Origin of the sequence: Marixanthomonas spongiae (assembly GCF_003095375.1) — a bacterium.
In the GTDB taxonomy this organism is placed as follows: domain Bacteria; phylum Bacteroidota; class Bacteroidia; order Flavobacteriales; family Flavobacteriaceae; genus Marixanthomonas; species Marixanthomonas spongiae.
Map to the genome: position 1 here is coordinate 57315 of NZ_QEHR01000004.1, position 230686 is coordinate 288000.

General features: G+C 40.6%; 214 protein-coding genes and 3 tRNA genes (2 of these 217 only partly in view). 85 read left to right on the forward strand and 132 right to left on the reverse strand.

What is annotated here, in order from left to right; all coding sequences use genetic code 11:
- From DDV96_RS06665 to DDV96_RS06685, 5 genes are all read left to right on the forward strand, one after another.
- Positions 1-171, forward strand: the final stretch of a protein-coding gene (locus DDV96_RS06665) for an AraC family transcriptional regulator (RefSeq protein WP_116693985.1). The gene continues 741 nt to the left of window position 1, outside the view; the window shows 171 of its 912 coding nt (coding positions 742-912); its start codon lies beyond the left edge, outside the window; the stop codon is at positions 169-171.
- A gap of 89 nt (positions 172-260) precedes the next feature.
- The gene (gene hemH, locus DDV96_RS06670; protein WP_116693986.1) at positions 261-1301 is read left to right on the forward strand and encodes a ferrochelatase; all 1041 of its coding nucleotides are present in this window, start codon (positions 261-263) and stop codon (positions 1299-1301) included.
- Between the two features lie 18 nt (positions 1302-1319).
- Complete coding sequence (locus DDV96_RS06675) at positions 1320-2666, forward strand: MATE family efflux transporter (RefSeq protein ID WP_116693987.1); 1347 nt, start codon at positions 1320-1322, stop codon at positions 2664-2666.
- A gap of 34 nt (positions 2667-2700) precedes the next feature.
- Positions 2701-3810 carry a T9SS type A sorting domain-containing protein gene (locus DDV96_RS06680; protein WP_116693988.1) on the forward strand — a complete coding sequence of 370 codons (1110 nt, stop codon included), beginning with the start codon at positions 2701-2703 and terminating at the stop codon, positions 3808-3810.
- Between the two features lie 54 nt (positions 3811-3864).
- Entirely contained in the window at positions 3865-4407 is a 543-nt protein-coding gene (locus DDV96_RS06685; protein WP_116693989.1) for a CopD family protein, read from the forward strand.
- Here DDV96_RS06685 and DDV96_RS06690 read toward each other — a convergent pair.
- From DDV96_RS06690 to porW, 21 genes are all read right to left on the reverse strand, one after another.
- A complete protein-coding gene (locus tag DDV96_RS06690; RefSeq protein ID WP_116693990.1) occupies positions 4404-5117 on the reverse strand; it encodes a 3'-5' exonuclease in 714 nt (237 codons plus the stop codon). The two genes, DDV96_RS06685 and DDV96_RS06690, sit on opposite strands and share 4 nt — an antisense overlap.
- Before the next feature lie 46 nt (positions 5118-5163).
- The gene (locus tag DDV96_RS06695; protein WP_116693991.1) at positions 5164-6303 is read right to left on the reverse strand and encodes a serine hydrolase domain-containing protein; all 1140 of its coding nucleotides are present in this window, start codon (positions 6301-6303) and stop codon (positions 5164-5166) included.
- Between the two features lie 74 nt (positions 6304-6377).
- A complete protein-coding gene (locus DDV96_RS06700; RefSeq protein ID WP_116693992.1) occupies positions 6378-6863 on the reverse strand; it encodes a methylated-DNA--[protein]-cysteine S-methyltransferase in 486 nt (161 codons plus the stop codon).
- Entirely contained in the window at positions 6860-8002 is a 1143-nt protein-coding gene (locus DDV96_RS06705; protein ID WP_116693993.1) for a CNNM domain-containing protein, read from the reverse strand. Before DDV96_RS06705 ends, DDV96_RS06700 begins: the two co-directional genes overlap by 4 nt.
- 131 nt (positions 8003-8133) lie before the next feature.
- Positions 8134-8592, reverse strand: coding sequence for a hypothetical protein (locus DDV96_RS06710; RefSeq protein WP_116693994.1), 459 nt, complete (start codon positions 8590-8592; stop codon positions 8134-8136).
- Positions 8593-8717: 125 nt separating this feature from the next.
- Positions 8718-9077 (reverse strand): hypothetical protein, encoded by a 360-nt coding sequence (locus DDV96_RS06715; protein ID WP_133240821.1) that lies wholly within the window; start codon positions 9075-9077, stop codon positions 8718-8720.
- A gap of 105 nt (positions 9078-9182) precedes the next feature.
- Positions 9183-10172, reverse strand: a complete 990-nt coding sequence (hemB, locus tag DDV96_RS06720) for a porphobilinogen synthase (RefSeq protein ID WP_116693996.1) — start codon at positions 10170-10172, stop codon at positions 9183-9185.
- 109 nt (positions 10173-10281) lie between these two features.
- On the reverse strand, positions 10282-11742 hold the full coding sequence (locus tag DDV96_RS06725) for a lipopolysaccharide biosynthesis protein (protein ID WP_116693997.1): 1461 nt from the start codon (positions 11740-11742) through the stop codon (positions 10282-10284).
- A 252-nt stretch (positions 11743-11994) separates the two neighbouring features.
- The gene (locus tag DDV96_RS06730; protein WP_133240822.1) at positions 11995-12513 is read right to left on the reverse strand and encodes a hypothetical protein; all 519 of its coding nucleotides are present in this window, start codon (positions 12511-12513) and stop codon (positions 11995-11997) included.
- 105 nt (positions 12514-12618) lie between these two features.
- Positions 12619-13158, reverse strand: coding sequence for an outer membrane beta-barrel protein (locus DDV96_RS06735; protein WP_116693999.1), 540 nt, complete (start codon positions 13156-13158; stop codon positions 12619-12621).
- Between the two features lie 124 nt (positions 13159-13282).
- On the reverse strand, positions 13283-14155 hold the full coding sequence (gene atpG / locus DDV96_RS06740; protein ID WP_116694000.1) for an ATP synthase F1 subunit gamma: 873 nt from the start codon (positions 14153-14155) through the stop codon (positions 13283-13285).
- 47 nt (positions 14156-14202) lie between these two features.
- Positions 14203-14547, reverse strand: coding sequence for a four helix bundle protein (locus tag DDV96_RS06745; protein WP_116694001.1), 345 nt, complete (start codon positions 14545-14547; stop codon positions 14203-14205).
- Positions 14548-14570: 23 nt separating this feature from the next.
- A complete protein-coding gene (gene atpA, locus DDV96_RS06750) occupies positions 14571-16151 on the reverse strand; it encodes a F0F1 ATP synthase subunit alpha (protein WP_116694002.1) in 1581 nt (526 codons plus the stop codon).
- A 103-nt stretch (positions 16152-16254) separates the two neighbouring features.
- Positions 16255-16788: an ATP synthase F1 subunit delta gene (gene atpH, locus DDV96_RS06755; RefSeq protein ID WP_116694003.1), complete on the reverse strand. Its 534-nt coding sequence runs from the start codon at positions 16786-16788 to the stop codon at positions 16255-16257.
- A gap of 42 nt (positions 16789-16830) precedes the next feature.
- A complete protein-coding gene (locus DDV96_RS06760) occupies positions 16831-17331 on the reverse strand; it encodes a F0F1 ATP synthase subunit B (RefSeq protein ID WP_116694004.1) in 501 nt (166 codons plus the stop codon).
- Between the two features lie 79 nt (positions 17332-17410).
- Positions 17411-17602 carry an ATP synthase F0 subunit C gene (atpE, locus tag DDV96_RS06765; protein ID WP_165805979.1) on the reverse strand — a complete coding sequence of 64 codons (192 nt, stop codon included), beginning with the start codon at positions 17600-17602 and terminating at the stop codon, positions 17411-17413.
- 33 nt (positions 17603-17635) lie between these two features.
- Positions 17636-18727 carry a F0F1 ATP synthase subunit A gene (gene atpB, locus DDV96_RS06770; protein WP_116694006.1) on the reverse strand — a complete coding sequence of 364 codons (1092 nt, stop codon included), beginning with the start codon at positions 18725-18727 and terminating at the stop codon, positions 17636-17638.
- Between the two features lie 98 nt (positions 18728-18825).
- Positions 18826-19212: a DUF6168 family protein gene (locus DDV96_RS06775; protein WP_116694007.1), complete on the reverse strand. Its 387-nt coding sequence runs from the start codon at positions 19210-19212 to the stop codon at positions 18826-18828.
- A complete protein-coding gene (locus DDV96_RS06780; RefSeq protein WP_116694008.1) occupies positions 19212-19430 on the reverse strand; it encodes an AtpZ/AtpI family protein in 219 nt (72 codons plus the stop codon). The genes DDV96_RS06775 and DDV96_RS06780 overlap by 1 nt, the downstream gene beginning before the upstream one ends.
- 1 nt (position 19431) lies before the next feature.
- Positions 19432-19902 (reverse strand): bactofilin family protein, encoded by a 471-nt coding sequence (locus DDV96_RS06785; RefSeq protein ID WP_116694009.1) that lies wholly within the window; start codon positions 19900-19902, stop codon positions 19432-19434.
- Positions 19903-19932: 30 nt separating this feature from the next.
- Positions 19933-22488 (reverse strand): type IX secretion system periplasmic lipoprotein PorW/SprE, encoded by a 2556-nt coding sequence (porW, locus tag DDV96_RS06790; RefSeq protein ID WP_116694010.1) that lies wholly within the window; start codon positions 22486-22488, stop codon positions 19933-19935.
- 190 nt (positions 22489-22678) lie between these two features.
- Between porW and DDV96_RS06795 the strand changes: the two genes are divergently transcribed.
- Entirely contained in the window at positions 22679-23740 is a 1062-nt protein-coding gene (locus tag DDV96_RS06795; protein ID WP_116694011.1) for a ferredoxin--NADP reductase, read from the forward strand.
- A 155-nt stretch (positions 23741-23895) separates the two neighbouring features.
- On the opposite strand, the gene DDV96_RS06800 is transcribed toward DDV96_RS06795, so the two are convergent.
- The 5 genes from DDV96_RS06800 to DDV96_RS06820 form a co-directional block, all read right to left on the reverse strand.
- Complete coding sequence (locus tag DDV96_RS06800; RefSeq protein WP_116694012.1) at positions 23896-24927, reverse strand: glycosyltransferase family 9 protein; 1032 nt, start codon at positions 24925-24927, stop codon at positions 23896-23898.
- A 195-nt stretch (positions 24928-25122) separates the two neighbouring features.
- Positions 25123-25731, reverse strand: coding sequence for a DUF4254 domain-containing protein (locus tag DDV96_RS06805; protein WP_116694013.1), 609 nt, complete (start codon positions 25729-25731; stop codon positions 25123-25125).
- Positions 25732-25940: 209 nt separating this feature from the next.
- Positions 25941-26942 carry a DNA adenine methylase gene (locus DDV96_RS06810; RefSeq protein ID WP_116694014.1) on the reverse strand — a complete coding sequence of 334 codons (1002 nt, stop codon included), beginning with the start codon at positions 26940-26942 and terminating at the stop codon, positions 25941-25943.
- Positions 26939-27583 (reverse strand): hypothetical protein, encoded by a 645-nt coding sequence (locus DDV96_RS06815; protein WP_116694015.1) that lies wholly within the window; start codon positions 27581-27583, stop codon positions 26939-26941. Before DDV96_RS06815 ends, DDV96_RS06810 begins: the two co-directional genes overlap by 4 nt.
- Positions 27580-28503, reverse strand: coding sequence for a DUF6427 family protein (locus tag DDV96_RS06820; protein ID WP_133240823.1), 924 nt, complete (start codon positions 28501-28503; stop codon positions 27580-27582). Before DDV96_RS06820 ends, DDV96_RS06815 begins: the two co-directional genes overlap by 4 nt.
- Before the next feature lie 39 nt (positions 28504-28542).
- Here DDV96_RS06820 and DDV96_RS06825 point away from each other — a divergent pair, with 39 nt between their 5' ends.
- Positions 28543-28776: a DUF6341 family protein gene (locus tag DDV96_RS06825; protein WP_116694261.1), complete on the forward strand. Its 234-nt coding sequence runs from the start codon at positions 28543-28545 to the stop codon at positions 28774-28776.
- Here the strand turns inward: DDV96_RS06825 and purD are convergent.
- Positions 28768-30039: a phosphoribosylamine--glycine ligase gene (purD, locus tag DDV96_RS06830; protein WP_116694017.1), complete on the reverse strand. Its 1272-nt coding sequence runs from the start codon at positions 30037-30039 to the stop codon at positions 28768-28770. The genes DDV96_RS06825 and purD overlap by 9 nt on opposite strands.
- Before the next feature lie 63 nt (positions 30040-30102).
- On the opposite strand from purD, the gene DDV96_RS06835 reads away from it, so the two are divergent.
- From DDV96_RS06835 to DDV96_RS06845, 3 genes are all read left to right on the forward strand, one after another.
- Positions 30103-31428 (forward strand): phenylacetate--CoA ligase family protein, encoded by a 1326-nt coding sequence (locus DDV96_RS06835; protein ID WP_116694018.1) that lies wholly within the window; start codon positions 30103-30105, stop codon positions 31426-31428.
- Positions 31429-31534: 106 nt separating this feature from the next.
- Entirely contained in the window at positions 31535-32617 is a 1083-nt protein-coding gene (wecB, locus tag DDV96_RS06840) for a non-hydrolyzing UDP-N-acetylglucosamine 2-epimerase (RefSeq protein WP_116694262.1), read from the forward strand.
- Positions 32601-33770, forward strand: coding sequence for a glycosyltransferase family 4 protein (locus DDV96_RS06845; RefSeq protein WP_240607684.1), 1170 nt, complete (start codon positions 32601-32603; stop codon positions 33768-33770). Before wecB ends, DDV96_RS06845 begins: the two co-directional genes overlap by 17 nt.
- Before the next feature lie 75 nt (positions 33771-33845).
- On the opposite strand, the gene DDV96_RS06850 is transcribed toward DDV96_RS06845, so the two are convergent.
- The 25 genes from DDV96_RS06850 to DDV96_RS06970 all read right to left on the reverse strand — a co-directional run bounded on the left by DDV96_RS06850 (position 33846) and on the right by DDV96_RS06970 (position 63379).
- A complete protein-coding gene (locus DDV96_RS06850) occupies positions 33846-35201 on the reverse strand; it encodes an exopolysaccharide biosynthesis polyprenyl glycosylphosphotransferase (RefSeq protein WP_116694020.1) in 1356 nt (451 codons plus the stop codon).
- Positions 35202-36191: a UDP-glucuronic acid decarboxylase family protein gene (locus DDV96_RS06855; RefSeq protein WP_116694021.1), complete on the reverse strand. Its 990-nt coding sequence runs from the start codon at positions 36189-36191 to the stop codon at positions 35202-35204.
- A 3-nt stretch (positions 36192-36194) separates the two neighbouring features.
- Positions 36195-37496 (reverse strand): UDP-glucose dehydrogenase family protein, encoded by a 1302-nt coding sequence (locus DDV96_RS06860; RefSeq protein WP_116694022.1) that lies wholly within the window; start codon positions 37494-37496, stop codon positions 36195-36197.
- A 135-nt stretch (positions 37497-37631) separates the two neighbouring features.
- Positions 37632-38837: an O-antigen ligase family protein gene (locus DDV96_RS06865; RefSeq protein WP_116694023.1), complete on the reverse strand. Its 1206-nt coding sequence runs from the start codon at positions 38835-38837 to the stop codon at positions 37632-37634.
- 239 nt (positions 38838-39076) lie between these two features.
- The gene (locus DDV96_RS06870) at positions 39077-39844 is read right to left on the reverse strand and encodes a WecB/TagA/CpsF family glycosyltransferase (RefSeq protein ID WP_116694024.1); all 768 of its coding nucleotides are present in this window, start codon (positions 39842-39844) and stop codon (positions 39077-39079) included.
- A 60-nt stretch (positions 39845-39904) separates the two neighbouring features.
- Positions 39905-40633: a methyltransferase domain-containing protein gene (locus DDV96_RS06875; protein WP_116694025.1), complete on the reverse strand. Its 729-nt coding sequence runs from the start codon at positions 40631-40633 to the stop codon at positions 39905-39907.
- A gap of 93 nt (positions 40634-40726) precedes the next feature.
- A complete protein-coding gene (locus DDV96_RS06880; RefSeq protein WP_116694026.1) occupies positions 40727-41959 on the reverse strand; it encodes a hypothetical protein in 1233 nt (410 codons plus the stop codon).
- A 116-nt stretch (positions 41960-42075) separates the two neighbouring features.
- Positions 42076-43947 carry a leucine-rich repeat protein gene (locus tag DDV96_RS06885; protein ID WP_116694027.1) on the reverse strand — a complete coding sequence of 624 codons (1872 nt, stop codon included), beginning with the start codon at positions 43945-43947 and terminating at the stop codon, positions 42076-42078.
- 20 nt (positions 43948-43967) lie between these two features.
- The gene (locus tag DDV96_RS06890; protein WP_133240824.1) at positions 43968-46445 is read right to left on the reverse strand and encodes a T9SS type A sorting domain-containing protein; all 2478 of its coding nucleotides are present in this window, start codon (positions 46443-46445) and stop codon (positions 43968-43970) included.
- Between the two features lie 155 nt (positions 46446-46600).
- On the reverse strand, positions 46601-47704 hold the full coding sequence (locus tag DDV96_RS06895; RefSeq protein ID WP_116694029.1) for a glycosyltransferase family 4 protein: 1104 nt from the start codon (positions 47702-47704) through the stop codon (positions 46601-46603).
- Positions 47691-48695 carry an O-antigen ligase family protein gene (locus DDV96_RS06900; RefSeq protein WP_165805981.1) on the reverse strand — a complete coding sequence of 335 codons (1005 nt, stop codon included), beginning with the start codon at positions 48693-48695 and terminating at the stop codon, positions 47691-47693. The genes DDV96_RS06895 and DDV96_RS06900 overlap by 14 nt, the downstream gene beginning before the upstream one ends.
- 199 nt (positions 48696-48894) lie before the next feature.
- Complete coding sequence (locus DDV96_RS15915; RefSeq protein ID WP_116694031.1) at positions 48895-50163, reverse strand: hypothetical protein; 1269 nt, start codon at positions 50161-50163, stop codon at positions 48895-48897.
- Between the two features lie 21 nt (positions 50164-50184).
- Positions 50185-51480, reverse strand: coding sequence for a polysaccharide pyruvyl transferase family protein (locus DDV96_RS06910; protein ID WP_116694032.1), 1296 nt, complete (start codon positions 51478-51480; stop codon positions 50185-50187).
- Positions 51480-52790, reverse strand: coding sequence for a hypothetical protein (locus DDV96_RS06915; RefSeq protein ID WP_116694033.1), 1311 nt, complete (start codon positions 52788-52790; stop codon positions 51480-51482). Before DDV96_RS06915 ends, DDV96_RS06910 begins: the two co-directional genes overlap by 1 nt.
- A 167-nt stretch (positions 52791-52957) precedes the next feature.
- Positions 52958-53806 carry a dTDP-4-dehydrorhamnose reductase gene (gene rfbD / locus DDV96_RS06920; RefSeq protein WP_116694034.1) on the reverse strand — a complete coding sequence of 283 codons (849 nt, stop codon included), beginning with the start codon at positions 53804-53806 and terminating at the stop codon, positions 52958-52960.
- Positions 53803-54348, reverse strand: coding sequence for a dTDP-4-dehydrorhamnose 3,5-epimerase (gene rfbC / locus DDV96_RS06925; RefSeq protein ID WP_116694035.1), 546 nt, complete (start codon positions 54346-54348; stop codon positions 53803-53805). Before rfbC ends, rfbD begins: the two co-directional genes overlap by 4 nt.
- A 1-nt stretch (position 54349) precedes the next feature.
- Positions 54350-55207, reverse strand: a complete 858-nt coding sequence (rfbA, locus tag DDV96_RS06930; protein WP_116694036.1) for a glucose-1-phosphate thymidylyltransferase RfbA — start codon at positions 55205-55207, stop codon at positions 54350-54352.
- Positions 55208-55268: 61 nt separating this feature from the next.
- Positions 55269-55550 (reverse strand): type II toxin-antitoxin system RelE/ParE family toxin, encoded by a 282-nt coding sequence (locus DDV96_RS06935; RefSeq protein ID WP_116694037.1) that lies wholly within the window; start codon positions 55548-55550, stop codon positions 55269-55271.
- Complete coding sequence (locus DDV96_RS06940; protein WP_240607685.1) at positions 55550-55789, reverse strand: hypothetical protein; 240 nt, start codon at positions 55787-55789, stop codon at positions 55550-55552. The genes DDV96_RS06935 and DDV96_RS06940 overlap by 1 nt, the downstream gene beginning before the upstream one ends.
- 86 nt (positions 55790-55875) lie before the next feature.
- Entirely contained in the window at positions 55876-56892 is a 1017-nt protein-coding gene (rfbB, locus tag DDV96_RS06945; protein ID WP_116694039.1) for a dTDP-glucose 4,6-dehydratase, read from the reverse strand.
- Positions 56893-56947: 55 nt separating this feature from the next.
- Positions 56948-57943, reverse strand: coding sequence for a hypothetical protein (locus DDV96_RS06950; protein WP_116694040.1), 996 nt, complete (start codon positions 57941-57943; stop codon positions 56948-56950).
- A 13-nt stretch (positions 57944-57956) separates the two neighbouring features.
- Positions 57957-59642 carry a DUF6909 family protein gene (locus DDV96_RS06955; RefSeq protein WP_116694041.1) on the reverse strand — a complete coding sequence of 562 codons (1686 nt, stop codon included), beginning with the start codon at positions 59640-59642 and terminating at the stop codon, positions 57957-57959.
- Between the two features lie 262 nt (positions 59643-59904).
- On the reverse strand, positions 59905-61398 hold the full coding sequence (locus DDV96_RS06960; protein ID WP_116694042.1) for a GH3 auxin-responsive promoter family protein: 1494 nt from the start codon (positions 61396-61398) through the stop codon (positions 59905-59907).
- A 266-nt stretch (positions 61399-61664) separates the two neighbouring features.
- Positions 61665-62486, reverse strand: coding sequence for an alpha/beta hydrolase (locus DDV96_RS06965; protein ID WP_116694043.1), 822 nt, complete (start codon positions 62484-62486; stop codon positions 61665-61667).
- 26 nt (positions 62487-62512) lie between these two features.
- Positions 62513-63379 (reverse strand): M23 family metallopeptidase, encoded by an 867-nt coding sequence (locus DDV96_RS06970; RefSeq protein WP_116694044.1) that lies wholly within the window; start codon positions 63377-63379, stop codon positions 62513-62515.
- 117 nt (positions 63380-63496) lie between these two features.
- On the opposite strand from DDV96_RS06970, the gene tatA reads away from it, so the two are divergent.
- Positions 63497-63688, forward strand: coding sequence for a twin-arginine translocase TatA/TatE family subunit (tatA, locus tag DDV96_RS06975; RefSeq protein ID WP_116694045.1), 192 nt, complete (start codon positions 63497-63499; stop codon positions 63686-63688).
- Between the two features lie 80 nt (positions 63689-63768).
- Here the strand turns inward: tatA and DDV96_RS06980 are convergent, their stop codons facing one another.
- From DDV96_RS06980 to DDV96_RS06990, 3 genes are all read right to left on the reverse strand, one after another.
- Positions 63769-64746: a DUF4837 family protein gene (locus tag DDV96_RS06980; RefSeq protein WP_116694046.1), complete on the reverse strand. Its 978-nt coding sequence runs from the start codon at positions 64744-64746 to the stop codon at positions 63769-63771.
- Positions 64747-64765: 19 nt separating this feature from the next.
- Positions 64766-66316, reverse strand: coding sequence for a lytic transglycosylase domain-containing protein (locus DDV96_RS06985; protein ID WP_116694047.1), 1551 nt, complete (start codon positions 66314-66316; stop codon positions 64766-64768).
- A 114-nt stretch (positions 66317-66430) separates the two neighbouring features.
- The gene (locus tag DDV96_RS06990; protein WP_116694048.1) at positions 66431-67618 is read right to left on the reverse strand and encodes a phosphoglycerate kinase; all 1188 of its coding nucleotides are present in this window, start codon (positions 67616-67618) and stop codon (positions 66431-66433) included.
- 143 nt (positions 67619-67761) lie between these two features.
- On the opposite strand from DDV96_RS06990, the gene DDV96_RS06995 reads away from it, so the two are divergent.
- Positions 67762-68916 carry a DNA polymerase III subunit gene (locus tag DDV96_RS06995; RefSeq protein WP_116694049.1) on the forward strand — a complete coding sequence of 385 codons (1155 nt, stop codon included), beginning with the start codon at positions 67762-67764 and terminating at the stop codon, positions 68914-68916.
- Between the two features lie 137 nt (positions 68917-69053).
- Here the strand turns inward: DDV96_RS06995 and DDV96_RS07000 are convergent, their stop codons facing one another.
- From DDV96_RS07000 to DDV96_RS07015, 4 genes are all read right to left on the reverse strand, one after another.
- Positions 69054-69911, reverse strand: coding sequence for a class I SAM-dependent methyltransferase (locus DDV96_RS07000; RefSeq protein WP_240607686.1), 858 nt, complete (start codon positions 69909-69911; stop codon positions 69054-69056).
- 267 nt (positions 69912-70178) lie between these two features.
- Positions 70179-72050 carry a tRNA uridine-5-carboxymethylaminomethyl(34) synthesis enzyme MnmG gene (gene mnmG, locus DDV96_RS07005; protein ID WP_116694050.1) on the reverse strand — a complete coding sequence of 624 codons (1872 nt, stop codon included), beginning with the start codon at positions 72048-72050 and terminating at the stop codon, positions 70179-70181.
- Between the two features lie 248 nt (positions 72051-72298).
- Entirely contained in the window at positions 72299-72715 is a 417-nt protein-coding gene (gene ybeY, locus DDV96_RS07010) for an rRNA maturation RNase YbeY (RefSeq protein WP_116694051.1), read from the reverse strand.
- Positions 72708-76112 carry a DUF4175 family protein gene (locus tag DDV96_RS07015; RefSeq protein WP_116694052.1) on the reverse strand — a complete coding sequence of 1135 codons (3405 nt, stop codon included), beginning with the start codon at positions 76110-76112 and terminating at the stop codon, positions 72708-72710. The genes ybeY and DDV96_RS07015 overlap by 8 nt, the downstream gene beginning before the upstream one ends.
- Positions 76113-76440: 328 nt before the next feature.
- Between DDV96_RS07015 and DDV96_RS07025 the strand changes: the two genes are divergently transcribed.
- From DDV96_RS07025 to gltX, 3 genes are all read left to right on the forward strand, one after another.
- Positions 76441-76884 (forward strand): hypothetical protein, encoded by a 444-nt coding sequence (locus tag DDV96_RS07025; RefSeq protein WP_116694054.1) that lies wholly within the window; start codon positions 76441-76443, stop codon positions 76882-76884.
- Positions 76884-77081, forward strand: a complete 198-nt coding sequence (locus tag DDV96_RS07030) for a helix-turn-helix transcriptional regulator (protein ID WP_116694055.1) — start codon at positions 76884-76886, stop codon at positions 77079-77081. The genes DDV96_RS07025 and DDV96_RS07030 overlap by 1 nt, the downstream gene beginning before the upstream one ends.
- Before the next feature lie 100 nt (positions 77082-77181).
- Positions 77182-78729 (forward strand): glutamate--tRNA ligase, encoded by a 1548-nt coding sequence (gene gltX, locus DDV96_RS07035; RefSeq protein ID WP_240607687.1) that lies wholly within the window; start codon positions 77182-77184, stop codon positions 78727-78729.
- On the opposite strand, the gene DDV96_RS07040 is transcribed toward gltX, so the two are convergent.
- Positions 78726-79382 carry an outer membrane beta-barrel protein gene (locus tag DDV96_RS07040; RefSeq protein ID WP_116694057.1) on the reverse strand — a complete coding sequence of 219 codons (657 nt, stop codon included), beginning with the start codon at positions 79380-79382 and terminating at the stop codon, positions 78726-78728. The two genes, gltX and DDV96_RS07040, sit on opposite strands and share 4 nt — an antisense overlap.
- Before the next feature lie 78 nt (positions 79383-79460).
- Between DDV96_RS07040 and DDV96_RS07045 the strand changes: the two genes are divergently transcribed.
- Positions 79461-80462 (forward strand): SPFH domain-containing protein, encoded by a 1002-nt coding sequence (locus DDV96_RS07045; RefSeq protein ID WP_116694058.1) that lies wholly within the window; start codon positions 79461-79463, stop codon positions 80460-80462.
- 162 nt (positions 80463-80624) lie between these two features.
- Here the strand turns inward: DDV96_RS07045 and DDV96_RS07050 are convergent, their stop codons facing one another.
- From DDV96_RS07050 to DDV96_RS07065, 4 genes are all read right to left on the reverse strand, one after another.
- Positions 80625-80876, reverse strand: a complete 252-nt coding sequence (locus tag DDV96_RS07050; RefSeq protein ID WP_116694059.1) for a DUF6327 family protein — start codon at positions 80874-80876, stop codon at positions 80625-80627.
- On the reverse strand, positions 80873-81307 hold the full coding sequence (locus tag DDV96_RS07055) for a phage holin family protein (protein WP_116694060.1): 435 nt from the start codon (positions 81305-81307) through the stop codon (positions 80873-80875). Before DDV96_RS07055 ends, DDV96_RS07050 begins: the two co-directional genes overlap by 4 nt.
- A 2-nt stretch (positions 81308-81309) precedes the next feature.
- The gene (locus DDV96_RS07060) at positions 81310-81687 is read right to left on the reverse strand and encodes a YtxH domain-containing protein (RefSeq protein ID WP_116694061.1); all 378 of its coding nucleotides are present in this window, start codon (positions 81685-81687) and stop codon (positions 81310-81312) included.
- A 176-nt stretch (positions 81688-81863) separates the two neighbouring features.
- On the reverse strand, positions 81864-83543 hold the full coding sequence (locus tag DDV96_RS07065) for a glutamine--tRNA ligase/YqeY domain fusion protein (protein WP_116694062.1): 1680 nt from the start codon (positions 83541-83543) through the stop codon (positions 81864-81866).
- Between the two features lie 176 nt (positions 83544-83719).
- Here DDV96_RS07065 and DDV96_RS07070 point away from each other — a divergent pair, with 176 nt between their 5' ends.
- The 4 genes from DDV96_RS07070 to DDV96_RS07085 all read left to right on the forward strand — a co-directional run bounded on the left by DDV96_RS07070 (position 83720) and on the right by DDV96_RS07085 (position 86261).
- Positions 83720-84994, forward strand: coding sequence for an APC family permease (locus DDV96_RS07070; protein WP_116694063.1), 1275 nt, complete (start codon positions 83720-83722; stop codon positions 84992-84994).
- 1 nt (position 84995) lies between these two features.
- On the forward strand, positions 84996-85745 hold the full coding sequence (locus tag DDV96_RS07075; protein ID WP_116694064.1) for a DUF4397 domain-containing protein: 750 nt from the start codon (positions 84996-84998) through the stop codon (positions 85743-85745).
- 32 nt (positions 85746-85777) lie between these two features.
- Positions 85778-86134: a dihydroneopterin aldolase gene (gene folB, locus DDV96_RS07080; protein WP_116694065.1), complete on the forward strand. Its 357-nt coding sequence runs from the start codon at positions 85778-85780 to the stop codon at positions 86132-86134.
- 56 nt (positions 86135-86190) lie between these two features.
- A tRNA-Cys gene (locus DDV96_RS07085) sits at positions 86191-86261 on the forward strand.
- 99 nt (positions 86262-86360) lie between these two features.
- Here the strand turns inward: DDV96_RS07085 and DDV96_RS07090 are convergent.
- Positions 86361-87095: a LysE family translocator gene (locus DDV96_RS07090; protein WP_317045951.1), complete on the reverse strand. Its 735-nt coding sequence runs from the start codon at positions 87093-87095 to the stop codon at positions 86361-86363.
- Positions 87096-87162: 67 nt separating this feature from the next.
- Positions 87163-89370: a ribonuclease R gene (gene rnr / locus DDV96_RS07095; RefSeq protein ID WP_116694067.1), complete on the reverse strand. Its 2208-nt coding sequence runs from the start codon at positions 89368-89370 to the stop codon at positions 87163-87165.
- A 108-nt stretch (positions 89371-89478) separates the two neighbouring features.
- Here rnr and DDV96_RS07100 point away from each other — a divergent pair, with 108 nt between their 5' ends.
- The 4 genes from DDV96_RS07100 (at position 89479) to DDV96_RS07115 (ending at position 92114) form a co-directional block, all read left to right on the forward strand.
- Complete coding sequence (locus DDV96_RS07100; RefSeq protein ID WP_116694068.1) at positions 89479-89718, forward strand: putative signal transducing protein; 240 nt, start codon at positions 89479-89481, stop codon at positions 89716-89718.
- A 523-nt stretch (positions 89719-90241) separates the two neighbouring features.
- Positions 90242-90673 carry a ribose 5-phosphate isomerase B gene (gene rpiB / locus DDV96_RS07105; protein WP_116694069.1) on the forward strand — a complete coding sequence of 144 codons (432 nt, stop codon included), beginning with the start codon at positions 90242-90244 and terminating at the stop codon, positions 90671-90673.
- A 15-nt stretch (positions 90674-90688) separates the two neighbouring features.
- On the forward strand, positions 90689-91600 hold the full coding sequence (locus DDV96_RS07110) for a cation diffusion facilitator family transporter (RefSeq protein ID WP_116694070.1): 912 nt from the start codon (positions 90689-90691) through the stop codon (positions 91598-91600).
- Between the two features lie 73 nt (positions 91601-91673).
- Positions 91674-92114, forward strand: a complete 441-nt coding sequence (locus DDV96_RS07115) for a GNAT family N-acetyltransferase (RefSeq protein ID WP_116694071.1) — start codon at positions 91674-91676, stop codon at positions 92112-92114.
- Here DDV96_RS07115 and DDV96_RS07120 read toward each other — a convergent pair.
- Entirely contained in the window at positions 92104-92475 is a 372-nt protein-coding gene (locus tag DDV96_RS07120) for a hypothetical protein (RefSeq protein WP_116694072.1), read from the reverse strand. The two genes, DDV96_RS07115 and DDV96_RS07120, sit on opposite strands and share 11 nt — an antisense overlap.
- A 168-nt stretch (positions 92476-92643) precedes the next feature.
- Positions 92644-93480, reverse strand: coding sequence for a sterol desaturase family protein (locus DDV96_RS07125; protein ID WP_116694073.1), 837 nt, complete (start codon positions 93478-93480; stop codon positions 92644-92646).
- 177 nt (positions 93481-93657) lie between these two features.
- On the opposite strand from DDV96_RS07125, the gene DDV96_RS07130 reads away from it, so the two are divergent.
- The gene (locus tag DDV96_RS07130) at positions 93658-94113 is read left to right on the forward strand and encodes a helix-turn-helix domain-containing protein (RefSeq protein WP_116694074.1); all 456 of its coding nucleotides are present in this window, start codon (positions 93658-93660) and stop codon (positions 94111-94113) included.
- Positions 94103-94666, forward strand: a complete 564-nt coding sequence (locus tag DDV96_RS07135; protein ID WP_116694075.1) for a PIN domain-containing protein — start codon at positions 94103-94105, stop codon at positions 94664-94666. Before DDV96_RS07130 ends, DDV96_RS07135 begins: the two co-directional genes overlap by 11 nt.
- An 81-nt stretch (positions 94667-94747) precedes the next feature.
- Here DDV96_RS07135 and DDV96_RS07140 read toward each other — a convergent pair whose 3' ends face one another.
- The 7 genes from DDV96_RS07140 to DDV96_RS07170 form a co-directional block, all read right to left on the reverse strand.
- Positions 94748-96370: a S41 family peptidase gene (locus DDV96_RS07140; RefSeq protein ID WP_116694076.1), complete on the reverse strand. Its 1623-nt coding sequence runs from the start codon at positions 96368-96370 to the stop codon at positions 94748-94750.
- Between the two features lie 239 nt (positions 96371-96609).
- Positions 96610-97737 (reverse strand): hypothetical protein, encoded by a 1128-nt coding sequence (locus DDV96_RS07145; RefSeq protein WP_116694077.1) that lies wholly within the window; start codon positions 97735-97737, stop codon positions 96610-96612.
- 46 nt (positions 97738-97783) lie between these two features.
- Positions 97784-98626, reverse strand: a complete 843-nt coding sequence (locus tag DDV96_RS07150) for a DUF4349 domain-containing protein (protein ID WP_116694078.1) — start codon at positions 98624-98626, stop codon at positions 97784-97786.
- Positions 98613-98978: a ribonuclease P protein component gene (locus DDV96_RS07155; RefSeq protein ID WP_116694079.1), complete on the reverse strand. Its 366-nt coding sequence runs from the start codon at positions 98976-98978 to the stop codon at positions 98613-98615. Before DDV96_RS07155 ends, DDV96_RS07150 begins: the two co-directional genes overlap by 14 nt.
- A 76-nt stretch (positions 98979-99054) precedes the next feature.
- Positions 99055-100890 (reverse strand): M1 family metallopeptidase, encoded by a 1836-nt coding sequence (locus DDV96_RS07160; RefSeq protein ID WP_116694080.1) that lies wholly within the window; start codon positions 100888-100890, stop codon positions 99055-99057.
- 113 nt (positions 100891-101003) lie between these two features.
- Positions 101004-102683, reverse strand: a complete 1680-nt coding sequence (locus tag DDV96_RS07165; RefSeq protein ID WP_116694081.1) for a S8 family peptidase — start codon at positions 102681-102683, stop codon at positions 101004-101006.
- A 12-nt stretch (positions 102684-102695) separates the two neighbouring features.
- Positions 102696-103556 (reverse strand): MBL fold metallo-hydrolase, encoded by an 861-nt coding sequence (locus DDV96_RS07170; RefSeq protein ID WP_116694082.1) that lies wholly within the window; start codon positions 103554-103556, stop codon positions 102696-102698.
- A 138-nt stretch (positions 103557-103694) separates the two neighbouring features.
- Here DDV96_RS07170 and DDV96_RS07175 point away from each other — a divergent pair, with 138 nt between their 5' ends.
- Together DDV96_RS07175 and DDV96_RS07180 are read left to right on the forward strand one after the other, a co-directional pair.
- A complete protein-coding gene (locus DDV96_RS07175) occupies positions 103695-105569 on the forward strand; it encodes a cation:proton antiporter (RefSeq protein WP_116694083.1) in 1875 nt (624 codons plus the stop codon).
- Positions 105570-105612: 43 nt separating this feature from the next.
- Positions 105613-105849 carry a hypothetical protein gene (locus DDV96_RS07180; RefSeq protein ID WP_116694084.1) on the forward strand — a complete coding sequence of 79 codons (237 nt, stop codon included), beginning with the start codon at positions 105613-105615 and terminating at the stop codon, positions 105847-105849.
- Here the strand turns inward: DDV96_RS07180 and lepA are convergent.
- The gene (gene lepA / locus DDV96_RS07185) at positions 105846-107642 is read right to left on the reverse strand and encodes a translation elongation factor 4 (protein WP_116694085.1); all 1797 of its coding nucleotides are present in this window, start codon (positions 107640-107642) and stop codon (positions 105846-105848) included. The two genes, DDV96_RS07180 and lepA, sit on opposite strands and share 4 nt — an antisense overlap.
- Before the next feature lie 212 nt (positions 107643-107854).
- Between lepA and DDV96_RS07190 the strand changes: the two genes are divergently transcribed.
- The gene (locus DDV96_RS07190) at positions 107855-110269 is read left to right on the forward strand and encodes an outer membrane beta-barrel family protein (protein ID WP_116694086.1); all 2415 of its coding nucleotides are present in this window, start codon (positions 107855-107857) and stop codon (positions 110267-110269) included.
- Between the two features lie 204 nt (positions 110270-110473).
- Positions 110474-111466 carry a tRNA dihydrouridine synthase DusB gene (gene dusB / locus DDV96_RS07195; RefSeq protein WP_116694264.1) on the forward strand — a complete coding sequence of 331 codons (993 nt, stop codon included), beginning with the start codon at positions 110474-110476 and terminating at the stop codon, positions 111464-111466.
- Positions 111467-111579: 113 nt separating this feature from the next.
- Here the strand turns inward: dusB and DDV96_RS07200 are convergent, their stop codons facing one another.
- Positions 111580-112785 carry an ABC transporter permease gene (locus DDV96_RS07200; RefSeq protein WP_116694087.1) on the reverse strand — a complete coding sequence of 402 codons (1206 nt, stop codon included), beginning with the start codon at positions 112783-112785 and terminating at the stop codon, positions 111580-111582.
- Between the two features lie 2 nt (positions 112786-112787).
- The gene (gene rbfA, locus DDV96_RS07205) at positions 112788-113189 is read right to left on the reverse strand and encodes a 30S ribosome-binding factor RbfA (RefSeq protein WP_116694088.1); all 402 of its coding nucleotides are present in this window, start codon (positions 113187-113189) and stop codon (positions 112788-112790) included.
- 150 nt (positions 113190-113339) lie between these two features.
- Here rbfA and mce point away from each other — a divergent pair, with 150 nt between their 5' ends.
- Entirely contained in the window at positions 113340-113741 is a 402-nt protein-coding gene (gene mce, locus DDV96_RS07210) for a methylmalonyl-CoA epimerase (protein WP_116694089.1), read from the forward strand.
- A 73-nt stretch (positions 113742-113814) separates the two neighbouring features.
- Positions 113815-113888 (forward strand) — tRNA-Ile (locus DDV96_RS07215).
- A 630-nt stretch (positions 113889-114518) separates the two neighbouring features.
- Here the strand turns inward: DDV96_RS07215 and DDV96_RS07225 are convergent.
- Positions 114519-115109: a riboflavin synthase gene (locus tag DDV96_RS07225; RefSeq protein ID WP_116694091.1), complete on the reverse strand. Its 591-nt coding sequence runs from the start codon at positions 115107-115109 to the stop codon at positions 114519-114521.
- Positions 115110-115167: 58 nt separating this feature from the next.
- Between DDV96_RS07225 and pdxA the strand changes: the two genes are divergently transcribed.
- From pdxA to DDV96_RS07270, 9 genes are all read left to right on the forward strand, one after another.
- Positions 115168-116232 carry a 4-hydroxythreonine-4-phosphate dehydrogenase PdxA gene (gene pdxA, locus DDV96_RS07230; protein WP_116694092.1) on the forward strand — a complete coding sequence of 355 codons (1065 nt, stop codon included), beginning with the start codon at positions 115168-115170 and terminating at the stop codon, positions 116230-116232.
- Between the two features lie 78 nt (positions 116233-116310).
- Positions 116311-116850, forward strand: a complete 540-nt coding sequence (locus tag DDV96_RS07235; RefSeq protein ID WP_116694093.1) for a YceD family protein — start codon at positions 116311-116313, stop codon at positions 116848-116850.
- A gap of 9 nt (positions 116851-116859) precedes the next feature.
- Entirely contained in the window at positions 116860-117057 is a 198-nt protein-coding gene (gene rpmF / locus DDV96_RS07240) for a 50S ribosomal protein L32 (protein WP_116694094.1), read from the forward strand.
- 170 nt (positions 117058-117227) lie between these two features.
- The gene (locus DDV96_RS07245) at positions 117228-118226 is read left to right on the forward strand and encodes a beta-ketoacyl-ACP synthase III (RefSeq protein ID WP_116694095.1); all 999 of its coding nucleotides are present in this window, start codon (positions 117228-117230) and stop codon (positions 118224-118226) included.
- Positions 118227-118253: 27 nt separating this feature from the next.
- Positions 118254-118760 (forward strand): acetyl-CoA carboxylase biotin carboxyl carrier protein, encoded by a 507-nt coding sequence (gene accB / locus DDV96_RS07250; protein WP_116694096.1) that lies wholly within the window; start codon positions 118254-118256, stop codon positions 118758-118760.
- A gap of 79 nt (positions 118761-118839) precedes the next feature.
- Positions 118840-120195: an acetyl-CoA carboxylase biotin carboxylase subunit gene (accC, locus tag DDV96_RS07255; protein WP_116694265.1), complete on the forward strand. Its 1356-nt coding sequence runs from the start codon at positions 118840-118842 to the stop codon at positions 120193-120195.
- Between the two features lie 171 nt (positions 120196-120366).
- Positions 120367-121488, forward strand: a complete 1122-nt coding sequence (locus DDV96_RS07260; RefSeq protein ID WP_116694097.1) for an NAD(P)/FAD-dependent oxidoreductase — start codon at positions 120367-120369, stop codon at positions 121486-121488.
- Positions 121485-122186, forward strand: a complete 702-nt coding sequence (gene mtgA / locus DDV96_RS07265) for a monofunctional biosynthetic peptidoglycan transglycosylase (protein ID WP_116694098.1) — start codon at positions 121485-121487, stop codon at positions 122184-122186. Before DDV96_RS07260 ends, mtgA begins: the two co-directional genes overlap by 4 nt.
- Positions 122171-122626: a 3-oxoacyl-ACP synthase gene (locus DDV96_RS07270; protein WP_116694099.1), complete on the forward strand. Its 456-nt coding sequence runs from the start codon at positions 122171-122173 to the stop codon at positions 122624-122626. The genes mtgA and DDV96_RS07270 overlap by 16 nt, the downstream gene beginning before the upstream one ends.
- A gap of 15 nt (positions 122627-122641) precedes the next feature.
- Here the strand turns inward: DDV96_RS07270 and DDV96_RS07275 are convergent, their stop codons facing one another.
- Positions 122642-124879, reverse strand: a complete 2238-nt coding sequence (locus DDV96_RS07275) for an FUSC family protein (RefSeq protein WP_240607688.1) — start codon at positions 124877-124879, stop codon at positions 122642-122644.
- 153 nt (positions 124880-125032) lie between these two features.
- Between DDV96_RS07275 and DDV96_RS07280 the strand changes: the two genes are divergently transcribed.
- Entirely contained in the window at positions 125033-126028 is a 996-nt protein-coding gene (locus tag DDV96_RS07280) for an NADP-dependent oxidoreductase (RefSeq protein WP_116694267.1), read from the forward strand.
- 100 nt (positions 126029-126128) lie between these two features.
- Positions 126129-126767 carry an SDR family oxidoreductase gene (locus DDV96_RS07285; RefSeq protein ID WP_116694268.1) on the forward strand — a complete coding sequence of 213 codons (639 nt, stop codon included), beginning with the start codon at positions 126129-126131 and terminating at the stop codon, positions 126765-126767.
- A 123-nt stretch (positions 126768-126890) separates the two neighbouring features.
- On the opposite strand, the gene DDV96_RS07290 is transcribed toward DDV96_RS07285, so the two are convergent.
- The 7 genes from DDV96_RS07290 to DDV96_RS07320 all read right to left on the reverse strand — a co-directional run bounded on the left by DDV96_RS07290 (position 126891) and on the right by DDV96_RS07320 (position 134058).
- Positions 126891-127826, reverse strand: coding sequence for an ABC transporter ATP-binding protein (locus DDV96_RS07290; protein WP_116694100.1), 936 nt, complete (start codon positions 127824-127826; stop codon positions 126891-126893).
- Positions 127827-127904: 78 nt separating this feature from the next.
- Positions 127905-130064: a prolyl oligopeptidase family serine peptidase gene (locus tag DDV96_RS07295; RefSeq protein ID WP_116694101.1), complete on the reverse strand. Its 2160-nt coding sequence runs from the start codon at positions 130062-130064 to the stop codon at positions 127905-127907.
- Between the two features lie 131 nt (positions 130065-130195).
- Positions 130196-130573 (reverse strand): DoxX protein, encoded by a 378-nt coding sequence (locus DDV96_RS07300; RefSeq protein WP_116694102.1) that lies wholly within the window; start codon positions 130571-130573, stop codon positions 130196-130198.
- Between the two features lie 101 nt (positions 130574-130674).
- Positions 130675-131664 (reverse strand): aspartate-semialdehyde dehydrogenase, encoded by a 990-nt coding sequence (locus tag DDV96_RS07305; RefSeq protein WP_116694103.1) that lies wholly within the window; start codon positions 131662-131664, stop codon positions 130675-130677.
- Between the two features lie 156 nt (positions 131665-131820).
- Positions 131821-132237: a large conductance mechanosensitive channel protein MscL gene (mscL, locus tag DDV96_RS07310; RefSeq protein WP_116694104.1), complete on the reverse strand. Its 417-nt coding sequence runs from the start codon at positions 132235-132237 to the stop codon at positions 131821-131823.
- Between the two features lie 69 nt (positions 132238-132306).
- On the reverse strand, positions 132307-133416 hold the full coding sequence (gene alr / locus DDV96_RS07315; RefSeq protein WP_116694105.1) for an alanine racemase: 1110 nt from the start codon (positions 133414-133416) through the stop codon (positions 132307-132309).
- A 3-nt stretch (positions 133417-133419) separates the two neighbouring features.
- Positions 133420-134058, reverse strand: coding sequence for a thymidine kinase (locus DDV96_RS07320; RefSeq protein WP_116694106.1), 639 nt, complete (start codon positions 134056-134058; stop codon positions 133420-133422).
- Between the two features lie 101 nt (positions 134059-134159).
- Here DDV96_RS07320 and DDV96_RS07325 point away from each other — a divergent pair, with 101 nt between their 5' ends.
- The 3 genes from DDV96_RS07325 to DDV96_RS07335 all read left to right on the forward strand — a co-directional run bounded on the left by DDV96_RS07325 (position 134160) and on the right by DDV96_RS07335 (position 136927).
- Positions 134160-134939: a hypothetical protein gene (locus DDV96_RS07325; protein ID WP_116694107.1), complete on the forward strand. Its 780-nt coding sequence runs from the start codon at positions 134160-134162 to the stop codon at positions 134937-134939.
- Positions 134940-134957: 18 nt separating this feature from the next.
- The gene (gene rsmI, locus DDV96_RS07330) at positions 134958-135629 is read left to right on the forward strand and encodes a 16S rRNA (cytidine(1402)-2'-O)-methyltransferase (protein ID WP_116694108.1); all 672 of its coding nucleotides are present in this window, start codon (positions 134958-134960) and stop codon (positions 135627-135629) included.
- Between the two features lie 101 nt (positions 135630-135730).
- Entirely contained in the window at positions 135731-136927 is a 1197-nt protein-coding gene (locus DDV96_RS07335; protein WP_116694109.1) for an ATP-binding protein, read from the forward strand.
- A gap of 126 nt (positions 136928-137053) precedes the next feature.
- On the opposite strand, the gene DDV96_RS07340 is transcribed toward DDV96_RS07335, so the two are convergent.
- The 4 genes from DDV96_RS07340 to DDV96_RS07355 form a co-directional block, all read right to left on the reverse strand.
- Positions 137054-137644 (reverse strand): carboxymuconolactone decarboxylase family protein, encoded by a 591-nt coding sequence (locus DDV96_RS07340; protein ID WP_116694110.1) that lies wholly within the window; start codon positions 137642-137644, stop codon positions 137054-137056.
- A 138-nt stretch (positions 137645-137782) separates the two neighbouring features.
- A complete protein-coding gene (locus tag DDV96_RS07345) occupies positions 137783-139681 on the reverse strand; it encodes a hypothetical protein (protein ID WP_116694111.1) in 1899 nt (632 codons plus the stop codon).
- A 228-nt stretch (positions 139682-139909) separates the two neighbouring features.
- On the reverse strand, positions 139910-141331 hold the full coding sequence (locus DDV96_RS07350; RefSeq protein WP_116694112.1) for a T9SS type A sorting domain-containing protein: 1422 nt from the start codon (positions 141329-141331) through the stop codon (positions 139910-139912).
- A gap of 70 nt (positions 141332-141401) precedes the next feature.
- Entirely contained in the window at positions 141402-142433 is a 1032-nt protein-coding gene (locus tag DDV96_RS07355; protein ID WP_116694113.1) for a serine hydrolase domain-containing protein, read from the reverse strand.
- A 129-nt stretch (positions 142434-142562) separates the two neighbouring features.
- Between DDV96_RS07355 and recJ the strand changes: the two genes are divergently transcribed.
- Both recJ and DDV96_RS07365 read left to right on the forward strand, forming a co-directional pair.
- Entirely contained in the window at positions 142563-144254 is a 1692-nt protein-coding gene (recJ, locus tag DDV96_RS07360) for a single-stranded-DNA-specific exonuclease RecJ (protein WP_116694114.1), read from the forward strand.
- 164 nt (positions 144255-144418) lie between these two features.
- Positions 144419-145168: a carboxypeptidase-like regulatory domain-containing protein gene (locus DDV96_RS07365; protein ID WP_165805983.1), complete on the forward strand. Its 750-nt coding sequence runs from the start codon at positions 144419-144421 to the stop codon at positions 145166-145168.
- 141 nt (positions 145169-145309) lie between these two features.
- Here the strand turns inward: DDV96_RS07365 and DDV96_RS07370 are convergent, their stop codons facing one another.
- Both DDV96_RS07370 and DDV96_RS07375 read right to left on the reverse strand, forming a co-directional pair.
- Positions 145310-146086, reverse strand: a complete 777-nt coding sequence (locus DDV96_RS07370; protein WP_116694116.1) for a UDP-2,3-diacylglucosamine diphosphatase — start codon at positions 146084-146086, stop codon at positions 145310-145312.
- Between the two features lie 49 nt (positions 146087-146135).
- The gene (locus DDV96_RS07375; RefSeq protein ID WP_116694117.1) at positions 146136-146585 is read right to left on the reverse strand and encodes a 6-pyruvoyl trahydropterin synthase family protein; all 450 of its coding nucleotides are present in this window, start codon (positions 146583-146585) and stop codon (positions 146136-146138) included.
- 109 nt (positions 146586-146694) lie between these two features.
- Between DDV96_RS07375 and DDV96_RS07380 the strand changes: the two genes are divergently transcribed.
- A complete protein-coding gene (locus tag DDV96_RS07380; protein WP_116694118.1) occupies positions 146695-147330 on the forward strand; it encodes a 2OG-Fe(II) oxygenase in 636 nt (211 codons plus the stop codon).
- A 111-nt stretch (positions 147331-147441) separates the two neighbouring features.
- Here the strand turns inward: DDV96_RS07380 and DDV96_RS07385 are convergent, their stop codons facing one another.
- The 9 genes from DDV96_RS07385 to DDV96_RS07425 form a co-directional block, all read right to left on the reverse strand.
- Positions 147442-147954, reverse strand: a complete 513-nt coding sequence (locus tag DDV96_RS07385; protein WP_116694119.1) for a hypothetical protein — start codon at positions 147952-147954, stop codon at positions 147442-147444.
- Between the two features lie 16 nt (positions 147955-147970).
- On the reverse strand, positions 147971-149299 hold the full coding sequence (locus DDV96_RS07390; protein ID WP_116694120.1) for an MATE family efflux transporter: 1329 nt from the start codon (positions 149297-149299) through the stop codon (positions 147971-147973).
- A gap of 39 nt (positions 149300-149338) precedes the next feature.
- Positions 149339-149839, reverse strand: coding sequence for a GNAT family N-acetyltransferase (locus DDV96_RS07395; protein WP_116694121.1), 501 nt, complete (start codon positions 149837-149839; stop codon positions 149339-149341).
- Positions 149840-149960: 121 nt separating this feature from the next.
- Positions 149961-150034 (reverse strand) — tRNA-Ala (locus DDV96_RS07400).
- 43 nt (positions 150035-150077) lie between these two features.
- Positions 150078-150920, reverse strand: a complete 843-nt coding sequence (locus tag DDV96_RS07405) for an alpha/beta hydrolase family protein (RefSeq protein WP_116694122.1) — start codon at positions 150918-150920, stop codon at positions 150078-150080.
- A complete protein-coding gene (locus DDV96_RS07410; RefSeq protein WP_116694123.1) occupies positions 150917-153688 on the reverse strand; it encodes a PD-(D/E)XK nuclease family protein in 2772 nt (923 codons plus the stop codon). Before DDV96_RS07410 ends, DDV96_RS07405 begins: the two co-directional genes overlap by 4 nt.
- 68 nt (positions 153689-153756) lie before the next feature.
- Complete coding sequence (locus tag DDV96_RS07415) at positions 153757-155157, reverse strand: OmpA family protein (protein WP_116694124.1); 1401 nt, start codon at positions 155155-155157, stop codon at positions 153757-153759.
- 119 nt (positions 155158-155276) lie between these two features.
- Positions 155277-156479, reverse strand: a complete 1203-nt coding sequence (gene kbl, locus DDV96_RS07420; protein WP_116694125.1) for a glycine C-acetyltransferase — start codon at positions 156477-156479, stop codon at positions 155277-155279.
- A gap of 30 nt (positions 156480-156509) precedes the next feature.
- Positions 156510-159680, reverse strand: a complete 3171-nt coding sequence (locus DDV96_RS07425; protein ID WP_165805984.1) for a UvrD-helicase domain-containing protein — start codon at positions 159678-159680, stop codon at positions 156510-156512.
- Between the two features lie 164 nt (positions 159681-159844).
- On the opposite strand from DDV96_RS07425, the gene DDV96_RS07430 reads away from it, so the two are divergent.
- Positions 159845-160453: a superoxide dismutase gene (locus DDV96_RS07430; RefSeq protein ID WP_116694127.1), complete on the forward strand. Its 609-nt coding sequence runs from the start codon at positions 159845-159847 to the stop codon at positions 160451-160453.
- Between the two features lie 954 nt (positions 160454-161407).
- On the forward strand, positions 161408-161689 hold the full coding sequence (locus DDV96_RS07435; RefSeq protein ID WP_116694128.1) for a hypothetical protein: 282 nt from the start codon (positions 161408-161410) through the stop codon (positions 161687-161689).
- 703 nt (positions 161690-162392) lie between these two features.
- Here the strand turns inward: DDV96_RS07435 and DDV96_RS07440 are convergent.
- The 4 genes from DDV96_RS07440 to purN all read right to left on the reverse strand — a co-directional run bounded on the left by DDV96_RS07440 (position 162393) and on the right by purN (position 166632).
- A complete protein-coding gene (locus DDV96_RS07440) occupies positions 162393-164291 on the reverse strand; it encodes an amidophosphoribosyltransferase (protein WP_116694129.1) in 1899 nt (632 codons plus the stop codon).
- Between the two features lie 55 nt (positions 164292-164346).
- Positions 164347-165270: a PfkB family carbohydrate kinase gene (locus DDV96_RS07445; protein WP_116694130.1), complete on the reverse strand. Its 924-nt coding sequence runs from the start codon at positions 165268-165270 to the stop codon at positions 164347-164349.
- A gap of 94 nt (positions 165271-165364) precedes the next feature.
- On the reverse strand, positions 165365-166006 hold the full coding sequence (locus DDV96_RS07450) for a ribonuclease H1 domain-containing protein (protein WP_116694131.1): 642 nt from the start codon (positions 166004-166006) through the stop codon (positions 165365-165367).
- Positions 166007-166056: 50 nt separating this feature from the next.
- Entirely contained in the window at positions 166057-166632 is a 576-nt protein-coding gene (gene purN, locus DDV96_RS07455; RefSeq protein WP_116694132.1) for a phosphoribosylglycinamide formyltransferase, read from the reverse strand.
- Positions 166633-166805: 173 nt separating this feature from the next.
- Between purN and DDV96_RS07460 the strand changes: the two genes are divergently transcribed.
- The 6 genes from DDV96_RS07460 to DDV96_RS07485 all read left to right on the forward strand — a co-directional run bounded on the left by DDV96_RS07460 (position 166806) and on the right by DDV96_RS07485 (position 173039).
- Positions 166806-167039: an acyl carrier protein gene (locus DDV96_RS07460; RefSeq protein ID WP_034259990.1), complete on the forward strand. Its 234-nt coding sequence runs from the start codon at positions 166806-166808 to the stop codon at positions 167037-167039.
- A 12-nt stretch (positions 167040-167051) separates the two neighbouring features.
- Entirely contained in the window at positions 167052-168305 is a 1254-nt protein-coding gene (gene fabF, locus DDV96_RS07465; protein WP_116694133.1) for a beta-ketoacyl-ACP synthase II, read from the forward strand.
- A gap of 7 nt (positions 168306-168312) precedes the next feature.
- Positions 168313-169056: a ribonuclease III gene (gene rnc, locus DDV96_RS07470; RefSeq protein WP_116694134.1), complete on the forward strand. Its 744-nt coding sequence runs from the start codon at positions 168313-168315 to the stop codon at positions 169054-169056.
- Positions 169057-169107: 51 nt separating this feature from the next.
- Positions 169108-169599 (forward strand): IPExxxVDY family protein, encoded by a 492-nt coding sequence (locus DDV96_RS07475; protein ID WP_116694135.1) that lies wholly within the window; start codon positions 169108-169110, stop codon positions 169597-169599.
- Entirely contained in the window at positions 169599-171029 is a 1431-nt protein-coding gene (pyk, locus tag DDV96_RS07480) for a pyruvate kinase (RefSeq protein ID WP_116694136.1), read from the forward strand. Before DDV96_RS07475 ends, pyk begins: the two co-directional genes overlap by 1 nt.
- Positions 171030-171134: 105 nt before the next feature.
- Positions 171135-173039, forward strand: coding sequence for a T9SS type A sorting domain-containing protein (locus DDV96_RS07485; protein WP_116694137.1), 1905 nt, complete (start codon positions 171135-171137; stop codon positions 173037-173039).
- A 48-nt stretch (positions 173040-173087) separates the two neighbouring features.
- On the opposite strand, the gene DDV96_RS07490 is transcribed toward DDV96_RS07485, so the two are convergent.
- Positions 173088-173867, reverse strand: coding sequence for an SH3 domain-containing protein (locus DDV96_RS07490; protein ID WP_116694138.1), 780 nt, complete (start codon positions 173865-173867; stop codon positions 173088-173090).
- Between the two features lie 53 nt (positions 173868-173920).
- Positions 173921-175024 (reverse strand): DNA polymerase IV, encoded by a 1104-nt coding sequence (gene dinB / locus DDV96_RS07495; RefSeq protein ID WP_116694139.1) that lies wholly within the window; start codon positions 175022-175024, stop codon positions 173921-173923.
- 125 nt (positions 175025-175149) lie between these two features.
- Between dinB and DDV96_RS07500 the strand changes: the two genes are divergently transcribed.
- The 3 genes from DDV96_RS07500 to DDV96_RS07510 are packed head-to-tail and all read left to right on the forward strand — an operon-like array spanning position 175150 to position 176826.
- Positions 175150-175809, forward strand: a complete 660-nt coding sequence (locus DDV96_RS07500) for an NAD(P)H-binding protein (protein WP_116694269.1) — start codon at positions 175150-175152, stop codon at positions 175807-175809.
- 35 nt (positions 175810-175844) lie between these two features.
- The gene (locus DDV96_RS07505; protein WP_116694140.1) at positions 175845-176324 is read left to right on the forward strand and encodes a CYTH domain-containing protein; all 480 of its coding nucleotides are present in this window, start codon (positions 175845-175847) and stop codon (positions 176322-176324) included.
- Entirely contained in the window at positions 176314-176826 is a 513-nt protein-coding gene (locus tag DDV96_RS07510) for a YciI family protein (RefSeq protein WP_116694141.1), read from the forward strand. Before DDV96_RS07505 ends, DDV96_RS07510 begins: the two co-directional genes overlap by 11 nt.
- Here the strand turns inward: DDV96_RS07510 and DDV96_RS07515 are convergent, their stop codons facing one another.
- The 5 genes from DDV96_RS07515 to DDV96_RS07535 all read right to left on the reverse strand — a co-directional run bounded on the left by DDV96_RS07515 (position 176827) and on the right by DDV96_RS07535 (position 183690).
- On the reverse strand, positions 176827-177408 hold the full coding sequence (locus DDV96_RS07515; protein ID WP_116694142.1) for a TetR/AcrR family transcriptional regulator: 582 nt from the start codon (positions 177406-177408) through the stop codon (positions 176827-176829).
- Between the two features lie 81 nt (positions 177409-177489).
- Positions 177490-178890 carry an efflux transporter outer membrane subunit gene (locus DDV96_RS07520; RefSeq protein WP_116694143.1) on the reverse strand — a complete coding sequence of 467 codons (1401 nt, stop codon included), beginning with the start codon at positions 178888-178890 and terminating at the stop codon, positions 177490-177492.
- 18 nt (positions 178891-178908) lie between these two features.
- A complete protein-coding gene (locus DDV96_RS07525; protein WP_116694144.1) occupies positions 178909-182046 on the reverse strand; it encodes an efflux RND transporter permease subunit in 3138 nt (1045 codons plus the stop codon).
- Positions 182047-182052: 6 nt separating this feature from the next.
- Positions 182053-183183 carry an efflux RND transporter periplasmic adaptor subunit gene (locus tag DDV96_RS07530; RefSeq protein ID WP_116694145.1) on the reverse strand — a complete coding sequence of 377 codons (1131 nt, stop codon included), beginning with the start codon at positions 183181-183183 and terminating at the stop codon, positions 182053-182055.
- 12 nt (positions 183184-183195) lie between these two features.
- On the reverse strand, positions 183196-183690 hold the full coding sequence (locus tag DDV96_RS07535) for a GbsR/MarR family transcriptional regulator (protein ID WP_116694146.1): 495 nt from the start codon (positions 183688-183690) through the stop codon (positions 183196-183198).
- Positions 183691-184021: 331 nt separating this feature from the next.
- Between DDV96_RS07535 and DDV96_RS07540 the strand changes: the two genes are divergently transcribed.
- Entirely contained in the window at positions 184022-185533 is a 1512-nt protein-coding gene (locus DDV96_RS07540; protein ID WP_116694147.1) for a T9SS type A sorting domain-containing protein, read from the forward strand.
- A 518-nt stretch (positions 185534-186051) separates the two neighbouring features.
- Here DDV96_RS07540 and pbpC read toward each other — a convergent pair.
- From pbpC to DDV96_RS07560, 4 genes are all read right to left on the reverse strand, one after another.
- Complete coding sequence (pbpC, locus tag DDV96_RS07545; protein WP_116694148.1) at positions 186052-188418, reverse strand: penicillin-binding protein 1C; 2367 nt, start codon at positions 188416-188418, stop codon at positions 186052-186054.
- 138 nt (positions 188419-188556) lie between these two features.
- A complete protein-coding gene (locus DDV96_RS07550) occupies positions 188557-194148 on the reverse strand; it encodes an alpha-2-macroglobulin family protein (RefSeq protein WP_116694149.1) in 5592 nt (1863 codons plus the stop codon).
- Positions 194149-194410: 262 nt separating this feature from the next.
- Positions 194411-194722, reverse strand: a complete 312-nt coding sequence (locus tag DDV96_RS07555; RefSeq protein ID WP_116694150.1) for an antibiotic biosynthesis monooxygenase family protein — start codon at positions 194720-194722, stop codon at positions 194411-194413.
- Positions 194715-195785 carry an isoaspartyl peptidase/L-asparaginase family protein gene (locus DDV96_RS07560; protein WP_116694151.1) on the reverse strand — a complete coding sequence of 357 codons (1071 nt, stop codon included), beginning with the start codon at positions 195783-195785 and terminating at the stop codon, positions 194715-194717. The genes DDV96_RS07555 and DDV96_RS07560 overlap by 8 nt, the downstream gene beginning before the upstream one ends.
- Positions 195786-195991: 206 nt before the next feature.
- Here DDV96_RS07560 and DDV96_RS07565 point away from each other — a divergent pair, with 206 nt between their 5' ends.
- From DDV96_RS07565 to amaB, 5 genes are all read left to right on the forward strand, one after another.
- Positions 195992-196498 carry a CAP domain-containing protein gene (locus tag DDV96_RS07565; RefSeq protein WP_116694152.1) on the forward strand — a complete coding sequence of 169 codons (507 nt, stop codon included), beginning with the start codon at positions 195992-195994 and terminating at the stop codon, positions 196496-196498.
- Between the two features lie 60 nt (positions 196499-196558).
- Complete coding sequence (locus DDV96_RS07570; RefSeq protein WP_116694270.1) at positions 196559-197098, forward strand: 3-hydroxyanthranilate 3,4-dioxygenase; 540 nt, start codon at positions 196559-196561, stop codon at positions 197096-197098.
- A gap of 267 nt (positions 197099-197365) precedes the next feature.
- Entirely contained in the window at positions 197366-197605 is a 240-nt protein-coding gene (locus tag DDV96_RS07575; RefSeq protein WP_116694153.1) for a hypothetical protein, read from the forward strand.
- Between the two features lie 203 nt (positions 197606-197808).
- Complete coding sequence (locus tag DDV96_RS07580) at positions 197809-198429, forward strand: uracil-DNA glycosylase (RefSeq protein ID WP_116694154.1); 621 nt, start codon at positions 197809-197811, stop codon at positions 198427-198429.
- Between the two features lie 127 nt (positions 198430-198556).
- Positions 198557-200110: an L-piperidine-6-carboxylate dehydrogenase gene (amaB, locus tag DDV96_RS07585; protein ID WP_116694155.1), complete on the forward strand. Its 1554-nt coding sequence runs from the start codon at positions 198557-198559 to the stop codon at positions 200108-200110.
- Between the two features lie 111 nt (positions 200111-200221).
- On the opposite strand, the gene DDV96_RS07590 is transcribed toward amaB, so the two are convergent.
- The 6 genes from DDV96_RS07590 to DDV96_RS07615 form a co-directional block, all read right to left on the reverse strand.
- Positions 200222-201211, reverse strand: a complete 990-nt coding sequence (locus tag DDV96_RS07590) for an acyl-ACP desaturase (protein ID WP_116694156.1) — start codon at positions 201209-201211, stop codon at positions 200222-200224.
- A gap of 108 nt (positions 201212-201319) precedes the next feature.
- A complete protein-coding gene (locus DDV96_RS07595) occupies positions 201320-202045 on the reverse strand; it encodes a metallophosphoesterase family protein (protein ID WP_116694157.1) in 726 nt (241 codons plus the stop codon).
- Complete coding sequence (locus DDV96_RS07600) at positions 202042-203133, reverse strand: DNA helicase PriA (RefSeq protein ID WP_116694271.1); 1092 nt, start codon at positions 203131-203133, stop codon at positions 202042-202044. The genes DDV96_RS07595 and DDV96_RS07600 overlap by 4 nt, the downstream gene beginning before the upstream one ends.
- A gap of 180 nt (positions 203134-203313) precedes the next feature.
- Positions 203314-204450 carry an SPFH domain-containing protein gene (locus DDV96_RS07605; protein ID WP_116694158.1) on the reverse strand — a complete coding sequence of 379 codons (1137 nt, stop codon included), beginning with the start codon at positions 204448-204450 and terminating at the stop codon, positions 203314-203316.
- Between the two features lie 57 nt (positions 204451-204507).
- Positions 204508-205644, reverse strand: coding sequence for an ATP-binding protein (locus tag DDV96_RS07610; RefSeq protein WP_116694159.1), 1137 nt, complete (start codon positions 205642-205644; stop codon positions 204508-204510).
- A 162-nt stretch (positions 205645-205806) separates the two neighbouring features.
- Positions 205807-206568, reverse strand: coding sequence for an SDR family NAD(P)-dependent oxidoreductase (locus tag DDV96_RS07615; protein ID WP_116694160.1), 762 nt, complete (start codon positions 206566-206568; stop codon positions 205807-205809).
- A 142-nt stretch (positions 206569-206710) separates the two neighbouring features.
- On the opposite strand from DDV96_RS07615, the gene DDV96_RS07620 reads away from it, so the two are divergent.
- The 10 genes from DDV96_RS07620 to DDV96_RS07665 all read left to right on the forward strand — a co-directional run bounded on the left by DDV96_RS07620 (position 206711) and on the right by DDV96_RS07665 (position 217397).
- Positions 206711-207130, forward strand: a complete 420-nt coding sequence (locus DDV96_RS07620; protein WP_116694161.1) for a carboxypeptidase-like regulatory domain-containing protein — start codon at positions 206711-206713, stop codon at positions 207128-207130.
- 176 nt (positions 207131-207306) lie between these two features.
- On the forward strand, positions 207307-208311 hold the full coding sequence (locus tag DDV96_RS07625) for an AAA family ATPase (RefSeq protein ID WP_116694162.1): 1005 nt from the start codon (positions 207307-207309) through the stop codon (positions 208309-208311).
- Positions 208312-208434: 123 nt separating this feature from the next.
- Positions 208435-209301: a DUF58 domain-containing protein gene (locus DDV96_RS07630; RefSeq protein WP_116694163.1), complete on the forward strand. Its 867-nt coding sequence runs from the start codon at positions 208435-208437 to the stop codon at positions 209299-209301.
- Positions 209302-209349: 48 nt separating this feature from the next.
- Positions 209350-210990 (forward strand): BatD family protein, encoded by a 1641-nt coding sequence (locus DDV96_RS07635; RefSeq protein ID WP_116694164.1) that lies wholly within the window; start codon positions 209350-209352, stop codon positions 210988-210990.
- Positions 210990-211994, forward strand: a complete 1005-nt coding sequence (locus DDV96_RS07640) for a vWA domain-containing protein (RefSeq protein ID WP_116694165.1) — start codon at positions 210990-210992, stop codon at positions 211992-211994. The genes DDV96_RS07635 and DDV96_RS07640 overlap by 1 nt, the downstream gene beginning before the upstream one ends.
- Before the next feature lie 61 nt (positions 211995-212055).
- On the forward strand, positions 212056-213096 hold the full coding sequence (locus DDV96_RS07645; RefSeq protein WP_116694166.1) for a vWA domain-containing protein: 1041 nt from the start codon (positions 212056-212058) through the stop codon (positions 213094-213096).
- A 1-nt stretch (position 213097) separates the two neighbouring features.
- Positions 213098-214009, forward strand: coding sequence for a tetratricopeptide repeat protein (locus DDV96_RS07650; protein WP_116694167.1), 912 nt, complete (start codon positions 213098-213100; stop codon positions 214007-214009).
- Between the two features lie 3 nt (positions 214010-214012).
- On the forward strand, positions 214013-215791 hold the full coding sequence (locus DDV96_RS07655; protein WP_116694168.1) for a BatD family protein: 1779 nt from the start codon (positions 214013-214015) through the stop codon (positions 215789-215791).
- Complete coding sequence (locus tag DDV96_RS07660) at positions 215788-216537, forward strand: tetratricopeptide repeat protein (protein WP_116694169.1); 750 nt, start codon at positions 215788-215790, stop codon at positions 216535-216537. Before DDV96_RS07655 ends, DDV96_RS07660 begins: the two co-directional genes overlap by 4 nt.
- Before the next feature lie 233 nt (positions 216538-216770).
- Positions 216771-217397: a carbonic anhydrase family protein gene (locus DDV96_RS07665; protein ID WP_116694170.1), complete on the forward strand. Its 627-nt coding sequence runs from the start codon at positions 216771-216773 to the stop codon at positions 217395-217397.
- A gap of 41 nt (positions 217398-217438) precedes the next feature.
- On the opposite strand, the gene DDV96_RS07670 is transcribed toward DDV96_RS07665, so the two are convergent.
- Positions 217439-218020, reverse strand: coding sequence for a CvpA family protein (locus tag DDV96_RS07670; RefSeq protein ID WP_116694171.1), 582 nt, complete (start codon positions 218018-218020; stop codon positions 217439-217441).
- A 117-nt stretch (positions 218021-218137) separates the two neighbouring features.
- Between DDV96_RS07670 and DDV96_RS07675 the strand changes: the two genes are divergently transcribed.
- From DDV96_RS07675 to DDV96_RS07695, 6 genes are all read left to right on the forward strand, one after another.
- A complete protein-coding gene (locus DDV96_RS07675) occupies positions 218138-218494 on the forward strand; it encodes a hypothetical protein (RefSeq protein WP_116694172.1) in 357 nt (118 codons plus the stop codon).
- A 41-nt stretch (positions 218495-218535) separates the two neighbouring features.
- A complete protein-coding gene (pheS, locus tag DDV96_RS07680; protein WP_116694272.1) occupies positions 218536-219555 on the forward strand; it encodes a phenylalanine--tRNA ligase subunit alpha in 1020 nt (339 codons plus the stop codon).
- Between the two features lie 67 nt (positions 219556-219622).
- Positions 219623-219790 carry a hypothetical protein gene (locus DDV96_RS15840; protein WP_165805985.1) on the forward strand — a complete coding sequence of 56 codons (168 nt, stop codon included), beginning with the start codon at positions 219623-219625 and terminating at the stop codon, positions 219788-219790.
- A 6-nt stretch (positions 219791-219796) separates the two neighbouring features.
- Positions 219797-220192 (forward strand): hypothetical protein, encoded by a 396-nt coding sequence (locus DDV96_RS07685; RefSeq protein ID WP_116694173.1) that lies wholly within the window; start codon positions 219797-219799, stop codon positions 220190-220192.
- 45 nt (positions 220193-220237) lie between these two features.
- Positions 220238-220435, forward strand: coding sequence for a hypothetical protein (locus DDV96_RS07690; protein ID WP_116694174.1), 198 nt, complete (start codon positions 220238-220240; stop codon positions 220433-220435).
- Positions 220425-220907, forward strand: a complete 483-nt coding sequence (locus DDV96_RS07695) for a nucleotidyltransferase (RefSeq protein WP_116694175.1) — start codon at positions 220425-220427, stop codon at positions 220905-220907. The genes DDV96_RS07690 and DDV96_RS07695 overlap by 11 nt, the downstream gene beginning before the upstream one ends.
- A gap of 4 nt (positions 220908-220911) precedes the next feature.
- Here DDV96_RS07695 and DDV96_RS07700 read toward each other — a convergent pair whose 3' ends face one another.
- The 6 genes from DDV96_RS07700 to DDV96_RS07720 form a co-directional block, all read right to left on the reverse strand.
- The gene (locus DDV96_RS07700; RefSeq protein WP_116694176.1) at positions 220912-221916 is read right to left on the reverse strand and encodes an NAD(P)H-dependent glycerol-3-phosphate dehydrogenase; all 1005 of its coding nucleotides are present in this window, start codon (positions 221914-221916) and stop codon (positions 220912-220914) included.
- 359 nt (positions 221917-222275) lie between these two features.
- On the reverse strand, positions 222276-222917 hold the full coding sequence (nadD, locus tag DDV96_RS07705) for a nicotinate (nicotinamide) nucleotide adenylyltransferase (protein WP_116694177.1): 642 nt from the start codon (positions 222915-222917) through the stop codon (positions 222276-222278).
- Entirely contained in the window at positions 222918-223514 is a 597-nt protein-coding gene (gene gmk / locus DDV96_RS07710) for a guanylate kinase (RefSeq protein WP_116694178.1), read from the reverse strand. It lies immediately after the preceding gene.
- Positions 223514-224371 (reverse strand): YicC/YloC family endoribonuclease, encoded by an 858-nt coding sequence (locus tag DDV96_RS07715; protein ID WP_116694179.1) that lies wholly within the window; start codon positions 224369-224371, stop codon positions 223514-223516. The genes gmk and DDV96_RS07715 overlap by 1 nt, the downstream gene beginning before the upstream one ends.
- Positions 224372-224455: 84 nt before the next feature.
- Positions 224456-224785, reverse strand: a complete 330-nt coding sequence (locus DDV96_RS16140; protein WP_317045955.1) for an alpha/beta fold hydrolase family protein — start codon at positions 224783-224785, stop codon at positions 224456-224458.
- A complete protein-coding gene (locus DDV96_RS07720) occupies positions 224782-225414 on the reverse strand; it encodes a YheT family hydrolase (RefSeq protein ID WP_317045956.1) in 633 nt (210 codons plus the stop codon). The genes DDV96_RS16140 and DDV96_RS07720 overlap by 4 nt, the downstream gene beginning before the upstream one ends.
- Positions 225415-225513: 99 nt before the next feature.
- Here DDV96_RS07720 and DDV96_RS07725 point away from each other — a divergent pair, with 99 nt between their 5' ends.
- From DDV96_RS07725 to DDV96_RS07735, 3 genes are read left to right on the forward strand one after another with little or no spacing between them, the layout of a single operon-like run.
- Positions 225514-226104, forward strand: a complete 591-nt coding sequence (locus DDV96_RS07725) for a TetR/AcrR family transcriptional regulator (protein ID WP_116694180.1) — start codon at positions 225514-225516, stop codon at positions 226102-226104.
- Positions 226105-226139: 35 nt separating this feature from the next.
- On the forward strand, positions 226140-227003 hold the full coding sequence (locus tag DDV96_RS07730; protein WP_116694181.1) for an alpha/beta hydrolase: 864 nt from the start codon (positions 226140-226142) through the stop codon (positions 227001-227003).
- Positions 226994-227470, forward strand: coding sequence for an acyl-CoA thioesterase (locus DDV96_RS07735; protein WP_116694182.1), 477 nt, complete (start codon positions 226994-226996; stop codon positions 227468-227470). The genes DDV96_RS07730 and DDV96_RS07735 overlap by 10 nt, the downstream gene beginning before the upstream one ends.
- Before the next feature lie 106 nt (positions 227471-227576).
- Here DDV96_RS07735 and DDV96_RS07740 read toward each other — a convergent pair whose 3' ends face one another.
- Positions 227577-228383, reverse strand: a complete 807-nt coding sequence (locus DDV96_RS07740) for an SDR family oxidoreductase (RefSeq protein WP_116694183.1) — start codon at positions 228381-228383, stop codon at positions 227577-227579.
- Positions 228380-230686, reverse strand: the 3' portion of a protein-coding gene (locus tag DDV96_RS07745; protein ID WP_116694184.1) for a M20/M25/M40 family metallo-hydrolase. Its footprint extends 60 nt past the window's final position; 2307 of the gene's 2367 nt are visible here — the last part of the coding sequence; its start codon lies beyond the right edge, outside the window — the gene reads right to left on this strand; it ends in the stop codon at positions 228380-228382. Before DDV96_RS07745 ends, DDV96_RS07740 begins: the two co-directional genes overlap by 4 nt.

Genomic DNA, 230686 nt, shown 5'->3' on the forward strand with positions numbered 1-230686 from the left:
TTGTTTGATTATAAAATGGAAGTAGCGCGGCAGCTATTGGCCACTGGATCGCACAATGTTAACGAAGTAGGCTTAAAAGTGGGATATAGCGCGGCCAGCCATTTTATTGCAGCTTTCAAGAAAAAGTACGGTACGACGCCTAAAAAATATTTGATGAGCCTCTCAGCATAAGAAACGTAAATGACTTTATAGTTTTTATATGTATCAGGTGTTTGACAATTCATTTTAATACAAGTAATTTTGCAACAGAAAAATTTGATATGAAAAAAGGAGTCCTCCTTGTAAACCTCGGCTCGCCCGATAGTACCAACCCAAAAGACGTTAAAAGGTATTTAGACGAGTTTTTAATGGATCCCCGCGTGATCGATGTACCTCGATGGGCAAGAATATTAATTGTGCGAGGTATTATTTTAAATACCAGACCTAAAAAAAGCGCCGAAGCCTACCAAAAAATCTGGTGGGAAGAAGGTTCGCCTTTGATTGTGCTTTCTGAACGGCTTCAGGAAAAAGTGCAGGAAAAAACCACCTTGCCTATTGGCCTGGCCATGCGCTATGGAAGCAGGTCCCTAAAAAAAGGGCTGCAGCAATTGGTTGACCAAGATGTGGACGAGGTTTTGGTAATCCCTTTGTACCCACAGTTTGCCATGGCGACAACCGAGACTATAAATGTTAAGGTAGAAGAACTTCGCAATGCGTTTTTTCCGCAGTTGAAAATTTCATCATTTCCAGCTTTTTACAACAAACCAGAATACATTGATGTACTTTCCAAAAGTATTGAAGAACACATCAAAAACTTGGATTATGAGCATTTACTGTTCAGTTACCACGGGGTTCCGGAGCGGCACATTCGAAAAAGCGACATTACCAACAGCCATTGCAAAATAGATGGTTCTTGTTGTATTACGCCTTCAAAAGCGCATGAATACTGTTATCGCCATCAATGTTTTGAAACCACCAGATTAGTGGCCGAAAAACTGGGCTTAAAAGAAAACAGCTACTCTGTTTCGTTCCAGTCAAGATTGGGCTTCGACCCGTGGCTGAAACCCTATACCGACCGCACCATAGAACGTATGGGCAAAGCGGGCATTAAAAAATTGGCGGTCGTCACCCCGGCCTTTGTAAGCGATTGTTTAGAAACCTTGGAAGAAATCGCCATGGAAGGTGAGGAGATTTTCCACGAAACAGGCGGAGAAGAATTCACGACCATCCCTTGTTTAAACGACCGCGACGATTTTGCCCAATTATTGGCTGGCTGGATCGATAAATGGCGCATTGTCGATGTGGACAAAGCAATAGCTTAAAACTTAATTCACAATGTAATGGCATTACAAAACCGCTCGGCCAGTTTAGGGACAGAGCCGATTAGTAACCTATTGGTAAAGCAGTCTGTTCCTGCTTCCATTGGTATTTTGGTCATGTCACTCAACATTCTTGTCGACACTATTTTCGTCGGAAACTGGATTGGCTCTATTGCCATTGCAGCGATTAACGTGGTGTTACCGGTTTCGTTTTTTATTGCCGCACTGGGAATGGCAATCGGCATTGGCGGTTCCTCCATCATTTCGAGGGCATTGGGAGCCAATAACAAAGAAAAAGCCCTGAAAACCTTCGGAAACCAAATTACCCTTACGCTTTTGATCACCATTTTAATGACAGTGGTCGGCCTTTATTTTGTAAACGATCTTATCCCGGCATTTGGTGGAAAGGGGGATATTTTTGAACCCGCTAAAATCTATTATAAAATCGTACTGTACGGCGTTCCCATTTTAGCACTTTCCATGATGGGGAACAACGTGCTCCGGGCTGAAGGCAAACCAAAAATTGCCATGATTGCCATGATCATCCCATCGGTGGGCAATTTGTTTTTGGATTATATTTTAATTTACGTGTTCGATATGGGAATGGCCGGTGCCGCTTGGGCTTCCACAGCTTCCTATGTGCTAAGTTTCTTGTTTATTTTTTGGTTCTTTTTAAGTGATCGGTCGGAGCTTCGAATTAGTTTTTCACATTTCGGACTTAATATGGCAATTTTAAAAGAAATGACGGCCTTAGGGTTTGTAACCTTGGCGCGGCAAGCGGTTGTAAGTGTTACCTATTTATTGATGAACAACATTCTCTTTAGTTTAGGAGGGGAGGCATCGGTGACGATGTATGGAATTATTGGCCGTATGCTCATGTTTGCATTGTTTCCTGTTCTGGGCGTTACACAAGGGTTTTTGCCCATTGCGGGGTATAATTATGGCGCGTATAAATTTCCCAGGGTTCGGGAAAGTATCAATAAAGCCATAAAGTATGCCGGGTTGCTTGCTTTGGTGATTTTTGCGTTGATTATGATATTTCCCGAAGCCATTGTTTCGGTTTTTACCACAGATGCTGTTATCTTAAAAGAAACCCCTTGGGCCATGCGGTGGGTGTTTGCCGCGATACCAATTATCGCCATTCAACTGATAGGTTCGGCTTATTTTCAAGCCATTGGGAAGGCCACGCCGGCATTATTGCTCACCCTTACCAGGCAAGGATTTTTCTTTATCCCGCTTATTTTGATTTTACCCAACTTTTTTGGCGAATTGGGTGTTTGGATCTCCTTTCCCATTGCCGATGTGCTGTCAACTATTGTAACGGGATTTTTTCTGAACAGGGAAATTAAAAAGACATTGATCACATAATTTTCACTATATTTAAAGTATCAACGTGTTAATTATGAATAAAATAGTACTTATTCTCGTATTTTTTATTGGGTATTCTACGCAAGCACAGATTTCTGAAATTACAGCTGAAACCTGGTATTTGAGATTTTTAAAACTTGACGGTGAACATAATTACACGCCTTTAGGAGTGGAAAGCAACATCATCTTTGAAGAAAATGGCACGGACTACACAGTATATGCAGACGGAGTGGTAAACAACCTATTTGGTGCCGTTTCATTTTCTGGAAACACATTTACCTTTACCGAGGTTGGCATAACACTTCTTTCATGTGATACCGGCAATTGTTATTTTGAGGATCTTTATTTCGAAGGGCTTTTAAGCTCCGAAATGCTTGATTTAAAGACCTTTACGTATGATTATTTTGCTTCTTCGTTATATGATTATAAAAGCCTGCGCTTAACAGACAATGAAGGCAATGTAGCTTTTTATGTAAACACACCTATCGGCTTGCCCGATGCAGCTTTATTGAGAACTTGGTATCTACATTCAATGGATGCCGACCTTGGTGAAGACAGTGATTATATTGCCAACTACAACCCTCCTATTAACCCAAGCCTAACAATAAATCAAGATTTATCATTTACAGGAACAGGTTCCTGTAATGATTTCAGTGGGCAATTTTTTTACACCAATGATAATTTTTCTGGAGCAAGATTGATAGCAAACGATTTTCAGGAAACCGGAGAAACGTGCGATTACCATAATGGTTTTGAAAACTATTACTTTTCTCAGTTTATGGATGAAAACGGTGAATTATATTTTTGGGTTAATGAAAATTCATCCTCTGGAGAAGCTAATTTTTCTTTTGAATTAGCTCCTGGCTTTACATTTAATTTTGAAAATACCCCCGTATTGGGTACTAATGAGGTAATTGAACCTAAAATTTCCATATACCCAAATCCTGTGGATGAAAAATTATTCATAAAAATTCCCAATGACACTATAAAAACAGTACAAATTTTTGACTCCCTTGGTAAACTGGCTTTTATAAGTGACGATTTTAAAAATGGACTTACTGTTTCAAGTTTGGAAACAGGTATTTACATTATTAAAATTGAATCATTAAATGGACACACTGTCAAAAAGTTCATAAAAAAATAATTGCACTAATTACAAAAAGACATTAAAAGTCAATATTTGGCTATCTTTGCCCCGATGGAATACAACTACATAAAAGCTCTGCATTTAATTTTCGTAATCACTTGGTTTGCTGGTCTGTTTTATATCGTTAGGCTTTTTGTATATCAAATTGAAGCTTCAGAAAAACCATCGCCCGAAAAAGAGATTTTAGAAAAGCAATTGAAACTCATGGCCAAACGCCTATGGACCATCATCACGTGGCCCTCGGCTATACTTGCCGTTGGCTTTGCGATTTGGCTTATTTTAATGCGCACTTTCTATTTAACCGATGCGTGGATGCAAGTAAAGCTCGGGTTTGTGTTCCTTTTAATTTTATACCATTTAAAATGCCACCAAATCTATAAGCAACTGCAAAAAGGCGTCGTAAAACACTCCTCCAATTTTATGCGATTGTTTAATGAAGGCGCAACCATTATCCTTTTTGCCATTATATTTTTAGTGATGCTTCGCAATGCTGTAAATTGGATATATGGTGTTTTGGGTCTTATCGCTTTTTCGGTGTTGTTAATGTTAGGCTATCGCTTTTATAAACGGTTGCGGGAAAACGGTAATTCTTAAACCGACAACACCTCATCCTCCGCCAACAAAGGCTCGTTCCGCAGTTTTAAGAATATCTGTGCCACGGTAATGGTGTCTTTTTCGCAATAGATGATAATGCGGTCCATATCGTTTTCTTCGTAATACACATCGCGCACATCGCTACCGTCTATATCATCTTTTGGTGAGGGAATGCCCAAGACATGCGCCATTAATTTTAAGGACGTGAATGTTTTATAATCACCAAATTTCCAAAGCTCTAAAGTATCCAAGTGCGGGACTTCCCATGGTTTTTTTCCGAAGAGGTTCAGTTTAAACGGCAGGCTTATTCCGTGAATGATCATCCGTCGGGCGATGTATGGAAAATCAAATTCCTTTCCGTTGTGTGCACAGAGTACATGTTGCGGTTTATTAAAATGGGTTTGCAAAAGGGTTTTAAACTCCTTAAGCAATGTTGCTTCTTCTCCGTGAAAACTGGTTACCCGAAAGTTTCGGATATCACCTTTCATTTTAAAATACCCTACCGAAATGCACACTATCTTCCCAAACTCGGCCCAAATACCGGCACGGTCGTAAAATTCCTCAGGAGTGAAATCCTCTTTGCGCTGGTAGCGGGTTTTTTGTTCATATAACTGTTTGGCAGTTTCGTCCAAATCATTGTAATCTGGATATTGCGGCACGGTTTCTATGTCCAGAAACAGGACGTGCTCTGGGTTAATTCGTGTAAGCATATTTCTGAAATTTTACAATCGGGGAGTGTTTAAAGCTACGAAAAAATTACGAATCCTTGTTCAACATACGGTATGCTTCTTCCATATAGGTGTAAAAATCCTTTGTAAACGGATCGTCTTCTTTCTTGGCTCGGTGATGGCCCAAACGCACAATAATGACATCGTCTTCGGGAACAACAATCACGTATTGTCCCAACATGCCTCGCATGGCAAATACATCCTTGCCCTCATGTTTATTGAGCCAAAAGCCATACCCATACTCCGGGCTTTCCTCAAATCGTGGTTTAATAGATTTGGCCACAAAAGCCGAATCCAACAGTTGGTTGCCGTTCCACTTCCCAAAGTCTTTGTACAACTTGCCAAAACGGGCAAAATCGCGGGCATTGCTACCTATGCAACAATAGGCTTTTACCAAGCGGTGCTCATCGTCATCTACTTGCCATAATGCCGGATTTTCGACGCCCAAAGGTTGCCAGAAACTTTCCGAAAGATAGTTGGACAGTGGTTTTCCTACTGCTTTTTGAATGACCATCGCTAAGAGTTCGGTATCGCCACTCGAATATTTGAATGAAGTGCCGGGCGTATCGACCACTTTTAAATTGAGGATGGTTTCGGCCAGGTTATCATCGTAATAGGCACGGGCCGTAACTCCAAAAGGATTTTTGTAGGACTCGACCCAGTTTAATCCCGAAGCCATGGATGAGAGATCGCCCACCGTGAGCCCTGTGTTTTTATATTCAGGGTAAAAGTCGCTTACCGGTTGATTTAAGTTTTTAATATAACCCTCGTCAATCGCTTTTCCCAATAGTGCCGAAACCACGCTTTTGGCCATGGAAAACGAATTGGTCTGTGAGCTGTCGCTATACCCTTCGGCATAGTTTTCATACCAAATACTGTCGTTTTTAATAATGAGGAACGCTACGGTGCCCAGCTCCTTATTGGTTTCTTTCAATTTTTCGGTTGCTTTTGCCGTATTGTAGTCGTTTGCTTTTGGCCACGGCTGCGGATTGGTACTGGCCGGAATGGTGTCGCTTTCAAAATAATCGAAATCGTCAATAAAAGCCGTGGTATGGCCAGTGAAATAGACTACACGGAGGCCTTTTAAAATGTAGTTGTAATCGGTTATGTACAAAAGCAATACGATTGTTGCAACAATGCCGAGTAGCCAAGCAAAGAATTTTTTCATTGAAATTAAATTTGGTTATTCCCAAATATAAATGAAAAAATGGTACTATTTAGACTGTTTTCAACTTACTTAATTTAAAACAACTCCCCTTGCTTAACGGGGCTTTCGTGTTGCAACAGCCACTTTTTACGATGCAGGCCACCTGCATATCCCGTTAATGAGCCATCACTGCCAATAACACGATGACAGGGAATAATAATGGATATCGGGTTTTTGCCATTGGCCGAAGCCGCAGCACGAATCACTTTTGGGTCGCCCAAGGCATTGGCCATTTTTTGGTAACTCGTGGTTTTGCCAAAAGGAATGGACTGTAACTGTTGCCACACTTTTTTCTGAAATTTCGTTCCGTTGGGGTTTAATGGGATATTAAACGTTTGCCTGGAGCCTTCAAAATATTCGGTGAGTTGCTCCATAGTTTTTTGAAGGGAATCGGGAAGCGTTTCTGAAATAGCTGTTTTTGAAACCTTCTCGTCATCAATAAACATCGCAGAAGCCAAACCCGAAGCATCGCCTATCAGTTCCATCCAGCCTATTGGGGTGTTTACATAAGCGGTTTTCACGAGGGGTCTTGGTCTTTGGTCTTGCCTTGGTCTTGCTTGTAGTTTTTATCAGGAATGTCGTTCAGCTCAATGCCCATGCGTTTGGCGCGGCGTTCCCAGTTTTTTCGGGCTTGCACTTGCATATCCTCGATAGCATCGCTTTCGTCCATGATTTCAAGGCCTAGAAGGGTTTCGATGATGTCTTCCATGGTGACCACGCCAATGGTATTCCCAAATTCATCTACTACCGAAGCGATATGCACGCGTTGTTTAATGAACGTTTCAAACAAATCGGGTATGGGTTTATCGGCATCGACCACAAAAATATCGCGTTTGAGTTCCTGCAATTGCATTTCCCCGTGTTCTTCCACGATTTGCTCCAAAATATCGTCCCGCAACACAAAACCGGTTATGTTATGTGTTTTTTCACGATAGACCGGAATTCTGGAAAAGCGCAGGTTTTTATGATTGGAGTGAAATTCTTTCAGCGACATGTTCTCGTTTTCCAAGGTCACCACGGGAAAAGGCGTCATCACGTCTTTCGCCTTGACCGATTTAAATACCAATAGGTTTTTGATCACGGTGGTTTCGTTTTCTTCAAAAACACCTTCTTCTTCCGCAGCATCGGTTATGGCAATGAATTCTTCGCGGCTCATCGTACTCACGTGTGCTGATTTCCCGATTAAGCGCGTGGTAAGCATCAATAGCCATAAAATGCCGGTGTATTTAAGCGGAAATATGATAATCTTTAAAAACTTGGCGGTAAAGTTCCCGAGGGATTTCCAGTAGGTGGCACCAATGGTTTTGGGTACTATTTCAGAAACCAATAAAATTAAAATCGTCATAATGGCCGATATCAAACCTACAAAGTTGATTCCTAAAAAAGACATGCTGTATCCGCCTTCTACGGCGATAATTCCTGCTTGATTACCCACCAAAATCGCACCAACCGTGTGGGCAATGGTATTGAGGGTTAAAATGGCAATGAGCGGTTTATCGATGTCTTTCTTAAAATTGGCCAAAGTCAAGGCGTAGGCTTTCCCTTCGTTTTTTTTCATTTTTATGTACGTAGGGGTAAAGCTCAACAATGCCGCCTCTAAAATGGAACATAAAAACGAGAAGAAAATAGAAAGTACCGCATACAGGATTAGTAATGTCATTCCTTAAAGATAAATTTTGACTAAAATAAAAATTAAATGTCGATTTTTTTACAAGGTAATGTTAATAAGCAAAAAAAGGAGGCATTTACGCCCCCTTTTCCAAAACAACTAATCAATCACTACTAACTTAACTACAATTGCTGTTTAATAATTTTTTCCCAATAATTGGCGCGGTTTAAACAAACTTCGGCATCGGTGACGATCGAATCATCTTGTTCTTGGTAGAAAACAATCTCGTCTGTGGCCGAAGGGCTTTTCAGCTCCAAAGCTACGCGCGACAACGGTTGTTTGCGCTCTTTAAAGGTGGCGACGCGACACTCCTTAACAGTGTTTAAATCGACCGTTTTAAAGGTGTCTGCCAGTTTGTTTTTGTACGAAAACACCAATTTATGAACATTCTCGTCCAGACCGATGAGGGTGTTGCCAATCACTTCGGAAGTGTTTATTGATACCCCGTTTTGGGTAGACAGGCGTTGTAAGCTTTTTTTTAATCTTTTTTCAGTTGTACTGCTTTTTATGATTACGAATAAAATAGGCCCCATGAACAATAGCAATATGAAGAGCCCAATGAGGGTGGAACTTGTTTCCATTTTTTTTAAATTTTTGAATTGATTTTCAGTGAAATAAGACGTGTGTGAAAAGAACTAAACACGCATTGCCTGAACTAATTACAATTAATTAGCCTGGCTTAGTATCGTTTCAGAAAAAGAAACGTTCACCAAAAAAAATGGAAAGGGAACAACTGCTGTTCCAGTTGTTTTTTTACATCCCTAAAGTGCAATGACGTTGCCGCTGTTACAGACGGAATGTAATACGCTACCGCATCATTTGCAGCAGCTTTAGTATAAAAAAGAGGGAGCGGATAAACAGGTTCATCCGTTTGTTCATAGGAAACCGTTATTTCTGCAACCTCTTCAAAAAACTGTTGTTTGGAAGAATTTTCAACGCTATAACTTGTGCTATTTGTACTGTTTGTTGCAACCTGTGTGTTAGGAGCAGCAAACGTTTGGCCCGAAACCAAAAAGAGGCTGAGCACCAAAAAGAAGTTAGCGATATGCGTTTTAAATGGTTTCACAAAGCAAAGGTATGCACAAATTGAATTCGTTGTTCTAAAATTGTATTAAAATTTAGATGGTCTTGGTTTTATACCTGCAAGGTTTTGAAAACCTTGCAGGATATGTTAACTGATTAATTTTACCACATCCTTAGCAAAATAGCTTGCTATCAAGCTTGCACCGGCTCTTTTTATGGCGGTAATTTGTTCCAACACAACGGCATCATGGTCTAGCCAACCTTTTTCTGCGGCGGCTTTGATCATGGCATATTCACCGCTTACCTGATACACGGCAACCGGTACATTGACCGCATTGCGGATGTCGCGAACAATATCCAAATAGCACAATCCCGGTTTTACCATGACAATGTCGGCGCCTTCTTCAATGTCCATTAGTGTTTCTTTAATGGCCTCTTCGCGGTTGGCGTAATCCATTTGATAGGAGCTTTTATTTTTAGGCACGTCTTTTTCGTCCACTGGAGCAGAATCCAACGCATCGCGGAACGGCCCATAAAACGCAGAAGCGTATTTGGCACTGTAACTCATAATTCCTGTATCGTGAAAACCTTCATCCTCTAATAGTGTCCGCATTTCAAAAATACGGCCGTCCATCATATCGCTGGGCGCCACAAAATCTGCTCCTGCTTTGGCGTGCGATAAGGCCATTTCGGCGAGCACGGCGGAAGAATCATCATTCAATATTTTCCCTTCGGAAACAATCCCATCATGACCAAAAATGGAATAGGGGTCCAAGGCTACATCGGTCATTACGAGCATTTCTGGCACCGCATCTTTTACGGTTTTAATGGCGCGTTGCATTAACCCTTCGGCATTCAAAGCTTCGGTCCCGCTATTGTCTTTTAGGTTTTCGGGTACTTTTACAAAAAGCAAAACCGATTTCAGCCCTAAGCTCCATAGTTCTTTTACTTCTTTTGCCAATAAATCCAGGCTGTATCGGTAATAATTGGGCATCGAAGCGATTTCTTCTTTTACGCCTTTTCCTTCCACTACAAAGAGTGGCACCAAAAAATCATTTGGAGAAAGGGTGGTTTCCCGTACTAAACTTCTAATGGCTTCGGTGGTTCGTAATCGACGGTTTCTTCGTAATGGATACATATTCAAGTTATGAGTTTTGAGTTTTGAGTTATGAGTTTTGAGTTCACGAGTTTTTCAGTTGGACTCAAGTTATTAAACTATATTATTTCAGTATGTTTGGCAGCTATAGTTACCGTTTAAGAATGTTGCTAATTTCCCTTCTTTCAGAAAAGAAAATCAAGAGCAAAAATACCAATAATAAGGCAGTACCAATGAGCAAATCGCCTTTAAATACATAGAAGGAAAGCACCGAAAAACCAGTTGCAAGCAATACGTAGCCTCCTATTCGTTTTACATCGTAGGGAACAGCATATTTGCGTTGCCCAAAATAATACGAAAGCACCATCATACTTCCGTAGGCCGCCAAGGTCGCAATGGCCGAACCTTGATAACTAATTATCGGGATTAACGCAAAGTTTACCCCTAAAGTAATCAAGGCCCCAAAAACCGAAATATACGCGCCAAACTTGGTGCGGTCGGTCACTTTGTACCAAACGGACAGGTTATGGTAAATACCCAAAAACAGGTTTGCCAATAAAATAAGTGGGACGACGGAAAGCGCTTCCCAATATTCAGACTTCGGGATTAAAATGCGTTTAAAAACATCGATATAGACAATAACAAATAGCAGAATGATGCTTCCAAAAATGGAGAAATATTTGGTAATGGTCGCATAGGTCTGTTTCGCATTTTTACTTTGCGCATGATTGAAAAAAAACGGCTCAATCCCCAAACGGAAGGCAGTGGCGAAAAGCGTCATAAAAACGCCTAATTTATAACAAGCGGCATAGACGCCAACTTCGGCTTCGGCGATGTTTTCTGGTAATAGGTATTTCAGCAAAATTTTATCGAAGGCTTCGTTTATGGAGAAAGCAATGCCCGCAACGAGAACCGGGAAAGCGTATTTAAACATACCTTTCCAAATGGTTTTACTAAAACCAAAGCCTATTTTAATGTACAACGGAAGCAGCACCGCCAAGGTAATGGCACTGGCGATTAAATTGGCGATAAATACATAAGCCACTTTATTTTCCTCGGAATACATTGCGCTCCAGAACGAATCGGGACTGTTTTCGGCCCAACCGGGAAGCACCAGAAAGAAAAAAAGGTTAAACCCTAAATTGACGCAAACGTTAAAGATTTTAATGACGGCATATTTCATCGGTTTTTCGTTGGCACGGTACCAAACAAAAGGCAAAACCGCTAAGGCATCCAATGCCAGAATCAGTAGGCCGTAGGTAACATATTCGGCTTTAAACTCTAAAAATGTTGCCAACGCATCATCAAAAAGCAAGGTAACGGTCAAAAACAAAACCGTGGAAACGGTAAGCGAGGTCAAAGCGGTGGATTGGACTTGGTTTTTTTGGTCTGCATGCTTATTGACAAACCGAAAAAAAGCGGTTTCCATTCCGTAGGAAAGCAAGACGTTCCCCAAAATTAAAAACGCCATTAGCGATGCGTAAATCCCGTATTGTTCCGTTCCTAACACCGAAACATATAAAGGGACCAAAACGATTGCCAAGGCCCTTGGAAGGACGGTGGCCAGTCCGTAAACAAAAGTTTGCTTAAATAGTTTTTTAAAAACGCTCAATCTATTCTGTTTTGAAGCGTAAAAGTATTGAAATTATAGCAACACACTGGTTTTGAAAAGATAAATTAGCTGACCTGTTATGGTTAAATATACTATCCACTATTTAAGTTTTTATACTAGAACCTTAACTAAAAACTTTATAAGTTAAGTTTTTTGGTTAATTCCTTAACTTAAAATAACAGGAATAAAGTAAAAATAAACCTCACAGGTCCTGAAGACCTGTGAGGTTTTAACACAGCAGATTTATTAAATTTAATTATCTGACGTTGTGTTGCTCTGTGGATACGCAAGCATTTCTTTTTTACGGATATCGGTTATCTTAAAATATTCCGTGCTTCCGTTTTGCTCATAACTCACAACGGCTTCGTTGTCTGCTAAATTGAAAGGAAATGGTTCTGGCGGGGTGTTCTGCGCTTCTTTTCTTGGATCGCTGTCCATCACAATATCACGGTTTGTTTTATTTTTAAAATAACCAATGTAATGCTTTTTCGCTTGAGGGGAATTTTTTGCTTTTTCGGATTTGTTTCTGAAGAAAATACTGTCGATCACCACATCTTCCTCCATATTTTTAAAAGTGATGTGCACGTTCGTTCCAGAACCACCTTCTTTAACACCGGCAACCCAATCTTGGTAAAAGACATCATCAATACTAAACGGAGCGTTCTGGGTAAGTTTATAGGAATTCGTTTGGCTGCTGCCACAGTTTGAAAAACTAAAGAAGATAAACGAAGTGGTTGCGAGAAGCAGTATGTTTTTTATTGGTTTCATCATGTTGTGTGCCTTGTTTTTCGGTAGGTAATTTACTGTTTTCTTTTGGTATTGGCAATTGGTCTTTTGTTTTTGCCTACCAGATTCTGAAAACCTTTCTGGATATATTTATAACTTATAGCCAAAACCAATAAATACCGTTGCCCCATCTGCCGCTGTTGCATCCACTGTTACATTATGTGCTTTAAAATATGGAATGGTGAGTTTTACCATCCAATGTTCAGAAAAATTATAATTGCTGCCAATCCCTACGTTAAAGACCGTCAACGCACTGTTTTCAACATATCCGCGGGTCAGGTCCTCAAATCCATAGCCGTAACCTATTTGGGCGAACGCATTGAACTTGTTTTTATTGAACACATAATATTGCATCGATGGGACTACGCCATACGAATGGATGGTCGTTCCGCTATCGTTTTTTAAAACCGTATTGTTGGTGGTAAAAAAACTGATACCTGCGGAAAGTTTAGGAAGAATGAAAAACTCAGCTGTTACCAATCCCATCAATCCTAAATCGTCCGGGCCGTCTTGTGTAATAAACGGAGCGCCTTGGATGGAAAGGGAAATATCGCCTTTTTCATATTGTGAATACGCTGAAGTAAAAGCAATGAAAAACAGGAAAGAAGTGAGTAGTTTTTGAGATTTCATAAGAGTTGGATTAGTTGTTTTCTCAAAACTATCAAATAATATTCCACTATTAGAAAATGGCATAAACAAAAAAAGCCTTCCGAAAGAAACGGAAGACTTTTTTGCACTAAGTAGGTATTATATTTTATCCCGCCAAGGCTTCGGCACCACCAACAATTTCTAAAATTTCGTTGGTAATGGATGCTTGCCGTGCTTTGTTGTATTGCAACGTAAGGTCATCGCGAAGGTCTTTTGCGTTATCTGTGGCTTTGTGCATGGCTGTCATTCGGGCACCGTGTTCACTAGCTACACTATCGCGAATCGCTTTAAATAATTGTGTTTTCAAGCTTTTCGGAATCAGTTCTTCAACAATATCTTCTTTATTGGGCTCGAAAATATAGTTTGGTGTTGCTTTTTGTGCTTCAGCCTCATCAACTTCAGGTGGAAGAATAGGTAGGAACTGCTCATTCATCACAATTTGAGTCGCTGCATTTTTAAATTTGTTATAGACCAATACAATTTTATCGTATTCTCCATCGGCAAATTTTTGCATTAACATTTCAGCAATTTCAGAAACATTATCAAAGGTTAGATCATCAAAAACTTCATTGTTATTGGTAATAACAGTTTCAGTCTTCTTTAAAATATCGTTTCCTTTTTTTCCAATGGTAAGGTAATCTACCTGTTTGCCAGCATATTGATCTGAAGCGATACGTTTTGAACCTTTGATGATATTACTGTTAAATGCACCTGCCAAACCACGGTTAGACGTGATCGCTACCACCAACACCTTGTTGACTTCGCGCTGTTCTGAAAATTTACTTCCAGTATCGTCATCCAGGGTTGCACTTAAATTTTGAAGCAACTCGGTTAGTTTATCGGCATACGGCCGCATCGCCGTGATGGCATCCTGTGCTTTTTTCAACTTTGCAGCCGATACCATTTTCATGGCACTGGTGATCTGCATGGTTGACCCAACAGAGGTGATTCTACTTCGTATTTCTTTTAAATTAGCCATTTTTACAATTATGAATTATGAATTCAGAATTATGACAAATTACTGAATTATGAATTTTTAATTATCGTTACCAAAAGTTTCATCAATTCTTCACAATCTTCACGAAATCCTTTTGGCACTTCAGATAATTGTGTTTCTTCAATAATATCAAGCCAGTACGACGTTTCATCTGCTTCTTTTAAAGCTATTCCCAGCTTGTTTTTGAAATCTTTCGTACTGACAGCACGCTGTGATTCCCTCACATTGGCTCCAATACTGGTTCCAGCTTTTAACAACTGACTTCCTATTTCAAAATAACGCTTTGCTTTCAGTTTCTCAGAATACAGAACTATTTTACAGGCAAAATAGAAAGATTTGTCAACTACGGCATTGTTTCTTTCTATGTACCCCATAATTCTGAATTCTGAATTCTGAATTACTTTTTATATTTCGCTGAAAGGTCTTTTGCCACGGCCGTTAAGGTATCGGTCACCTCATCGGTTAGCTTACCAGATTTCAACGTATCTAATGCATCTCTGTGTTTTGCGTTAAGCAACTCAAGATAGTCTCTTTCAAACTCTTTTACTTTTTCTACAGGAACATCGCGCAACAGGTTTTTAGAGCCTGCATAAATAATCGCGATTTGATCTTCAACTGTATAAGGCGTATTTTCCGGTTGTTTCAATATTTCTACGTTACGCTTTCCTTTCTCGATAACGTTTTTGGTAGCTGCATCAAGGTCTGAACCGAACTTGGCAAACGCTTCCAATTCACGGAAAGCCGCTTGATCCAGTTTTAGGGTACCGGCAACTTTTTTCATCGATTTAATCTGTGCATTACCACCCACACGCGATACCGAAATACCTACGTTAATTGCAGGACGGACACCTGAGTTAAATAAATCACCATCCAAGAAAATCTGTCCATCGGTAATCGAAATTACGTTGGTTGGGATATATGCTGAAACGTCACCCGCTTGTGTTTCAATAATAGGCAATGCAGTTAACGACCCACCACCTTTAACCATTGGTTTTAACACCTCGGGAAGGTCGTTCATTTCGCTGGCAATTTTATCGTCATCGATTACTTTTGCCGAACGCTCCAATAATCTTGAGTGCAAGAAGAAAACATCCCCAGGGTATGCTTCACGCCCCGGTGGACGACGAAGTAATAACGATACCTCACGGTATGCAACGGCTTGTTTTGACAAATCATCATAAATAATCAAGGCAGGACGGCCCGTATCACGGAAATACTCGCCAATCGCCGCACCTGCGAAAGGTGCATAAACCTGCATAGGTGCAGGGTCTGATGCATTGGCGGCAACGATTGTTGTATAAGCCATCGCACCGGCATCTTCCAGTACTTGTGCTATATTGGCAACGGTAGAAGCTTTTTGTCCAACGGCAACATAAATACAATAAACCGACTCACCCGCATCGTAAAATTCTTTTTGGTTCAAAATGGTATCGATCGTAACGGTAGACTTCCCTGTTTGACGGTCACCAATCACCAATTCACGTTGTCCACGGCCTACCGGGATCATCGCATCAATAGATTTAATACCCGTTTGCAAGGGTTCGGTTACCGGCTCACGGTAAATAACACCAGGCGCCTTACGTTCCAACGGCATTTCGTAGGTTTCCCCTTCAATAGGGCCTTTTCCGTCGATGGGCTGACCAAGGGTGTTGACCACACGGCCTACAATGCCTTCGCCAACGTTAATAGAAGCAATACGTTGCGTTCGCTTAACAGTAGAACCTTCGCTGATTTCTTTTGAAGGGCCCAACAATACCACCCCTACGTTATCTTCTTCAAGGTTCAAAACGATGCCTTCCAGACCGTCTTCAAATTCTACCAATTCTCCGTACTGCGCATTTGAAAGCCCGTAAATACGAGCAATACCATCACCTACGGTTAAAACAGTTCCTACTTCGTCCAGTGAAGCCGATGCTTCAAAACCTGAAAGTTGTTCCTTTAAAATTGCTGAAACTTCAGCTGGTTTTACTTCTGCCATTTTGATTTTAGATTTTAGATTTCAGAAATTAGATTTAAAACATCTATAAAACTGAACTCTTTTATACTTGACCCACAAAATTTACGGGTTTACTATACTTGTTTTAGTTGAGCGTAAAGGCTCTTTTTAATCTGTTTAATTTGTTTGCGATACTCGCGTTGTATTGAAGGTCGCCCACACGAAGAATAAATCCTCCAATGATCGACTCATCAATCGTATTTTTAACGGTAACTTTATCGCTACCGGTCATTTCTTTTACTTTTTCCAGTACCTTTTTTTCCAATTCTGGAGATAAGGGTACTGCGGTGGTCACTTTTGCAACCTGCAATCCTTGTTCTTTGTTGTACAGCTCAATATAGCTTTTTGCGACATTGCCCAACAACGCTGTGCGCTGGTTTGCAACCAAGAGAGCTATCAGGTTTTTGGTAACATCGTCTTGCCCACTGAAAACTTTCAACAGCACTTGTTTTTTGTCTTCGGCTTTAATGATGGGGCTGCTCAACATATTACGCAGTTCTTTGCTCTCTTCAAGGGTTTCCTGAATAGACTGCATATCACCAAACAACACGTTTTCGGTGCTGTTCTCGCCTGCTAATTGCAAGGCCGCTTTGGCGTATCGTATGGCTGCTCTGCTCATAGTATTGCCCGCAGTTGCGGGTATCTTTAGGTTATACTTTAATTAGTTCAATTTTGCGTCTGCCAACATATCATCGACCAATTCCAATTGCTCGTTTTTGGTGGACAGTTCTTTGCGCACTACTTTTTCGGCTATTTCGACTGAAAGTTCGGCTACGTGGCTTTTCAGTTCGGCCATTGCAGCTTTCTTCTCGCTTTCAATTGCCGTTTGGGCTTGCTTTATCATCTTGTCGGCTTCGGCCTGCGCTTCTTCTTTGGCATCGGCGATCATTTTGGTTTTGATCTCCCGTGCTTCTTTCATCATCGCATCACGCTCGTTTCTGGCTTCTTGAAGCAGCTTCTCATTGTCTGCCTGCAAGTTGGCCATTTCCAATTTGGCTTTTTCGGCCGAATCCAAAGCCTGTTTTATGCCTTCTTCCCGGTCGTTAACGGCCTTTAATATAGGTTTCCAAGCAAATTTTTTGAGGACAATTATCAATATCACAAAAATGAGCAGTTGCCAAAAAAAGAGGCCAAACGAAAATTGTTCTATCAGTTTTTCCATTATCTAAAATTTCAGAAAAAATTTAATTTTTAATAACACAGTAGCTACAACCAACCGTTGCAGCCACTGTGCGTTTAGTTTAAGCTGCAAACAGTGCAGCAAATCCAATACCTTCAATAAGCGCCGCTGCAATAAGCATCGCTGTTTGAATTTTACCAGAAGCTTCTGGCTGTCGTGCAATCGCTTCCATAGCTTGACCACCGATTCTACCGATACCAAGCGCAGCTCCGATTACAATTAAACCTGCTCCTACAATTTCTGGGATTTCCATAATATATATAATTAAAAATTAAACGTTTAAAAATTAGTGCGATTCCTCATTTGCCATACCAAAGTACAGCGCCGACAACATGGTAAATATATATGCCTGCAAGGCTGCGACCAATAGCTCCAATATAGCCAGTGCAAAGGCCAAACCAAAAGAAAGCGAACTTCCTATCCAGTTTTTGAAGATAAACATCAATGCAATGATGCTCATCAACACGACGTGGCCCGCGGTCATGTTTGCATACAGACGGATCATTAACGAGAACGGCTTGATAAATACCCCGAGCAATTCAATTGGGGCCAAGACTATTCGCATTAACTTAGGTACGCCGGGCATCCAAAATATGTGGGCCCAGTAATTTTTATTGGCTGTAAAATGCGTAATTAAAAAGGTAATCAAGGCAAGGCCAAAGGTAACGGCAATGTTACCAGTGACATTTACGCCCAATGGGGTCATCCCCAATAAATTTAAAAACCAAACAAAGAAAAACACGGTCAACAGGTAACTCATGTATTTTCTGTAATTTTTTTCTCCTATGTTGGGAATGGCGATCTCGTCTCTTACAAATAATACGAGCGGTTCAAGAAAGCGCCCTATGCCGGTTGGTATCCCATTGTTTTTCTTATAGGAAGTAGCCAACGCGCGGAACATGAAAAACATTAAAATAGAGACCAGCACCATGGTCACCACGTTTTTGGTGATGGAAAAATCCAAGGGTTTTTCGTTGGTGGCGTGGCCTTCATCGTCGTAGTTTATATCGCCTGCAGCATTGGTTTTATATATTTTTGAATGGTACAATTTATAATGTTCGCCATCTACTTCGGCCACGGTATTGCCGTGATTGAATTTTGATGAGGAGAACACCTTTATACCATCATCGAACAGGATCACCGGCAACGGAAACCCATAATACTCCCCTTCTTCTTTATCTGAAAAGAAGGTAAAATAATACGAATCCAACAGGTGATGGTCTATAAACTCTTTTATTTTGGAAGTTTGCTCTGTATCTTCATACTCAGTCAACGCCTTTGATTCTGGGCTTTCTTGAGGTTCTTGAGCTTGGGCAACAGTTAGACTCAATAAAACAACTGCTGAAAATAAAATCTTAACTATAAATGGCTTTTGCATAATACACAAATAGTGATGTCCTTAAAATCGGTGCAAAAATACAGTTATATATTTTATTTGAAAACAATTTCAAGTCTTTTTTTCAAGACCCGAAACCCTCAATACTCTTGATTATTAAGCTGTTTGGAAAGATAGGCAACCTCAAGGCCAAGGCATACGGCGTAGGGGACGAAAAAAGCAACAAATTCGATGGTTTGCATGGCGCCGTCTGCATTATAGGCAGGATAGAAAACTAGAAAGAAAATAAGGAACTTCAACCCACTGCCGGCCATAAAAATAAAGCCGGATTGGCTCGATTTTTTTTTCAACGTTCGTTGCACCACGAGCAAGATGATACCGGCCAAGATAAAATTAACCACATAAGATAGTATTATTTTATGTTCAAAAAGTGGTTTTTCCAGTGTGTTCAACACTAAAAGATGAACGGCAAAGGTGACCAAAAGCACCGCAAAGAGAAAGATTAAAAACCGGAAACTTTTACGCATTACTTATTCAACCTTTTGGTTTGCTGGACCACCAAATACAAGGATAGGCCAACACCCAAAAGCGTCCCGATAATGAGAAAGAGTTTGCCACCGTTGTTGTATTTACTGTCGAGCCATAGCCCGCCTTTGATAAAAAGATAGATGACCACGCCCATCTCTATGGCAATTCCGCTAAGGGCAGCCCAGCGCCTTAATCCATTGTTATTGTTGTTGCCCACGTTATTTAAGGGGTTCGGTCGATTTTTTAGCACGTTGTTGCCGGTCGTACGGGCTCGGTTTTGGCGCTTCGCCTTCTTTTAAGGTCGTTTCAGTCTTGGATTGTTTTTCCTTATGCGAACCTTTCATCACGCAGGAAGCATTAAAAGTAGCTCCTGGCTCTACCGCGAGTTTTCCGGCAACTACTTCGCCTTCAATATGCGCGGTCGATTTTAAGGATAAGGTTCCTGAAACATCCAAACTCCCTTCAAACTTTCCTTCAATATCGGCATTTTCACAGGTGAGGGTTCCTTTTATCAATCCGCTTTTGCCCAACACCACCTTAGAGGGGGTTTTAATGGTGCCATTTATGGTGCCATCTATCCTAAAAAAGCCTTCTGAAACCACATCACCTTCCAGAGTGGTGCCTTTATTGATTCGGTTTTGCCCGCTGTTGGGCTCTTGTGCGCTCCGTTCTTTTTTATCTGAAAACATAAATATGGGTTTTATTAGGTTTGTTATTCGTTATTCCACAGGTTCATTTTCACCGTTTAAGTAAGTGTTTAGGTTTTTGTGAATTTGAACGATCTTGTAGTTAGGGGTCGAAATTTCAAAAGAAGGTTTCGTTATCTTGAATTCTTTGTTTTCTTTAAGCGCCTGTGCAAAATTGCGCCCGCCGGTCTTGGTGTTCAGCCCGTGGATCACAACCAGTCTGGTTTCTGGGGTATAATAATCCAGCGAGACGCTCATATTAGTGTAGCGATAGGCATCAATGGCTTCGTCCAATTTATCTTTTAATGCTTGGGCGGCCTCGGTTTCGGTGCTGTCAAATGTATAGACCACTTTCCAACTTTTGGCTTCGGCATCAGGGACAAAATCGCTGGACTCGATACTGCGCAATGTTTTTCCGTAGATAAATTCGGCTTGTTTTCCTTCTTCGGAATTAGGATAATTCAACGCTATGAAATTCAATGCTTTTTTATACGCATCGAACCCTTGCTGGCGGCCTATGGCGGTTGCTTTCAACAATTCGAACTTCGGTACGATATCGGTTCCTGTATATTGCGAAATGTAGGCGTCGCTTTGTTCTATAACATAGTCATACTTGGAGTTTTCAAAATCCTTGTACAATTGGTTGTACTTGTATTCTGGGCTGGACTCATCGGTTGCCAATGCTGTATTGGGGTTACGCAAAATTTCAGCATATCGCGAATCGGGATGATTGGTTATGATGTCGTTTTTGTATTTAGTGGCCAACGGCTCGTTGCCCTGCTCATCATAAATTTTATACAAATTGTATTTAGACGGAAGGATCAAGCGTTTTTCGGGCTTGTAGGTCAATAATTTTTCCAGCCGCTGAGTCGCAAGATCGTATTCCTTAAATTTTTCTTTATAGATAAGCCCCAATTGATAATAGGCAAAGTTACGGTCATCGGCCAAGCTATCGATCACTTTTTCATCGGTCGGTATTTTGGCGATGTAAGTTTGCGGGTCAAACCGTTTGTTGCCCGTGATTACTTCAACGGGTTCTATTTCTTCTTCGGCAATTAATGACGATTGTTTTTCAGAACGCCTCCAGTTGTCTTCCAGTTCCCGGTCACCCCAAACTTTTTTGAATTGTTGTTTCCCGTAAGCGACTGTGGTAGGATTGTAAAAGTAAAACGTGCCTTGGTTTTTAGGTCCTCCAGGCCCCGAATTTTTTGTGTAGAACTCGTTATTGGCAATGCTCTGTTGTTCTTTTACCCTTGCCAAGGAGTCGGCTATGGCTTTTTCTTTCAGTTTTGTGGTGTAATCGGTAAAATAGGCCAGTTGTTCGGCTTCGCTCATTCTGGCAAAACGCAGGATGCTGTCGTTTTCAATGGCAATATCTTCGTATTTTATAACGTCGTCCAGGTTATCGCGTTTCTTTTTAATACGGCGGTGTTTACGGGTGTTCTGTTCTAAGTTGGTCAAGGTACTGTCATAATATGCTCCAGCGGTCTTGTAATTTGCCGCATCGAAATTGATGATGGCCAATGTTTCATAGTTTTTGGACTGCAAGATTTGGTCTGGGGAGTTTTCCTTAATGGACTTGTTGTAATATTTAACCGCTGTTTCTATACTGTCGAGGTTGTAGTAATATTCGCCTATCTGGTTGTATATTTTATCAAGAAAAGGTCGGTTTTCACGATTTTCGGCCAATTCGTTCAGTAACGTTAAAAAGGCGGTCTTATCTTCGTTGTCGTAATCGAAATTACGGGCCTTGGCAATATAGGCGTTTATCATGTACACCCGGGGCGATTTGCGGTTCAGTTCAATTACTTGGTCAAAGGCCATATTGGCGCTGTCGCGCAGGCCCAAACGGTTGTAAAGCTGTCCTTTAATGTAGTTGTAGCGTCCTTTCAGTTCGTTGTTTTCAACGTTTGAAGCGGCAATTTTCATATACGGCAACGCTTCGGCAATGGAATCCATATTAACATAGGCTTCGGCCATAATGGCGGCAACGTCTGCTAATTCGGTTTCATCCATTTCAATCTTTTCGCGCTCTACATCTTCCAAAAGTTCTTGCAGGCTCTCCAGGGCTATTTCTTCATTGTCCAACCGGATGTTCGCTTTTGCTTTCCACACATTGGCATTGGTAATGTTGTTACTGGTAGGGTAGCGGTCTAAAATAAAGTTGAAGGCATCCAAAGATGGGATAAAGCGGCCGTCGTAGTACCGCGCCTTGCCCAGTAGCATATAGGCTTCGTCTATTTGTGGATTGTGCTCTTTGTTGTTTACATAGACCGAATGTTTTTGAATAGCCTTGGCGGCTTTCTCTTCTGCACGGGCAAAATTGCCACTTTTAGTCTCTCCCGGGAGGGTCGCATTTTCGTCCAGGTCCAAACGCTCAACGGGCAGGATTTCCCAAAAATTGTCACGGTAGCCTGTGGCCAGTTCTTCTTTACCGTCTTCAAAAGCCAGATTTCCATTGTAGAGCGTGTTGTATTCTGCCGTTACCGCATGGTAATTACGGCTCATAAAGGTGTTCTTTTTTCGCGAACAAGCCGCAAAAACCAGAACTGCCAATAAAAAAAGTGTGGTTCTATAAATGCCTTTCAAAATGATGTCAATTTAGTATGGTACTGTAACTTAAAAGCGTCGTTTTTAGTATATAATTATAAGAAATAGGCTGTAAAAATAAGGTTCTTTTTGGTTTCTTTAAGGTTATAACGTTAAAAATTGGCGGGAATTGGTCTATTTGTGTCCTTTAAACTATTTTACTTTGTAAATTTGCGAAAAATTGAAATCTATGAGTGGCTTTCACGCGCTACCCGTTTCCGAAATAAACAAGGAAACCCCCAACGCTATATCGATTACCTTTTCTATTCCCGAAGATTTGAAAGAACTTTTTTCGTTCAAAGCGGGGCAATATATTACCATAAAACATACGCTTGACGATACCGAACTGCGTCGTGCCTATTCCATATGCTGCACCCCAGACAGCGGCATTTTAAAGGTGAGTGTAAAAAAAGTAGATGGCGGCACATTTTCGGTTTTCGCCAATACCAAGCTAAAAGTGGGCGATACCTTGGAAGTGTTCCCGCCAGAAGGTAAGTTTGTTTTTGACCCCAAAGATGAAGAAGCCAACGAAATCTCGGACCACTATGCTGCTTTTGCTGCCGGAAGCGGGATTACACCCGTGCTCTCCATTGTTAAAACCATATTGAAAGAAGTGCCAAACAGCACCTTCTTGTTGGTCTATGGAAACCAATCGTTGGTTGAGACCATGTTCCACAGCGAGCTTTTGGAGCTTCAAAAGCAATACGAAGATCGGTTGTTTATTGAATTTGTTTATAGCCGAAAGTTGGAAAACGATGCTATATTTGGGCGTATTGAACGCTCTACGGTCAATATGCTGCTGAAAAACAAATTCAAGGACCGAACCTTTAACTCCTTTTACCTTTGCGGCCCCGAACCGATGATTGATGAAGTGTCTTCTACTTTAAAAGAAAACGGCATCAACGAAAAACAGATTCATTTTGAATTGTTCAATACCGCCGAAAAAGGGTTGCTGACCAAAAAACATGATGGCGACACCCAAGTGACCATCACCCTGGATGATGAAGTGGAAACTTTTTCCATGCCTCAGAAAAAATCGGTGTTGGATGCTGCGCTGGATCACGATTTAGATCCGCCATATTCTTGTCAAGGCGGGATTTGCAGTACCTGCATTGCCCGTATCAAAGAAGGTAAAGCCGAAATGCGCAAAAACCAAATTTTGACCGATGATGAGATTGCCGAAGGACTTATTTTAACCTGTCAAGCACATCCTACTACCGAAACGTTATCGGTTGATTATGATGATGTGTAAAACCCTCACTTAATCTCTCCCAAGGGGAGAGGGACTTGATTGTGATTTTTTTACACAATAATCGATATTTTAATTTATAGCTTTTTAATTGAATAGATTAGACCTCAAAGGTTTCAAAAACCTTTGAGGTCTTCTTTAATGTTAATTTTAAATAACTAAAAAACTTTAAAAACAGCTTCAACAACCGTTTTCGGAGCGATGCTTTTCATTACATTTTCATATCCTTCAGGAAATTTGTTTCCATAAATAGAGGTAGGTATTAACGGGTATTGTTCCCTATCTGCCGTTAACTGGTTTGCAATAGGCTGATTAAAAGGTACAAAACCAGCAAACGGATGCGTAACGCCCCAAAGCGTAATGACCGGAATGCCAAACATGGCTGCCAAATGTCCATTGCCACTATCCATAGAGAGCATGCCGTCTAAATTTGAAATCAGTGCCAGTTCTTCTTCAAAAGTCAATTGGCCAGCAACATTGGTTACTTGCGTGAAATTTGAAGCCAACTTATTCAAAAGCTCTTCTTCTTTTTTACCACCGCCAAATAAGAAGATTTTAAACTTTTCGGTTTTGTGTAATTCTGAAATTACTACTTTCATCAATTCCAACGGATACATTTTACTTTCGTGAGCCGCAAAAGGTGCAATCCCGATAGCTTTTTTGGTATGTTTTCCTATTAAATTGTGCAACCTCTTGTTAAGCTGTTGCCTTTCGGGAACAGTATGTTGAGAAAGGTCTAACGGAAAGCCTAATTTTTCAAAAACATCGGCGTATCGTTGGTGCGTTGTTTTTAATTGAGTGAATTTTTTGTTTTCTGAAGCAGTGAGTTCTCGTTTTTCTTCTCTTCCTTTATCAATCGTAGCAGTTTGTACACCGCGTACCCGTAGGTAATTCGATATTATTTTTGACCGGATTACATTGTGTAAATCGGCCACTGCATCTATTCCTGCTGATTTTGCTTCGTTAGCCAACTTTAACAACCCAAAACCCTTGTGTTTTCCATACACATCGGCTTCTAAAAATTCTACAGTCGGTATGGTATTAAAAAAAGGTTTAAAGTGCTTTTTTGAAACTACTGTGAGTTTAACTTCAGGATATGTTTTAGCAAAAACCTGCAAGACCGGTACCGTCATAGCCACATCACCCATTGCAGAGAGGCGGATTACGAGGATGTGAGTGGGTTTGGGCATGGTTTTAACTTTGATGCCGGTGGCTTCGATACAATTTAATTTGGTGATGTACCATCACGGAATTAAATCACTCAGCCACCTTAGGTTTGGCAGTTTGAATACGATGTAAGATATATCTCAAAAATTTTGAAACCCTTTAACTACCCCGTCAGCAAGCTGCCACCCCTCCTTGAAAAAAGGAGGGGTGCTCTAAAATTACTTTTCGCCGCGAAGAACTGGGTTTAGCTCGTCGTCGTTGTACATTTTCATTTGTTTGTACACTTTCATGTACTTATCGCCATTGGCAATATCGTCCAGCAACTGGTTAATGGCGGTGCTTAAGTCAACTCGTTGTTCCAGCAATACATTCAATTTAGCTTTACAAGCGGCTTGGTGTTTTTGCGAGGCATCTTTGCGATTGGCCTCTTCGTTCATATGGTATATTTTCAATGCCAGTATGGACAAGCGGTCAATGCCCCAAGCTGGGCTCTCGGTGTTGATGCTGGCATTATCTTTCACTTTTACGTCTTTGAACTTCTCTAGAAAATAGCTATCGATATATTCTACTGTATCGGTACGGTCTTGATTAGAGGCATCGATTTGCCGTTTCAATTTTAATGCGCCCACAGGATCAATGTTTGGATCGCGAATGATATCTTCATAATGCCATTGCACGGTATCGATCCAGCATTTCCTATACAATAAATGTTCGATTAGCTCTGAATCCTTATCATACGGATTGGTAAACGGCTGGTCCACCGAATCGATTTCGTGATATTTATTGATTACTTCCTTAAATATTTTGTTGGCTTTGTCGCTGAACATAGTGTTTTTGTTTTTTAAATCGGTGGTTTCGTTACAAATTTACGAAATGCTTTTGCAATTTGTGAATTCACCACCTGAATAATGGCAGGAAAGCTCAACCACCTCACAATTGGACTTTTATTATTATCAATTAATGCATCTTAGAAAAAATAATCCTTGGGTGGTTGAGTGTTCCGCCAAAAGGCGGAATGTATCGAAACCACCGATTCCTATTTTTTCTCCAATATATGCAAATATTCAACGGTTGCATTGGCTTTATGGTTTCGGTTTTCGGTTTTATCGGCTTTAAAGCGTTGGTATTGCTTTGTTTCTAAACTGTACTTCCCAAAACGTTTCATTATGGTTTCCACCTCATCCCGGCTCATTAGTCCTTCGTTGTTGTAACTTAAAAAAATGTGGTCGAACTGGGCGTTTTCAATCAATTCGGTGAACGATTGCAGTACCTCTCCTTTTTTGCAATAATCGCTTTTGTAATACTCCCGAAGGCCGGTTTTCCCTTTAGGCACAAAGGTATCGTATTTTGCAATAGTATTGAGCAGATGATAGTTGGCACCGTATTGCCGCGCGTTGTAGGGTGGGTCTAAGTATAAAATATCGCCTTCAATTTCCGTAATGAGTTGGTTGCTGTCTTTTTGAAATACTTGGTGTGAATGTTCTGTTTTCTGAAACACTGCTGGTTTAATTATCATTTTTTTTGCCGCGGAAGCTTTTATTTTTTTTAAGAATGCGCCATAAACCGAAGCGGTGTTCGCCACCTTATCGGCACTTTCCAATAACGAAGCCAAGAGAAAGTAATATTGGTTTTTATCTATTTCTGAAGCATTGCGCCAAACTTCAATTTGTTGGCGGGCGGCGTCTATTTTCTGTCCGTTTTCCGAAGTGAAATACAGCCGTCTTGCTTTTCCACCTTCAGAATAATTATCGAAAACAAATCCTTTTTGGGGTTTTAGGTCGTTCAATTGAGAAAGCAACATTTCAGAAGAAGCTATTTCAGTATGGTTACCAATATAATTCCTGTTCAACACATAGCTGTAAAACTCCACATCGTTGGCAATTATTTGCTTTACGTGGGTTTTAAAGGTGCGGCCTACAATCCCGGTTCCGGCGAAGAGGTCGCAGAAAGTTTTTTGGGACAAATCACTTCCGCAGACCGAGGTGACGGTGTCGAAAATAAAGGAAGATAGTTTATGTTTAGAGCCTATGTAATTCATGTTGTCACCCAAATAATTGCACTTAACGCTTGTGAATTGTCTGCAAAAGTAAGGGAATGTAGCTTGTTAGGATTGAAATTGGAAACATATTTTTCTATTTCGGCTTTAAGCAAGGAAAGATTGGCTTTCAGCTTCCAATGCTCCCCGTTTTTATCAAAAACCACAATGAACAAGCGGTTTTTTAAGTGATGTCGTTGTTGTATGCTTTGATTATCATACAACCACTCAATCAATTCTTTTTCATGTGTTTTTGCATACGCCCAAGACTTTTTAAACTGCTTGGGGAACACCGTGGTTTTATGGTCAAACGGGATGTTTTGTATGCTAAAATCGACCAAGCGGTCTTTTGGATTATCTGTTGGGGTTACTTGGGTTAAGTTTGTGAAAATATGCTCCACAGCAGTAGCGCTCCAAAAGTTGTACCAGCGGTTTATGGTGTAATTGAAAAGGTCGCGTTTGTTTAAGTTATGTACCCTAACCACCTTGGCCATTTTTGGCATCAATGCCTCCCAAGTCTCCGTTCTGTATATAAAGTTGGTATAACCGTCCCACAAATTGTTTTGTTTACGACCCCATACATACGGATACTGTAAGCGCTTTTGCAGTTCTGCTTCTAATGCTTTAAGGTTTAAAGTTTTCATATAAATAACAATACAATAGGAACCAAAACCACCAACCAGAGCAACCCTTCCTTAAAACGGGCTTCTTGTACGTTTTCAATATAATTGGTTACAATCACCGATAAGGGAGCAATGATAAAAAACAGCTCGGCTCCTGTTTTTTCAGGGCTAAACAAGGCAATGGCCATACAAACAGCTAGTGTTATAAGTAACAAAATAGCATTGGGTTTTTCCTTTTTTGACAACGAAGCGATTTTTAGGAGCCTAAAGGGCAAGGACCAAATTAAAAACGTGGCCATAATAGCGGCCGGAAGTAATATTTTAATGTTATTATAAGCAGAAAAGTCTAAACTTATCGTTGGAATCCACTCAGCTATCCATAAAAATGAGTCGTCCACCAGTAGGTGAAAGCTTACCGCCAAAATAAATACGGCCATAAAACCAATAAACGGGATGATAAACAGCCGGTGGTTGGTTTCGGGTTTCTGCAAGATGGAGAAAAACAATAATACAAAAAACATCAGGCTCCAAAAGTAAAACAATGCCGCCACGGTTATCCACAACGAGGCGTCGAGTATTTTTCGTTCAGTGTTTTTTTCAGAAGAAAGGCTCACCAACCTCCTAAAAGCCATTAGCAAAAACACATTGGCGAGCAGAATGTCCCGGTTCAAGAAAATAACGGGCAAGGTGATTAAAAAACAGGTGAAGAGCAGGACGGTGTACGTGTTTTTATAGGTAAGGTCGTTTTTGCGCACGATGAAATCCAAAAGAAAAATAGCAAAGACCGACCAGCCTATAAAAAACAGGTTGACCAGCAATTGCGAAAAGCCGAGGGCGTTTTCAACCCGTACCAAGGCCCCAAACACATAGCCCAGAAAGATGACCGCCCCGAAGACCACGAAATTAATTGGTTTGGATTTTCCGAAAAAACTTGTAAGCATAGCGGGTATTGTCTATTTTTGCGGTATAAATATACAGATATGGAATGGAAAGACTTCTTTTACGGTATTGCAGATTTATTTGAAAATGTACTTTTTATACCGTACGATGCCCTGCGCGACTTAGAGTTGGACAGTTGGTTTTTGGCCAATATTTTTTCGTGGATATTTATCCTTATTGGCGCAACAGCCTTTGTTTATTGGATGCTCCAATTGAAAAAGTTTGACGAAAACACCGAGGACACCTATACGTACGAAGAAGGAAATTTAAGTTAGGTCGAAACCGATATCGGTTCTATAATACATCCTGTCGAAAGTTAGTTTTTCTATGTTTTGGTAGGATTTTTTTAGTGCTTTTTTGTAATCATCGCCTAACGAGGTAACCGCCAACACCCTTCCGCCACTGGTGACTAACTTACCCTCTTTGCCTGTGGTCCCAGCGTGAAAAATGATGGAATCTTTAATTTTATCAATTCCTGAAATTTCTTTTCCTTTTTGGTAGGCTTCGGGATATCCTCCTGAAACAAGCATGACCGTTGCTGCCGCACGATTATCTATTTCTAAGGCTATCGTATCCAATTTTTGCTGAAACGTGGCTTGCAATAATTTCCCAAGGTCGGTTTTTATCCTTGGTAGCACCACTTCGGTTTCGGGATCGCCCATACGCACGTTGTATTCAATTACATACGGCTGGTTGTTTACCTTTATCAAGCCTATGAACACAAACCCTTTGTAATCAATTTTTTCTTTCTGAAATCCTTCAACCGTTGGTTTTACAATGCGTTCTTCAATTTTTTGCATAAACACTTCATCGGCAAAAGGAACTGGAGAAATAGCGCCCATCCCGCCGGTGTTCAAGCCTTTGTCGCCTTCGCCAATGCGTTTGTAGTCTTTGGCGGTAGGCAGGATTTTATAGTTTTTGCCATCGGTCAATACAAAAACGCTCAGCTCGATTCCGTCTAGAAATTCTTCTATGACCACCGTTTTGCTGGCTTCACCAAATTTTCCGCCCAACATATGTTCCAGTTCGGTTTTTGCTTGGTCTAAGTCTTCAATAATCAAGACGCCCTTTCCGGCGGCCAAACCATCGGCTTTTAATACATACGGCGGTTTTAGGGTTTCCAGAAATTCTTTTCCGGCTTTCAACGATTCTTTGGTAAAACTTTCGTAGGCTGCCGTCGGGATGTTATGCATCGCCATAAACTCTTTGGCGCGTTCTTTACTGCCTTCCAACAACGCCCCTCTTTTTGAAGGGCCGATGAGCATGACATCCTTTACTGTTTCAGAAGCAGAAAAATAATCTGAAATTCCTTGCACCAACGGGTCTTCGGGACCAACGACAACCATTTTAATATTGTTTTCTATCACCGCATCTTCAATCGCTTTAAAATCGGTTACTTTAATATTTAAATTGGTGGCTATGGCTTGGGTACCGGCATTTCCAGGCGCAACAAACAAGGCATCGCACAATTCGCTTTTTTTAAGTTGATGGGCAAAAGTATGTTCGCGGCCACCGGAGCCTAAGATTAAGATGTTCATAAAGAAGATTTTATTGGACTTCAAAAATAATTGTTTGTAACTTGAACCCCTAATTTTTTTAGGTTGAATTTATTTGAAACGACGTTACGGCTAAAGGGCTTTCCCATTCGGGAGGCAAAAAAGCGTTTGCAGGAAATACAGCAACTTTCAGAAACCGAGCATCAAGCATACGTGCACGATGCCCGGCAGAAAATTTTCGATTTTCACTTGCGGGAAAATCTTTTTTACCGGGATTTTATTGGCGATGCCCTCTTTGAAAAATGGGAAGACATCCCTGTTTTGACCAAAAAAGATTTGCAAATCCCTTTAAAGAAGCGGCTGTCCCAAGGTTTTACCAAAAAAAACAGTTATACCAGCAACACTTCCGGCTCTAGCGGGACGCCGTTGTTTTTTGCGAAAGATAAATTTTGCCATGCCATGACATGGGCAGTGATTATCGACCGTTTTGGTTGGTTTGGAATCGAGTTGGACACTTCATTTCAGGCACGTTTTTATGGCATTCCGTTGAATGTAAAAGATTACCAAAAGGAACGGTTAAAAGACCGGTTGAGCAATCGCTACCGGTTTCCTATTTTTGATCTTTCCGAAGAGAAACTGGAAGAATTTTTATCTATCTTCCGAAGAAAAAAATTTGATTACATCAATGGCCATACCAGTTCCATCGTGTTGTTTGCTAAATACCTTCAGAAAAGAAGCATTATCCTTTCGGAAGTTTGTCGCACGTTGAAATATTGTATCACGACCAGCGAAATGCTTTTCCCAACAGACAAATTTCTATTAGAAAACCAATTGGGAGTTCCCGTGGCGAACGAATATGGCGCCAGCGAGTTGGACCTTATCGCTTTCACCAACGAAAAGGGTGCATTTCAAATTAATACAGAAACTCTTTTTGTAGAATTATTGGACGATAATGACCAATCTGTTCCATTTGATACTGCGGGTCGCGTGGTAGTTACTTCACTCTTTAACAAAGCACATCCTTTTATTCGTTATGAGGTGGGCGATATTGGCGTTATGGATGAAGCTTCTACGGTAAAAGAACCCATTTTAAAGCAATTAATTGGCCGGTCTAACGATAATGCTATTTTAAAAGACGGAAAAACCGTCCCTGGCCATACATTCTATTACGTTACCAAAAGCATTGTGGAAGAGGACGGGAATGTAAAGGAATTTATTGTAGAGCAGACTGCCTTAGATGCGTTTACTATTGTGTATGTTTCTGAACGGGAACTTACAGAAAAAGAAGTGAAAAAAGCAAACCAGTCCTTGACACAATACGTAGACGGCGACCTCAACATCACCTACAAGCGCGTAGAAGTATTGCACCGCAACCAAAGTGGGAAATTAAAGCAATTTGTGTCGAAAATAGATTTGATACAAGAGAATTGATATTTTAGATAAGGAATTTCAAAACTTTCTTAAATGTCCCTAATAATCAATATAGAGGAAAAAGTTATTTGTATTTTTGAATGGCTTGCATAAAAAATATATTAAAATGAAGATAACAATCGTTGCTGGAGCCCGTCCCAATTTTATGAAAATTGCTCCCATAATTCACGCGATTGAAAAAAAAGAGGGCATAACCTACAGGCTTGTGCACACAGGGCAACATTACAATAAAAACCTGAGCGAAACTTTTTTTACTGAATTAAACATCCCAAAACCCGCAGTAAACCTAGAGGTAAAGAGCGGATCGCAAGCCACCCAAACGGCTGCTATCATGGTCGCTTTTGAAAAAGATCTGGAAGAAAATAAAACAGACCTTGTGTTGGTAGTTGGTGATGTTACCTCAACCATGGCTTGTGCTATTGTAGCCAAAAAAGCCCACGTGAAAGTGGCTCACGTAGAAGCCGGTATACGCTCTGGAGACCTTACGATGCCAGAAGAAATAAACAGGATGGTGACCGATAGCATCACCGATTATTTCTTTACCACCTCGGTCTCAGCCAATAAAAACCTGTTAAAGGCTGGAACACCTGAGAACCGTATTTTTTTTGTTGGAAACGTAATGATAGACACGCTTAAAAAAAACTTACCTTTAATTAAAAGACCTAATTTTTGGGATATTTTACACCTAAAAGAAAAGCAATTTTATGTGCTAACATTACATCGGCCGTCTAATGTAGATGCCAAAAAAGATTTCTCAAAGTTATTACAAAAAATAATGGATGAATCTGATGACACCCCTGTGATTTTTCCAGTACATCCGCGTACGCAAAATATATTGAACGAGGCCAATCTCAATTTTGAAAACCTGCATTTTGTGGAACCACAAGGATATCTATCGTTTATTTACCTTATAAAAAATGCGAAAGCCGTTCTTACAGATTCAGGCGGGATTACTGAAGAAGCCTCAGTTTTAAATATTCCTTGCATAACATTCAGGAATTCAACAGAACGGCCTGAAACTTGCGAGCTGGGTACAAACAGACTGGTTGGTACTGATTTTAAAAAAATAGACCGTGCTTTTAAAGACTTAAAAGCCAATAATTGGAACACCTACACAGAAATACCTAAGTGGGACGGACATACAGCAACCCGTATTGTAGAAATTATTGCTAATGGCTATGAACAATAAGGAGGTTTTATTAATCTCCAATTACTTCCCGCCAGAAAAAGGGGCGGCCCCAAACCGCATGCACACCTTAGCTGTTAATTTAAACAGAGCGAATTACAACGTTCACGTGGTCTGCCCAATGCCCAATTACCCCAAAGGCGCTATTTTTAAAGAATTTAAAGGCAGTATTTACAAAAAAGAGGTGGAAGCTGCAGGCACCATCCATCGGCTGTGGCTGTGGCCCAGCAATTCCAGCAATAAGTTTGTTCGCTTACTTTCCATGCTGTCTTTTTCGATGAGCCTTTCATTCTTCTTTCTATTTAAAAGAAGTCCCAAAAAGATATTTATACAATATTCACCTGTTTTTGTAGGCTTTACCGCTGTTTTTTGGACGTGGTTGCTTGGCAAAAAAAGGATTTTAAATGTATCGGACCTTTGGCCCTTGGCAGGTTTGGAAATGGGTTTGCTTCATAAAGGAGCGTATTACTCGGTTTTGGAATGGATGGAGCATTTCTGTTATAAAAAGTCGCATCTGGTGGTTGGGCAGTCTGAAGAAATTCTAACCCACGTAAAAGCAAGATGTAATACAGCTCCTTTTTTATACCGAAATATCCCAGATTTCAACCCTCCGTCATTTATGGAAACTTCACTTGAAAAACCCATTACCCTCGTCTATGCCGGTTTATTGGGCATCGCACAGGGATTGACGGAAATATGTTCTAAAATACAGCTTCCCGATGACGTTGAACTGCATATTTATGGCGCCGGACCAGAGACAGATAAGATCTCAAAAATCAACAAGAAAAATATCGTTTACCACGGCGAAATAGACCGGACCGAACTCCATAAAACCCTGCAACAATATGATCTTGCATTTATACCGCTGACCAATAGGATTTACGGCTCGGTACCTTCAAAATTGTTTGAATATACCCGTTTGGGGCTTGCAGTGATTTATTTTGCAGGTGGCGAAGGCGGAAAGTTGGTTGAAACACACCAATTGGGATGGAACATACCAGTTTCAGACTTTGATGCGTTACAAGCCTTTATTTCTGAATTATCCATAGAAAAATTAAAAGCATTAAAAAAAGAGGAGGTACAAAAGAAAGCGGTTAAGGCCTTTAATTTTCAAAAGCAGTTTAACAACTTTGTAAAAGCATTAGAAAGCCTTTAAAATTATGTTTTTAAGATAAAATGGCATGGTAGGCTTCCTATACCTACAGGGTTTTAAAAACCCTGTAGGAAAAGATCAATACGCTTTTTTATCGCCCTTTATAGCGTTATAAATGGTTTGGAACACGATTTTAATATCCAAGAACAACGACCAGTTTTCCAAATAGAAAATATCGTACTTAACCCGGTTGATGATGTCGTTTTCGGTTTCCACTTCACCTCGGTAACCGCTTACTTGGGCCAAACCGGTGATGCCCGGTTTTATGAAGTGGCGCACCATAAACTTATCGATACGCTCGGCATACATATGCGTGTGGCTTACCATATGAGGACGTGGCCCTACGACCGACATATCGCCTTTCAATACGTTGATAAATTGCGGCATCTCATCGATACTGGTTTTACGTAAAATACGCCCTACCGATGTAACCCTTGTATCCCCTTTGCTGATCTGGTGCAAATGGGCCATGGGGTTAGGCTTCATGGAACGGAATTTATAACAAAAAAACTCTTTATAATCCAAGCCGTTCCTTTTCTGCTTGAAAAAAACAGGGCCTTTGGATTCCAGTTTTATGAGGATGGCCAAGATTGGGGTAAGCCAAGAAAGAATTCCGATTATCACTATTAATGATAAAATAATATCGAAACTTCTTTTTATAAACTGATTAAACGGTTCGTCCATCGGTATTTTGCGCAATGACAATATGGGCAACACCCCGTAATAGCTAAAATCCAGTTTTTTGCTGTAAATTTCTTTATTGTCGGGCAGAAACTTTAATGTTTTCAAGTTATTGTCCACATAGTCGATCAATAGTATAAGCTCGGGATTATCCAGTTCGGCTACGGAAGAATATATTTCGTCAATATTGTTCTCATTGATGTAATCGATACAGGCTTCAATGGTTGTTTTCCCTTTTCCTTTTAAGTTGAACGTCTTATCCAAATGGTACCCGTACTCCGGATTATCGGAAAAAAACTTGCGCAACTGGTCGGTTTTTTTGTTCAGGCCAATGATCACTACCTTCCTTCGGTTGCCACCTGTCCATAACCGGTATTTTTTTAAGAGGAAATAAATAGTGAACTTGACCACCGTAATACAGGCCATGACCAAAAGCACATAGTTTATTACGGCAAGGGGACTGTGGTTCTCTACATTGAAAATACCAAAGTAGGCAAAAACGATCAAGAAGAAGATGACGAACTGTTTCCCGATGAGCGACATGATTTTTGCTACGTGGGTGAAACGGTATATTTCGTAAAAACTGGATTTTAATGAAAGGATAACCCATCCTAAAGTTACAAAAGCAGTGAAATTGATGATATCATACGTTTCAGAAAAGAAATAAAAAGCCCATAAATGAATGATCAACAGATCAATCACATAACTTAATGGCCTTAAATAGCCCGAATATCGTCCGCTTTTAAAAATCATCTACTTCTTGATATGGTCTGAAAAATTTTTGTGTTCGCTCTTCTGCAAAGCCTCTTTTGAAAAACCTTTAAAGTATTCATAGGTGGTTTTCAATCCTTCTGCCCTAGATATTTTTGGTTCCCAGCCCAGAATTTCCTTTGCCTTTGCAATATCGGGCTGTCGTTGCATGGGATCGTCTTTGGGCAGGGGCTTGAATACGATTTTCTGCTGGGTTCCGGTTAATTTTATGATTTCTTCGGCGAAATCGAGAATGCTGATTTCATGCGGATTGCCAATATTGACGGGTAATGAATAATCGCTCATCAAGAGTTTGTAAAGCCCTTCCACTTGGTCATCGACATAACAAAACGAACGAGTTTGCGAGCCATCGCCAAAAACGGTCAAATCTTCGCCACGTAAGGCCTGACCCAAAAATGCCGGGATCACACGGCCATCGTTTAAGCGCATTCTGGGGCCGTAGGTGTTAAAAATTCGGGCAATGCGGGTTTCCAAGCCGTGAAAGCGGTGGTAGGCCATGGTGATGGACTCTTGAAAGCGCTTGGCTTCGTCGTAAACGCCCCGAGGGCCTATGGTGTTCACATTTCCGTAGTATGCTTCGTTTTGAGGATGCACCAAGGGGTCGCCATACACTTCGGAAGTGGAGGCGATCAAGATACGGGCGTTTTTTTCTTTGGCCAACCCCAATAAATTGTGCGTGCCCAAAGACCCCACTTTCAACGTTTGAATTGGTATTTTTAGGTAATCAATGGGGCTTGCAGGCGATGCAAAGTGTAAAATGTAATCCACTTTTCCCGGTACGTGCACAAATTTGGTAACGTCGTGATGGTAAAAATGAAAGTCTTTGTGCTGAAAAAGATGCGCTATGTTCTTTAAATCTCCAGTGATCAGGTTGTCCATGCCTATTACCTCAAACCCTTCTGCGATAAAACGATCGCACAAGTGAGAGCCCAAAAAGCCTGCGGCACCAGTTATGACTATCTTTTTTTTCATCTTTTAATTTCTTCCTATGGAAACGTAGGTAAAGCCTTCATTTTTAACATCATCAACTTGGTACAGGTTTCTGCCGTCGAAAATGACCGGTTTTTTTAATTTCTGTTTTATTTTACTGAAATCGGGCGTCCTAAAGATGCTCCATTCGGTACAAATCAAGAGCGTATCGGCTCCTTCCAAGGCATCGTACATAGAATCGGCATAGCTTAGGGTGTCGCCAAATTGTTTTTTAATATTGGGCATCGCTTCTGGGTCGAAAACGGTGAGCTGCGCCCCTTTTTCGAGCAATGCATGCATCATATCTATGGCTGGGGCCTCGCGAACATCATCGGTTTCAGGCTTAAAGGCCAGCCCCCAAACAGCGATGTGTTTTCCTTGTAAACCATCTTTAAAATAGTTTTCCATCTTGGGAAGCAGGATTGTTTTTTGTTTTTTGTTCACTTCAATGACCGAATTCAATATCTTAAAATCATAATCTTCATCTTTTCCGGCTTTTTGGAGCGCTTTTACGTCTTTTGGAAAACAGGACCCACCGTAACCAATCCCGGGAAACAAAAACCGTTTGCCAATACGGGAGTCGGTGCCCATCCCGGCACGGACTTTATCCACATCGGCACCTACTTTTTCGCAATAGTTGGCAATCTCGTTCATAAACGTGATCTTGGTCGCCAAAAAGGAGTTGGCGGCGTACTTGGTGAGTTCGGCCGATTTTTCGTCCATGACGATAATGGGATTTCCAGAACGTACAAACGGCGCGTAGAGCTTCTGCATGAGCTCGGTCGCTTGTTCACTGCTGGACCCAATGACAATGCGTTCGGGCTTTAAAAAGTCGTCCACGGCAAAGCCTTCCCTTAAAAATTCGGGATTGGAAACTACATCAAATTTGCAGTTGGCATTTTCGGCAATTATCGCTTTTACTTTTTCGGCAGTACCTACGGGAACGGTGCTTTTATCGACAATTACTTTGTAGGTTTTTATTTTCTTTCCTATTGCTGAAGCAACGTTTAATACATACGAAAGATCTGCCGAGCCATCTTCATCTTCGGGCGTGGGCAATGCCAAGAATACAATTTCGCCATGCTCCAAGCCTTCATCCAATGATGTTGTAAATTGAAGGCGGTTGGCTTCAATATTACGTTCGAAAAGGACATCGAGATGCGGTTCGTAAATAGGGACTGTGCCATTGCGCATGGCCTCGACCTTCTCTTTGTCGATATCCACGCATAGCACTTCGTTTCCTGTCTCGGCAAGGCATGTGCCCGTAACGAGCCCTACGTAACCTGTTCCTACAACTGTTATATTCATCGGTTTGTTTTATTTGTTTCTATGCAACCACCATCCTCTTGGCGATTTTACTTTGTTGAAAAAACCTTAAAAAAAGGATGTTTTTATGGTTTAACGTCTTGGTTTTCGAGTGCAAAAATACAATTTGCTGGCATTTTACCTCTCTTTTATGGTTTTGTTTTCAGCACTATGCGACCTGGACAATACGATGATTAAAATAAACCCAATATAATAGGCGCCAATCTGCCTATGGAACACATTTTCTACCATACAGTAGGCTACCAACGACAGCAATAATGCAACGGGAAGGTACTGGTTCCTGTTTTTTATGAAAAGAGCAACAATCAAACCACTGAACAGCAAAAGCCCTATAAGACCTGCGCTTAGATAAAAGTCCAGGAATTGATTGTGGGTGTTGTACCGGTGGTTTATAAAACTCTTTCTTTTATTGGGGTTGGTTATATGTTCGTAACAGGAAACCAGTTGGTCCTTGGTGTTGTAAAAACCCATACCGGTCCAGTTGATGCCTTGTTCTTTGGCTATATTCCATCCACATTCCCAAGTAACCGAACGGAGTTCCCAGGTCATGGTATTGGACACCAAGTTGGTTAACAGTGAGGGTTGTTTATCTTCCTTTTGGCTAAACCCTACGTAAAACAACGTGCTTAAAATGGCCACCAACAAAAGGAATATGGGGACACGTATGCGTTTTTTCGAACCATACAGCTGTCGCAGTACCAATAAGCACAGCAACAGCAACAATGCTATTTTTGTACTTATCAAAAATAAAAACAGGATGTTGATAATGATATTGGCCAGATAATATTTGTTTTTTGGGTGAAATTTAGGCCGCATCAAACTATAGGACACCAAAATGCTGAGTACTGCCAAAAGCCCCAAATACAAGCGATCTACTAACAAGGCCTCGATAACTTTGGGAGAATCGCCAAAATGAAAATCCTGAAGGGTATTGGTCATTATTACGATATTGATGACCGAAAAGACAATGGCGGCAAAAGAAGAAAAGAGGATGGCCTTTTTTATTTTGTCGAAATCGTGAACGGGGATGTACAGCACAACCAAACCAACGGCGATCAGCACCTTTTTAATAATGCTGAAATCTTCAGCCAAAGTGCCCGAAACTGCCGCATTGCCAATCAAATATCCAAAAAAAAGCACTAATAGTAGAATGAGCGAACGGTCGATTTTTTTAAAATCTTCTTTTTTTATGATAAACGGAAAGGTAACGACCAAAATACCCAACAAGATATTGGGCAGGGCGCGTATGTAGTCTTCAAAAGGGATGGTTACGAACAGCAACAGGTAAACGTACGGGTAAATTGCGGAAAGGAGGATTTTCATATACCTAAGTTACGGTTCAGATTAAAAGCTGAAAGATAAAAAACAAAAATACAATAACCTTGTTCTCGATACTAATTTGTGAACCCTATGGGCCCACAAATTCACTTGAACCGACAAAACAACTAAATAGCCATTCATCGGTTTACTATAATGCCCCAGATTATTGTAGGAAAAAACATTGATTTTCTTACAAATCAATGAACTATCTATGGAGTATCTATGGGGCATCTATGAGGTGCCTATGGGCGTGAGTTTTCTTTAGCGCTGCCATTAAAAAACTTCTCCTTAAAAACCAGCATAATAAACTTGGTATTACCCACTAAATACCGTTTCCACATACGTTTTGGTTCTTGCAGGAAGCGGTAAAACCATTCGAGGCCGGATTTTTGCATCCATTGCGGGGCGCGTTTTATTTTGCCAGCAAAGACATCGAAACTGCCACCAACGCCCATGATGAAATTAACTTTGGAAAGTGCTTTTTTATATTTGTGAAGAAAATTTTCCTTTTTGGGAGATGTTATGGCTACAAATAGCATTTGGGCACCAGAATCAACAATGTCCTTAACAATATCAGGCTCATCTTCTTCCTGAAAATAACCATTTCTGTAGCCTGCAATAATAGATGGGCTGTATTTTTCTTTATAAATATCAACCAGTTTTGAAACAACCTCATCTTTTGCACCAAGAAGATAGATTTTATACTTTTTTTTATGTGCCAGTTCTATTAGGTTTGCCATTAAATCTGGGCCAGCTACACGTTCCTTTAACGGTACGCCCAAAAATTTTGACGCCCAGACCACTGCTTGTCCATCTACATTAACGATGTCGGCGCTATTAATACTTTTGCGAAGGTCATTATCTTTTTGCAATGAAACCAACACTGAGGCATTTACCGCCGCATGATGCAGTTGCCTGTTCTCGACAATGGCCTGCTCTACCAAATCCAGTGTATCTCGCATGGAAAGGTTGTGAATATTGGTGTTTAAGAAACTTATTTTAGGGCTCATGGTGCGTTTACAAAATTCAGCGGCAAAAGTAGGGGTAATTGCATATAAATAAAAGTATTTTTAAGTTACCTTTTTTAAAACAATATAAGCATACCCCGTAAGTGCTGGCACTGGGTTTTTAACAAGCCAATGTGCTTTTTTTTGTTCTAAATAATCTAAAAAGGGCACTTTTTTTCGATAGTAGCCGTGCCCAAAAAAACCGATATATTCTATGACCTCAAAACCCAGTGCTTCAAATCGCTTAATCGATTTCCTTGAAGGTCCGCGACTCCAACTGTAATATGCAGGAAATTTTTCGTGTTGATGCCGATCAGTTCTGGGGTTGAAAAAGTTCAGCAATTTATCGGTGAAGTTTTCTGGTAATATGCGATTTACCAAAAAGGGAAGCGCATACAATGTGGAAAAGCAATGCGCCGTAACCCCGTTTGGTTCCAGAAGATCGTACAGGTTTTTATAGTACGTTTCTCCATCTTTTATGTGTTCGTTGACCATCCTACTGAAAATAAGCTGGTATTTTTCTGAATGATTTTCAGCAATGTCTGGAGTACATAAATCTGCCTTCCAAGTTGAATACACCTTCGAGGCTTTTAATAGTTCTTCACCCGATACGTCATTTGTGGTATATGTGATCCCTGATTTTGAAACAATATCCGGGGTTAGCGTAGGGTTTGCCCCAGACCCAATTTCCAAAACTTTTTGGGCATTGTATGTTTCTATCAGTTGCAGTAACAATTCAGGAGCTTTTTCCCATCCGGGAAATTCAGAGGTATGACGGTACTTTATATTCATTCGGCAAAAATACTCTTAATTAAATAAAAACGATTTTTGTAATTGCAAAGAGTTTAAGCAATACCTTAACTGCTGAAATTATGCTTTTTTAATTTATTCATGAAGTTTTTTTCTGCTATCAATCTTGTTTTTATACAGGTAAAATGCTAATGTAAAATATAAAAGCCAAAAGTATGTAGAAGAATGCGGTAATTCTAAAACAACATTGAAACTTGCCCAAATCGCCACTCCCACTACTGCCAGTAGTAAAAACTTAATTAAATTATTTTTTACTTGCAACGGTCCATAAAAGATTTTTCTAATTGGATAAAAAAGCAATAAAGTCCACCCCCCTAAATGATATAACATAGTTATAAATGAATTGTGGGGAGGGACAAGGTAAATACTTTCCGGTCTTTTAAATACTGAAACAAAACTGTTTACTTGTTGAGCGACTTCTGCGGACAGATATGGGACACCAAAACCATTGCCATATATAATACTGAAGTTTTCCGTGATTTTTGTTAGCAATTTATTCCAATAAAAAAGCCTTGCATCAGCATTTCCATCTGTAAATGATGCTACGAAAAACCATAATGCCATACAGCTCAATATTGCAAATGTTGATATTAAAATCTTGATTTTTAGAGATGCACTTAAAAAATAGAAAAATAAAAAAATAAGTATCACAGCCAAATAAGCAGAGTCGTGGCCAAAGCTCAGTGAAACTATCAATAACAATAAAAAGACCCCTATTTTTATATAACTTTTTAGAAATACAAGACCCAAAGCTGTTGCAGCCATGACCGAGGGAACGGTTAAAGGCGAAAAATAATTGCGTTTCAAGAAGGGGTTTTCTCCGTCACCCAAAAAAATATAAAATACATATCCCAATTGTAACATGACCGCTAAAATGGCTATCGTCACTATTGTTTGTATTAAAATTTGCAATCCGTTTTTAAGCCCTGCTACTGCCCTAAATATAAAATAAGATTGAATAAGGTAACCAAACACCATAAATTGCCTAAGGTATATGTATAAATCACCCTCTGGATGGAATTTAAATATAATTGAGATTCCTAAATAAATTAATGAAATCAATCCTAATATCTCAATAGACTTTAACCTAAAGCCTGATTTAAACGTTATGGAAAACAAAAATGTAACTAAAAGGATTACATCATGGTAATATAGGTGAGAGTAAAATGCACTTTTCGTATACGCCCTGCCTAAAAACAAAAGAAGCAGTAAATCAATGAGGATAAGCCCAATAAAAGCTTTTTCTTTTAAAGTTAAAGAAAGGTAATTAGCTTTAAAAGAAGCTACATTAAACATACTTTGTTTCATTGTTTGCAAAGACCCTTTATTCAAATCAAATATTTGGCAAAATTAAGGATTAAATACTCTTTTGCTTTTAAGAAAAAGAATAAAATATGGTTTTAAAGAAGAGGATTAAATTTTTTTTAAATACTACAATTACCATCTATTATGTCTTGTTGGGTGGGATTGTAACCATTATTAGAGACATCATAAGTTCCAACATAACCATTGGATATAAGATTGGTGATTCCACAAAAATCCCTTAATTCAACGTTGCCATATATTATTAGCTCTTCTACACTATATAAGCTAGAAAGCCAGTCAAGATTAACAAGGTCGCTTCTAAAACCGAAACCGCTTATCCTTAACCTTTCTGTAACCAAACCTAAATTTTTCATGCTTATTGTAGAAAGAGCACTAGATGCATCTATATCTAATACTCCTATCTGGGTAATATTATCTGCGATAAACGTTTCTAAATTATTATTGTTAAATAAATGAATATCAAACACTTCAGATATATTTTCAATATTGATATCACTAATATTATCACAACTAACAACATATAAAGATCCTTCTATTATTGATATATTATTTATGGGCAAGTCGGTTAAACTGGAATTATTTTCGAACCTAACATGTTTCGCTCTAGTCATATTACCAAAATATACTTCAGCTAAGGAATTATTTCCATTGATAAAGAATGATGTGGGTTCTGCCCTATCCTGTAGGTTCTCCAAATTTAAAACCGAAACTCGTGATCCCCTAAGCGTTAAGCTCTTTAAATCTGAAAGAATAGGAAGCCCCAGCGTAGTAAGTTGGTCGTTGTGTGTTATTTCTAAATCTTCTGCTTTAATAAGGCTATTTGCTTCTATTTTTTCCAACAATGGATTGTCTTTTATCTCTAAATTTCCTGCTATAGTAAGATTATTTACTTCTATTTCCCTTAAACTTCGATTACCAAATATTGTAATATTGCCATTTAATTGGGTTAAATTTTTTAAAGCAATAGAAGCAATAGCAGTACTGCTAAAAGAAAACTTATCTTCAACAGTTGTTAAGCCGTCTAGGTTTATCGATGATAATTTCTCAACAATTATCTTACCAGCTTTGGTAATACTTTTTAAATTTACATCAAGATCTAAACGGTTATCAATAATGGTAATTGATATGGGTTCTGATGGGGTTTGTATATTTTCAAAATTTATACTTGTTAGCTGTGTATTTTCAATGTGCAATGTTTTCAAGCTCGTTAAGTTATCTGCCTTGAGAGATCTTAAAGCTACGTTGCGAACAAAAGAAAAAGTACCATTGATTTTTTTTAGGTTTTCAAGGTTTAAATTAGATAGCTTATTGTTCTCAATTAAATACAAATGATCTATTTCTTCAATATTAGCTATATTTAGCTGTGTAAGTGAATAACAATTATTCAATGTGAACGAACCCACCTTAGTTGCGCCAATAGTGATAGTTTCAAAACGAGAGTCAGTAGATTCAAAACCTCCAAGAACTGTTACATTTTCAAAATTTAAATTAACAACCCTAGTATTAATGAATTTTACATGCTCCCGGATTGCTGTTAAATTGTAAAGCCCTTCAATATTCCTAAGAGATTCATTATCATCTAGTTCAATAGTGTTTATAGCTGTAACACCACTAAAACTATTTAGGTTTTCAAGTATTGGGTTTTTGCTTATCAATAAGTTATCAATGTCTGTTAGGTTACCAAGGCCGTCAAGACTTGTTAAAACGGTATTATTTTGGATATTCAGGGTATTAACCTTTTTAAGGGTGCTTAATGAGCTTAGATCATCGATGTCATTTTGGTCAATGCAGCCTATACAGATTGTGCCTTCTACACTGGTGTATCCCATTTTGCCAAAATCTTCTACTTCTTTTTGAGTACGCAATGTTACATCGCCCACATAATTATTTGTAGCGTTTGTGGGATCATCATCTTTATTACAGGCTATAACCAATAATAATAGTAGTGAAAATAATAGTGTTTTTTTCATTGAAAATTATCTTTTATATACTATTCAAGTATTGCTTTTTTTACATCTACTTTTGAAGTAGAATCTATTAATTTTACAAAATAGAGTCCTGTGGTTAACTTGTGTAAGTCTATAAGTTCAATACCTTCTTGATTATCTTCCTGCATTACAAGCTGTCCTAATTTGTTATAAACGCTAACACTTACAATTTTTGTCTCAGAATGTATACTTACAAAACCATTTGACGGGTTCGGGTAGAGCGCTAAACTTGATATTTCATTTTCAATTTCGTTCACACTTAATGGCCCAGCATTCTCATACCAATCTATTGATGCTCCGTACCGATTGGCTGACAATACATCCATTTTATTATCTCCATTAATATCGGCTGCAAACACAGAATTGGCACCATATCTATCTGTTGTTATAATACGTTGAGGGCCAAAATTTCCTTGACCATCCGTGTTTTTATAATATGCCACTTTTGAGTCATTACGCGATGCCGACATTACATCCAAATAACCATCGCCGTCCAAATCATCTGCATATACTGAAGATGCGCCATCGGCATTTGTTGTTATCGTTTTTGGAGGGCCAAAATTTCCCAAGCCATCTGTATTTTCATACCATACAATTTCGTCATCTTCAAATAAAGCTGCCATAACATCAACATCACCATCATTATCAAGATCGGCAGCAGAAACTGAAGATGCCTCATTTGCAACAGATGAGATGATTTTTTGGTTGCTAAAACTCCCTAGACCATCTGTATTCTCATACCAAGCTACTTTGTTGTCAAGTAATGAAGCGGAGAGTATATCTATATCACCATCATTGTCTATATCAATTGCAAATACAGATTTAGCACCACTTGCTTCATTGGTTATAAGATTCGGTCCCCCAAAATTGCCCAAACCGTCTAAATTTTCATACCAAATAACTTTACCAGTAATAAAACTGTAATATGACGCTACTACATCAAGATCGTTATCTCCATCAATATCTACTGCATAAACAGATGTTGGATGGTCATCACTACCATTTAAAGAAATTGCACGTATACTACTAAAATGACCCAATCCATCAGTGTTTTCATACCAGCCTATTTTCCCAAGAGTTACATATGAGGAACAGCCAAGAACATCTATATCACCATCACCGTCAATATCACCGGTATGAACAGAATTAGTAAGAAGAAGATTGGACGTTATGTTATGAGCAAACCTAAAATTACCCTGCCCATCTGCATTTTCGTACCAAGCGAGTTTATCATCACCATAAGATGCTGATAGGACATCTATATCGTTATCTCCATCAATATCTACTGCATACACGGCAAAAGCGTCTTCCACCCGGGCAGAAACAATTATACGGTCGCCAAAATCACCCAAGCCATCCGTATTTTCGTACCATGCCAAACTAAAGTTGCCAAAATTAATAGAAAACGCATCAATATCATCATCTCCATCTAAATCTGAAGCAAATACATTTCCGATGTACGTGTTGTTTAATGTGGTTATTATTTGCTCCGGCCCAAAAGTTCCCAACCCATCTGTGTTTTCATGCCAAACTACCATTCCCGTTAAAGTAGGATATGTAATAGAAATAAGTACATCAAGATCTCCATCGCCGTCTATATCTGTAGGAAAAGCCGATTTTGATGAAGCAGGATTTGAGATTGCTTGTTTTGATCCAAATGTTCCCAATCCATCGGTATTTTCAAACCAGACTGTTTCATTTACCCCAGTACTAGGAGTCCAAGTAATACTAACAATATCCATATCACCATCGCCATCTATATCGGCAGGATAAACTTTGGTGGTAAATCTATCTGTTATGGATTGTGGTAACCCAAAATCACCTTGTCCTGTCGTATTTTCGAACCAAGCCACGTATAAACCGCCTGAGCCAGATATTATATCCATATCGCCATCGCCATCTAAATCTGCAGCAGAAACTGAATTTGCTGAACTTGCTACATAAGTTAATACTTGTTGTGGCCCAAAATTTCCAAGGCCATCCAAATTTTCATGCCACGCAACTTTTGCTCCCCCAGCAGATAAAACATCAAGATCACCATCTCCATCTAAATCAGCCGTATAAATAGCTGCCGGAAGACCTGTTGTTATTGTTCGTATAGGACTAAAATTCCCTAGACCATCGATATTTTCAACCCATGCTAAAATGTTGTTGCCACTATCGCTAAAAAGTATATCCATATCACCATCGCCATCTAAATCGGCAGCATGTAAAGCAGGTGATTCATCAATTTCAGATGTTATAACTTTTAAAACTGCAAATTTTCCATGACCATCGGCATTTTCATACCAGCCTATAACATCATTAGCACTTATTATCATATCTTGATCGCTGTCTCCATCAAGATCAGCACTTATTACAACCCTTGCACCAGTCACAGAGGTGGTTTTATCAATAATTACATGGTTCTGAAAATCAATTTGTGCGTAGTTAGTAAAGTATAGAAAAAATGTGATGATTAAAAAAATATATATTTTCATAATATTGGAATTGGAATGAAACTTCAAGTAATCTAAATATACAGAAAATATTTTCTTTAGATTTTAGAAAGACAAGATAAGGGTATTGAGATCTTACTTAAGACAAGAAATCGCTTCTTCACTCTTAATCTTGTTTAAGTGTTGATATTTAACGGCTAATGTTTAGCCAAGATATCATCAATTATAGTTTCGAAATTTTGAATGAACATTTCTTCTGTATATTTTTCATTAAATTCCTTCTTATTGTTTTCTTTAATAGATTTTAGCTTTTCTGGATTTTGAATTAAGTATTTCATCCTTTCCGCTAAAGCCTCTATATCCTTTTGAGGCACCAAGAAACCATTTTTATTTTCTTGCACCATACTGGGTATGGCACCATTATCTGTAGATAAAACCACCAAACCTGTTTGGTATGCTTCGAGAATGGACAATGGAAAGCATTCATTTTTATAATAGGTAGGAAGTACAAACACATCTGATTTTAAAAGATGTTCATATTTTTTATCACTGTATGCTGGCCCAAATAACTTGACGTTTATCAACTTGTTTTGACTAATGTATTCTTCAAGCTGCTCTATGGTAACATCAGAGGATGGACCTACAATATGGGCTTTAAATTGATTGTCGTACTCTTTTAAACTTCTAATGGCCTGAAGAAACACTAAAATTCCTTTGTCTTTCATTAAGTTTGACAAATAGATAAACGTAGGAATGCTATTGCTTCTTTTGGCATCAAGCCTATTCATATCAATATGCTTGATTCCATTAGGTAAAAAATATGGGGTTTTAGGGTAAATCTGCTTTATATCATCCTTAAGAGCTTCGGCCAATTGTATAACCTCAACGTTTTTAAAAACGAATTTATATATCTTTCTTTTTAGTTTATTGTTTATTTCATTCTTGATGCCTTTTCCGTGTAGATGAAATACAATATTTTTTCTGAAAATTTTTAAGATACATACCGAAAATGCGTCTTTATAAAATGCGAAACCGAGTGGTGAAAGCGTAAAATAGACAAGGTCATATTTATTAGACAGGAGTTTTCCCATCAATTTAAAATATATTGAACATGCTCCAAAAATTTTACCTAGCGAGAAGTTTCCTAATCCTTCCATTTTTTTTGACAATTGGATAGGAATGACATCTATATGGTATTTATCGTTCAACAGCTCACTTTCTGCCAGTAGTTTGTTCATCAAGGAAGCTCCGTGAACCGGTGGTGGCAATTGCACCAAAAATAAAATCTTATTCTTTTTCATTTTTTAATAAAACTAAATAATAGAGGCTGGTAAAAAACACAATTCCTTTATTGACCCCTAAAATATTTTCTGTTATACCGCAAATGGCGATTAATGCAAGTATGGTAAACAGTAAAAAATCATTTCGCTCAAAGCTAATATATAACCCTGAGTCTAAAAAGAAAAGATAGCATAACACACCTAAAACACCTAATTCAACCAAGTAGTTGATATATTCATTATGGGTGTTGAATTTTTTTTGGTAACCAATAGTGAAATTTTTTTTCTTATACATCTCATTCAATCTGTTTTGGGTACACCCCATTCCGCTGCCAAAAATCACATTGTTTTCTTTTACTACCGCAAGTGCAGCTTCCCATTTTGCCAACCGGATGTTTAATGAGTTCCAGTTGGTGCTGTGAATATCATCTTCTATAGTATATTCAAAAACGTGGCCTTTAAACACTTTTGCTTTGTTTAAAAACAACGTTGCCGGAAGCAAAATTGCGAGTGCCAACAGCCCTAATCTTATATAATTTAACTTGTCTTTGTACGTGAAAAGGAAAAACACCAGTAATACAATAAAGTAAGCAACTAGCACCGAAAAAGACTGAAGTAGGTATATCCCCACTGCTAAAAAAGCCAATAGGATACCGATGTAGATTTTTCCTTTTTTTTCGCAATTTTTAAACTTGTTGAGAAATATACTGGAGGAAAAAACTAAATACATCCCAAAATATACCGCATGAAGGTTTAATGGTTTGCTAAATCTATGGTATAGAAAGAAATTTTCGTTTACTAAATTTTCAGGATTGAATATATATAAAGAACCTGTGCTCCATACATTATAGGTTGCCATTAACAAGCAATAAAGCAAAGCCAATAAACATACATAGGCAAAGACATTGAGCAGTTTTTTAATTTGGCTTCTGTTTATATGCAATGTAGGCACAAAAAGGAAGAACAGTATAAATGAAAGGGTTTTCTCCAAGCCTTTGAGTCCATTTGCCAAATCGCAAGAATAAAGTAATGAACCTACAGAAAGAACAAATAGAACAGGAAAAAACAGCCACGTAGTTTTTTTTATAAGTTTAACCCTTTTAATGTTTAAGAGGCTAAAAAATATAAAAATAAAAATAGCGATATTGTTAAGGATCATGGGCAACGGAATAGTAGCAAGAACTATCCCGAATGAAACATAATGTAGTCTATCAATTAAGTTGCTGTTCCACCTCATGCTCTTTAATGTTCAGGTTAATAAACAATTCCAAAAACAATATCACCGAAAAGTAATCAAACCAATAATCCAGAACAAAAAAGCCCAATATTGAAAGCATAAGTATTCTGCCATAAGTCATTTTATACCAATTTTTTATCATATAAAACATATATAGCCCAAATAAGATAAGGCCCATTAAACCAAACTCACCAATTATTTGGTTGTAAAATGAAAAAGGTTGATTGTGGGTGCCATCTTTATATGCGATTGACAATATTTTTTTGTTCCATAAAGGGAAATGATTTTTTGAAAATGCCTCTGATTTATACTCCCAATCTTTAGGAAACCAATCTGTATAATCACCTGCCGTTAAAAATGCTGTTCTAGACGAAAATTTCCCCGCTCCTTCACCATAAATAAAGCTTTTTGGGCTACTTGTCCAATTTTCGAGGGTTTCCCAAAAAGAGATCATTTTTCTTGGTGGATCTACATTACTGCTAAGGTTTTCTGTAAGTATAAGTTTTACGTAACTAATATTAGTAGGAGTTACAACTGTCAAAATCAAAAAAACTATCACAATACTAGAAACAATTTTAATTTTAGTTTTTAGCCCGAAAGTAAAAAAGACATATATTGATGCAATAATCGAGAATATGAATACGCCGCTCATATACGTTGACAACAGCATAGCAATTATGGCGAAAACAACCTTACGATTTCTTTTATACGCATAAAAAACAGTGTAAAAAGACATAATTATCATAGAGATCGATGAGTTCGAGAAAACACCTTTTAAATGATCTCCGGTTGATTGCCCATAAGAATACATTGTACTTGCAAAAGGGTTGAGCGTTTTAGTTGCAAAAATTACACCTCCAAGTTGTACTATAATTATAATGAAGTTTATAATAAAAAAAATGTCTATTAACTTCTTAGTCTTGTCTATATCAAAATTTATTACAATGGTCTTTATCACTAAATAGGCGAGTAAAGCCAAAAACCAAAATAAGAATGCTATTAGGGAATTAAGATTATAGTTTAAGGAATAGCTGTCATCAAAAAATAAGAGAAACTGTGTGGCCGACAAGAAGCATAAACCTGAATAAAAAAGAAACCGTTCATCAATAAGGATTTTATTTTTGCTTAAAAGCAAAATAATAATACCAAAAAAACCCAAAAGAAAAAGCTGAAATACGAGGTTGCCTGATAATAAGAATATTACCAAAAGTAAATAATACTGAATAGTATTTTTGCTCAACATATTATATCTTTAGACTTTAGATTAGTCCAACTTATTAACCTCTAAATTAATTTCGTTGAATTTTTCAATAAACCTATCAGTTCTATTATTTAAGGTCTTTCTTATTTCTACTTTATTTTCGATTATAAAATCTACATTATCAATCAACTCTTTGGCAGTTAAGTTGTGAATATCCAACAAAAGATTTTTTTGCCCGAGTTCATCAACAACACCTTGCGTTTTAAAGCCTTGATATCTAATTGGTAATATTGGTGTAGCAACACTTGCAGCCAAAATACACGAGTGCAAACGTGTTCCTATTAATAGTTCACATTTTTTATATAACGCCATCATTTCGTAAACAGATAAGTCCTTTGTATAAAATTCTACTTTTACATTTTTAGAAATTAAGGCTTTATTAACAGTTTTAATTATATCAATATCGCTTTCACCATGATGTTTTACAGTAACTTGTGGAATAAAGATGGGGGTTAACCCATAATTTTCATGTGCATAAATACACGTTTCAATTATTGATTTTATGTAATTCTCCTTTGCTTGTACTGGATTTTCTGCTTCGGGAAAATTCCAGTTAACCATGGTAATACCTAAATATTTTTTATTAGAAGACAACTTTATTGATAAGGTATCATCTATCTTCTTTTTTAGATAGAAAGCCAAGTCTGGAATAACCTTCGTTTTAAAGTCCAAATCGTACTTTTCAATAAAATTATAACTCACTCTTTCTCTTACAAAAATCTTATCACAGTACGCTAAGTACTTTGCAGCTATTTTTTCGCTTTTTTCGCTCGCAAAACCACCAAAACTCTGTCCCATAATTATAACTTTCTTTTTCAAAAGATGGGCTGTTTTAATTGGTTGAAGGGTTCGCCACAAAAAAAGATTACCTCTTAAATCCTCCCTTTCGTTGTAAATAAACTGTCCCCCTTTTATTAAAATTAGATCTGACTTTTTAATGTCTTGGATAGCCTGAAACTGCTTTCCTCCCAAAATTCTACCTAAAACAGAGCTGAATAAAGATAATTTTAATTGAACCACTTCTTTCGTCAAACGGTAAACCGCTAAGAGGTCATTTATTTTTGATTTGTTTTCAGAGGTATAAGGAGTGGGAAGAACACCCTGTTTTATTTCAATATCAAATTTAGACATAAACCTATTATGAAACAGGAATGCTTCACGATCCTTTTCTCTAAATGTTGAGTGTAATATTATTTTTGAATTTGGGTACTTAGCTTTTACTATTAAGAAACAAGCCATTGTGATGGCCAAGTCTCCCTTGTTTGAGTCAGAATACCCGTGAGTTATTAAAATATTCATTAAATTACATTTAGTTTGTTCCTATTTGTTACAAGTGTTAAAACTCCCATAACAAACAAAAAGGTAATATATATAAGCTTACTTGATTCTATAAAGGAATTTATGACAATAAATAATGCTGAAATTAACAAAAATGAAGATATTGACTTAAAGCGATTAAGTAAAAACTTTTTTTCACTGATTGCAACAACATTTAAAAAGGATAATAGAAATTCTCCAAAAAGGATACTCAACGCAATCAAATACAATTGATTGCCAAAAGTATAGTAAAATACAATACTTGCAAGTATTGTACTCCCAGCTGCCAAAATAATATTTCTAGAGTATTCTCTGTCTTTATCATCCAATAACAGCCTGGCTCCAGTACTTGTTGTAAAAGATGAAACAAACCCTGCGAGGCCAATAATAAAAAAGGTGTTTTGATAAGAAGAGAAGTCTTCGCTAAAAAAAACAGGGGTAATTACATCTAAAAAGAAGGCTAAAGAAACAAACAAGATTAAGCCCCCAATTGTAGCCATTTGATCAACCTTGAGAGCTACTGCTACTTTAGTGAGATCCTTATAAAAACTCTGAACTATTATTTGTCTAACACCTTTGAATATCATATAAAATTTTAAGATTATATATATAATGGCTATTGTTGAAGAGACATAAAAAAACGATATAACGTTTACTAAACTAATTCCTATAAAAAGAAACAAAACACTGGCAATACCCAATCCTAAATGAAGCCAATATTTTTTTAAATTTTTGAGGTTTGGTTTAATAAAATATGAGACTTTAAGGCTACGAGATACTATAATTCCAGCAATAATATAAGATATAATAATACTAACAACATAAATTATAATTAATTGTTCTCTCCAATAAATAGACACTATAAACAGCGTTGTGGCTGGGACTATTACTCTAATTAAAGAAACAAAAGCCCCTAATTCTGGTTTTCCCCTTCCGTAAAGTGCATAATCACCATTCAAAGCAAAAATTGGAGAAAAAAGAAATAAAATGTTCTTGGTTACAATAAAACCACTTAAACTAAAAATTATTAAAAACAAACATAAGGTAAGTCTTGCGGATTGAGTATCATAATACTCTTTTTTCCAGTCATCCATTAATGCAATTTTTCTTGTTGCTGATAACTGGATGCCAAAAGAAACTATTGAAACAATCAATATGATGAGACTATCTATTTCGCCTATAACAGATATAGTATCATTAGATATATTTGTTGACAAATATTTAAGAATGAAAATATTCGACAAATGGGCTACCCCAGTAAATAATCCTACTATTGCAAGTCTTTTTATCATTTAATTGCCATAAAAAACCAATACCGAGCCAAGCATTTTAAGCTATAGAGCCTTTTCGCATACTTTAATTTCAAAACCCGAAATGCCTAAAAGCCCTAAGACAGTAAGAACCATTTTTATGGCTTCGGGACGCGTACCGAAAACAATTAGGTTTTTTTTCTTCATAATCAATTGTTCAAAATAGTTTGGAGGCTTTCTTTCCAGGATTTCATTTCAAATTTCAAAATCTGTTCAGCTTTTTCCGTATTTAGCACACTGTACTTGGGCCGCGCTGCAAAAGTAGGATAATGGTCTGTTTTGGCAAGTTTTATCGCATCATTTTGATGGGAATAGTCGAGAATGGCTGCGGCAAAATCATACCAAGTGGCCTCGCCCGCATTGCTATAATGGTACAAACCGTAGTGTTTGTTTTTTGAAACGATAACCTGCAACAATACCTTGGCCAAATCATTCGCATTGGTAGGGGTTCCCGTTTGCTCTGTTGTGATGGTGATTTCCTCACGGTCTTTAGCAAACTTAAGGATGGTGTTTAAAAAATTATGCCCGTGGGTGGAATACAGCCAAGAAGTCCTGAAAATAAAATAATTAGCACCTATTTCTTCAATGTACTGCTCGCCTTTCAGTTTTGATGCCCCGTAAATGTTGAGCGGGTTTGTGGCGTCGGTTTCCACGTAGGGCGTTGATTTTTTCCCGTCAAAAACATAATCGGTAGAAATGTGGAGCAAGGTAGTACCGGCGGCCTTGCACGTGATGGCCAAGTGCTTTACTGCCTCGGCATTGCTGCTGAAGGCTTTTTCAAGTTCCTTTTCGGCTTGTTCCACATGGGTGTAAGCGGCCGTGTTTATGCAATAATCGATATTGTTTTCTGAAAAATAAAGCGTGATGGCCTCACGGTCTTCCATATCGAGCTCGTGCCGGGAAGCGAAGAAAAATTGCAGGTTGGGATAGGCCTTTGAAGCCTCTTGCAAGCACTTTCCCAATTGCCCATTTGCGCCTGTTACCAATACATTCGTCATAAAATTGCTTCCTTAAAAGTGGGCAGTTGTTGGTCTTTTTCTGAAATGATCAACGCCTCTTCAGGCAGATGCCAATCCAACTGTAAGGTTGCGTCCTTATAGCTGATTCCTCCTTCGGAAGTTTTATCGTAGAAGTTATCGCACTTATACGCAAAGACAGAGGTTTCAGAAAGGGTTACAAAGCCGTGGGCAAACCCTCGTGGCACAAAGAGTTGCTTTTGCTCCACATCGTCCAAGACGATGCTGAAATGTTTTCCGAAAGTTTCCGAATCTTTTCTGATATCCACAACAATATCGAGCACTTTGCCTTTTACCACGCGCACTAATTTACTTTGTGCCATGGGTCCTTTTTGAAAATGCAGCCCCCTTAATACGCCATAAGTAGAGCTGGATTGGTTGTCTTGCACAAAATCGATGTCCAGGCCGGTGGTTTCCTTGAAGGTATTTTTATTGTAGGTTTCAGAAAAAAAGCCCCTTTCATCTTGAAATATGCGGGGTTTTAATATAAAACAGTCTTTTAATGTGGTTTGTTGTAGTTCCAAATCAGTCCAATTGCATTAAATGGTTTCCGTAGCCGCTTTTTAACAAGGGTTTGGCGAGTTTTTGTAATTGTTGTTTGTCAATATAGCCCATTTCGTAGGCCGTTTCTTCAATGGCACCAATTTTCAACCCTTGCCGTTCTTCGATCACTTCCACAAACTGGGCCGCTTGCATTAAAGAAGCAAAGGTGCCGGTATCCAACCAGGCGGTGCCTTTGTCCAAAATGCTCACGCTTAACTTCCCTTGTTTTAGGTAGGCGTTATTTACATCGGTTATTTCCAGTTCCCCGCGTGCGCTGGGTTGTATGTTGCTGGCGATGTTCACCACGTTATTGTCGTAAAAATAAATGCCAGGCACGGCGTAGTTGGACTTGGGTGTTTTGGGTTTTTCTTCAATGGAAAGGGCTTTTCCCGCTTTATCAAACTCCACCACCCCATAGCGTTCGGGGTCGTGCACGTGATAGGCGTAAATTATCCCGCCATCGGGGTTGTTGTTTGCTTGGAGCAGTTCTTTTAATCCGCTTCCGTAGAAAATGTTATCGCCTAAGATGAGGGCTACTTTATCATTGCCGATGAAGTCCTTTCCAATTATAAAAGCTTCGGCAAGACCGTTGGGTTCTTCTTGAACCGCATATTGAAAATCGCATCCGTATTTTGAACCGTCGCCCAGTAATTTTTCAAACAACGGTAGATCTTCTGGGGTTGAAATGATCAATATCTCTTGAATACCGGCATGCATAAGGGTTGACAAGGGGTAATAAATCATGGGTTTATCGTACACGGGCATCAATTGTTTGCTCACTGCCAGGGTGAGTGGATGCAGCCGTGTGCCGGAGCCTCCTGCTAATATGATTCCTTTCATAAGTTGTCTAGTTTACATTTGGCATAGTTAAAACTACAAATCATGGCTAATTGTTTTTCAGTTAAAACAAATCTGAGTGAGTCCCTATTCTAATCAATTTTATGGTCTTGGGGGCTTCTATTTGAAACCAGATAATCAAAAGGTCGGGTTTTATGTGGCACTCCCAATTGTCTTTGTAATTTCCCTTCAGTTTGTGCGGTTTCATGTGTTGCGGAATGCCATTTATCCCGCTATCCTCCAATATATGCAACACTTTTCGGGCGGTTTCAAAATCCGATGCATTTCTTTTGAACACCTTTTTAAGGTCTTTTTTAAATTTAGTAGTCCTTATTAGCGTGTACATCAATCGGTCTCGTTTACAATCTCATCCAAAAATTGGTCTAAATCGTCGATTACAGTAAGGTTCACGTCATTGTGGGCGTCTTCAATAGCTTTTTTAGTCTCTTCGTTTGGAATGTTTCCTACCTCCCGGTACAACAGATATTCAATGTAATTGTTCAGGCTTCGTTTTTGGGCCTTTGCTTTAGCCTTTACCAGCTCTAACAATTCCTTGTCGAAACGCAATGCAGTTTGTACTTTCATAATACACAGTTTGTTTATGCTTGACAGACTCAGGCTTTGTTTTCTTCAAAAGTAACCAATAACAAGGTGCTATACAACTGTTATTTTTAAAGCCTATCTTTATTTTCCAAATACCAAGCCACTGTTTTTCGGATGCCGCTTTCAAAGTTTTCTTCAGCTTTCCAGCCCAGTTCATTTTCAATTTTTGAAGCATCTATAGCGTACCTAAAATCGTGGCCCGGTCTATCGGTCACAAAAGTGATTTGTTTTTTATAGGAACTTTTTTTTGGCTTCAGTTCATCTAAAATATCGCAAATGGTATGTGCGATGTAGAGGTTTTCCCGTTCGTTGCGGCCACCAATGTTATAGGTTTCGCCCAATTTCCCTGTTTCCAAAGCCAAATTAATGCCTTTGCAATGGTCTTCTACATACAGCCAATCACGGACGTTCTTGCCATCGCCATAAATTGGAATGGGCTCGCCCGAAATTGCTTTTCTTATAATGGTGGGAATCAACTTTTCTTTATGCTGGTTGGGGCCGTAGTTATTGGAGCAGTTGGTGGTCACCACCGGCAAGCCGTAGGTGTGGAAGTAGCTGCGCACAATAAAATCTGACGACGCTTTTGAAGCGCTGTACGGGCTGTTGGGCGCATAGGGGGTCTGTTCGGTGAACAATCCTGTTTTGCCCAAGGTGCCGTATACCTCATCGGTAGAAACGTGCAGGAATCTTGCTCTCTTAAAGCTTTCCTTTAGTTTGTTTGGCCCTTCCATCCACGTGGTGTATGCTTGATGAAGGAGGTTAAAAGTACCATTAATGTTGGTTTCAATAAAAGCTGCAGGACCGGTAATGGAATTGTCCACATGCGACTCGGCAGCAAAATGAATCACTTTTTGAAATTGGTGTTTTTCAAAAAGTGATTCTAAAAGGTGTTTATCACAAATGTCGCCTTCGATAAAATGATAGTTTGGAAGCTGCGAAACCGCCTCCAAATTTTTCAAATTACCGGCATAGGTAAGTTTGTCGAGCACAAAAACGTGGTCGTTTGTGTGGGCGAGGTAGTATTGGGTAAAAATAGACCCGATAAATCCTGCCCCTCCGGTAATCAGTACGTTAGTATTGCTCAAAACTTTTTTTTAGATTAGTCTAAAGGATTTTTAACACGATTATTCGTATTAAAAGCTATGCCCTTCGTTTATTTTCATCTTCTTCTTTGGCCAATTTACCAGCATAATTGAACACCCTTTTCAACATTGCAAATACCAAGAAAAGAAAAATCAAAATTAGGGGATATACTATTATTTTGTTCATTAGTATGTTCGGTTCGTCTTCGACCAAAACCGATTTAGTAACTGGGACGCTGATGTCTTTTGAAAACAACAAGTCTTGCTTCAGTTGGTTCGCATCTTCCTTAAACTGAATCTTCGCCCTGACCAAACCTGTTAAATCCTTATCAAGAGTTATTGGGGCAGTTTCTGAACTGGTGGCTTCTGTGGAGTTGTAGCTGTTTAGTACCTTGTCTATTTGTTCAATCGTAGTTTCATTTACAGTAATCAATTCCTGCATATTGGCATATCCCACTTTTTTCAAGTTTTCCATCGCCGGTGTTGTATTAATGTAATCCATAAAACGGTCAATGGTCTTTGGTGTGGCGTTGTGGGCAAGGTACAATTTCATATTATGGTATTTGAAATCCAATTTAAGCGTGCTGTTGAGCGTATTGTCCTTCTCAAACTCATAATCTTCAAATAACACTTCTAGTGTGCGGTTTTCCCTGCCGTACATCGTGGCAATTTCTTCAAAACTCACTACGGGCTCTATCCATACTCCAGTAACAAGCGGGTTTTTATCCCATAAACCGGCCTGTTTCAAAAAAACTGTATCTTGATTGGCAACTTTATCATTGTAGGTGTCGATGGTACCATACACGTAACTTACAGTATTGAAATTAATGCGGGTAAGTACGTCGGCCTCTTTTGGGGTTTTGACGTTTTTCTGTGAAAAATACCCTGCAACAGCCCCTATAATTACGAGCGCTAAAAGGATGATCCAGTTTTTAAGCAAAAACAGGATAAAACGGTAGGCAGCGATAAAGCATTTTTTGAAAAAATTGCCTACCAGCCTAAAGAGATAAAATAAATCTATTTCTTCGGAAGAATTAGTGGTTTGGTTGCTCATGGGTTAAAGGGTGTTATTGGTCTAATATTTGTTTTATTATTTTTTCGGTAATCACGTAAGTGGGCTTTACACCACTGGTTCCCAATCCGCCAGATGCCAACGTGCTTCCTGTTTCCAACGGGTTGTCCGAAGCGTAATATGCATACCGCACCTGTACTTTCGAACTGATGCTCCCGCGTATTTTTGCCGCTGCCTGTATGGCTTTTTGGTAATGCGCACCTTCCATTTCGAGCCCGATCACATTCCAGGTGGATTCGTGGAAAAACCGCAACACGTCCCTGTTTTGCAACGAAGTGCCCAAGACGGTGATCATGGTGCCGGTACATACGTTAACGTTATCCTCTTTAAAATCTGATATGTGCAATTGGTTGTCAAACGGGTAATTATCTGCCGTGCCTTCAAATACGTGGGCCGAAGGAATCATAATGTCCCCTTTTCCACCTTCCAAAATACCGGCCTTGCCCATGATGGAAACGGATGCCACGTTTAAAAAATGGGAATTGCCATTCGTATCTTTATAGGGTTTCAACAACTCGTCCATTGTTTCGTAGGCCTGTTCGCCAAAAGCATAGTCCATAACGATGATCACGGGTTTATCTTTTGTTTCTATTGCATCGTTGGTATAAATACCGTCCGGAAATTTACTCGAATCGAACACCTGCACATCTATGTTGGCCCCGCTGTCGTCATCAATAAAGACCATGCCGTTTTTTAATGCCGTTTTGGTCACTTTATCCCGTAATTTACTATTGGCCGGGTTGCTTAAAGACTCAAAAAGTTGAAAAGGTTGCTTCTTTTTTGCTTCCGAAGTCAAAGCGGTATTGGCATACAAGGTGTTCATCACGCTATGCATGTTGGCACTAATGATGTGCAACGGCCTTTGCAACAGCTGTTTTTCTTCTAAAGTTTCTTTTATTTTCAATGCCCATTTTTCACCGTGAATGTGGTGCCCCAACCGTTCTCGGAGCACGGGGCTGAAGGTAATGATTCGTTTGTTGTTGTTCACCACCTCATCAAGGGCCAGTTTCCCTAAATAATAGATAATATTCAAAAAGCGGTGAGGGTCTTCTTTTGTAGCAAATTTTGGATAGACGTCCTGGACCTCTTCAAAGGTCCTGCCCAAAAAGTTGGCTGTATGCGTCAAGGCAATTTCCTTCTCTTCTTTGGTGAGTTCTTCTTTTTTCTGAATGGCATGTTCCAGTTTTTTCCAATCCCGGATCACCTTGCCTTTTTCGTCAATCATGATGTGCTTCATGATTTTATGCGATTCCACATATAAAAAAGTGAGGTGGGTGAGCACATCATAAATTTCCGAGCGACCACGCGTTACCTCAATGTTCATCTGTTCTTCATCGATGCGGTAACAGTTCCGGCGCCGTTTTAGCGGGATAATGGTTTTAAAGTGCGAATTTTTATATCCCTCGTCACTGGTCAAATTAATAAAACGACATTCTTCAATTCCCGTAGGGAGCCTATCTATAACGTACAAGAGCCCTTGCAGTTCTATTTTTTCTTCTGAAATGGAACCGTAAATTTCCGGACGTAGCGTTAACAGTGATTCCCGCAAGGTTTCGCCCGAAACGCCCATGGGCTTGTAAAACCCGCGGTTGAACAAATGGCGCATCGTGATGTACAATCGTTCTATGGCACTGGTGCTTTCTTGGGCGCGGGTCCTGGTATGTGATTTTAACTTCTTCATTGCTGCAAATATACATGAATACCTTTATGCGAACACTGAAAGTGTTAAATCACAAAAAAAAACAAAATTCCAAAACGCAAAAAAGAAGGCGCCTATTTAAACCATAGGCTATTGGAATGCATTTATTGTGAGAATAGAAATGGATTTTTGGTTAATATATCCCTCCCAGCCTACCCAAAGGAAGGGTAATGCGTTATTGCTCCTTCCCATTTTGGAAGTTGTCCGATTTTTGAAACGGGAGATTGAGGCACGGACTTTAACTTTATTTCTGTAAATTAAGTAGTTTTTCGGCTATCTTGCGATCATTAGCGAGTCTCGGCAGTTTATTTTGACCTCCCAGTTTGCCCTGCGATTTCATATACCGTGTAAAACTGCCTCGCTGTAGCGGCTTAATCTGCAACGGTTGCAGTATCTTGCCTTCAATTAAATCGAAATAATACGCGTTTTGCTGTTGCATCGCTTTATCAATGGTATTTTCTATTTGCTGAAGTGATTCGGGCTCGTTTTCAAACTCGATAAGCCATTGGTGATAGGGCAGCCCTTCATTTGGGTTGGTTTGTGGGGCGACCGTGAATTCTGAAATAGCAAAACCGTGCTGCTGTATTGCTTCTTGCATCGCCTGCTCAACCTCCTTGCCAATCACATGTTCCCCAAAAGCCGAAATAAAGTGCTTGATCCTTCCTGAAACAACTACCCTATATGGCTTTGTTGACGTAAATTGAACCGTGTCGCCCACATTATAAGCCCACAGCCCGGCGTTGGTAGAAACGATCATTACGTAATTTACCCCCACCTTCACCTCGCCAATGGTTAGACGTTTGGGGCTTTTATCGAAGAAATGTTCGGCTTCAATAAATTCATAAAAAATCCCTGAATCCAACAGCAGCAGCATCCCGTTGGCATCCTGTTTGTCCTGAAACGCAAAAAACCCTTCCGAAGCGGGAAAAAGTTCGATACTGTCCACTTTCCGGCCAATCAAGGCTTCAAATTTGGCCCGGTACGGCTCGTAATTGACGCCGCCATAAATGAACAACTGGAAATTTTTGAAAAGTTCGCCCACTTTTTTCCCGGTTTTTTCCTGCAACCGTTCAAAATACATTTGTACCCAAGACGGGATACCGCTTATTACCGTCATGTTTTCATCTTTGGTTTCCTGCACAATAGCATCGACTTTGGTTTCCCAGTCGGGTATGCAATTGGTTTTCCAGCTGGGCATCCGGTTTTTTTGAAGGTATTTGGGCACATAATGCGCCACGATGCCCGAGAGCCGACCCAGTTTAATGCCGTTTTGTTCGGAAAGTTCGGGGCTTCCCTGTAAAAAAATCATTTTCCCGTCAACAAAACTGGCATCACCTTTTTCGTGAATATAGCACAATATTGCGTTTCGGGCAGCTTCTACGTGATGGGGCATCGATTCTTTGGTAATGGGAATGTATTTTGCCCCACTGGTGGTGCCCGAAGTTTTGGCAAAATAGATGGGGTTTCCAGGCCATAAAACATCTTTTTCACCCGCCACTACCCGATCTACATAGGGTTTTAGGTCTTCGTATTCCCTAACAGGTACTTTTTCGGCAAAATCGGTGGTGGATTCTATGTTTTGGAAGTCATGAGCTTTACCAAAAGCAGTGTCCTTTGCTTCAGCAATAAGGGTCTCAAAAACTTTTTGCTGGGTCCTGACGGGGTTTTGTGCCCATTTCTGAATTTTGGAGACAACAATTTTAGCGAAAATTTTGGCGGCAAAGGATTTTAGGAACATAACGACATCGTTATTAAGAAAATTAGCGGTTTTTATAAAAAGTAGTCGTCTCCGACTTGGGGATAATTAGATGTGAGACTTGAGCTGTGAGAGTGGGTTACTCATTTATAAATCAGTTTTTATTGATAATACGTTGATCAAATTATAATTTCACAAGGCAAACCCAAAAACAAGGGGTAAATTCAAGTATGGTTTCAAAAGACTCTAAAAACAGGCTGTTTAAGGGTGTTTTAAATTGTTTTATTCCCTCCTGAAATAGACGCAAATCATTCCTTTTCCAAATTGTTTAAAGACCAAGTCAACGCTTTTTCTTTAGTTGCCCTAAAAATGGTATTGTGTTTTTCGTTTGGTTCGTCGGTATATTTCCACGTTAATTGGCTTGGAGCATTGTTTTTTAACGTTTTTGCCAGGTCGTTGGTGTAAGGGGAAATGTCTGCTGCATCGGAGCCCGCAAACCAGAGTTTAGTTTCTTTATTTGGGAAATTTGCCATCAATTTGGAAGCTTGCTGTACCAAGTAATGGTCGTTCCACCATAAGGCTGGGTCCATAGCGATGTAAAAATCGAAGGTTTCGGGCTTTAGCAAGAACGTTTCGACCACAAAAAGCCCTGCAGCCGACTCGCCTATGATTCCTTTTTTGCCATTGGTGCGGTATTTGTTATTGATTTGGGGCATTAATTCGTCACTTATAAATACCCTGAAATTTTTCGCACCATCAGAAAGTGGTGCTACCTCTTCGTCTTTTTTAATTTTCGATGGGCCGGTCAAGTCCCTTCTTCGCTCTGTGTTCTCTATGCCAACAAGGATCGTGGGAGGGATGCTATTGTTTTCAATCAATTTGGCTAGCGTGTTTGCGATATGCGGAAAATCTTCTTTAATCCCTCCATCCGGCATATAAAGCACTGTATAAGCAGTTTCGTTTTCTTGATATCCAGGCGGTGTCCATACATTGATTACCCTAGTTTCCCCAACCTTTTCAGAATCTATGGTCAAGCTGTCGTGCTCAGGCACGGGATCGTTGTACTGTTTTGCATTCACACAGCTTACAAGAAGTACAGTGGTCAATAATAGATAGCTTAGTTGTTTCATATTTTGGTTTTAAAGGTTAAATTTTGCTATTCAAAATCTATGAAATTTGTTGGGTTAATGGGGTAGCCGTCGCGCCAAAGCTCAAAATGAAGGTGGGGTCCTGTGGTAAGTTCGCCGGTGCTCCCTACCGTGGCAATTACTTCGCCCGCTTTTACCAGTTCGCCCTGTTCCTTGGTCAAAGAGGCATTGTGTTTGTACACGGAAAGCAGCTCGTTACGGTGTTTGATGATGATGACGTAGCCGGTCTCGGCGGTCCATTCGGCAAAGATGACCGTACCATCGGCTATTGCCTTGACTGGGGCGTTTTTTATGGTTACGACATCAACGGCATAGTGTTTTTCGGTAGGGTTGTAATCTTGGGTAATGGTTCCGGAAACCGGGGAATACAGCGCATAATTGATGCCGGGATTGGTGAGCAAGGGGTTGTATTTATCTTCTTGGGCCACTTTTTCACGTAAGAGCGAATCTTCCTTAGAAGCTGAAAAATCCACTTCCGAAGCATCGAGATCGGCAGCGTTGATAATGGAGTCTTTGTTAAAATGAACCGTTTTAACGTCGCCTGTGAGCACTTTTCGTATCGAGGCAAGGTATTGGTTGTTTATGTCCAGTTCGCGCTGTATGGAGTCTGTTTTGTATGTTAAACGGGTGGCACGCTGTTTCAGTTTGGTTGAAGAATACCCCGGAATGTACTCCCGAAGCGGTGTAAAAGCGATCAACACAGTGGTTCCGGCAATCAATAACAAAGCAGAGACCACGCTGAACACGAACACGTTTAAGCGGTTGAGTTTAAAGGAAAAGCGTTCTTCAAAAGTATCTTCATTGAGCACGACCAACCGGTATTTGTGCAGCAGTTTCCTTTTTATCTTTTTTGTCCGTTTTTCTTTTTTAGCCATAGTGTATGCTTGCAACTACAAATATAAAACAATCTTACGCCCTCTTGCACTAAACTTACATGGAAAACGTTCTATGTAAGGATTTCTTGTTACCTTTGCCCTATAAAATCATATATGATGACTGCACTATTTATACCCCTTGCTATAGGCCCTTGGCAAATTGTTTTAATCGTATTGGTCGTTTTGCTATTGTTTGGCGGACGTAAAATACCGGAATTGATGCGCGGACTGGGCAGCGGCATCAAAGAATTCAAAGATGCCTCAAAAGACGAAAATGAAGAAACCAAACACGTGGAAGACAAAAAATAAGCCTTCTCGGTTGTTAAAAAATTAAAAACCCGTTGCTTTTTATGAAAGCAGCGGGTTTTTGGTTAAGGTACTTTATTATTTTAGTTAGTAAACCTTGCCGACCGCAATATAGACTCCAGCTCAAACTGCAAGTCCCTTTTTTGTACGGATGGCGCATAGGTAAAGCCCTCTAAAATCAAATACCGGTCGTTCTCTTCGTCTTTTACCGCAAAGTTCACAAAAGGACCACCCATAAAAGCGCCTTTTACTTCCCAAGTGCCTTTGGTCTCATAGGCAAATTTTCCGTCTATTTCGCTTTTAAAAAGGTAAGGGGCATAGGCATCTTCGGTAATAAACCGGCCTTCGTCCTCAACGGGAAGGTACCCGCCACCAATGGAATCGCGCATCTTGATGATTTGGCCCACTGCCATGCTATCGTTGGTAATGGTGTTGAGCGGTACTTCGTAGATCAATACATTGGTCGTACCCGATTTCAGGCTTTTCCGCATCCAGTAAAAATCCTTGCCGGCATGGGCAATGCGATAGGCCGAAGGCACTTTTATGCTAATGCCGAAGTACTGTTTAAGCGAATCGGTATCCAACAGGGACACTTTGGTGCGCCGTTGCCGTTCTTTTATTTCTGAAGCATGGAACGCTTCGATAATCTGGTCGTGTTTTTCTGAAATCAATTCAACCAGTCCTTCTTCCGAAGTAGCCGTGACAATAGCCCCTACCTGTGGCCTGGCGTATTCGTTTTTGGCTATTTTCACGTTATTTTCTTCTCCAAGGTCCACATAGAGGAATATACGGTTGGTACGGGCAAAATCGGTAAAGGTTGAAACCGGCATTTGATTGATGGTAAACAACGGCTCGTCCTGCGGGAGCCCATCGGTGGGAGCCGCAAAATGGGCCCGAATTGCTTCGCCCACGGGACCGTTCCATAAATCATTGTTGATAACCACTTGAAGGTGGTTGATGTTCCCCACCGAATTGGGGAGGTAAGAGGTGTCTTTTTTGCCTGTGCCGTTACATGACATTAGCGTAAAAACCGCTATAATAGCGATGTACATTGGTTTCATAATAGTGTTTTTGTTGGTTTTAGCCTTTTTGGATCTTTAATTTCATTCCCGGCTTTAATTTAGTACCACTAATATCGTTCCAATTTTTGATTTTCTCCACCGTAACCCCAGGAAATTTTTGCGAAATGCTCCAAAGCGAGTCGCCATTCTTTACCGTGTAAAGCTTTACCGCTTTTGTCGAGGCTGTGTTTTTTGAAGCCCCTCCCATTGGCTTACGCGGGTGTATGGTCAAGCGTTGCCCAATGCGCAACCGGTTGCTCCTAAGGCCGTTCCAGCGTTTTATTTGGCTTACGCGCACCCCGTAGCGTTCGGCTATTTTACCCAAATAATCGCCTTTTCGCACGCGATAGCGTATGCGGGCCGGTTGGTCTATAACTTCTTCCAACGGTTTTTCACGTTCATTAAGCTTTTTTTCTGCATAGGCATAAATTGCCTCTTCATTGGCCACAAACTTCCCTATTTGGTCTATAGGAAGCCGCAACACATAATTCTCATCTTTTACGACCGGGATGATACCTAGTTTATACGAAGGGTTCAAATATTCTATTTCTTCTTTGGGGATGGACGTGATTTCGGCAATTTGATCGAAGGTGATCATCTTCTTTACCTTAACGGTATCGGTCGCGATAAATGGAATTTGCGGGCCGGAGCTTTTAAAGCCCAGTTCCTCGGCATATTCAAAAATATACATGGTGGCCAGAAATGCGGGTACGTACCCTGCTGTTTCCCGCGGAAGGTGGGTGCGGATGTTCCAATAATTCCGCTTTCCCCCCGAACGGCGAATGGCCTTTGCCACGTTTCCAGGACCTGAATTGTACGCCGCCAATGCCAAATCCCAATCTCCCAAACTGTTATAGAGGCTAAACAGGTACTTGCTGGCCGCTTCGGTAGCCATAATAGGGTCGGAACGCTCATCAACATATGAGTTTACATCCAACCCAAACATTTTTCCCGTACTGAACATAAACTGCCACAAGCCGGTGGCGCCTACGCGCGAAACGGCCCGGGGGTCCAATGCAGATTCTACAATAGCAAGGTATTTCATTTCCAGCGGTAAACCATAGCGGTCCAGCTGCTCTTCAAACATAGGAAAATAATAATCGCTCAAAGACATTAAACGGGACAGGCTTTTTCTGCGGTTTTTTAAATAACCGTTTATAACACTTTCTAAGGACGCGTTATACTCCACATTAAACGGGGTTCGGGCGTTGAGCTCAGCCAAACGTTGTTTTAGCACCTCGGTGGAAACCGCTTTGTAGGGCAGGGGCTCGTAGGTTTGATTTTGCACCGTTCCGTACATTTCCTCAAAACGGCCTGTTGAGAACAACTCTTGCAACCAAAGGCTATCCACTTTTCGGGCGTGGGCCATATCATTTAATGTAAAGATGGCCGTATCTTTAAGTTGCGTGGCCACAACGGTTTTTGGCAACTCGGCATCCACTTTTTGGGTGGTGATGGAATCTACAATCGTAATCTTTTTTTTCTGAAGGGAGTCTATGGGCTTCTCTTGGGCAACCGTTGCAACAGCGCCAAAGAGCAAAAGGTTAAGGACAAAAAAAAGTGTTTTCATAATCGCAATAGCCTGGGGTTTAGCTTAAAATATCATTAAAAATACATAAAAAGGAAAAAAAGGGCAATCCTTTTAGGTGATTATTCCTTTGTGGTAACGGGTAAAAGGCGGTTTTTATTCTTTCATGGCTTTGATTCCGGGAAGGGTTTTTCCTTCCAGCATTTCGAGCATGGCCCCGCCACCGGTAGAAACGTAGCTCACTTTATCGGTAAAGTCGAATTTTTTTACCGCCGCCACCGAATCGCCACCGCCCACGAGCGAAAAAGCGCCGTTTTTGGTCGCTTCGGCAATGGCGTTGCCCAAACTTATGGTCCCTTTGGCAAACGGTTCCATCTCAAAAACCCCGGCTGGGCCGTTCCATAGGATTGTATTGGATTGTGAGATGACGGAAGCAAACAATTCGTTCGATTTTGGACCCACGTCCAAGCCCATCCAGCCTTCGGGAATGGTATCTATGTCGTTTACGTCGGTAGCGGCCATTTCAGAAAAACTATCCGCAATAACCGCATCAGAAGGCAGATGAACCGAAACCCCTTTTTCTTTTGCCTTTTCAAGGATTTCCAGGGCCAAATCCAGCTTGTCGTCCTCTACCAGTGATGCACCAACGTTTCCGCCCTGGGCTTTTATAAAAGTAAACGCCATTCCGCCACCGATGATCAAATGGTCAATTTTGTCTAATATGTTTTCAATAACCGTGATTTTTGAAGAAACTTTCGCCCCGCCAATAATAGCCGTCACGGGTGGTTTTCCATCGGTCAACACCTTGTTTACGTGTTCAATTTCCGAAGCCAATAGCAATCCAAAACATTTGTTATCAGGGAAAAAATCAGCGATAATAGCGGTAGAAGCGTGTGCGCGGTGGGCCGTGCCAAACGCATCGTTTACATAATAGTCGCCCAATTTGGCGAGTTTTTCAGCAAACGCACGGTCGCCCTGTTTTTCTTCAGGATGGTACCTTAGGTTTTCCAGCAACAGTATCTCGCCTGATTTTAAATCGGCCACCGCCTGTTCTACGGTTTCACCTACACAATCGTCCACAAATTTGACGTTTACGCCCAAAACCTCGGTGGCGGCCTCGACTACGTGCCGTAAAGAAAATTGGGCTTCTTTGTTTTTGGGGCGGCCAAGGTGCGACATCAATATACAGCTTCCTTCGTCTTCCAGGATGTTGATTATCGTTGGTTTTGCGGCCTCTATTCGGGTGGTGTCGGTCACTTCGCGGTCTTCGTTCAACGGAACATTGAAATCCACGCGTATCAATACCCTTTTCCCTTTAAAATTTATGTCGTTTACTGTTTTCATGCTTAAAATTTTACAGTTGCAAATATAGTTTTTTAAACGGCAACTGCTTACCTGTTTAACAAAGCAGCGGCCATAGGTTCATTTGACGAAAATTTCCGAAGTCGTGCTTACCGGCAGGCTGGAAAAAAAATGTAGCTTTGCGTATGGATTTTTCTGAAGTTATTGGCCAAAAACACTTGCAATCGCACTTATTGACCACCATTGAGAACGGGCGGATACCGCATGCACAGTTGTTTATAGGAAAAGCAGGGACCGGCGTGTTGCCTGCTGCCATTGCCTATGCCAACGCCATTTTGTGCAGTGCCCATACTACAGGTAGCGAAGCGTATTCGGCCTGCACCAAACAAACGGCGAATTTTGCGCATCCCGACCTTCATTTTGTCTATCCGGTAAACACAAACGATACCATTAAAAAGCATCCGGTTTCTGATAAGTTTAGTGACGAATGGCGGGAATTTTTGAAAGAAAATCCTTACGGGTCGTTGTTTCAATGGTTTCAAAAGCTGGGCATTGAAAAAAAGCAAGGGATGATAAGGGTTGATGAGGCCGCAGATATGATGAAAAAACTATCCTTGAAATCATACCAAGGCGGTTACAAAGTGATGATCGTTTGGATGGCCGATAAAATGAACACAGAATGCGGCAATAAAATCTTAAAACTCATAGAAGAACCCCCGAAAAAGACGGTGCTTTTACTGCTTACCGAAGACGAGCAACAAATTATGGGCACCATACAGTCCCGTTGCCAAAAACTGCACTTTCCGTTGCTTTCTGAAGAAGATACTGCCCATTTTTTAATGAATAAACACCAAATTGATGAAAACACCGCGCTTAAAATAGCGCATCGGGCCAACGGTGACGCCAACAGGGCCTTGCAACTCGCCAGTGAAGACGGGGACGACCTGGCGTTTGAACGGTTGTTTATAGATTGGGTGCGCACCGCTTTTAAGGCAAAGGGAAACAAAAATGCCATCAACAGCTTATTGAAATGGAGCGATACGGTTGCCGCTTTGGGGCGCGAAACGCAAAAAAAATTTTTGGTGTATTGTATTGAAGTCTTCCGTCAAGCGCTACTGAAAAACTATAAAGCAGAAGACTTATTGTTTTTTGAAGCAGAAGACCCTAAATTTTCCTTAGAAAAATTTGCCCCTTTTGTGCACCAAAACAACATTTTTGAAATTACACAAGCTTTGGAAGATGCGGCCTACCATATTGAACGGAATGGCAATGCCAAAATTATTTTTACCGACCTATCCATCTCCTTGACGAGGTACATTCACAAGAAAGAACTGGTATAAGTAATTTTTATTTTGTTGAAATGACATTATAATTTATAACTATCATCATCAAAGCAAATAAGCAGGGATTTCTGGAAGAAAGTCGAAAAAATAAAGATAAACCACCTTTAATCCTCTAAAACACGCTTAAAACGGCTCTATTTGCTTTTCAGCTCTTTTTTGAAGCAATATATGTGCGAAGAATACTCTTTTGATTTCAAAGCGCGTATATTTGACCACAACCCTATTCCAAAAGCTTTTAAGGAAAATTTAGCTCCCGTTTTATATTTTTCTGAAAGCAAGCTCACATAAAACGAATCGAACAGCATTGGTTTTATTTTTATTAATTCGAGATTTTCTGAAAAAAGTTTCGCCATACTCACTTTTGAAAAATGCCAAAGGTGTCGTGGTACATCATAAGCCGCCCAAAATTCTTTATAATGTTTTGCGTCGTACGATTTATAATTGGGTACAGCAATTAAAAGAATCCCTCCAGGTTTCAACAGCTGTTCTATTTGGGTTATTGCTTCGTGTAGCTTTGGAATATGTTCCAAAACATGCCAAAGGGTAATTACGTCAAATTTTTGACCGGCGAATTCTGTGAAAGATTCCTTTAGCGTTATTCCCTTTTCTTCTGAAATAGTCCTGGCTTTTTTATTGGGTTCGGCACCATATATTTCCCAGCCTTTTTCTGAAGCTTTTTTTAAAAACTCCCCAGTACCGGCACCAATATCCAAAAGTGAACCTGACCCTTGGTTTAGTTTTGTGATGAGCCCAATTTTCTTTTTGAGGGCTCTTTGTTTTACTTTCTGGTACAAAAACGGAAGCAATCCATTTTCTGAATCGGTATGCGAAATGTAGGCATCGCTTTCGTAATAATCAGAAAGATTTTCTGCAGCAGGTTGTGGCGTTGTGACCAACATATCAAATTTGGCATCGAACACCAACTGAAAAGATTCCCCTGACACAAGAAAATCTTTTGTGGTTAAATAGGCTGATTTTTGGTTGTTTTTCAAATTGGTTTTTTAAGTTGTTTTATGATGTTTTGTAATGTATAACCACCCCCTCAAACAAAGCTTGACATCCCTTCCCGCAAAAAAGACGGGACAGGCGCTTGAAAAGTAGGGTAACCTTGTGGTTTATTTTGTAAAAAAGCCGGATTAAAGTATATTATTCAAATCCCTTTCATAACAAAGTCGGACGGGAAACCAGGTGATGCAATGAGCCCTTCGACAAATGTTCATGATAAACTACGTCGAAACGTTCCACGTGAAACACACACCCTAACGTCCCATATACACAAGCATTACTGAAATATCATTGGGCGAAACACCGCTAATGCGCGAGGCCTGTGATACCGTTGCAGGCTGGATATGTTTTAATTTTTCCATGGCTTCATACGAGAGGGACTTCAGTTTTGTATAATCAAAATTCTCTGGGATTTTAATGCCTTCCAGCCTATTTAATTTATCTGCATTGTTCTTTTCTTTTTCAATATAACCCGCATATTTAATCTGGATTTCGGTTTGTTGTAACACTTCACTATCCAGATTGTGCGTTTCAATATAATGCTCCACCTCTTCGATCTTTCGCATATCGTTCATATCGATTTCAGGTCTTGAAAACATCTTGACCATTTTATCGCTTTGTTTTACAGGCGCAGAATTGTTTTCCTTTAAAATGGGATTTGCTACTTCATCGCTCACACTGGTATCTTTAAAAAACTGAACAAAAGCTTCCGATTGTTCTCTCTTCTCCTCCATTCTTTGAAGGCGTTTTTCAGAAGCCAAACCAATTTCATATGATTTTGGTGTCAACCTAAAATCGGCATTATCTTGTCTAAGCAAGGTTCTGTATTCCGCTCTGGAGGTAAACATTCGGTACGGCTCTTCAGTTCCTTTGGTAATTAAGTCGTCTATCAACACGCCGATATACGCTTCGTTCCGTTGAAGGGTAAATGGCGCTTTTTCATGCACTTTTAAATGGGCATTTATACCGGCCATTATTCCTTGCGAAGCAGCTTCTTCATATCCGGTTGTACCATTTATCTGTCCTGCAAAAAACAATCCTGAGACAAGTTTGGTTTCCAAGGTATGTTTTAGTTGCGTAGGCGGAAAATAATCGTATTCAATAGCATAACCCGGACGGAAGAATTTTACGTTTTTAAAGCCATCACACTGCTGCAAGGCTTTAAACTGAATGTCTTCTGGAAGGGATGTTGAAAACCCGTTCACGTAATATTCAACCGTGTTCCAGCCTTCAGGTTCTACAAACAATTGATGCCTGTTTTTATCGGCGAACCGGTTTATTTTGTCTTCTATGGAAGGGCAATATCTTGGACCGACACTGTCAATAGCACCGTTGAACATGGGAGAACGGTCAAAGCCCTCGCGTAAAATATCATGGACCAAGGTACTGGTGTGCGACATGTAACAATCCCGCTGTTGGCTTAACGGACTCGTTTCGTCGGAATATGAAAACTTCTCCGGAATTTCATCACCCGGTTGGACAGTCATTTTAGAAAAATCTAACGAACGGCCATCGACCCGCGGCGGCGTTCCGGTTTTCATTCTGCCCGATTCGAAGCCCAAATCGATGAGGTCTTTTGTAATTCCGGTGGCGGCACGTTCACCTGCCCGGCCCCCACCAAATTGCTTTTCACCAATATGGATCAATCCGTTTAAAAAAGTTCCGTTTGTCAATATAACCGATTTGGATTTAATGGTTAGCCCCAAAGACGTTTTTACACCCACAATTGTTTCGCCTTCTACCAAAATACCAGAAACCATTTCTTGGTAAAAATCAAGATTGGGTGTTTGCTCCAACATAGTTCTCCACGATTCAGAGAAACGCATGCGGTCACTTTGCACCCTTGGACTCCACATGGCTGGACCTTTCGATTTGTTCAACATCTTAAATTGAATGGCCGACTTATCTGAAACAATTCCACTATATCCGCCAAGGGCATCGATTTCACGAATAATCTGTCCTTTAGCAATACCACCCATAGCCGGATTGCAAGACATCTGTGCAATGTTTTGTAAGTTCATGGTAATCAGCAATGTTTTTGAACCCAAATTGGCAGCGGCAGCGGCAGCTTCAGACCCAGCGTGACCGGCACCAACCACTATAACATCATATACTTTTTCAAACATAAAATCTATTTATTTTGTATTGTTCCACGTGGAACATTTCGGCTTCGCTCAGTATCACATTTTGGTTAAGAGAGCGTTTTCTGTCTTCCGTGTGTGTGTTCAGCTGCTTATAAGTTTATAAAAATGATGACAAGCTGTACCACTCACGCAGTATAACCGAAGTATACTGTTTTTTAAAATGGGCGCAAAGATAGTTAAATTACTAATAATCAGCAAGTTAAAAATATAAGGCTTTATGAATCAGGTATTTATAAAAAAGGGCGCTTTTTTAAGGCCTCATTTTCTTTGATGCGCATGAGGGATGCTTCGTCTTCGGTTTTGTCCTTATAGCCACAATAATGCAAGATGCCGTGGATTATGACGCGGTGCAATTCGTTTTTAAAAGAAACGTTGTAGTGATCTGCATTTTCCTTTACCCGTTCTATTGAGATATAGATTTCGCCATTGATTTGTTTTCCCAAAGAATTGTCAAAGCTTATAATGTCCGTCAAAGTATCGTGGTTCAAAAATTGAACATTTAATTTATGCAAATATTGGTCGTCGCAGAACACGTAAACAAGCTCCCCCACCTTGTATCCTTCTTCAATGATGGTGTTTGTGATCCATTCTGCAATTTGCTTACTGTCCGTTAGCTCAAAATCGGTTTCAGCATAAAATTCAATCATCAGTTTGCTTAAAATAAGTTTGTACTTTTTCTTTATATTGCGGCTGCAAAGGTAAGGCTTCCCTATTTAAAATTTCAGTGGTGTTAAAGTACTTTTTAATATCCTCGGGTGACATCCGCAATTGGTTGGAAAAGCTTTTGCGGTTGGTTTCAGATTCCCTTCGGCTTTCTTCGCCTTGCTCAAATGAAGCCTTATCCAGTTTCAGTAATTGGTGCTGTAAATTACGCATGCGCTGTAAGGTTTCTTGGTTAAATCCTTTTTCCAAAAGCTGTTGCTCCACGCCTTCCATTTGCCTTAAAATTTCACCTCCTTTTCCTTTTAACCCTTCTTTGCTCAAACGGTCTTCCAACTGTTGACGGAGCATTTGCTGCTGTTTGTAAATCTCAAACAAGAGTTTACTGTTTTCTTCGCTGTCGCCATTACCAGATGTTCCGTCCTGGTTTCCTTGATTGCCATCTTGGCCACCTTTGCCGTTTTGGCCATTTCCGTCGCCTTCACCTTTGCCTTTTCCTTGGCCCTCTCCTTCTCCTTGACTTTCTTTTTTGCCTTTGTCTCCTCCTTTATTTCCGTCCATGCCTTCTTTCATTTGTTCGGAAAGTCCCTGTTGTTTTTTTATGATGTCGGGCAATTGAAAACCTCTACCCTGGCCTTGACCTTGGCCCTGTCCCATTCCTTGGCCTTGGCCTTGGCCTGAAGCGTTCATCATCATTTGGTTTTGCATATTTTTCAACAATTCGCTAAGCATGATCGCGAGTTCATTGGCACCCGTTACCGTGTATTGCTGGTTTGCGATACCCTGGCGCATTTGGTTCTGTGCCAAACGATCGAGGGATTTGTCTATATTATATTGAATATCGGTAAGGATGCTGTTTATTTTTACCCCAATCATGGGCTGCCGCAGCGACAGGGCGAAGATGCTGTCGTCCACATGCTCAAAATTAAGTTTCAGGTCGTTCTGGAGGTTCAATTTCTTTCCAAAATTAGGACTGCCGTAATCGATGGTCTTAAATTCTTCCATCAAGTCTTCTTGACCAAAAGAGAAAACAACAAGGTTGTCCAATATCTGCCGGAGCATTTTTACATCCTCCTCTATTGTTTCCATTTGTCCTGCCTGCATTTGCATCTGCATTTGCTTGCCCATTTCTTTCATTTTCTTTCCAGCTTTTTGTTGGCTTTTTTGGGCATCTTGCGGTTGCTGCTGCTCTAATTTTTCCGAAGCATTTTGCTGCTCTTTGTCAACTATTTTCTCCCCTACCTCATCTTTTGGAAGTTCCATTGGGTTTTTTAAATCCTTGTTGTTCTTCTCCAGTTGTTCCATTTGCTCTTTATATTCTTCAAACTTCTTGTTGAGTTCTTCTTGAGCTTCTTTGGTGTTTTCTTCCTCGGGTGCTTTTGAAAGTTGTTCTTGCTCTTCTCCCAGCTTATAAAGATCTTCAGCTAATTTCTCAGCTTTTTTGGTAACATAGTAGCGCTTGGTCAACTCCACCAATTGCTCCAAATTTTTTTCTTGGTTCTTGTTTTGCTTGGCCAGTTGTTCCAGCTTCTCCGTGAGTTCTTCCTTTTGTATTTTTTCTTGCAGCTTCTCCAACTCATCCAACAGTTTTTCATTTTCTTTTAACCGTTCTTCGTTTTCTTGTAAACGTTCTTCCAATTGCTCTTTAAACGGATCGTCTTTTTCTTGGGGTTGGAAATTTTCAAGATTTTCTTTCATTTCTTTTGAAAAATCCTTCATCATTTGCTCTTGCTGCTTTTGCCGTTTGATGAAGTTCTCCAGCTTCTTTTTATCGTTCCAGTTGAGCTCTTTCTTTTCCTTTTGGGTTTTGGACAACTCTTCCAGGCTTTTGTCCTGTTCCTTCATTTTTTTCAAAGTCTTGTCCAAATCTTTAATATTGGCATCCTGTTGTTTCAATTGTTCGTTCTGAAGTTCCTCATCCGTCAATTTTCTGAAGGAATACACCCCAGACTTACTGGATTTAAAATTATGGATGGCATCGTTGTCAAACACTTCAAAATAATAATCGTAGGCTACGCCCTCTTCTAAGGGCAATTCACCGGGAAAGGTATATACAAATTGATCGAAATTGCTTTTATTAAGCGAAAGAGACTCTTTTTTTGCATTTTCCTCCTCACCGGTTGGGTAATAGACCAATCGCAACTTCGTCAAGCCGTAATCGTCACTTACACGGCCCAAAAAATAGATCAATTGTGTGTTGGTGCTGTCTTGTTTGGACTGCACATCGATTTCAGGATATTCGTCTTTTACCACACCTAATGTAAAGGATAGGTTTTCATAATCTTTCAGGTTTTCGTTGGATGTGGTAATGGCATAATCCAATTTACGGTAAATGTTTTTCTGAAACGTGAACTGTTGTTCCTCTTCAGCAAAACCATAAGCCGTATCTGTTGTTTTTAAATTGACTTCTTCTGTGTTTTTAGTCGCCACTTGCCAAGTTACCTGAGTGCCTTCGGGGATGGTGGCGTTCCCCGTACTTTTTAAGGTTTCGTCTTGTTTTCCGGTGTAGGAAGGATAATTTAAAACCATCTCAAACCCCAGTAACGATGGTGTTTTAACCACATCTAAGGTGTAATTTCCAGATTGAACTTTATTGGCTTTTAGCTTAAAATCAATTGGTTCTAAAGGTTGTGAAAATGTATATTCAAATAAACCCGGTGCAGTTTGTTGCAGGTAATAGGTTTCGTTGTTGAATTCGATGCGCGCGTTTTGTGGAATAACGCTTCCTTCGGTTCTTATTTTCAAGGTATAGTCTTTGCTTTCAATGGCGGACAACTTATCATTCAGCACCACAAAGCTGAACGGAGCCGGCGGTTCGTAAGCGGTGTCGTAATTGACCACACGCTCGTAACTGCTGGAAAACAGGTCTTTTTCGCCCAACAAGCTAATCACCACAAAAATGAAGACGGGAATAGCGGCGTATTTTAGGTATTTAATGTTCTTTTTAAAATCAACAGCCGTTTGAAAAGGGATGGGCTGTAGTTCTGCTGCTTTCTGGTCGATACTGGCGGCTAAAAGTTCGCTTTGGTGCTTGTTTCTGTTTAACTGAATGACATTCAGTAGCTTATCACTCACATTTGGAAAATGATTTCCGATGATTGCAGAAGCTTCATCATGTGATATTCCATGTTGGAATTTAAACAATTTTGCCGCCGGAAAGACGATAAAACGTGCAAAAAGCGCTATTTCAACCGTTATGAAAATCCAAAACAGCACGGTTCTGCCCATTGGGCTGAGCCACAGAAAATACTCAACCAAAAGCGTGATAATAAAGTAAAGCAATCCAATAGAAAAGAACAAAATAGCACCTTTGATCAACTCATTGGTATAGTACTTTTTAATGAACTGTTCCAGCTTATTTTGAATGATATTAAAAGTGCTCATGGACCGTTATTAGTTTATAGTTGCAGTATTTTTATACCTACAAGGTTTATAAAACCTTGCAGGATGCTGAGAAATCCCGCAGGATACCGTTACATTATACAAACCCCTAAAATACAATTTTATTTCAAGAGTTCTGCGAGTTGGTTTAGCATCAAAAATTGCTCCAAAAGACCTACAAAAACACTACTCGCTAAGATGTGCTCCAATCAGTTGAAAAAGTTTGCTAAAACCAAGCTCATCTAATTTTATTTGTAAACAATAAAAATGTAAACTATATTTGTCATATAGTAAAAATTATTTTACTTTTAATAAAGTTTATTTGTCAATTATGGATTCAAAAAAAATTATAGAATGTGAGCGCACTAAAATTGAGAGGTGGTCGCGATTTCAATTACCCAATCATTGGAAGAAAATTGGCATTGTGCTCTGCTTAGCACTGTTTATTACTGGAATAGTTTTAAAGTTTACGGATTTTGAAGTAGGGTGGCTTAAAGGTGTTTTACGGCGTGGTATTTTAGTTGGTTTGTTGATAATTAGCATATCTAAAGATAAAAACGAGGACGAAATGATTGTATCCCTGAGGTCTAAAGCATATACTTTAGCATTTATTTTTGGCGTGGCTTTTACATGTGTTCAGCCGCTATTGGAATATCTAATACACAGTTTTATTTTTGAACCAAGTCCAAACAACACCTTCAGCTATTTTGAGGTATTGTCATTTATGTTAATGATGCACATTGTGTTTTTTGAAATTTTAAAACGTAATAGGTAATGGACAATACAATAAAAGTAGAGCGTGCCATTTTAGACCTAACCCAAGATGAGTTGGCAAAGAGGATAGGTGTATCGCGACAGACCATCAATTCAATAGAAGCTAACCGCTACGTACCATCAACTGTTTTGGCGTTAAAACTATCTGAGGTGTTCAACAAGCCTGTAAACGATTTTTTTAAATTAACCGATGATTAGTTCAATCTACCACAACAGCTATAGAATCACGATCACTTATGGTGTGCATGGGTATAAATAGAATTGTATCTTTGCCCTTCAGAAAAAATGATTCTGCTTTATGAGTGATATAATGAATACGAAGGCTAAAGATTCCCGCCTTCGCGGGAAAGTGCGGGTACGTTTTGCCCCAAGTCCAACGGGGCCGTTACATATTGGTGGTGTCCGCACGGCATTGTTCAACTATCTGTTTGCCAAAAAACACGAGGGCGATTTTGTGTTGCGTATAGAAGATACCGATCAAGCCCGCTATGTGGAAGGTGCTGAAAAATATATTGTTGAAGCGCTTAACTGGTTAAATATCCCATTTGATGAAGGCCCTGGAAAAGATGGGGGTTTCGGGCCGTACCGCCAAAGTGAGCGCAAGCATGTGTACCGTGAATATGCCAATAAATTACTTGCCTCAGGTCACGCCTATTACGCTTTTGACACGGCCGAAGAACTTACCCAGCACCGAAAAGACCACGAAGCCCAAGGGAAAACCTTTATCTACAATTGGCACAATAGATTAAAACTGAAAAACTCTTTATCCCTTTCAAAAGAAGAAGTGCAGCAAAAACTGAATGCCGGCGAAGATTATGTAATCCGGTTTAAATCGCCTGAAAACGAAACACTATTTTTAAAAGATATGATCCGTGGCGGAATGCAGATCGATACCAACATCCTGGACGATAAAGTACTCTTTAAAAGCGATGGCATGCCGACCTACCATTTGGCCAATATTGTGGATGACCATTTAATGGAAATTACGCATGTAATCCGTGGTGAGGAATGGTTGCCTTCCTTGGCATTGCACGTTTTATTGTACCAAGCTTTTGGTTGGCAAGCACCAAAATTCGCACATCTACCCTTGATTATGAAACCGGTTGGCAAAGGGAAACTGAGCAAGCGGGATGGCGACAAAATGGGCTTTCCTGTATTTCCGTTGGAATGGAAAACCGTTGGTGACGAAGTGTTTTCAGGCTATCGTGAAGATGGCTACCTGGCCGAAGCAGTCGTGAACATGCTGGCGTTATTGGGCTGGAACCCGGGAACGGAACAAGAGCTATTCAGTTTGGAAGAATTGGTCCAGGCGTTCGATTTAAGCCGTGTCAACAAGGCAGGGGCAAAATTTGACCCGGATAAAACAAAATGGTTTCAGCATCATTATCTACAAGAAGTTGACAACGGAATTTTAACGGGACAGTTTAAAGAATTGCTGAAAAACAAAGGAGTTGAAACTTCCCTCCCGTTGGAGACCATTGTTGCCCTGTTAAAAGAGCGCGCCACGTTTGTAGAAGATATCTGGGAACAAGGCAGTTTCTTTTTTGAAGCACCCAAAAATTATGATGAAAAGGCTTCAAAAAAAGCCTTTAAAGAAGGTACCGGCGAGATTCTTCAAAACGTGATTTCGCTTATGGAGGAAGTAGACGATTTTTCCGCAGCGAATCTTTCCGACAAAATAAAAGGATGGATTACCGATAATGACATAGGCTTCGGAAAAGTGATGATGCCGTTGCGACTTTCGCTTGTTGGGGAAATGAAAGGCCCTGATGTGTTTGTGATTGCCTCGCTGCTCGGGAAAGAAGAAAGTATTGAGCGAATTGAAAGGGCGGTTGCATCAATTTAAAAATAAAACACCGCACCCAAAATAATCGTGGAGCTGTTGCCTTTAATATCTTCTATTTCAGAAATATCTTTATCGTTTAAGTTGTTAAGCATATTGGTAAGCCCGTACTGGTAATGCGCCATAAGCCTAAAGCTTTTCAATCCGGCGGTCAATCCGCCCATAAGCCTGAAATTAAAGCTGGAAATGTCCTCAATGTCCTGTGCCCTAACGGTATTGTAGCCATCCAAAATATAGTCGTTAAAAGCATCGTCTTTTAGTTTCATTTTTCCGTTAACGTTTAGAACAGGGCCAAATTCTATGCTTAAATGGTGCTCCACAATATTAAAACTCCCAAGAAAATTGATCTGGGCCGCCAAAATGGAGTATTCTATATATTGGTTGTCGGTTAAATTGCTTCCTAAAATCTCGATATTGGATTGCGTAAAATTTATACCGTAAACGAGGTCAAAGCTGTTGCGGAACGAACCCCTCGTAGTCAACCCGGCCGAAAACCCCTGCCCTTGCTTGGTTGTAAGGTTTGACGTGTTTATATCGAACAGTGTTAACCCCCCGTTGATGCCCAAGCGGTTGTATTCATCAAAATTACGCTGGGCCGTAAGCTGTTGAAAAGAAACAACTAAAACGGTAACAATAAACAGGTTTTTAATACTCATAGTATGATAGATTAATAGCGTTTAAAAGTAGCTTTATTTTTGTATCTTCAACCAATTATTCAATAAAAAAAATAACACATGGGTGGTTTACTTATTCTAATACCGATAATCATTGTCGGTTTTTTTATTTTGCTTTCGGGCATATTTACCGTAAAACAGCAAACGGCAGCTATTGTAGAACGTTTTGGAAAGTTTTTAAGTATCCGGAATTCGGGCTTGCATTTTAAAATCCCGGTTTTTGATCAAATTGCAGGCCGTATCAATCTTAAAATACAGCAATTGGATGTTTTGGTGGAAACAAAAACAAAGGATGATGTGTTTGTTCGGCTGAAAATTTCGGTACAATTTCAAGTGGTAAGGGAAAAAATTTACGATGCTTTTTACAAATTGCAGGATCCGCATGACCAGATTACCTCGTATGTTTTTGATGTGGTGCGGGCCGAAGTGCCTAAAATGAAATTGGACGACGTGTTTGAGCGCAAAGACGATATCGCCATTGCCGTTAAGGAGGAATTGAACGATGCCATGATCGATTATGGGTACGACATTATTAAAACCCTGGTGACCGATATTGATCCCGACGTACAGGTAAAGGCCGCGATGAACCGCATTAATGCTTCGGAACGGGAGAAGGTTGCCGCCGAATATGAAGCCGAGGCCGAACGCATTAAAATCGTAGCCAAGGCCCGTGCCGAAGCCGAAAGCAAACGCTTACAAGGACAAGGAATTGCCGACCAACGCCGGGAAATTGCCCGCGGGTTGGAGGAAAGCGTCGATGTGTTGAACAATGTGGGTATCAACTCGCAAGAAGCGTCTGCCTTGATTGTGGTTACACAGCATTACGACACCTTGCAATCCATTGGCGAAGAAACCAATACCAATTTAATTTTATTGCCTAATTCACCTCAAGCTGGCAGTAATATGTTGAACGATATGATTGCTTCATTTGTTGCGAGCAATAAAATTGGCGAGGAAATGCGCAAGCAAAATGAAGCAAAAGGCATTGGCAATACTCCTAAAACAAAGAAAAAACGGAACCCGCCACCATCATCGAACACGAACGATGATATCAATTTTTAAACTTAAAAAAGGGCGTCTAAAAAGTAAAAATAGATTGGGTTGTCTGGTCGAGCGCAGTCGAGACCTTATGGGGGCTTAACGGTCTAGAATTCTCGACTGCGCTCGAACGGACAGCTAAAGTTACTTTTTAGACACCCACTTTCTATTTATTCTTGAGGTTTTTTAAGCGTCTTTATCTTCTACCTCTTTTACTTTCTTTACTCCCAATATGGAATTGGCAATTTTTACCACCAATGCTTTTTGAAGGATAGAACCAACCATACTGGCCACGATATTTAAGGGCGAAAAGGTTTCTTTAAACGAGGTCTTGGTATTGCTTACGCTTAACTTTAACTCTTCCTTATCTATTTCCGATTTAAGCTTCAAATATTTAAGGTCGCGGTCTATTTCATCAAAAGTAGTGTATCGCTTCATACGGTCTCGTCTTCAATGGTTTCGTGAAATTCTTCTTTTTGCGCTTCGGCTTGTTGTTCTACCGTCTTTTTGGCATAATCATCATCATCGTACAATAAGGCCGAAAACTTTGTCAATAGCGTTCTTTCTATCATTTTCTTTCCAAATAGTACTAAGAATACCATCACGACAGCATAAAATCCGCCAACGATTAAGAAACCAGCATAACTGCTTTCCATTACGATGCCCAAATACAAGGCAACAGCAATAGAAATAAACAGCATAACAAAAAGTGAAAAACTACCAAAAACCAAGAGGTTAACGAGGGAAATGGCACCTTTCATCGAAGATTTGAACAGCTTGAGTTTATAATACTCAGCCGTACTGGTTCCAAAATCTTTGAATTTATCGCTTACGGTGTGTAAACTGTCGGTAAGACGATCAAATGCCATATTTATGAAGTTGCTTTTTTAGCTTTCGTTTTCGTTTGCTCTTTTTGGGCTTCCAGTTGCAATTTAGCGTTTTGTTTGCGCAACGCTTCCAGTTTGTCTTCCATGGCCGAAAGAATGTCGTCAGCTTTGTAGCTCGCCGAAGAGAGGGTGCTTTCCAGCTTTTCTTCAAAATTCAATCGGGCCTTTTGTGCTTTTTCGCTAAGGGTGTTTGATGTTTCCTTAACTTGCTTGTCCAGTTGTTTTCGGGCTTTTTTGGCCTCTTTGCTAATTTGCTTTCGGGTTTTCGATCCTTTATCTGGAGCGTAAAGAATACCTATTCCCGCTCCAATGGCGGCTCCTGTTAATAAAGCCAAAAGTGTTTGTCCAGTGTTCGATGCCATAATATTTGTTTATTGGTTAATAATTTACTCAAAATTACATAAGCAACCGTATAGTCGCTGTTAACAACCGGTTAATACTGAAAAAATTACTAATAAAATATTCTTAAAATGAAGTTTTTATTGCCAAAAGTTCTTAAAGTTCGATACTTCTGAAACCGTATTTCTTAAAATGGAACCTATCCTGATATTTTTCCCCAAGAATCCCGTAGCGGAACCGTACGGTTAAAAACGATTTTTTCTTCGGAAGAATCTTTGTCCACCACAAAATAACCCAATCGTTGAAACTGGACTTTATCCTCCACTTTTAAATTTTTCAAACTTGGCTCTGCATAAGCAGTAATAACCTCTAATGAATTGGGATTGATAAACTCCATGAAATCTTTTTCTTTGTCGGCATCTGGGATTGCTTCGGTAAATAAACGGTCGTACAGCCTAACTTCAACAGGGAGTGCATCTTTAATCGAAACCCAATGCAGGGTGCCTTTTACTTTGCGTTTAGAGGCTTCGCTGCCACTGCCGCTTTTGCTATCGGGATCGTAGGTGCAATGGATTTCGGTGATGTTGCCTTCGGCATCTTTAACCACGCTTTCGCCTTTAATGATATACGCATTTTTTAACCGGACTTCTTTGTTTAACGTCAACCGGAAAAACTTTCGGTTGGCTTCTTCTTTAAAATCTTCGCGTTCAATATACAGCTCGCGCGAAAACGGAATGTCGCGGTAGCCGGCGTTTTCATCTTCGGGATTGTTTTCAGCCTCGAGCATTTCGGTTTCACCTTCGGGATAATTGGTAATGACCAGTTTTATAGGGTTCAAGACAGTGAATACCCGTGGGGCACGTTTATTGAGGTCTTCGCGTACATTGAACTCCAAATGCGATACATCAATCACGTTTTCACGTTTGCCCACCCCAATGCTGTTGACAAAGTTTTTGATGGATTCTGGTGTGTAACCTCTTCTTCTTAATCCTGAAATAGTAGGCATCCTGGGGTCGTCCCAGCCGTTTACAATACCTTCTTCAACTAATCGAGCCAATTTGCGTTTGCTCACCACTGTATGGCTTAGGTTTCTACGGGCAAATTCGCGCTGTTTGGGGCGCAAGGTATTTTCTTCATGCACTTGGTCCAAAAACCAATTGTAAAGCTCTCTATGCGGTAAAAATTCAAGCGTACAGAGCGAATGCGACACCCGTTCTATGTAGTCGCTTTCGCCATGGGTCCAATCGTACATTGGGAAAATTTTCCAGTCGGTGCCCGTTCTATGATGGCTTTTGTGCAATACCCGGTACATAACCGGGTCGCGCATCAACATATTTCCAGACGCCATATCGATTTTGGCCCGTAACGTATGTTTGCCTTCTGGCAGTTCGCCATTTTTCATTTTTTCAAATAAATCTAAACTTTCATCAACCGGACGATTTCTGTACGGGCTTTCTGTTCCAGGTTCGTTTGGGGTTCCTTTTTGCTTGGCGATTTCTTCGGAAGATTGCGAATCGACATACGCTTTTCCATCTTTTATAAGTTGTACGGCCCAATCGTACAATTCCTGAAAATAATCGGATGCATAGCATTCTTTGGCCCATTCAAAGCCCAACCACGAGATATCGCGTTTTATGGCATCGACAAATTCCTGTTCTTCTTTTATGGGGTTGGTATCGTCAAAACGTAGGTTTACCGGGGCGTTATAGCGTTTTCCTAAACCAAAATTCAAGCAAATGGAAGACGCATGGCCAATGTGCAAATACCCGTTGGGCTCTGGTGGGAACCGAAACCGAAGTTGATCTGGGGTATGGGTTTTGGTAAGGTCTTCTTCTATAATATGCTCGATGAAATTAAGCGGTGCTTCTTCTTTTGCCATGGTCTGGAATTAGTTTATACCCGCAAATTTACCAAAATTATCGGTGTCTATAACAACTGGTATAAAATAGGTGTTTCAAAAAAAAGAGAGCCTCCCAAAAATTTTTATGAACACAAAACCTTAATACACTTGCAATTTTTTTAACTTTAAACATCTTTTCTTGAATAAGGTGTACTATGGGAAACAATTCGAGTACTCAATTAAGCCCGGTTTCGGTTTGGGCACTTGCTGCCGGTGGCATGGCCGGTGGCGGTATTTACACCGTTTTGGGCGTGGTCATTGCCGTTTCGGCGCAATGGAGCTGGTTAGCTTTTGTGGTTACCGGCATTGTAGCGTTGTGCTCGGCGTACAGTTATGTGTTTTTAACCAATAAATTCCACGAAGAAGGCGGTGCGTTTATCTTTCTTGAAAAGGTAAACGACAAGAAAATGGCAGGCAATCTAAGCTGGTTGTTAATTTTAGGGTATGTGCTCACCATATCGGTCTATGCATTTGCCTTTGGACACTATGTTTCGTATGCTTTTCACGGAAACCCGTTGCTTACGCGCATACTTGCTGCGGGAGTGGTCACGGTGCTAATTTTATTGAACCTTGCCGGAGTAGGCAAACTCACCAGGGTTGAAATCGTGATCGTTTCGATAAACTTGTTGGTCCTTGTGGCTCTTGGAGCTTATGGCGTTTCGCAATGGGATCCCGTGCAATTGGTAGCGGGCATTGAACCCCGGCCGGCTTGGTCTGTTTTTTTTGGCGGGGCCGCTATTTTTATGGGATATGAAGGATTTCAGCTGCTGACCTACGAATACGACAAAATTAAAAACCCAAAGAAAACCTTTATGCCGGTTATGCTAAGTGCCGTGATATTTGTAATCTTGGCCTATGTTTTGGTTGCTCTGGGCGCCACCATGCTCGGCGGTGCCGTTTCCATGATCAGTTTTAAGCAGATAGCGCTTTCGGTGGCTTCCAAGAGTGCGTTTGGATTGCCGGGGCTCATTGTGATGACCATTGCAGCAGCGTTTGCCACTGCAGCAGCCATTAATTCCACTTTGTTTTCTACGGCAAATTTATCGAAACGGATTGCCAGCCAGAAGGAGCTTCCCGCTTGGTTTAACCACACCAACGGCAACGGTATTCCAGATCGGTCCATTGTGCTGTTGGGCACTTTGGCGGGTACTTTGGCCGTCATTGGTTCGTTATCGTCTTTAGTTGAAGCTGCCAGTTTGGTGTTCCTGTTTACTTTTGGCGTGGTCAATTATATTGCTTTTAGGGAGTCCAACCATCGGAAATGGATACCAGCAACCGGAATGGTCGTGGCAGCCTTGGTCATGCTGTCGTTGGTATTTCGCTTGGCCATCTCGAAACCTATTGCCCTTTCGGGTATTGTATTGCTAATTGTATTGATTGTTTTAGGAAGGCCTTTGCTTCTGAAAAGCAATAACAAACAAGAAAAATGATATGAAAAAACAGCTGCTGCTTTTTATTTTCACAGTGTTTACAATATTTGGATGTGCTGTGCCAAAAGAACCCGCTTCCTTGCGCATAGGACAGTTTTTGGTTTCTGAAAAGGCTGTTGAAATCACTTTTCAGCATCAAGGAAACAAAGCTGTTTCAAAAATAATGACGTATGGCGATCTTACCGAATATATGACGTTAACGCCCGGAAAATATACGGTTACCGTAAAGATAAATGAGACTGTTATTCTGGAAAAAAAATTAGGTTTTGGCAGCAAAGGAACCTATACGCTATTTGTGTGTGGAATCCCTTCAGAAAAAGGAAAAACCAACCAAACTACCCTAAACAACAAACTGCACAACATAGTAGCGGGGGAAGAAGGCATAACGACCAATGGAAATTTACCCCAATTAAGGGTGTTGAACGATACGTTTGAAAGCAAGGATACCGAAGCCAAAATACGTTGGATCCACGCCGTTCCGGGATTACAACCCCTTTCTGCCACGTTATGGAACAAAAAAACAAATACAAAAACCAGTTTGGCTACCTTATCCTATCCGCTTGCATCAAAAAGTAAAGGGGTTTCATCGGGTGCTTACAGTTTAACTTGGAAGTTGAAAGGCAAACAGTTGACCACCGTTTCAAAAAACGTGGTGTGCAAACCCAAACACCTGTATACCTTTTTTGTTATAGGAAAACGCAACGATTTTGTCAATGAACTACAGGTGGTACAAGGTGTTTCGGAAAAATAAACCCATATTTGCAGTAGAAACTTTTATAAAGAATGGACACCATAACGCTTAAAAATATCCGCATTTTCGCCAATCACGGCTGCTTGACCGAAGAAGAAAAAATAGGGAGCGACTACCTAGTTAACGTATCGGTTACCGCAGATCTTTCTAAAGCTGCCCAAACCGATGCTTTAGCTGACACGGTGGACTACGTACAGCTTCAAAAAATAGTGCGTGAACAAATGGCCATCCGCTCTAAATTATTAGAGCAAGTGGGACAGCGCATTATAGACCAAATTTTAAAGGAAATTGCAATGGTTGATACCGTAAAAGTACGGGTTTCCAAGATCAATCCGCCTATTGGCGGGGATGTGGGCGAAGTGAGCGTAACGATGTTTTCGAGACGGTAATTTCAATTTAATTTAGGAAAATTCGGTTTAATTTTTTTACCTTTGCAAATCTTACTGGCATCGTGGCCGAGTGGCTAGGCAGAGCTCTGCAAAAGCTTGTACAGCGGTTCGAATCCGCTCGATGCCTCAACAAAACCTTCTTTCTTAATTGATGGAAGGTTTTTTATTTGTTCTTTTTGTTTATACCTACAAGGTTTCTAAAATCTTGCTGGATAAATCCGTAACGCTATTGTACTGGTTCTTCTACGGGTGGGATGGGTTTTTCGAGTGGGTGTTTTTGACCAGGAATGCGGTCGAGATTAGATTGCATTTCACCCGGAAATATGCCTTGTAACAGTAATAAAACACCAAATCCAACTATTAATACACTGACCCATTTTTTTGTTTTAATGACAAAGCGGGGCGTCATTTTGTTTTTGAGTTTTTTGGCCAAGGTAATTTTTAGTAAATCGGTGCAGAAAAAAGTGACCAAAACCGTCAATAGAAAGAAAAACACCCCATTTTCTGAATCGGTCAAGGCATTGGCCATAATGATGGTGCCTATCCATCCAGCCAAGACTCCAAAATTCACGAAATTGAGCAAAAACCCTTTTAAGAAAAGGCTGCCCAGTTTCTTTTTTACCTTAATGGCGTGGTGCTCGCGCACAATTTTATAAAACGAACGGTTGGTACGTATATAGGAAATTATACCGTAAGCTATTAAAACCACCCCTCCAAATATGAGCAAACCCGGGTCATCTTTTACCTTATCCAATATTTTACTGGTACTGAAATAGGCAATGATTATAAAAATAATATCGGCAAAAATTGCACCCAAATCAAAAAACAACCCTGATTTAAAACCTTTGGTGATGCTGGTTTCAATGAGGGTAAAAAAGACAGGGCCTACCGCAAAAGCCAGTAGGAACCCATAAAAAGCTGCATATCCAATACCATCGAACATAGTATTGTAAAAGTACAAATAAGTTTATACTTGAAAATAGTTTGAAAGACTATGTTTTAAAAAGCCTTAAATTAATAAGATCACCTTACTGTTCAATTTCTTTTCGGCTTCCCAACATCTTAAAATCCAAATGTTTGCGAACCAAGTCGGCATTTTTTACTTTTACATACACTTCATCGCCTAAGGTATATTTGTTGTGGGTACGTTGCCCGATAACGGCAAATTCGTCCTTATCAAACACATAATGATCGTCGCGCAGGTCGTTAAGGCGCACCATCCCTTCACATTTATTGGAAATGATCTCTACGTAAATCCCCCATTCGGTAACACCTGAAATAACGCCTAAAAACTCCTCGTCTTCATGATCCATCATGTATTTAACCTGCATGTATTTAATGCTGTCACGCTCGGCATTGACGGCTAAATTTTCCATTTCGCTGGAATGGCCACATTTTTCTTCGTATTCATCTTGGTTGGCCGACTGTTTTTTATCCAGATACCGCTGTAATAACCGGTGTACCATAACATCGGGATACCGACGTATGGGCGAGGTAAAGTGCGTATAATAATCGAAAGCCAAACCGTAATGCCCAATATTATTGGTGGTATAGACCGCTTTGCTCATGGTCCTTATGGCCAAAACATCGACTAGATTTTGTTCTTTTTTACCCACCACGTCTTTCAATAGTTTATTGATGGAATTGGCCGTTTTTTTAGGGTCCCGGGTGTCCAATTTATAGCCAAACCGTTTTATAATGCGTTCCAGTGCGGCTATTTTCTCGTCATCGGGTTCGGCGTGCACTCGATACACGAACGTTTTTTCGGGCTTTTGCTTGCCGATGAATTCAGCAACATTTCGGTTGGCCAAGAGCATAAATTCTTCAATCAATTTATTGGCGTCCTTGCTTTCCTTGAAATATACGCCTTCCGGTTCGTTGTTTTCATCTAATTTGAATTTTACTTCCACTTTATCAAATGAGATGGCTCCTTGACGCATACGTTTGGTGCGCAGTATTTTTGCCATGCGGTCCATTTCTAAAATGGCTGAAGCAATATTGGAATCGACCGTATATTTTTTATCGGTAATGGATATTTCCGAAGGGATTTCGTGTGACTTTCTATCTGGATTTTCAATAATGTGCTGTGCTTCTTCATACGCAAAACGGGCATCACTGTATGTTACCGTACGACCAAACCATTGTTTTTTAACCTTGGCTTGGTTATCTATTTCAAAAACAGCCGAGAAGGTGTATTTTTCTTCGTTAGGGCGTAAGGAACACGCCTTGTTTGAGAGTACTTCAGGCAACATGGGTACTACACGATCTACTAAATATACAGAGGTGGCACGCTCGTAGGCTTCATCGTCCAATACCGTTCCCGGTTGTACGTAGTGGGACACATCGGCAATGTGGATGCCTATTTCGTAATTTCCGTTTTCCAATTTCTGAAAAGACAACGCATCATCAAAATCCTTGGCGTCTTTCGGGTCTATGGTAAACGTGAGCACATCGCGCATATCGCGGCGTTTTTTAATTTCACTTTCTTGAATGGACGTGTCCAGTTGGTTGGCATAGTCCTCCACTTCTTTTGGAAATTCATACGGCAATCCATATTGTGCCAAAATGGCATGGATTTCGGTATGGTGCTCTCCGGGTTTACCAAGTACTTTTTTAATTTGGCCAAGTGGCGAATCGGCTTTTTGGGGCCAATCGATGATTTCTACCAATACTTTTTCGCCGTTTTTGGCTTTACCAATATTGCTTTTTGGCACAAAAATATCGGTGTACATGCTGCTGTCGTTTATTTCAACAAAAGCAAAATTTTCATGGATATCTATGGTACCTACAAATTCGGTACGTTTGCGTTGCAGGATGTTGGTAATTTCGCCTTCGGCTTTGCCACGTTTTTTGCGTTTAAACACATACACTTCAACTACATCGCCGTTTAGGGCTTTGTTGAGGTTTTTGTTGCTTACGAAAATATCGTCTTCCAGATCGTCAACAATAATGTAGCCTTGACCACGGCTGGTAATATCGACCACGCCGGTATAATGGTTTTTTGATGGGGCAATGATGTATTTTCCCCGTTCTACTTCTTCGATGGTGCCTTTAGCCGTTAACTGTTTGAGTTTTTTGGTGATTTGGTTTCGGCTATTGGGGTCGTCTAAACCTAATTTGGCCGCAATCTGTTTGTAGTTATAGGGTTTGGAATTTGCTTTGCGCAGTATTTTTATGATGCTTTCTCCAAGCCCCTTTATTTTGTTATTTTTCTTCTTCGTATTTCTTTTTGGCATTGTTATATTTTAATTGATGTAAATGTACCATTATTAAGACAATAGCACGGTTTCTTTAGCAAAGATTTAGTACCTTGATACGGTTTAAAACGCAACACATTAAAAGCAATGGAGAATTTTGTGATCATAGCAACCTTTACCTACCAGAGCGAATATGCCGTCTTGGCCTTGCTTTTAGAGCAACACGATATCCCGCACGTATTTTTAAACGAAACGATGGCCAGTGTTTTTCCCTTCTACTCAAATGCTATTGGCGGCATTAGGTTACAAGTGCATAAAAAGGACGAAGCCCGTGCCAAGAAAATTATCGAGGATTTTTTCAATACGTCAAAAATGCGGATTGTTTGAGTTTTCAACCTTATCAACAATATAATAATCATCTTTTTTCTTTTTTAAAATTTTAAAATAAATAATGATGGTTATTATAGGCTGTTAATATGTAGCATAACTTTTTGAAGTTTTATTTTGTTTTTAAGTTATCGATTGTTTTGTACCAGTTGTTAACAAATTTTTAAGAACGTTTAAGGTTGAAAAATAACAACATAAAGACTAATATCAACAGCTGTCAACAATCCTTGTTAACAACGTATTTTTAATATGTATTTCTGAAATGGCTGTTTGCAACCAACATTTTATTGCTCATAACTCGCTTAAAAAAGATGGACTTAAAATTTGCTTTTGAATATTTAAAAACCATATTTAAATTTCGATTCAATTCCGCAACTTTATTTTTATTTAACTATCAACAATTATAAACATAGTTGTTAACTTTAATGTGAAGGAATCTTTAACAAAAGGTAACCATTTGATTTTTAATTCTAAAGGTTAATTTACTCAATATTACCCCTATCTTTGTAGTAAAACAAACACCATGAAAATAGCCATAGGAAACGACCACGCCGGGACCGAATACAAAAAAACGATTGTATCTTATTTAAAATCAAAAAATTACGAAGTTATTAACTACGGGACCGATAGCGAAGAAAGTGTAGATTATCCAGACTTTGTTCACCCAGTTGCAGACGATGTGGAAAACCAAAAAGTAGATTTTGGAATCATTATCTGCGGAAGCGGAAACGGAGCAAATATGACAGCCAATAAGCACCAAAAAGTACGTTCGGCTTTATGTTGGACCAAAGAAATTACCGCTTTGGCCAGGGAGCACAACGATGCCAACATTTTAAGTATTCCTGCGCGTTTTACCAGCGAGCCCCAAGCCTTGGAGATGGTAAAAACGTTTCTTTCAACAAAATTTGAAGGCGGTCGCCACAAACGTAGGGTTGACAAGATAGCTTGCTCCTAATTTGTTGTACTATACATGAACGAAGCGCACACACATACCCACGACCATGCCGATTTAAAAGGAAGGAAGTTGTTGATAACAATTATCTTAAATATCGTTATCACGGTTTCTCAAGTTATCGGCGGATTGGTATCTGGCAGTCTTTCGCTGTTGAGCGATGCGTTGCACAATTTTAGCGATGTTGCTTCTTTGGTCATTAGTTATGTGGCCGATAGATATTCAAAAAAAGAAGCTTCGTTCGATAAAACGTTTGGTTATAAACGTGCTGAGATTATCGCTGCCTTCGTTAATGCCGCTACGCTGTTGGTGGTTGCGGTGTACCTTATTTATGAAGCTGTAAAACGGTTTATCAATCCGCAGGAAATTGAAAGCGGGTTGGTAATTTGGTTGGCCGTGTTGGGGATTGTAGCCAATGGTTTCAGTGTGCTGTTGCTCTACAAAGATTCTAAAGAAAACATGAACATGCGATCGGCCTATGTTCATTTATTGACCGATATGTCGGCTTCGGTAGCCGTGTTGATCGGTGGCTTGTTGATGAAATATTTCGGTTGGTTTTGGATCGATAGCGTCCTTACTGTGTTAATTGCCATTTATTTGCTGGTGGTTGGGTACGATCTTTTAAAAAATTCGTTTAATGTATTGATGTTGTTTACGCCAAAAGACATTAAATTGGAACGCATCAGCAAAAAAATAACGACCATTTCTGAAGTAAAGAGCATCCACCACATTCACGTATGGCAACTCAATGAACAAGAAACACATTTGGAAGCGCATATCGATTTTTCAAAGGATTTGACCCTTTCAGAATTTGATGAAATTTTGGAAAAAGTGGAAAAAATATTGTTTGATGACTTCGGAATAAATCACGTTAATATTCAACCGGAATATCAAAAAGACGATCCGAAAGAAATTATTGTTCAGGATTGATTATTTGTTAGACCTCAAAGGTTTTTAAAATCTTTAAATCTTTGAGGTCTGTATTATTGATTAAATTTATTCTATGGAAATATCCATCAAAAAATTTGAAGAGCTATCCATTTACGAACTGCATGATATATTACAGCTTCGTTCTGAAGTATTTGTGGTAGAACAAGATTGCGTGTATCAAGATATTGATGGGAAAGACGCAAAAGCACTTCATATTATCGGGAAAAAAGATGGTAAAATAATTGCGTACACCCGTTGTTTCCCACCTGGGTTTTATTTTGAAGAAGCTGCCATTGGCAGGGTGGTGGTAGCAAAAAATCAACGAAAATGCAATTATGGGCACGCCATAATGGAAGCTTCAAAAACGGCCATTAAAAAGCACTATCAAACCGAAAACATTAAACTTTCGGCCCAACAGTATTTAATAAAATTTTACCAATCGCACGGTTTTCAACCCATTGGCGAAGGATACTTAGAAGATGGCATCCCACACATTGCTATGGTTACAGCTTAATGAGCTTTTTGTCCATATTAAGGTGGTCCAGCATTTCGTTGGTGAACTTGTAATGCCCCCGGCGGGTAATGATTTTAAAACGCTCGTTGCGCATGCGTGTCAGTACGTCCAAAAAGCGCCACTTGGACTTTAGTAAATTTGTTCTGTCAGACTTTAAACTCACTTCAAAATAATGCTTAATGCCTGCTCGTTCCGCTACAATATCAGGGGTGATGCTTACATCACTTCCTTTTTTATTGTACGACTTAGGGGTCTCATAGCCTTCAATATCGGCTTTAATGTTCTCAAATCCTTTGTTTTCCAAATATGCAACAGATTCTTTAAGAACTTCGTCGTTTTCCTGCTTGTCTGTTTGTACCATAACCCATATTATACGGAAATTTGACCAATTTCGCTATTAAAATAATGTTAATAAATGGTTCAACCTACTGTAAAAGCATTTAATGATACGGTATTTTCATCTCATTAATTAAACTATTGATAACGCATTCAACCCTGCATTATATATCATTCAGTTCTTTGTCAAATATTAAAACTCCTTAACTTCTTTCCCTTTTGAAACCACTGTTTTATTGAATGGAATTCCCAATTGGATGCTAATATTTTCATCGTCAGTATGATCAGCCAGATCGACACCGTATTGAATTTTTGAAACATCGTCATACACAAACGTGTCGAACAACCGGTCCCAAATGGAGAACATATTACCAAAATTGCTGTCGGTCCAAGGCATTTGATAATGATGGTGAAATTTGTGCATGTTGGGTGTTACAAATAGGTAACTGATCGCTTTGTCCAACTTTGGTGGAAGGCTGATGTTGGCATGTGTCCAATATGTAAACAGCACGCTTAAAATTCGGTAAAACAAATAAAAGGCGATAGGCATTCCCATGATGAGTACGGCAAGTAGCGCAAAAGTTTCCCGAATAATAAAATCGAACGGATGGTGGCGTGTGCCGGTGGTAACATCTACGTTTTTGTCGCTGTGGTGTACTATATGCAACCGCCACATAGCGGGAACTTTGTGCAATAGGTAGTGTACGCCGTATTGCGCGATAAAATCCAATACCAAGAGCGAAAGCAGCAATTCCACCCAGATAGGCGCTTTAAACAGGTGCAGCAATCCAAATTGCGAATCATTCAGCCAAATAAAAACGGCGGCGGTCGCAATCCCGAACACGGCATTAATAATCATGACAAAAGCCAACAAAATTAGGTTGGTCTTGGCGTGTTTCCACTTTTTGTATTTTAAAACTACCAAGCTGTAATACCCCTCCAATATCCAAAAAAACGCCAACACAACGAACACCCAGCCGGCTTTCATCCAGATGGGCATGGTTTCGAAGAAGTTTAGGAAAGGTTCCATTTATTTTAAAAGCAATATTTATTATTAAATCAAATATATTAAAACAATTATAGATTAATAACTAAACCTGTTATCCACGGTTGATTTTCGTAGCGTTTATTCAAAAATTAACATTGAACTGTAAGTTTGTTTCGTTTATTTCGTTTAATATTGTGTTACCATAAGCAAATTACACTCATGAAAACATTTAAGAATAGTATTAAACCATCTAAAGATGAGCAAAAAATTGCAATAGAATCTTATGATGCTTTAGCTTCTGTAATAGAACAATTAAGATCTGACAATCCAGAAATAGAGATTGAAGAAACACAAGAAAGAATTAAAATCCCTTTAAGTGCTTTAAAATTATTAGGGGATATTTTAAAAGCAATGAGCGAAGGCAAACCTTTTTCACTTGTTCCAATAGCAACCGAAGTTACAACCCAAAAAGCTGCTGAAATTTTAGGTTGCTCAAGACCACATTTGGTTAAACTATTGGAAGATGGAAAAATAGATTTTACCAAAGTTGGAAAACATAGAAGAGTTAGGTTTGAAGATGTTATGAAGTATAAAAAGCACATGAAGAAGATACAGAAGCAGCACATTATCGATATCATGAAATCTGATGAAGAATTAGGAGTATATGATTCATAGTGTACGGTTTAAGTGTGTTTTGGACACAAATGTGATATATCCCATTGAAATAAGGGATTTACTTTTTTGGTTTGCTTTTTATGATATGTTTACCCCAAAATGGAGTGAACACATATTCGATGAATGGAAGGATGTGATGAAACGAAAAGGCATTGATGAAAAGGAGGCAAAAAAGAGAATCGGGAAGGCAAATTTAGCATTCCCCGATGCATTGGTTACAAACTATTCGGGACTTATTGAAGGGTTGGAATTACCAGATATGAAAGATTGCCACGTATTGGCTGCTGCCATAAAAACCAATGCTAACGTTATAGTTACCAATAATATTAAAGATTTTCCAAAAGACTATTTGGCTTCTTTTGGATTATCTGCTAAAACAGCAGATGATTTTTTAACAGACATCATAGATTTAAACCCAGAACAAGCTGTTAAAGCCTTTAAAGATATGGTATTGAACAGAAGAAACCCAGATTTGGATGAATTTGAAGTTCTTGAAATTCTAAGAAAAAGAGGTTTAAAAGAAACAGCTGATTTTCTGCATTCTCAATTATAATAAAGGACGATACTAATTTTTTTAAAAGGTTATGAGTGGTCCCGATGATAATCGGGATCGTATCGAAACCACCGACTTTTCTTACTTCAAAATCTTCTCATACCGATTACCATCGGTCAATACTGAAACCGCTTCCAATATTTCGGGATTGTGGTCTAAATGGTAATTGTACATACCGTTCCGGTAAAAAAAGCGTTTTAAAATTTCGTCGCTGAGCAAGGATTTTATTTCGGCTTTTTTTGAAACTAAGGCTTTTTCCTTGGCTTTATCTATAGAAGTCATTAATTGGTTGTACCCTTGCTGTATTTCGTCTTTAAGGTCGTCATCTTCCGCTCTTCGAAGGGCTTCAGCAAATTCTTTTTCGGTTTCGGTTTCGTATTCAAAACCATTTTTCTTTAAATAGGTTACAAAATTTTGGAAATCAGTATCGGTAAATTTAAATGTATGGTAATCTTCCAATTGATTCGAATAGTAATACTGCGTAGCATAATCAAAAATTGCCATATCTTTTAGCAAGGCTGTAGTAATTGGACTGAATTTCGCCGTTTCCACTTCCACATCGGGCATTATGCCACCGCCGTCATACACCGTTCTACCGCCTTTGGTTTTAAACTCGTTGTATTCTTCGGTATCTACCCGTATAGGATCGCCATTTTCGTCCCGGTTCCAATAATCCAATGCCTGGATACAACGACCGCTTGGTGTATAATAACGGGAAATCGTTACTTTTAACTGGGTGCCATATGTAAGCTTTTTAGGGCGCTGTACAAGACCTTTTCCAAAACTTCGCGCTCCAACCACCACGGCACGATCTAAGTCTTGCAATCCGCCCGAAACAATTTCGCTGGCCGATGCACTGCGGCCATTGACCAGCACGACGATAGGAATATTGGTATCAACTGGATTGGATTTGGTTTTATAGACCTTGTTGTACTTTTCGATTACCGATTTGGTGGTGGTGATCACTTCGCCTTTGTCCACAAAAAGATTGACGATTTTTATGGCTTCGTTTAAAAGACCGCCGGGGTTGCCGCGCAGGTCCAATATTAATTTATCGGCGCCTTGCAGCTTGAGGTCTTCTAAAGCAGATTTGGTTTCGGCAGCAGCTTTTCGGTTGAACTTGCTCAACACAATGTACCCAATGTTGTCGTCCATTAAAGTGTAAAACGGAACCGCTTTTATTCCTACTTTTTCGCGTTTTAAGGTGGTTGTTTGGGTTTTTCCTTGGCGTTTATAGGTAATTTCTACAGCGCTTCCGTTAGAACCTTTTAGCAGCTCCCCGGCATCGCCATCAAATCCAGCGACCGAAGTGTTGCCTATTTTCACGATCTCATCGCCCGCTTTTAACCCAGCTTTGTCGGCCGGATAATCCTGAAACGGTTCTATGATGGTAATTTTATCTTTGGTGGTTTTAACCGAAGCGCCAATCCCGGTATATGTACCGGAATTTTGGATGCGGGCATCTTCCACTTCCTGTTCGTTCCAATAGACGGTGTAGGGATCCAAGTCTTCCAGCATGCCATTAATGGCTTTGTCCATCAAGGTTGCTGGTGTCACCTCATCCACATAATTCATGTTCAGCTCTTTGTAGAGGGTGGTGAAGATTTCTATCTGTTTCGCAATTTCAAAGAAATCACTTTTAAAACTCACCGTTGTAAATAGAATAACCACGGCGATTATTGGGATAAATATTTTCTTTTTCATGATTTTTATTTTAAAATGGCTACGGTAGACAGTAAAAATATCAGTTACTAGTTTAAAGTACAAAACATTTTCTCAAAACAAAAAGTATGTTTGGAGACGATAATTTTGATTATATATAGTTTGGCTTGGTTTTTCTTTTCAATTAATACTTCAATCAAGATAATCCTAGGAAATATTACTTTCACATTATGGTTCGGTAGAACTATTCTTCAAGGAAACATAGCGATCATTATACTCACTCAAGGGCTAATATTTATCTCAAATTCATTCAAGTTATCATTTATTCCAATTTCAATTGCAGATTGTACAAATTCATATATTGATTTGCGCAATAAGGTGATATTATCATACATTTTATGAAACTCTGCTATGCTTCTTGTTGGTGATGGATGAATTAATTTATTTCTAATTTTAAGAAAATCTTTAAGTAAGTCTAAGGGAACATGACTATTTGGGGTGTTTTGATTAAGTAATGTATTCTTTATTAGTCTAGCTTGAACTATAGTCTTATGTAAATTTTGCTTTTGGGATATTGATTTAATAGTTGGATCATTTTTGGATAAAAAAGGGTCGATCATAGATCTCAAGAAGACAATATTTTCGAAAATATGTTTAGAAGTATACTCACTTTGAATTATTAATCTATAGTAAAGCTTGTTCTTCAAGAAATTCATTAAGGTTTTAATCTTTATAAGGCTTTCTTGTTTAATATCATTGAGTAAGATAGAATGTTTAGAATTAGACCAAGATACCCCTGCAAATGGAAAATTATCCGAAGATATAGAAGTTAATTTGCTTAGGTTATCAGAATAATGAAATTGTAAAAGAAAAGCTAAAGTTAAATGGTTTGAATAAATTTCATCGAGTTTGTCAAACCAAATATGTCTGTTGTGATGCTGTGCTTTATCGCTTTCTATAACTACTTCGCTAATTATAATAGTTGAATTATTTTTTAGACACGAATTTTGTTCAATGGTGTGATCGCTTATTCGGTATTCTTTTGCAATTGATTGGAATTCATTCGTGTTTAGTGATGATATATAAATATTATCAACTTTAAAATCATCAGCACTCATTTTCAATGGTACAATAGACCAATGATAAATGGTCAATTTTGATACATCACCATTTAAAAAATTTAAAAATTCTTTTAAAACATCGTTTGTATTACGACTGACCCTAATACCTATGTGCTTAAATCGCTTTATAAAATCTTCTAAATATAGAGAAAGATTGTTTGCTGGAATAAAGTTACTGGGTCTGTCTAGTAGATGGTAATCTAATTTAGGGTTACGAATATATTTATTGTGATCAGTTAGATATGAGTTATCTTCATTTATTTTTTTTAGAATATACTCTTTATCCATTTTTTATTTTAATTGGGCATAACAAATATATACATTCAATTCACAACTAATTATTTTTCTTCCTCCTAACCAACCAACGCACTACCAACAGCACAATAATAATCACGATAAATAGTGGCCATAAGTACAACAATCCTAAAAAGAACACCGAAACGCCGTTCCAGCCGCCTTGTAAGGCGTTTTTAATTTTTTGTCCGTAGGAAACGGTGACGCCGCTTTTAGCGGTGTATTTGTAAAATTCTAAATTAATTGTGCTAACGGAAACTCGGTTTTGCAAATATTTCAACCGGCCTTCTTTGGCCTCGATCTCTTCGCGGATGTTAGAGAGCTCGCGTTCAATTTCGAGCATTTCCTTGACGTTTTTTGCTTTGGAAAGTAGTTCTAAATAGCGGTTTTCGAGCTTGCGTTTGGCTTTTAAGCGCGCTTGCAAATCGACAAACTCTTCGGTTACGTCTTGCCGTGAAATGTCTCGTTGATCGAAATACTCCACCCCTTCGGAAACCGAATTGATAAACGCTTGAAAGTTTTTAGTCGGTACACGAATCGTCATATTTTTATAGATACGATTGTAACTTTTCCCAGAATTGTCATTGGCTACAAAGCCTTCATACTGTGATGTGAGTTGTAATATTCTTTTGTGGGTTTCTTCGGGTGAAGGTGTTTCAAAAGCTAGCCGAGCGGTTTTAATGATTTTCTGTTCTTGTTGAGGAGCAGGTGGCGGAGGTGGTGTTAGTTGTTGCGTGATGGGCACTTCTTCAGCAAATTCTTCACTTTCCACTATTTCAGATTCATAACTTGGCTGAGGACTTGTAGATACCGTATCGGCACTCCGATTTCCATCTGAACACGCTAAGGCAAACAAGAAAAAAAATAGGCTAATTGCTTTCATCTGTTAGTTTTTTAAGGAGCGAAACAACCGAAGCTTCAGCAGCTGTATAGGTTGGTTTTTCTCTTCCAAGATACAAAAACAACAGCGCAAATTTCTTGCCGCTTTTTTCCAGATGTGCTTCTTTGTTGATTCTGTAGGCTTCGCGAAGCTTTCTTTTTATGTGATTTCGGCTTACGGCCAGCTTAAAATTGCGCTTTGGCACGGCAAAAGTAGCTTGATTGGTTTCGGCATCTTCCATTTCAATAAAAAATACTTTTACTGGATATTTTTTATAAAATTTCCCTTCAGAAAAAAGCCGAGCGATCATTTTTCGGCTTTTTAGTTTTTCTTTTTTTGGGAATTTTTGGCTCATAGCGTAAAGATATAAAAAGACCTCACAAGTTTACTAAACTGTGAGGTCTGTTCTTTAAATGAGGTTTCAGAAAAAATTACTCTACGCCCCAGGTATTGTTTTCCAAATTGATATCGGCCATAAGGTTGGAAGCATCGATCTTCATGCTTTTTACTTTTTTGCCGTCCGTTATTTCAAATTGGTAGGTAGGGTAGGCCCACGCCCAATCTGGCAATACCCGGCGTTTCATATTTGGGTACGGATTCGGTTTTTCGGCACGCGCCATTTGCAACGGGATGTAGAAGTACTCTTCTGTTCCGTCTTCGTAGGTTACAAATAAATCGATGGGCATCGGCATTAAACCAATGCGCTCCAGTGTTATGGTTGTTGTGTTTCCAACAGATTCAACTCCTTTGATTCCGTAGTCAATCGTATTGGTGGTTTGGGCAAAGTCGGTTAAGTACCAATCCAGTTCAAAACCGGAAACTTTTTCGGCCACACGTATAAAATCGTTGGGTGTTGGGTGTTTAAAAGCCCAATCGTCAAAATACTTTTTAAGTGTTTTGTCCAAATTTTCTTTACCAATTACGTAACCTAATTGTGCCAAAAATACAGCGCCTTTGCTGTAGGCGTTAATGCCGTATGAACGGTTGGTAGCGTAGCGGTCTGCGTGGGTGGTTAGCGGTTGTTCTTGGCCGCTCAACGCCATAAACCGGTAGCCACGGTACGATCCGCTGAACGGATTGGGCTTTTGCTGGTCCATCACCTCATTCATGGCCGCTGCGGAAATATAACTCGTAAACCCTTCGTCCATCCATTCGTGCTTCGACTCGTTGGTGGCCAATAAAAACTGAAACCATGTGTGCGCCAATTCGTGAGCGGTAACGCCTACAAGACTTTCAAATTTGCGTTCGCCGGTAATGAGGGTGCTCATGGCATATTCCATACCGCCGTCGCCACCTTGAATTACCGAATATTGTTTATACGGATACTCCCCAATGTGCTTATTGAAATAGTTCATCAATTCGGCTGTTTTGGGCTGAAGGTTTTTCCAGTTTTCCTGTATTTCGGGATTGTTTTTATACAAAAAATGAAGCGTTACACCGTTGGGTCCTTCATATTTGTCGTGAATATAGTTATCATCTGCCGCCCAAGTAAAATCGTGTACTTTTGGGGCTTTAAAATGCCAAGTGTATTTCCCGTTAACAGGCTTCATGTTTTTCAACCCTTTTGGTCCATAGCCGTGCCCCACTTGTTCCGGGTTTTGCACATATCCGGTTCCGCCAAGGGTGTATGCGGCATCGATGGTTATTTTTACATCGTAATCGCCCCACACACTGTGAAACTCACGTCCTATATATGGATCGGCATGCCAGCCTTGAAAGTCGTATTCGGCTATTTTAGGGTACCATTGAGTCATGGACAAGGCAACTCCTTCAGCGCTGTTTCTGCCCGAACGACGAATTTGTACAGGCACCTGTGCATCCCATTCCATATTAAAAGTAGTGCTTTCGCCGGGTTGGATGGGTTTGTTCAGTTCTACTTCCAAAACGGTCCCCACCACTTCATAGTTAAGCGTTTGCCCGTCTTGAGTGAGCAGGGTTGGTTTAATGTAGCCAATTTCAGAAGGGGAAAGCTTTGAAATACGATCGCCCACACGGCTATCTGGGTCTGCTATGGTACGTGAACGCACGTCCATTTCGCTGCCCGGTTGAAAGGCATTGAAATATAAATGGTAAAAAACCCTATCCAGCACATCGGGGGAGTTATTGGTATAGACCAATTCCTGTTTCCCTTTGTATTGATAGTTTTCCACATCCATATCGATTTCCATTTTATAATCTACTTTCTGCTGCCAATAGCTTGTATTGTTTTGTGCTGCAACCGAAGCCACCATAAAAAAGATGAGGATGTTTCCGAAGAAATAATTCATAAGTGTAGTATTAGATTTTTTAAAAAAAGGGTGTGTCTGCCAATTATCCCTTTGTCAGCAGACAGGCGCAGTCGAGAACAATAAGGTTTCGACTGCGCTCAATTTGACATGGTCTATTTTAATCGCGACCGTTTATCTGCCAAGATCAAGGCATTGTACATATTTACCATTTTCCCCGATGTTGAAATGTTCCCAAAATTATCGGTGTTCGATGCATCGCCGCCCAGCACAACAGGACTTTTGGTAGTCAGACCGCTGTCCATGATTATCTGTTTTACTTCGTATGCCGAAAGATTTGGATAGTACGAGCGGATAGTCGCTGCCACCCCAGCCGCTTCAGGCGCGGCCATAGAGGTTCCTTGTAAATATTCGTAGTTGTTCAAAGGCGTGGTAGACCATATTTTTACGCCGGGCGCAAATACGTCCACGTTGCTTTTTCCGTAGTTAGAAAAAGTGGCCACCAATTCTCCGCCATAGGTAAAGTTAAGCGCGCCTACGGTCAACACGTTGTTTGCATACTCGGCGTCGGTTTTGGTCTGGTCGTTTGGATAGACTTCGGTGTCGTCGAGGTCAATGCCTTCATTACCAGCAGCATTTACGATCAACACATCTTTTGATGCGGCATATTTAATGGCGTCGCGAACCCATTCAGGATGGGTGCTGTAATATTTTCCGAAACTGGTGTTGATTACCTTTGCACCATTATCTGCGGCATAGCGAATGGCCAAAGCGATGTCTTTATCGTACTCGTCGCCATCTGGCACGGCACGGATTACCATAATCTCAACATTGTTGGCCACGCCGTCCACGCCAATACCATTATTACGCTCGCCTGCAATTATACCAGCTACGTGGGTTCCGTGCTTGGCATCTTCTTTTTTAGGGTCGGGACCATCTACATCGTTGTTGCCATAACCAATATCGGTAATATCGTCTGGGTTATCGCCCAACACGCCACGGAAATCTTTTTCAAGATTGAAATGGGTGTCCATTTTTCCACTGAAATAGTCAATACCGCTCTTTAAGCGATCTAAGGCTTCGGGTACTGTATCAAAATTTTGAAGGATCTGCGAAAGCATGCCAATTTGTTGCTGTTCGGTTTGTGTGGGGTTTTCAAGCCCCCTTAGGTCTTCGGCCGTGTAGTCTTCTTTACCCAGTTTTTTGGCCATAGCTTCGTGAGCCGGTTCCATTTGCCCATAAATTTGCTCGTACCGGGCTTTGTTGGCAACGGCTTCCTGTTTTTCTTTTTCAAATTCGGCTTTGGCTTTTTGGTACAAGGCGTACGACGGACGTTCGGCTGCACTGATGGAAGCTTCGCTCTTGCCTTCGAATTTTGGGCCAAATTTTCTAACGATACGAACATATTCCATGTTTTCGCCTACAATATCACCAAGGAAGTTCCACCCGTGGATATCGTCTATATAGCCATTGTTGTCATCGTCTATTCCGTTCCCGGCAATTTCATCTTCGTTGGTCCAGATTACGTTTTTAAGGTCTTCATGTTCAATATCGATCCCACTGTCTATAACACCAACAATAACGGTTTTTCCTTTTTTCCTTTTTGAAATGATTTCTTCATAAGCCTTGTCCACGCTCATCCCGGGGATGGTATCGGTAACCAGATCGGCCGCAGCCCAGTTTTTGTACTGCTCTTCGGTAAGCGGGGTTGTTTTTAAGGGTAAGGTGTCTATGTTTTCAATTGGTGTTGAAACAATTGGGGCCGTGCTGCTCCCGCAACTAGCCAACACTACTGCTGAAGCAGCAGCCATAAGGGATGTTTTTAAAATGTTCATGTGCTAAAAAAATTAATTAAATAGTTCGTTAAAAGTAAAAACCCGGTCTAAGCGTACGCCTTTTTCGGTGTGTTTTACGGTAATTATTTGGTTATGGGCGTCATGCTCCAAAAAAAGATAATAATTGTTATCTGCCGCTTCGTTTAAAAACTTCTCTTTTTCGGGCAGTGTCAACAACGGTCTTGTGTCATAGCCCATTACATACGGTAGTGGCAAATGGCCGGCCGTGGGTAATAAATCGGCCATAAAGACCAGTTTTTTTCCTTTGTAATCAATGTGCGGTATCATTTGTTTATCGGTATGGCCATCTACAAATAGCATACCGAAGTCCATTTCGTTGGGCTGGGCAAAATCCCCAGAAGGTTTATCCACAAAATGCAATTGACCGCTCTCTTCCATAGGGAGGATGTTTTCTTTTAAAAATGAAGCTTTTTCACGGGCGTTGGGGTGTACGGCCCACTCCCAATGGTCTTTGTTGCTCCAAAATTTGGCATTTTTAAATGCGGGCTCGTAGCCGGTCTGGTCTTTGTTCCATTGTATAGCGCCCCCACAATGGTCAAAATGAAGGTGGGTTAAAAAAACATCGGTAATGTCATCGCGGTGAAAACCGTGCTGTTTTAGCGATTTGTCTATGCTGTGGTCGCCCCAGCGGTAATAATAACCAAAAAACTTATCGCTTTGCTTATCGCCCATTCCGGTGTCGATGAGGGTTAGACGGTCGCCGTTTTCAACAAGCATGCAACGGGCAGCCATATCGATCATGTTATTACTGTCTGCGGGGTTGGTTCGGTTCCAAAGGGATTTTGGCACTACGCCGAACATAGCACCGCCATCCAGCTTAAAATTTCCAGATTCAATGGGGTACAACTTCATAAGTCACATTTAAAATGTGCAAAATACTAAAAGCGTTGCAGTCCCTTGGTGGCAGACTGAAATATTTGTACTATTTTTAACAAAAAGTTAGCTTTTGGAAAATTTCAAAACTACTTATTTTACAAAAAAAAGAAATATATGGTTGAATTGGCAGGGATTATCGTTTTAGGAATATTGGCACAATGGGTTGCCTGGAAGTTTAAAATCCCCGCCATTTTACCGTTAATACTCATCGGGCTGTTTGTAGGCCCTATTTCCACCTTGTTTTCTGAAGACGGCCAGCAATGGATACAGCCCATCTACAATGGCGAAAAAGGGCTGTTCCCCGGGGAAAACCTGTTTTATTTTGTTTCCTTGGCCATTGGTATCATCCTTTTTGAAGGCGGCTTAACCCTTAGGCGCGGTGAAATTACCAAAGTTGGCGGGGTTATAGGAAAACTCATCAGCTTAGGCTCTACTGTTACGTTTATTGGTGCCGGTGTGGCGGCCCACTATGTTTTTGGGCTCGATTGGCGTATGTCGTTTTTGTTTTCGGCTTTGATCATCGTTACCGGACCTACGGTGATCACTCCTATTTTACGCAACATCCCATTAAAAAAGCACGTTTCCGCAGTATTGAAATGGGAAGGTATTTTAATAGACCCTATTGGTGCCCTGGTAGCGGTTTTGGTGTTCGAGTTTATAAGCGTTGAAGGAGATGCCGGTTACACTAAACAGGCCTTGATTGAATTTGGTAAGATTATTTTGATTGGTTTTTCTTTTGGTATTACGGCAGGATACGCGCTTTATTTCACGATTAAAAAGAAATGGGTGCCACACTACCTCCTAAATGTGGTTTCGCTTTCCTTGGTTTTGATGATTTTTGTGCTCAGTGATCAATTTGCGCACGAATCTGGACTTTTGGCGGTGGTCGTGATGGGTATGTTTTTAGGAAACAGCGATTTGCCAAGTTTAAAAGAGCTGTTGTATTTTAAAGAATCCTTGAGTGTTTTATTGATATCCATCTTGTTCATCCTTTTGGCGGCCAATATTAGCTTAGAAGATTTATTGCTGGTGTACAATTGGAAAACCGCCATTTTACTCGGAATCATCATTTTTGTACTACGGCCACTTGCAGTTTTCTTGAGTACCACCGGGTCGAGCTTAAAGGTGAATGAAAAAATCTTCATCAGTTGGGTAGGGCCACGGGGTATCGTTGCTGCGGGTATTGCCTCGCTTTTTGGTACGAAGTTGGTAAACGAAGGGGTGCCTGGAGCCGAATACATTACCCCATTGGTTTTTGCAGTGGTATTGGTTACCGTACTGTTAAATGCAGCTTCCGCGCGGTTGGTTGCTTCGGCTGTGGGGGTTTTCTTAAAAACTTCGGAAGGGATTATGATTGTGGGCGCTTCAAAAGTTTCCAGATTGATTGGTACCTATCTACAAAAAAACAACCGTCACGTGGTCTTGGTCGATACCAACCGATTGAACATTGAAAAAGCAAAAGAATTAGGCCTTGAAGCCATAAACGCCAACATCTATTCCGACGACCTTACCGACAATATCGAACTGAACGACGTAGGTTATCTATTGGCCATGACGGGTAACGACGAGATCAATAAACAGGCCATTTCCCGTTACGGAGATACCTTTGGTGAGAATGGTTCATTTCGATTGATGAATTCTGAAGAACGGAAAGTTAAAAACACCCTTTCTTCAAGAGAATTGTTTTCTACCACTCACGATTATGTTCGCTTTACCGAAGTGGCGCGCGATTTTCCTTCCATACAAGAACTGCCCATTGAAACCCAATCCAAGTTTTTGAAACTGTTGGGCTATATTGAAGAAGAAGAAAATGCAGTTGCCCTGTTTTTAAAAGACGATAAAAACAACATAGAACTTATTGAAAACCCACAGGAAATGGAAATTTCCGAAGGCAGTCACCTCGTCTATCTTGGAAAACCAATCGATTTTGAAGACGTGATGAACGCCACCAAAGAAGAAGAGAATGAAATACAGAACCAGAAATCATAATAATACCGCTATGGTTCCGTTTTTTCAGTAAAGCTTCTTATTTATGGTAAAAAAATATTTCCTGAAATCGATTGTCCTGCTCACCGTGGCAGCACTTTTTTCGTGCGAGGACGATCCAGCCATTTCGTGCGTAACCTGCAACTCTCCCGAAACGACTGCTTTTGAAGTATGCCGCGACCAAAACGGAAATGCTACGGTAAATGGTGAAAATACCGACACCAATTATGATGTATATATCGCCGGCTTAGAAGAGTCTGGTGCTACTTGTGGCGGCGGTTAATCATTCAACTTGAGCACTGCCATAAAGGCTTCCTGCGGAATTTCAACATTGCCCACGGCACGCATACGCTTTTTACCCTTTTTCTGCTTTTCCAACAGCTTACGCTTCCGGGAGATATCGCCTCCATAACATTTTGCCGTCACATCTTTCCGAAGGGCTTTTACCGTTTCCCTGGAAATGATTTTAGAACCAATGGCCGCTTGAATTGGGATGTCAAACTGCTGCCTGGGGATCAATTCTTTTAATTTTTCGCACATACGCTTGCCTATATCGTAGGCATTGTCGCGGTGCAATAAAGCTGAAAGGGCATCGACGGTGTTCCCGTTTAACAGCACATCTACTTTTACTAAATGCGACTCGCGCATCCCTATTGGGGCATAATCGAAAGAGGCATAGCCCCTGGAAACAGTTTTTAGGCGGTCGTAAAAATCGAAGACGATTTCGGCCAAAGGCATATCAAATGTAAGCTCTACCCGTTCGGTGGTCAAATAGGTTTGGTTTACTATCTCCCCGCGTTTCTCGATACAGAGCGACATGACTGGGCCTACAAACTCGGCTTTGGTAATGATCGTGGCTTTTATAAACGGTTCTTCCACGCGATCTAAGGTGGAAGGCTCTGGAAGGTCCGATGGGTTGTTCACCAAAATCACCTCATCCGGTTCCTTATTGGTGTATGCGTGGTACGATACGTTGGGAACGGTCGTGATGACCGTCATATCAAACTCGCGTTCCAGGCGTTCTTGAATAATCTCAAGGTGCAACATTCCCAAAAACCCACAACGGAACCCAAAACCAAGCGCCGCCGAGCTTTCCGGCTGGAATACCAAGGAAGCATCGTTGAGCTGCAGTTTTTCCATGGACGTGCGCAGTTCTTCGTATTCTTCGGTGTCCACGGGATAGATTCCGGCAAAAACCATGGGTTTTACGTCTTCAAACCCTGCAATCATATTGGTGGTGGGGCTTTCGGCATCGGTTATGGTATCGCCCACCTTTACTTCGCGCGCATCTTTAATACCGGTGATCAAATACCCCACATCGCCGGTTTTAATTACTTGTTTTGGCAATTGTTTTAGCTTTAACGTACCCACTTCATTGGCATCGTAACTTTTTCCAGTAGCCATGAATTTTACGTGTTGCCCTTTCTTTATCTCGCCGTTCAATACCCTAAAGTAGGTTTCCACCCCACGAAAAGGATTGTAAACCGAATCGAAGATCAAGGCCTGCAAAGACTCGTCTGGGTTTCCTTTTGGTGCTGGAATTCGTTTAATGATGGCTTCTAAAATTTCGTCAATCCCCAAACCTGTTTTGGCACTGGCCGGGATTATTTCTTCTGGATCGCACCCTAAAAGATCGACAATGTCATCGGTAACTTCTTCTGGGTTTGCCGATGGAAGGTCTATTTTGTTGAGCACGGGGATGATTTCCAAATCGTTTTCCAATGCCAAATATAAGTTTGAAATGGTCTGTGCCTGAATGCTCTGCGCAGCATCGACCACCAACAAAGCACCTTCGCAAGCGGCAATGCTTCGGGAAACCTCATACGAGAAATCCACGTGGCCTGGGGTGTCGATAAGGTTCAAAGTATATTTTTCGCCTTCAAATTCGTAGTCCATTTGCACGGCATGGCTTTTAATGGTAATGCCGCGCTCCCGTTCCAGGTCCATGCTGTCCAATAACTGTTCTTGCTTTTCGCGAGCGGTCACCGTGGCTGTGGTATCCAATAAGCGGTCTGCCAAGGTGCTCTTACCGTGGTCAATATGGGCAATGATGCAAAAGTTGCGAATGTTCTTCATAGTGTTTTCTTCCGTAGCGAATGAACTGCAAATATAGCGTAAATTGAAAGGAAAGAAAGGGATATAAGTATTTCATCGAAAAAATTGTTTTGGTTTTTGTATTTTATAATAATATTAACATATTTGTAACAATCGCGTCTTAAATTGAAGCAAGCTTCATCTCCCCTTAAAACGCAGCGATAGATCGATATAACAACCCTAACAATCTACCTATGAAAGGACTGTATTTGCTATACGCCTTGCTTTTTGGTGTTGCCTCCCTTCAGGCTCAAGACTATTCACTTTCAGGAACTGTTGTTAATGCTGATGTAAAACCGCTTTCTTATGTAAATGTGCTTGTTTTTGAAGAAGAAGCTACTGAGCCTATTAAAGGAACGACCACCGGTGAAGACGGAACATTTGTACTGAACAACCTTGAAGCCAAAAAATATAAGCTCACATTCAGTTTTGTAGGATATGAAACAGTAGAAAAGCGGATTGCTGTTTCTTCCGAAAAAAACATGGGAAACATACTATTAACTGAAGCCACCGAAACCCTTGACGAAACGATAATCTCCGCAAAAAAGCCCACCATAGAAAAAACAGCCGGGAAACTGGTGTTCAATGTAGAAAACACCTCGCTTTCTGTGGGAAGCACTTTCGATTTGCTGAAAAAAACCCCTGGTGTAGTGGTGATTGACGACAATATCCAAGTTAAGTTTCAAACCCCTGAAATTTACATTAACAACAAGCGGGTGTATCTAAGCCCTTCTGAAGTGGTTTCCCTGCTCGAAAACACCGACGCCGCAAATATTAAATCGGTCGAGGTGATTACCAGTCCTTCGGCCAAATATGATGGTGCAACAGGGACAGTATTAAATATCAATACCTCAAAGGCAATTTCCATTGGGTACAAAGGTTCGGTTAATGGTTCGTATAAGCAAGGAACCTACCCTAAATATCGATTGGGTACCTCACATTTTTATAAAAACAACTGGATTAACTTTTACGGAAGCTATGGTTTTAACACACGTAAGAACCTTAAGGAAGATGATAATTTCACCCGTTTTTTTAATCCGGATGGCAGTACCAATTCTATTTGGAATTCAGATTTCAAAAAAATTACCCGTACCAACGCTCACCAAGCAAATTTAATTAGCGATTTCACCTTGGATGATAAACAGACCATTAGCCTCGCCGCTACGTTTTCTATAAACCCTAATGAAACGTACGATAATACTGGTTTTGCTGTAATACGTAACCCCCAAAAGGTTATCGACAGCACCTTTACTACCTTGAGTGACCGGAAAACAGATACCCATACCTTATCTATAACAGGTGATTATAAGGTACGGTTGAATGCTGAAAATTCTGATATAACGGTTTCTGCCAATTATACCGATTATAATAACGAGCGGCTGCAGAATGTGGGCACCACGTATCGTGATCCGGCAGGAAATTTACTGCGTGAAAACAGTTTTTTAACCGATGCCGACCAAACCACCACTATTTTTACCGGACAAGCAGATTTGACGCATTCTTTTTGGAAGGGAAGTCTGGAAGCTGGTGTAAAGTACAGTAATATAGACAGCAACAGCAAACTTGACTTTTTTGATACCGATATGGGCGGGATGCAGTTTAACGCTTCCTTATCAGACGACTTCAATTATCGTGAGAAAGTGTTTGCCGAATATATTAATTTTGACCAGGCGTTTGGCGATTTCAGCCTTGTTGTAGGGCTTCGGGGTGAATATACCGATGTGGAAGGCCAGTCAAGAACCTTGGGTGAAACCAATACGGACGATTATTTTAAACTGTTTCCCAGGGTTTTGGGCCAATACGATTTCAATGAAAAACACAGTGCCGGATTTTCGTACACCAAAAGTATTTCCCGGCCCCACTATCAAAACCTGAACCCGTTTAAGTATTTTATTAACGAGAACAATTTCAATGAAGGAAACCCGCGTTTGGTACCCGCCATTTCAGATAAAATCGCATTGAATTATTCTTATAATGGAGTTTGGTCTTTTGAAGCTTATTACGAAACCATCGATAACTCTTTGAGCGCTTTGACATTTCAGGATAATGAAAACAGAACGCTTAGAAATAGTGAGGCAAACCTGTTGCGCGATTTTCAGTATAGCCTTGATATTTCCTATACCCCAAGAAACTTGCCCAATTGGCTGTATCTTTATGTGGTTACTTCCACGTTTTATCTGGAAAACGAATTTTTGGCCGTAGAAAGCGTGCCACGGACCTATAAAAACCATACCGCTGGGTTTTATGGGTATGTGTATTCCAATTTTACACTTTCAAAAGATAGGTCTTTGACGGCGGATCTGTCTTCTTTGTATATTTCAAATGTAATCCAAGGCTCTTCAAGCTATAAAAATAAGTTTTTCCTTAACCTATCTGTCCGAAAATCATTTTGGGACAATGCTGCCAGTATAACTGTAGGGGTTGATGATATTTTCAATACCGCGTTAAACTTCCCTGTGGTGTCAAAATACTACAACCAAGACAATTATTATACGGCACAATCTGAAACCAGATTGTTTACGGTAGGGTTTAAATACAACTTCGGAAATGCGCGCTTAAGGGATAATAATCGCGCTACAACCACAAAAGAAGCGGCACGTATCAATTAAATAGAAACCGCACTTCTTTAACTCAAAATTGTTTACCAGACTATTTTACGTAATTTTGCAGTCAATAAAACCTTAAAATTTCGCAGAAAGCATGGTGTCATGCTGAGGGAAGATGAAAAGAGAACAATAAAAAAGAGATTCCTGCCGAAGTTTATCGAAAAGCAGAATTGAATAAAGAGACTCCCATTTGCACGGGAGATGAATATGGCAAAAATAGGAAACATAGACGTTGGCGATTTTCCGCTGTTGCTTGCACCCATGGAAGATGTGAGCGACCCGCCGTTTCGTGCCCTTTGCAAAGAGCAAGGTGCCGATGTGGTCTATACAGAATTTATCTCTTCAGAAGGATTGATTCGCGATGCGGCAAAAAGCGTGATGAAGCTGGATATTTATGAAAAAGAACGTCCCGTGGGCATTCAGATTTTTGGTGCCAATCTTGATTCCATGTTGCAAAGCGTGGAAATCGTGGAGGCCAGCGGCCCGGACATTATCGACATCAACTTTGGCTGCCCGGTAAAAAAAGTGGTGAGCAAAGGTGCAGGGGCCGGAATTTTAAAAGATATCGATTTAATGGTTTCCTTGACCGAAGCCATGGTAAAACACACCAAATTGCCGGTTACCGTAAAAACCCGCTTGGGTTGGGACGAGAACACCATTATGATTAAAGAAGTGGCCGAACGTTTGCAAGATGTAGGCTGCCAAGCCATTTCCATTCATGGCCGTACCCGTGCCCAGATGTATAAGGGGAATGCCGATTGGAAACCGATTGCTGAGGTTAAAAACAACCCACGCATGCACATCCCGGTTTTTGGCAATGGCGATGTGGATACTCCTGAAAGAGCTATGGAAATGCGTGATAAATATGGTTTGGACGGAGCTATGATAGGTCGTGCCAGTATTGGCTATCCGTGGTTTTTCAAAGAAGTGAAGCATTATTTTAAAACCGGCGAACACGCATTGCCGCCAACGATGGAAGAACGCGTAGAAGCCGCCCGCCGTCATTTGCAAATGGCTATTGATTGGAAAGGCGAAAAACTGGGCGTTTTTGAAACCCGCCGCCATTACACCAACTATTTTAAGGGCATCCCAGACTTTAAGCCCTACCGAATGAAAATGGTAACCAGCGATGACAGTGCCGATGTTTTTGCCGCTTTTGATGAGGTGTTGCAAAAATTTGGGGATCATCAGTTTGTATAGTCCCCTAACCGCTAAGTCCTCCCCAACCCCTCCAAAGGAGGGGCTCAGGTCTAAAAATATTCCTTGAAAGCTTAACTTCTCCCTCTCCTTTGGGGAGGGCTAGGGTGGTGACATTACTGCAACAATTTCTTCCGCACCCTACTCGAAGCGATTTTTGAAGCAATGAGCCCCAAAACGGTAATCGTCACAAAAACCACTACCACGTTTATTAATTTGAATTTCACGGGATACGGCAGGGTTTGGGTAATGTTCACAAACCCAAACTGCAGTTGCGCCCACACCAGTAAAATGCCCAAACCAATACCCAACAAGCCGCCAAGGGTGGTCATGAGCGTGCCTTGTAAAAAGAATATTTTCCGGATGTCTTTAACCGTGGTTCCTAGGTTGTAAAGAGTTTTAATATCTTTTCGTTTGTCGAGAATCATCATAATAATGGAACCTATTACATTGAATAGTGCAATAATAAGTACCAAGGTAAAAATGAGGTATACGGCAATGTTTTCAGTATTCAGCATTTTGTAGAGCGCATCGTTTTGCTGAATGCGATTTTTAATGAGGACTTTTTCTGAAAAAATAGGTTGAATTTCTGCTCTAATGGCTTCTTCTGAAACATTAGGCTTCAATTTCAACTCAATGGAAGAAACGGTGGTGCTGTCCAATTTCAGTAAATCACGTGCAAAACCAATATCGCTGAACACGTATTTGCTGTTCAATTCTTCGTTTACGTCATAAATTCCTGAAACCACGGCATTTTTTTTGGTAAAGGCGTTGGCAACATCGGTCGCAACTATTTGTCCGGTTCCCGGGCGTGGTACGTAAATATTCAACAAATCGGAATAATCATTGACCCCCAAGGACAGTTTATGGGCAATGTTAAAACCAATCACCACTTCTTGTTGGCCGGGCGTAAACCAATTGCTTAAAAATAAAATACTATCGGTTGGGTTTACCGCATTATAGTTTTCGTCCACGCCTTTTATGTAAGCAATATGGTTTCTTCCTTTATACTGAAGAAAAACACGTTCTTCAATGACTTTTGAAAAGCTTTCAATTCCATTGATTTTTTTTAGTTGTGCTTCAGAAGCTTCAGAAAAAGTGATGGTTTTTCCGCTTTTTGGGTAGATTTTTAAATCACTATCGAAAACAGTTGTAAACTGAAGGCTGAAATCTTTCAGGCCTGAAAAACCCGAAAGCACGATAAACAATGACATTGCACCTACTATAACCCCCACAGCGGCAATACCGGTAATGATATTAATGGCATTATTGCTGCTTTTTGAAAACAAATACCGCTTAGCGATGTAGAGCGGAAATTTCAAGCTTACAGTTTTTTTCTTTTCGGGAGCAAATCTGGGTTATCAATAGGGTTTTCTTGATCCTTTACCGCTTTTTCTATATTGTCGATGTATTCCATAGAATCATCGTTGTAAAAAATGAGATCAGGCATTTTCCGAAGCTGGTGTTTGGTGAGCTGCGCAACTTGGTGCTTAATTTTTGGGGTTAGTTGTTTTAGCTCCTTGATTAAAGCCTCGGCTTTATCGGAAGGGAAAACGCTCACATATACCTTGGCAATGGAAAGATCGACCGTCACCGAAACTTTAGATACGGTTAAAATGGTGCTCAGTTGTCCCGACTCGCGGAGCAGTTCCTGTAATACTTTGGCCAGGTCGTTTTGCAGCACGCCTGCTATTTTTTTTTGTCTGTTGCTTTCTGTTGTACTCATAATGCAAAAATAGGACAATTAAAACGAACACTTGCTTAATTAACAGTTCCTTCTGTTTAAAATATGAAAAAAGAATTTTTTTCTTCTGAAATTTACAAAGAAGCTACTGTAAAGATTTAGTAATTTTGAAATAGAAAAAGAGTTTAAGAGATGGATAAAATTGAACATATAGGCATTGCCGTTAAAAATATCAGTGAAGCAAATAAGGTGTATACCCGTTTGTTAGGATATGAGCATTATAAAACCGAAAATGTGGAGCGGGAAGGCGTAACCACTTCTTTTTTTAAATGTGGTGAAAGCAAAATTGAACTTTTGGAAGCTACCAATCCCGATAGTCCCATTGCAAAGTTCATTGAAAAAAAAGGCGAGGGGATCCACCACATCGCGTTTTCCGTAAAAAATATAGAGAAAGAAATTGAACGGCTAAAACAAGAAGGTTTTACAGTAATCAATGAAGCCCCTAAGAAAGGAGCCGATAATAAATTAGTGGTTTTTTTACACCCAAAATCGACCAACGGCGTGCTAATTGAGCTGTGTCAAGAAATGGAATAATGTCTTAAAATTGTAATAATCGTAAAAAAATGTTTGCAATAACTACAAAGTGTTTTACATTTGCAGGCAGTCCGGTCCCATAGCTCAGCTGGTTAGAGCACCTGACTCATAATCAGGGGGTCCATGGTTCGAGCCCATGTGGGACCACTTTTTTTTGAAATAGCTTTGAAATTCAAGTATTGCGGAAAGTTATTAATTGTAAATCTGTTTCTTGGGCGAGAAGTTTATGCTGAGCGCAGTCGAAGTGAGCCCATGCGATGTGCTGAGCAGCGTCGAAGTATGGAACCACTTTTTTTATACAGCCTATAACGTTCATAATTTACTGATAGCTATTTACACTGCGACTGTCGATTCTCCAAGAATCAAGGCTGTGCTTTTTTCGGGAAAAGCTTGTTGTTATAGTGTTTACTTTGGACAAGCTGTTAAATTTTGGCTTTATATAAAAACTCAAAAACAATCTTTCTTAGTTAATTTGAAATACTATTATAGAAGAAAATGAGTTAATAAATACTCGATGACTTTGATTTTAATAAAAAAATAGTATTTTAGCCCCCTATATGTATATGCGACCCCAAATCGTTTTCATAGTATCCCTTGCACTCAGCTTGTTTAGCAACGTGGCTGGTTTTGGTCAGTCCATATCTGAACGTTCTGGGCCTCCAACACCTCCTCCTCCTGGACCTCCTCCTCCTGGACTGTCAGTCGATAACAATATACTTTTACTTATAGCAATTGGATTGATGCTAGGAATCTATTTCCTCATTAAAAAATACCGTTCTAACGATATCCCTGCGTAATACGGTTTACGTATTTCCCCACGACATCAAATTCCAAATTAACCGTCGTACCTACATTAATGGTGTTAAAATTGGTGTTCTCGTAAGTATAAGGGATTATGGCCACGCTAAATTCGTTTTCTTTAGAGTTTACCACTGTTAAACTTACCCCATTGATGGTAATGGAGCCTTTTTCAATAGTTACGTTTCCTTTTTCTTCTTTGTAAGTAAAAGTGAATACCCAACTTCCATCTGCTTCGGTAACCGATGTGCAAACCCCGGTTTGGTCCACGTGACCCTGAACGATATGGCCGTCTAAGCGGTCGCCGAGTTTCATGGCACGTTCTAAATTTATGAAATCGCCCTCAGCAAGTTGACCAAGGTTGGTTTTTTGCAGGGTTTCGTCAATGGCCGTGACCACGTAGCTGTTGCTTTTTACCTTTATAACAGTTAGGCAGACGCCATTGTGTGCGACACTTTGGTCTATTTTTAATTCCGAAGCCAGGCTGCTTTTTATTTCAATATGGAGGTTGCTGCCTTCTTTGGTCAGTTTTTTAATTTTTCCAAGCTGTTCAATAATTCCTGTAAACATCCTTAAATTGGTTACATTTGTATTGCAAAAATAGAAATTAAAAACCGCATTGACCGTTATGGCGAAGAAGGAAAAAACAATTGTAGGCATTTCAATAGGCGACCTTAATGGAATAGGCAGCGAAATCGTTTTAAAAACCTTCCAAGATCCTCGAATGTTGGAGTTTTGTACGCCGGTTATTTTTGCTTCGGTCAAGCTGATGTCTTTTTTTAAAAAGAAATACAAGCTCGACCTTAGCCTGCACGGGATCGATTCGCTCGATAAAATTGCCCATAAAAAAATAAACGTGTACAATGTATGGCAAGAACACGTGGACATCAATTTTGGGACAGCAGATAAAAAAATTGGGGAATACGCCATAAAATCTCTTAAGACAGCCGTTTCAGCATTAAAAGAAAAAAAAATAGCGGTCTTGGTAACGGCGCCAATCAACAAATCGAACATTCAATCGGAAACGTTCAATTTCCCCGGCCATACCGATTATTTGGCGCAGGAACTTAAAGGCGACAGCTTGATGTTGTTGATTTCAGGAAACCTGCGCGTCGGGTTGCTCACCGATCATGTGGCGGTAAAAGACGTGGTTAAAAACATCACTTCCGAAGTAATAGAGAAAAAAATAAACACGGTCCATGCGACTTTAAAACAGGACTTTGGCATACGAACGCCCAAAATAGCCGTGTTAGGGATCAACCCGCACACAGGCGACAACGGGGTGATTGGCGATGAAGACGATACGGTTTTAAGGCCCAGCCTGGAAATTTTGCGGGAAAACGGCAAACTGGTTTTTGGCCCTTATGCTGCCGACAGCTTTTTTGGCTCGGGCAACTATAAAAATTTCGATGCCATTATAGCCTCGTACCACGACCAAGGCTTAATCCCCTTTAAAACACTTGCTTTTGGAAAAGGGGTTAATTATACAGCAGGTCTCAACCGGGTGCGTACCTCCCCAGACCACGGTACGGCTTATGATGTAGCGGGTAAAAATGAAGCCGATCACGAGTCGTTCAAAGAAGCTGTGTTTGCTGCCATTGCAATTTATAAGAAGCGCAAAGAGTATAAAAAACTCACTAAAAACCCGTTAAAAGACCACTCTAAAAAGGGGTTTTCAAAAAAGAAACGCTAAATTAATTCACTATTCAAATAATTTTTTATCTTTGCACCCGCCTTACAAGTAAGGTGGGAATGAGAAATTGGTGTGATTATGAAGGAATTGAAAGAGTTTACCATCCCTTTTGTAGGGTTGAAAATAGGCGAACACTGGTTTGAGTTTACAATAGAAAAACCGTTCTTTGAGCATTTTGAGTACAACGAGTTTAACGATGCCGGTGTAAAACTGAACGTGTTGTTGGTAAAAAAAGCAACGCTTTTGGAATTTACCTTGTATTATAAAGGCACGGTTAACGTAAATTGCGATGTTAGCAACGAACCGTATGACCAAAAAATAGATGGCCAATACAGATTCGTGGTAAAGTTTGGCGAAGACAATAATCTTGAAGATGAAGATTTACTGGTCTTGCCCTACGGAAGCCACGAAGTTAACATACAGCAGTTTGTGTATGAATCCATTATCTTGGCGGTACCAATAAAAAAGGTGCATCCCGGCATAGAAGATGGAACGTTGAAAAGCGACATACTCGATAAACTTGAAGAATTGCGCCCAAAAGCAAAAAACGAAAATCCAGAAGGCGATCAAATTGACCCGCGCTGGAACGAATTAAAAAAACTATTAACGGATAAATAATATAGAGCGATGGCACATCCTAAAAGAAAAATCTCAAAAACAAGAAGGGATAAGAGACGAACACATTACAAAGCTACTGCCCCTCAAATAGCTACCGATCCAACAACGGGCGAAGCGCACTTGTATCACAGAGCACACTGGCACGAAGGTAAGTTATACTACCGCGGACAGATTGTAATCGATGCTGTAGAAGAGGTTGAGGCGTAGTACATTCAAACTTAAAACAAGCAACTCTCACATACCAGTGGGAGTTTTTTGTTTTTAAACTCCCAAACGTTAAAAACACCCCATTTTACCCTCCATTTTGATGAATTTTTAGTAATTTTCACTTCCTTTAGAAGGTTCTCAAGCCTTTTAAGTGAATTTAATTCAAATCTATGAACAAAATCACAGCAGCAGTTACCGCTGTAGGTGGCTATGTACCGGACTACGTCCTTACCAATGAGATCCTCGAAACCATGGTAGAGACCAACGATGAATGGATCACAGCCCGTACCGGAATTAAAGAACGTAGAATTTTAAAAGATAAAAATAAAGGAACCTCTTTCCTAGCGATTAAAGCGGCAGAAGATCTTCTTAAAAAAAGCAAAACCGACCCCAAAGATATCGATATGGTGATTATGGCAACCGCCACACCCGATATGCCGGTAGCGGCAACAGGCGTTTACGTGGCCACCCAAATAGGTGCCGTAAACGCTTTTTCGTATGATTTGGTGGCAGCTTGTTCCAGCTTTCTATATGGTATGTCAACCGCCGCTAGGTATATCGAGTCTGGAAGGTATAAAAAAGTGTTATTGATAGGTGCCGACAAAATGTCTTCGATAATTGATTATGAAGACAGGACTACTTGTATTATCTTTGGCGATGGAGGGGGAGCCTTGCTTTTTGAACCTAATGAAGAAGGGTACGGCCTCCAGGATGAAGTGTTAAGGAGCGACGGAATAGGAAGGCAAAGCCTGAAAATTGACGCTGGAGGCTCTATATTACCCGCTTCGGCAGAAACAGTCGCAAACAAACAACATTATGTATTTCAAGATGGAAAAACAGTGTTTAAATTTGCGGTTTCAAACATGGCCGATGTAAGTGAAAAAATAATGAACCGTAACAACCTTTCCGGGGAAGATGTGGATTGGCTGGTGCCGCACCAAGCCAATAAACGCATTATCGATGCGACTTCGAAACGGATGAACCTTCCTTCAGAAAAAGTGATGATGAACATCCACAAGTACGGCAATACCACCTCGGCCACCTTGCCGTTGTGCATCTACGACTATGAAAAACAATTAAAAAAAGGGGATAACCTGGTATTTGCTTCCTTTGGGGGCGGTTTTACCTGGGGCGCTATTTATTTAAAATGGGCCTACGATCCTAAATAAACAAGAACGATTAAACCAACGAACGATATGAAGCTAAAAGAAATTCAAAATTTAATCAAGTTTGTGGCAAAATCTGGAGCCAGTGAAGTAAAACTTGAAATGGACGATGTAAAAATCACCATCAAGACTGGCACCGAAGACGGGAAAGAAAAAACCACGTATATTCAGCAAGTGCCCGCTATGCCCGCCCAACCACAGCAACCGGCACCAGCGGCAGCTCCACAACAAACCGAAGCCCCAGCCGCCTCGGCTCCAGAAAGCCAAGAAGCTGCCGGTGGAGACGATAACTCTAATTACATTACCGTAAAGTCGCCTATCATCGGGACATTTTACCGCAAACCCTCTCCAGACAAAGCTGTATTTGTTGAAGTGGGCGACACCGTAAAAGAAGGCGACGTGCTGTGTGTTATTGAAGCGATGAAACTGTTCAACGAAATTGAAAGTGAAGTTTCCGGTAAAATAGTAAAAGTATTGGTGGACGATGCCTCACCGGTAGAGTTCGACCAACCACTTTTCTTAGTAGATCCATCTTAGTACAAATTCCAAAGTTCAAATCACAAATCCCAAAAGGGTTGGAATTTGTTTTTTGTTTTTTGATATTTCAGAAAAAGTTATGTTTAAAAAGATATTGATTGCCAATAGGGGAGAGATCGCACTTCGAATAATCCGTACCTGTCGCGAAATGGGCATTAAAACGGTAGCCGTTTACAGCAAAGCAGATGAAGAAAGCCTTCACGTGCGTTTTGCCGACGAAGCGGTATGCATTGGTCCTGCCCCAAGTAATGAAAGCTATTTAAAGATTTCAAATATTATTGCAGCGGCCGAAATAACCAATGCCGATGCCATTCATCCGGGATATGGGTTTTTGTCTGAAAATTCCAAATTCTCGAAAATATGTGAAGAACACGACTTTAAATTCATAGGTGCCTCGCCCGAAATGATCGATCGTATGGGCAACAAGGCAAAAGCCAAAGCTACGATGAAAGAAGCGGGAGTACCTTGTGTCCCAGGTAGCGATGGCGTAATCCCAGATTTTAAGACTTGTAAAAAAATTGCCAAAGAAACCGGTTATCCCGTTATGCTTAAAGCCAGTGCAGGAGGCGGAGGAAAAGGAATGCGCGCCGTTTGGAAAGAGGAAGACCTCGAAGCCGCTTGGGAGTCGGCCCGTCAAGAAAGTAAGGCCGCTTTTGGCAATGACGATATGTATATGGAAAAACTTATTGAAGAGCCACGCCATATCGAAATACAGATTGTGGGCGACAGCAAAGGCAAAGCCTGCCATTTAAGTGAGCGCGATTGCTCCATACAACGCCGTCACCAAAAACTCACCGAAGAAACCCCAAGTCCGTTCATGACCAAAAAGTTGCGGGAAGAAATGGGAAAAGCAGCCGTAAAAGCCGCAGAATACATAAAATACGAAGGAGCCGGTACCATCGAGTTTTTGGTGGATAAACACCGCAAGTTCTATTTTATGGAAATGAACACCCGTATTCAAGTTGAGCACCCAATTACCGAGCAAGTAGTGGATTACGATTTGATTAGGGAACAGATTTTAGTGGCTGCAGGTGTGCCTATTTCTGGTAAAAACTACCTGCCAAAACTCCATGCAATTGAATGCAGGATCAATGCCGAAGACCCTTACAACAACTTTAGGCCTTCCCCGGGAAAAATAGAAGTATTGCACGCTCCCGGCGGGCACGGTGTGAGACTCGACACCCACGTATATGCAGGCTATATCATTCCGCCTAACTACGACTCCATGATCGCAAAATTGATTACAACAGCGCAAACCCGGGAAGAAGCGATCAACAAAATGAAACGGGCATTGGACGAGTTCGTAATCGAAGGCATAAAAACCACCATTCCTTTCCATAGGCAGTTAATGGACGACCCGGCGTATGTAAGCGGAAACTACACCACAGCTTTTATGGACGACTTTAAAATGAACGAACCGGAAGAGGAAGAGTAGATAATTTTATACTAAGTTAAAAGCATCAAATTCTAGAAAGAATTTAATTTCTTTGGAGTTTGATGCTTTTTTTATTGACATTTACTGAATTTAACAAATATAGGTAAAGGTTGCTGAGTGTTTCGAGGAACGAGAAACGTATCGAAGTGACCGATACTAACTTCAATATAAATGACCTTATCCTATTGGGAACATAAAATGTGGCTTCAAAACATCGATTATGCCATTGTCGGCAGCGGGTTGGTGGGGCTTAACTGTGCTTTAGCTTTAAAAGAAAAACACCCAACGGCAAACATCACGGTTTTTGAAAAAGGCATGTTACCCAGCGGCGCCAGTACTAAAAATGCAGGTTTTGCCTGTTTCGGTAGTCTTTCAGAAATACTGGACGATCTTTCAACACATTCCGAAGAAGAAGTCATCAACCTCGTAAAAGAACGTGTGCAAGGCTTACAATTGCTTCGGAAGAACATAGGCGATAAACAGCTTGACTTGAAACATTGCGGCGGGTATGAATTGTTTACGGAAGAAGATGGCGAACTCTTTAAACAATGTAAATTACAATTGCACACCATCAACCGTCTTTTAATACCTATTTTTAATGACGATGTGTTTTCAATTACCGAAAATGCTTTTCAGTTTAAAAAAATTCAACCGCAACTAGTGTTCAACAAATTTGAAGGGCAAATAGATACGGGAAAAATGATGCACGCTTTGCTTCAGAAGGTTTACAAAGCTGGGATTACCGTTTTAAATTGCGCTGAGGTTACGTCGCTTTCGCAAGATAATGAGTCCGTTTCCTTTCAGCTTAACAATTCAATAAATGTATCGGCAAAGAAAGTCTGTATTGCCAACAACGGTTTCGCCAAACAGTTATTGGACGAAGCAGTGCAACCGGCCCGTGCCCAAGTTTTAATTACCAATCCCATTGAAAACTTGCATATTAAGGGAACATTTCATCTGGACAAAGGCTATTATTATTTCAGGAATATCAATGACCGAATCCTTTTTGGCGGCGGCAGAAACCTGAATTTTAAAGGAGAAGAAACCACTGAAATGATAACTACAAATCAAATTCAGAATAAATTAGAAGAACTTTTAAATACCACCATTTTACCGAAAACCACTTTTGAAATCGATAGACGGTGGAGCGGTATTATGGGTGTTGGAAAACAGAAGAAGCCAATTGTCAAAGAAATTTCCCCAAATATATTCTGTGCGGTCCGCCTTGGCGGCATGGGCGTGGCTATTGGCACTGCAATGGGATATAATTTAGCAAAACTGGCGAGCAGATGAAACGGTTCTTCAAATTTATTTTAAAACTAGTAATCTGGTTTATCGTTATTACGGTTGTATGGGTCGTGGCATATAAATTTGTTCCGGTTCCCTACACGCCTTTAATGGCAATACGCTCCTATAACGGAGGTGAAAACTATGAGACCAAACACCAGTGGAAATCCATGGACGGCATCTCCGCCTACTTACAATTGGCCGTAATCTGTGCCGAGGATCAAAACTTTATGGCCCACAATGGTTTTGATTACGATGCCATTGAAAAAGCCTATAAAAAGAACCAAGCGGGCAAAAAACTACGCGGTGCCAGCACCATTTCGCAACAAACGGCAAAAAACGTTTTTTTATGGCCAGAGCGGAGTTGGTTCCGGAAAGGAATGGAAGTGTATTTCACGTTTTTAATCGAAACCCTTTGGAGCAAGGAGCGCATCTTAGAAGTGTACCTCAACAGCATTGAAATGGGTGACAGTGTTTTCGGGGCAGAAGCTGCCGCACAGTATTGGTTCAACAAAAACGCCAAAAACCTATTAAAACGTGAAGCTGCCGCCATTGCCGCTATTTTGCCCAACCCCCGGAAATATCGCGCATCCCCAGCTTCAGCTTATATTGAAAAAAGAACCTCTTGGATTGTACAACAAATGCGTTATTATGGTACTTTTACCTTAGAAGAACGAAAAGAAGATGAATGGACAAAGATTTAAAAACTGCCTTGTTGAACCAGTGCAAAAATGTTGTTGAAAACCGTTACAACAAAATAAAACAAACCATCGCCGGTATTGAAGAATCGCTTTTTGAAGAATCTAAAAGCAGCGCGGGCGACAAACATGAAACTGGCCGAGCGATGCTGCAAATAGACCGCGAAAACGCAGGGAAGCAATTACAAGAGATTGAAAAACTGCAGCAGTTGGTTCGTAAAATTGACGTCAACTCAAAGTCAGATTACGTTCGGTTGGGAAGTTTGGTGTACACCAATCAAGCCACCTATTTTATGGGTATTTCAATTGGTGCGGTAACGGTTGGGAAAACTTCTTATATATGCGTGGCGTTAAATTCGCCCATCGGGCAATTGCTTTCCGGGAAGAAAAAAGGCGAAAACTTTATGTTCAATGAAAAAGAATACACCATTAAAAGTGTGGTGTGATTTTTCTCATAAAAATCAACCGAAATGAACCTTTTCAGTAATCTGAAGCATTTTCTTGCTTATGGAAAACAACCAATGCAACTGTTCCCGAACCAAATGGGCTTCTTGAAATTGCCGCTCCAATTTTGGATGTACCGATGCGGGCAGGTCTGGATTTTCGGTGGTGAACTTTGGGAGTTCTTGTTTAAAAAATTGAGTTTTTTTGGTTACATCAATTGCTGTCGGATTATGTTCTTTCCGCTGTAAAACCGATATAATATGCCCTAAATATTCATCATTATGTTTTGCAGCTGTGGTAAACCGGCTAGAGGCTTCGGTCGTGGGATTGTTTTGAATATAGGTGCTCAACGAGGCCAAAGACGATAAAAAAGTATGGTTCAGCACGACCAGCTCATAAATTTTTTCCAAGTTTTTTTGTTTCGATTTTGGATCCTGCGTCATTCGCTGAAAGGAAGCACTGAGGTTAGACATTTCTAAAAACGCCTTTTTTCGGGAAAGCTTAAAACTGGTGGGCAACTTTCCTTTTTCTTCATAATAAGCTGTGATTTCCGAAAGGAATTCCCTGTTTGCCGTAACGCTTTTTTCAATACTTCCCTTAATGTCCATAAACTCCCAAGCCGGCCACAATAAAAAGGTAGCAGCTGTGGCCAAGCCGGCACCAATCAAGGTGTCCACTACCCTAAACTGAATGACCGTCAACACATCTGGACTGATGAGTGCATAGATAAAAACCACACTCAACGTAATAAAAGTAGCGCCAGTTTTATAGTTTTTTTGGATCATGGCAAGTGCCAGCACCAACGAGCCTATACCCAATATGGCATATACGTAGGTGTTTTGGGTAATTAAAACTACAGCCACGGCAATAACGCCACCAATTAATGTCCCAATAGTACGCTCTTTGGTACGGGTTTTTGTAAGTCCGTAGCTTGGTCGCATGATCACGATCAAGGTCAACATAATCCAATACGGGTTTTGAAAATCGAAAAACACCCCAATTAAATACCCTACGATCATCGTTACGGCCAAGCGGAGAGAATGCTTAAAGATGGCCGATTTAAAACTGAAATTGCGCACCAACAGTTTAGGGTCGTAATCTTGTGTAGTTACAAAGCGCTTTGCAACATCGTTTTTAATAAAGGTGAGTTCCCGTGGATTGGGATTGCGCAACAACCATTTTATTTTCTGAATTTTTTCAATTTGGTTTTCCTGATATTCCAACAAGTTTTGTAGCATTAAATACCCTTCATACTCTTCGGGTTTACCACTCGATTTCAGTAGCGCAATGTCTTTTTCTATGTTTCTGAAGAGGGGAAGTAATGCATTGTTCTTCGGAATTTTTTTAGTGTTTTGCCCTGCTTCAGAAATAAGGCGCATCTGTTTGGACATTTCAAAAAGCAGCTCTTGGAAGTCTTTTATAAATTCCGGATGGTGCTGCAAAAGCGCATCCATTTTGTTGTAGTTCACTGGGTTTGCCAGTGCCGCTTCCATAATGTCCACCAGCTCTACAAATACCAACAGCCGTTTGCTTTGGTACCCTGACCGTCCGGAACTTTTACGCGAAGAAATCAATATTTCGCGCAGGGTTTCGTGGGTGTCGTTCATGTCGTTTTGCAGTTCTAAAAGCTGGGATTGCAATTGGTCCCTGTCACAATTTGGCCCTACCAATTTTCCGCGTATTTCCAAAAACTCGGCAGTTTGTTGGTAGATTTCTTTGAACAGTTCTTCCGTTTGGCCTTTTGGGTTTATATAGTGCCATAAAGTTGCCAATAGTAAATACCAAAGACCTCCCAGTCCAATATAAAGGGCGTATTCATAAATTTCCAACCGGTCCACTTCATGGGCGAAACTCAACACCAATGCCAGTAGGCCCGAAAAACTGATAAGCGAAGCCCGAAACCCAAAAATTGAAATATATGAAATAGCAAAAGCCAATACCCCTAACACCAATAAAAGCAACCACATAGTGAACGTTGTAAGGTATTCGCCAACAAAACTCACCACCATAATAAGCACGATGGAAAACAAAATACCGATGGTTTTGTGCCTAAAACTGCCACTTATGTCGCTGGGCGAGCTCCAAAAAGCCCCAAAAGCGAGAGCGAGGGCTATTTCAGAAAAATCAAACTTCAATCCGATGATAATGGGCAGCGTGAGCGATATGCCCACCAAAATGGCTTTTGAAAAGTTGGTGCTTTTCAAAAACTCCATAAAATCGTTTAAGTTGGCCGAAATGGTTTTTGTTAGGTTCAAAATCGTGATGGTTCAACTGCAAAGGTACTGCGTTGTTAAGGTAACTACGTTAATCTTTTCTGAAAAAACCTAAAAATCAATATAACACCCACAGATGTGCATAAACAAACTTGTAACTTTAATGAAAAGTGATTTTAAAAAAAATATAAAATGATGAACAAGACCATATTACTGAAAAACAGACCAAAAGGAAGACCAACCCTTGACGATTTTGAATTTAAGGAAATCGAAAAGCCAAGTCCAAAAGAAGGGGAAGTGTTGTTAAAAACAAAGTATGTTTCCGTCGATCCGTATTTGCGCGGCAGGATGCGGGATGAAAAATCGTACATAGAACCGTTTCAACTGAATGAACCCGTAGAATCGGGTATTATCGCTGAAGTAATAGAGAGCAACTCGGAAAATTTTAAAAAAGGCGATTACGTAAACGGAATGTTGCAATGGAAGCAATTTCAAACCTCTAATGGAAAAGGGCTTCAAAAAGTAGATGGCAGCAAAGCCCCATTATCGGCGTATTTAGGCGTTTTGGGACTCACGGGAATTACGGCTTATTTGGGTCTAAAAAAAATTGGTGACTTAGAAAAAGGCGAAACGTTGTTGGTTTCTGGCGCTTCAGGAGCCGTGGGAACGGTTGTTGGCCAAATAGGAAAAATTAAAGGCTGTAAAGTGGTCGGTATCGCCGGAACCGATGAAAAAATAAAAACCATTAAGGAGAAATTTCATTTTGATGAAGGCATCAACTACAAAACCACCGATAATATGAAGAAAGCCATTGCCGAAGCCTGCCCCAACGGCGTGGATGTGTATTACGACAATGTGGGCGGTGAAATATTGGATGCCGCTATGGCGAATATCAATTACAACGGCCGGGTGGTTTGCTGTGGTGCCATTTCGCTGTATAATAAAACCGAACAGCCCACAGGTCCAAGGCACGAAACCACCTTAATTAAAAAAAGCGTATTGATGCAAGGCTTTACTGTACGTGATTACCAAGAAGAATTTCCAGCCGCAATTCAACAGTTGGCCACTTGGTTACAGGAAGATAAATTGACGTATTCTGAAACCATCGTGGAAGGATTTGACGAAATACCGCAAGCTTTTATAGATTTGTTTGATGGGAAAAATAAAGGAAAAATGATTGTAAAAGTATAGCCGTCATTTAATTTAAAAGTTTATTAATGACTTGCTAAAACCTACGTTAAAAGCCGTTAACGTGGGTTTTTAGTTTCTGTATTATTTGTATTTTACAGCTATGGAAAAAGTATTAGTAGTGGGTGCCAACGGTACCACAGGAAAAAAAATCGTTGATATTTTAGATGAATACAGAAATTATGAACCTGTAGCCATGATCCGTCACCAAGACCAAGCGGAGCAATTTAAAAAGAAAGACATTGAAACGGTTATGGGCGATCTCGAGAAAAACGTAAGCCATACCGTAACGCGAATTCATAAAATTGTATTTGCGGCCGGATCGGGAGGTGATACGCCCAAAGAAAAAACCACCGCCGTAGATCAAGAAGGTGCCAAAAAACTGATTGACCTTGCCGAAATTGCAGGGATTAGAAAATTTGTCATGTTAAGCGCCATGGGAACTGATAATCCAGAGGAGCACGAGAAGTTGCAACATTATTTAGAAGCCAAACAAAACGCAGACCAACATTTGCGCAATAGTGGTATGGACTATTCCATAGTACGTCCCGGAGCCTTGACCAACGAAAATGGGACCGGAAAAATAAAAGCAGCCAAAAAACTGAACGAACGCGGAGAAATCACAAGGGATGATGTGGCCGAAACTTTGGTCGCTGCGCTTCACGATACGACGGCAACGAATAAAACCTTTGAAATTTTACAAGGCGATACCGAAATTGAGGATGCGTTGAAGGAAATTTAATGTAGATATTTAAAAGACCACTGTCATTCAGAACGTAGCGTAGCGAAGTGAAGAATCTTTCCCAAACACGATATAGATTCCTCAGTCGTTCCTTCTTCGGAATGACAACGGTCTAATTATTTACTATTTAATTTCAGTAAGAAACACGCTTTTCCCTGTTTCAATTTCATCAATATGATTAAAAAAGATAGGATTTCCCTTATAAATAGCTTCAATTAAATAATGACTTCCTTTAAAGAAAGAAGTGGTGACTTCGACCTTTATTTTAGTTTCTTTTTCAGAAATTGTCAGTTGATGTGGCAAAAAAATTCTATCACCTGAAGGCACTGTTTCTGGCGGAAGCACGGTAACATCGCCAAAAAAACCGGCTTGATATGCTGTTTTTAGATTGTTGTAAATGGTTTCCGGTTTTCCGAAACGTTCCATCTTCCCTTCTTTCAACAATAGTAATTCATCTGAAAAAGCGAGCGCTTCTTCCGCATCGTGGGTGGCCGTGATGCAACTGATGTTTTCTTCTTTTAAATACCTGAACAGACTTCTGCGCAACTTATTTTTTCGGAAGGTATCGATACTGCTAAATGGCTCGTCCAACAACAACAATTTCGGGGCTTTGGCAAGGGCTTTGGCCAAAGCAACCCGTTGTTTTTGTCCGCCACTGAGGTTTATAACTTTTCGGTTGCCAAAAGCTTCTAAATCGACTACGTTCAAAAGTGTGTTTACCCGATCACTTTCTTCCTCAGGGTTTAATCTAGGCAAATGTTCTGCTATATTTTCTCGAACAGTGATAAAAGGCATCACGTTCAGTTCTTGAGCGACCAATTTCATAAACGGCTCGCCAGGGATGAGGGTGTGATGGGGGCCTTTTAATTGTTCCCCTTCCCAAGCAATCCTTCCATTATCCAAATGCAACAACCCATAAATTAGATGAAGCAAGGTTGATTTCCCGCAACCGCTTTCGCCTAAAACGGCCAGATGGTTGCCACGTTTCAGCTTAAAATTAATATCCTGAAGGATTGCTTTTGAAGCATATGAAAATGATTGAATGGAAACGGACAACATAAAGTTATATATTGAAAAAGGCTGTCAACTTACATTTTTAATTCAGTTGACAACCTTTTATGATTTTGAAAAGTCTGTTTACTCTTTTACTTCTTTATTTACTTTTTCAGGCAACACTTCGTAACCCATATTGTAGAGCGTAAAACCGTAAATATCGGCGTATTGGTCTATGGTTTTGCTTACTGGCGTTCCCGCACCGTGGCCGGCATCGGTTTCAATCCGGATCAATACCGGGTTGTCGCCAGTTTGATGTTCTTGCAGTTCGGCGGCAAATTTAAAACTGTGCGCTGGCACCACACGGTCGTCGTGATCGCCTGTTGTTATCAAGGTTGCGGGATACTCCACGCCATCTTTAACATTGTGAACAGGGGAATAACCTTTTAGATATTCAAACATCTCTTTGCTGTCTTCGGCGGTTCCGTAATCGTACGCCCAACCGGCTCCGGCTGTAAAGGTGTGGTAGCGCAACATGTCCAACACCCCAACGTCTGGTAAGGCCACTTGCATTAAATCTGGGCGTTGTGTCATCGTCGCTCCAACTAATAAACCACCGTTAGAGCCTCCTCGAATGGCTAAATAATCACTGGAAGTGTAGTTGTTATCTATTAAATATTCGGCAGCGGCAATAAAATCGTCGAACACATTTTGCTTTTTCATCTTGATTCCTGCTTTGTGCCATTTTTTACCGTATTCACCTCCGCCGCGCAAATTGGGAACCGCATAGATACCGCCTTGTTCCATCCATACGGCATTGGTAATGCTAAAGCTTGGCGTTAAGCTTATGTTGAAACCACCATAGCCATACAGAATTGTCGGGTTTTTTCCGTTGAGCTCAATCCCTTTTTTGTGGGTAATGATCATCGGGATTTTGGTACCGTCTTTCGAGGTATAAAAAACTTGTTCGCTGGTATAATCTTCCGGATTGAAGTCTATTTCAGGTTTGCGGAACAATTCTGAAGTACCTTCTTCAATATCATATTTATAGATGCTTCCTGGCGTTACATAATTGGTAAAGTTGTAAAACAGTTCTTTTTCGTCTTTTTTAGCGCCAAAGCCGCCGGCGCTTCCTACGCCTGGCAGTTCTATTTCACGTACTTTATTTCCGTCGTAATCATATTGATATACTTTTGAAACGGCATCGACCATATAATTGGTAAAAATATAACCACCCCCTGTTGATGGGTTCAGCACGTTTTCGGTCTCTGGGATAAAGTCTTCCCAGTTTTCAGGTGTTGGATTTGCGGCATCGACCGTCACAATTTTTTTATTGGGCGCGTTGAGGTTGGTAACCAAATAGAGTTTGGTGCCGTCGTTGTCCAATAAATAGGTGTCGCTATCGGTATGGTCTAAAATCGTGACCAATTCGCTGTCCGGCTTGGTCAAGTCTTTTAAGAAAAGCTTGTTGCCAGAAGTGGAAACACTGGCGAGTATAGTAAGATAGCGATTGTCTTCTGAAACGTTTCCACGAACGTATCTATGTTTTTCTGCTTCGGTACCACCAAAAACCAATTTATCTTCTTTTTGAGAGGTTCCCAACTTGTGATAATATAATTTATGTTGGTCGGTTTTTGCCGAAAGCTCGCTTCCTTTTGGTTTATCATAACTGGAATAGTAAAAACCGTCATTTCCATTCCAAGACAGTCCGCTGAATTTTACATCAATAATGGTATCCTCTACTATTTCCTTTTTCTCGGTATTCATGACGAGCACTTTTCGCCAATCGCTTCCACCTTCCGAAATACTGTACGCAGCGGTTTTCCCATCTTCAGAAAAGCTTAGGTTGTCCAAAGAGATGGTACCATCGTCTTTAAAAGTGTTGGGATCCAAAAACACTTCAGCAGTATCGGGGTCTTCCCCGGTTTTGTAGCGATAGACCACGTATTGATTTTGCAGGCCATCGTTTTTATAGAAATACGTATAATCGCCCTCTTTGAAAGGGGCGCTTACTTTTTCGTAATTCCAAAGGGTCGATAGTCGTTCTTTTAGAGCATCGCGGTATGGAATATTGTCTAAATATCCGTAGGTGGTTTTGTTTTCACGCTGCACCCAATCGGCCGTTTCCTCGCTGCGGTCGTCTTCCAACCAGCGGTACGGGTCTTTTACTTCGGTGCCAAAATAGGTGTCAACGGTATCTACTTTTTTAGTTTCGGGATACGTCAACGCAGTAGTTTCTTTAGATTCTTCTTTGCAAGCCACAATGGTAAGCCCAACAACAATGGGAATTATAAGTTTTTTCATAATAAAATATTTAGTCCTTATTCCACTTTTCCATTTTGCAAAGTGAGCATGTAGGACAAGTAATCGGTAAATGTAATAAAAACCGAAATTATAAACTATTTTAGTTTAGGCAGACTTGCTTTAACGGACGATCAATATTGAAACAACGGTCTATAGACCTTCCAATACTTATAGATTAAAATACCGTTGATTACCGAAATAACGATGGCATTTGCAATGGCCGGGAGGTCTAAAAACAAATGGAACAACAATATGTTCAAACTTATGGGAGCCAATAACAACAAGGCAAAGGGCACCCATTTTTTGATCAATAAGAGCAGACCGATAAAAACTTCAAAAGCTCCAAGAACGGGCAGCACGTATCCAGTGGCTTTTAAAGATTGCATGAAATCTGCCGCATGTGCGGGCAATTGAGGAATGGGCATAAAACCGATAAATTTATTAAGGCCAAAAACGAGCAGACCCAGCGCAAGGATGATGCGCAGGATGGTAGTAAAAGTTGAGTTCATAAGGTTGGTTGTTTAGTGTTTTCTTTTTAAATATACTGAAAAATAAAAAACCCCGTCACCAAATTATTGATTACGAGGTTAAGAGACGTTCTTTAGAAAATCTATACTAATTTGTTCTCTACTAAATATTCAGCAATTTGTATGGCGTTGGTTGCGGCCCCTTTTCTTAAATTATCACTCACAATCCACATGTTCAAGGTGTTGGGCTGGGTTTCGTCGCGCCTTATCCTGCCTACAAAAACCTCATCCTTATCGTGCGCATACACTGGCATAGGATAGGTGTTGGTATCTGGATTGTCTTGTACAGTAATACCTGGCGTGTTGTGGAGTTCTTTTCGAATATCGGTCAAGTCAAAATCATTTTCAAATTCCACATTGACCGATTCGCTGTGTCCACCGGCCGTAGGGATACGCACCGCAGTGGCCGTTACCGAAAAACTGCGGTCATTCAATATTTTTTGGGGCTCGCGTGCTAGTTTCATTTCTTCTTTGGTATACCCATTTGCTTCAAAAACATCACAATGGGGCAAGGCATTTTTATGAATGGGGTACGGATAGGCCATTTCGCCTTTTACACCGGTCATTTCATTTTCCATTTGCCGTACCGCTTTTACGCCGGTTCCTGAAACTGATTGATAGGTAGAAATAACGACACGCTTCATGGTATATTTTTTATGAAGCGGCGCCAACGCCATCACCAATTGAATGGTTGAGCAATTAGGGTTAGCGATGATTTTATCTTCTTTGGTAAGCTCATTGGCATTAATTTCTGGAACAATCAATTTTTTATCAGGGTCCATTCGCCAAGCGGAAGAATTGTCGATGACGGTAATGCCCGCTTCTGCAAATTTTGGCGCCCAATCCAACGATGTGCTTCCCCCAGCCGAAAATATGGCGAGTTGCGGCTTGGCTTTTAATGCATCGTGCAAAGAAACTATTTTATACTTTTTATCCTTAAAAGAAATTTCTTTTCCCACAGATCGTTCCGATGCTACGGGCAAGAGTTTGCTAATAGGGAAGTTACGTTCTTCGAGTATTTTTAAAAGCACGGTGCCTACCATTCCCGTGGCACCTACAACGGCTATTGTCATGGTTTACAAATTTGAAGCAAAAATACATGCTAAAGATTTATTTTTCTGAAATATATCAAAAAAAGACCCTCCTTCGCTGAAGCTATGGAGGGTTTAATGAATATTAGCAGTGTAGCAGTGTAGCGGTGTCCCTGAAATTTTCAGGAACCGAAAAATCTATTTATTCTGTTTTTTCAATTCGTCACGAATTTCGGCCAACAGTTCTTCTTGTGTAGGGCCTTTAGGTTCGGCAGGCGCTTCTTCTTTTGGCTTTTTGGTTTTGTTGTAGGCTTTAACAATTAAAAACAATACAAAACCTACAATAATCAAGTTGATAATGGCATTGATCCATTTTCCATACATTACAGCGTTTTCGGGTTTAACCACTTCGCCGTCGGCACCTACCACTGCTTCATCGAGCACGAATTTCATATCGGCAAAGTCCAGTCCGCCAGCAAAGTGCCCCACGATTGGCATCATAATATCGGTAGTAAATCCTTTGACTACCAAGCTAATGGCACCGGCTAAAATAACGGCAACGGCTAAGTCTATCACGTTGCCCGTCATAATAAATTTCTTGAATTCTTTTAACATGTTGATTGGTTTTAGGGTTAACAACAGGCAATTTATATAAAAAACCCATTTAACGGCAGCAACTGATATTTATTTTCGACAAACAACCCGTTTTACACGTTGCGAGACCCCTGTGATGAGTTCGTAGGGGATGGTGGCGATTACTTGCGAAAGCTCATCGGCCGAGGGGTTTTCGCCAAAAACGATTACTTCATCGCCTTCTTCGCAATCAATATCGGTAACATCGATCATGATCATGTCCATGCACACATTCCCAATGATAGGCGCTTTTTTGCCGTGCACGGTCACCCAGCCCCTTTTGTTGCCAAAAATACGTTTAATACCATCGGCGTGACCAACTGGCAAAGTTGCTGTCTGCGTGGTTTTGGTGGCTTTAAACGCACGGTTGTACCCTACGGTTTCGCCCTCATTTACGGTGTGGATTTGTGAAATGACTGTTTTTAACGTAGCCACCGGTTTTAAGTGTTTGTTTTCTTCTGGGTCGTTGCCAAAGCCGTAGAGGCCAATTCCCGTCCGCACCATATCGTATTGTGCTTCAGGATAGTTTAAAACTCCTGATGTGTTCAACATATGGCGTAATGGTTTATAACCAATGTTGTCAATAATTTTTTCTGAAATTTTTTCAAACTGTGCAATTTGGGATTCAGTAAACACCTTTTCCGAAGCATCTTCACTCGCCGCTAAATGACTGAACATTGATTTAATTTTTACGCTTTTCGTATTAGAAACTTTTTCAGAAATAAAATCAAGATCGTCTGCAAGAAACCCTAATCTATTGAGCCCCGTGTTGAATTTTAAATGCACGGGATACTTAGATAACCCTTCTTTTTCGGCAAAGGCAATAAACGCTGTTAGCATAGCACGGGAATATATGGCAGGCTCTAAGCAATGGTCCACGATTTGCTTAAACGTAGCCGGGAGCGGATGCAACACCAAACAAGGGGTTTCAATGTCCGCTTTACGAAGTGCAACCCCTTCGTTGGGATATGCAACGGCAAAATAGGAAACGCCCAAGGCAACCAATTCCTTGGCAATCGCCGCCGAATCGCTTCCGTACCCAAAAGCCTTTACCACGCCCATAACGCGCGTGCTTTTCTCTATTTTTGAAGTGAGGTACCGATAGTTTTGCGCCAAGGCGTTTAAATCGATCTCTAACACTGTTTCGGTTGCTTTATGCATAAACTATGCTTGCTTTTTGGGCGGCAATTGCTGAGGTTCTTTTACGTTCATTTTCTTGACCTTATCCCGTAATACCGCTTTGTAGTAAGCGGCACGGCTCAAGGGCTCGTATTCTTCGGTTTCGCCAAGCAAGACCAAGTCATCGCTTTTTGCTTTCCTGAAACTATAATGCGCCAAGTTTCCGGTACGGGTGCATACGGCATGTACTTTGGTCACATACTCTGCAGTGGCCATTAAATTGGGCATAGGACCAAACGGATTGCCTTTAAAATCCATATCGAGCCCGGCAACGATGACACGAATACCACGGTTTGCCAAATCGTTACAGACTTGCACAATCTCGTCATCGAAAAACTGGGCTTCGTCAATACCAATTACATCGCAATTATCGGCAAGCATCGGGATGTTTGCTGCAGCCGGTACCGGAGTGGAGCGTATTTCGTTGCTGTCGTGCGAAACCACCTTTTCCTCCTCGTAACGAACATCGATGGCAGGCTTGAAAATCTCTACCCGTTGCCGCGCAAATTTGGCACGTTTCAGCCGGCGGATAAGTTCTTCTGTCTTTCCTGAAAACATTGAGCCACAAATAACTTCAATCCAGCCAAATTGTTCTTTTTGATTAACGGTATTTTCAAGAAACATACTTCAATTTTAGAATAAAACGCAAATCCTTGACGTTTACATATAGGATGCGTAAATTTAACAAAACAAAATACAGTAAAAACACATCATTTTAAAAAGTTATGAAGAAGCAGCTTAGAAAGCAGGTACGGGCGTTGATCGAGAAACTTTCAGAAGAAGAAAAACAATTCAATACCACCGCTATAAAAAACATAGTGGGCAACTTATATGAAAAATTGGCTGTTTTGGAGTATATGGAGCATCAAATTGATTCAGATACGGCTGAAACGGCTTTCGATTCTAAAACGTTTAGGGAACAAAACTGGTTTAAAGAGCCCGAGCCTGTTCCGCAACCCGAACATGAAGAAGACCTTGTAGAACCGTTAATGGAAAAAATAAAGGATATTGTGGCACAGATGCCAAAAGAAGCCGATAGGGTGGACCAGTTGCTGGAAGATATCCTTCCGAAGAAAAACCTTCAAAAAAACGACAAAAATGAGTTGGAAGATTTTGCCGAACAATACCAGCAAATGCCAACCTTTGAACGTAAAACTGTTGGCGATCGGCAAAATACCGAGACAGAAAACCACACTTCTAAAAATGGTACGTCCAAGGTTGCCGAACTGGCCAACAGAAAGGAACCCAAGAAAAAATCGGTCAACGAAGCGGTGAATACAGGCTTGCAAATTGGCCTTAACGACCGTTTGGCTTTTATAAAACATTTGTTTGATGGCAACGCCAACGATTATACCCGGGTACTGTCGCAAATAAATACAATGAAATCGTACGATGAAGCCGAAAGTTTCATAAAAGGAAAAATAAAGCCCGATTACAACTACTGGCTCAACAAAGATGAATACGCCGATCGCTTTATGGCCGTGATAGAGAAAAATTTTAAGTAAGCCCTTTTTCAATTGTATATGGGAAAACTCTATCTCGTTCCAACGCCTATTGGCAATTTAAAGGATATTACCTTTCGTGCCGTTGAAGTATTGAAGGAAGCCGATCTTATTCTAGCCGAAGATACCCGAACCAGCGGAAAGTTGCTTAAACATTACGGTATTACCACTCCCATGCATTCGCACCATATGCACAACGAACATAAAACGGTGGAAGGAATTGTAAACAGGATTGAAAACGGCGAAACCATTGCCTTAATCAGTGATGCCGGAACTCCAGCAATTAGTGATCCTGGTTTCTTGTTAACGCGTGCCTGTGTAGCAGCGGGGCTTGAGGTGGATTGCCTTCCTGGTGCCACAGCTTTTGTTCCGGCTTTGGTGAACAGCGGATTGCCCAATGATAAATTTGTATTTGAAGGCTTTCTGCCCGTTAAAAAAGGCCGACAAACCCGTTTAACTTTTTTAGCTGAAGAGACCAGGACGATGATTTTCTATGAATCGCCACATAAATTGGTTAAAACACTTACTAATTTTTCTGAATATTTTGGTGCCGAGCGAAAAGTTTCGGTATCCCGTGAAATCACAAAACTGCACGAAGAGACTGTTCGTGGTACGGTGGAAGAGGTCTCGATACACTTTGAAAATAAGCCACCCAAAGGTGAAATCGTGATTGTGGTGTCTGGAAAAAAATAAATATACCCACAATTGCTTTTAATCGTTAACAAAAAATGGAAAATATGCTCTTTCATGTATACAATTTTTTGTAAATTTGCTTTTTATTAAAAGCAAATATTGTGGATGAGTTATTGGAAATACACGAATCGTTAATTCATGCCCTAAAAAACGATAAACGCAGATATCTACTCGAAAAAATAGATTGGTCCAATAGATTGATCGCTATTAAGGGTGCAAGAGGATCTGGAAAAACAACTCTTTTGCTCCAAAGGATAAAGTACTGCTTGCCTGAGGATAACACGGCACTCTATACTTCGCTCGACAACCTATATTTTTTGGAAAACAATGTAGTAAGCCTGGCCAAGGAGTTTACGTTGCAAGGAGGAACCCATTTATTTTTAGATGAAGTGCATGTGTACCCCAATTGGTCCAGGGAACTGAAATTGATTTATGACCAATTTCCCAACCTACATGTTGTTTTTACCTCTTCTTCTATGCTACAGATAGATAAGGGAGCAGCGGATTTGAGTAGGAGAGCGGTGCGGTATTTTTTAAAAGAGCTCTCCTTCCGCGAATTTGTTTATCTCAAAAAAGGTTTTGAACTGCCAGTTTTAACGTTAGACGAGTTAATAAACAACCACACCGAAATAGCTAGAAACGTAAAGGACCGATTGCAATCGCCTATGGTCTATTTTAAGGAATACTTGAAAATAGGGGCATATCCTTATTTTTTGGAAAACCCTAATCTGTACCAGCAAAAATTGCTGACGGTCATAGACTTAATTCTGGAAACCGACTTAAACGTCATTGAAAACATAGGATATACTGATAGCCGAAAAATAAAAAAATTATTGATTGCCATCTCGCAGACCGTACCCTTTGTTCCCAACGTCTCCAAATTGAGCGAGCGCCTTGGCATATCGCGGAATTTTTTGGTGAATTCCATAAAAATCTTAAACCGGGCAGAACTGTTACAAGAACTTTTTAGTCCCACAAAAGGAATAGGTGCCTTGACAAAACCCGAAAAACTGTATTTGAATAATACGAATTTAGTTTATGTGCTGTCCAAAAACCAACCTTCGGAAGGCACACTAAGGGAGACTTTTTTCGCGAACCAGATGAAGCATCTATATGAAACGCACCTTCCAAAGAAAGGGGATTTTTTGATTGAAGGAAAGTACACTTTTGAAGTGGGCGGAAAGGGGAAAAAAAACGATCAGATTAAAGGTGTGCCCAATGCCTTCGTGGTAAGCGATAATATGGAAATTGGCAGTTTAAACGTTATCCCACTGCATCTATTTGGGTTGTTGTATTAGGTTGCAATCATTACCCATTGCCCATTTTACACAGCTTCTACTTTTACACACCGTAACGGAAAGTTTAAAAAATCAAGAAAAGAAAAGTTCTTGATTTTTTTAAATAATCAGCATAGCTCCAGATAACTAAATATGTTTTCCCTTACTCCAACCGTGTTTACCTAAGTATTGTTCGCCACTATCTACAGCCCCTTCTTCAATGGAAGTTCCCATAGAATCGTTCCAACGGTTTAGGTAACCAAATAAAGAAATAACGCCTAGCATTTCCACAATCTCGCCATCGTTCCAGTATTGGTGCAGTCTTTTCTTTATGTCCTCGTCCACGGCATTGGGTACTTGGCTTGCGGCAAGGGAAAAGTCGAGTGCAGCGCGTTCTGCTTCAGAAAAAGAAGGATGCGTGCGGTATTCCCAGATATTATTCAATTGTTCCTGTTGGGCACCGTAGCGTTCTGCAGCTCGAATGGCGTGGGCCTGGCAATAGCGGCAACCGGAGGCATTGCTGCTTACCCATGCAATCATTCGTTTTAAAGCCGACGTTACCCGGCCTTCGTTGGCCATTACGGCTTTGTTAAGCTCAATAAACGCTTTGCTGATTGCCGGTCGATGCTGCATGGTCAAGACGCTGTTGGGGCAAAAGCCCAAGGTTTCGTTGAAAAATTCGGCCAATTGCTTCGTTTTGGCATCGTGGTCTGGAGGAAGCGGTGGTACTAATGGCATAATACAGTTTTATGTTACAGAAAGTTCAGGGTTCAAAATACGTAAAGCTCTATTCAAATTCAAAAAAAAATAAAACGGCTGCGAGAATGTTTTTGCGAATTCTTGCAACCGTTTTAGGGCTAAAACAAATACAAATAATTATTTACAGAATAATACCCTGTCCCAGATAGTATGGTGTTGGTCTTCTCCATTTGTAAGGTTTAATTCTGCAGATAACCTTACCTCGTACGAACAGTTTGGGAGGTTTTTAACGTCGTTGGCATCCACCGTGTTGTTGGCGCCCGTGTATTTCGAGGCCCCAAAGGCTTCCTCGCCAGGACTTGGAAAAGCAACAGGTTCAAAATTGTGGGGTCCGCCCGGTCCGTACATCTTGATGGATACACTGCCAAGGTTTGGGTTTGCTGCCGTATAATTTACCGTCAGTGTATCGGTGATCTTACTGCATCCGCCACCCACTTTCAATTCTTCTAGATCAACGCTGGCGATACCCAACTCATTGCTAGCAGAGGGCAACCATGAACCGCCTTGTGGCACATTTTGATAGGTGGTGTTGAAAATAGCCAACGGACGTGAAAATCCTGCGGCCACTTCAGAAGCTGCATTTCCCACCTCACGTTTTCTCATACGGAGGGCAAAATACCGGTTTTTCTGCAAGGGTGCAGAACTTGATCCTTGGGTCAATCCTGATTGATCAACACTACCGCTTGCAAGTTTGCTGGATATCAGTTTGATCAACGAACCGTTAAAATGTATGTCGAAAATACCGGAATCTTGTGGCACTTGTATCCAGTTTCCATTAAAAGGCACTTCCACTTCTTGGCCATAAGGGGTGGCCGCTGCGGTACCATGAATTTGATACGAATTGTACTTAATAACCGGAAATAAAGCGGTTATCCTTGTCCCAATTTCGCTTTTGGCAATATCGTTGGGTTGCACGTCGGTCCATGTGGTTATGGTAGAAATATCCACCGAAGGATCGGCAACTTCAGCATATTGAAACTTGTATTCCACGGGATTGCCGTTTAGTTTTTTCGATAGCGACCCCCGTAAGTCCAGCGTGCTGTAAAATGCTTGTTCGTTCCAGCTGGTGGAGGCTTTTCCGGTGGTTCTTCCCGTAGCGGGGTCGATATTGAGCACCGGATGGTATTTACGGGCATAGCCTATTTGGTAAAATGCGGCGGGCGGGTCCTGGGTAACATCAGGTGCATCATCCAAGCAAAGTGTTACGCACAGGCAATGCCCCACATTCTTACGGCTCGGTTTGTGTGCTTCGGAAACTGGTTCGGCATCAATTTCTTCTCCGCCCAGCGAAAATTTAAAATAAACATCCGGCCCGTTGTCAAAACTAAATGGCGGTGTGGTCTCCACATTGATCCAAGGCGATAAAAACGTTTTTTTGAAATCGAGTGAACGGTAATAGATACAAAAGCGTCCGTTGGCATCGGTAACAGCGCTCCCTAACAGGTCGTCGGTGATGATATCGTCATCCATGGCGGTAACTTCAATTCCATAAAGGGGCGCTTGGCTTTTGCAATTGATAAGCGTTCCGCAAATAACCCATATATCCAGGCGTTGCAAAATGTAACACCAAATACGTTTCAGCAGGGTATGGTTCCATCCTGCAACAAGGCCGTCTTGGGTTTCACGCCATTTGGGCTGTATAATGTCCATACGTATTTCAAAAGAGTTGAAGCCCTTTGGTGGTTTTGTATTTTCTTGTCCGTAATCTGGAACGGAATCATAGTACAGCACCAGCTCGATAGCCCCACCGTTGTAGTCTGTTTTCTTACCGTCGATTTTAAGTTCGTAATCCCCATTGGCATTGGTGGTGGTTTCGGCCAACAGCTGTTTGTTTCGGCTTTTGATATCTTTTTCCTCAAAAACTTGAGCTACTTCCTTGCTTTGTGCCGCAGTGTAAGCTGTTGCAGCATTTACATCTTGTTCCATGCGATAGGCTCTCAGTTTGGTGTTTGCCAAGGCATGTTTGTTTTCGTCGCAGATTGCAGCGTGCAACCTTCCGTTTACTTTGTACTTCATCTTTTTTCCTTTTGATTACTATTAGGTTTGATTTTGAAGTGCTAAAGTACAGCGGAATGCGATGGAATATAAGAAGTAAACAACTGATAATGAACGGGTAAATACCCTTTTTTTAAAGGGGCATTACCAATGAAATCTAGAAAAAATGCAATAGTTGGAGTTTTATAATGCACGCTATTGAAGGTTTCGCACGGTTTCAGAAAGCAATGGAAGTTGAGGTGCTTTCTATCAATTTTTCAACAGGCGGAAGGTGTTTCCAGCGCATTTCAGAAAATACATTCCGGCGGCAAATGAGGAAAGATCCACTTGGTTCTCGGTGTTTCTGAAGGTTCCTGCAAGCAAAACCCTTCCATTGATATCACTTACAGTATATGAATTGTGGATAGCGTGTTGTCTTTTTAGGTAGAAAACACCATTGGAGGGGTTGGGTAAAACGGTAATTCGGGTCTTAATTTCTTCAGGAATGCCCAATGGATCGTTATGGTACTGAAACAAGAGGATATCTTGAAACGGGTCTAGGCCCATATTGTTTGCAGCTACCAACAGTTTTCCGGAGTTGGTGATCATACTTTTATAGGTATGCTCTATTGTTTCGGGGGCTGGTTCAAACTGGAAACTACTGTCTAACGTACCGTTGCTGTAATAGCGCTTAAAATTAATATTTGTACCGCCTTCATAATCTACAGATGAACTATTGGTTATAAAACGTTGGTTTTGCTGAATCAACTCAACAGAACGCCCTTGGATGTAGCCGTTGGTGCCAAAATTGGCATCAAAATTTCCTTCGGGACTTAATTTGAGCAATTTATACACCATCATCATAAGGTCGAAGTCCCAATAGCTGCAGCTTACCAAAACGCTTTCATCGCTAAAAGCCCGTGTACTGCAAGCAAACTCTTCTTCAATAGGTATTTCTATTTTTCCGTTTGTGCCGAAGGTTGTATCAAGTTCACCGTTTGAATGGTATTTTTCAATGTACGATGGCGCGTTGCCACCGGCGGTTTCATCGTAGTTTAAAAATAGGTTACCACTGGGCAATAAGGTCACTTTTATGCCCGAAACAGACCCGCCGTTGTTTGGGGTAATTGTAAGCAAACCATTTGTGCCGTAAGCAGTATCCAAGTCGCCGTTGGGCAAAAGTCTTTTTAAGATCACTGAGTTATTTTGGTTTTCTTGGACATAAATCTGATCGTTTTCATCCAGCTGTAAAAACCTTCCATCCACATATATGGATCCATTGGTGCCGAAGGCTGTGTCTAAAGAGCCATCGGGAAGCAACCGGATGATCGTTTGGCCGGAGCCGCCATACACAGCTATCAATTTTCCGTTACTTTGAAAAACAATGTTTTTATATTCTAAGGTTATTGGATCTATTAAAAATCCATTATCGGCAAATGAAAGGTCTATCGTTCCGTCTTCCAAGTACATGACAATAAAACTTATCACATCGGTTTCGCCTAAACTTTCTCCCGCAACGGCTATTTTACCCGAAGGCGATTGGGCAACAGCATTAAAGACTTCAACTTGTTGGTCAATATCGGTATAGACTACGCCATTGTTTCCAAAAGAGGGATCATAGCTTCCGTCTTGAGCGATCACCATCCCCAGGTTCAATAAAAATAATAAAAAGAATAAGGTAATTTTGTTCATGGGTTTGGTTTTTGTTTAAAAAATCACTTTCTACGGCTTGCTTATTGCTTGTATTTAACCGCGAGATTGGCTAATTCCTTTTTTTAACTATTTTCAAAATACGTCCATATACGATATCTGCTAAATTCCAATTGTATAATTTAGGGTCTGTTGTGCTTGTGAATTGGATAACAACCGCATCTATTTCTTTGTGGTATTTTGCAATGCTTTGATAGCCTGGCACCCATCCTTTATGCTCATACTTGTAAATGGATGAGTAAATAGCTTGTTCTCCTTCATCAAACAACGTCCCGTCGTTCAATGCCCTTATAAATATCCCTACATCCTCTGCAGAGGCGAGCATGCCTTGTTTGTCGGTTTTTAAATCCAAGGGATGTCCCACGTGATAACCGCTCATCACACTGTCTATGTTCACTTTCTTGAGCGACGGGTAGGTGTGTTTTAATTGAAGCCGATCTAAAATTTCCTTTTGGATAAACTGAAAATGATCGTAACCAAGTACGTTATCCATTATTTTGGAAAGCAACAAATAATTGGTGTTGCTGTACTCGTAGCTTTCATCAGGTTTAAAATCTGCTGGTTTATCAAGAATCAACTCAAGCTTTTCGGTGTTGTTTTCTTTTGGATGCGCCCAATAATTTGGAGTGTCGGTATAATTCGGAATGCCACTTCGATGTTGCACCATCAACCGTATGGTAATTTTATCGGCATATTCAATTTTTCCCTTAAGCTCGGGCAGGTAATAAGCAAGCGTTTTATCTAATGACAAACGTCCATCATGCACTAATTTAGTTATGGCAACGGCCGTATATAGTTTATTGATACTGCCTATTTTGAACAACGCTTTGGGGTTGGCAGGTATTTTGTTGTTTCGGTCATGCCAGCCAGCGGCATAAAATCCTGGGGGGTTACTTGCTTCATCCACATATACAATAATTCCATCAAACCCAAGGTCAACAGCTTCATCCAATTGTTCTTGAATGGTGTCTGGAAGCGGTAATATCCACGCTTTGACCAAAATCCACGGCACAAAAAACAAAGACACAACGGTTCCTACCAGCAAGGCGATTTGGGTTATTCGCTTTATGTTTTTCTTTGTCATCCTGCTTTAAAACGAGCGGCTTTAATGAACCACCTTAAATATACGCATTTTATTTTCAACTTTTGTTTCGTAGCAAGTGCACTAATTTTTATCTTTACTTTTCTCCCCGTTTTATAATCATACCAAATTATGCGCTGGACCTTAAAACCCAAACCTGCTGAAGAAACCGTTAACCGCCTTTCAAAAGAATTGGGCGTCAATACCGTTATTGCCACGCTTTTGGCACAACGCGGAATTGAAACCTTTGATGCCGCCAAACAGTTTTTCCGTCCCCAATTGAGCGATCTCCACGATCCGTTTTTGATGAAAGATATGGACAAGGCGGTAGCACGAATTGAACAAGCCATCGCCAACGAAGAAAATATTTTGGTCTATGGCGATTACGATGTGGACGGCACCACCAGCGTCGCTTTGCTTTCTTCATACCTAAAAAGTTACTATCCTAATGTAGCCACGTATATTCCAGATCGCTATGATGAAGGCTACGGCATTTCGTACAAAGGAATCGATTTTGCTGAAGACAACGGTTTCAGCTTGATTATTGCCTTGGACTGCGGGATAAAAGCAATCGATAAGGTTGCGTATGCTTCTGAAAAGGGAATTAATTTTATTATTTGCGACCATCACCGTCCTGGTGCTGAAATTCCAAAAGCGGTTGCTGTGCTCGATCCCAAAAGGAAAGATTGCGACTATCCGTATAAAGAACTGTGCGGTTGCGGTGTAGGTTTTAAATTGATTCAGGCGCTTTCAGAAAAAAGGGGACTTCAAATTGACGATTTGTTGTTGTACCTTGATTTGGTGGCGACGGCCATTGGTGCCGATATTGTTCCTATTACTGGGGAAAACAGGGTGTTGGCCTATTATGGGTTAAAAGTCATCAATAGCAATCCCAGGGTTGGGTTTCAAGCGATCTTAGCGCAAGTAAAAAAGAAAACCCTCACCATTACCGATGTCGTTTTTATCATCGCCCCACGTATCAATGCTGCCGGAAGGATGAAACACGGCAATCACGCCGTTGCGCTGTTGACGGAAACCGATGTAAACCGTGCTGCTGAATATGCTTCGGAAATTGAACAATTCAACACCGATAGAAGAGATACCGATAAAACCATTACCCAAGAAGCCTTGATGCAGATTGTTGCTAACAATGAAGAAAATCGTAAAACAACGGTGGTGTACCACGAAAATTGGCACAAAGGCGTGATCGGTATTGTAGCGTCGCGGTTAACGGAAACCTACTACCGCCCAACCTTGGTGTTTACCAAAAGCGGCGAAAAGCTAGCTGCTTCGGCGCGTTCGGTAAGGGGTTTTGATGTTTATAATGCGTTGGAAGGCTGTTCGGAATTTATTGAACAGTTTGGCGGCCATAAATATGCAGCAGGATTGACGTTGCATGAAAAGGATTTTGAAAGCTTTAAAAATGAATTTGAAAAAGTGGTTTCAGAAACCATCGACCCGAAACTACTGCAACCCGAACTGCAAATTGATGCTGAAATCGATTTAACTGAAATAACCCCAAAATTATATCGTCTTTTAAAGCAGTTCGCTCCCTTTGGCCCCGGAAATATGACCCCCGTATTTATGACGCAAGGTTTAAAAGACACGGGTTGGGGCAAGTGTGTTGGCGAAGATAAAACGCATTTGCGAATTACCGTTAAGCAAGGTAATTCGCCACAGTTTGTGTGCATAGGTTTTGGAATGGCAGAAAAACAAGACATCGCTTGTGGAGATGCCCCATTTAAAGCGGCTTATGTAATCGATGAAAACGAGTGGCAAGGCAATGTGAGCTTGCAGCTTCGCTTGAAAGATATTAGGGAATAAATTTTAAACCAATATCCTGCAAGGTCTTTGGGACCTTGTAGGTATAAAAAAACAGGAAATAACGACAAAGCTACGAGGTTTTTACTTGTCCGCTGGGTGGAAAACCTTGCAGGATAGGTATAACTTAAGGAGTTTACTATAAATAAAAAATACAGTTTAGTACATTGAAAAGAGTTTTTCCATTCATATTGCTTATCTTATTTGGATTGTTTTCCAGCCAACTTCAGGCCCAAGAAATTTCAGGGAGGGTGTACGATGATGCTTCAGCGTTACCTGGCGTCACTGTTTTTAACAGCAACGAAAAAACGGCTGTGGTTACTAATGAAGACGGCGCGTTTACAATTAAAGCAACTATTGGTGATACGCTTACATTTCAGTCGTCGTTTCATATAAGCCAAGATAAAATTATCACAATGGCCGAATATAGAACGCTTTTAATTGTTGAATTAAAGCAAAAAGTAAACACCTTAGATGAGGTGCTATTAAGCGGAAAAGAAAAAGAGTTTGATGTAGAAAAATACAATGCTGATTTAAGCAAACAAATAGAAAATGACATTAAAAACAATCCGTTTGACTATGGAAAAGCTCCGGCTGGAGGTGGGGTAAATTTATTGGCTCTTGTAAAACTGGCCATTTCAATTTTTAAAAAGAAACCCGAAAAACAAATTATATATGCCACACAAACCGATTTAATACATCTTTTTAATGAAGATGAATTTTTTACCGAAACCTTACTCGAAAGCACCTTGAAAATCCCGAAGCACTATAAAAACCTATTTTTAGATTATTGTGCTGCCAAACAGATTGAAGAAGATCTTTTAAAAGAAGAAAACAAATTTCAGTTACTTGATATTTTGGTTATTAGCAGTAACGAATTCAAAGAAATTTTAGTGGAATATGAAGCAGGTAAATAGTTTTTTAATATATCCTGCAAGGTCTTTGTGACCTTGTAGGTATAAAAAAAGGCCCTAGTATCCCGATAAAGATAAGGGCTAAAGACCTCAAGGCTTTTACTTGTCCGCTGGGGTGAAAAACCTTGCAAGATGGAGCTTGGTCTATTGATTTCTGCTTTGGTATAGCTCAAACTCCTTCAACTTAAACTTTTCGCCATCAAAAACGCCGTAGGTATAATGGTTTATCCAATCGCCCAAGTTGAAATATGTTGAATTGTCGCCCACTTGTATTTCCATCGGTAGATGGCGGTGGCCAAATACAAAATAATCGTAATGCTTGGTTTCCAGTTTCCGCTTGGCATATTGTGCTAGCCATTCGTTTTCTTCGCCTAAAAACTGCTGGTCTTCATCACCGGAAATCAGTTTATTCTTTACCGAAAGGTGCTGCGCCAACCGCACCCCAATATCTGGATGCACCCACCGGAACAACCACTTTGAAAATGGATTGACAAACACTTTTTTCATGCGTTTATAACCTTTATCGCCAGGCCCTTTCCCGTCGCCGTGGCCAATAAAAAAACGTTTGTTGTTGAATACAAACTCTTTGGGGTCGTGATAAACCGGAATATTTAATTCTTCTTCAAAATAACCGTGCATCCAGAGATCGTGGTTGCCTACAAAAAAGTGAATGGGGATACCGCTGTCGCTAATTTCGGCTAATTTCCCCAGTACGCGTACAAAACCCTTTGGAACCACTGTTTTATATTCAAACCAAAAATCGAACAGATCACCCAGCAAGAAAATGGCGGCGGCATCTTGTTTTACTTCGTCCAGCCAAGCGATGAACTTTTGTTCCCGGGGTTTGCTTTCGGCAGCAGTTGGGGCGCCCAAGTGGTTGTCGCTGGAAAAGTAGATTTTTTTGCCTTCTGGTAGTTGCATAGGGTAAAGATAATAAAAGACCCTTCGACTTTCAGGATTCTAAGTAAAGTTAATTGTCCGAAGCATACCATTCGGCGTAGCTCGTGGCAGTTTCCTGTAGTTTTAAGGAATGCAATTGTAGGTTATGAGGCAGTCTCTTTTTAAGTTTTTCAGCAAAATCAATCACCATCATTTCGCTGGTAGGTTGATAATCTACCAATAATACGTTGTGATCGCGGTTTTTTAATTCTTTTGCCAGTTCAACGTGTGGCGTATTCTTATTAAAAACGGTGGCGTGATCAAAAACATCAACGATTTCTTCTTTCACAATCTTTTTAAGGTCCCCAAAATCGATGACCATGCCGTATTTTACATGGTCGGTATCATCAATGGGCGTACCAATAACCGTAACCGAAAGCTTATAACTGTGGCCGTGCACATTGCGGCACTTGCCGTCGTATCCATACAAGGCGTGGCCGGTTTCAAAAGAAAATTGTTTGGTGATTCGAATCTTGCTCATAACTGTATTTTATGGTGCAAAGATAGCAGTTTTAAGCACACTAATTTTTCTGAAAAACATATCAGTTTCTGAAGTATATTTGCGCACTTTTATTTTTCATATCTAAGCAATGGAAGAATTGTTTGAGCAGTTGGATTTTGCCGTAAATCCTGTTTTTGAAACTATTATTGAAGACATTCAAACCCAGAAGTTTTCAATTATTGACAATTTTTTTTCTTCGGAAGAAGTTGTTCAACTTCGGGATTCGTTATTGGAAAAATACAAAGCAGACCGATTTAAAAAATCAGCTATCGGAAATCGAGTACAAGAAGAAATCCATACCGAAATACGCGGCGATTTCATACTGTGGATGGATCAAAATAAAGCTACCCCAACCGAGCAGTTGTTTTTCGATAAAATCAACGAATTGGTTGAGTATTTAAACAGAACGTGTTTTCTAGGTATTTTACACAAAGAATTTCATTATGCCGTGTACCCCACTGGTACCTTTTATGCAAAGCATCTTGACACATTTCAAAATGATGACAGACGAAAGTTATCTGTAGTGTGCTATTTGAACGAAGCCAATTGGCCCAGGGAAAACGGTGGCGAACTGAGTTTGTATCTAGAAAATAATGAAGTACTTGATGTATTACCACTTCCGGGACGCGTGGTTATTTTTGAAAGTCAAGAACTGGAACACGAAGTGAAAGTTGTAAAAGCTTCCGAACGGTACAGCATCACCGGTTGGCTGAAAAGCCGCTAATCATCGGTTTTTATATTTTTTGTAAACGACCACCACTACTACCAATATAGCGAGGATTAAAAACAATCCGGGCCCGCCAATAAATTCTAAAAAGTCCAAGTATTACTTTTTTTATTTAAATGTATCGATAAATTCTTTGTAGAAATTGATAAAAGGCTGCAATACCTGTGTCCAATCTGAAAACTGTAAAGAATATTCAGTCGTTAGCTCGAAAGCACCATCTTTATAAACCCCTGTGATATGCGGTTCAAATGTTCCCTTCTTTGCAATTTCATTTAAATGAGCAACTGATTCAGAAGTTTTAAAAAAGTGATTGATATTGATGTTTTCAGATTTAATCTTAAATCTTTTTTTGTTTTTTGAAAATAAAGTTGAAAAATGACTTTTAGTGATAAGCTCAAAGTTCAACCTTTTCTTTTGAGTAGTAATCTTACATTCAATTAAACCATTAAAGCACGTTCCAGTGTCATTTTTAATGATAATTAAATGGTCTTTATAATATAGTGTTAAAAGATATATAATATAAGGGCTTCGAACACCGCCTCCAAGACTAACAACTTTTTCTTCAGAAGAAAATTTTGCATTCTCAGTTTCAGCTATCCTTAAAAATTCAGCTTCAACCATAAAGTCAAAACTACAATTAAACCTCCTTATTTAAATATTTTCTTCGGAATTTTATCACCAATCCGCCGGCCCGTATCAACATCCATACAAAAAAGGCAATCCAGATGGCGTATAGTTTCAGCCCAAAATAATCTGAAATAAGCAACGCAGGCGTAAAGCCTAAAAAGGTGGCGACCAACAATAAATTGCGCAAATATTTTGCTTCGCCCAAGCCTTTAAAGATTCCGTCGAACATAAAGGCGATGGCATTTACCGGTTGCATGAGCAACACAATCCAAAACACCGAACTGAACAACACCAAAACTGTGGCTTCTTTATTGAACAGCAGCCCAATTTCGTCATACGCCAACGCACAGCCCGCCATTAATATGAGGGCGATCAAGATAGCGTATTTGCTTATTTTTTTGCTCAATACCCAAAGCGATTTATAATCTTTTGCACCTAATAAGCGCCCGCCAATGGCATTACCGGCATTGGCATACCCATCGATAAAAAAACTGAAAAACAACCAAATGTTCATTAAAATACTCTGGGCAGCGATGTAGTTTTTACCGTAATCGGTTGCGTAGGCGTTTGCCAAATAAATAGCAAAGTTTAACGCTGCCGTACGCACAAAAAGGTTGGCGGCCATCAATAACAATGGCTTCAGTTGTGGATTGATATTGAAACTCAACTTTAAATGAAACGGTGTTTTTTTCCAGAAAAACCACAACGCCATTACCAGCATGACGCTCTGCGCCGCCAAACTTGCGTAGGCAGCACCTTTTAAATGCAGTGGTGGGATTACACCTTCTACACCATACACCAGCAAATAATCCAAAACGACATTCACGAATGCTCCGGTAAGGCTGCATTTCATCGCCCAATAGGTGTTTTGCAGCCCACGGAAAATCCCAAAAATGGCAAAGGTGACCAAGGTTAGCGGATAGCCGATGGCCCGAATGCGGTAATAATCGGCCGAGTAGCTTAAAATAAGCCCTTCGGCATTGTACAAACTGAAAATGGCTTCAGAAAAAAGAGCAGTTATTCCGTAAATAAATAGGCTCAATACCAAGTTGAACCCAATGGCCTGCGGAATCAAGGTTTTAACTGCGTGCAACCTATTGGCACCCAGATGTTGCGATACAATGGCTGAAATGGCTGTTTTGGTCTGTGCAACAATCCAAATAATGGCCGATAGGAACGACCCCACCAGCCCGGCGGCCGCCAATGCTTCGACCGAATGTTTTTCCACATTGCCAATCACGGCGATATCGGTCAACGAAATCAACGGTTCGGCTATTCCCGCGATAATGGCCGGGATGGCTATTTTATTAATGCTCTTAAAACTGATCTGTGTGTTCAAAGCGAGTTGATTGAGTGGGCAAAAATAGCGGTCTAAACCTTAAAAGACCAACTCATAGCAATAAAAAGGGTGTTCGCTTTGCTTTGGAAAATAAATGGAACTTAGTTTTTGATAACCACGGGCTTTATAAAACTTTTGGTTGCGTTTGTTTTGGCTGAAGGTGTCCAACCGAACGGAAACCGCACCACTGTCTTTAGCCCTTTGTTCGGCAAAATCCATTAAGCGCTTGGCGTAGCCTTTGTGTTGATGTTTTGGATGGATGGCCAAACGGTGGATGTAATAGTTGTTGCCATCTTCGGTAAGCCAAGTAACAGTATTGTATTCTTCGTCTTTTAAAGTTGAAAGAACAATGCTACCAATGATATTCCCTGAAATGACAAGCACGTATAGCTCGCCTCGTTTTGTGTCTTTTTGAGATGCAGCTTTGGTAGGATAGTGCTCATTCCATTGAAAAATGTTTTCGGTCAACATTTTAGCGGCGCAGGCGCGGGTTATCGCGACAATTTCTTCGATTTCCGTGGTTTTTGCTTTCCGAATCATTTTAGTTAAAAAAGTTTTACTCTAATTAAGAGGCTTTGCTATGACCGAAAATATAGCTTTTCAGTAAAACAAAATCCGTAAAACAAAAAAAGCAAGGCCTTTTTAAAACCTTGCTTTTAAGTGGAGCATATCGGAGTCGAACCGATGACCTTTTGGCTGCCAGCCAAACGCTCTAGCCAACTGAGCTAATGCCCCAATTGTGGAATGCGAAAATAAGCAATTTTTTAAAAGTATGGCATTATTTTAAAAAATCTATGGTAAAATTAACAACTTCCTGCATCGGGGAAGGTAACCCGCCTTTTTCCCAAGGGTGCTTAGTGCCAAAAACGTGGTTGGCGTCTTCGATGATTTTCAAGGTGCTTTCTGGACTCCATTGGTGCAAGTTTTTGGCTTCTGCAGCCGAAACTGTAGAATCGTTACCCCCGTGAACGATCAACTGCGGAATTTCCAACTGTTCAACCGCTCTTTTAATGGTGAGCCGCTCTTCATTTTCTTTAAAATTGGTGTAAAACTGAAAGTAGTGTGGCATTTGTTGCTTAGTGCGGCCGTTTTCAACGTATTTAACGCCTTTTTCTTTCCATTCCTTAAATTCGTTGCTGCCTTCCTTAAAACGGACTTTATAATCACTTACGCCTGCCCAAGTGACGACTTTTTTTATTTTATCGTTTTCTTCGGCTTTAATCAATGCGATTCCACCGCCACGGCTGTGGCCAATCAACGAAATGTTTTTCACTTCGGCTTCTTGCACATAGCGTTTGGTAGTTGCAACATAGTCGATCACGTACTCTAAATCGTCCAGTTCTTTGGTGTAATTGTTTTGGGCAAAAGCCTCCAAATCTGGAAAATCAATGGGCTCATCCACCGTCCCACCATTGTAAGAAAAATTGAATTTTATAAAGAAGAAACCGGCCTTGGCAAACGCTTCTGCCACTAAATGCCAAGCACCCCAATCTTTAAAACCTTTGTAGCCATGGCAAAAAATGACTATGGGTTTTGGTTTTTGGGTTTCGGTAAAATACACATCGTAAACAATGGGTTTTTTGTGCGCTCTATGCAGTATGTTATTGTGTTCAATCATCATTCAATTTCTTTTTCAGTGAACGGAATTTCTTTAGTGCAGATTTCCAAGATTAATTTTTTCAATTCCACAGCAAACGCATCCAGTGTTGCTTGCGTAATGATTTGGTCTTTTGCACCGCCCCGGACTTTTTCTTTCTTTCCGAACTTTAAAAATCCGTTGTTGAGGTTCTTAAAAGATATAATGCCGGCTTCAGTATTTTCAAAGGGCTTTTCGTGGTTGAACATCAACGCATATGCCAATACCTGAAACGACTTGCTGTATTTATAATCTAAGGAAATTTCTTCCCAATCTACCAATTCTACGTTATTTTGTGCCACTTTTCCGGTTTTATAATCGATAATGCGCAATTGACCGTTGTATTGGTCCACGCGGTCCACCTTTCCCCTTATTTTTACTGGAAATGGTAATTCTGAAATGGGGAGGTCAACGTCTAAATTGTTTTCAATGGAAATAATCTTTATCTCGTTGCCGGCTTTTATTTCTGAAATTTCGTGGTTGATGAAATTTTCAATGTAGCGTTTCGCCACCTCAAAAATGATAAGGTTTTTGCCTTTATCGAAGGTTCCGCCTTTGAACGTATCTTTAAATTGCTTGGTGACTTCTTCTTCAATTTTTGGTTTTAAATTGTTTAATATTTCCGAAGTGAGCAGCTTTCCCTCATGCGGTTTGTAAAATATTTCCAAGGTATCATGAACAATGGTACCAAGCGTATTGGCTGCAACGGTTTCTTCCACTTCTTCGGTTTCTTGGAGTCGCAATATTTTCTGAAAATAAAAATCAATTGGGTTACGTATGTAGCTGGTTAGTGCCGAAGGAGAGAACCCTTTGCCGGCAATTTCCTGCAATCGTTGCATTACCGCATCTGTTTTTTCGATGGTTTTCATTGTTTGTACCGTTGGCGTGATTTTAGGCGACAAAACCGTTTTGGAAATAGTATGGTTGGCTTGCTTTTCAATTTCCAACTGCAGTAGAAAACGGCTTTTTTCGCCTGTGTTTATGCCTTCGGAATGATTGTTATACAACAACGTAACCTCTTTGGCCCGTTGTAGCATATGGTAAAAATGATAGGTGTAAATAGCATCTTTTTCGGTATAAAGCGGCAGGTTGAACTCTTTTTTCAAATCGTAAGTAATAAACGATGCGTTCGATTTGCCAGTGGGTAATACCCCTTCATTGACCGAGGTAACGATGATGTTTTCAAAATCGAGCACCCGGGTTTCCAAGACACCCATAATTTGTAACCCTTCATACGCATCACCTTCAAAATCCAGCGAGGTGGTGGCCACCAGTTCGGCGAACAGGCTTTGAACGGTCTTTACCGAGTCTAAATGTGGGTAATCATGGTTTAAAGCTTCGATCTTGCTGAATATCTGGTATAGTTGATACAAAACAACGCGTTGCACAGGGTTTTCCTGAAATTGCTTCTTCAGCTCGTTCAGTATCTTCAAACAATTTGTTACAGCTGTTTCGCTTTTATTTCCCCAATCTTGAAATAAGAGGGCAACCATTTTAGCATCCTCTTTATCTGAAAACTGCGAGATGTCCTTACTGCTGAGATGGGTTTTGTTTTCAGTGCTTATTTTATGTGAAATATCTGAAGCACTGGAGAGCAAAACCGTTCCTAAGGGATGGTTGATTAGGCTTAAAATATCCTTATAGTACATCCACTTTGATTGTTCTTTTGATGCTCCTGAAACAACTGAGTGCAACGATAATAGGAGTTCAAAAAATAATGTGGCCGGAACGTTCTTGAGCACTGCACCCATGGTTACATTCACCGAATCGACATTGGGTGGCAGGGAGTGAAGCATTGGGATGAGCAAATTCTCGTCGGCCAAAACCACTGCGGTTTTATGGAGTTTTTCTTTGGAATAACCCGCCAAAAGTTCGCCCACATACTTTGCTTGGCCTATATTTTTTTGCACTTCTACAAAATGAATGTCTTTTTTAGCTTTAAAATGGTCGGTGATGCCTTGCGGTCTGTTTTTTTCTTTGTTGGCAGATTCGTTTTTATAATATCCCCATTTTTTTAAGTACCTTCTTATGAAAAGTGAAGCACTATGTTTGGGGTCGTTCATAAAGGTTTCATCGGCATCCCAATACACTTCTGTATTACCGGTTTGCAATAGGTGTTGTATAATGTGTTGCTCGGCGGCGTTTAAAGCATTAAAGCCTATAAAAGCATATTTTTCGTTTTTACGTTCTTTACTGTAGGTTTTTATTTTTTCTGAAGCCACTCGATACACCAGTCCTTGATATCCTATAGCTTCTTTTAGCAGTATTTGTTTTATGTTGTTGTACAAATCCAACAGACTGTTCCAGAATTGCAGGTATTTTTCAATAAGTTCGGTTTTCTCTTCTTGTAAGTTCCAGCGCTCCAAAGTTTTTATGCTGCCCAAATATGTGAAGAAAGCTTTTGGATCGACCAAATAGCGGTCAATTTCATTAAAATCGTTAAGCAGTGTGGGTGCCCAGGTGCTGTAGTTTTCAAAGTTCCCTTTTTCAGAAAAAGAAGCAGTGTTTAAATAAACTTGGTAGCTTTTAAAAAGTAGTTCGGTACTATCTATGATCGAAAGGCCCGAGACCTGTTCTATAAAAGTTTCAATACTGATTATTTTCGGTAAAAACGAAGCCGTCTGTGCGTGTTTTCCCAAATAGTTTTTAAGGAAACCACCGGCGCGTTTACTGGGTAGGACGAGCGTAAGTTCGGCAATGTCATCGTGGTTTTTTTTTAAGCTAAGCAGGGTTTCTTCCAAAAATGTTTGCATACCCTAAAAATAAGAAACGCCCCCGATTTACGGAGGCGTTTCTGCTATTTATTTAAGCGTGTCGCTTATTACTTATCCCTGTTTTTGTTAAGGGAAATTTCAACACGTCGGTTTTGCTGTCTTCCAGCAGCTGTTTTGTTAGTAGCAACTGGTCGCTCTTCACCATAACCTTCAGAAGTCAATCTGTTGGCTGGCATACCGATAGTGGTTAAGTAATCCATTACAGAAGCTGCTCTTTCTTTAGAAAGCTTCATATTGTAAGCATCACTACCTCTACTATCTGTGTGTCCTTCAATATGGAACACGGTATTTGGATACTCCTTCATAATGTCTGCGATGCTCTGTAGTGCACCGTAAGACTCTTGACGGATGGTAGCTTTATCGTAATCAAACAAGATAGTTTTAGAATACTCGTTGATTTCTTTAATTACCTCAACAGTTACTTCTGGACAACCGTTGTTAGCAACAGTACCAGCAACATCAGGACATTGGTCATCTTTATCCAATACACCGTCGCCATCTCTATCTTCGTATGGGCAACCGTTGTTGGAAGCAGGTCCTGCTTCGTTAGGACACTCATCGTCTTTGTCAGCGATTCCGTCTCCATCAGCATCAGGACAACCGTTCAATGCAGCCAATCCAGCAACTGTAGGACAGTCGTCTTGAGGATCTGGGATTCCATCACCATCAGTGTCAGGACAACCGTTGAACTCTGCTAAACCAGCAGTTTCTGGACATGCATCGTTTCTGTCCTCAATGCCGTCACCGTCAGTGTCAGGACAACCGTTGAATTCTGGAAGGCCGGGAGTTTCTGGACACTCATCATTTTGATCGTAGATGCCGTCTCCATCGGTGTCTTTTCCACCAAACTTAAACAAGATACCAGCAGAATGTTGGAAATGCTTTACACCGTAATCATCTTCAAAGGCATGTTTATAAGTTGATTGTAGGTTTAACGCTACGTTTTCGGCGAACCAGATTTTAATACTGGCCAAACCGTTGGCAGTACCAAAGCCTATGTCGTCAACCCAGGTGTAACCACCACCAACACCAAGAGATGGATCAAACCATCCGCCTGGACCGTTGATCAGGTCTCTAAAGCTATATCTAATTTCACCATCTGCAGCATAGTAGCTCATATCGTCTACACTCACATCACCAACTTTATCGATTCTGTTAATAGAACCAACAGCAGTAAAAGTGAAACCGCTACCTACATATCGGCTTACGGCAATTTTAGATACAGAAGGTAAAATGTTCCAGTGGTCATTTACGTTGAAGTATTCGTCAAAAAACTCGCCTCTCATTGGGGAATTTTCTGTTTGACCGTCCTCAAGGCCAACGGGAAAGACGTCAACAGCATTGACACCAATCTCAAAAGCCCAAGGGTTGTTTTCGTCCTGTGCGTTCGCTACGCCAATACCCATAAATAGGATGGCAGCAACTAATAAACTGTTAAGATGTTTCATATTCGATTGTTTAATTTTTAAGTGTTAATTAGAGCAAAAGTAAGTTGTTATAACTTATAAACAAAGTCAAATCTATTAAAATTTTCACAAATACAGCCCCTTTCGCCAGCAAAATTAGTTTATTCAGTCTTAATAATATTCAATTTTTTGCCCACCTTGATAAAGGCCTTTATGGCTGTGTCCAAATGCTCTTTTGTGTGTGCGGCAGATAGTTGTACCCGTATTCTCGCTTTGCCTTTTGGTACAACTGGATAGAAAAAACCAATCACATAAATGCCTTCTTCCAGCAACATATCGGCCATGTCTTGTGATAGTTTGGCATCATAAAGCATGACAGGGACAATAGCAGCATCACCGTCAATAATATCGAAACCGGCATCTTTTATGCCTTTTTTAAAGTAAGCCGTGTTTTGCTCCAATTGATCCTTTAACTCGTTGTTGTTGCGCAACATATCAAATACTTTAATAGAGGCGCCAACAATGGCCGGTGCCAAGGAGTTTGAAAACAAATAGGGCCTAGATCGCTGGCGCAACATCTCGATTATTTCTTTCTTGCCCGTGGTATAACCACCCATAGCTCCGCCCATGGCTTTGCCCAAGGTGCCTGTAATAATATCCACCCGGTCCATAACACCTTTTTCTTCTAAGGTCCCACGCCCTGTTTCACCAATAAATCCAGTAGCGTGGCAGTCATCTATCATGACCAATGCATCGTATTGGTCTGCCAGATCACATATTTCATCCAAAGGTGCCACCAGGCCGTCCATGGAAAAGACCCCATCGGTCACGATGATCTTAAAGCGGGCGCCATTGTCGTTGGCAGCGATCAACTGCTGTTCCAGATCGTTCATATCATTATTCTTATACCGATAGCGGGCGGCTTTACACAACCGCACGCCGTCTATAATGGAGGCGTGGTTCAAGGAATCTGAGATAATGGCATCTTCTTTTGTAAGCAATGGTTCAAACACACCACCGTTGGCATCAAAACAAGCTGCGTATAATATGGTGTCTTCGGTTTGGTAAAAATCGGCAATTTTTTGTTCCAGCTCTTTGTGGATGTCCTGTGTGCCGCAGATAAACCTAACGGATGACATTCCAAAACCGTGGGTGTCCATCGCGTCCTTGGCGGCTTGGATGACTTCTGGGTGCGAAGAAAGGCCCAAATAGTTGTTGGCGCAGAAGTTGATCACTTCTTGCCCTGTTGAAATTTTAATGACAGCATCTTGTGGTGAAGTAATGATGCGCTCTTTCTTAAAAAGTCCGTCGTTTTTTATTTCCTGAAGTTCTTCTTGCAGGTGTTCTTTAATTTTTCCGTACATATCAATTTGTTTTTGTCTTCATCTACAAAGTTAGGCTTTATTTATAAGTATTCCATTTTCTGAAGTATAAACCAGTATTTTTTCAGCTATTGTAAATTTCATTTCCGAAAGGGCCGCGGCGTATTCGTTTATTTGCTTGACGTGTTTTTTCAATGGGCTCCCAGTTTTGTAATCGACAATGGTGACCCTGCCATCGGGATGGAACACCAAACGGTCCGGCCGCAAGACTTTTCCTTCTGAAGTAATCAAATCCCGTTCATTTTCTACCTTGTTCGTCTTCTGAAACAAGTGACACAATTCCTCGTGGTGTATCACGGCGGAAACTGTTTCTTTCAATACATTGAAATCCTCTTCGGTAACGATAGACCGTTTGTTAAGGGTTTCCAATACTGCTGAAGCATCGCTCTCATAAGTGATTTCGGCCATGATATCGTGAAAGCGGTTTCCACTTAAAATGGCAGCTTCGGTTTCAGAATCCCACAAAAAAGCATCTTTGGTTACGATGTTTAACTTGTGGTCTGCAGGGGCCGTGTTGATGTATTTGGGTACGACCATACCGCTTACGGCTTCTTCTTTCTTTATTTCTTTATTTTCTTTTTCACCAAATTGATACAAAAATTGGTCATCTTGCCATTGCCGTTCGTGTTTAAGGTACTCCATAAACAGCTGACTGAAATTTTTGGGGCGGTCTTTTACCTTGCTGGGCTGTTCGGTAAATATGTAAAGCTGCTCCACGGGGCGGGTAAGGGTAACGTACAAGAGGTTCAGATTGTCCAGCTCCAGTGTGTTTTGGCGTAAACGGTACTTTTCGGCGCCTGTTTCACTGTATTGCGCCACATTGCTGTTAAAGTTGATCAATGTTTCTTTAAAACCAAACTCGTTTTCCGGCGCCCCGAACCACGTTTTCGGTTCTATTTCTTTGTACAGGTCGGTTTCGGCAAAAGGAAACAACACAACAGGGAATTCCAGTCCTTTCGCTTTATGGATGGTCATTAAGCGTACCGCACCGGCAGTTTCAGCCGCTGCGATTGATGCTTTTTCCTTTTTGACGTCCCAATAGTCTAAAAAAGCGGTTTTTGAGGCCAAGGGCTGCTGTTCAAATTCATATACCAAATCCATAAAACCGAAGAGGTAGGCATCTGCAACTTCTCCTAAGCTCAACTGCCGGATGCAATATTCAAAAGCTTCGTACAGCGATACCGTGTGGATGGTATTGGGATGGAAATCAATTTTATTTTGCATTAGTAGTTGTGATACTTCGTCTGCAGTTTTATTCAAAAACTGAGCAAAAAAGGTGTGCTTTTCAATGTTGTCCCAATTGGTGGGCTCCAAAACTGATAAGTGGCTGTAAATAAAATCGAGCATGTTAATTTTCGCTTCTTCATTTTCAGGTTGTAGCGAATAGGTAAGTATGTGCATCAATCCTTGCACGAGCGGCGAAGACTGCAGCAATAATGTTTCAGAAGAAACAACCGAAATCCCTTGTTCCATTAGTCGCGTGCCCAACGCAATGCCCTCTTTTTTGCGGCGGGTTAAAATACAGATGTCCTGCTCCTGATAGCCGTTGTTTTTTAAATCACGTATGGTTTGCAGGATCAAATTTGCATAAGCTTCTTCCTTTTCGGACGCTGTTTGTTTTTCAATAAATTCAATTTGCACGTATCCGCCGTCTTTTTGGGTGGATTTTTGTTTGTTGCCCACTTCATATAATTGAGTGTGGGTAGCATCTCCAAAATATTGCGAAACAAAAGTGAAGAACGAATTGTTGAACGAAATAATTTCCTCACAGCTCCGGAAATTGGTGCCTAAATTTTCCACCACGGGTTTTGAGGTGGCAAAAGGGCTCTTGCCGCCATAAAGGTCCATAAACTGCTCGGGTTTTCCACCACGCCAACGGTAAATGGATTGTTTGGCATCGCCCACCAATAGCAAGGTTCCTGGGCTTTCATCCTGGATTTGCTGCGACAGGGCATTCTCTATTAACGGAATGAGGTTTTCCCACTGCAGTTGCGAGGTGTCTTGAAACTCATCGATAAAATAATGACGGTACCGTTCGCCCAAACGCTCATAAATAAAGGGAGCGGGCTGGTTTTTTATTTCTTTGTTGATGATGGAGTTGAATTCTGAAATGGGCAAGATGTTCTTTTCTTCTTTAATATTTTCTATTTCTTGTTGCACCAGGTTTATTACTGAAAGTGGCGTGAGGTTTTTCAATATGTTTTCCAACAAGTCGATCTTGAAGAACAAGGCCTTACTGTCCTTAAATTTTTCTTTGAAAACAGAAGAGAGTCCATCCATTACCGCTTTTATCGTATCATCGGTCGATTTGGTGTACAGCGGTTCTTCATCCAGTACCTTTTGTTGCCATTGGGTATCAAAATTAATGGAAGCAGTACCTTGGGACAGTTTTACAAAATGATCGTAAAAACTACCGCGTGAAAAGCAGGAACGGTCCAAGCCATTGCGCTCCAAAAGTACAAAAAGGGACGTGGTGACGCCAAGCAATTCTTTTTTTGTGGCTTCCAAGCTTTTATAAAGCGTTTTTTTGAAGCTTAAAAAATCATCCAGCGATCGCTCTTTAAGTTGCTCCACGTGTTGTGTTTCGTTTTCAGAAAAAAGAAGCGAAGCCGTTTTGGTGATATCGCGGGCAATGTCCCAAGATTTGTCGTCGTCTGTTTTTTCAAGGGCAAAATCCAGCAGGATGTTGGTAATTTGTTTGTCCTCGCCTGCTTTACTGATTAATTGATCCACTGCTTCGGCCAAAAGCTGTTCGGTGTCCAGGCTCACTTCAAAATTGCTCGACAGCTTTAAGTCCCTGGCAAAGGTGCGCAGCAATTGATGGTTAAAACGGTCTATGGTATCCACGCTAAAAGCCGAATAATGATGCAACAAATGTTTTAGTATTGCTTTTGAGGCAGTCTGGATGTCTTTAAGGCTCAAGCCTGTGTCGGCCGCGAGCAGCGTCATCATTTTCGGTGGATTGGCAACCGATGCCTCTTTTGAAAATGCCACCAGATTTGAAACGATACGCTGTTTCATTTCGGCCACGGCTTTGTTGGTAAAGGTAATCGCCAAGAGATTTTTGTAGCTCCCCTCTTTTTGGGATAGCAACAGTTTGCTCAGGTACGCTTTAACAAGGGTAAAAGTCTTTCCGCTTCCTGCAGCGGCATTGTAGATGGTAAATGGCTGGGTTGATTTCAAATTGTTCAAGTTGAAATTGTAAACTGTTTTTCAGAAAGTATCAATATAATCTATATCATTATAAAATCTTATAAAATTTATAACATTTTTTAAAGGATGTTCTGTGTACCTTTGGTAAAGTACGAAAAGAAAAAACAAATAAATAACTAAAAAATAATATAATTATGGCTTTCGAATTACCGAAATTAGACTATGCTTTTGATGCTTTAGAACCTCACATTGATGCGAAAACGATGGAAATCCATCACGACAAACACCACAAAGGCTATACCGATAAATTAAATGCAGCCATTGAAGGAACCGACAAAGATGGTAAGACTATCGAGAATATTTTGAACAATCTTGATATGGACAATAAAGCCGTTCGTAATAATGGCGGCGGATTCTACAATCACCGTTTGTTTTGGGAAATTATGTCGCCCAATGGTGGCGGAAAACCTTCAGGTGCTTTAGCTGAAGCGATAAACAGTGCCTATGGAAGTTTTGAAGATTTTAAAGAGAAATTCTCTTCGGCGGCCAAAGGACAGTTTGGCTCAGGATGGGCTTGGTTGTGCGTGCACGATGGTGGAAAAGTGGAAATCTGTTCCACACCTAACCAAGACAACCCATTAATGCCGGGCGTAGGTTGTGGCGGCACCCCAATATTAGGCTTAGATGTATGGGAGCACGCCTATTACCTAAACTACCAAAACCGCAGGCCCGATTATGTAAACGCATTTTTCAATGTGATAGATTGGGATGAAGTTTCTAAACGTTACGAGCAAAATAAATAAACCACGGAACAGGTTAATTGTAGAAAATCCCACTGGAAACGGTGGGATTTTTTAGTCACATACATTTAATTTGCGATCCAGTTTTGTAAACGAGGAACAGTAAAGATTTTCATTCGAGTAAAGAGTTATGTTTTTCTTGAGGTTGTCAAAATAAGTCATGGCAAACTTCTTCTTGCAAACCGATGTGATGAGAGTAACCCCAGTGTGCTGCCGCAGACCTCCTTGTCGGTATATTTTGAAAATAGGAATACGTGTTTGGAAAGAAAAGATGAAACGGCTGGCGTTAACAATTTTCTTCGATATTAAAACCTCAAACATGCTCGCCTGCTTACCAATTGTAAAATAGTAAACCACCCCAATTTTGACGCTTAAACTTACACGCGCGAGGCATAAAAAGATGGAAAGATCATGGGAAACTAAAAACGGCTCGCAATAAAAGTGTATTTAATACGAATAAAGTTCTGGCTATTGCTCGCCACCCTTTTTAGATTTAGGGCATAAACCTACACGCTGGGGGTAAAAAGGTGGAAAGATCATGGGGAACTAAAAACGGCTCGCAAGAAAAGGGCATTTAACAAGAGTAAAGTTCTGGCTATTGCTCGCCACCCCAAATTTGGCGCATAAAAAAAGGTGGAAAAAATCCACCTTTTTTTGCCCCAAATCTACCATGAACTTAACCTACTTATGCTATGGTATGGTTCAAATATAGGATAATAATTCTTTCAGCTTCAGGTTTTTAGATAAAGTGCGTTAATTTTCGATTAAAAGATTAATTTTTATAGGTCTTTCTTTCGGAATATGGGTTTTGGACGAAGGACTTGCCAATAATGTATCTTTTTCACTTTTCGGTTAACATATTGGCTCGCTAATATTGCTTTAACGTTATGTAAATGTAAATTTAAGGTTAACTTTTCAAATTTTTATATATTTGAGGTTGATAAAAATGAACGACTTATGACTCATGACGATAACAAATATTATATACTGAAAATAAAATATTCGGTTCAGGAAATATCTGGAAAGAAAAAACATACCAAAAGACCTATCCATAAGAATAAGAAACGCTACTTAATCAAAGACCTGCATTCGTTGGACCGCAAGTTTGAGGATATTGAACATACCCTGACCGAGGTTGATAAGCCTGATAAAAAGAATATTTTCAACATCTTGAAAAATTATGTGCTCAGGTTTGGGTCCAATTGCAACTCTACGTATCATAGGATGTTGCGGATATAAATTGAGGTTTCTGAATAAAATAAATAACATAACTCCCGTCCGCTAAATTTTATTCCTTTCCTGTAAGAAACTATGTAAAGCGTGTTAGAGGAGAAATATAAACGGCCCTTGATGAAATTATTTCTTCAATTTTGATATAGCTTGTTATCTCTTTTGAGTTTAAAGTATAAACCTATAAACTGGAGCGTGAAAAGGCGAACAAGGTTCAAGAGCGGTGAAAACGGCTCGCAAGAAAAGCGCACGCGACAAGGGTAAAGCTAAGGCTATTGCTCACCAGTCTAGTTTGAGAATAGTTAATAAGCTAAGCGCTGAAAGTAAAAAAGGGCGAATAAGCCCCAAAAAAGTGTGACATAGCCCGCCACTCTTTTTAGATTTTAGGGCATAAACCTGCACGCCGGGACGTGAAAAGGCAAAAAAGGTTCAAGAGCGGTGAAAACGGCTCGCAACCCAAATCTATCTTTAAGATTGAAATTTTAGGTATAGCTCGCCACCCCGAATTTGGCGCATAAAAAAAGGCGAACAAGCGTTCACCTTTTTTTGCCCCAAATCTTACCATAAACTTAACCTACTTATGCTATGGTATAGATCAAATATATAGTATTTTTTCAGTTCCACAATAAGGCTTTTCCTACTATTGGACGAACTGTCTAATATAATCGATTAACAACGTAATTACGGCAGATTATGCTGTGTTTCAAACAATTTAGTAGGCCCGTTCTGGGTTTCCTTCGTAAAAATGGACGTACGCTTTATTTACTACGCGTTTTCCGCCGTCGGTTGGGTAATTGCCTGTAAAATACCAATCGCCCAAATTTTTGGGACAGGCTTTGTGCAGGTCGTCCACCGACTGGAAAATCAACTTCACATCGGCTTGAATATCTTCAACACTTATGATCTCGGCTATCTTATCTGAAATTTCTTGATCACTGAACGGTGCATACAATTCTTTCACGTGATTTACTGTTTCATTGGTTTCTGTTTCAAGCTGTTCTTTGCACTTGTTGTAAATTTCTTCAACAATACCATAGGTGCCTCGTTCTTTGTGCAGTGCCAAAGCAGCCTGAAAAGCCACTAAATCTTCCAACCGAGCCATGTCGATACCATAACAATCGGGGTAACGAATTTGTGGTGCAGACGATACCACGATAATTTGCTTGGGGTGCAAGCGGTCTAACATTTTTAAAATGCTTTTTTTCAACGTGGTTCCGCGTACAATGCTATCGTCGATTATAACCAAACTGTCCGTTGGCTTAACCACTCCGTAGGTAACATCGTACACGTGGGCTACCAAGTCGTCCCGGCTGCTGTCTTCGGTAATAAAGGTTCGCAGCTTAACGTCTTTAATCGCAATTTTTTCAGTACGTATTTTATGTTCTTGTATCTGCTGAAGCCTTTCGGTCGTTAAATTTCCTTCCTCTTTGAGAATGGCTTCGTTTTTCTGCTTGTTCAGTTCGTTTTGTGCAGCATCTAGCATGCCGTAGAACGACGTTTCAGCTGTATTCGGAATAAAAGAAAACACAGCGTTTTCGGTGTCGTGGTCTATTTCTTTTAATACCTTCGGCATGACGAGGCGGCCCAGTTCTTTCCGTTCTTCATAGATTTCGGCATCGCTTCCGCGGGAAAAATAAATACGCTCAAACGAACAGGATTTGCGTTCCAAAGGCTCCAATATCTTCTTTTCTGAAAAACTTCCGTCTTTTTTCAAAATAATGGCATGCCCCGGCTCTACTTCTTCAATAGTGTCAAAAGGCACGTTGAACACCGTCTGTATGGCCGGCCGTTCGGAAGCTACTACAATCACTTCGTCATCTTTATAATAGTACGCTGGCCGTATCCCGGCAGGATCGCGTAATACAAAAGCATCGCCGTGTCCCAGCATACCTGCCATGGCGTAACCGCCATCCCAATCTTTGGCCGATTTTTTCAGTATTTTTTCTATTTTCAATTTTTCGGCGATAAAAGGAGAGGCTTCCATTTTGTTGAGCCCGGCCTTTTTCGCTTTTTTATAAAGTTTCCGGACGCCTTCATCGAGAAAATGGCCAATTTTTTCCATCACGGTAATGGTGTCGGCCTTTTCTTTCGGGTGCATGCCAAGCTTGATCAAGTTGTTGAACTGCTCGGTTGTGTTGGTCATGTTGAAGTTTCCGGCAATAATTAAATTACGGTGCATCCAGTTGTTTTGCCGTAAAAAAGGATGTACGTTTTCCACGCTGTTAATGCCAAAGGTGCCGTAGCGTACGTGGCCCAAAAATACTTCGCCTATATAGGGAATGTGCTTTTTTTGTGCGGCCACGTCGTCTTTATATTCCGGATGGTGTTCAAACGCTTCGTTAATGCGGCCGTTTATCTGGGCAAAAATATCCTGTATGGGTTGGGCTTTATTGGAGCGTACCCGGCTTATGTAGCGTTCCCCTGGCGAAACATCGAGCTTTATACTGGCAAAACCCGCACCGTCCTGGCCACGGTTGTGCTGTTTTTCCATCATCAAGTACATTTTGTTCACCCCGTAAAATGCCGTGCCATACTTTTCTTTGTAATATTCTAGTGGCTTTAGCAACCGGACCATTGCAATTCCGCATTCGTGTTTTAAAGCGTCGCTCATTGTTTTCTGAAATATTAATTCAATTAAAAACGCCCCGAAAATTCAGGGCGCGTTGTTATGTTAGTGCTATATCAAATTGGGTTAGGCTTTGAAATTGCTTCAAGCGTTTGTGGACTTCTTTTTTTGAAAGTCCTTCCAGGCGTTCAGTGCCAAATTTTTCCACACAGAACGAAGCCAATGCCGACCCATAAATAATGGCATTTTTCATGTTTTCGAAGCTATAATCCCCGGTTTTTGCCAGATATCCGGTAAACCCTCCAGCAAAGGTATCGCCTGCGCCTGTGGGGTCAAAAACGGCTTCCAAAGGTAAGGCCGGGGCAAAAAATACGTCTTCCCCCTGAAACAACAAGGCGCCGTGCTCCCCTTTTTTTATCACTACGTATTTTGGTCCCATTTCCATGATTTTTTGAGCTGCTACCACTAAGGAGTATTCACCCGTTAACTGTCTTGCTTCTTCATCGTTGATGGTAATCACATCTACTTTGGCAATGGCTTGTTTTAATTCGGGTAACGCGTTGTCCATCCAAAAGTTCATAGTGTCCAGCACGATTAATTTTGGGGCATCCATTTGCTCGATCACACTCAATTGGACGAGTGGATGCAGGTTTCCTAACATCACTACTTCGGCATCTTTGTAGTTTTCCGGTACTTTTGGGTTGAAGTTTTCCAATACGTTCAGCTCGGTTGCCAAGGTGTCGCGGGAATTCATGTCGTTATGGTATTTCCCGCTCCAAAAAAAGGTTTTGCCTTCTTTGATCACTTCAAGCCCTGTAACATCCAACTCGTTGTTTTTTAACATTGCGATATATTCCTCTGGAAAATCACCGCCTACGACTGAAACAATAGCGCCATCGGCATTAAACTGGCTGGCGGCCAGACCTATGTAGGTAGCGGCGCCTCCTAAAATTTTATCGGTTTTGCCAAAAGGGGTTTCAATAGCGTCGAAAGCAACGGTACCAACAATAACGAGTTTGCTCATAAAAGGGTTTTAAATTGAGGGTGCAAATTTAACGAAATAATTTAGAAAAATAATGATTTTAACGAAGACTGAATAAAGCGTAAGTAATTGATTATTACTTCCTTCCAAAATCGGCCGGGATTTCGCCCCACGCTTTGGTTTCCCATTTCACTACTTTGGTAGCGTAGGTGTTGGTTTTAAGCCAAGTTTCCGCTCGGGCAATTAATTCAAATAATGGTTTATTTTTGGAAGACTTTTTTAATTTAGTGTTGCATTTTTTTCGTTTTACCCAGCCCATTGCGATTTTACTGTCGCTGTAAATAATGCGATCGCTCCCTATTTTTTTTAAATAGGCCAAACCATGAACCAAGGCCAAAAACTCCCCAACATTATTGGTTCCTTGTATAAACGGCCCTTGATGAAACAGCTGCTTGTGCGTTTGCGTATCCACTCCGCGATATTCCATTTTTCCGGGATTACCGCTAGAGGCCGCATCGACCGCAATGGAATATAGATTGGGTTCGCCTATTTTTTCTAACTGCTCTTTGGTGAGTGTTTTTTTGCGTTTGGTGTTTTTGCCTCTATAATCGGCATACTCTTTATTGTACGCTATTTTGGCTTCTTTTAAACTTTCAAAACTTTTGTATTGGGCACCGGTAACGCCTGTAATGGCCTTTTTGCACTCTTTCCAACTATGGAAAATACCCGTGGGGTTCCCAAACCAGACGACGTAATATTTTTGTTTCTTCTTTGTCATGTTAAGAGGTTTTATTTTTCCCCGCCTGGTTGCTGAGCGGAGCCGAAGTATCAGCGTGGGGACAACAATTTCTCAATTACCTTAGGAAAATGCTCATACTCCAACGCATGGACTTTTTCAGCAACCGTTTCGGGCGTTTCGTGTGCTGAAAGGGCTGTTTTTTCCTGAAATATAATCGCTCCTTCATCATAATGTTCGTTCACGTAATGAATGGTAATGCCCGTTTCGGTCTCTTTATTGGCGATAACCGCTTTATGAACGTAGGATCCGTACATGCCTTTTCCGCCGTATTTGGGCAATAAGGCCGGATGGATGTTAATTACTTTGTTGGGGTATTCTTTCAAGATTATTTCAGGAAACTTCCATAAAAAACCGGCCAGCACAATAAGGTCTGGTTTTGTTTCCCGAAGCGTTTGTAAGATGCCTTTTTCAGAAACCAAGTTTTTTTTATCAAAGTGCAACGTATTGATATTGTGGTTTTTAGCCCGTTCGAGCACCTTGGCATTCTTGTTGTTGGACAGCACGAGAACAACCTCACCAATTGTTGCTTGTTTAAAATGGGTGATGATGTTTTCGGCATTGGTGCCACTGCCCGAAGCGAAAATAACGATGCGTTTTTTACTCAAAATAGGTTGGGTTTTTCATGAAGTACTATAAAAATATCAACAAAAGTAAGGCAATATGGGCATACTTCTCCCAAAAATGTTTAAATTGGTGTTCACATTTTATGGTTAAAATGGTGTATTAAATTAAAAAATTTTATTTTTGCCACTTAATTAAATTTTAAAAAACAAAGATTATGTCAGACATTGCATCAAGAGTAAAAGCAATCATAGTAGACAAACTAGGCGTTGACGAAAACGAAGTAGTCAACGAAGCAAGCTTTACAAACGACTTAGGAGCTGATTCCTTGGACACGGTAGAACTTATTATGGAGTTCGAAAAAGAATTCGATATCCAGATCCCGGACGACCAAGCCGAAAACATAGCAACGGTAGGCCAAGCAATATCCTATATAGAAGAAGCTAAATAAACGTAGCCCTTTATGGAACTTAAGCGAGTTGTAGTTACAGGTCTTGGAGCATTGACACCCATTGGCAACACCATTCCCGAATATTGGGAAGGTTTGGTCCATGGAAAAAGCGGTTGTGCCCCCATCACGTATTTTGATGCCGAAAAATTCAAAACTAAATTCGCTTGCGAGTTAAAAGGGTTTAACCCACAAGACTTTTTTGACAGGAAAGAAGCCCGAAAGCTGGATCCTTTTGCGCAATATGCTTTAGTATCTTCAGACGAAGCCATTAAAGATGCGGCAATAAACCTGGACGAAGTTGATAAATTTCGCGTTGGGGTTATTTGGGGTGCCGGAATTGGTGGGTTGGAAACCTTTCAAAATGAAGTGATAAACTTTGCTGAAGGGGATGGAACACCACGTTTCAACCCCTTCTTTATTCCTAAAATGATAGCCGATATCGCACCTGGCAATATTTCTATCAAGCATAAATTTATGGGGCCAAACTACACCACGGTTTCGGCTTGTGCTTCTTCTGCCAACGCCATGATCGATGCACTGAACTACATTAGGTTAGGCCATTGCGATGTAATCGTGACTGGAGGTAGTGAAGCCGCGGTTACAAAAGCAGGAATGGGCGGTTTTAACGCTATGCACGCCCTTTCTACCCGAAACGACAGTCCCGAAACGGCATCAAGACCTTTTGATGCTACACGTGATGGTTTTGTACTGGGAGAAGGAGCAGGCGCCTTGATCCTAGAAGAGTATGAACATGCCAAAAAACGCGGTGCAAAAATCTATGCCGAAATTGTTGGCGGGGGTATGTCCAGCGACGCCCATCACATGACAGCGCCCCACCCAGATGGTATAGGTGTAGAGCGCGTAATGCTCAATTGCCTGCGCGATGCAGGGATAAGCCCAAATCAAGTAGATGCCATCAATACACACGGAACTTCAACGCCATTGGGCGATGTGGCCGAACTTAAGGCCATTACCAGCGTATTTGGTGAACATGCTAAAGATATCAACATTAACTCTACCAAGTCCATGACTGGGCATTTATTGGGTGCTGCCGGAGCCATTGAAGCCATCGCTTCCATCTTGGCTATGGAAAACGGTGTGGTACCACCAACCATAAACCATACTACGGTAGATGAAAACATTGACCCTTCCCTTAACCTTACCCTCAACAAAGCACAAGAACGTGAAATTAAAGTAGCGATGAGCAATACATTTGGTTTTGGAGGGCACAATGCCTGCGTATTATTCAAAAAACTGGACGCGTAAACAATAAATGGCATCCATAAAACACATATTTCATTCCCGCACTACAAATGACGGGGATTTTTTTTATGCGATTAAAAAGATATTAGGGTTTAAGCCTAAGGATATTTCCATCTACAACGAAGCCTTTACCCACCGTTCCCTCCATGAAACAAATAAAAAGGGCGTACCGCAAAATTACGAACGGCTGGAGTTTTTGGGCGATGCCATGCTCGGTTCGGTTATTGCGGCACATCTCTTCAATAAAGTGCCCACCGGCGACGAAGGATATTTGACCAAAATGCGCTCAAAAATTGTGAGCCGGGAACACTTAAACGAATTGGGTCGCGACTTGAACCTGATCAAATTCCTGAAATCCTCGGTTTCTTCTGAACAGTTCGGCGGAAACATCCACGGAAATATTTTCGAGGCTTTGGTCGGTGCCATTTACTTGGACCGCGGCTATAAGTATTGCGAAAAATTTATCTACAAACGGGTCATAAAACCTTATGTGGACATTGAACGGTTGGAAGGTAAAATAATAAGCTATAAAAGTCTTTTTATTGAATGGTGCCAAAAGAACAAACAAAAGTTCAATTTCAATGTTTACGAAGATACCGGCAAAGACGAAGTGAAGCATTTTGCCGTAAAATTGAAATTAAATAACGAAACCATAGCCAAGGCCAGGGCCACTTCAAAAAAGAAAGCCGAAGAACGGGCAGCCAAAAGAGCCTATTATAAGTTCCAGGAAAAAATTGAGAAAGAATTAAACTAAGCTCTTCGGTAATTACCTAAAGTATCCTTATTTTTATACTAAAATGAGGGTATGGGAAAGCTCAAATTGGTGCTTGAAGACGATTTTAAGGAAGATTTTCAAATAGTGGCCATTCACTGTGGTGCAGCACCCTTTAAATTAGCGTATTACCTTAACAAATATGTAAACTTACGGTTAAAGCGCCGAAGAACCGATCTAGCGTTTTCAAAAGATGGGCTGGAAGTACAATTTCCCTTGTTTGAATTTAAAGATACTGTAAATTATACAGTGTACGATTTGGTGTCCAATACCTGCAAAACGGCCAAAGCCCATACAACGGCCAGTGGAGGGTTGTTCGGGACTCAAGCTACGGAAGAAAACATAACCACTTATTTGGTTCCCGAATATAAAAACGTGGATTATTTCTTGAAAATCACTTCAGAATACGATCAAGCCCCTATTAACAAACTGCTTTCCGAAGTAAATAAAATAAAACCTGTCATTTCTTCTTATCACATAGAAAATGAACAGATAAAATCTAAAAACAATTTAATATTCAGTTAATGTTAAAATTAAAACGAACAAAAATAGTTGCCACCTTAGGCCCATCGACCACAAAGAAGGAGATCTTGAAAAATATGATCTTGGAAGGGGTAAATGTATTCCGTATCAACTTTTCGCATGCCAAATACGAAGACGTGAAAAAACGAATAGCCGTTATCAGGGAATTGGGCGAACAGCTGGGGATGACTCCGGCAATCCTGGCCGATCTGCAAGGTCCAAAATTGCGCGTGGGGATGATGAAAGAGGAAGTGGTATTAAAGCCAGGAGACGAGCTGTTTTTTTGTACGGGTAAAGAGTTTGAAGGTACCCAAAAAAAAGTTTTTATGAATTACGACAGCTTCCCGAAAGATGTCAACACAGGCGAACGCATTTTACTGGACGATGGAAAGCTTATTTTTGAGGTGTTGGAAACCAACGATAAAGACGAGGTAAAAGCCAAAGTGATCCAAGGCGGTCCATTACGCTCCCGAAAAGGCGTAAACCTGCCCAATACCAATATTTCCTTACCGGCACTTACCGAAAAAGATAAAAAAGACGCCATTTTTGCCGTAGAGCAAGAGGTGGATTGGATTGCACTGTCTTTTGTGCGTCGGGCCGAAGATTTAAAAGAATTACAAGCTATAATTGAGGCACATTGTGATTATAAAATACCTATCATCGCAAAAATTGAAAAACCCGAAGCGGTAAAAAACATTGATAAAATTGTAGCCTACTGTGATGGTTTAATGGTCGCCAGAGGCGATCTCGGGGTAGAAGTACCAGCTGAAGAAGTGCCATTAATTCAAAAAGAATTGGTATTAACGGCCAAACGGGCGCGTATTCCGGTTATCATTGCTACCCAGATGATGGAAACCATGATCACTTCGCTCACCCCAACGCGGGCCGAAGTGAACGATGTGGCAAACTCTGTTATGGACGGCGCCGATGCGGTTATGTTAAGCGGCGAAACATCGGTTGGTAAATATCCGGTTGAGGTAATCCAAACCATGGCCAATATCTGTAGAAGCGTGGAAAACTCAAAATTAATTGCCGTGCCCCACGAGCCGCCACAGATTAGAACCAACCGTTACATTACAAAATCGGTTTGCTATCACGCAGCAACGATGGCCAATGAAATAGACGCTACGGCAATATGTACGTTGACCAATAGTGGCTATACGGCTTTTCAGATTTCAGCTTGGCGGCCAGATGCCAATATTTTGGCCTTTACCTCAAACAAACGCATTCTATCGCGGTTAAATTTGTTGTGGGGCGTCAAGGCGTTTTATTACGATAAGTTTGTAAGCACCGATGAAACGGTGGAAGACGTTAACCAAATTGCCAAAGATCACGGCTATGTAAATAAAGGAGATTACCTAATAAACCTTGCCGCAATGCCTATTGCAGATAAGGGTATGGTGAATACCTTACGGGTGTCGCTTGTTAAATAGCAATCTTAAGTTCATTTCGAGAACTTAGTTAAGCGGCTTTCAAGTTTTTGCTCACAATTTCCAACTTATACGATGTGTTGATAGTAACAATAAAAAACTATCATCATGAATCGAAAATTCTATCTTTTAAGTATAACCTTATTTTTAAGTGTACTTACAACAGCACAGACGGCCACTTTTGTTGGTGGTGGGTCGGACAATAGGTGGCGTACTGCCGCCAATTGGGATATTGGCACAATACCAGGGGCCTCGCATGATGTAATATTGCCCAATGGTTCTGATTCTGAGATTTTTGGCCTAGCGACGACACTCCAAGTAAAATCTATTACCATGCAAGGCAATGCATTGCTTACCGTTATTGGAAAATGGGGCATAGAAGAGACCTCTGTAGTTGGTGCAAATGCCACCATCCACTGGCAGACAGGCACCTTATCTGGCCCCGGGACATTAATAAATGAGGGCACTATCGCAAACCAAACCATAAGCAATAAAACAATTGCTCAAGGAGCTGTCATTCAAAATGATGCGACCTATCTACTACCGGATGGTTCGGGCGATTTTTTAATCGAAGGGCTTTTTGAAAATACCGCAACCGGTACACTTTCTGCTATCGCTCCCACTTCAGGTAGCAACCCGCTCATCAATTCTACCACGACCAATGGGATTCTTCGTAATTTCGGTACTATTGAAGCAAACGCTTTAAGCCTGCTTCTGTCTCTGGAAAATGAAGGAGGTACCATCAATGTGCAATCAGGAACGTGTATTATCAATGATCCAAATTCTAAACTCAATGGTGGCGAATACAATATTGACGCAGGAGCAGAAATGCAGTGGATAGGCGGAACAACAACGCTTTCTGGTACCCTGGTTGGAAACTTGATGGGACCTCTCAATTGGTTCGGAAATGTAAAAGTGCCAACCACGGCCACCATAGATTTTGGTGGAAGTGAAAAGCTATATTGGAAAGATAATACCTTGAGCGGCGGTGGAACCTTAATCCTTGCAAGCCCAACGAACATAGACAATGGAACCGACGGTATTATCGAGACCACTATGCTTCAAAATGAAAGTCAATTAAACTTGAACAGCTCTATAAATATTGTAGATGGTATCTTTTTAAACACTTCAACAGGGATGGTATTCTTAAATGACAATGCAGGTTTTACCACAGCAGGTGCAGCTGCCATAAGAAAGTTTTTAAATGAAGGAACGGTCCAAAAATCCGTAACCACAACAACACCGGTAAACAGTATAGCTTTTGAAAATAACGGAACCGTAAATATCGAGGCAGGCACATTGGCTGTAAATTCAAATTTAGGATTTGAGAATGCCACAAATGGAATTGTGAAAGGCATCGGTACTCTGGCCATTACCGCTAATACCCCAATGGTGAATAATGGAACCTTTTCCCCAGGGCTTTCACCCGGTATATTAAGTTTTACCGGTAATTTCAATAGCGAATCAAATGCTAAAATTCTAGTAGAACTTGACGGTTTGGCACAGGGCACTGAATACGATATGCTCCAGATTACAGGAGATGCCAATTTTCAAGGAACAATCGAAGCGATTTTAGGCTTCGAACCCTTAATTAATGATGAGTTTATAGTTGCCACTACTTCCGGAAACATTACCGGATGCAATCTGCCTACTACCATAACTGCAAGCATTGGCAACCTGGAATATACTTTTTCCGTTGCATGTAGAAACGACAATCAACTTGTGCTCACTACCCAATCTTCCGTGCTTGGTAACCATGAATTTAATACGCTAAATAACGTGAAAGTCTATCCCAATCCGGTATTTAATGTGCTGTCCATTGAGCAAAATCCGGCAGCATTAATCGAACAGGTTCAATTGCTGACCATTGACGGAAAATTAATTCAAAACTTTAAAACTGAAACACAAGAACAGTTTTTAAAAGTGCCAGTTCAATTTTTGCCTTCGGGACTGTACTTGATCAGGCTTGTTTCTGAACATGAACAAACGGTAAAAAAAATAGTGAAGCGGTAAAAATATAAAACCCTAATTTCTTGATATGCAAATTAGGGTTTTTATGGTTTATTCTACTTTTTCAGTCCGTTCCAACTTCATCATATTGCCCTCTTTTGTTATGGTGACTTCATACCCAAAACCTTTGGCACGGTACTCGTAGTTTATTTTTTCTAAGGTATTATCTTTCCTGTTTACGGTAAGTTGGCTGGTCCACGTACCGCTTTTGGGGTTGTTTTCCTTAACGGTTTCCTCAGGGCTCCCTTTGGGGTTGGGAAATGCAAAACTCTTTGGAATATCAAATAGTTCGGCCGCGATGTAGAAGGCTTCATGCCAATTATCGGTAGGAAGCGATAAAATCTCTGTATTGGTGGGTTTGCTCGCAGTCCCGCCACTGGTTTCATTAAACGAAACATCTAGGAATTGTGCTTTTAAATCCTCTGCGTATATTTTTGCTTTTAGGTCTTCTTCTGGAGGGAAAAATTTGGAAAGGTAACCGTTAAAGGCATAACCGGTTTTTTGGTTAAATTCCACTTGATGCATACCGCCTTTTAGGCCGCCAACGGTCATGGTTTCCTCCGTTTCTGGAGTAATCACCTTAACCTTGGTGCCGTAGGGCATCACGCCCATTTTTTCACTGTTTAGGTTGTTATGTTCGCGCAGGGTAAGTCCGCTGGATGCGGTAACATACATAAATTCTGGCGTGGTTTCGGTTTCTTTTTCAGCAAGGGCAAGTTCGTTTGTTTCTTCTGAAACTTCTGAAGCGTCATTTGATTTCGTTTCGTTTTTACAGGATATTACTGAAACAATAACGGCAAAAACAAGCAAGGAATAAGCTACTTTTTTCATAATAGATGGGTTTTGAAGTTACTAATTAGATTCAAGTAGTCTTATTTCATATTTTAAAAATCAAATTTAAGTTGAACGTCTATACTTTCCTCGGGTTCGGGTTGTTGTTCTTTTTTTTCGTTGTTAAGGTTCGATAAAGAAATCCCCAACAATCGCACCGAATTTTTCATTTTCTCCTGAAATAACAAATCTTTAACAGCGTCGAGCATTAGCGACTTGCTTGAAATATAGAACGGTAACGTTTTGCTTCTTGTCTGTAACGTAAAATCACTGTATTTAATTTTAAGCGTGATCGTTTTTCCGGCCACATTGTTTTTTGTGAGTCGGCGCTCTACTTCTTCGGCAATGGTTTCTAGGCGCTCCAGCATATACACTTCCGAAGAGATGTTTTCAGAAAACGTACGCTCTGCCGCAAGTGATTTTCGGGTTCGGGTGGGTTTTACGGCGCTGTTGTGGATACCGCGTACCACATGATAGTAATACGAACCGCTTTTGCCAAAATGTTCCTGAAGATATTCCAAGGGTTTGGCTTTTAAGTCTTTTCCTGTGAAAATTCCGTGGCGGTACATCTTTTCTTTGGTCACTTTCCCAACACCGTAAAACTTTTTAATTTCCAAATTTTCCAGAAAACCTAAAACCGCTTCGGGTGGAACGGTTTTTTGTCCGTTGGGCTTGTTGATGTCACTGGCAACCTTCGCGATGAATTTATTGGTGGATATCCCCGCCGAAGCATTCAAGCTGGTCTTCTCCTTGATTTTTTGTCTTATTTCCTGGGCAATCAACGTAGCACTGGGATTGCCTTTTTTGTTTTCGGTTACATCCAAGTAGGCTTCATCTAATGAGAGCGGCTCTACCAAATCGGTATATTCAAAAAAAATGTTCCGTATGCGTTGCGAAAGCTCACGGTAACGATCAAAATTACTTTTCACAAAAATCAAGTGCGGGCACATTTTCTTCGCCAATACACTGCTCATCGCCGATCGCACGCCAAATTTACGAGCTTCATAGCTGGCAGCTGCGACCACGCCCCGTTTGCTGCTTCCGCCCACGGCAATGGCCTTCCCCCGTAATTCAGGATTGTCCAGCTGTTCTACCGATGCATAAAACGCATCCATGTCCACGTGGATAATTTTACGAATGGGCAAGGCTTCTTCCATACTGTAAATTTAATATCTTTATAGTAACCAAATAAATATACCTACAGGGTTTTCTTTCTTTGCTGAAAAAGCTTTGGCAAAGAAGTAAATACCCTGCAAGATGGATGATTCAACATAAAAAAACCATGCAAAAAATAGCCATAATTTTAGGAGCCACGGGCCTAACAGGAGGTATCTTGCTTAAGCAGTTGCTTCAAGATGATTCCATTTCAACGATAAAATTATTTTCGCGTAGCTCTAGTGGGGTAAAAGATCCTAAAGTGAGGGAGTACCTTATCGATATGTTTCAACTGGAAAGAGAAACCGAACGCTTTACGGGCGATGTGGTTTTTTGCTGTATTGGGACCACAAAGTCTAAAACACCAGATAAGGAAACTTATAAAAAGATAGATTATGGTATTCCGGTTACAGCTGCAAAATTGGCTAAACAGAATTCAATTCCGAAGTTTATTGTAATTTCAGCCTTAGGCGCAAATCCAGACAGTAGCGTGTTTTACAATAAAGTAAAAGGTGAAATGGAGCGCGATGTGTTGCAGCAGAACATTTCAGAAACCTATATTTTGCAACCTTCCTTAATTGGTGGGAACAGATCTGAAAACAGGATGGGGGAGTCGATTGCGAAATTTTTCGCAAAAACATTTGGGTTTTTAATTCCGAAGAAATATAAAATGATTGAACCGGAAACCATAGCAAAAGCGATGCAAAATTTAATCTATAAACCTTATTCTGAAAAACGGATTCCTTCAGATAAAATTAAAGAAATAGTAGAATCTAACCCCAATTAAAATACTAATTGGATTTTTAGAATAAAGAATAAACAATGAAAGAAATAGAACGGAAATTTTTAGTGACTTCTGAAGCATTTAAAGAACTCGCTTTTAAAAAAACAAGGATAGTGCAAGGTTTTTTAAATACCCATCCCGAGCGAACGGTGCGAGTTAGAATAAAAGGCACCGAAGGTTTCATTACCGTGAAAGGAATAGGGAACGAAACCGGGGCGAGCCGTTTTGAATGGGAAAAGCAGATTACGGTATCAGAAGCCGAGGCGTTGTTGGAAATTTGCGAACCGGGAACAATAGATAAAATACGATACGAGGTAAAAGCTACCAATCATATTTTTGAAGTAGATGAATTTTTTGGCGAAAACCAAGGATTGACCGTGGCTGAAGTTGAATTGCACGAAGAACAGGAGAAAGTTAAAATTCCCTGTTGGATAGGGAAGGAAGTTACCGGGGAAACAAAATATTATAATTCGCAATTAAGCAAACAACCATTTAAAACTTGGAACGATGAAAATTAAAATTACGTTAGTAGCAATATTATTGGCTTTTTGCAGCTGCGACAACCCGAAAGAAGAAAAGAAGAAGGACACTTTTGTAGAGAAAGAAGAACAAACATTCAAAGCTGAAAAAGAATCTGTGACAGAACTTAAAAAAGAGCTTACCGATAAAGGCTACCAGATTTTTGATTATGTGGATGAGAAAACCGGCGATACGGTTTTGATGCAACAATATTTCATCGCCTTTTTAAAACGAGGTGCCAATAGATCACAAAATAAAAAAGAAGCTGATAGCTTACAAAAATTACATTTAGCCCATTTAGGAAGTATGTATGAACAAGGCTTTGCCGATATTTCGGGCCCTTTTGGAGATGACGGCGATATTCGCGGTATTACTATCTATAATGTGCCAACAAAGCAAATGGCAGATAGTTTGGCCAATATGGATCCTATGGTACAAGCAGGCCGGTTAACGATTGAAATACACCCGTGGTGGGCAGCAAAAGGGTTTTCGTTACGTTAATTAATCTATCAACGAAGTGTCAACCACAATACCCCGTAAATTATGAATCACCAAATGGTTTAGCATTTGCTGGGTGGAATATTGGGTGTTGAATTCAGGATCGGCTAAAATCTCATCGATTTTAAACAAATGAATTTCACAAAAAAGGTTCAGGTTTACATCTTGTCTTATTTCTTCTACTTCCTGTGCTTCTTTCAATAAGCCTAAAATTATATCAAAAATTATTGTTCTTTTATACGTTTCATAGTGGTTGTGGGCTGAAAGATGGTATTTTTTTAATTCAAAATAAAAAGCGGGATCGTAGGTTATCAATTGATTGATTCCGTAGCGATAAATAAGGATTATTTTTTGAAGCGGTGACATTTCTTTTTCAAGAATACGATCTATTTTGTTGAAATGTTCTGTAAAAATGTAACAAATCGTTTTTTCAATAAGCAAATCTTTACTGTCAAAATATGTGTACAGCGTTTTCTTTGATACGGCTAATACTGAAGCAATATCATCCATAGAAACACTTTTTACTCCATATTTTTTAAAGAGCTCCAGTGTTTTTGTTATAATTTTTTTGTCTTCGCTTTGCATCTTTTCTTTTAAAAAAATTCCCGCCCTGCATTGCTACAGGGCAGGAATCAACAATCAACCAATCATGAAAACTATGAATCTTTACTGCCAACCACCGCCTAGTGCTTCGTACAAATCAACCACCGATTGAAGCTGGTTGTTTTTTGCACGTATCAAGTCTAAGCTCGAGTTTAGGGCATTTTCCCGGGCGCGAAGCACTTCTAAATAGTTTGCTAACCCATTATCCAACAATTCTTCTGAATAATCTGTAGAAAGGCTATAAGCCTCGTATTCTTTTTCTTTTACATCAATCTTTTCTGTAGCAGCTTCATACGAATACATTGCATCTGAAACTTCTTTTCCGGCATTTAAAATGGCAAATTTAAAGTCTAACCGTGCTTGCTCTTGTTGCGCTTGCGATACTTCGTATTGCGTTCGTATTTTCCGGCCATTAATAATGGGTTGCATTAAGCCTCCCGTAATGGTGGCAAACAATGAACTTGCACTGAACAGATTGTCAATATCCAAACTTTGCAACCCGCCGTTTGCTGTTAAGGTAAGCGAAGGATAAAAGTTGCTTCGAGCCACATTGGTGAGCTCAAAAGCATTAATTAGGCTATATTCTGCTGCAATAACATCGGGGCGGTTTCGCAACAACTGTGCGGGAACACCGGTTTTTAATTCGGTATTTATTTCTTGGTTTTCCAGCTCTCCCCGGGCAATTTCTTTCATGGGGCTACCCAATAAAATGGACATGGTATTTTCCAGTAATTTAGACTGGGTTTTCAAGTCGATCAAGATGGCTTGAGCGGTATATAATTGCGCTTCGGTTTGTTTAACGCCTACTTCGGTCACATTTCCTGCCTCTTTAAGGGCTTCCGTTGTTTCTAAGCTATTGGTTCGGGTTTCAATGGTTTCTTCCGTAATTTGAATCTGTTCATCCAAAGCCAATAATTGATAATAGGTCGAGGCAATATTGGCCACTAACCTACTTTTAACGGCTTTGTGCGCAGCAACAGACTGTAAATAAGAAGCTTGAAAAGCCCGTTTGTTGCTTCGTATTTTACCCCAAATATCTGCTTCCCAAGAAAGACCGCCACTCAATTGGTATTGGTTTAGGGAAGAAAATTGCCCTCCAAACTGACTGTTTTCTGAAAGTTCTTGTCTGGTATAGGTAGCATTTCCGTTCAATGTAGGAAAATAACCTGCCTTTCCTTGTTTGAGATAAGCTTCGGCAGCCGAAATCTGCTGTATGGCAATACGGATGTCAATATTGTTCTGCAACCCTTCTTCAATATAATTTTGAAGTTGGGCATCGGTAAACAATTCTTTCCAAGAAACTGAAGCCAAAGATAAACTATCTTGAGGCAGTTTGTCCGTTCGGTAATATTCAGTTTCTACAACAGTTTCCGGCCTACTGTATTCTTTGGCCACAAAGCAAGATTGCAGTATTAAGAAAACCAAGGCAATTGCTGAAATTTTTATTATTTTAACTTGTTTCATTTTTTCAGTTTTCAAAAATTAGTTTGCTTCTACAGCTTCTTTTTTGGTGGTTCCGTTTATTTTATCTTGAAGCCATTGGAAAAAGATATAGAGAATAGGAATAATAAATACTCCAAGCACGGTCCCTATAAATAATCCTCCAACAGCTCCTGTACCGATGGCATTATTTCCACGAGCTCCAATCCCTGATGAAAAAACCAATGGCAATAACCCGATGATAAACGCAAAGGAAGTCATTAAAATAGGACGTAAACGTGCTTTTGCACCTTCAAAAGCAGCTTCCATACGGCTGAGGCCTGTCCTTCTTCTTTGTATGGCAAATTCTACAATCAAGATGGCGTTCTTCGCTAACAATCCTATTAACATAATTAATGCAATTTGGAAATAGACGTTGTTTTCCAGTCCTGCAAGTTTTGTTGTTAAATAGGCTCCCATTACACCAACAGGTAAGGAAAGCAAAACAGCAAAAGGTATTAAGTAACTTTCATATTGAGCAGATAGAATAAAATAAACAAATACAATACATAACAAGAATATAAATGTGGTTTGATTTCCTGCGTTAATTTCTTCTCGTGTCAATCCTGAAAAACCAATGGAATAATTTTGAGGTAAAGCGGTTTCGCTCACTTCTTGAACTGCAGCAATTGCGTCACCCGAAGAATATCCCGGTGCTGCAGCTCCGTTTACACTCGCTGAATTAAAAAGATTGAAACGTGTAACCGATTGCGGACCATATACACGTTTTAAGTTTATAAATTCTGTAATGGGTGCCATAGTACCGGTATCATTCCTTACATACATGCTGTTTAAACTTTCGGTGGTAGCTCGGTCTTCCGGCAGTGCTTGTACATATACTCGATATTGTTTTCCAAAACGTGAAAAATTGGCTGCATAAATACTACCTATATAACCTTGTAAAGTTGATAGAATAGAGCTTACCGATATACCGGCTTCTTTGGCTTTTGAAATATTTACATCAATTTCATATTGTGGATAATTTACATTAAAAGAGCTCTGTGCATATTGAATTTCCGGGCGTTGTGATAATGTCTGTAAGTACTCTTGGGTTACTTGGCTCAGTTCAGAAAAACTTCCTCCAGATTGATCCAGTACTTGTAATTCAAAACCTGAGGATGCCCCAAAACCTGGTACTGATGGAGGTGCGAAGAATAAAATATTGGCATCGGGTATGGTTGTAGCAAGCCCGAATAGTTGCCCTGTAATGGCTTCTACCGATTTTGAATCGTCTTCCCGTTCGCTCCAATTATCCAGTTTAATGAAACCTATTCCATAATTGCTCCCCGCACCACTAATGATACTAAAACCACTTACCAATGATATATCACTTACTCCAGGAATACTTTTCGCTTTAGCTTCCAGTTCTCTTTGTACGCCAACTGTACGGTCTAATGTAGCACCGGCCGGAAGTTCAATATTGGCAAAAATCAATCCACGGTCTTCATCGGGCACAAAACCGGTTGGGGTGGTTTTGGCGGCCCATAAAATAGCACCTGTGGCCACTAAAAGCACTACCACAGTTATCCACTTGTGTCTATATAAAAACCCAAGTGAGTTTATATATTTATTGGTTGCTGCTTTAAAACCAACATTAAACCCAGTAAAAAAACGCTGTAGGAAATTTTTCTTTTTGTCCTTTTCCGTATGGGGTTTTAAGAAAAGAGCACTCAATGCAGGACTCAACGTTAATGCATTTACTGCTGAAATACCTATGGCAACCATTAAAGTCACTCCAAATTGTTCATAAAAAACCCCTGTAGGACCTGTAATAAAAGTTACCGGTATAAATACCGCAGCCATCACCAAAGTAATGGAAATAATTGCTCCGGTAATTTCATCCATGGCTGAACGTGTTGCTTTTAAAGCATTTTCTGCTCCTTCTTCAAGCTTAGCGTGGACTGCTTCAACCACAACAATGGCATCATCAACCACAATACCAATAGCCAATACCAAAGCAAAAAGTGTTAATAAGTTGATTGTGTAACCAAACAAACTGAGAAAGAAAAAAGTACCAATAATGGAAACCGGGACCGCAATAGCCGGAATAAGTGTAGAACGGAAATCTTGAAGAAACAAGAATACAACAATAAACACCAGTACAAAAGCTTCAAAAAGAGTGCCTAATACTTTGTCTATCGATGCTGTTAAAAATTCATTGGTATCAAAATTCACTACATATTTCATCCCTTTTGGAAAATCTGCAGAAAGATCTCCCATTTTTTCATGGATAATTTCAATAATTTCCTGGGCATTTGATCCTGCCGTTTGGTAAACCGCCATACTTACACCTGGATTACCATTGGTGAATGAAATGGCATTATATCCTTCAGCATCCAATTCAATTTCAGCAACATCCTTTAAGGTCAAAAACTTCCCATTATCCAATGCTTTGATTACAATATCTTCATACTGAGATTCTTCTTTATAACGACCGGAATAGGTTAAGACATATTCAAATGATTCAGCATTATTCTGTCCTAAAGCCCCTGCAGCGGCTTCACGGCTCTGTTCGTCAATAGCGGTCGTTATATCTGTTGGAACCAAGTTATAGGCGGCAAGTTTTTCAGGTTGCAGCCAGATACGCATGGCGTAATTTTTACTTCCGAATACACGAACGTCACCCACGCCATTAATACGTTTTAATTCTGGAAGCACATTTATATTCAAATAGTTTTGAATATAAGTTGCATCGTATTCTTCATTTTCAGAATACGTGGTGAGAAACATTAAAGCACTTGTCTGCTGTTTTTGTGTAATTATCCCAGACTGTGTTACTTCAACAGGAAGCAAAGGATTAGCACGCGCCACCCTGTTTTGTACGTTTACTGCTGCAATATCGGGATCGGTACCTTGATCAAAAAACACTTGTATACTTGCACGACCACTATTACTGGCTGTAGAAGTAATATATGTCATTCCTTCCACCCCGTTTATTTGTTCTTCAATAGGAATGATCACACTCTCCAGAACAGTTTGTGCATTGGCACCGGGATAGTTTGCTGTTACTTGAACTGTGGGAGGTGCAATTTCAGGGTACTGCGTGGTAGGGAGTGTTGTAATTCCTAAAACCCCCAAAATCACCAATATAATGGAAACTACGGTTGATAATACCGGTCTTTCAATAAATATCTTTAACATACTTTCTTATTTAAATGCTTGTTCTAACCCTTTGGCAATACTGTCAAAAGAAACAGGTTGAGGAGTAATAGGTGCGTTATTTCGTAATTTACCAACTCCTTTGGCAACAATTTTATCACCTTCTTTAATACCTGATTGTACTATAATCAAATTATTTACCCGATCGGTAATTTCAATAGGGGTAGAAACCGCAATACTATCTCCTTGAACTTTGTAGGTGTATAATTTACCTTGTCTCTCATAAGTTGAAAACTCTGGGATTACAATGGCATTTTCATACGTTTCAGGAATTTGGATTTTTCCACTGTAGCCATTGGAAAGCAGGCGTTCCGGGTTGGCAAAAACTGCCCTAAATGAAACGGTTCCTGTATTTACGTTTACTTGAGAGTTAATTGTTTCAATTTTCCCTTCGTGTTCGTAAAGATTACCATTTGCCAATACCAACCTAACGTTTGGAAGGTTATTTATTTTTTCTTCTAAACCCTCGCCTTCTGTATTTTGTATAAAGTCTAAGTATTCTTTTTCATTCAACGAGAAATAAGCATATACTTTGCTCACATCTGCTACTGTAGTTAAAGGTGTTTGCGAGCTAGGGCTTACCAAAGCACCTTCCCGAAGCGGAATAGAACCCACATACCCATCGACCGGGCTTTTAATATTTGCATAACCAATATTGGCAGCAATACTATTATAGCCGCTTTTTGCCTGCTCTAATTTTGCTTTAGCGGTTTCCAACTGTACATTGCTAATAATATTCTTTTCAACCAAAGGCTTTAGTTTATCAACTTCCACTTGTGCTGCGTTTACATTTGCCTTAGCGGCGGCTGCGTCTTGACTTAAAGATTGTGTTTCAAGCTTAAAAAGCAACTGGCCTTTACGTACTTTTTGACCTTCGTCGACCATGACATTAGATATATAACCCGAAACCTTTGCTCGAATTTCACTGTTCACGATCCCTTCAATACTTGCAGGGTAATTTGTGTATGCAGTTACCGTTTTTGTAGGTATGGTTACAACAGGGAAACCTAATTTTTGTTGTCCTTGTGCAGCCTGAGCTTGTTGTTTTTCATCATTTCCACAGGAAGTCAATGCCAGGGATGATATAAAGAGCAAGATTAATATTTGCGTTTTTTTCATAGCTAGTTAAATTTACAGTTGATCAAATTCGTTATTAAACGCGATCATTTTTTTAATGGTGGTTTCTAAATTTTCTTTTTGTGTGGTTAAATATTCTTGAAATATCAGCCCAATATTTTTGTTTTTTTTGAATTTTTCAGGATTGTGCTTCTTATTAAAGGTGTTTACTTTCTTCACTAATTCCAATTCCTTATCTATGGACTCATAATGTTCTTCTAAGGTTAACCGTAAATAATTTTTTGTGGTTCGGAAATAACGCTTACGATCTCCCGTTTTAGTGAAATATTCAATAAACTTTAATTGTACCAACAAGTTAAGGTTGGTTGAGACAGAACTTTTACTGGCACTGGTAATTTCAATAATATCTTCAAAACTGTGGCCATCGACACTGGAAAGTATCATAACCGCATATATCCTTCCTGCAAGCGGCGGAAGGTTGTGATTGTCTTCAAAACTTAAACCCAACTCTTCAACAAGCTTGCATTTTTCTTCTGAAATATTTTGCATTAAAAATAATTTTTTGCAAATATACAGTTGGTTCGGAAGTCACCGAACTAAACAGGTATTAATATTTTGTTAAATTTCATTAAATGAAAATATCTTTAGTATCGAAAACTCAAATCTGGTGTTTTTGAAGATATTATTGAATTTTCTTCAGTAAGAAACCTAAATCTTTTAAAAAGTATGCCTATTGTATCTCTTTCTTGTGGTTTTTGAAGGTTTAATGCTTTCAGGAATCTATTTTTACCCTTTCAAATTTCAGTAAATTTGAAAGACAAGTCGCTTGAAATACCTGTAATATGTATTATTTTGTGCACAAATTTAAAAACCTAACATAATGAACAATTTTTACACTTTACTAATACTTTTGGTATCCTATTCTGCTACCTATGCACAAGGCACCTTAGATCCCACTTTTGGTGATAACGGAATTGTAACTACCGTTGTAAATGGAACCTATAACGAAGCTGCGGCTACCACGGTACAACCGGACGGAAAAATATTGGTAGCTGGTCATGCAGGTGAACCAGCAACTTATAAAGCTACTGTAGCTCGTTACAATACAGACGGTAGCTTAGACACTACTTTCGGTGAAGACGGAACAATTATTATCCCTATTGGCAACGATAAATCCTTTGCCACCGATATAGAATTGCAAATAGATGGTAAAATAGTCGTGGGAGCACGTACCTGGGACAATGTTACCGGTGATTTTGCCGTAGTACGGCTTAATGCAGATGGCTCGTTTGATGATACCTTTGGCACAAACGGAATAAGCGTTGCCGATAATGGAACTGAAGCTGCAGAAACCCTCGTTATTCAAAATGACGGCACTATATTATTGGGCGGGTACAGTGATGACGAATTTGCCATTGCAAAGTTCAATACAGATGGTAGCTTGGACACTACATTCGGGACCAATGGTTTTGCCATTACCGGTTTTGGTTCTTCTTTAGGCTTTATCAAGGAAATTGCCGTACAAAATGACGGCAAGATTGTAGCGGGCGGCTTTTTGTTGAACAATAATAACCTATACCAAATGGCGGCAGCAAGGTTTAATGCCGATGGAACCACCGACAGTTCGTTTGGAACCAATGGAGAAGTATTCTTCAACATTGATGTTGAGAACGATTTTGTAGATGGGATGGTAATACAGGATGATGGAAAAATTATTTTGGGAGGCCATACCTATATTGATTCTAATCCACTTAGATATGATATTGCAGCAGTAAGGTTAAATACCGACGGAACCTTTGATAGCACTTACGGTGACAACGGTGTTGTTACTGTTAGATTGGTGAACGGTGAAAATTATACGAAGAGTATGATCCTGCAAGATGATGGTAAAGCTATTTTATTTGGTTCTACGGTTTTACAAAGTGAATATGATATCGCTTTGGTACGTCTCAATACGGATGGAAGCTTAGACACCTCTTTTGATACGGACGGTATGGTAAGTACTGATATAGATGGAAGACAAGATTACGGTACCGATGTTGTGTTACAACCTGATGGAAAAATTATTGCATCTGGGTATTCTTATACTGGATCGGGATCTTCAGAAATGGTCGTGGCACGATATAGCAACGAACCATTGGGCATCAATGAAAACCAAGGTTTGGATTTCAACCTATACCCGAATCCGGCGAACGATTATGTTACCGTTAACCTTCAAAGCACAGGAGAAACATACCAAGTTGAAATCGTGGATATGTTAGGCAAAACAGTACTTACTTCTGAAGTAACAAACAATGGCCGCATTCAAGTTTCAGCTTTGGCAGCAGGGAACTATTTTGTAAAACTAACTTCTGCTGAAACATCAGGAGTGGTTAAGTTTGTAAAACAATAAGTACATTCATTTTAAAATATCCTAAGAGGCCGTCTGTAAAAGATGGCCTTTTTTTGTTTTTGAGCAACGCCATTCTGAAGAAGGCTCGCCTGAATGATGAGTCGGGCAGGTACGACTGAGGAATCCGCCATTGGAAAAATAATAGGTATTTTATCAATATCACCTAAATGTTTTTAATGCCTTATCTATATTGATTTCTAATAAATTTTAAATAATTAAGAATTAATTTTGAAAAATCCCTTTTCGGTCTATCAAAAGTTTATCGTAAAATTTGAAATGAGAGTGCCGTTAAAAATTTTAGGCTGTTTGAACATGCTAAATCTTTAGAGTAGGCAAGAGCTTTAAAGCGAGTTCCTAAAATTTAGGCGCGGAATGATAAATTTAGATAAAGTTTTGTAAGCCTAGATTTTTTTGGCTTGGTTTATCCTGAGCCCAGTCGAAGGGTTTTTTCATCAATGGAAAATATGAACATGTATAATATTTAGGATAGAATTGGTATTCCATCAAAAAAACCTCGACTACAACTTCTCAATCTCAATGTTCTCTCGCAACTCATTTCCTTCGCTATCCATGACGGTCAATATATGGCTTCCGGGTTTTGGCGAAATGGCCAGTTCGTGAAACGTATCGGTACTCCCCACATATTCTGAATCCAGATACCAATACACCGTCCGTTCCGGGTCGCGGTGGGCGAGTTTAAAGATAAGTTCTTGTGTGGTTTCGTTAAAGTCTTTTGCCAATAAGATGGTTTCGTTTCGCTTCGGAAATATAAATTCCATCAAATTTTCGCCCTCTTGTAAACAACTGTTTTTAAAAGGAGGCAAAGGCTTATATTCTGGGTGTAAGGGTGCGTAATAATATTCCATTACCGGCGGAAGGGCAAACCAACTTTTTTGTTTCATTTCTGACAGTTCATAGCAAGATGAATTTACGCGCGCCGTTCCTGAAGCATTTAAAAACACTTTTTGATGGTAGGGGCAAGGTGCTGTTTTTACTCCGTTCTTCGGAATAAATTCTGAAAACGTTTCTTCACAAAACACATTAGCCAAATGCCCGCTTTTTCTACAGATTTCGGCTTCGGTCAATTCATCATAGGGTGTTGTAAACCATTGGGAAGAAGTTGGCAATACATCCAACACATCGAATAAAACAGGAGCGGCAGCTTGAATTCCTGTTAATCCGGGGCGGCCTTCTCCGTCGGCATTGCCTACCCAAACCCCAATCGCGTACTTTGGCGTAACCCCAACGGCCCATGCATCTTTAAACCCGAAACTTGTTCCGGTTTTCCAAGCAATGGGCTGCGAATTGCTGAAAAAACTCCAATTTTCCTCCCCTTGTGGCCGGTTTACTTCTTTCATAGCGGTAAAAGTTTTATAAATGGCGCCTGCATTAAAAACAGAGGGGTTTTGTTGCTTTTTTCCGAAGTCAGCTTTTTTATTCTTTATATAATTAGGTTCCATAAATTCATTGGGACGATATTCACTGGAAGAATTATTAAAAAAATTGAGGGTCGATGCCAACCCTGCATACGCATTGGTCACCTGCCATAACGAACTTTCCGCACCACCGAGAATTAAAGACAAGCCATAATAATCGGCAGGATGGTCAATGCTTGAAAGTTTCACATCATGCAACCGATTGTAAAACCGTTGTAACCCATATTCCCGCAACATACGCACGGCGGGAACATTCAACGAACGAGACAGCGCAACACTTGCAGGAACGGCACCGTTAAAAGTATTGTCAAAATTTTCAGGACTATAGCCATTTACCGTTGTGGGAACATCGGCCACCAGCATATTGGGCAACAGTTCGCCTGCATTCAACAAAGCCGAATATAAAAAAGGCTTTAATACACTTCCGGTACTTCGGTTTTTGTCGATGATGTCAACATAGTTGTTGTGCTCTTTGGTTGTTGGCGCATTGCCTACATACGCCAAGACCTCTTTGGTATTCACGTCCAAGACCAAAACAGATAGGTTATGAATTTGGTTTTGTTTTAGTTGAAAATAGTGCTCCTTTACAATGCGATTTGTCTTTTGCTGAAGCGAAAGGTCTATTGTGGATTGAATGCGTTCTCCCGTATGTTCAATTCTTGCTTTTTCGGTTAAATGTGGTGCAATTTCAGGTAAGGGAAATGGTTTGCCGGGCAAGCGTTCAGCGATAGCTAATTCATAGGTTGTTTTATCAATAATTCCCTTTTGAAACAATTTGAACAACAACTTATCTCGTTTTTGCTTTAAGATTACTTCGTTTTTCCCTGGAAAAATTAAAGCTGGTGCGTTAGGTAAAACGGCTAACGCTGCCGATTGCCCCCAGCTCAATTCACTAGCCGGAATGCCAAAATACCGCCACGATGCGGTTTCCAATCCTACTACATTCCCACCAAAAGGGGCGTAGGAAGCGTAGAGGTTCAATATTTCTTTTTTCGTAGTGCCCGCTTCCAATCGAGTGGCTTGAAAAATTTCGATCAGTTTCTCAAAATAGGTGCGTTTTTGGTTTTTACGGGAAAGCCTGATTACTTGTTGTGTGAGTGTACTGCCACCACGACGGGAATGAGTCGAGATGTTTTGCCAAAGCGCTTTGGTGATGGAAACAGGATTAAAACCTGGATGCGTATAAAAATATTCATCTTCAAAATATAAAATGGAGTGCTCAAACCGATACGGTACCGAATCCAACTGTGGAAACCGCCATTGCCCATCATCGGCAATCCGGGCACCCATCATAACACCTTCCCGACTTTCCAACACGGTTGAGGTGGGTGTTTTAAATAATTGGGAAGGAAGGCAAAACAACCAAACAAGGAAAACCACAAACACAACCCCAAGTTTGAACTTGTGTTTTTTTATGAAGGTTTTTATATGTGTTTCTATTTTTCTCATTTTTGGCTCCCCTCCTGACAGGGAGGGGACATTTTTCAGTTTACTGAAAAAAGGGGTGGGTTCACGCACCCCTTCCGTCTTAAGGCTACGCCTTAATCCACCTTCCCCTGTCTAGGGGAAGGAGCTTTTTTTATTTGCTTACTTCACAACCTCAACCCACATCCCCTTATTACGCGCATAATAATTACGGTCGTACATCGCTTCCACTTGTGTGCCGGGCAGATAATAAGTGCCCAAATACGAAGCATTCAGTTTTATCGTAAACGTTTTCGACTTTTTGGCCCGGAGATCAAAGTAAAAATTTACCCGGTCATCACGGATGTCGGTATATCGTGCTTTGCCACTAGCGCCGCCACCAAGTTCGGTAAAACTAGTATTGACAATTTCCCAACCGCTTGGGGAGATTTTAGTAAGCGCTACGTTGTTAATGTGATCATTAGAGATGTTGGTAACCGTTACCGTGGCAGAAATTTCTGTCCCTTGCCGTAATTTTGAAACGTCGATTGATTTTCCTGTTCCATCCAAATATTGAGCTTGAATAGTGAGGTTTTTTCGTTCAGCCAATTCTTTACCTAACGGAAGTTTTCCTTGCTGAATTAAAGTAACATAGACCACATTCCCTTTTTTATTAGAAACAGAAACTGAATTATCACCCATTGTAAAACTAAGCTCTCGTTGCGCTACGGCACGGTCGGTTTTAACGATTTTTGTTTTTCCGTTGTCGGTATAGGTAAGCTCCATCGCTTTTCCGCCATTTTTGTTTATCATTTTTGCCATAGCTAACAAGGCGTAAGCAGTTTCTTGGGTGCTGTACCAACGCTGGGATGACAATTCTTTAGCCACGGAAACAGCCATCTCCCGTTGCTTGTTATCTCCCAATGCCACCATAGTCTCAAGTGCCATAGCCTTGTTCCTAAAAGGGGAGCCGTAGGTGTAATAATTGTATCGTTTAGGCTCAAAATTGATATTTGCTGTTTGCGAAATCTGCTCGGCTACATTCCTTTTACCTGCCAAAGCATAAGCTGCTGCCAATCTCCATTTGGCATCGTTACTTAGGTGTTTCGATTCCCGAAGCCGGTTCATAGCCGCTAATTCGGGTTGACCAGCTAGTGCCAAGGTGTACAACCGGTAGGCTTGCGTTAAACTAGAATTATAACTTGTACTACTATTACGCCATTGTCTAGCTGCATTTTTCTGAAACTGCAACCAATTGTTCAAAAACGAAATAGGCAAGGCGTATCCTTTTTGTTTGGCTTCCAACATAAAGTGCCCTACATAATTGGTGCTCCACGGGTCTGCTTCTCGTTCACCGGGCCAATAACTGAGTCCGCCGGAAGTATTTTGATAGTTCCCTAATTTTCGGATGGCGGTTTCTACGTTTTTTTGAATGTCTTTTTTCTTATCAAAGGTAATATCAAACACATCGGCCAAATACAGTTGTGGAAAAGCACCCGAAGTGATTTGCTCCACACAGCCATGGGGATAACGGATTAAGTATTCCATGCGCTTGCCAAAATCCATGGGTGGAACGGTAGAAAATTCCAACATCGCTCCGTTGCTTCCCGAAACGCCAAAGGTTTCAAAGTTGATGGTTTCGGTCCCGTTTTCGGTCAAGGTGTATTGACTTGCCTTTTGAGAAATAGGGTTGGGGTTTTCCACGTCTATTTCCACTTTGTAGCTCGCTTTTTCGCCACTTCCCGAAGCGAGCACTTCAATGGTTTGTATTTTTGAAGTTGGCAACACATCAAACTCAAAATTCACTATTTTTTCACCTACCGAAGGAAATGATATGGTTTTTGAAGTTCCGTTAATAGGTTTTAATCCATCACCTGTTTTTACGGTAATGGTTGCGTTTTTTACTTTTTCTTCCATTGCAAAAACGGTTACCGGAAGCGTTACTTTCTCGCCAGGTGACAATTTCCGTGGAAGCGAAGCCAACACCATCAAGGGTTTTCGTACGGGTGTGGTTTCGTCAATCTTTCCATACGCACTTTTGGAGTTATCCCCGGCAATGACCATAGTACGCACCGATCCCACATAGTTGGGCATGGTCAATGTATGGGAAGCGGTTTCGCCAGCTTTCAGTTTAAACGGACCTACATATTTTACAACGGGTTTAAATCGGTCGGCTTTTCGGTTTTTGGCGCCGGCAGCCACATCGCCACCCCCAATAGCATAAATATTATCCACACTCCCCGAATAAGCGCCGATTACATCATCGTACATATCGAAAGTTTTTACGCCCAAAGCTTCGCGGGTGTAAAAAGCCTTGTGGATTTCAGGGGTTTTAAAACGGGTTAAATCCAACAACCCTTCATCGACCATCGCCAACGTGTAGGTCATGGGTTTGTTGTTTGCTTCGGAAACCTTTACGGTAAAATTCTCCTCCGGCTTCAATACGTTGGGCATATTGATTTCAGGTTTTAGCACAGTTGAAGCATCTTCCACCAAAATAGGAATCACGCCATACAACCGGATGGGCAGATCGTTTTTGGTCTGTTCATGGGGCTGCAGCAAAGAAATGTTTACATATATATTGGGTGTCATTTCCTTGGTAAGGCGAATGGCGGCTTTGGTTTCGCCTTTTTTGGTCTCTATCCAATGGGTGGCCAATACTTCGGTACCGTTTTCCACACTGATCAATGCCCGGCCTTCACTACCAGATGGGAAGGTGATAAACGCTTCTTCGCCTACATTATATTTTTCTTTATCTGCGGAAAAAACCAACATTTTGGCACTTTCGGCCTCGCCATCAACTGGGGCTTTCCACCAGTTTCGGTAAAAATAGGCAACACGGCCCGTGGCGTGCCCTGATTTTTTATCGATGACCCGAATTAAATACCGGCCGCCTTCTTCTTCAGGAATGTTGATGGTAAAATTAGCCTTTCCTTTGCTGTTGGTAGTAACCTTAAAATCTTTTACCGGTTTGTGGACGGTGGCGTTTTCATACCTTGATAAATTATCGTTCCCACGGTTCCACCACCAGCGCCATTCTATCCTGAAAACCTTTACTTCTACTTCGCGGTTGGGGCTGGCATTGCCTTGGGCATCGACAGTTGCCACATCGAACACCGTGTTTTCATCGGTAAAATAAGAACCGTATTTATGGGCTTCGGGCGAGCGCAAGCCTACAAAATGTGAGTAAGGCGCTAAATTTTTACTAAACACATCGATTGAAAAATCGCCGCCTCCTTCAAACACCTTCGTTAAAAAAGTAGCTTGGAGCATGCCGGGTGCTTTGCCGCTGACTTCAAAATCTTTTGAAAACGACGTAGTTCCTTTCGAAGAAAGTTTCGTATCCAACACCGGGATTTCCACTTCATTGAACGTGCGAACTGGATCGTTAAACTGATAGTTCGGGTAATTTTTGAACGCAGTGGAGGTTGTTCTAAGTGTAGCGTCCATTTCAATTTTCAAGTTCCGGGCTGGAGCGCCGTGTAACCACGCGGCATTCGCCGTCCCCTTTATCGGTTTGCTGGCATCGAGGATGTCATCATCAAAATCCAATTTTATTTTTAAACGGTTGGGTTTTACCGTGGCAACTTTTAGGCTTTTGGTAAACTGCACGCCACCAACGGTTACCGTAGCATTCCAATTGCCGGTCGGGGCACTGGGCTGGGTGGGGATGGGGAAGTAATAAAAACCTTCTTTGCTTCTGAACATCCCGCTTTCTCCCCCTCTGCCTTCGGCATCTCCTCCAAAAGGGGAGAATTTTGTTCCGTTCAACACACTTCGTTGGACTAGTTTTCCTCGGGCGTCGGTTACTTCTAGTTTTACGGGATGGTTTTTTGGTAATGGATTGGCCACATCGCTGAGTACAAAGGTTAAGTGTATGCTGTCACCCGGACGGTGAACGCCACGCTCGGTATATAAAAATCCTTTGATGCCTTTTTGCAATTGTTTTCCGGAAACATCAAACTTGCTCATGGACAGTGCTTTTCCGTCTTCCAATTTGGCGTAGGCGTAATTTTTTCCCTTTTGTGCCACGGCAAAAGCGATGTTTTTTTCGCTATCGTAAAGCGTCATCCCTTCGGCATCTGTGGTAACAGTTTCCACCAATTGCTGTTGGTAATTATAGAGCTTGATCTTAACGCCACTTTCGGGTTTGGTGGTCACTAAATTGTTCGTGATAAAATGATAGGAGCGGTTGCTGCTTTCCTTAACGATCAAACCCAGATCGCTGCCTATTACATTACTGCTTATTATTCGGTCTTGATTATAATAGGCAGCGTGGCACGGGTTATCCCTTTCTTGCCAATTGTAGGTGTAATCGCGCCAACGGTAAATCTCGTTGTTCCAATATTTTTCTTCTTGTTCGTCTTCATAGGTATCATCAGCGTTTGCGTAATAGTCATCTTCTTCTGTTGCTTCAGTAGTATTTCCGCTACAATCGTAGGTCGTATAGCTCTTTTTAAAACTGAGTTCCACGCGATAGATGGCACCGGGATCGGCTTTAAAGAATTCTGAAAGGTTTAAGGCGTGGGCTTTCCATGTGCTGTTGCTGCCTACGGAATTTTCAGTGAGGTTGATGGTCTTTTTGGCAATACGCCTTCCTACGCGTTTTATATCATAAACATTATTGCTGTTCAGGTCTGCGGTTTGTAAATATTGAAGGATGTTGTCTTGGTATATTTTTATGATGCGCACATCGATGGCCGAAAGGTTGACCGTTTCAAAATAAAAGGGCGTGGAAGTGGCATTGGGCAAAACAGTTCCTTTTGAAATAAGCCGGACGGCAGGTTTGAGTTCTTCAAAAGAAACGAGTTCAGAAAATTCTTTTTTCAAGCCGAAATTTTCAATGTTTTTAATGCCGTTGAACACCGTTACCCGGGCATCTCCGGTAATTCGGGTGCTTGGGTAGATATTTAATACGTTGCCGTTTACCTCATAACTTAAATTTTGAATGCTATCAATAGTGACTAGTCCTGCAAAATCTTGATTTTCCTTCAACGGGTCGGAAAAATTAATGGCAAGTGAAGTCTGTGGCGAAAGGGTGCTTTCTACATCGATCACCGTAAAATTGTTTTGGCCTGGAATTTTGAACGTGTTTTCGCCCTTTGTTTCAGCATCGATGGCATCGCCGTTCCAGCTTATTTTGATTTCTGAATCGTCCATTTTTCGTTGGATGCTGTCTATGGTAAAACTGAAATAAGTGGCATAGTCCCCTTCCGAAGGCCATTGGAGTTTCAGTTTTTTGTCGCCCTGGTTTACCTGAACCAATTTTTTGGCTTTTTCCAATGTAATGATATCTGAAGTTTCCAGATATCCGTTTATATACTGCCATTTTTTGCTGTACGATTGCAGGTTGCCCAGATCAACTTTAAAATTGGGGGTGATGGTCTTAAAACTGAAGGTATAATCTTTAAATTCTTTTTCAACGTTGTCATACAGCTTGCTCAGTTTGACCGTGATGGTATATTCAGTGTCGGGCTTTAAATATTCGGCAGGTGTAAAGACGAGTGTGCGCCCATTTTCAATAGTGAGGGTGCCTTCGGTTGACGGAGAAATGGTGAGGTATTTTCGGTCTATTTCCTGGGTAAGTTCAAATTGGTCCAACGGTTTTTGCAGTTCGATGCGAATGGGATCTGCAATGCTTTTGTTTCCGTAGGTGTTGTATGAAATATAATCTTTAAACTTAAAAAGGTTGTCGGTTTCAGAAGGTTTTTTGTCGCCGCAAGCGGAAAGAAATAAAATGGCAATCAGGGCTAGAAAAAAAGACAGGTTTCTCATAATCGATGGTTTTTTCGTTCTTAAAATTAAATAGAATAGCGGCTAACGACAAACAAATATGTTGCTATTATAGCAATAAAATATCCCTGAATGTAGGGGTTTTGAATTTTGAATGTTTTGGAAGGGAGTTATTTGAGTAACGAAAAATTGTTTTTGTTTCGTATTTTAAAATCTAAGATTTGGGAAGGGTTTAACAAGTCCCCCTCCCGACCTCCCCTGAGGGAGAGAAGTAAATTATTTACTCTAAATGCTAATCTTTAAATTACTTTTGCCACTCATATTCCCGTTCCACTTTGCAGATTCTTATTCTATACCAAGAATACCATTGTTTTTTACCTAATTTTTGTGCCATTTGGTGGTCTAAATTAGCTTTCCAATTTATAATGGCTTGCTGATTTTCCCAATAACTTACTGTTATCCCTATTTCTGAACGATCAGTTTCAATGCCTAAATACCCTGGTTGTTGTTTTGCAAGGTTCTCCATGGTTTGAGCCATTTCATCATATCCTTCTATGGTTTCCGTTTGCTGACTGGTAAAGATGACTGCGTAGTACGATGAGCCTTTATTACTCATTATAAATGCCTATTTTTAAATCGCCTTCCGCATTCATAGTAGCACGGTACATCCCAGCGGTGTTGAATTCCATGGAGACATTTCCGTCTTTATCAATGGCAACAATGCCACCATCGCCGCCTAGATTTGGCAGTTTTTCTTGAATAACCTCTTCCGCAGCTTCCTGAAGCGTTACGCCTTTGTATTCCATCATAGCCGAAATGTCGTGAGCCACCATCCCACGGATGAAATATTCGCCCCATCCGGTTGAAGATACGGCACAGGTAGCGTTGTTGGCGTACGTCCCGGCGCCGATAATAGGTGCGTCGCCAATACGGTTCCAACGCTTGTTTGTCATGCCTCCGGTGGAAGTTCCAGCGGCGAGGTTTCCGTTTTTGTCCAAAGCGGCACAACCAACGGTTCCGAATTTTGAGTCTTTAATAAAAGGATCTTCGGCAAAGGAAACTTTTGAATCGTGATCCAGTTCTGTCTTTTCCTTTTCTTTTATGCGTTGCAATGACTGAAACCTTTTTTCGGTATAAAAATAGGAAGGATCCATCATTTCAAAGCCCTGTTCTTTAGCAAAGCGTTCGGCCCCTTGTCCGCTAAGCAATACGTGTGGCGAATTGTTCATCACGGCCAAGGCCAAATCGATTGGGTTTTTAATGTGGGTAACTCCCGCAACCGCCCCTGCATTTAATGTGGCACCATCCATAACTGAGGCATCCAGTTCATTGGTTTCTTCATGAGTAAAAACAGCACCTTTTCCAGCATTGAACAAAGACGAGTTTTCCATCACGTTAATGGTTTTGGTAACGGCTTCCATGGCTGTACCGCCATTTTTTAAAATGTCGTGGCCTGTTTTTATGGCTTCTTCCAATTTCAGTTTATACACGTTTTCAAGCGAATCGCTCATGTTTTTCTTTAGGATGGTTCCGGCACCACCATGGATTACAATCCCGAAATTTGGAGTTGGGTATTGTTCTATTTGTGGTGATTTTTCAGAAATTTCTGACTCATTTTTTTCGTTTTTACAGCTAAAAAGCACAAAAAATACGATTAAAAGTGTTAAAATTTTTCTCATACGACCTTCGGTTTTAAGATATACGAATATAACGGAAATTTCACTGTTTACGGTGGCTGACCAAAGTTTTAACTAAGTTTCAGAATGGTGAAACAATTCTATTTTATCGATTAAAGACATAAATAAATCGATAAAGTGTAATTTTTTGTAAGATTTTTTCTATATTTGAATCAGCATCATGCCCCAAATTTGATGCCCCCGTACTTATGAATCTACTTAAAACCAGCCTACTGGCTATGGTACTTTTTTGTACTGTGACCTCTTGTAGCAAAGACACCGAGGTAGTCGTTGAGGAGACTACCGATTACACCATTGATTTAAACCTTGCCAACGAAACCGATTGGGAAATGGCAAACGAAATTTTAGATTTAATCAATCAGCACCGGTCTTCCCAAGGTCTTGCGCTTCTTAAAAGCGACCAGCAATACGCTTCTGCTTATGCAGTAGACCATACGTTGTACATGATCGACTTGGAAGAAATCAACCACGACCATTTTGATGTCAGGAAAAAAGCGCTCAAAAAGAGAGGCGCCAAAATTGTTGGCGAAAACGTTGCTTTTGGTTACCCAACTGCCGAAGAGGTTGTCAATGCGTGGTTAAACAGCGAAGGGCACCGTCAAAATATTGAAGGTGATTTTACCCACTCCGGTTTTGGCGTTATTGAAGCGCCCGACGGACGGGTTTATTTCACCCAGCTCTTCTATAAAAAATAAGACTCCCTTTTTTGTTTATAGCTTTTGCCGTATTTTTATGGAAACCTTAAAAATACGGCTATGGCTATTCAAAAACCTTTCAATCTCAACAATTGGTTAGAAAAAAACAGGGAAGCACTCAAACCCCCGGTGGGCAACAAAAACCTGTATAAAGATGCCGACGATTATATCGTGATGGTTGTTGCTGGTCCCAACGCTCGGAAAGACTACCATTATAACGAAACCGAAGAACTTTTTTACCAGTTGGAAGGCGAAATTGAAGTTTATGTTCAAGACGAAGGCGAAAAGAAAACCATGAAATTGGGCCCTGGTGATATGTATTTGCATCCCGCCAAAGTACCACACTCGCCGGTCCGGCATGAAAATTCCATTGGGCTGGTAGTCGAACGAAAACGCAAAGACCTGGACGTAAAAGACGGGCTGCTCTGGTTTTGCGACAACTGCAACAATAAGTTATACGAAGTATATTTTGAGCTGGATGATATTGAAAAAGATTTTCTGAAACATTTTAAACACTTTTACAATTCCAAAGAACTGCGCACTTGCGATAATTGTGGCGAGGTAATGGAAACAGATGAACGGTTTACTACGGATGAGTAAAAAGCTTTAGAAGAAACAGGACTTTTGTATAATTGAGTTTATATATAAGTTGTGCATAATTCCCCAAACAAGAAAAACCCCATAATTTCTTGAGCTAAGGTCCTGAGAAGGTCTGAACGGTTAAAAAAACCTGGAAAAAGAAAAATTATAATCAATTGATTATCAACACCTAAATTTAATATTAGTTAGGGTTTGAAATCCACAAATACCAGAATAGCTCAAAAGAACTTTAAACAGAAGTTCTGTTTTAAATTTTAAAAATAAATCATGGATAATAAAGTAAAATATATTTTACAGGTGTTGGGATGGCTATTACTTGGAATGGGAATTGTACTGGTTGCTTTGGAAATATTGGCAATGAATGGAATTATTCAATTACATATTGATTTTTTTAGACTCAATTTAGATTCAGAAACCGAGCGTGTTAATTGGCTTATTGGTTGGACAATTGCAATTATAGCCGGTTTAGTCCTCTTGTACCTAACAAAAGAAAGAAAAACTAAATAAACGCCTAATATTAGTGTATTTGTTTATATGGTCGAAAAATGTAATTCAAAAACTGTTCAAATTAAATTCAACAATATATATGAGCAATAACGGCTGAAGTGGTGAATCGAAGGTCTGTGCATTTAATAAACTTTTGTAGTAGCGGGACAAGTAACCGCTTTGAAATCCGCTTCTGCCCTTATACCCAATCTTTATAAATCCCAGTGACCAAAATAACCCACTTCATAACCAAACTCTCCAAACAAGTTGTCCCTACAACAACCGAAAATTTCTATTTCGGAAATTCAAAAGCGGCGGCCATCCGAAGGCATAACCTAACGCTTTATTTAACAAAGATGCTTAAAATCAACCCCACGACCTTATTGTTGGGGGAAGCACCCAGCTACAAAGGCTGCAGCCTTACCGGAATTCCGTTTACGAGCGAACGTATCTTGACCGAAACCCCATTCTATAAAGATCAAGGATTCAAATGCATTGATGATTCCAAAGCATTGGACAGCGAACAATCGGCCACCATTGTATGGAACGAGCTGCAAAATTATGTCGAAAAACCGCTTAACTGGAATATTTTCCCGTTTCACCCACATAAACCCGGCAACAAAAAAACCAACCGAACCCCCAACAAAGCCGAGCTGGAATTAGGCGCCAATTTTTTAAATGAACTACTGGCTATTTTTACCATTGATAAAATTATAGCCTTGGGCCGAAAACCCGAATCGCAACTCAACCACTTGGGCTATACGTATGCGTATGTTCGGCATCCTGCACAGGGCGGAAAAAACGAATTTGTAGCAGGCCTAAAGGCCGAACTCAAGGAAAACTAACATCATACTGCTTCCATTTCAAATTCTAACTACTATTCCGTACCTTCGCCCTTCGATTATCACTCAGGGTAAACTCAAGAGTTAACTCAGTTAAATTAGCTAAAAAAATTATTTAAAAACATAAAATATGGCAACAGTAGCAAGCAGCTTCGGCATTGAAGAAGCGTTAAAAGAATTAGGCGTAAACGAAACCAATAACGGAACCTCAACCGGCAAAAACTGGTTTTCCAGCGGCGAGGAAATAGCTTCCTATTCGCCCGTGGACGGAAAATTGATCGGTAAAGTTTCTGCCACCACAAAAGAGGATTACGAAAAAGTAATCACTACAGCAACAGAAGGATTTAAAGAATGGAGACAGCTTCCTGCACCGCAACGTGGAGAAATTGTAAGAAAATTTAATGATGAATTGCGTCGCTTGAAAGAACCATTAGGAAAGCTAGTTTCTTATGAAATGGGAAAAAGTTACCAAGAAGGTCTGGGCGAAGTACAAGAAATGATCGACATCTGCGATTTTGCAGTAGGTTTGTCCCGTCAGTTGCACGGTTTAACGATGCACAGTGAGCGTCCAGGGCACCGTATGTACGAGCAGTATCATCCACTTGGAGTAGTTGGTATTATTTCAGCATTTAACTTCCCCGTTGCCGTTTGGAGTTGGAACACAGCGTTGGCTTGGGTGTGTGGCGATGCGTGTATTTGGAAAGGATCTGAAAAAACACCATTAACATCTGTTGCCTGCCAGAATATTGCAGCGCGGGTATTTTCTGAAAACGGCGCACCCGAAGGTATTTCCTGCTTAATCACAGGAGATTACACCGTAGGAGAAATGATGACCAAAGATGAGCGTGTTCCGTTGATTTCGGCAACCGGTTCTACCCGAATGGGAAAAATAGTTGCCAAAAAAGTGGCCGGCCGTTTAGGAAAAACTTTATTGGAATTGGGCGGAAACAACGCCATCATCGTTACACCAGATGCCGATATTAAAAACACCGTGATCGGGGCAGTATTTGGTGCTGTGGGAACTTGCGGACAGCGCTGTACCTCCACACGCCGCTTGATCGTGCACGAAGATGTGTACGACAAGGTAAAAGACGCTATTGTTGATGCCTACCAACAAATTAAAATTGGGAATCCACTAGACGAAAACAACCACGTAGGGCCGCTTATCGACAAAGATGCGGTGAAAAACTATCAAAATGCCTTAGATAAAGTTGTGGAAGAAGGCGGAAACATCTTGGTTGAAGGCGGAGTTTTGGAAGGCGAAGGCTATGAAAGCGGATGCTATGTAAAACCAGCCATTGCCGAAGCAAAGAACGAATTTGAAATCGTTCAGCACGAAACCTTTGCTCCGGTATTGTACCTTCTGAAATACAGCGGTGATTTAGAAAACGCTATCGAAATTCAAAACGGGGTGCGTCAAGGGCTCTCTTCGGCCATTATGACCAATAACCTTCGGGAAGCCGAACGCTTTTTAAGTGTCGCCGGGTCAGACTGTGGAATTGCCAATGTAAACATCGGAACTTCGGGTGCAGAAATTGGTGGTGCTTTTGGTGGTGAAAAAGAAACCGGAGGCGGCCGTGAAAGTGGTAGCGATGCGTGGAAAATCTATATGAGAAGACAAACCAACACGATTAACTATACTACAGAATTGCCATTGGCACAAGGAATTAAATTCGATTTGTAGTAGTTAGAAGTTAGATTGCTTCGCTGATAGAAATAAATTTTAGACAAAAAGCCCGTTGCAACTTGCAACGGGCTTTTTTGATATCTTTCGGCAGCATGGTCGCATTTCTATTTAAATAATACCATTGTTTTCCACCCACTTAAACTGAATTTGGTCTTGTGGTATGGAAATACGGTTAGCGATTCGTCGCATTCTATCGGGAAGTTTCATAAGGTAATCACGCGCTTTCTCGGCTTCATCGGTTAAGGCGTTTAGTTTATCTATTTGCCAGTAACTGTTCAGTTTTTCCATGATATCGATATAATCGAAGGTGGTGTAAACACCCAATCGCTGTGCGGCATTGGAGAAGTTTTCAAAAGCCGAAGCGAGTTCTTCGCCAGATTCGCGTAAAAATTGTGCGGGCATCACGATTTTCTTCCGCATCATATCTTCATAAGCAAGGATCATTTCACTGGCATCGTATTCCAGAATAGTTTTTACAAATTCGCGGTAGGCCAAATGGTGGCGCATTTCGTCCCCTGAAATTAACTTACACATTTTGGCGAGCATTTTATTGTTTTTCTTTCTGGCCAATTGCCCCACTCGTTTGTGTGAAATGTTCGTGGCCAATTCTTGAAAACTGGTATAAACAAAGTTTCGGTACGGGTCGCGGCCGGTGCCAATGTCGAAACCGTCATTGATGAGGTGGTGGGTGGTAATTTCAATTTCGCGCATATTTACCCTTCCGCAGAGATAAAGGTATTTGTTCAAGGTATCGCCGTGACGGTTTTCTTCGCCGGTCCATTGCCGTATCCATTTGGACCAACCGTCTCTTCCGTGTTGATCCACGCCTTCCATATCCATAAGCCAAGATTCGTAAGTAGGTAGGGCTTCTTCAGTAACCATATCGCCTACCAAGACCACCCAAAAATCGTAAGGTAATTCTTTAGCTTCTTCCCGCATTTGGGTAAGTTCTTCAACATAATTCTCATTTTGAAGATTTGGCAATAAATCGGTGGGTTGCCAAATTTCTTCAACAGGAATTAAATAGTTTTTCACATAGTCATCCACCGATTTTTCAACGGTTTTCATGACTTCGAGACGTTTATTTTTAAGCACCATACGTTGTGGGGTTTTTGGATGTTGTTTGGCGTGTTTCCGACAGGAAAGGCACACCGCCAATAGGATGTAAAGATACAAAGCACAAAATAAAACTATCCCAAAACGGTCTTAATTTCTGCCGCTTTCATTAGGGTAGAGTTGCCAAACAGGGTCGCTTTGCCAAACTTCTTTGGTGTGGGCATCAATCACGGAAACCGCTCCCTTAAAAGCCGCACCGGTATCCACGTTCCACACATTTGCGAAATTCGCCGGTTCGTTAAAGCCTACCCGGGTAACAGGCGTGTGGCCAATATAGATTTCCTTGAACAATTGCAGCCTTTTCGGGTATTTTTCACTTTCTTTTGCGATGGACTGGTCCATGGCACAGACCATTTCCCATAACGTGCGGTCCCAATACACCATATTGGGGTAATATTCGTGCTGTGGGCCGTGCTGGTTGGTAAAACCTGCGTGAAGATATAGTCGGTTCTGTTCATCTACAAAGTAATTCCGTAGATTTTCAAGGAAGTTGATATGAGCTTCTATTTCCCCTTCGGAAAGCCGCTCGTAACTTTTTTTGCTGGACTCGCCGCCATGTTGCAGCCAAGTGGGGTTGTGGTCGCCTTTTTTTAGAAAATTATAGAGCAGGGCATCGTGATTGCCACGAATGAAAATGCATTCGTACGTTTCAGAAAAACCGATTAAATATGAGATGGTTTCGGCACTTTCGCTCCAGCCGTCCACATAATCGCCTACAAATATAAAGCGGTCGTCTGGTTTTAATTCCATACGCTCAAAAACCTGTTTCAACCCTTTTAACCCGCCGTGAATGTCGCCAATTACCAATGTTCTCATAAGTTAGAAATATAGACAATTGCAGCTATTACTGCAATAATTGCGAGGACAAAAAAGAATATTTTCCAAAATGAATACGGTCGTTTGCCCGAAAGAGCTCCAGTTTGCCCATTAATGAAAAAATTGTACCGTTTGCCTTTAAATTTGTAGGCGCTCACATACACAGGGAGCAGTATATGCTTAAAGGTCTCTTTGCTCAACTTCATATCGATGGAATGTACTCGTTGGGTATCGCCGCCTATGTCACGCCGTGCCCAAGTATTGGCTATGTTTCGAGCTTCTTTGGTGGCTCCTAAGTGACCATCTTGTAGTGGAATGGTGTATTTTTCGGTCACAAAACCGGCTAAAAAACTGCTATCGAAAGGCTGCAGGTCCTTTAGGTTCCAATGAGCCACTTTAGATGGAATAATCCCAGAGCGTTGTTTTGAAGCCTTGATCAAAGTATCATCAACAAAACCTGAAATACTGCCCGAAGCTGGATACCAACGGGTACGTCGTTTTTGTACGGTACGTTTGTTTTTTCCGCTGCCCACGGTTTTTGTTACGTAATAATACTCGCCCCGTTGCCCGGTATATTCGGCGTAGAGTTGAGCATCGAACGTCCAATATGGAGCGTAGAGGCCTTTAGTAAATTGTGGGTCGAGGGCTGCTTTTTTTAAGTCGTTGGGTGCAAACCACAGTCCTTTCACCCATTTTTTAAAGATTTGATGGGCTTTTTGTTGGTTAATCTGAAACGGAAGCACCGCTCCCGGCAAAATCCAAGTCTCTTTTTTGGCATCTTCCACAATCAAGGGCGAGCCGCAATACACGCAATGCAGGGACTTGTAATTTTCTTCAATATGCTGCTCGGCACCACAGCTTTTACATTGCAACATCGTGATTTCCTCACTGTGCGATTGACTGCCCAGTCTATCCAGATAGGGTTTCAGTTCCAGCTCTTCAAAAGTGGTTTCGGCTGGTTCTATTTCTTGGGTGTAGCCACAATAATCACATTTTAAACTGGTGGTACCTGGCGCATACCGAAGCTCTGCCCCACAATTGACGCAGGATTTTTTGAGTTCGGATTTTTGTTGTTTGGGTTGTTGCATTTTTTGTAAGGCAGGTGTTGAACGGTGGTTTCGATACGATTTTGATGTTTTTTGCATGCAAAAAACATCAAAATCACTCAACCAGCTCTAATAGGTCTGAGCCTAAGGTGGTTTCGGTACAATTTTAAAAAGGTGCGAAGCAACTTTTTAAAATTGTACCGAAACCACCGAAAAAAACATTTATTCCGGTATCGGCGGCGGTGTATTTCCGCCTAAAAAGGCTTTCAGTTCTTCCACTTCTTGTAAGGGGGTCCAATTTTGCATGCCTTGTTTCCAGACTAAGGTATCCTTGTTTACCGTGCGGTTGGCAAAAAGAGCTCGTAGCTGCTCAAAACCCACAGGACCTTTTTGTTGTCCGTTACTGGCGTAGTAATAGGTAACGGCTTGCGGCATAGGCGGTGGCGTACTGCCTGCTTGTTGTTGGGGTTGCGCCTGTTGCTGACCGCCCATTTGTGGATTCATCATCCCGCCCATTTGCTGGGCAAGTACAAAGCCCATTCCCATGCCCATGCCGGCACCGGCTGTTCCGCCTTCGTTGGCGGCGGCAGCTTCAATGGCTTTGGCAGTTTTGAACTTGGTTAATTTATCTAAATCCAATTTGTCGATACGGCTGTACTCGAAAATTTCTTTTTTCAAGTCTTCTGGCATGGAAACGTTTTCGATAAAGAATTTTTCCAAACCGATCCCCACGCTGTCAAACTCCGGTTTCATCACGTCCTTGCAGGTTTCGGAAAGCTCCGTAGTATTTGCGGCGTACAGTTCTATTGGGAGGTTTGCTTCGCCCACCGTATCGGTAAAGCGGGTGGCGATGAGGCTTTTAAGGTGTTCGTTTATTTCAAAATTGGTGAAATTATTATCGGTCCCTACAATATCAACGATGAATTTGCCGGGATTATTAATCCTAAAGGCATACGTTCCGAAAGCCCTGATTTCAACCAAGCCAAACCGCTCATCGTTTAAGGTGATCGGGTTTTTAGTGCCCCATTTTTCGTCGGTGAACAAGTGGGTGTTCACAAAATACACTTCGGCTTTAAAGGGACTGTCAAAACCGTATTTCCAACCTTTTAAAGTGGTTAAAATGGGCAGGTTTTTGGTGTTCAGGGTGTAGGTGCCGGGCTCGAACACATCGGCCAGTTTGCCTTCGTTTATAAAAACGGCGGTTTGCCCTTCGCGCACGATGAGCTTGGCATTGTTTTTAATTTCGTTCTGATAGCGTTCAAAACGGTGGCAGATGGTGTCGTCTGTATAATCCAGCCACTCGACGATGTCTATAAATTCGTGACTGATTTTTTCTTTGATTTTGTCGAATATGCCCATTTTTTGTAGGTTTTAGTTATTGAATGTTAAAGGTATAAAATTTAGTTGAATGGTTGGTTAGTTATACCGCACCTTCCGCAATATCCTTACTGTTTCTTTATAGGCTTCATAGACTTTTTCATAGCTTTCCTTTAAATACGGTTTGGCTTCCAGCAGCTTTTCTTTTGCCTTTTGAAAATCGTTGAAATAGCAAATTAAATAGGTTTCGGGCAGGTTTTGCAGGTCTTTTTCTTCGGAAGGGTTCAGGCGGGCATTCTTTTTCAGCTTTTTCACCAAGGCATTGTTGGCGTTGTAAATATGGTGTAAGGTCTTTTTGTTGAAGCGTGGCGGCTCAAAAATCATTTTAGAATCGATGTGGTACGAGCCGTTTTCTTGAAAGGTAATCACCACTTCTTCCAACGGATAGTGTTCTTGGCGGTTGTTCAAGCCTAAGCTAACATATTCTACGGTTTTAAAATAATTATCGGTCACTTCGATGGTCACTTCGTCCAAAGCCGAATAGAACAACCGTACCTGTTCGTTTATCAATTCGATATCCACGCGGGAATAATAGGTTTTGCCATCAAGTTGTTTGGTGTTTCCGGCCCAGCAGACCACAAACTGCTCTTTAAATACTTTGTAATGCGATTCGAGCTCGTCGTGCCGATTGTTCATAAAATCGATCACGCCGTCCAATGTATGTTCAATGTTGTTTTTCGCCCGGTTTTCGATGGATTTTACAATTTCAGAATTTACGTCCTTAATTTCGATATCAAAATCCTTGGGCATGGAAATGCTCCCGTCGCGCATAAAAATACTGCCGCCCCAGTATTTCCAGATATTTTTGCGAAGGGAAGTGATTTCACCTGTTGGCCTAATAGTGACCAACCCAACCACCTTGTCTGGCGGTAAATGTGGAAACAGCACGTTTTCATAACTTATCAACGGCGCATTGGTTAAATACGCATTCACCAGATTTTGAAGCTTGCTATCGTCAAAAAAATCGACACCCCGTATTTCGTTCGTTTCGTCTTCCACACCCACCACGATAAACGAATTGTTTTTCGGGTTGCTGTTGCTCAAGGCACAAATGTGCTTTAAAAATTTGGCTTTTCCTTCTTTACTGCCCAGGTCGATCTTTCGCTTTTTATCATAGAAACTGCTCTCGTCGTTATGGGCGAGCAGGTTTTTGATAAGAAGCCGTTTGTTGATCATGGGGTTAAAAGTTATTGGTTATTAAGGGCTCTTCGATACATTTTTAAATGATGCTTTTCAAGCATTATTTAAAAACACTCAGAGACCGGCACATCTTAATTTATAAAGGTGGCTGAGTGATCCCGATTTTTATCGGGATTGTATCGAAGCCCGAAGCCTAAATTATTCCGAAGTTTTATTAACGATCATACTCGATGCCTGGTCCAAGCACATCATGGTCAAATCGGCGATGTTTACGTGCGGCGGTCGGGTTACGGCGAACCAAACGGTTTCGGCCACATCTTGGGGTTGCAATGGTGTATAGCCTTGATAAACCGTATCGGCTTTTTGGGTATCGCCCTTAAACCGGACCTCACTGAACTCCGTCTCTACCAACCCCGGATTAACAGCGCCAATTTTTATGCCTTTTCCGTTAAGGTCCATGCGCATGCCCTGGTTTAGGGCATCCACGGCATGTTTGCTGGCAGAATAAACATTGCCGGTGGGATACACTTCTTTCCCAGCTGTAGAACCGATATTGATAATATGCCCAGATTGTCGCTCAACCATCTGTGGAAGGACGGCTTTTGTAACATACAGCAATCCTTTAACATTGATATCGATCATTGCGTCCCAGTCGTCTGTATGGCCTTCATCAATTGGGTCTTTTCCGTGGGCATTACCAGCGTTGTTTATCAAGATATCGATTGCTGAAAACGCTTTGGGCAGGGATTTTATTTGTTCGAACACCTTGTTTTTATCCCGAACATCAAAATTAAGAGTATGAACTTTTGTTATTTTTGAAAGTTCTTTTTGCAGTGCATCGAGGCGCTCCTGCCTTCTTCCGCAGAGAATGACATGCAAGCCGTTTTGGGCAAAATTTTTGGCAATGGCGCGACCAATTCCCGAAGTGGCACCGGTGATTAAAGCTGTTTTATGTTTCATTTAATAGTTTTTCTTAAAAGTAAAACTTCTGTCGCTTTTTTCAACGTTAAGATAGGGTTAATTGCCAAGTTAATGCATGTTAATTCTTCGGAAACAGCCTTTTTAACTAATTATATTCGTGGTAATCAGAAATCAGTTAACTATGAAATCTTATATAAAAACAACCCTTTTAATAACGGTTACTACTTTGTTTATAGGTTGTAGCAGCAACAATACAATTTTTGGCGGAAATGACACTTCTTCAACGGCAAATGCTGATGCTGATTCCGAAACAGTGCATGCCGACACGGCAACTGAAACCAAGAAAACAGATGGCGCCATTATGGGAAGCGTGATTGCTCCCAACTCTGAAGTATCGATCGTTGCGACAAATTCCGAAGAAAAAATCACTGGAACCACCAACGAGGTGGGCGAATTTTTCATTACCGGATTCCCTGAAGGGACATACACCGTAAAAATTAAAACAGAGGAAAACGAAACAACCCAACAAACATTTGAAGATGTAAAAGTCCGCATTGGCGAGGTAACCGCTTTAGGTACCGTAACCGTAGCGTCAAATTAATGCTATAAATACCTAACAAACATTAACAGCACTGTAACGTTATTTTAAGAAACAGTGCTTTTTTTATGCCGTCTTTAGGGTGAAATTTTTTAACCCTTTGTTAACAGGGATTTAATCAATAAATCCACAATTTGCACGGTTGTAAACAACTGCTTATTATTTGAAATTTTAGAAGTATGGATCAAACAGATACTGCCTTGGATATTGGCGCGTTAAATGAAAAAATTGAAAAGGAAAGTGCTTTTGTGAACATCCTTTCCATGGAAATGAACAAGGTGATCGTAGGCCAAAAACACATGGTCGAGCGGTTGCTTATCGGTCTTTTGGGGCAAGGGCACATCCTTCTGGAAGGTGTTCCCGGATTGGCAAAAACCTTGGCCATTAATACGCTTTCAAAAGCGGTGCACGGTACCTTTAGCCGAATACAGTTTACGCCAGATTTGCTCCCCGCCGATGTTGTGGGAACCATGATCTACAATATGAAGGTGAACGATTTCAGCATTAAAAAAGGGCCTATTTTCGCCAATTTTGTGCTCGCAGACGAGATTAACCGGGCGCCGGCCAAAGTACAATCGGCACTGCTGGAAGCCATGCAGGAAAAGCAAGTGACCATTGGCGAAGAAACTTTTGCGCTGGACAAACCCTTTTTGGTGATGGCCACCCAAAACCCTATTGAACAAGAAGGAACCTATCCGTTGCCCGAAGCACAAGTGGACCGCTTTATGCTTAAAACAGTTATAAACTACCCAAAGTTGGCCGAAGAACAACTCATTATCCGTCAAAACCTAAAAGGCGCTTTTGAAAAAGTAAATCCAGTTGTTTCCATCGACCAGATCTTACGGGCACAACAAGCCGTTCGTGAAGTGTATATGGACGAAAAAATTGAACAGTACATTCTCGATATCATTTTCGCTACCCGTAATCCCGAAAACTATAAATTAGAAGATTTAAAACATCTTATTGGTTTCGGTGCTTCTCCGCGTGGAAGTATCAACTTGGCAATTGCTTCAAAATGTTATGCGTTTATCAAGCAGAGAGGGTATGTAATTCCAGAAGATGTTCGCGCCGTGGTGCACGATGTGTTGCGCCACCGTATCGGGATTACCTACGAAGCCGAAGCAGAAAATATTACTTCAGAAGACATCATCAACAAGATTGTCAATGTAATCGAAGTACCATAATCCCCCTCTCGGTCTCCCCAAAAAGGGGAGAAGCCAAAATCTAAAAAATATATATAGTGAATAATTACAAATAATATTAAAAGTCCTCCCCTTTTGGGGGAGGATTTAGGTGGGGGACAAACAATGGATACAAAAGAACTTCTTAAAAAAGTACGGAAAATCGAAATCAAAACGCGTCGGTTAAGCGATCACGTTTTTGGTGGCGAATACCACAGTACGTTTAAAGGCCGCGGGATGACTTTTAGCGAGGTGCGTCAATACCAATTTGGCGACGATGTTCGCAGCATTGATTGGAACGTTACCGCTCGTTACAACGAACCTTTTGTAAAAGTTTTTGAAGAAGAACGCGAGCTCACCTTAATGCTCGTGGCAGATATCAGTGGTTCGGAGTTTTTCGGGACAAGTTCACAATTTAAAAATGAAATCATTACTGAAATAGCTGCAACTCTTGCTTTTTCGGCACTTCAGAACAATGACAAAATTGGGTTGATTCTTTTTTCAGATGAAATAGAACTTTTTATTCCGCCGAAAAAAGGAAAATCACACGTCTTGCGTTTAATTAGGGAGTTATTGGAATTTAAACCGCAAAGCAAAAAAACCGACTTATCGCAAGCGTTGAAATATTTAACCAACGTCATGAAAAAGAAAGCCATCGTTTTTGTGCTTTCCGATTTTATTACGGACAACTATAAAGACACCTTGCGGATTGTAGCCAGAAAACACGACGTAACTGGAATTAGGGTGTATGATCAACGTGAAGAAAAAATTCCAAATTTGGGAATGGTACAAATGCAAGACGCTGAAACGGGCGAGCTCATGTTGGTCAACACCCAGGCAAAGTCGGTCAGGAAAAAATATAACAATTATTACAGGGAACGCGTCGATTATTTTCAAGAATCCTTTACCAAAAGTGGTGCAGGAGCATTGAGTTGCCGCGTGGACGAAAGCTACGTGAAAAAATTATTGGGTTACTTTAAGCACAGAGCATAAATTATAATGAAGAAAAGCATTAAACATACTAATTTTTTGTCTTTGAAAATGAAACAGCGACACCTTTTCGTTTCTGTTCTTTTTTTGTTTTTCTCTTTTGTAGGGTTTTCTCAAGTAACTTCTTCAGTAGATTCCACTTCCATTAAAATTGGCGAAGAGATTGTGTATAGCATTCAAGTGGAAACAGATTCAACCAATTTGGTGGTCTTTCCCGAAGGGCAAACTTTCATGCCTTTGGAAGTAATCGAGTCGTATAAAATCGACACCACGTATGAGCAGGCCAAATACCGATTGATTAAAAAATATGGGCTTACGCAGTTTGATTCGGGTCAATACACTATTCCGCAACAACAAGTGGTTATTAATAATAAACAGTTTGGAACCGATTCTGTTTCAATCGAAGTTCGTGATGTCGCGGTCGATACGACCAAACAGAAAATGTTCGACATAAAACCCGCTATCGAGGTAGATGAGCCGCCTTTGGATCTTAAAACATTATTGTTGTGGCTTATTCCAATCGTTATTGTTTTATCGATTGTAGGATATATTTTATTCCGAAGGAAAAAACGGAAAGACGCCAGAGAAGAGCAATTGCCACCGTATGAAGAAGCAATTACAGCGCTACACACACTTGATAGTTCTACGTATTTAAAAGAAAATAAACCAAAAGAATATTACTCACAGTTAACCGAAATTGTAAAACGCTATTTAGATCGCGAGGTTGATGAAACGGCTTTGGAGAGTACTTCAGATGAATTGATTGCTCGTTTACAGCTGCATAAAGATTCTGGTAATTTTGAATTCAGTAATGAAACCATACGAAGACTCGATGCTATTTTAAAACGGGCCGATTTGGTAAAATTCGCCAAAATGTACCAAGCCGAAGGACAGGCTTCCACCGACCGGAAAACCATCGAGGAAATTATAAACGAAACCAAAGAGGTCATCCCAGAACCAACCGAGGAAGAATTACAGGAAAACGCCGAATATCAAGAAGCACAACGCAAAAAACGTGTCCGCAGAAAATGGGCCTATGCAGGTTTAGGGGTATTGGGAGCAGTGCTCATCGCCGGTGCCGTGTATGGCGGCATAAAAGGGTTCGATGACTTAAAAGATTTAATACTTGGCAACGATATGCGCGAACTTGCCGAAAGCCGATGGATAAAAAGCGAGTATGGCGATCCGGCCGTCATTATAGAAACCCCAGAGGTTTTGGTGCGTACCGATATCGAAATTCCGGAATCACAAAATATGCGGGCTGCCAAGTCAAGTGTTTTTACCCACGGTGAAATAACCGATCCGTTGTACGTTTGGTTAAACACCACGATGTACAAACAACAATCATCCCAAGGCCAAAAACCCGGACAAGCCCAGGCCGAGTTAGAACCTTTAATGGATCAAGCCCTAACCAGCCTTGAAAAACGGGGTGCCAAAAATTTAATGGTAAAACGGGAAAGTTTTGAAACCCAAAAAGGCATTACCGGCATTAAAGCCTACGGTAAATTTAACATACAGGTTTCAGACAATAAGGTATTGAAAAAAACCAGCAATTACGTTTTGCTGCTCTTTGCTCAAAAAGGCGGTGTGCAGCAGGTGTTGGTAGTCTATCAGGAGGATGATGGCCGGTATGCCGAGGATGTAAAAAACAGGATCATCAATTCCGTAGAACTTGAAATTTCAGAAAAATAATGTTTGAGAATTTTGAATTTGTAAACCCTAATTTTTTCTGGTTGCTGCTTGCGCTTCCGGTGCTGGTGGCATGGTACTTGTGGAAACGCAACAAACAAACAGCTACCTTAAAAATTTCAAGTGTAAAAGGTTTTAAAAGCGGAAAAAACTGGTTGGCAAAACTGAAACCTTTATTGTTTGTCTTGCGTTTATTGGCTTTGGCGGCGATAATTGTTGCTTTAGCGCGTCCTAGAACGGTAGATGAGTCCACTCGGGTTAAAAAAACAAAAGGGATCGATATTGTGATGGCTATGGATGTTTCGGCAAGTATGTTAGCGCGCGATTTAAAGCCCAACCGGTTGGAAGCTCTAAAAACCGTTGCCTCCAGATTTATAAAAGCCCGACCTAACGACCGCATTGGCTTAGTGGAATACGCTGGGGAAAGCTTTACAAAAACACCTTTAACCAGTGACAAAACAGTGGTGTTGTCATCCTTGAAGGATATGAAATACAATACCGTTATAGAAGGCGGTACTGCCATTGGTATGGGCTTGGGCACAGCCGTAAACCGTTTAAAGGAAAGCCGCGCCAAGAGCAAGGTGATTATATTGTTGACCGATGGGGTAAACAACAGCGGGTTTATAGACCCTAAAATTGCAAGCGAATTGGCGGCCGAATTTGGCATTAAGGTATACACCATTGGCCTAGGCAGCAACGGCTTGGCTATGTCGCCCATTGGGTTGCGGCCCGATGGCAGCTTTCAATACGGAAGCATACAGGTAGAAATCGATGAGGAACTGTTAAAGGAAATAGCCAAAACCACTGGCGGACAATATTTCAGGGCCACAAGCACCACAAAATTGAATGAAATCTATGATGAAATAAACAAACTGGAAAAAACAGATATAGAAGAATTTAAATACACCAATTACGAAGAAATGTTCCGCCCATTGGTATTGCTGGCATTAGGTTTGCTTTTACTGGAATTGTTGCTTCGTTATACGGTGTTTAGAAGTTTTATTTAAAGTTAAAAAAAATTCCTGCCGAAGTCTATGCTGAGCGTAGTCGAAGTGCAGAAAAATGATTATGTACCAATTAGAACAACCCATATATTTTTACGTGCTTTTCGCCATTCCGGCGGTGATCGTGTTATTTCTGTTGGTATTGGCTTGGAAAAAACATGCCCAAAAGAAATTTGCAGATAAAGACCTGTTGAAAAAATTGAGCCCCAACCAATCGGTTTTTAAAGCTACTTTAAAAATACTGGTCATCTCATTGGCAATCGCTTGTTTAAGCATTGCGATGGTCAACCCTAAAATAGGCACCAAACTGGAAACCGTTAAACGGGAAGGGGTGGATGTGGTGTTTGCCTTGGACGTTTCAAAAAGTATGTTGGCCGAGGATATTGCCCCCAACCGTATGGAAAAAGCCAAACAATTGGTTACGCAAATCATCAATAGCTTGGCGGGCGACCGTATTGGCATTATTGGCTATGCTGGCAGTGCCTTTCCACAGGTGCCCATAACGACTGATTTTTCATCGGCCAAGTTGTTCTTGAACGGCATGAACACCAATATGGTATCCTCGCAGGGAACAGCCATAAAAGAAGCCATCCAAATGGCCGAGACTTATTATAATGACGAAGAACAGACCAACCGGGTGCTGTTCATTGTTTCAGACGGCGAAGACCACGAAGGGAACGTAGCCGAAATTGCCGAACAAGCCGCCAATAAAGGCATAAAAATTTATACCATTGGTGTGGGCACCGTTCAGGGCGGGCCCATTCCCATAAAACGAAACGGCATCCTTCAGTATTACAAACGCGACCAGAACAATGAACAAGTGATTACCCGTCTGGGTGAAGAAACCCTTAAAAAAATCGCTGCCGAAGCCAACGGTCAATATATTGACGGCAGCAATACCCAAGAAGTGGTTGACACGGTGACAGCTATTTTGAACGGAATGGACAAAAAAGAGTTTGAGGCCAAGCAATTTACCGACTTTAAAGACCAATTTCAATGGTTTTTGGGTGGGGCATTATTTTTGTTGGTATTAGATGTGTTGTTGCTCGAACGCAAAACAGCGTGGGTGCAAAAACTCAACTTATTTAATGAAGGAGACAAGTAACATGGAAACGAAAATTTCTGAAATAACCATACTTTTAAAACTGCTTCTGTTGGCAGGTATATTCGGTATTTCTTCTGAAGCGTTTTCGCAATCGGAAACCGATAAACCAACGAAACTTCAAAAAGAACAAAAAAAAGAAATACGGCAATCCAAAGAATTGATGAGCGAAGCCAGTTTGGAGCTTCAAGAGGGCAATTTCCCTGTGGCCGAAGCAGATTATAGAAAAGCCATTTCGTTAAATCCCGGAAGCGAAATTCCCAAGTACAACTTAGGAAATGCTTATTATAACAAAAATAAAACCAGTGAAGCCTTATTGCGGTATAAGCAAGCGGCTTCGGTGGCTACTTCAAAAACCGAAAAACATAAGGCGTTTCATAACCTCGGCAATGTGTTCATGAACCAAAAAAAATACCAAGATGCGGTTGAAGCTTATAAAAACGCCTTAAGAAACAACCCAAGTGACGATGAAACCCGTTACAATTTAGCGTTGGCAAAAGACTTGCTGGAGAAAAACCCACCAAAAGGCGGTGGCGGCGATGACGACAAAAACGACAAAGACAAGGACAACAAAGACCAACAACAAAACCAAGATCAGCAAAACCAAGACGACAAGAGCGATCAAGGCGATAAGGGAGACGAAAAAGACAATAACGACCAAGGCGATCAGCAAGACGATAAAAAAGAAGGCGACAACAAAGAAGAAAAAGGCAAGCCAGACGAGCCAAAGAACAAAGACCAAGGCAAAGGCGATAAGCCCAAAGAACAGCAACAACAGCCTGTCCCTGGCCAGTTATCGCCTCAGCAGGTAAAAAGCCTATTGGAAGCCATGAATAACGAAGAGAAAAAAGTACAGGAAAAGATGAACGCCGAAAAACAAAAAGGCGCCAAAATAAAGTCGGATAAAGATTGGTAACTCATGAAACTGAAATACATTCTTTACATATTGATTTTTACCCTTTGCGGTAGTGCCACCTTTGCACAGGTTACTTTCGATGCCAAAGTAAGCAAGAAAAGGTTGGGCATCAATGAACGGCTACGGGTGGATTTTGAGATGAACAAGGACGGGGACAATTTCAATCCGCCAGATTTTAAAGGTTTCCGTGTGGTTGGCGGCCCCAATCAGGCTATTAGCAATTCATACATTAACGGTAAGCGCAGTTACAGTAAAACCTATTCGTATTTTCTTTCACCCCAGTCGCAGGGGAAATTCACCATTGGGCAAGCCACGATCGAAATTGATGGCGAAACCTACAAAAGTTTGCCAATTCAAGTTCAGGTTACTTCCGCCGTGGCGCAACCCAAAGATGGAAACAATGCCGATTATGTGGCCAGTGAAAAAGTACATTTGGTCGCTGAGGTTTCCAATAGCAAACCGTATTTAAACCAAGCAATTAGTGTTGTTTATAAACTCTATGTGTCGCACGATGTGAGCATTACCAGTAGCTGGCGCGAGATCGATACACCAAAGTTTGCCGATTTCTGGAGTCAGAATATTGACAATCAAGGAAATTTCAAAGTGTATGAAGGCAAATATCAAGGCGAAGACTATCGCTATGTGGTGTTGCGCACCACGGTTTTATACCCGCAAAAAACCGGAAAACTGGAAATAGAGCCCCTTACGCTCGATGTACCCATAGATGTGCCTACCAACCGTCGTGACTTTTTTGGAAGGCGCATTACCACGCGTGTTAACAAAACCATTTCGGCCGGAAAGCGGACCATCGATGTAAAACCATTGCCCGCACAAGGAAAACCAGACGATTTTGCCGGAGCGGTAGGTGATTTCGATTTTAACGTTTCGGTAAACAAAAACAAACTCGACGCCAATGAATCGTTAGAGTTGACTACCCGTGTTTCGGGAACCGGAAATTTAAAACTGTTCGAGCTTCCCAGTATTACATTGCCCAACTCTTTGGAAGTGTACGAACCCGAACGTTCTGAAAAAGTGCGTACCACCCGAAGCGGAATGAACGGTTCAGTTACTGAAACCTACACCGTAGTGCCACAGTTTAAAGGCAATTACCCCATTAGGCCGCTTACTTTTTCATACTTTGACCCCAAGACCGAAAGCTATAAAACGCTTTCTTCCGAAGAAATCGTGATCGACGTGGAAAGCGGTCCCGTCACCGCATCGACCACCAATGAAGCAGACGACAAAAAACAAGTGGTGCTCGATAAAAACCAGTTTAAATACATAAAATTGGATACTAATCTGCAGCCCATTGCGCGTGAAAATTTCTTTAAATCCCCCTTGTTCTGGTCATTGCTTGGCGGGCCTTTGTTGTTGATCCCTATTTTTATCCTGGCCGGGAAAAAACGCCGGGAACGCTTGGCCGATGTGCAAGGCAACCGGTTGCGCCGTGCCAACAAATTGGCTAAAAAATATTTAAGGGATGCCAAAAATCAAATGGGCAATAAAGCAGTGTTTTATGAGTATTTAGAACGTGCGCTGCACAATTATCTAAAAGCAAAACTGAACATTGAAACATCAGATTTCAGTAAAGAACGCATTGCTAAATTGCTTTCTGAAAGAAAAGTGGAGCCCCATACCATTGCCGAGTTCACAGGCTTGTTGAAAAGCTGTGAATTTGCCCGGTACACGCCCACCTCGACCGTTGCCATTAAAGAAGATTACAAAAAGGCTGTTTCGGTTATTGCGGCTATAGATAAACAAATAGAATATCCCGGATCATGAAAAAGATAATGCTGTTAGGTATGCTGTTGGTTTCGGTTTTGGGTGTCGCCCAGAACGAAGCCTTGTTTGAGCAAGGAAAAGAGAGTTATAAAAATGGTAAATTCAGCGAGGCTGTCACCCATTGGAAAAAAATTGTGGACAACGGCCAAGAATCTGCCGAGCTGTATTTCAACCTTGGCAATGCCAATTATAAGCTCAATAACATTGGTCCCAGCATTTATTATTACGAAAAAGCATTACAGTTGCAACCCAATGATGAGGATATAAAAAACAACCTGGCTTTTGCACAAAATGCCCGTGTCGATGTTATAGAACCCTTGCCCAAAACGGTTTTTTCCCGCTGGTACAAAAATATCTCAGGGGTCTTCACCTATAACGGTTGGGCAATCGTTGCAGTTATAGGTGTTTGCCTGTTTGTAACGCTGTTTTTGCTGTATTGGTTCTCTGGTTCCGAAACAAAAAAAAGAGTGTATTTTTCAGCATCCATTTTTTCAGTAGTTATATGTATAGCTGCTTTGGTTATGGCTTTCCAAACGTACATGGACTTCACCAAAAATAGACCGGCCATTATCTTTGCCGAACAAACCGAAGTGAAAAACGAACCCAATATGGGCAGTGAAACGGCTTTTATGCTTCACGAAGGCACCAAAGTACAGATTATGGCAACCGATACTAATTGGGCGCGCATTACCTTGGCCGACGGAAAAGACGGTTGGTTGCCGCTGGGCGATTTAAAACAATTGTAACCTACCACCATTAAAGCTACGTTGCAAACATTTAAAGGTTTATATGAAGGAGTTTTTTTGGAAGGTTGAATACATGGACTCCCCTGAACTGAAATATGATTTTTACATCCCAAGTTGCGGTTTTCAGTATGGGTAAATTCAATTTTTAAAAGCTTTTTTAGGTGTTTTTTTGAAGAAATGGTACATTGCCCTACTTTTTATACTAAAAGATAACACCACTTTAATCAAGAAGGATGAAAGCACATACCAAAGAAACACAAGCAACCCTAACCCCAGAAAAAGCCTTGGAATTTTTAAAGAAAGGCAACCAACGGTTTCAAAACAACCTAAAGGCCAACCGTAATTTGTTGGAGCAGGTAAACGATACGCGTGATGGACAGTTTCCGTTCGCCGTTATTTTAAGTTGTATAGACTCGCGGGTCTCTGCCGAACTTGTTTTCGATCAAGGTTTGGGCGATATTTTCAGTGTCCGTATTGCCGGTAACTTTGTTAATGAAGATATTTTGGGCAGTATAGAGTACGGTTGCAAAGTAGCCGGTTCTAAACTTGTAGTGGTGTTGGGTCATACCTCTTGTGGTGCGGTAAGCGGGGCGTGTGACAACGTGGAAATTGGTAATATCACTACATTGCTATCCAAAATTAAACCCGCCGTAGAAGCCGTGAAACAACCAGAAGACAAGTCGTTACGAAATTCTAAAAACACCGAATTTGTCAATGAGGTGTCCAAGAAAAACGTTCAGCTTACCTTAGAGAATATGCGCAAACAAAGCCCAGTTTTAACCGAAATGGAACAAAATGGCGAGATTAAAATGGTTGGTGCTATGTACAATGTTAGCAACGGCAGTGTGGAATTTTACTAAATGATTCATCGAAAGTACTTCTAAACTATTGTTTGCCCACGCTAAAAAACCGTGTCTGTTTTATTTGTCGCAGTATCTAAAAGCTGTTCCCGTAATTCTGGATTGCTTTCTTTTGGTGCGTCATAGTCATTCTTGAACTCATCCACTTCCCTTAAAATATGTGGCAACACCAATGGCGCCAACGAAGCTACTGGCGGATATAAAATAGATTCGCTGCGTTGTTCTTCTGAAACAATGGTATAGCTTTCCGAAGCATTTACAAACATAAAGATCACGCTTACGATAAAAGCATATTTCAGCACACTGAAAACGCCTCCCAATAATTTGTTTACAATTCCCAAAGCTGCAAAATCAGCTACTTTAGTTAACAGTTTTCCGGCAAGCGAAATCACAAATACAATAATTAAAAACGTAATGGCAAAAGCTGCTAAATTGGTGGTTTGCGTGCTCCAGTTAAAACGTTCGGTGAGGAAATCGGCCGCATAATGCGAAAAGTAAATCGCCCCATATACCCCGGCAATAATCCCTATTAACGAGGCAAGGGTAACGAACAGCCCTTTTTTAAAGCCCAAATAAAAAGCGATAAGCAAAATAACGCCAAGGATAATATCGATTGTGACCATAGTGCAAGTTTAGCGTAAATATACTATTTCTTGAAATATCAGTTCGAACCAACTGTGTTTTTACGCTTTTTCCATTTGTCTTTTGGGGTTTTAAACACGTATCTTTGCCTACAATTTATGGCAAGAGACGAACAATTAAAACAAAAATGGGAAGCGGTGGTCAAGCTGTTGAGCGACCGTTTTGCCGATGGCGAAAAACTAGACTTAGATGCAATTATTTATTTAGTCGGAGTCCAAGAATTAGGGCAGTTGCACCGACGGTTTAAAAAAGATGACAAAATAAACCTGATGCACATTGCTATTTGCAGGTTGTTGGAGCCTTTCGGATATTACGAATTTGAATATTTTGACGATCAAGGCTGGCCGCATTATAAAGTTTTGGAACAACTGCCGCCATTAAGAGCAGGCGAACAGAGCGTATTGATGAAAGAAGCCATTGTGCAGTATTTCCTTGAAAAGGAAGTGATTGAATAGCCAATAATTTATGTAATTTTGCCATCCACAAGAATATGGGTATGCTAAATAAAATTAAAGAACATATAGCCGAAGTTGAGGCGTTTACGGCAACTTCTAAAGACGAAATAGAACAGTTCCGCATTAAATACCTTAGTAAAAAAGGATTGCTGAACGATTTTTTTGCTGAATTCAAAAACGTTCCCAACGAGCAGAAAAAAGAATATGGGCAGACCATCAATAAACTGAAAACGGCCGCTCAGGAAAAGGTGGATACTTTAAAGGCAACTTTAGAGGCGGAAGAAGAAATAAAAGGGGTTTATGGCGATCTCTCCCGTCCGGGCGAACCTATTGAACTCGGTTCGCGCCATCCCATTTCCATCGTTAAAAATAAAATTACCGAAATATTTTCCCGCATTGGTTTTAATGTTTCCGAAGGGCCCGAGATTGAAGACGACTGGCATAACTTTACCGCCTTGAACCTTCCCGAGCACCATCCCGCCCGCGATATGCAGGATACCTTTTTTGTGCAAACCGATCCCGATATCATGTTGCGTACCCATACCTCAACCGTGCAGGTTCGGTATATGGAAAACAACAAACCGCCCATCCGTACTATTTCGCCGGGACGGGTGTACCGAAACGAAGCCATTTCGGCGCGTTCGCACTGCTTTTTCCATCAAGTGGAAGGGTTGTACGTGGACAAAGGCGTGAGCTTTGCCGATTTAAAACAAACCTTGCAATATTTCACTACGGAATTGTTCGGGAAATCCAAGATACGGTTACGGCCGTCTTACTTTCCATTTACCGAACCCAGTGCCGAAGTAGATGTCTATTGGGGCTTAGAGACCGAAACCGATTACAAAATGACCAAAGGCACCGGCTGGCTGGAAATTATGGGCTGCGGCATGGTCGATCCCAATGTTTTGAAAAACTGTGGTATTGATCCAGAAGTGTATTCCGGTTTTGCCTTTGGAATGGGCATAGACCGTATTGCCTTGTTGTTGCACCAAATACCCGACATTCGCATGTTGAGCGAGAATGATATGCGTTTTTTACAACAGTTTAAGAGCGTGCTGTAGAAGCAAAGCGATGCTCGCGAGGTAAGAAATTGGAATTATTGAGATTTAAAATCTAAATCCTAAACACATGAAAAAATACATAGTCATTGGTCTTTTGATTGTCGCCCTTTTGGTGGTTGCTTACCTAACCTTTGTAATTGCCGCCATAAAAATTGTGATAGGTAGTATTTTCTTGGTGATTTTTGCTTTGGCAATTTTAGCCCTTTGGATTATGTGGAAAGTGAAGACCGATTAATTTTATATGCGAAAAGATATTAAAATCCCCGAAGTCAAGAACGTTTATATTGCTGCCGTAAACGAATTTAACGACGAGTTTAAAACCTACGATTGGAACGCCTACATCATCAATGACAACGATAAACCCTTGGAAACCGTTATCATTGTATCACAAGGCTATGACAGTGAAAAAATGACCGCCCCGATGCGGAAAACCATAAAATTACTGCCCGCTAAAGGCTACGCCAAAATTGAATTTCTGGAAGAAAACGTTTTAAAAGTGAACAACTTTTTTACTATTACCTATTTTATTGACGACAAACTCTATGACAAACGTTTTGAAATTCCGGCAAATGCCGCCATTGAGGACAATGCGGTTTCGCTTCCTGTGATGAAAAAAGATGGGGTTTTGGCGCGGTAAACTCCAGATACACTTCAAATACCCGAAATTCCGTATCTTTAACCTATGGAAATCAATTTCAGGACCAAAGAAGAAAGCAACAAAGCCCAACAAGAGGAGTTTCTCGCCTTAACGCCACCAGAGCGTTTTTTTGCGTTCTTGAAACTTTCGTATGAATTAAGGAACTTCCCTTCTAAATTTTCTTCTGAAACAGCTAACAAAGATAATTTTGAGATTGTAATCCCGCCTAAACATGTGGAATGAATGGGACAAAAACATTAGCAACTTTATTGCCTTGGCAAATAAGCACAAGGTAAAGATGCTTATGGTAGGGGGAGGTGCCGTAAATTTCCACGGATACAAACGGCATTCTGCAGATGTGGATTTTTGGATCGAAACCACAGCCTTAAATTTTAAAAAACTATGTGCCGTTTTTTCTGAAATGGGCTATGAAATTTCAGATTTTCCAGATGCCGTAAAACAGCAAAAACAGAATATTTCAGTGAAATTTTCCCCTGAAAGCTTGCAATTGGAGCTAATAACCAACTTTTCAGTCAATAAATCTTTTGAACAGGCCTTGGCCGAAAGTGAAGAAACAAGTGTAAAGAGAAGTGAGTTTTTAAGGTGGAACGTCCTATCATATGACGATTTAATTACCAGCAAACTAAAAGCCAAGAGACCAAAAGATTTATTGGACGTACAACAACTTCAAAAAATCAAAAAGGAACGCGAGTAATCTTTTAATCCAACTTATCCGTCAACTTTGTAAATACTTTTTTAGGGTCTTTTCCTTCGTATAAAATAGCATAAACTGCATTGATAATTGGCGTTTTGGCTTTTTTCTTTCCTTTTGCCTGGTTGAGGTTATACGCGCTTTTGGTGGCGTAGTAGCCTTCGGCAATCATATTCATTTCCATTTGGGCGCTTTTTACAGTGTAGCCTTTCCCTATCATATTGCCAAACATCCTATTTCGGCTAAAAACCGAATAACCTGTAACCAATAAATCGCCCAGATAAGCAGAATCGTTGATGTTCCGTTTCATTTTATGTACGCGTTTTACGTATTTTTTCATCTCGCGAATGGCATTGCTCATCAACACGCTCTGAAAGTTATCGCCATACCCTAACCCGTGGGCGATACCGGCGGCAATGGCGTAAATGTTCTTGAGCATGGCGGCATATTCGGTACCCATTACATCGTCGCTGGTGGTACATTTTATGTAATCGCTGGAAAGTTTATCGGCCACCAACTTGGCCTTTTCTTCATCGGCACAGGCAATGGTGAGGTACGAAAGGCGTTCTAAAGCAACCTCTTCGGCGTGGCACGGGCCAGAAATAACCCCAATATTGTTAAAAGCCACATTATAGTGGGTGTTAAAGTGGTCGCCAACAATCAAACTGCTTTCAGGAACAATCCCTTTTATAGCCGAAAAAACAATTTTATCCTCCAGGGAAACGGTTACTTTTTTAAGCTCGGCTTCCACAAAGGCCGAGGGGATCACAAATATCAAATAATCTGCATATTCGATCATTTCATTGATGTCGTTGCTTAGTTTAAGTTGCGAGACTTTAAATTCAACCGAACTCAAGTAGTTGGGGTTGTGGTCTTCTTTTTTAATATGTTCCATGGCGTAGGTGCTGCGCATGTACCAGCCCACTTCGTCTAGGTTTTCGCACAGCATTTTCACAATGGCGGTTGCCCAGCTTCCGCCGCCAAAAACGGCAAATTTTGGATGTTCAGTCATAATTGAATTTTTTCCTTCTTTCAAAAATACGCATTTATTGTCAAGCCACGGATTAAAGTACGGTTTTCAAGTTTTATTACAGGTGGTCTCAATAAAAATCTTGGCACGCCTTTTGAAACTACTATTTTAAATTATTCTTGCAACTGCAGTTTGCAAATAGTTTTAAATTATTTAACAATGGCTTATGAGATTTTAAACAAGATTAACGTGAACTTTGCGTTGTAAGAAAACATAATGAAACTGAATTAGTAAGCTAATTCAAGAAAACATAGAACCCTTTTTTTGGTTGGTTAGTAGAAGCCGTTCCATACTGTTTAATTTAAGCAGTTGGAGCGGTTTCTCGTTTTGGGCGTTTGTCCTTATCTATAAAAATTCATCTCATCCATATACTTCCATACGTCGAAAGGCATCATAGGACGGATGTTTTTCCCCGCCTTCACGCCTTTTCTTATAAAAGTTGAAGATAGCTCCATAATAGGAGCATCGACTTTGGTGATTTTTGGATGAAACACCTCCCCGCCCCCTTCAATGCCATTTGCTGAGCTTGCCGAAGTAGGGGAATAGAATTGAGTGTCAACAGTCCCTTCGGAAATCCTGGGATAGACATAAATGGAATAGCGGTCTAAAATAACCTCGTAATTTTTCCATTTATGGAAACTCTTTAAATTGTCCTCGCCCATAATCAAAGCGAACTGTTTTGTTGGATATTTTTCTTCTAAATGGACAAGGGTGTTTACCGTATAATTGGGCTGGGGCAGGTTAAACTCGATATTGCTGGCTTTTAGTTTAGGATATTCCTCCAAAGCAATTTCTACCATGGCCAAGCGGTGGTGGTCTTCGAGCAGGCTTTTCTTTTTTTTATGCGGATTGTGCGGCGTTACGATGAGCCAAATTTCGTCTAAGTCGCTGTTTTCAACCAAGTGGTTGGCAATAATGAGATGCCCAATGTGAATAGGGTTGAAAGTACCAAAATAAAGTCCGGTTTTTTTAGTTGCACTCATTTACTCTTCTTCTTCTTCGGGATGACCGTGGTGTATAAAATCTGTTACCAGTTCTTTGGCCTCGTTCAGGGCAGTGTCCAGGTCTTTGTTTTTAATGATATGGTCAAACTGTGGGGCAGTGGCCAGCTCAACCGAAGCTTTTGCAATGCGCATGTTGATGCGTTCATCGCTTTCGGTTTTTCGTTTTTTAAGCCTTCGTTTCAGTTCATCCACACTGGGTGGTTTTACAAAAACGGCCAGTGTTTTTTCGGGGTATTTCTTTTTTATGCGAAGGCCGCCCACTACGTCAATATCAAAAATCACGTTTTTGCCTTCGGCCCAAATACGTTCCACTTCCGTATTTAAGGTTCCGTAAAAGTTGTCGCGATAGACCTCTTCCCATTCTAGAAAATCGCCGTTTTTAATGTGCTGCTTAAAATCTTTTAAACTGATGAAATAATAGTCTTTCCCGTGCTTTTCATGTGCCCTGGGTTCGCGCGAGGTGCAGGAAATGGAAAAGTCCAAGTTCAGTTCTTCTTGGGCGAGCAGGTATTGAACAATGGTGGTCTTGCCACTTCCGGACGGTGCCGAAAAAACAAATAGTTTTCCTCCTTTCATTATAGTACGTTTAGGGCCTGTTCCTTTATTTTTTCCAGTTCGTCCTTCATTTGCACCACAACTTGCTGCATTGGGGCAAAGTTGGCCTTACTGCCAATGGTGTTGATCTCCCGGCCAATTTCTTGAGAGATGAACCCAAGTTTCTTACCGTTGCTGGTTTTGCTTTGCAGGGTTTCGGAAAAATAAGACAAGTGATTGCTCAACCGTACTTGTTCTTCGGTAATGTCGTATTTTTCTAAGTAGTACATCAATTCTTGTTCAAAACGGTTTTCGTCCACGGTTTCCTTGATGTCGCTTACTGCTTTTGCCAAGCGTTCCTTTACATTGTCCATGCGTTGTGGGTCGAGTTTCATAACTTCATCCAGCAAGGCAGCGATGTTGGTGATGCGTTTTTTAAAATCGGCTTCCAAGGCCTTTCCTTCATCGGTACGGTATCGGTTTATGGACTGTAGCGCTTCGTCAACCGCTTCTATGATTTTGTGGTATTCTGTTTCGTCGATTTCATCCCGTTCGGTTTGTAGTGCATCGGGAAATTTTACGGCCATTTTCATCAGTTCCACGGGGTCGCCATCGGTTATGCGGGCCAGTTGTTTCATATAGTGTTTTACGGCGGTTTCGTTAATAACGCTGGCGGTTTCTTCGCCAGTTAACTCTACGTAAAGATTGAAATCTACTTTTCCGCGGGAAAGCGACTCTGAAATGCGTTTGCGGATGTCCAACTCCTTTTCACGATATGCGGAAGGGACGCGGGCGTTAACATCAAGGTTTTTACTGTTTAACGATTTTATTTCAACCGTGATTTTTTTGGAAGGCAATTGCACCACGCTTTTGCCATAACCGGTCATGGACTGGATCATAGTTTTGATTTAATGGTTGCAAAGGTAGTAAAATAGAAGATAGTAGCTTATAAAATAGCTTGGTGTTGCCACGGTAGCGGTTGTTTATTCATTATTTAAAAAAGAAGTCGCTCTTTTCTCGCTGTAATAGGTGGCATTTGTATGGTGAAAACCAACGTGGCCACCATGCTCAGGAGTTTCCAAATAGATGTTTTTAGAGTTTTCAGCAAACGAATACGGATAGCTTTCTTCGGTTAAAAATGAATCGTTTTTTGCGTTTAAAATCAATACCGGAATGTTGATATTGGGTAAAAATTGACCACTGCTATTCTGTTTGTAATAATCATAGGCGTTTTCAAACCCAAAGGCAGGTGCTGTGTACAGGTTGTCAAAATCCAGCAGGGTCTTTATTTGTTTTAGTTCTGAAGGGCTCATTTTTCAGGGAATTGCTTCACTTTGGTTTTCAATTTCTTCTTAAGGTTATGCAAAAAAGAGGTTTTATAGATCCAATTGTCAAAATTGGAAAGCGATTCCAATGTTCCTTTTAAGTTTAAAGGGGTTGAAATGGCTACGGCGCGGTCTATTTCCTTCGGAAAGATATCTCGCTCGCCAAGATATTTCAGCATTAGATTGCCGCCCAAGCTAAAACCGATCAACGAAATGGTGTCATATTTTCCTTTTTTCAGAATAAAATCCACCACAGCCTGTAAATCATCGGTTTTACCGGCATTATAAGAAGCAAACAGCTCATTTGGCTCACCACTACAGCCCCTAAAGTTCACGGCGGCAGCATCCCAACCGTTTGTAGTAAGGTTCTTGGCTTGTCCTCGCATATACCGGCGTTGGGCATTGCCTTCCAAGCCGTGAAGGATAATGGCAATTTTTGAAGTTTTGTTTTCAGCAAACGAAAAATCTACATCCAAAAAATCACTATCGTCCAAGAGAATGCGTTCACGGTACTGTGCTATTTTAGGAACGGGCCGCAGCTTAGCGGAATAAACCGTGGCAAAATGCCCGTTTTTAAAAATGGGTTTGGGGGTATAAGAAGAAGGTACGATCGGCATTTTTTATACGCGTATGGGGCAAAAATAGACATTCCTTAATTTATAGTTAATACTAAACAGAGGTTTTGTATTTAAGATACCAATCGGTATCTTTGTGCCATGCGAAATGCAAAAGCAACAAAAAACACTATCATTAATGAAAGCGCCAATCTCTTTAATACACAGGGGTACAAGGCAACTTCAATTAGTGACATTACCAAGGCAACGGGACTGACAAAAGGCGCAATTTACCGCCATTTTGAAAATAAAGGCGACTTGGAAAAACATGCCTTGCAACGGCTGTCCAAGGTTATGTTTGGTGAAATTGAAACCTCGATCAAAGAAGCCAATTCCTTCGTTTCAAAAATGGAAGCTATCTTTTCTTTTTTTGAAAATTACATGAACACCCCCTTATACGAAGGCGGTTGCCCGGTTATGAATGCAGCCGTGGAAGCCGACGATGCCAATCCCGTTTTGCGCAAACAGGCCTGCGCGATGTTGCAGGAGTTTAAAGAGGCCGTGGCTACCTTGATTGAAAACGGCATTAAAAACAACCAAGTTAAAGCTGAAACAGACGTAGCTTTTTTTAGTACCATTTTTATCGCTACGCTGGAAGGCGGCATTATGATGAGCCGTTTAGAGCGGAATAAAAAAGCAATCACGCATACCATTGCCCATCTACGAAATATAGTTGCTGAAATTTCAATTTAAACAGCTACTTAATTTTTCACAACTAGAAAATTTACATGAAAAAGTTACTTACCAAATTAACGGGATCCTATTTAAACGCAACGGCGCCTTTATTTCCAAAACTGAACCGGGAACTTGCCTTTAGACTGTTGTGCAAGGCACAGCCCGTTCCAATTTCAGAAGAAGGGTACGATTTTTTTGGAACTGCTGAAACATCTTATATTGAAATGCCGGGAACTTCCACTGCGGTGCATAAATGGGGCCAAGGTCCTAAAAAGATCCTCTTCTTGCACGGGTGGATGAGCCATTCAAAACGGTGGAAACCGTATATCGATGCATTGGATTTTTCAGAATACACCATCTATTCCTTGGATGCGCCGGCGCATGGCCTCTCTAAAGGAAAACGGATGAATATTGAGCACTACCGTCAAGCTGCCGAAACTATTATCTTGGACGTTGGCGGTGTAGATTATTTGGTGTGCCACTCACTGGGCAGCTTGGTAGGGGCCTATGCGTTTTTGGCCAATAAACAAATTCCGGTTAACAATTATGTAATCATGGGAGCGCCCTCGGGAATGGACACCATTTTTGGGTTTTTCAAAGAAACGCTGCAACTTTCAAACAAAACCATGGATAATTTGGGCGTAAAAGTAGATTCTGTGTTGAAAGTGCCTTCTTCAAGCCTTACTATGGCTCATTTTTTTGAAGAAGTAACCCAGCCAGTCCTCATCGTTCACGAACAAAGTGATGCGGTAACGCCAATTTCAGAAATTAAAAAAGCGGCCGAACGCGCCCAAAACAACATTACAACTTGGTTTACCACCGGGCAGGACCACAACCTAACCGGTGAAGAAACAGTTAATACCATTGTAAATCATATTACAGAAACACATAAAAAGAAACAAGAACTATGTATTTAAAAGAATTTGAAATCCGTTGGGACGATGTCGATGCCAACCGCCATTTGCGCAACAGTGCCTATATTGATTATATGAGCCACACCCGAATGAGTTTTTTTAGCGAAAAAGGGTTTGGGCAACGGCATTTGGCCGAGATGAACTTGGGGCCAGTGGCCTTGTACGAACGCATGTATTATTTTAAAGAAGCGTTTCCCGGCAAGCCCTTACGTGTTTCCTTACAGTTAAAAGGGCTTTCAGAAGAAGGCACTTTTTTTGAGTTTGTGCACAATTTTTACGATCATAAAGGAAAAAATTTAGGCCGTTGCGAAATGTTGGGTGCTTGGATTGATCTTAAAGAACGAAAACTTGTACCATTACCAAAAGAATTTTACAGCTTTTTGGATGGAATTGATAAAACCGATGATTTTAAAACCTTGACCAAAGAAGACACCAGAAAGCACGGGCAATTTCCGAAAGAATTGCAATAGGGCTTTTACCAGCGTTTTCAGGCTATTTTTCATCCAACCCGTTTGTTGGATAAGCTTCTTTACAAAGGAGAGAACTACTTTTTTATACTTTTAAAAAAAAGAAGATTTACGGCTGTTTTTTAAAATGATAGTCCAGCAGTTTTTTTAAATTGACCGAGGTGACCTTTTTGTAAACCACATCTTCTTCCTCTTCGGAATACATAGGCGGTTCCAAGCCCAGTTCGGCTGCTTTTTGGGTATAATAGAATTTTTTTGAAGGATGGATGGGCGCCACGGCATTGAAAATATGCCCAAAAGCATTTTGTTTTAGGATTTCTGAAAGAATGGCAATGCAATCTTCCCGATGAATTAAGTTGACGGGCGCATTGCCGTTGTTCAGGTTTTTGCGTCCGGCAAGGTAGCGAACGGGCTGTCTTTTACCGCCCAGCAAACCTCCAAAACGTACAATGGTGGTTTTAAACATTTGGGAATTGAAAAACAATTGCTCTACATCGATCAGTTGCCGGGCAGCATTGGTTTCGGCTATGGGCTTGTCTTTTTCGGTTACCGTGCCTTGTGCATCGCTGTAAACCGATGTACTGCTCACCAAAATCACTTTTTTAACTGGGGTCTTTTCAATTTCGTTTAAAAAATGACGCATTTTGGCAACGTGGTCGGCACCGGTATTTCTCCTCAAGCCGGGCGGGATGAGGATTATTAGACAATCGGCATCCTCCAGTAAGGCTCGCACTTCACCCGAAACCCCTTGTTCCGAGAGTTCAACTGGATACGCCTCTATACCATTGCGCTGTAAGTTGCCTGCTTTTTCAACACTCGTCACCGAGCCTTTTACATGATACCCTAAATTTTGTAAGTGTAAGGCCAACGGCTGGCCTAACCAGCCCAAGCCTGCAATTGCTATGGTCTTGCTCATTTTGTCGATTTTTTTTGCGCTTTAAAAGTTAGGCTGTCTTTTTTTCGGTTTGGCAGTTCGTCAATGGCAAAAGTACGTTTTATAACAATGGCATCGGTCACCACAAAAGGTTTTGGCATCATATCGCTAGGCCGCTGGTGTATGCTGAAATTTTCGTGGTCCATTAAATCGTACGAAAATTCCAGGGCTGTGAACGAAACGGGTTTTTGCTGTTCGGTGGTGTAAGAAACCTTTAGCGAATCGTTGTTGTTTACCCAATACCTTAACAAGAGTTCATTTTTTCGGTTTCCGTAAGGCAAACCGGTACTGTCTTTTGGCACTTTTTGACCGTTGAAGGAAAGCGAAGTGAAGGTAACATCGGTATCTGCATACAGGTTCAGTTGGTTGATAGTCCGTTTTGGGAGGATGGTAAATGTTATTTCTTCTGAAGGGTTTGAAATGGTATCCCTTTTCCGAAGCACTTTAAACGGCGTTATGGGTTTTTTAGGGGCTTCTGCGGCATATGTGTACCCCGTGTTGTACTTGCTTCCAGATGCTTGTATGATTTCCGAAGGCACATGCTGCGGATTTTCGCCCAAATACCCTTTGGTCCAACGATCCAATAGCTTGTCGTAGGTAAGCCAATAGGACTGGCCGTTGTCTTGGTCTTGATAATAAATCAAGCTGTTGGGTTTTTGATGCATTTTTGAAAACCCACTGTTTAAATGTGCTTTAACGAAGAAGCCCAAAGCGAACAAAAAGCACAAAACGGACAAGAATTTCTTCCAACGGTAAAAACCGAACACGGGCAGCAAAAGCCCAAACAGCAATACGGTGAACACACAGCTTATCACGACCATTTGAGACCCCAACCCGACAGGGAAAAACTGAATAAGGGGCGAAAAGAAAAACAATGCCGGGGCGGCCAATAGAGCCATCAATGGCAAATTGGGTTTTTCTTGCCTTATAAGCACCCAAAAGGACAACAGTCCAAAAAATACCGGGATTATAAAATAAGCAGCTCCTTTCAACACCACAAAAACAGCCACATTGATGAGCATCCAAAAAAGCAACGGCGCCACATACACCGAAGCCACAGGTGTCCTGTTGGCAAAACGGCGGTACAGATAAAAAGTGATGGAAAGTGAAAGAAGCACAAAAAACGCCACATAATCGTGGCCGTTATATTTAAAACCGTGCTGTATTTCGTTGTACTGCGGATAGATAGCGACCATTAACTTCCATCCAAATAAACCAATGGCCCCACAAACTACCAATGACAGTAAAAAAGGAACAAACCCTTTGGCGATGGCTTTTCCGGTGAGCTTTTCTTTTTTAAAACCATAAAAAACCAAAATGGCAAATAGTGCAATAGCGACCAAAAGCAACGGTAAAATCCACAAAAAGGGGAACGAAATCATTTTTAAGAACGGGAAATTGACATATACATAGTCTTCTTGCGATTTCAGGTTAGACAAATCGGCATTGGCAAAATAGTGCAGCAGCGGCAAAAGATAACTGCCTTGGTGCTGCAGGGTTTCTATGTCTAAATTTTCAATGGTGTCGTTGGCCGTATGGTAATCAAAATGGTCGTCTATAAATGCAAAAAAGTAACTGGGAATATCGCCGTTCTCCCTAAATATGGTAGAATCGGTATCGTTGGGCAGCATTTTGTATACGCTGTACATCAATGAAGAGGCGACCGGATAATCTGGATCTGCTTCAATAAAGGCTTGTACCAGTTTTTTGTTGCCTCCATTGGTTTCCAAAATCATATTGCTGGGGCCGCCACTGCCGCGGGCTTCAAAATTGAGCACCAGCCCTACATCTTTAGCCCAAGGATGTTCGTTAACGAACAGTTTGGCACCGTCTAAGCCAATTTCTTCGGCATCGGTAAAAAGTATGATGATGTCATTTTTAGGTTTTTCACCAGTGGCTTGGTAGGCACGGAGGCTTTCCAAAATGGTCGCAATGCCACTCCCAGCATCACTGGCGCCAGGAGAGGGTACCAAAGCACTGTCGTAATGCGAAAGCAAGACCAGTGCTTTACCATCACTGGTGCCTTCCATACGGGCAACGATGTTAATGGGACGGTCCATCGTACGCCGTTGTGGGTTAAAAACAAAGCCTTCTTGGGTTTGTGGCTGCAATCCTAATTTTTTCAGTTCCTCCATTAAATAGTTCCTGACCACCTTATGTTCTTCTGAACCGTGATAATGGGGTTTTTGGGCGATGTGGTGCAAGTGTTCGAGCGCACGTTCGGTAGAAAATTCAGTTTTTGAGATGCTTTTTGGCGTTCCATTTTGGGGCATTAAACTGAAAAA

Coding starts and splice junctions, on each gene's coding strand:
- DDV96_RS07015 (WP_116694052.1), bottom strand. CDS start 76,112: ATGAGCACTTTTAATATCATTCAAAATAAGCTGGAACAGTTCATTAAA.
- DDV96_RS07635 (WP_116694164.1), top strand. CDS start 209,350: ATGAAACAGCGACACCTTTTCGTTTCTGTTCTTTTTTTGTTTTTCTCT.
- DDV96_RS07430 (WP_116694127.1), top strand. CDS start 159,845: ATGGCTTTCGAATTACCGAAATTAGACTATGCTTTTGATGCTTTAGAA.
- accB (WP_116694096.1), top strand. CDS start 118,254: ATGAAGCTAAAAGAAATTCAAAATTTAATCAAGTTTGTGGCAAAATCT.
- DDV96_RS06820 (WP_133240823.1), bottom strand. CDS start 28,503: ATGCTTACAAGTTTTTTCGGAAAATCCAAACCAATTAATTTCGTGGTC.
- DDV96_RS07475 (WP_116694135.1), top strand. CDS start 169,108: ATGGGAAAGCTCAAATTGGTGCTTGAAGACGATTTTAAGGAAGATTTT.
- DDV96_RS07550 (WP_116694149.1), bottom strand. CDS start 194,148: ATGAGAAACCTGTCTTTTTTTCTAGCCCTGATTGCCATTTTATTTCTT.
- gltX (WP_240607687.1), top strand. CDS start 77,182: ATGAGTGATATAATGAATACGAAGGCTAAAGATTCCCGCCTTCGCGGG.
- DDV96_RS07385 (WP_116694119.1), bottom strand. CDS start 147,954: ATGGTTGAAGCTGAATTTTTAAGGATAGCTGAAACTGAGAATGCAAAA.
- pheS (WP_116694272.1), top strand. CDS start 218,536: ATGCTAAATAAAATTAAAGAACATATAGCCGAAGTTGAGGCGTTTACG.
- DDV96_RS07100 (WP_116694068.1), top strand. CDS start 89,479: ATGGAGAATTTTGTGATCATAGCAACCTTTACCTACCAGAGCGAATAT.
- DDV96_RS07405 (WP_116694122.1), bottom strand. CDS start 150,920: ATGATGATTGAACACAATAACATACTGCATAGAGCGCACAAAAAACCC.
- DDV96_RS07575 (WP_116694153.1), top strand. CDS start 197,366: ATGGATAATAAAGTAAAATATATTTTACAGGTGTTGGGATGGCTATTA.
- DDV96_RS07660 (WP_116694169.1), top strand. CDS start 215,788: ATGAAAAAGATAATGCTGTTAGGTATGCTGTTGGTTTCGGTTTTGGGT.
- atpE (WP_165805979.1), bottom strand. CDS start 17,602: ATGGAAATCCCAGAAATTGTAGGAGCAGGTTTAATTGTAATCGGAGCT.
- DDV96_RS07225 (WP_116694091.1), bottom strand. CDS start 115,109: ATGTTTACAGGAATTATTGAACAGCTTGGAAAAATTAAAAAACTGACC.
- DDV96_RS06940 (WP_240607685.1), bottom strand. CDS start 55,789: ATGAAAGTACAAACTGCATTGCGTTTCGACAAGGAATTGTTAGAGCTG.
- DDV96_RS07270 (WP_116694099.1), top strand. CDS start 122,171: ATGGACAAAGATTTAAAAACTGCCTTGTTGAACCAGTGCAAAAATGTT.
- DDV96_RS07540 (WP_116694147.1), top strand. CDS start 184,022: ATGAACAATTTTTACACTTTACTAATACTTTTGGTATCCTATTCTGCT.
- DDV96_RS07145 (WP_116694077.1), bottom strand. CDS start 97,737: ATGGATAAAGAGTATATTCTAAAAAAAATAAATGAAGATAACTCATAT.
- mtgA (WP_116694098.1), top strand. CDS start 121,485: ATGAAACGGTTCTTCAAATTTATTTTAAAACTAGTAATCTGGTTTATC.
- DDV96_RS06785 (WP_116694009.1), bottom strand. CDS start 19,902: ATGTTTTCAGATAAAAAAGAACGGAGCGCACAAGAGCCCAACAGCGGG.
- DDV96_RS07135 (WP_116694075.1), top strand. CDS start 94,103: ATGATTCATAGTGTACGGTTTAAGTGTGTTTTGGACACAAATGTGATA.
- kbl (WP_116694125.1), bottom strand. CDS start 156,479: ATGTACGGAAAAATTAAAGAACACCTGCAAGAAGAACTTCAGGAAATA.
- DDV96_RS07445 (WP_116694130.1), bottom strand. CDS start 165,270: ATGAGCAAACTCGTTATTGTTGGTACCGTTGCTTTCGACGCTATTGAA.
- mnmG (WP_116694050.1), bottom strand. CDS start 72,050: ATGTTTGAAAAAGTATATGATGTTATAGTGGTTGGTGCCGGTCACGCT.
- DDV96_RS07610 (WP_116694159.1), bottom strand. CDS start 205,644: ATGATCAACAAACGGCTTCTTATCAAAAACCTGCTCGCCCATAACGAC.
- gmk (WP_116694178.1), bottom strand. CDS start 223,514: ATGAAAGGAGGAAAACTATTTGTTTTTTCGGCACCGTCCGGAAGTGGC.
- DDV96_RS07155 (WP_116694079.1), bottom strand. CDS start 98,978: ATGAGCCAAAAATTCCCAAAAAAAGAAAAACTAAAAAGCCGAAAAATG.
- DDV96_RS07655 (WP_116694168.1), top strand. CDS start 214,013: ATGAAACTGAAATACATTCTTTACATATTGATTTTTACCCTTTGCGGT.
- DDV96_RS06885 (WP_116694027.1), bottom strand. CDS start 43,947: ATGAAAAAAACACTATTATTTTCACTACTATTATTATTGGTTATAGCC.
- DDV96_RS07665 (WP_116694170.1), top strand. CDS start 216,771: ATGAAAGCACATACCAAAGAAACACAAGCAACCCTAACCCCAGAAAAA.
- pyk (WP_116694136.1), top strand. CDS start 169,599: ATGTTAAAATTAAAACGAACAAAAATAGTTGCCACCTTAGGCCCATCG.
- DDV96_RS06880 (WP_116694026.1), bottom strand. CDS start 41,959: ATGAAACAAAGTATGTTTAATGTAGCTTCTTTTAAAGCTAATTACCTT.
- atpB (WP_116694006.1), bottom strand. CDS start 18,727: ATGCAAAAGCCATTTATAGTTAAGATTTTATTTTCAGCAGTTGTTTTA.
- DDV96_RS06805 (WP_116694013.1), bottom strand. CDS start 25,731: ATGTTCAGCGACAAAGCCAACAAAATATTTAAGGAAGTAATCAATAAA.
- DDV96_RS07190 (WP_116694086.1), top strand. CDS start 107,855: ATGAAAGGACTGTATTTGCTATACGCCTTGCTTTTTGGTGTTGCCTCC.
- atpG (WP_116694000.1), bottom strand. CDS start 14,155: ATGGCTAATTTAAAAGAAATACGAAGTAGAATCACCTCTGTTGGGTCA.
- DDV96_RS07115 (WP_116694071.1), top strand. CDS start 91,674: ATGGAAATATCCATCAAAAAATTTGAAGAGCTATCCATTTACGAACTG.
- rnc (WP_116694134.1), top strand. CDS start 168,313: ATGGCATCCATAAAACACATATTTCATTCCCGCACTACAAATGACGGG.
- DDV96_RS07280 (WP_116694267.1), top strand. CDS start 125,033: ATGAACAAGACCATATTACTGAAAAACAGACCAAAAGGAAGACCAACC.
- DDV96_RS07515 (WP_116694142.1), bottom strand. CDS start 177,408: ATGCAAAGCGAAGACAAAAAAATTATAACAAAAACACTGGAGCTCTTT.
- atpH (WP_116694003.1), bottom strand. CDS start 16,788: ATGAGCAGAGCAGCCATACGATACGCCAAAGCGGCCTTGCAATTAGCA.
- DDV96_RS07325 (WP_116694107.1), top strand. CDS start 134,160: ATGAAGAAGCAGCTTAGAAAGCAGGTACGGGCGTTGATCGAGAAACTT.
- purD (WP_116694017.1), bottom strand. CDS start 30,039: ATGAACATCTTAATCTTAGGCTCCGGTGGCCGCGAACATACTTTTGCC.
- DDV96_RS06675 (WP_116693987.1), top strand. CDS start 1,320: ATGGCATTACAAAACCGCTCGGCCAGTTTAGGGACAGAGCCGATTAGT.
- DDV96_RS06995 (WP_116694049.1), top strand. CDS start 67,762: ATGGATTTTTCTGAAGTTATTGGCCAAAAACACTTGCAATCGCACTTA.
- DDV96_RS06915 (WP_116694033.1), bottom strand. CDS start 52,790: ATGATAAAAAGACTTGCAATAGTAGGATTATTTACTGGGGTAGCCCAT.
- DDV96_RS06955 (WP_116694041.1), bottom strand. CDS start 59,642: ATGAAGAAGTTAAAATCACATACCAGGACCCGCGCCCAAGAAAGCACC.
- DDV96_RS07570 (WP_116694270.1), top strand. CDS start 196,559: ATGGCTATTCAAAAACCTTTCAATCTCAACAATTGGTTAGAAAAAAAC.
- DDV96_RS07170 (WP_116694082.1), bottom strand. CDS start 103,556: ATGAAGTTGTACCCCATTGAATCTGGAAATTTTAAGCTGGATGGCGGT.
- DDV96_RS06970 (WP_116694044.1), bottom strand. CDS start 63,379: ATGGCTAAAAAAGAAAAACGGACAAAAAAGATAAAAAGGAAACTGCTG.
- DDV96_RS06865 (WP_116694023.1), bottom strand. CDS start 38,837: ATGAAAATCCTCCTTTCCGCAATTTACCCGTACGTTTACCTGTTGCTG.
- DDV96_RS07040 (WP_116694057.1), bottom strand. CDS start 79,382: ATGAGTATTAAAAACCTGTTTATTGTTACCGTTTTAGTTGTTTCTTTT.
- DDV96_RS07460 (WP_034259990.1), top strand. CDS start 166,806: ATGTCAGACATTGCATCAAGAGTAAAAGCAATCATAGTAGACAAACTA.
- accC (WP_116694265.1), top strand. CDS start 118,840: ATGTTTAAAAAGATATTGATTGCCAATAGGGGAGAGATCGCACTTCGA.
- nadD (WP_116694177.1), bottom strand. CDS start 222,917: ATGAGTGCAACTAAAAAAACCGGACTTTATTTTGGTACTTTCAACCCT.
- DDV96_RS07640 (WP_116694165.1), top strand. CDS start 210,990: ATGTTTGAGAATTTTGAATTTGTAAACCCTAATTTTTTCTGGTTGCTG.
- DDV96_RS06795 (WP_116694011.1), top strand. CDS start 22,679: ATGAGTGGCTTTCACGCGCTACCCGTTTCCGAAATAAACAAGGAAACC.
- DDV96_RS07070 (WP_116694063.1), top strand. CDS start 83,720: ATGGGAAACAATTCGAGTACTCAATTAAGCCCGGTTTCGGTTTGGGCA.
- DDV96_RS16140 (WP_317045955.1), bottom strand. CDS start 224,785: ATGAGCCCTTCAGAACTAAAACAAATAAAGACCCTGCTGGATTTTGAC.
- DDV96_RS07615 (WP_116694160.1), bottom strand. CDS start 206,568: ATGAAACATAAAACAGCTTTAATCACCGGTGCCACTTCGGGAATTGGT.
- DDV96_RS07350 (WP_116694112.1), bottom strand. CDS start 141,331: ATGAACAAAATTACCTTATTCTTTTTATTATTTTTATTGAACCTGGGG.
- pbpC (WP_116694148.1), bottom strand. CDS start 188,418: ATGAGAAAAATAGAAACACATATAAAAACCTTCATAAAAAAACACAAG.
- lepA (WP_116694085.1), bottom strand. CDS start 107,642: ATGAAGAACATTCGCAACTTTTGCATCATTGCCCATATTGACCACGGT.
- atpA (WP_116694002.1), bottom strand. CDS start 16,151: ATGGCAGAAGTAAAACCAGCTGAAGTTTCAGCAATTTTAAAGGAACAA.
- DDV96_RS06680 (WP_116693988.1), top strand. CDS start 2,701: ATGAATAAAATAGTACTTATTCTCGTATTTTTTATTGGGTATTCTACG.
- DDV96_RS07075 (WP_116694064.1), top strand. CDS start 84,996: ATGAAAAAACAGCTGCTGCTTTTTATTTTCACAGTGTTTACAATATTT.
- DDV96_RS06710 (WP_116693994.1), bottom strand. CDS start 8,592: ATGGAAACAAGTTCCACCCTCATTGGGCTCTTCATATTGCTATTGTTC.
- DDV96_RS07630 (WP_116694163.1), top strand. CDS start 208,435: ATGGATACAAAAGAACTTCTTAAAAAAGTACGGAAAATCGAAATCAAA.
- DDV96_RS06690 (WP_116693990.1), bottom strand. CDS start 5,117: ATGCTTACACGAATTAACCCAGAGCACGTCCTGTTTCTGGACATAGAA.
- DDV96_RS06935 (WP_116694037.1), bottom strand. CDS start 55,550: ATGTACACGCTAATAAGGACTACTAAATTTAAAAAAGACCTTAAAAAG.
- DDV96_RS07295 (WP_116694101.1), bottom strand. CDS start 130,064: ATGAAAAAACTTATAATTCCCATTGTTGTTGGGCTTACCATTGTGGCT.
- DDV96_RS07685 (WP_116694173.1), top strand. CDS start 219,797: ATGCGAAAAGATATTAAAATCCCCGAAGTCAAGAACGTTTATATTGCT.
- recJ (WP_116694114.1), top strand. CDS start 142,563: ATGCGCTGGACCTTAAAACCCAAACCTGCTGAAGAAACCGTTAACCGC.
- DDV96_RS06735 (WP_116693999.1), bottom strand. CDS start 13,158: ATGAAATCTCAAAAACTACTCACTTCTTTCCTGTTTTTCATTGCTTTT.
- DDV96_RS07505 (WP_116694140.1), top strand. CDS start 175,845: ATGAAAGAAATAGAACGGAAATTTTTAGTGACTTCTGAAGCATTTAAA.
- DDV96_RS07150 (WP_116694078.1), bottom strand. CDS start 98,626: ATGAAAGCAATTAGCCTATTTTTTTTCTTGTTTGCCTTAGCGTGTTCA.
- DDV96_RS07725 (WP_116694180.1), top strand. CDS start 225,514: ATGCGAAATGCAAAAGCAACAAAAAACACTATCATTAATGAAAGCGCC.
- DDV96_RS06980 (WP_116694046.1), bottom strand. CDS start 64,746: ATGAAACCAATGTACATCGCTATTATAGCGGTTTTTACGCTAATGTCA.
- DDV96_RS07600 (WP_116694271.1), bottom strand. CDS start 203,133: ATGCAACAACCCAAACAACAAAAATCCGAACTCAAAAAATCCTGCGTC.
- DDV96_RS07235 (WP_116694093.1), top strand. CDS start 116,311: ATGAAGGAATTGAAAGAGTTTACCATCCCTTTTGTAGGGTTGAAAATA.
- DDV96_RS07720 (WP_317045956.1), bottom strand. CDS start 225,414: ATGCCGATCGTACCTTCTTCTTATACCCCCAAACCCATTTTTAAAAAC.
- DDV96_RS07050 (WP_116694059.1), bottom strand. CDS start 80,876: ATGAAGCGATACACTACTTTTGATGAAATAGACCGCGACCTTAAATAT.
- DDV96_RS06870 (WP_116694024.1), bottom strand. CDS start 39,844: ATGAGCCCTAAAATAAGTTTCTTAAACACCAATATTCACAACCTTTCC.
- rfbD (WP_116694034.1), bottom strand. CDS start 53,806: ATGACGAATGTATTGGTAACAGGCGCAAATGGGCAATTGGGAAAGTGC.
- DDV96_RS07740 (WP_116694183.1), bottom strand. CDS start 228,383: ATGAGCAAGACCATAGCAATTGCAGGCTTGGGCTGGTTAGGCCAGCCG.
- DDV96_RS07620 (WP_116694161.1), top strand. CDS start 206,711: ATGAAATCTTATATAAAAACAACCCTTTTAATAACGGTTACTACTTTG.
- DDV96_RS06850 (WP_116694020.1), bottom strand. CDS start 35,201: ATGATTTTTAAAAGCGGACGATATTCGGGCTATTTAAGGCCATTAAGT.
- rfbA (WP_116694036.1), bottom strand. CDS start 55,207: ATGAAAGGAATCATATTAGCAGGAGGCTCCGGCACACGGCTGCATCCA.
- DDV96_RS07165 (WP_116694081.1), bottom strand. CDS start 102,683: ATGAACATTTTAAAAACATCCCTTATGGCTGCTGCTTCAGCAGTAGTG.
- ybeY (WP_116694051.1), bottom strand. CDS start 72,715: ATGATTGAATTTTATGCTGAAACCGATTTTGAGCTAACGGACAGTAAG.
- DDV96_RS07320 (WP_116694106.1), bottom strand. CDS start 134,058: ATGTTTCTTGAAAATACCGTTAATCAAAAAGAACAATTTGGCTGGATT.
- DDV96_RS07060 (WP_116694061.1), bottom strand. CDS start 81,687: ATGGCATCGAACACTGGACAAACACTTTTGGCTTTATTAACAGGAGCC.
- DDV96_RS07530 (WP_116694145.1), bottom strand. CDS start 183,183: ATGAAAAAAACGCAAATATTAATCTTGCTCTTTATATCATCCCTGGCA.
- DDV96_RS06890 (WP_133240824.1), bottom strand. CDS start 46,445: ATGAAAATATATATTTTTTTAATCATCACATTTTTTCTATACTTTACT.
- DDV96_RS06775 (WP_116694007.1), bottom strand. CDS start 19,212: ATGCGTAAAAGTTTCCGGTTTTTAATCTTTCTCTTTGCGGTGCTTTTG.
- DDV96_RS07670 (WP_116694171.1), bottom strand. CDS start 218,020: ATGGTCACAATCGATATTATCCTTGGCGTTATTTTGCTTATCGCTTTT.
- rnr (WP_116694067.1), bottom strand. CDS start 89,370: ATGCCAAAAAGAAATACGAAGAAGAAAAATAACAAAATAAAGGGGCTT.
- DDV96_RS07560 (WP_116694151.1), bottom strand. CDS start 195,785: ATGAGAAAAATTTTAACACTTTTAATCGTATTTTTTGTGCTTTTTAGC.
- DDV96_RS07120 (WP_116694072.1), bottom strand. CDS start 92,475: ATGGTACAAACAGACAAGCAGGAAAACGACGAAGTTCTTAAAGAATCT.
- mscL (WP_116694104.1), bottom strand. CDS start 132,237: ATGTTAAAAGAATTCAAGAAATTTATTATGACGGGCAACGTGATAGAC.
- folB (WP_116694065.1), top strand. CDS start 85,778: ATGGACACCATAACGCTTAAAAATATCCGCATTTTCGCCAATCACGGC.
- DDV96_RS07590 (WP_116694156.1), bottom strand. CDS start 201,211: ATGGTGCTTAAAAATAAACGTCTCGAAGTCATGAAAACCGTTGAAAAA.
- DDV96_RS06845 (WP_240607684.1), top strand. CDS start 32,601: ATGGCTATGAACAATAAGGAGGTTTTATTAATCTCCAATTACTTCCCG.
- DDV96_RS06760 (WP_116694004.1), bottom strand. CDS start 17,331: ATGGAAAAACTGATAGAACAATTTTCGTTTGGCCTCTTTTTTTGGCAA.
- DDV96_RS06810 (WP_116694014.1), bottom strand. CDS start 26,942: ATGAATTACATAGGCTCTAAACATAAACTATCTTCCTTTATTTTCGAC.
- rpiB (WP_116694069.1), top strand. CDS start 90,242: ATGAAAATAGCCATAGGAAACGACCACGCCGGGACCGAATACAAAAAA.
- wecB (WP_116694262.1), top strand. CDS start 31,535: ATGAAGATAACAATCGTTGCTGGAGCCCGTCCCAATTTTATGAAAATT.
- DDV96_RS07065 (WP_116694062.1), bottom strand. CDS start 83,543: ATGGCAAAAGAAGAAGCACCGCTTAATTTCATCGAGCATATTATAGAA.
- DDV96_RS07695 (WP_116694175.1), top strand. CDS start 220,425: ATGTGGAATGAATGGGACAAAAACATTAGCAACTTTATTGCCTTGGCA.
- DDV96_RS07125 (WP_116694073.1), bottom strand. CDS start 93,480: ATGGAACCTTTCCTAAACTTCTTCGAAACCATGCCCATCTGGATGAAA.
- DDV96_RS07180 (WP_116694084.1), top strand. CDS start 105,613: ATGGTAAAAAAATATTTCCTGAAATCGATTGTCCTGCTCACCGTGGCA.
- DDV96_RS07290 (WP_116694100.1), bottom strand. CDS start 127,826: ATGTTGTCCGTTTCCATTCAATCATTTTCATATGCTTCAAAAGCAATC.
- DDV96_RS15915 (WP_116694031.1), bottom strand. CDS start 50,163: ATGTTGAGCAAAAATACTATTCAGTATTATTTACTTTTGGTAATATTC.
- rbfA (WP_116694088.1), bottom strand. CDS start 113,189: ATGAGTACAACAGAAAGCAACAGACAAAAAAAAATAGCAGGCGTGCTG.
- DDV96_RS07650 (WP_116694167.1), top strand. CDS start 213,098: ATGGAAACGAAAATTTCTGAAATAACCATACTTTTAAAACTGCTTCTG.
- DDV96_RS07700 (WP_116694176.1), bottom strand. CDS start 221,916: ATGACTGAACATCCAAAATTTGCCGTTTTTGGCGGCGGAAGCTGGGCA.
- DDV96_RS06990 (WP_116694048.1), bottom strand. CDS start 67,618: ATGAAAACAGTAAACGACATAAATTTTAAAGGGAAAAGGGTATTGATA.
- DDV96_RS07175 (WP_116694083.1), top strand. CDS start 103,695: ATGGTTGAATTGGCAGGGATTATCGTTTTAGGAATATTGGCACAATGG.
- amaB (WP_116694155.1), top strand. CDS start 198,557: ATGGCAACAGTAGCAAGCAGCTTCGGCATTGAAGAAGCGTTAAAAGAA.
- DDV96_RS06730 (WP_133240822.1), bottom strand. CDS start 12,513: ATGATGAAACCAATAAAAAACATACTGCTTCTCGCAACCACTTCGTTT.
- DDV96_RS07450 (WP_116694131.1), bottom strand. CDS start 166,006: ATGACAAAGAAGAAACAAAAATATTACGTCGTCTGGTTTGGGAACCCC.
- DDV96_RS07730 (WP_116694181.1), top strand. CDS start 226,140: ATGAAAAAGTTACTTACCAAATTAACGGGATCCTATTTAAACGCAACG.
- DDV96_RS15840 (WP_165805985.1), top strand. CDS start 219,623: ATGAAAAAATACATAGTCATTGGTCTTTTGATTGTCGCCCTTTTGGTG.
- DDV96_RS07500 (WP_116694269.1), top strand. CDS start 175,150: ATGCAAAAAATAGCCATAATTTTAGGAGCCACGGGCCTAACAGGAGGT.
- DDV96_RS07440 (WP_116694129.1), bottom strand. CDS start 164,291: ATGAGCGACGCTTTAAAACACGAATGCGGAATTGCAATGGTCCGGTTG.
- DDV96_RS07490 (WP_116694138.1), bottom strand. CDS start 173,867: ATGAAAAAAGTAGCTTATTCCTTGCTTGTTTTTGCCGTTATTGTTTCA.
- DDV96_RS06950 (WP_116694040.1), bottom strand. CDS start 57,943: ATGAGCAACCAAACCACTAATTCTTCCGAAGAAATAGATTTATTTTAT.
- DDV96_RS07245 (WP_116694095.1), top strand. CDS start 117,228: ATGAACAAAATCACAGCAGCAGTTACCGCTGTAGGTGGCTATGTACCG.
- DDV96_RS06965 (WP_116694043.1), bottom strand. CDS start 62,486: ATGAAACAACTAAGCTATCTATTATTGACCACTGTACTTCTTGTAAGC.
- DDV96_RS07625 (WP_116694162.1), top strand. CDS start 207,307: ATGGATCAAACAGATACTGCCTTGGATATTGGCGCGTTAAATGAAAAA.
- DDV96_RS07690 (WP_116694174.1), top strand. CDS start 220,238: ATGGAAATCAATTTCAGGACCAAAGAAGAAAGCAACAAAGCCCAACAA.
- DDV96_RS06895 (WP_116694029.1), bottom strand. CDS start 47,704: ATGAAAAAGAATAAGATTTTATTTTTGGTGCAATTGCCACCACCGGTT.
- DDV96_RS07140 (WP_116694076.1), bottom strand. CDS start 96,370: ATGAAAAAGAAAATATTTATCCCAATAATCGCCGTGGTTATTCTATTT.
- DDV96_RS07055 (WP_116694060.1), bottom strand. CDS start 81,307: ATGGCATTTGATCGTCTTACCGACAGTTTACACACCGTAAGCGATAAA.
- DDV96_RS07520 (WP_116694143.1), bottom strand. CDS start 178,890: ATGAAACAAGTTAAAATAATAAAAATTTCAGCAATTGCCTTGGTTTTC.
- DDV96_RS07645 (WP_116694166.1), top strand. CDS start 212,056: ATGTACCAATTAGAACAACCCATATATTTTTACGTGCTTTTCGCCATT.
- DDV96_RS07045 (WP_116694058.1), top strand. CDS start 79,461: ATGGGTGGTTTACTTATTCTAATACCGATAATCATTGTCGGTTTTTTT.
- DDV96_RS07735 (WP_116694182.1), top strand. CDS start 226,994: ATGTATTTAAAAGAATTTGAAATCCGTTGGGACGATGTCGATGCCAAC.
- dusB (WP_116694264.1), top strand. CDS start 110,474: ATGGCAAAAATAGGAAACATAGACGTTGGCGATTTTCCGCTGTTGCTT.
- DDV96_RS07410 (WP_116694123.1), bottom strand. CDS start 153,688: ATGCAAACATTTTTGGAAGAAACCCTGCTTAGCTTAAAAAAAAACCAC.
- rsmI (WP_116694108.1), top strand. CDS start 134,958: ATGGGAAAACTCTATCTCGTTCCAACGCCTATTGGCAATTTAAAGGAT.
- DDV96_RS07355 (WP_116694113.1), bottom strand. CDS start 142,433: ATGACAAAGAAAAACATAAAGCGAATAACCCAAATCGCCTTGCTGGTA.
- DDV96_RS07305 (WP_116694103.1), bottom strand. CDS start 131,664: ATGACAATAGCCGTTGTAGGTGCCACGGGAATGGTAGGCACCGTGCTT.
- DDV96_RS06960 (WP_116694042.1), bottom strand. CDS start 61,398: ATGTTCCTAAAATCCTTTGCCGCCAAAATTTTCGCTAAAATTGTTGTC.
- DDV96_RS07110 (WP_116694070.1), top strand. CDS start 90,689: ATGAACGAAGCGCACACACATACCCACGACCATGCCGATTTAAAAGGA.
- DDV96_RS07395 (WP_116694121.1), bottom strand. CDS start 149,839: ATGATTCGGAAAGCAAAAACCACGGAAATCGAAGAAATTGTCGCGATA.
- DDV96_RS07380 (WP_116694118.1), top strand. CDS start 146,695: ATGGAAGAATTGTTTGAGCAGTTGGATTTTGCCGTAAATCCTGTTTTT.
- DDV96_RS07340 (WP_116694110.1), bottom strand. CDS start 137,644: ATGCCATTAGTACCACCGCTTCCTCCAGACCACGATGCCAAAACGAAG.
- DDV96_RS06800 (WP_116694012.1), bottom strand. CDS start 24,927: ATGCCCAAACCCACTCACATCCTCGTAATCCGCCTCTCTGCAATGGGT.
- rpmF (WP_116694094.1), top strand. CDS start 116,860: ATGGCACATCCTAAAAGAAAAATCTCAAAAACAAGAAGGGATAAGAGA.
- DDV96_RS06855 (WP_116694021.1), bottom strand. CDS start 36,191: ATGAAAAAAAAGATAGTCATAACTGGTGCCGCAGGCTTTTTGGGCTCT.
- DDV96_RS06985 (WP_116694047.1), bottom strand. CDS start 66,316: ATGAAAACACTTTTTTTTGTCCTTAACCTTTTGCTCTTTGGCGCTGTT.
- hemH (WP_116693986.1), top strand. CDS start 261: ATGAAAAAAGGAGTCCTCCTTGTAAACCTCGGCTCGCCCGATAGTACC.
- DDV96_RS07300 (WP_116694102.1), bottom strand. CDS start 130,573: ATGAACTCAACTTTTACTACCATCCTGCGCATCATCCTTGCGCTGGGT.
- DDV96_RS06745 (WP_116694001.1), bottom strand. CDS start 14,547: ATGGGGTACATAGAAAGAAACAATGCCGTAGTTGACAAATCTTTCTAT.
- mce (WP_116694089.1), top strand. CDS start 113,340: ATGGATAAAATTGAACATATAGGCATTGCCGTTAAAAATATCAGTGAA.
- DDV96_RS07595 (WP_116694157.1), bottom strand. CDS start 202,045: ATGAGAACATTGGTAATTGGCGACATTCACGGCGGGTTAAAAGGGTTG.
- DDV96_RS07345 (WP_116694111.1), bottom strand. CDS start 139,681: ATGAAGTACAAAGTAAACGGAAGGTTGCACGCTGCAATCTGCGACGAA.
- tatA (WP_116694045.1), top strand. CDS start 63,497: ATGACTGCACTATTTATACCCCTTGCTATAGGCCCTTGGCAAATTGTT.
- DDV96_RS06860 (WP_116694022.1), bottom strand. CDS start 37,496: ATGAATATAACAGTTGTAGGAACAGGTTACGTAGGGCTCGTTACGGGC.
- DDV96_RS06695 (WP_116693991.1), bottom strand. CDS start 6,303: ATGAAAAAATTCTTTGCTTGGCTACTCGGCATTGTTGCAACAATCGTA.
- DDV96_RS07370 (WP_116694116.1), bottom strand. CDS start 146,086: ATGCAACTACCAGAAGGCAAAAAAATCTACTTTTCCAGCGACAACCAC.
- DDV96_RS07160 (WP_116694080.1), bottom strand. CDS start 100,890: ATGAATTATTTCTTCGGAAACATCCTCATCTTTTTTATGGTGGCTTCG.
- DDV96_RS06705 (WP_116693993.1), bottom strand. CDS start 8,002: ATGACATTACTAATCCTGTATGCGGTACTTTCTATTTTCTTCTCGTTT.
- DDV96_RS07030 (WP_116694055.1), top strand. CDS start 76,884: ATGGACAATACAATAAAAGTAGAGCGTGCCATTTTAGACCTAACCCAA.
- DDV96_RS07435 (WP_116694128.1), top strand. CDS start 161,408: ATGACTCATGACGATAACAAATATTATATACTGAAAATAAAATATTCG.
- DDV96_RS07535 (WP_116694146.1), bottom strand. CDS start 183,690: ATGCAAAATATTTCAGAAGAAAAATGCAAGCTTGTTGAAGAGTTGGGT.
- fabF (WP_116694133.1), top strand. CDS start 167,052: ATGGAACTTAAGCGAGTTGTAGTTACAGGTCTTGGAGCATTGACACCC.
- DDV96_RS07375 (WP_116694117.1), bottom strand. CDS start 146,585: ATGAGCAAGATTCGAATCACCAAACAATTTTCTTTTGAAACCGGCCAC.
- DDV96_RS07285 (WP_116694268.1), top strand. CDS start 126,129: ATGGAAAAAGTATTAGTAGTGGGTGCCAACGGTACCACAGGAAAAAAA.
- pdxA (WP_116694092.1), top strand. CDS start 115,168: ATGGCGAAGAAGGAAAAAACAATTGTAGGCATTTCAATAGGCGACCTT.
- DDV96_RS06685 (WP_116693989.1), top strand. CDS start 3,865: ATGGAATACAACTACATAAAAGCTCTGCATTTAATTTTCGTAATCACT.
- alr (WP_116694105.1), bottom strand. CDS start 133,416: ATGCATAAAGCAACCGAAACAGTGTTAGAGATCGATTTAAACGCCTTG.
- DDV96_RS06825 (WP_116694261.1), top strand. CDS start 28,543: ATGGAATGGAAAGACTTCTTTTACGGTATTGCAGATTTATTTGAAAAT.
- DDV96_RS07565 (WP_116694152.1), top strand. CDS start 195,992: ATGAATCTACTTAAAACCAGCCTACTGGCTATGGTACTTTTTTGTACT.
- DDV96_RS07605 (WP_116694158.1), bottom strand. CDS start 204,450: ATGGGCATATTCGACAAAATCAAAGAAAAAATCAGTCACGAATTTATA.
- dinB (WP_116694139.1), bottom strand. CDS start 175,024: ATGGAAGAAGCCTTGCCCATTCGTAAAATTATCCACGTGGACATGGAT.
- hemB (WP_116693996.1), bottom strand. CDS start 10,172: ATGTATCCATTACGAAGAAACCGTCGATTACGAACCACCGAAGCCATT.
- DDV96_RS07415 (WP_116694124.1), bottom strand. CDS start 155,157: ATGAAACATCTTAACAGTTTATTAGTTGCTGCCATCCTATTTATGGGT.
- DDV96_RS07715 (WP_116694179.1), bottom strand. CDS start 224,371: ATGATCCAGTCCATGACCGGTTATGGCAAAAGCGTGGTGCAATTGCCT.
- DDV96_RS06815 (WP_116694015.1), bottom strand. CDS start 27,583: ATGAAAACTTTAAACCTTAAAGCATTAGAAGCAGAACTGCAAAAGCGC.
- DDV96_RS07510 (WP_116694141.1), top strand. CDS start 176,314: ATGAAAATTAAAATTACGTTAGTAGCAATATTATTGGCTTTTTGCAGC.
- DDV96_RS07260 (WP_116694097.1), top strand. CDS start 120,367: ATGACCTTATCCTATTGGGAACATAAAATGTGGCTTCAAAACATCGAT.
- DDV96_RS07525 (WP_116694144.1), bottom strand. CDS start 182,046: ATGTTAAAGATATTTATTGAAAGACCGGTATTATCAACCGTAGTTTCC.
- DDV96_RS07130 (WP_116694074.1), top strand. CDS start 93,658: ATGAAAACATTTAAGAATAGTATTAAACCATCTAAAGATGAGCAAAAA.
- DDV96_RS06875 (WP_116694025.1), bottom strand. CDS start 40,633: ATGAATATAAAGTACCGTCATACCTCTGAATTTCCCGGATGGGAAAAA.
- DDV96_RS06910 (WP_116694032.1), bottom strand. CDS start 51,480: ATGAATATTTTAATAACTCACGGGTATTCTGACTCAAACAAGGGAGAC.
- DDV96_RS07025 (WP_116694054.1), top strand. CDS start 76,441: ATGGATTCAAAAAAAATTATAGAATGTGAGCGCACTAAAATTGAGAGG.
- DDV96_RS07555 (WP_116694150.1), bottom strand. CDS start 194,722: ATGAGTAATAAAGGCTCATCGTACTACGCAGTCATCTTTACCAGTCAG.
- DDV96_RS07675 (WP_116694172.1), top strand. CDS start 218,138: ATGGCAAGAGACGAACAATTAAAACAAAAATGGGAAGCGGTGGTCAAG.
- DDV96_RS07485 (WP_116694137.1), top strand. CDS start 171,135: ATGAATCGAAAATTCTATCTTTTAAGTATAACCTTATTTTTAAGTGTA.